Origin of the sequence: Leclercia sp. TB492, assembly GCF_049974505.2 — a bacterium.
GTDB lineage: Bacteria > Pseudomonadota > Gammaproteobacteria > Enterobacterales > Enterobacteriaceae > Enterobacter > Enterobacter adecarboxylatus_C.
The window spans coordinates 4,056,765-4,282,025 of record NZ_CM127572.1; the positions used below are offsets into that span (position 1 = coordinate 4,056,765).

Sequence of the window (225,261 nt, forward strand, 5' to 3'; positions counted from 1 at the left end):
AACTTGCCGCGCTTCGGGAAGATGAGGGTAATCACCGTCGGCAACACCAGATGGAAAGCCAGCACCAGGTCGTAAATCTCCCCCCAGAAGCTGTAGCGGAAACGCCCGTTGACCCGCGAGTTCACATAAATACAGAGGAACAGGTGCGGCAACATGTAGGCGAAAATCAGGCTCGCCGAGGAGTGGATAATGTTCAGGTTAAACAGCAGGTAAGCCAGCGGGGCGGTGAGGAACGCCACGCGCGGCAGAGCAAACTGGAACGACAGCATGGCGTTCAGATAGCAAAGACGCTGCTGCCATTTCAGGCCGCGGCCAAACAGGGGGTTATCGACACGCAGGATCTACGTCATGCCGCGCGCCCAGCGGGTACGCTGAATGACGTGCACCACCAGACGCTCAGTTGCCAGCCCTGCCGCCAGGGGGATATCGAGATAGGCCGACTTCCAGCCCAGACGCTGCATCTTCAGCGCGGTGTGGGCATCTTCGGTCACGGTCTCCACCGCAAAGCCGCCAATCTCCTCTAACGCGCTGCGACGGATCACCGCGCAGGAGCCGCAGAAGAAGGTGGCATTCCAGTTATCATTACCGCGCTGGATCTGCCCGTAGAACAGCTGGCCTTCATTAGGGATATCGCGGCCTGCGGAAAGGTTACGCTCGAACGGATCCGGCGAGTAGAAGTAGTGCGGGGTCTGCATCAGCGCCAGTTTAGGATCGATCAGGAAGGCCCCGACCGTCGCCTGCAGGAAGATACGCGTCGCCACGTGGTCGCAGTCAAAGACGCAGATCAGCTCGCCTTTGGTGAGCTTCATGGCATGGTTGAGGTTACCGGCTTTGGCGTGGGAGTTATCGTTACGCGTGATGTACCCTACCCCGACGTTGGCGGCAAACACCGCAAACTCGCTGCGTTTACCGTCATCCAGCAGATAGATCTTGAGCTTGTCTGCCGGGTAATCGAGACACTGCGCCGCCAGTACGGTATCGCGCACCACCTCCAGGCTTTCGTTGTATGACGGAATATAGATATCCACCGTCGGCCACTGCGCCATATCATCGGGTAGCGGCACAATCTTGCGCTGGAGAGGAAACAGGTTTTGCAGGTAACTTAAAATAATAATTACCCAGATGTAGAGCTCGGCAAGAAATAACCCGATGCCCAGTATGGTTTCTATTTCGGAATTAAAGTGCAGCGTCTGCGTGGCGCGGAACCAGATATATCGGGTGGACATTAATACCGCCACCACCATCATGATTATCGATATACGATGATGTTTACTAAAGCCCAGCAGGAATAGTACCCCGATAGTGATTAGACCGAAGATATACTGCTTCTGGCTATCCATTGGGGTGATAATAATTAATACGGCGATGGGTGCTAAGACCAATAGCAGTAGATAAAACAGCGCCTTTTTCATAGGACGTCCTGAAATTGTCGTCAGAAACTGGAGGTTCTCAGGCTGGCGTGCACGGCGCCGTCACCGACCTGGATACCCAAAATACCCGCGATACGCTTACTCACCAGCTCGATATCAAACGCAGCCGCCGAGGTGGCGCTGAAATCCAGTATCGATTGCTGTGAGGCATTGGCCTCAGGCACGCTTTCATCCCGGTTGATCACACCAAGCAGGCGGTCACCGAGGCGTTGCTGTAAGAAGGCGGTGACGTCACGACTGATATGGCGCCGGTTGTCACTCTGGTTAACCAGGAAATAGTATCCGGCCTTGTTCTCTGGCGGTTCGCCGCCGGTCAGCCGGTGATTTTCGATGTGGGGCAGCAGAGACAGTGATGCGGTGTCGGCCAGCAGGGTCACCAGATGCAGATCGGCCAGCGGAGAGATCGCCTTCAGCGCCGGGTTCGGCCCCGGAGGGAAATCGGCCAGGATGATCAGCCCCGGGTAGTTCAGCAGGGAGCTTAAGCCTCGCGCCAGGAAGTTGCTGTCGCTGGTCAAATTATGCTCAAAGATCAGGCGCTGTTCTTCCGTCACTTCGCCATAGGGCAGGACGAACATATTGCTGCCCGCCGTCAGCACCGACTGGCTCCAGTCTGCCGACTCATTGGCACGCGCAACGTAGCCGCGCCCGTCAGACAAGGGTACGCCAAAATGCAGACGCAGCGCGTTCTGTACATCGAAGTCAATGGCCAGAACTTTATTGCCGGAACGTGCCAGAGCATAAGCGAGGTTGGCCGTGACCGTGGTTTTCCCTACTCCGCCTTTTGGCGAGCAAATACACACTAACGGCATGAAGCGATTTTCTCCAGGAGCGGTTGTAACGGAAGATCTTTCACCGGATGGCTGGCACGCCCGGACGTTTTAGTCGCGAACAGTTGCTCAAAGCGCACCGGCTCCGCCGGTTTCGGCGTGTTCACTGCCGCAGCAGACACGGGTACAGATGCAGGTACCGGCGCCAGCGCGGGAGCTGAATGGAAAGCGGATGGCGCCGCCGCAACAGGCGTCTCTTTCACGGCCGCCTGGGGGGCCGCCTCAGGGCGCAGCTGATCGAACAAAGAGGGTGACGCCGGATGAAGCTGCGTCTGCGCCTCTTTATCTGCGCTGCCGCTGGTTATGCTCTGCAGGATAGACGTGGCTGAACCGGCAGGCTCCGCCACGGGCGTCTTCGTCAGGCTGGCAAAAGCAGCATCCAGTTCGCCGGGCTTAACGGCCTGCGGCACGGGCACCGCAATGCTGCCAGCCTTAGCCAGCACTGCGTCACTGTCCACACCCGCCAGCTGGTTGATAATCGCCCAGCCGCTGCTTGAGGCCTGTTTGTTTTGCGCTGACAGGTCCTTAAAGTGGATGTCACCGGTGCGCGTTTTATCCTTAAAACGCTGCAAATCATCATAATTTTTCATGGTATTACTCTTGATTCACAAGTCAGTATTTTTGTTTCCTGCATGACTTTGCCAGGGACAACAGTTTTATGGGATTACGAACATGTAAAGGGAGTGAAGGGTTAACAACTATCATCGCCCCGCCATCGCTGGCGCTAATATTTGTTTACCGAATATTCTAATGCATATTACGTAGAGCTAATACTATCTACAAGCTTATCGATAGATCACACATTTTCTCCACTTTTCCCCATTAACAACCTACAACTTAAACATAAAATGTTGTTTTATGTTACTTAATTGAAACATTTGAACAGAAAAATAGTGTAATTGCGGTTAAATACCGGAGAGTAACTATAAGCAGGATTTATGAAAAAACGCGAAAAGTCGTAGTACTGGAGGTGGAAGTCGCATAACCCTCATACCATTACCTGGCGCAAAATTAACGCATTCCCCCGTCGCGCCATTCATCAGACATGTGTATTATTCCCTGTTGTTTTCCTGACAACTATCCTTAACTCAAATACTTAAGCGCCAAAGCGAAAAGCATCATGAGCACACCGATCAAACGGCTGGAAATCATTAAAAATGCCATTGAACTGGAAGATGACGACATCATCGAGAGTCAGCTGGCACGGTTGAAAAGCGAAGCCTTTGACGAGGAGCTGCGGGCGATCGTCGTGGCGCTTGAGCAGAAAAACTACACCGGGGCGATGGCGGCCATTACCCACTGGCTGCAAAGCCAGCGTGCCGTGACAACGTGGCGCGATCCGCAGCTGGCCGCCAGCAAGCTGGAGCTGAAAGCGCTGGAAGAACGCCTGCGCGATCTGATCGACAGGCGTAACGCCCGCGTTCAGCAGCTGGATGAATTTAACGATATCTACCTCACCCGTCTCGGCCCGCTGATGAGCCAGATCCTCGCCCTGCGCAAAACCCTGGCGGAGCTTAATCTGCGCCGCCAGCAGGCGGAGGCGCGTCGCCGGGAGGCGGATTATCGCCGCTGCCAGCAGTACGTTGCTCAGGCGGTGGAGGTGCTGACCACGCTGACCCAACACTGGCGCGATCTGCCCGCCGACTCGGTGCAGGCCGCCGCGGCGCGTAAGCATCTGCAACAGCAAAGCAACCTCATCGCCAACCTGCTGGCCGAAGCCCAGGAGCTGGAAACAGGCTTAACCCGCGAAGAGGAGCCCGCCCGTCAGGCGCGGGACGAAGCCAATGACGAGTATGAAAAATACCGCGAGCAGCAGCATGAAGCGGAGATCCGCCTGCGCAAGGGCAAGGATCTGTCGGAAGAGGATCAGAATGAGCTAAAACGGCTCTGGCGCCAGGCGAGCAAGCTCTGTCACCCGGATCTGGTGGCGGACGAGCTGAAGGAAGAGGCGAACGCCATGATGGTACAGCTGAACCAGGCGAAGCAGCGTGGCGATGTAAAAGCGATCCGCTCCCTGGTAGCCCGTCTGCATCAGGGGCTGGAGCCGCTGATGGCCAGCGACAGACTGAACGACCTGACGCGTATCCGCAAAAAGATGGCCCAGGTCCGGGAGCAGATCGACACCCTGTTGAGCGAGCTGGCGGAGCTGGAAAAAGAGGAGTCCTGGCTGCTGGTCTCCTCGCTGAGCAATATGGAAGCCTACTTTGCCCAGCAGGAGAAGGCCCTGCACGAGGTGCGCGCCTCGCTCGAACATCAGGTCAGCGAAGCGCAGCTCGACGACGTGGCCTGATTATTTGGCGTGCCAGTATGCGCTGGCACGCACCAGCTTCTGATCGATGGCGTCGGTTTCAAACAGGCGGCTCAGGTTTTTCACCACCTTCCCTTCCCCGGTCAGCCAGATAAAGTAATCTTCTGCCGGCACGCTGAGCGTCGCCAGACGATCCACAACCGCCTGCTCGTTATGCCCCACCACCCAGCTGATGTTGAACTCGCTTAAGTGGGCCAGATAGTCCTGACAGGCGGCATCGGCAACGGTCACCACGGCGTGAACCTCCGGGCGCACCGGCAGCGCGCGCAGCGCCTCCAGACGGCGGCGCAGCGCGGGCATGCCCGACTCATCGCAGACGTACAGCTGCCAGGCGTAATCTTCCGGCACCACCAGCGAACCGCGCGGGCCGCCGATGGAGAGAGTGTCTCCCGGCTTCGCCTCTACCGCCCAGCTGCTTGCCACCCCACCGTCGTGGATGAAGAAATCGAGCGCCAGCTCGTGACGGGCCGCGTCATACAGCGGGGTGTAATCCCGCGCCTGCGGACGCACGCTATCACCCCAGTCCACGCCCTCGTCCGTTACCACCGGCGGCACAAAGGTCGTGCCCTTTTCCGGGAAAAAGACTTTGGAATGGTCGTCGAAGCCGAGGGAGCTGAAGCCCTCCAGCGCCTCGCCGCCTAACACGATGCGCTGAAAACCGGCGCTGACGCGCTCAACGCGGAGCACGTTCAGCTCGCGAAAGCGCAGGTCGTTACGGACACGTTGGGGGTAGCGGGATGTGGTCATAATTTGCCTTCGTGAAAGTGAAACAGATATATCGAAAATGAAAGTTAAATGATAATGATTGCTAATTAAACAGATTGCAAGAATTTTTTTGATATAGTCTGCGATCGCGTGCATTGATTCAAAAAGCAAAAATTAAACAGTTTAATTTCAATTACTTAAATTAATATCTCTTGCTGGAATTGCTACTTTTCACATTTAAGATATAAATTAGATATATCAAAAACACGGAGAAAGACGATGCGACACTCTCACGGCAGCGACAACCACGAGCACCACCACCGCGGACGGGGCGGCGAGCACCATCACGGCGGCGGCCGCCGTCAGCGTTTCTTTGGGCACGGCGAATTACGCCTGGTGATCCTCGATATCCTGACCCGCAACGCCAGCCACGGCTACGAGCTGATCAAGGCGATTGAGACCCTGACTCAGGGCAACTACACGCCCAGCCCGGGCGTGATCTATCCGACGCTCGATTTTCTGCAGGATCAGCAGTTTATCACCCTCACCGAGGAGGAGACCGGGCGTAAAAAGATTGAAATTACCCTTGCCGGACAGCAGTGGCTGGAGGAAAACCTGGAACATCTGGAGCACATTCAGGAGCGCGTCAAAGCACGCTGCGTGGGATTCCAGCTGCGTAAAAACCCGCAGATGAAGCGGGCGCTGGATAACTTCAAGGCGGTGCTGGATCTGAAGGTGAATCAGGAAGAGACCAGCGACGCGCAGATCAAACAGATTATCGGCGTGATCGACCGCGCGGCGCTGGAGATCTCCCAGCTGGATTAAGCGGTGGCTTCTGCGCGAACGCGGAACACTTTCACCAGATCTTTCAGGTTTATCGCCTGCTCGTTAAGGGATGAGGCCGCCGCGACAGACTCCTCCACCAGGGCGGAGTTCTGTTGGGTGGTGGAGTCAATCAGGCCAATCGCGCTGTTGATCTGCGAGATGCCTTCCGTCTGCTCATGGCTTGCCTGGCGGATCTCGCGCAGGATGCCATCCATCTCCTCGACGTTACCCACCATGCCGTTAATCAGCCCGCTGGCTTTTTCCACCAGCGCCATCCCGTCCTGGGTCTGGCTGGTTGAGCTCTCAATCAGCTGGCGAATTTCACTGGCCGAGGTGGCGCTCTTCTGGGCAAGCTGGCGAACTTCACCGGCCACCACCGCAAAGCCGCGGCCGTGTTCACCCGCGCGCGCCGCCTCTACCGCCGCGTTCAGCGCCAGAATATTGGTCTGGAAGGCGATAGAGTCGATCAGGTTGATGATGTCGGACATCCGGTTGGAGGTCTCGTTAATCAGGCGCATTTTGCTGGTGACCTGCTTCATCATCTCGCCGTTGCTTTTCACCACCCGAGCCGCATCCGCGGAGAGATGAGTGGCTTCACCGGTATGTGATGCGGTGTTTTTCACCGTCGCGGTGATCTGCTCCATCGACGCTGCCGTCTGTTCCACGGAGCTGGCCTGCTCTTCCGTCCGCGCGGCCAGATCCTGGTTGCCCGCCACAATCTGCGCCGCTGCGGTGGAGATATTTTCCGAGCCGAACTGTACCTGCTGCACAATCTCCAGCAGACGGTTTTTCATCTCCATCAGCGCAGAGAGCAGCTGGCCGGTTTCGTCCTTACCGTGCGACGCGATGTTCCCGGTGAGATCGCCATCGGCAATAGACTGGGCAAAATTGACCGCCTCGCCCAGCGGGCGGGTAATCGAGCGCACGATAAACCACCCCATCAGGCTGCCCACCGCCACGCTGAACAGAGTGATAAGGATCAGCAGCAGGCGGTTGGTTCTGAAGTCGCCGTCTACCTCCACGCCTGCGCGCTGCATATGTGTGTTCTGTATGGCAATCAGCTCCTGCACTTTCGCCTTATAGGCCTGCTGCAGGCTGAGGGTATTGGTCATCATCTCCTGAATCGCACCCGCCCGATCGTTGCTCTGCACCGCCTGCAGGATACGGTAGCGGGAGTCGAGATACTGCTGGCGTACCCCGCGGATATCGCTCAGCACCTGCTGGGACGCTTTATCCTGCAGGGCACTGTTCAGGTCGCCGAGGATCCCGGTGATACGTTCGCTGATCGCCTTCAGCTGCTGTTCTGACTGGGCCCTGTACGTGCCCCGATCGTCCAGCAGCATGAGCTGTTGGGTGCTAATAAATTCCTGGAAGTTGTCGATTAACTGGTTCGCTTTTACCGTGGTGGGATAATCGCTGGTGATAATGGATTGCATCCCGTTATTTGCCCGATTAAGGCTTAACAGGGATAAACTTGCACTTATTCCCATCAGGACAATAAAGAACCCAAACGCCAGAAATAATTTCGTGCCGATTTTTACGTCATGTAAGAACATATTTACTCCATCGATGTGATTATTTCTCAGACGATCAGCGTTATCGGTAACTTCATCGCTAACTTTATGACTTTGATCGCTTTTTTCTTCAATAATTCCGACAAAAGATAGGCGTTAGCTATTAATTTCGCCGCATCGATCGTTACGTAACCACGGAAACGGGGATTTTTGACAGAGCATCGGGGAAAACTGACTTAGGCAGGAATAATTAACTGAGGCGTTTTTTTTAGTTATTTAATATTACATTAACAGTAACCGATAAAAATAATCACAACTCACAAATAACAAAGCCGTTCACTCCGTCAGGAGCAAACGGCTTTCTGGAACGTTACTGACTCAATGGAGCACGGTGACGGCATCTTCCAGACGTTTCGCGCGGTGCTTCACCATTGCGGAAACCTGCGCGCTCGTTTCCACCAGCGCGGCGTTTTTCTGGGTAATGGAATCCAGTTCGGCTACCGCGCGGGTCAGCTCCGACAGCCCGGAGGCCTGCTCCGAGGTCGACTGGCTGATCTCCGCGATCAGCCGGGTGACGTTCTGCACCTTCTCCACGATATCGTCCATCGTGCGTCCGGCGGCATGCACCTGCTCGGAACCCGACATTACTTTGCTGGCGCTGGCGTCGATCAGCTTGCGGATATCGTTGGCGGCACTGGCGCTGCGGCTGGCCAGGTGGCGTACTTCCCCGGCCACCACCGCAAAGCCTTTCCCCTGCTCGCCCGCCCGGGCCGCTTCTACCGCCGCGTTCAGCGCCAGGATGTTGGTCTGGAAGGCAATGTCGTTAATCAGCTTGGTGATCGAGCCGATACGCTGGGTGCTGTCGGCAATCTCGTCCATGGTGTTGACCACGGTTTGCATCGCGTGCCCGCCCTCGGTGGCGGCGTCGCTGGCGGCGATGGAGAGCTTATCGGCATCCACCGCGGTTCGGGTGTTGTTCTGCACCGTCATCGCCAGCTGGTTCATCGTCTCCACGGTCTGTTTCACGTTTGACACCGTCTGGTGGGTGCGATCGTTGAGGTCATCATTCCCCTTCGCCAGCTGGTCGCTGCCGTCACGCACGTTCACTACCTGGCTGGAGACGTCATTGATTAGCCAGCGGCACATCAGGCCGAGTTGCCCCACCGCACGCAGGGTCAGCCCCAGCTCGTCGCTGCGGTTAAGATGCTCCACGCTGTTGCGCTCGCCGGTTGCCACCTTCAGCGCCTGACGCGCCACGTTCTCGACCGGACGCACAATCTGCTGCTCAAACAGCATTGTTCCCAGCAGCATCACCAGCGCGCTGACCCCCATTGCCGCCCAGCTCGCACCGGTGGCGAACAGGGCTCCCGCCAGCACCAGCCACAGCAGGGTCATCACGCTGCGCACCCGCCAGCGCAGCGGCATCGCCGGCAGCTTGCCGATCCAGCCTTTCGCCACCACCAGCCCCTTATGCACCCGCTTATTACAGCGCCCTTCATTCAGTGCCTTATATAAAGGTTCGACGGCGGCAATCTCTTCCGGGGTCGCTTTCACGCGGATGGACATATACCCGGTGGTCTGGCCGTTGCGCACCATCGGTACGGCGTTAGCGCGCACCCAGTAGTGATCGCCATTTTTACGCAGGTTCTTCACGATACCGCTCCAGGGTTCCCCCTGTTGCAGGGTGTACCACATGTCGGCAAAGGCGGCTTTTGGCATGTCAGGATGGCGAACGAGGTTGTGCGGCTGACCCACCAGTTCGCCCAGCGAGTACCCGCTTACCTGGACGAAGGTGTCATTGGCCTGGGTAATGTAGCTGTGCAGATCGGTGGTGGACATCAGCGTGGTGTCATCTTTCAGCGGGTATTCACACTGTGTGACAAAGTTGTGAGGCGACATAGGCATCCCTTGCAGGTTACTTGAATGTTATTTTTGTTGCGTAAGGATTTTTCGGCGTTAACGGTTTTATCTTTAGTTGTTAAACATGCTCTGGATCGCAAAACGGGACTAAACCGCATTTTTTGTACGCTTTTTTAATTCATTGAAATTAAATGGTTTCATAACGAAATTACTCCTGAAGGAGAATCCGCTCGTACTCCTGTCGATCCGAATCGCACTAAAACAGGGCGAATGCACTGCAAACGCGCATTCTGCTTTCTGAAAATGCCGTGGCGCTGCCGCCGGAATCCCGTTTCGCATGATTAAATATTGTGTAACATTATTTTAACCTGGCGTTTATCCCGATTTTTGCCCCCGCATCGGATGTGGCGCAAAGCCTGCAATACTTAATCCAGTATCATGTGATACGCCATTCCCGGGAGCACATCTTGAACAGGTTACCCTCCAGCGCGTCGGCTCTTGCCTGTACCGCGCACGCCCTGAATCTCATTGAGAAGCGAACGCTTGATCATGAGGAGATGAAACAACTTAACCGCGAGGTGATTGATTACTTCAAAGAGCATGTTAATCCTGGATTCCTGGAATACAGAAAATCGGTAACAGCAGGCGGGGATTACGGAGCCGTAGAGTGGCAGGCGGGAAGTCTTAATACGCTTGTCGACACCCAGGGACAGGAGTTTATAGATTGCCTGGGTGGATTTGGTATTTTCAACGTGGGGCACCGTAATCCAGTAGTGGTTTCCGCCGTACAAAATCAGCTTGCAAAACAACCCCTTCATAGCCAGGAACTGCTGGATCCCCTGCGGGCGATGCTGGCAAAAACGCTGGCGGCACTGACGCCAGGCAAACTGAAATACAGCTTCTTCTGTAACAGCGGCACGGAATCGGTCGAAGCGGCGATCAAACTCGCCAAAGCGTACCAGTCGCCGCGCGGGAAATTCACCTTTATTGCCACCAGCGGCGCCTTCCACGGCAAGTCGTTAGGGGCCCTCTCCGCCACGGCGAAATCCGCCTTCCGTAAGCCGTTTATGCCGCTGCTGCCGGGCTTCCGCCACGTGCCGTTCGGTGATATCAACGCCATGCGCTCCGCGCTGTCCGAATGCCGTAAAACTGGCGACGACGTAGCCGCGGTGATCCTTGAGCCTATCCAGGGCGAAGGTGGGGTGATCCTGCCGCCAGTGGGCTATCTGCCTGCGGTGCGTAAGCTGTGCGATGAGTTTGGCGCACTGCTGATCCTCGATGAAGTGCAGACCGGGATGGGGCGTACCGGCAAGATGTTCGCCTGCGAGCACGAGAACGTGCAGCCGGACATTCTGTGCCTGGCCAAAGCGCTGGGCGGCGGCGTGATGCCGATTGGGGCCACGGTCGCCACCGAAGAGGTGTTCTCGGTGCTGTTCGACAACCCGTTCCTGCATACTACGACCTTTGGCGGCAACCCGCTGGCCTGTGCCGCGGCGCTGGCAACCATCAACGTGCTGCTGGAGCAGAACCTGCCCGCCCAGGCGGAGCAGAAAGGCGACATGCTGCTGGATGGCTTCCGCCAGCTGGGACGTGAATACCCGGACCTGGTGCAGGACGCGCGCGGCAAAGGGATGCTGATGGCGATTGAGTTTGTCGATAACGAAACCGGCTACAGCTTCGCGAGTGAGATGTTCCGCCAGCGGGTGCTGGTGGCGGGAACGCTCAACAACTCGAAAACCATTCGCATTGAACCGCCGCTGACGCTGACCGTTGAGCAGTGTGAGCAGGTGCTGAAAGCGGCCCGTAAGGCGCTGGCGGCGCTGCGGGTGAGCGTGGCTGAAGCGTAAAAAGCGCCGGGCGGTGCGATGCTTGCCCGGCTTACATGATTCTGCGGAATTTTGTAGGCCGGGCAAGCGTGGCGCCCCCGGCATCTCATGTTAACGGTGAAACTCCGCCACCGTCATGGTGAACCGCAGCACGCTCTTCCCTTCATTCGCATAGCTGTGCGCCGCTTCGGTTTTCGCTACCGCCGACGCGCCAGCGTTCACCTGCGTGATGCTCTGTTCAATCTTCAGCGTTAATACCCCCGCCTCGACATGAAGCAGTTCAAAGGTGCCTGCCGGATGACCGGGCGAGCTAAAATTCTCCCCGGGCTGCATCTCCCAGCGCCAGAGTTCAATCATATCCGGGCCAGCGGTGCCTGCCAGCAATCGGGCGCTGCCGCCCTTCTCGCCCTGCCAGAGCACCGGGATCGCCGCCTCCTCAATAATGTGCACCTGCGGCTCGCTGGCGACGTTAACGATATCGGCCACCGACACGCCCAGCGCCGCCGCCAGTTTGCAGAGGATCGCAATGCTGGGGTTGGCGGCCCCTTTTTCGATCTCTACCAGCATCCCCTTGCTGACGCCGGCGCGGCGCGACAGCTCATCCAGCGACAGCCTTTTCTCTTTCCGCCAGTTGCGGATACGGTTCGCGACCGCCAGGCTTACCTGGGCCACATCTGCGCCCTGCGCAGTCATTATATTGACTTTATCGGTCACTGGTCATTACCATGGTATAAAACAGTCGATACAGGATTATTTATGTCCCTCCTCACGCCGTCAATAGATCCGCGTCTTGCCGGGATCGCGCCAGGCTTCCGCGCGCTGAGCATCGTGGTTGAAGCTGCACCCATTACCGCGCCGGAAGTGGCCGCGGCCGCGTTAGCCCAGGCCTGCCAGCAGATGTTGAACGATGATTTTCCCTGGGCCGAGGCGCATCTCGCCGCGTGGGATGAGGCATTTAAAGCCTTTGGCGCTAAACCGAAGCGTACTCCCTGCTCCGCCAGCGCCCTGCGCAAGCGGGTGCTGAAAGACGGCACGCTGCCGCCGCTCGATCCGGTGGTGGATATCTATAATGCGGTCAGCATCCGCTACGCCATTCCGGTGGGCGGGGAGAATCTCGCCGCCTACACTGGCGCACCGCGGCTGACGCTGGCCGACGGCAGTGAGCCTTTTGATACCTTTAAAGAGGGTCAACCGAGCGTGGGGCATCCCGATGTGGGCGAAGTTATCTGGCGCGACGACGTGGGAGTGACCTGCCGACGCTGGAACTGGCGGCAAGGGGTGCGTACTCGCCTCGACAGCCAGGCGCAGACCATGTGGTTTATTCTCGAAAGCCTGCCCGCCATGCCGTTAGCGGCGCTGGAAGCAGCCGGAGATGAGCTGGTCAGCAACCTGCAGCAGTTGATGCCGGGTGCCACGGCGCGGGTTCAGCTGCTGGCGCTGGCCTGAAAAACGCCGGGCGGCGCTGCGCTTGCCCGGCCTACAAAACCACCCGCACCATCCCGTAGGCCCGGTAAGGCGCAGCCGCCACCGGGCGTTTTTTACGCTGGCATCAACCCGACAAAACAGCGTTTTTTACGCGGCTCCGACATCAGGTCCTCAAGCTTCTCCACGCACGCCAGATAGTGCGGGGTCTGCTTATGCGCCAGCACCGCCTCCTCATCCCTGTAAGCCTCGTAGATAAAGAACCGGGTTTTCACCCGCGGATCCTGCAGCACGTCGAACCGCAGGTTGCCCGGCTCCTGGATCGCCCCCTCATGGTTGGCGCGAAATACCTCCAGAAACTCGTCCACCCGGTCCGGCTTAATGTTGATCTCCACTAAAGTCACGTTCATTGTGATTCTCCCTGTTTTTCCTCCTGCCAGAACTGGTACGCCTCGCGGGCGCTCATCTTCTCGTGCACCACCTTCTTCACCGCCTTCAGCATCGCCAGCGGCGCGCTGGACTGGAAGATATTGCGCCCCATATCGACACCCGACGCGCCCTGGTCGATGGCGCGGAAGCACATCTCCAGCGCCTCGTGCTCCGGCAGCTTTTTGCCCCCGGCGATAACAATGGGCACCGGGCAGCTGGCGGTCACTTTCTCGAACCCTTCTTCCACATAATAGGTTTTAACAAACTGCGCCCCCATCTCGGCGGCAATACGGCTGGCGAGCGAGAAGTAGCGCGCGTCCCGGGCCATCTCCTTACCGACCCCGGTCACCGCCAGAGTCGGCATACCGTAGCGATTGCCCGCATCCACCAGCTTGATGATGTTGTTGATCGACTGGTGCTCATACTCACTGCCGATATAGACCTGCGCCGCCACCGCGCAGACGTTGAGCCGCAGGGCATCCTCCATCGCCACCGCCACGCACTCGTTGGAAAGTTCCCCCAGCATCGAGTTACCCCCGGAGGCGCGCAGCACCACCGGTTTGTTGGTGGCGGGCGGCACCTGGCTCCTGAGAATGCCGCGGGTACACATCAGCACGTCGGTTTCGGCGAACAGCGGCGCAATGGAGAGATCGATACGCTCGAGCCCGGTGGTCGGCCCCTGAAAGTAGCCATGATCGAAGGCCAGCATCACCGTACGATTGCTGGCCGGGTTAAAGATACGCGCCAGCCGCGACTGCATCCCCCAGTCCAGCGCCCCGCAGCCCTTCAGGGTGAAGGGCACGTTCTGCTGCGGCCGGTCGATGCCAAAGTTCTTACCCTCTTTGATGTCGTCTAAATCAGCCATGTTCCCCCCTGTCAGAAGTCGTAGTTGTTGATGTTCTCTTTGGTGAACACCACCCGCTCCGGCAGCAGCACGATGCCATTGCCTTTCGCTTCATACTGATAGCCCTGGACGCTGTTCGGCTCGACCTTCAGGGCGCCGATATCTTTTACTTCCACGCTGTCGCCCACGTTAAGATCGCCTTTTTTCAGCAAACGATCGGCGACATTGACCGCAATTTTGCCCTGTTGCACCACATCCCACAGGCCGAAGGCTTTCACCGTGCCGCGTTCGACGTACGGACGCATCACGTTTGGCGTGCTGAAACCGACAATCGCCACCCCTTCACGCTTCAGGTTTTCTGCCGCCTGGGCCGCCGCTGGCAGGGCGTTGGCGTCCGGGGCGATGATCGCATCCAGATCCGGGTACGCTTTTAAGATCCCTTCGGCGGTCTGCAGGGATTTGGTGGCATCGTTATAGCCAAACTGGGTGGTGACGATCTGCCACTCGGGGTGCTCTTTGGCGATTTTGGCTTTCGCCGCGTTTACCCACTGGTTCTGATCGGTAACGGTAGGGCTGGAGTAGAAGAACGCCACTTTGGCAGCCGGTTTGGTGACCTGCTTCGAGGCCATATCCACCAGCAGGCCGCCGAGCTGTTCCGGGGTGCCCTGGTTGATGTAGATGCTGCGGCACTCCGGTTTGGTGTCGGAATCCCAGGTCAGGACTTTCACCCCGCGCTGCATGGCGCGCTTCAACGCCGGACAGAGCCCATCCGGCGACACCGCCGAGACGATAATGGCGTTGTAGCCCTGGTTGACGAAGTTATTGATCAGCTGCACCTGCCCGGAGACGCTCGGCTCGGTCGGGCCATCGTAGGTGACCTCCGCCCCCAGCGCTTTCCCGGCCTCTTTCGCGCCGTTACCGCCGCTGGTAAAGAAGCCGACCCCCACCAGTTTCGGGATAAACGCGATGCGATCCGCCGCCTGCGCCGTCGCCACGCTTAACGCCACGGCCAGCACCATCAGTTTTATTTTCATCATACGCTCCGGGTATTTTTTGTGAGAAGAGACCGCACCCAATCACGGTGCAGACTCAGCGAACGCCCCATCACCACCACAACCAGCAGCGCCCCTGACAGCGCGCTCGACACCTGGTTGGGGATGCCGACCATCTGTAACCCCTGCTGCAGATACCCCACCAGCAATGCCGCCAGCGCCGTACCCAGTACCGAACCTGAACCCCCATAAATATTCGCCCCGCCAAGCACCGCCGCGGTGAGCGCAGGCATCAGCAGGTCACGCCCCAGATCGGAGCGCGCCGAGCCGAAATAGGAGACCATCACCAGGGCGGCGATCGCCGAGGCCACGCCCACCAGGCCATAGAGCGCATAGGGCAACCCGTTCACCGACAGCGCCGCATACCGCGCCGCACGCGGGTTTTGCCCAATCAGAAACAGGTGGCGGCCAAAACGCCCGCGGTGGACGATCAGCCAGAAGAAGAAGGTGATGAACGCGAAGAGCACCAGCGGGATCGGCAGCCCTATAACCGTCAGGTTGGCAAAGGCGGTGAAGCTCTCCGGGAAGCCGCCAATGCCTTCGTAGCCGGTGGCTCCGGCCATGCCGGAAAGCAGCAGCGCCCCGCCGCCGTACAGGTAGAGCGTGCCGAGGGTGATCACTAAAGGGCTGATCCCGGTGTAGTGAATGAGTGCGGCGTTGAACAGGCCGCACAGCAGCCCGAGCAGCAGGGTGAGCGGGATCGCCGCCGCCATCGGCACGCCGGACTGCATCATCACCCCCAGCGCGATGGCGCACAGGCCGATGGTCGAACCGAGCGAAATGTCGATCCCGCCGCTGATGATCACTAACGTCAGCGGCAGCGCCACAATCCCGATACAGATAAAATCGCTGGTGCTGAAGAGCAGCATGTTGATGTCGAGCATCCGCGGGTTGAGGGTGCCAAACAGCAGGATCTCCAGCACCAGTAACAGCAGCAGCGCCCACTCCCAGTTAAGCTTCATTTACGCCACCTCTTTGTTGCGTTTGCGAAACGGGGTGACGTGCTTCCCCCCTTTGTTGCCCGGCTGGAAGCGGCCGTACTTCAGCGCCCGCTGATGACGCGCCAGCGCCTGGCGCAGCCGCCCGTCGAGCACCAGCACCCCCAGCAGCACCAGGCCAGCGATAAAGTCGTTCCACCAGGCCGGGAGGCGGAACAGCACCAGCACGGTATCGATCTGGGTCAGGAAGAAGGCCCCCAGCAGCGCGCCGATTAAGGTCCCGGTGCCGCCGAGCAGGGAGATACCCCCCAGCACGCAGGCGGCAATGGCTTTCATCTCCAGCCCGCTGCCGGTCTGGTTCGGTACGAAGCCGATCTGTGCGGCAAAGACGATCCCGGCGCAGGCCGCCAGCACGCCGTTGAGGGTGAAGGCCGCCATCCGGGTGCGGTTGACCGCCACGCCAAGCTGGCGGGCGGCGGCGAGGTTATCCCCGACGGCGTAAAAATCGCGGCCAAAGGCGGTGCGCGACAGCGTCCATGCCCCGAAAGCGGCAATCACCAGCACCACGATACCCAGCGGAGAGACCCCGAGCGCCACCGGCTCCGACAGGGATTTCAGGCTCACCGGCAGGCCCTCAATCCATTTCCCACCGGTCCAGAGCAGCATCGCCCCGCGCCACAGCCCCAGCGTGCCGAGAGTGGCGACAATCGCCGGAATGCGCAGCCCCACCACCAGCAGGCCGTTGAAGGCGCCCGCCAGCGCCCCGATGGCCAGCGCAAACAGGATCGCCACCGGCAGGCCGTAACCGTTGTTCAGCGCCACTCCCACGGCGATGGCGCACAGCCCGACTATCGAGCCGACCGAGACGTCAATGTTGCGGGTCAGCATCACCAGCCCGGCACCGAGCGCCAGCAGGATCAGGATCTGTGAACTGGCAAAGATCATCCCCAGGGTCTGCAAACTGAGATAGGCCGGGTTGAGCGCCACCAGCACCACAAACAGGGCCAGGATCGCCAGCAGCGCAGTAAGTTCTCGGTTTTTCAGCAGTGTTTTCATGCCTGCCCTCCGAAGGCCAGAGCCATCATCCGATCCAGACTGACGGCGTGACGCGGCAGTTCTCCGCTGAGCACGCCCTGATGCATCACCAGCACGCGGTCCGCGAGGCCCGGAAACTCATCCATGTCGCTGGAGATCATCAGCACCGCCACGTTTTGCGCCGCCACGCTTTTGATGAGCTGATAGATATCGGCGCGGGCCGAGACGTCCACCCCGCGGGTCGGCTCATCGACGATCAGCAGCAGCGGATTGGCCTCCAGGCAGCGCGCCAGCAGTACCTTCTGCTGATTACCCCCCGACAGGGTGCGCACGGTCTGATCGGCACTATTGAGTTTGATCCCCAGCGCCCGGTGATAGCGCTCCACCACCGCCGACTCGCGCTTGCGCTGCTGCCAGAGGGAAGGCTCGTTAAGGGCAACGGTGTTCCAGCGTACCGGCGCATCGAGAAACAGGCCGGACGCCTGCCTGTCCTCCGGGAGATAGACGAGCCCTTTCTCCAGCCGGGTGCTGACCGGATCGTTGTCGATCTGCTGGTTTTCGAGCCAGATCCTGCCACCACGCGGCGGGCGAAGGCCGTAGAGCGTCTCGGCAAACTCGGTGCGCCCGGATCCCACTAATCCGGCCAGCCCGACGATCTCCCCGGCGTAGATCTCAAGACTCAGATCGATAAATCCTTCCCCGGTGAGGCTCTCCACCCGCAGCACCGGAAAATCCTGGGCCTGGGTGCGGCGATTGCCCGGCAGGGCCAGCCACAGCTTTTGCGTGTCGCTCAGGCCCTGGTCGCGGCTGACCGGGGTCATGGCAGCGATCAGGGCATTGTCATCGAACTGCGCGGTTTCGCCGCTCAGGACGATCGCCCCGTCGCGCATCACCGAGACGTGGCTGGCGAGCTGGCGGATTTCGGGCAGCTTGTGCGAGATAAAGACGATGCCGACCCCCGTCGCCTGTAAGGCGCGGATCTGGCGGAACAGGCGTTCGGTTTCGCCGGGCGTCAGCGAGGCGGTGGGTTCATCGAGGATCAGGATCTTCGCCTCGCGCATCAGCCCGCGCAGGATCTCCACCATCTGCTGATCCGCCACCTCCAGGGTGCTGGCGGCGGCCTCTAAATTGAGCTGGCACTGAAGCTGCTCCAGCTTATCGGCAAGACGCCGGGCGGTGGCCTGCCCGCGCGGCAGACGGAAGAGGATGTTTTCCCGCACGCTGAGATTCGGAAACAGCATCGGCTCCTGCGGCACCAGATAGATGCCGAGCTGGTGCGCCTGGCCTGGCTTCAGGCGAGCAAAAGGCTGACCGGCGATAGAAAGTTCACCGCGGTCGGCAGTTTCGACCCCGGCGACAATCTTCATCAGGGTGGATTTCCCGGCGCCGTTGCCGCCCATCAGGGCATGCACCTGGCCCGCAAGCAGAGTGAAATCAATGTTTTTCAATACAGGAACGCCGGAAAACTGCTTCTGGATCCCGCGCGCCTCGATAAGTGCTGTCATTATCGCTCCGCTATTGAACAAATGATTTTTCAAATTAATAATGTTCAAAAGCGTAGACGGTGAACTATATTTACAACCGTGCAGGGATCACAGTTTTATGGATATGATCCCGATAATGCAGAAACATTCCGGAATATCCGTTTTGCCGTGTGGCTCACACATTCATCCTGCGGCAGGGCGAACATATGATCTAAATTTTGATAAGAGTTCAAATATGGCTGAGAAACGCGTTGCCGAAGAGGGACGATTTGCCGGACTGGCGCTGACGGAAGAGGAACTGGTGGCGCGCGTGGCGTGGTGCTACTACCACGACGGCCTGACGCAGAACGATATCGGCGAGCGGCTGGGATTACCGCGGCTCAAGATTTCGCGGCTGCTGGAAAAGGGTCGACAGTCCGGGGTGATCCGCGTGCAGATCAACTCCCGCTACGAAGGCTGTCTGGCGCTGGAGACCGAACTTCAGCAGCGCTTCGGCCTGCGGCTTACCCGCGTGCTGCCGGCCCTCAACACCCCGCCAATGAGCGTGCGCTTAGGGATTGGCGCCGCGCAGTCGCTCATGGGCGTGCTGGAGCCCGGCCAGCTGCTGGCGGTGGGATTTGGTGAAACCACCATGAGCTGCATTCAGCACTTAAGCGGCTTTATCAGCTCCCAGCAGGTGCGGCTGGTGACCCTCTCCGGCGGCGTCGGGCCCTACATGACCGGCATCGGCCAGCTGGATGCCGCCTGTAGTATCAGCATGATCCCCGCCCCGCTGCGGGTGTCCTCGGCGGAAGTGGCCGGGATCTTAAAGCGGGAAACCAGCGTGCGGGACGTGATCCTCGCCGCCACCGCTGCCGATGTGGCGGTGGTGGGGATTGGTTCAGTGAACCAGCGCCGGGACGCCACCATACTGCGCTCCGGCTATATCAGCGAGGGCGAGCAGCTGATGTTTGCCCGTAAAGGCGCGGTGGGCGACATTCTGGGCTATTTCCTTAACGCCAACGGCGAGCGGGTAGAAGAGCTGGAGATCCACCGGGAATTACTTGGCGTCACCCTTGATGAACTGGCGCAGCTGCCGGTCATCGTCGGGGTCGCCGGAGGAGAAGAGAAAGCCGATGCGATTTATGCCGCACTGAACGGTCGCCGTATCAATGGCCTGGTGACGGAAGAGACGACAGCCCGCGCGGTGCTGGCTCTGGCCGGATAAGAGTCGCCCTGCGCCTGACACGAGGCAAGCTCATGAGTTACCTTTTAGCGTTAGATGCAGGGACAGGCAGCGTTCGCGCCGTTATTTTCGATTTGCAGGGCAATCAGGTTGCCGTCGGCCAGGCGGAGTGGAAACACCTGAGCGTGGAGAACGTCCCCGGCTCGATGGAGTTCGACCTCGACACCAACTGGCGGCTGGCCTGCCAGTGTATCCACCAGGCGCTTGAGCGGGCGCACCTGAGCGCGGCGGATATTCAGTCCGTCGCCTGCTGCTCGATGCGGGAAGGGATCGTCCTCTACGACCGCAACGGCGACGCCATCTGGGCCTGTGCCAACGTCGATGCCCGCGCCAGCCGCGAAGTGGCCGAGCTGAAAGAGATCCACGACTTCCGCTTTGAATCCGAAGTGTATGACGTCTCCGGCCAGACCCTGGCCCTGAGCGCCATGCCGCGCCTGCTGTGGCTGGCGCACCATCGCCCGGACATCTACCGCAAAGCGGCCACCATCACTATGATCAGCGACTGGCTGGCGGCGAAGCTCTCCGGCGAGCTGGCCGTCGACCCTTCTAACGCGGGCACCACCGGGATGTTGGATCTTTTCTCCCGCGACTGGCGACCGGCGCTGCTGGATATGGCCGGGCTGCGTGCCGACATTCTTTCTCCCGTTAAAGAGACCGGCACCCTGCTGGGCGCGATCAACAAAGAGGCTGCGCAGCAGAGCGGCCTGCGGGAAGGCACGCCGGTGGTGATGGGCGGCGGCGATGTGCAGCTGGGCTGTCTGGGGCTGGGGGTGGTGCGCGCCGGGCAGACCGCGGTGTTGGGCGGCACCTTCTGGCAGCAGGTGGTCAACCTGCCGCAGGTGCGCACCGATCCGCAGATGAACATCCGGGTGAACCCGCACGTGATCCCCGGCATGGCCCAGGCGGAGTCGATCAGCTTCTTCACCGGGCTGACCATGCGCTGGTTCCGCGACGCCTTCTGCGCCGAAGAGAAGCTGATTGCCGGGCGGATGGGGATGGACACTTACGCTCTGATGGAGGAGATGGCCAGCCGGGTGCCGGCGGGCTCCCACGGGGTGATGCCGATCTTCTCCGACGCCATGCATTTTAAGCAGTGGTACCACGCTGCGCCGTCTTTTATTAACCTCTCCATCGACCCGGAAAAATGCAACAAAGCCACCCTGTTCCGCGCCCTGGAGGAGAATGCGGCGATTGTCTCCGCCTGCAATCTGGCGCAGATATCGCAGTTCTCCGGCGTAAATTTTGACGGCCTGGTGTTTGCCGGCGGCGGCGCGAAAGGGGCGCTGTGGAGCCAGATCTTAAGCGACGTTACCGGCCTGCCGGTGCGGGTGCCGGAGGTGAAAGAGGCGACCGCGCTGGGGTGCGCCATTGCCGCCGGAACCGGGGCCGGGCTGTATGCCGATATGGCCTCCACGGGCGAGAAGCTGGTGAAGTGGAGCCGGGAGTTTACGCCGAACCCGTCGCACCGGGAACTGTACGACGGCATGATGCAGAAATGGCAGGCGGTGTACGCCGACCAGCTGGGGCTGGTGGACAGCGGGCTGACCACGTCGATGTGGCAGGCACCGGGGCTGGTGCGCGCAGCACGCTAAACGCTGGGCGGCGCTACGCTTGCCCGGCCTACGGTTTGGTCGCCCCGGTCAGCGCAGCGCCACCGGGGGCTTTCTTTGAATCCCATCACAATCATTTAATCCCGCTTTTACCTTTCCCCCGCCGCTGGCTAAATTAGTAACTCATCCGACCACATAACAATAATTTTACAATGGAAGCGTTTATGAGCCACTACCCGTCGCTGTTCGCCCCCCTTGATCTGGGGTTCACCACGCTCAAAAACCGTGTGTTGATGGGCTCGATGCATACCGGTCTGGAGGAGCGGCCGGACGGCGCGGAGCGGCTGGCGGCCTTCTATGCCGAGCGTGCCCGTCACGGGGTGGCGCTGATCGTCACCGGCGGCGTGGCCCCTGCGCTTTCTGGCGTCACGATGGAGGGCGGCGCGGTGCTGAACGATGTGGCACAACTGCCGCACCACCGGATCGTTACCGATGCCGTCCACCAGGAGGGCGGCAAAATCGCCCTGCAAATTCTGCATACCGGACGCTACAGCTATCAGCCGAACCTGGTAGCCCCGTCGGCGATCCTGGCCCCAATCAACCGCTTCAAGCCGCATGCCCTCAGCCATGATGAAATTCTGACCCTGATTGATGACTTCGCCCGCTGCGCCGCCCTGGCCCGCGAGGCGGGTTACGACGGCGTGGAGGTGATGGGCTCCGAAGGCTATCTGATCAACGAATTCCTCGCCGCGCGTACCAACCAGCGCGATGACGAATGGGGCGGGGACTATGCCCGGCGGATGCGCTTTGCGATCGAAGTGGTACGCGCGGTGCGGGAACGCGCCGGGAGCGACTTTATTATTATCTTCCGCCTGTCGATGCTCGACCTGGTGGAGGGCGGCGGCACCTTTGAGGAGACCGTCCAGCTGGCGCAGGCCATTGAAGCCGCAGGCGCAACCATCATCAACACCGGGATCGGCTGGCATGAGGCGCGGATCCCGACCATCGCCACCCCGGTGCCGCGCGCGGCGTTCAGCTGGGTGACGCGCAGGCTGAAAGGCAAAGTGTCGATCCCGCTGGTGACCACCAACCGCATTAACGATCCCCGGGTGGCGGAGGATGTGATCTCCAGAGGCGATGCCGATATGGTGTCGATGGCGCGGCCTTTCCTCGCCGATGCGGAGATCCTCTCCAAAGCGCAGAGCGGCCGTGCGGATGAGATCAACACCTGTATCGGCTGCAACCAGGCCTGTCTGGATCAGATCTTCGTCGGCAAAGTCACCTCCTGCCTGGTCAACCCGCGTGCCTGCCACGAAACCCGAATGCCGGTGGTGCCGGCAGTAAATAAGAAACGGCTGGCGGTCGTGGGTGCAGGTCCGGCGGGGCTGGCGTTTGCGGTGAATGCCGCGGCGCGCGGGCACAGCGTGACGCTGTTTGATGCCGCTGCTGAAATCGGCGGGCAGTTTAATATCGCCAAACAGATCCCCGGCAAAGAGGAGTTTTACGAGACCCTGCGCTATTACGCGCGGATGATCGACCTCACCGGGATCGATCTGCGGCTTAGCCAGTGGGTGAGCGCGCAGGATCTGATCGACTTTGACGAAACGATCCTCGCCAGCGGGATCGCCCCGCGCACCCCCGCGATCGAGGGCATCGATCATCCGAAAGTGCTGAGCTATCTCGACGTGCTGCGCGATAAAAAACCGGTGGGCGATCGGGTGGCAATTATTGGCTGCGGCGGGATCGGCTTTGATACCGCCATGTACCTGAGCCAGGCAGGCGAGCCCACCAGCCAGAATATTGCGGAATTCTGCGAGGAGTGGGGTATCGACACCAGCCTGAATCAGGTGGGCGGCCTGCGTCCGGAGGGGCCGCAGCAGCCGAAAAGCGCGCGTCAGATCGTGATGCTCCAGCGTAAGGCCAGCAAACCGGGCGAAGGACTGGGGAAAACCACCGGCTGGATCCATCGCACCACCCTGCTCTCGCGCGGTGTGAAGATGATCCCGGGGGTCAGTTATCAGAAGATAGACGACGAAGGACTTCACGTACTGATCGGCGGTGAACCGCAGCTCTTGCGCGTCGATCATGTGATTTTGTGTGCCGGTCAGGAGCCGAAGCGCGATCTGGCGGATCCGCTGCGCGAAGCAGGTAAAACGGTGCATCTGATTGGCGGGTGCGACGTGGCGATGGAGCTGGATGCAAGACGGGCGATTGCCCAGGGGACGAAATTAGCGCTGGAGATTTAACGGCATTGCCGGGCGGTGCTTCGCTTGCCCGGCCTACATTGTGGCGCTGCGCTTACCGGGCCTACAAAACCGTAGGCCGGTGCAAGCGTAGCGCCGCCCGGCATAACAATCTTAACGACGGCGACCGAGCTTAACCGCCTTCAACACCACGAACTTGTTGTTGGTGGCTACGGTGGTGCAGTTGCCGAAAATCTTCTTCAGCTTGTGGAAGTAATCCAGATGGCGGTTAGCCACGATATAGAGCTCACCGTTAATTTTCAGGCAGCGACGCGCGTGGTGGAACATCTCCCAGGCGACGTTATCCGTCAGGGCATGCTTCTGGTGGAATGGCGGGTTACACAGCACCGCGTTAAAGCGGAACGGCTCCACGCCCGACAGCGCGTTGTTGATCATAAACTCGCAGCGATCCAGCGCTTCCGACATGTTGGTTTCCACATTCAGACGGCTGGAGGCCACCGCCATCGGCGACTCGTCGCTGAAGACCACGCTGGCCTCCGGATTCTTCGCCAGCAGCGTCAGGCCAATCACGCCGTTACCGCAGCCGAGGTCAACGATCTCCCCCTCCAGGTTCTCCGGCAGATGTTCAATAAAGAAGCGCGCGCCGATATCCAGCCCGGTACGTGAAAAGACGTTGGCGTGGTTGTGGATAGTCCAGTCGGTGCCTTCCAGCTTCCAGCTCAGGGTTTCTGGCGCGTCGGCAAGTTGCGGAGCACTGAAAGTGCAGTTGATCAGGCGGGCTTTTTTCCACGCCAGCGTGGTGGTGGTTGGACCCAGCACTTTCTCGAACAGCTCAATGGTCGAGGTGTGGATATCACGCGCTTTTGCGCCCGCAATAATGCGCGTCTCTGGCGTCACAACCTTACGCAGGGCACGCAGCTGCTGCTCCAGCAAAGCCATGGTTTTCGGGATCTTAATCAGCACCACGCCCGGCGCCTGCGGATACTCTGCGGTGCTGTCGAGGAACTTCACGCTGCCTTCATCGAGCTCGTTGTGGCGCAGGTTCTCGCGCGTCGCCAGCTCGCTCAGATAGGAATCACCGATGCTGTACGGTGTATGTTCGACCAGCGCACAACCCAATGCGCCGAAAGCATCATTCAGGATCAGAACCGGGCCGCTAATTTCTGTCTCATCCAACTGTTGCAGCAGATATTCATCCGCCGCTTCCCACGCCTGAAGCGGGTTAACGTCGTCCGTTTCCGGGAAACGTTTTAAGTCGAGTGAACGGAAACCGTTGTCTAAGTGGCTCATCGGCCCTCCTGAATGGTAAAATTTCGGCGTTATCCCTGAAAAGGGTGCGTGAGTATACCCGTTTTCAAATTATTTTGGGGCTTTGATGAACCAACTGACTTATCTCCAGGGCTACCCGGAGCATTTACTTTCTCAGGTTCGCAGCCTGATTGCCGAGCAGAAGCTGGGCGCGGTGCTGGAAAAACGCTACCCGGGGACCCACGATTTCGCTACCGATAAAGCCCTCTGGCAGTATACGCAGGATCTGAAAAGCCGGTACCTGAAGAGCGCCCCGCCGATCAATAAGGTGATGTACGACAACAAGATCCACGTGCTGAAGAACGCCCTGGGTCTGCACACCGCCATCTCCCGCGTGCAGGGCGGCAAGCTGAAAGCCAAAGCCGAGATCCGCGTGGCGACCGTGTTCCGCAACGCACCGGAAGCCTTTTTGCGCATGATTGTGGTGCATGAGCTGGCGCACCTGAAAGAGAAAGAGCACGACAAAGCGTTCTACTCCCTGTGCTGCCATATGGAACCGCAGTATCACCAGCTGGAGTTTGATACCCGTTTGTGGCTTACGCATTTATCGTTAAATAGTAATGCGGATTAGCGCACTCGTTTTGTCATTCTGACGTGCTACAGTGGCTAAAGGTTCCCAGCTACGGAGTTCGTGAACGTTTATGATACGTTTCGCAGTCATTGGGACGAACTGGATCACTCGCCAGTTCGTCGATGCCGCCCATGAGACCGGCAAATATAAGCTCACCGCAGTCTATTCCCGCAGCCTTGAACAGGCTCAGGCCTTTGCTAACGACTATTTCGTCGAGCATCTGTTTACCTCTCTGGAGGCGATGGCGCAAAGCGATGCCATTGACGCGGTCTATATTGCCAGCCCGAATTCGCTGCATTTTCCGCAGACGAAGCTGTTCCTCAGCCACAAAAAACATGTGATTTGCGAGAAGCCGCTGGCCTCCAATATTGAGGAAGTGGAAGCCGCCATTGCGCTTGCGCGGGAAAACCAGGTGGTGCTGTTCGAAGCGTTTAAAACCGCCAGCCTGCCGAATTTCCTGTTGCTGCAGCAGTCCCTGTCGAAAGTGGGCCGCGTACGCAAAGCCTTTATTAACTATTGCCAGTACTCGTCGCGCTATCAGCGCTATCTCGACGGCGAGAACCCGAACACCTTTAATCCGGCGTTTTCCAACGGCTCGATTATGGACATCGGCTTCTACTGCCTGGCCTCGGCGGTCGCGCTGTGGGGCGAGCCGCACCGGGTGCAGGCAACCGCCAGCCTGCTGGAGAGCGGTGTTGATGCCCACGGTCTGGTGGTGCTGGACTACGGTGATTTCAGCGTCACGCTGCAGCACTCCAAGGTGAGCGACTCGGTGCTGCCGAGCGAGATTCAGGGAGAAAACGGCTCGCTGGTGGTTGAGAAGATCTCCGAGTGCCAGAAGCTGAGCTACGTGCCGCGCGGCGGCAAGGCGCAGGAGCTGACGCAGCCTCAACATATCAACACTATGCTGTATGAGGCAGAGGTGTTTGCGCGTCTGGTCGAAACCCAGGAAGTGAACCATCCGGGCCTTGCGGTGAGCCGTACCACGGCGAAGCTACAGACCGAGATCCGTCGTCAGACGGGGGTGGTGTTCCCGGCGGATGGCCTGAATGCAGAAGTTACCGCGTAAAGCTGTGTAATGAATTCGCGCAGGCCATTGACGAAATCAATGGCCTGACATATTTTGTTACCTGCAAAGGGGAGTAACTTCCTGGCCGGTGGATCGTCATTACGATGCGTTTAATCCCGCATCCGGTCGCCGGGCAACGAAAAAGGAATGCGATTAACGTATTCCTTTCTTGTTGTAAGTGAGACCTTGCCGGAAGGCGAGGTCTATGCATAAAAAACGCAACGGCTATCGTCTTCTGACCATAGCCGTTTTTGTTTTTTAGAGCCTACCCCAGAAGGCGTAATTGGCGCAGACAGTTTGAACACGGACAGCGCGCAGCAACCGGAACGTACACGTAGTACGTGAGGATTGCGAGCACTGCCCAGGTTCAAAATGGCAAGCAAAATAGCCTTGTGGGGTAGGCTCGTACAGGAAGGAAAATTTTATGAATACTGTCGGTACTCCGCTGATGTGGGGCGGATTCGCAGTCGTGGTCCTGATCATGCTGGCGATCGATCTCTTTTTACAGGGGCGTCGCGGCGCACATGGCATGACCATGAAACAGGCGGCCGCCTGGTCGCTGGTGTGGGTCACCCTCTCCCTGCTCTTCTGTGCCGCCTTCTGGTGGTATCTCTCTATCACTCAGGGCCGCGCGGTGGCCGATCCCCAGGCGCTGGCGTTCCTGACGGGCTATCTGATTGAAAAAGCCCTGGCGGTGGATAACGTCTTCGTCTGGCTGATGCTGTTCAGCTACTTTGCCGTACCGGCTGCCCTGCAGCGTCGGGTGCTGGTGTATGGCGTGCTGGGCGCGATCGTCCTGCGTACCATCATGATCTTCGCCGGCAGCTGGCTGATCTCGCAGTTCGAATGGCTGCTCTATATCTTCGGCGCGTTCCTGCTGTTTACCGGTGTGAAGATGGCGCTGGCGAAGGAAGACGAAACCGGTATTGGTGAGAAGCCGCTGGTGCGCTGGATCCGCGGCCACCTGCGCATGACCGACACCATCGAGAACGAGCACTTCTTCGTGCGCAAGAATGGGCTGCTGTTCGCTACCCCGCTGCTGCTGGTGCTGATCATGGTGGAGCTGAGCGACGTGATTTTCGCGGTCGACAGCATTCCGGCGATCTTCGCGGTGACTACTGACCCGTTCATCGTGCTGACGTCGAACCTCTTTGCGATCCTCGGCCTGCGTGCCATGTACTTCCTGCTGGCGGGCGTGGCGGAGCGCTTCACCATGCTGAAGTACGGCCTGTCGGTGATCCTGGTGTTTATCGGTATCAAGATGATGATTGTCGATTTCTACCACATCCCGATCGCCATCTCGCTGGGCGTGGTGTTTGGTATCCTGGTCCTGACCCTGCTTATCAACGCCTGGGTGAACCACCAGAACGATAAAAAGCGGCAGATCCAGTAAGAGGATTGTGCGGTCTGGTGCCCGGCGGCGCTACGCTTGCCGGGCCTACGGTTTTCCAGGCCGGGTCTACCCGACAAAAATGTAAAGCAATAGTTAAAAAATATGACGCAGCACGTAAAACCCAGCATTTTACGCTTCCCACGCATTGCGCTTTCAATATACTCAATCTTGCAAAACACACACCTCTAACCGGGATGATAAGTGCCTGAGAGCACCTCCGGGACGGAACGCAATTTCACTGAAGGAATTTTCTATGACCACACAATCTTCTGGTCTGCTCGCGCGTCTGACGCAGGGCAGCCTCGTCAAACAAATACTGATAGGCCTGGTGCTGGGTATTTTACTGGCACTGGTTTCTAAACCGGCCGCTATTGCCACCGGCCTGCTCGGCACTCTGTTCGTTGGCGCGTTAAAAGCCGTCGCACCGGTGCTGGTGCTGATGCTGGTGATGGCCTCCATTGCCAACCACCAGCACGGCCAGAAAACCAACATTCGTCCGATTCTGTTCCTCTATCTGCTGGGTACTTTCTCTGCTGCCCTGACGGCGGTGGTGTTTAGCTTCCTGTTCCCGTCCACGCTGCACCTCACCTCTGCCGCGGGTGATATCACCCCGCCATCCGGCATTGTCGAGGTGCTTCGCGGCCTGCTGATGAGCATGGTCTCTAACCCGATTGATGCTCTGCTGAATGCTAACTACATCGGCATTCTGGTGTGGGCCGTCGGGCTGGGCTTTGCCCTGCGCCACGGTAACGACACCACCAAAAACCTGGTTAACGACATGTCCAACGCGGTGACCTTTATGGTGAAAGTGGTGATCCGCTTTGCGCCGATCGGTATCTTCGGCCTGGTCTCCTCCACCCTGGCAACCACCGGGTTTGAAACCCTGTGGGGCTACGCCCAGCTGTTGTTCGTGCTGGTTGGCTGCATGCTGCTGGTGGCGCTGGTGATCAACCCGCTGCTGGTGTTCTGGCAGATCCGCCGTAACCCGTATCCGCTGGTGCTGACGTGCCTGCGTGAAAGCGGCGTCTACGCCTTCTTTACGCGCAGCTCTGCGGCAAACATTCCGGTGAACATGGCCCTGGCCGAGAAGCTGAACCTGGATCGTGACACCTACTCCGTCTCCATCCCGCTGGGTGCGACCGTCAATATGGCGGGTGCGGCGATCACCATCACCGTGCTGACCTTAGCGGCTGTGCATACTCTGGGTGTTCCGGTGGATCTGCCAACCGCGCTGCTGCTGAGCGTCGTGGCATCGCTGTGCGCCTGCGGCGCATCGGGTGTGGCGGGTGGTTCGCTGCTGCTGATCCCGCTGGCCTGTAATATGTTCGGTATCCCGAATGAAGTGGCCATGCAGGTCGTAGCGGTCGGCTTTATCATTGGCGTGCTGCAGGACTCCTGTGAAACGGCGCTGAACTCCTCGACTGACGTGCTGTTTACCGCCGCGGCCTGTCAGGCTGAAGACGCGCGTCTGGCGAAAAACGCGCTGCGCAGCTAATAAAAAAGGCCCGGTCAGTGACCGGGCCTTTTACTTTCGTAGGCCGGGCAAACGCAGTGCCGCCCGGCAAACACACTTACAGCGTCACACCACTCTTAAAGATCGCCAGCTCGCGGAAGTCGTTTTTCTCGTTGCAGGTCTGCTTGCCGTTAGCGATATCAACAATCACATCCACAAACTCCGTTAACAGCTGCGGCATCGCTTTGCCGTGGATCAGCTGACCGGCGTCAAAATCGATCCAGTGCTTTTTCTTCGCCGCCAGCTCGCTGTTGGTGGCAATTTTTACCGTCGGCACAAAACCGCCGTACGGCGTGCCGCGACCGGTGCTGAACAGCACCATATGGCAGCCCGCACCCGCCAGGGCGCTGGTGGCCACGGCGTCATTGCCCGGCGCGCTTAACAGGTTCAGCCCGTGAGTTTGCAGCCGCTCGCCGTAGCGCAGGACATCCACCACCTGGCTGGCGCCCGCTTTCTGGGTGCAGCCGAGGGATTTCTCCTCGAGCGTCGTGATCCCGCCCGCTTTGTTACCCGGGGATGGATTCTCGTAAATCGGCTGGTTGTGGGCGATAAAGTACTGCTTAAAGTCGTTGACCATGGTAACGGTCTTTTCAAAGGTCGCTTCGTCGCGGCAGTGGCTCATCAAAATGCGCTCCGCGCCGAACATCTCCGGCACTTCGGTCAGCACGGTGGTGCCGCCGTTGCTGATGACGTAGTCGGAGAACTGACCCAGCATCGGGTTGGCGGTAATGCCGGACAGGCCGTCCGAGCCGCCGCACTCCAGACCAAACTTCAGCTCGCTCAGCTTGCCCGCTTCACGTTTGTCGTGACGCATCACCTCATACAGCTGATGCAGATGCTCCAGCCCGGCTTCCACTTCGTCATCCTGATGCTGACAGACCATGAAGTGCACGCGTGCCGGATCGAAATCCCCCAGCGTTTCGCGGAAGGCATCGACCTGGTTGTTCTCGCAGCCAAGGCCGATCACCAGCACCGCCCCGGCGTTCGGGTGGCGCACCATGTTTTGCAGCATGGTGCGGGTGTTGACGTGGTCGTCGCCCAGCTGGGAACAGCCGTAGGTGTGACTGAACAGATGAACGCCGTCAGTCCCATCTGCCTGCCCGGTCTCTTTCAGGAACCGGCTCTGGATCTGACGGGCGATGCCGTTGACGCAGCCGACGGTCGGCAGGATCCACAGTTCATTGCGGATCCCCACCTCCCCGCTGGCGCGGCGGTAGATCTGAACGTCACGATCCGCCGCCTGGCTGGCCTCAGCCTGTAACTCAGGTTGATAGCTGTACTCATCCAGATCGCTCAGATTGGTGCGCGTATTGTGGGAGTGAATGAATTCACCCGCCGCGATATCCGCCAGCGCATGGCCGATAGGCAGACCGTATTTAACGACGTTCTCCCCTTTGGCAATGGGTTGCAGGGCGAACTTGTGCCCGCGCGCCACGTCCTGGCGCAGCGTGACGGTATGGTTATCAAACGTCACGTCCAGACCTTCGCTCAGGTCGGCCAGCGCGACCGCTACGTTATCCAGCGAATGGATCTTGATGTATTGCATATCAACCCTCAGAAGGCCTTAGTTCAGTTCAATAGCGAAGTAGTCGCGCGCATTGTTAAAGCAGATGTTTCTCACCATTTCGCCCAGCAGCTGGATATCGGCCGGGGCTTCGCCCGCTGCCACCCAGCGGCCAATCATCTGGCACAAAATGCGGCGGAAATATTCATGGCGAGTATAAGAAAGGAAGCTGCGGCTGTCGGTCAGCATCCCGACAAAGCGGCTCAGCAGGCCGAGCTGCGCCAGCTGGGTCATCTGACGCTCCATGCCGTCTTTCTGGTCGTTGAACCACCAGCCGGAACCGAACTGCATCTTGCCTGGCATCCCTTCGCCCTGGAAGTTGCCGATCATGGTGCCCAGCACTTCGTTATCACGCGGGTTCAGGCAGTAGAGGATGGTTTTCGGCAGCAGATTCTCTTCGTTCTGTTTGCTCAGCAGTTTCGACAGCTCTTCCGCCAGCGGACGGTCGTTAATGGAGTCAAAACCGACGTCAGCGCCCAGCAGCTTGAACTGGCGCAGGTTGTTATTGCGCAGCGCGCCGATGTGGTACTGCTGCACCCAGCCGCGACGGGCATATTCTGCCGCCAGCCAGACCAGTACCGCAGTTTTGAACTGCGCCACTTCGTGTTCGTTCAGGCTTTCACCGGCCAGACGACGCGCCAGAATGCTGTCCAGCTCGGCTTCGTTGGCGTCGGCAAACAGCACCACGTCCAGGGCATGGTCAGACACTTTACAGCCGTGAGCCGCAAAGTGATCCAGACGCTTCGCCAGCGCGGTCTGCAGATCGCCGAAACGGCGGATCTCGGTATCAGAGACTTCACTCAGCTTCGCCATGTAGTCAGCAAAGGTCGCCTGCTCAATGTTGAAGGCTTTGTCCGGGCGCCAGCTTGGCAGCACTTTAACGTCAAACGAGCTGTCTTTCGCGACAACGGCGTGATGTTCCAGCGAGTCGATCGGATCGTCGGTGGTGCCGACCATCTTGACGTTCATCTGCTTCATGATGCCGCGGGCAGAGAAGGTGTCCTGCGCCAGCAGTTCGTTGCATTCGTTCCAGATCTCATCGGCGGTAGCCGGAGAGAGCAGCTTGCCGGTAATGCCAAACGGACGGCGCAGCTCCAGATGGGTCCAATGGTACAGCGGGTTACCGATGGTGTGCGGCACGGTTGCGGCCCAGGCGTCGAATTTTTCACGATCGGAGGCATCGCCGGTACAGAGGCGTTCCGCCACCCCGTTAGTGCGCATAGCACGCCACTTGTAGTGGTCACCTTTCAGCCAGATGTCATACAGGTTTTTGAAACGGTAATTTTCGGCAACCTGCTGCGGCGGAAGGTGGCAGTGGTAGTCGAAAATCGGCTGGTCTTTTGCGTAATCATGATACAGACGGCGGGCAAATTCGGTATCTAACAGAAAATCTTCAGTCATAAACGGGGTCATTATCGTCTTCCTCTTACGAGCCTACGAGTGCGTCAGAAAAGTAATGTTCAGATGCTGCAAAGTTATCACACCAATTTCCAGAGGCCGATGATTTTTTCGTGAGTTAGATCAATAAACGTCGACAAATAATCTACATCCAAAGTGGTAAATACCGCTAAACCCCGCGCCAGCTCTGGCCTGACAGAGCAGAGACATTGTCCTTACAAAGATTGACACTTTTGTGATGTCACTCACCTTTTAAAGTTGTATGACAAGTTATCTTTTCGCCGTCGCAAATTATAAGCCGACGGAATGCGTTACCGGTGCCACAGGCATCGGACTCAGCGGTAAGGATACCGACTTATGCACGTTTACTTATGGCAAGGTTCGGGTCGTTCCGGGAGTCATCCCGGTAACACCCTCCCGTTGATAAACATCTCACGCCTGGCGTAGGGATGCCCGTACTCCGGTGCGGCAATAACATAACGATGAGGTTTTACATGCGTAAAATTAAAGGGTTACGTTGGTACATGATCGCACTGGTGACGCTCGGCACCGTGCTGGGCTACCTGACGCGTAACACCATAGCGGCGGCTGCACCGACGCTGATGGAAGAGCTGCACATCTCCACGCAACAATATTCTTATATTATCGCGGCCTACTCCGCGGCTTATACCATCATGCAGCCGGTAGCAGGCTACGTGCTGGATATTCTGGGTACCAAGGTCGGCTACGCGGTCTTCGCCGTCACCTGGGCTATCTTCTGCGGCGCAACCGCGCTGGCAGGCAGCTGGGGCGGTCTGGCGCTGGCCCGCGGCGCAGTCGGTGCGGCGGAAGCGGCGATGATCCCTGCGGGTCTGAAAGCGGCGTCCGAGTGGTTCCCGGCGAAAGAGCGTTCCATTGCGGTGGGCTACTTCAACGTGGGTTCCTCTATCGGCGCAATGATTGCTCCGCCGCTGGTGGTGTGGGCTATCGTGATGCACAGCTGGCAGCTGGCGTTTATTCTCTCCGGCGTGCTGAGCTTCGCCTGGGCAATGTCCTGGCTGATCTTCTACAAACACCCGCGCGATCAGAAGAAGCTTTCTGAAGAAGAACGCGACTACATCATCGGCGGCCAGGAGTCTCAGCACCAGACCAACAACGGCAAGAAGATGTCTGTTCTGCAGATCCTCGGCACCCGTCAGTTCTGGGGTATCGCCCTGCCGCGCTTCCTGGCAGAACCGGCCTGGGGTACCTTCAACGCCTGGATCCCGCTGTTCATGTTTAAAGTCTACGGCTTTAACCTGAAAGAGATCGCCATGTTCGCCTGGATGCCAATGCTGTTTGCTGACCTCGGCTGTATCGTCGGCGGCTATCTGCCACCGCTGTTCCAGCGCTGGTTTGGCGTGAACCTGATCGTCTCCCGTAAAATGGTGGTGACCATGGGCGCCCTGCTGATGATTGGCCCGGGTATGATCGGCCTGTTCACCAGCCCATACGTGGCAATTGGTCTGCTTTGTATCGGTGGTTTTGCTCACCAGTCTCTGTCCGGTGCGCTGATTACGCTCTCTTCTGACGTCTTTGGTCGGAACGAAGTGGCGACTGCCAACGGCCTGACCGGGATGGCTGCCTGGACTGCCAGCACCATGTTTGCCCTGGTGGTAGGTGCGCTGGCTGACACCATCGGCTTCAGCCCGCTGTTCGCGGTCCTGGCGGTGTTCGACCTGATGGGTGCGGTGCTTATCTGGACGGTGCTGAAAAACAAATCTGCGGATGAGTTGCAGCAAGAGTCTGTTGGAAGGCCGGCAACGCAGAGTTAGCGCATGTGTAATGCCGGGTGGCGCTGCGCTTACCCGGCCTACAGAACCCGGAGGCCCGCGCCGCCGGGCATATAAAGGCCGCTTCTGAGCGGCTTTTTTGCGGGTCAAATCTGGAGACAAACGGGTAAAAGTGGTATAACAAATCATTAGCCATACCCTGCCTGGAGCGCATATGGAAATCAACGAACCCCGTCGTCTTTATCAGCAACTTGCTGCCGAGCTGAAAGCTCGTATCGAGCAAGGCGTGTATCTGGTAGGTGACAAATTACCCGCCGAGCGTTTTATTGCTGATGAGAAGAGCGTAAGCCGCACCGTGGTTCGTGAAGCCATCATCATGCTGGAAGTTGAAGGCTATGTTGAAGTGCGTAAGGGTTCAGGCATTCATGTCATCTCCAGTCAGGCAAAACACTCCCCGGCACCGGACGAAAATCTGGAATTTGCCAACTACGGTCCCTTTGAGCTGCTCCAGGCTCGTCAGCTTATCGAAAGCAATATCGCCGAGTTCGCGGCGACGCAGGTGACCAAGCAGGACATCATGAAGCTGATGGAGATCCAGGATAACGCGCGTAAAGAAAAATGCTTCCGCGACTCCGAGTGGGATCTGCAGTTTCACGTCCAGGTGGCCCTCGCCACGCAAAATACCGCCCTGGCGGCAATTGTCGAAAAAATGTGGACTCAGCGCGTTCATAACCCGTACTGGAAAAAACTGCACGATCACATCGATTCCCGTACCGTGGATAACTGGTGCGACGATCATGACCAGATCCTCAAGGCCCTGATCCGTAAAGACCCGCATGCGGCAAAACTGGCGATGTGGCAGCATCTCGAGAACACCAAACAGATGCTGTTCAATGAAACCAGCGACGACTTCGAATTCAACGCCGACCGCTATCTTTTTGCGGAGAATCCGGTGGTTCATCTCGATACTGCCGTCAGTCACGCAAAATAAGCCCCTTTTTCTACCGGCAGGCGCTTCGCTGCGCCTTTCGGCCCCGGTGGGTAAGCAAACCTTTAGAGTGTCAGCGTTTGTAAAAGACCTCGCGTCCCCTGCCTGGGTTAAGCCAAAATCAATCCTGGAATGATGCAAATACTGTGACGAATCCCTTCAGGCTTTGTTACAATTAGATGCATTTAGCCGTTTAGCTTGTTAGTTAGTGCTTGCTTACTTTGCCACTTAACAGGGAACAGTTCTGGCCACACATTGTGTCCGCGAGCGACCATAATGAAATTATAAAAAATGTCGCCGTGCTGTTTGACCCGGTTGACAGGTGTGCCGTTAACCGATTTTCAGGAACACTGAATGGAACTTTTGACCCAACTACTGAACGCCTTATGGGCTCAGGATTTCGAAACGCTGGCCAATCCTTCCATGATTGGCATGCTCTATTTTGTCCTGTTTATGATCCTGTTTCTTGAAAACGGTCTGCTGCCTGCCGCTTTCCTGCCCGGCGATAGTCTGCTGGTGCTGGTGGGCGTGCTCTGTGCAAAAGGGGCAATGCAGTTCCCGCAAACCGTGCTGCTGCTAACCATTGCCGCCAGCCTCGGCTGCTGGTTGAGCTATATCCAGGGGCGATGGCTCGGCAATACGCGCATCGTGCAAAACTGGCTTTCCCATCTCCCGGCACACTATCATCAGCGAGCGCACCATCTGTTCCATAAGCACGGGCTCTCCGCGCTGCTGGTGGGCCGCTTTATCGCCTTTGTCCGTACCCTTCTGCCAACGATTGCCGGGCTCTCCGGCCTCAGCAGCACCCGTTTTCAGTTCTTTAACTGGATGAGCGGCCTGCTATGGGTGCTGATCCTGACTACCCTCGGCTACCTGCTCGGTAAGACCCCGGTATTCCTGAAGTACGAAGATCAGCTGATGTCCTGCCTGATGCTGCTGCCCGTCGTGCTGCTGGTGTTTGGCCTGATTGGTTCGCTGGTGGTGTTGTGGAAGAAAAAACATGGAAGTCAGGGTTAAAGCAATGAGCAATTCAACCCCGTCACTGCGCCGTCTCTCTTACGCCATGGTTGCGCTGATGATGTTCAGCGCCTTGCTGCTGGCCTGGACGGCGCTGCAAAAGCAGGAATCAACGCTGGCGATCCGCTCCGTTAATCAGGGCACCAGCATGCCAGATGGCTTCTCCATCTGGCACCATCTGGATGCGAACGGCATTCAGTTCAAGAGCATTACCCCACAGAATGACGTGCTGCTGATCACCTTCGACTCCAGCGTGCAGAGCGCCGCAGCGAAGAAGGTGCTCGACCGAAGCCTGCCGCACGGTTATATCATTGCCCAACAGGATGAGGGTAATCAGGCGTCCGCCTGGCTGACGCGTCTGCGTGATACCTCGCGCCTGTTAGGCTAAATTTCCACTATTCTGAATCTTTTCACTCACTTTGGTGATATCACCGTTTACTTACTATGCTTAAGTACGCGGAGCACCTCCCACTCGTACTCCGCACAACTCTGGAAATCGACATTCCCGCAGGTTATGTCGAAAAACAATGGAAGGTTTTCATAATGAATTACCGCATCGCCCTGGGCCTCGCCCTTTTTTCTTTAAGCGCAGCATCATTCGCGTCTTCTCTGTGTCAGGAGAAGGAAAAGGACATTCAACGCGAGATCAGCTACGCTGAAAAGCATAACAATCAGAGTCGAATCAACGGGCTGCAGAAGGCCCTTAGCGAAGTTAAAGCTAACTGTTCAGACAGCAAGCTGCGTGCCGATCATCAGCGCAAAATTGCCGATCAGAAAGAGGAGATTGCTGAACGCCGCCAGGATCTGGCGGAGGCAAAAGAGAAAGGCGATGCGGACAAGATTACAAAACGTGAGCATAAGCTGCTGGAGGCGCAGAACGAGCTGAAAGCGCTGGAGTCTCGCGATTACTGATTTAATGGACATCTTAACAGGAGAGAATCATGTCAAAAGATACTACGTCAGACCATTTACGCGCTGAACTGAAGTCCCTGGCGGATACCCTGGAAGAGGTGCTGAGCTCCTCGAGCAGTAAGTCGAAAGAAGAGCTGAGTAAACTGCGCAATAAAGCGGAGCAGGCCCTGCATGAGAGCCGTTACCGTCTGGGCGAAACCAGCGATGTGCTGGCGAAACAGACCCGTGAAGCCGCTGCGCGCGCCGATGAGTACGTACGTGAAAATCCGTGGGCCGGGGTAGGTATCGGTGCTGCGGTTGGCGTCGTCATCGGCATGCTCCTTACGCGACGTTAATTATGGAAGATTCACGTCAACCACAAGGGCCCGCAAAAAACGTCCTCGGTATCGGACAGCGGATTTTAACCACTCTCGTCGGCATCGCGGAGACGCGTATCCGTCTGGCAGTGGTTGAACTGGAAGAAGAGAAAGCAAACATCTTCCAGCTGCTACTGATGTTGGGGTTGACCATGCTCTTCGCCGCGTTTGGCCTGATGAGCCTTATGGTATTAATTATTTGGGCAGTCGATCCGCAATACCGCCTCAATGTGATGATTGGCACAACCGTGGTACTGCTGCTCGCCGCTCTGATAGGTGGAATATGGACGATGCGCAAGGTGCGCCACTCGACCCTGTTGCACCATACCCGTAAGGAACTGGCTAACGACCGGTCATTGCTGGAGGATGAGAAAAAGTGAGCAGAAGCAGATCAGAACGTCAGCGAGAGAAGGCATTTTTGCTAAGCCAGATCCAGCAGCAGCGGATTGATCTGTCAGCAGGCAGCCGCGACTGGCTGGAAGCGACCCACGCTTACGACCGTGGCTGGAATACCTTCCTGAGTCTCCGCGCCTGGGCGCTGGTGGCGAGCAGCATTATGGCGGTGCGGGCAGTCCGACATCCGAACATGCTGATCCGCTGGGCGCGCCGCGGTTTCGGTATCTGGAGTGCCTGGAAGCTGGTGAAATCGACGATTAATCAGCAGCAGTTACGCAAATCCGACGCACGCTGACGTTGTCCTCTGCCTCACCCGGTAAAGCGCCTTCTGGCGCTTTACTTTTTTGTGCCGTCCCGCCTTGCTCAATATCTTTGAAAAAGATTGACAGTTTTCCTTGCTAACAATCCCCATTCACCCCGTTTATGATTCTCTCCATCGACAGCGAGACCGCGGCATCCGCCCGATTTTGCACACTAAATAGTATTTATAGCCCAAGTGGTTCCCTGGAGAGTAAGATGAAAAAATTAGAAGATGTTGGTGTACTGGTTGCGCGTATCCTGATGCCAATCCTGTTTATTACCGCAGGCTGGGGCAAAATCGGTGGCTACGCCGGTACGCAACAGTATATGGAAGCGATGGGCGTTCCGGGGTTCCTGCTGCCGCTGACCATTCTGCTTGAGTTTGGGGGTGGTCTGGCGATCCTGTTCGGTTTCCTGACCCGCACTACGGCACTGTTTACCGCAGGCTTCACCCTGCTGACGGCGTTCCTGTTCCACAGCAACTTTGCGGAAGGCGTGAACTCCCTGATGTTCATGAAAAACCTGACCATCGCAGGCGGTTTCCTGCTGCTGGCCATCACCGGCCCGGGTGCATACAGCATTGACCGCGTTCTGAATAAGAAGTGGTAAGCACGCTATACTGAATCAAAAAGCGAGGAGATATCTCCTCGCTTTTGCTATCTAAGGAGGAAAAGATGGGACAACTCGTAGACGGCGTCTGGCAGGATACCTGGTATGACACCAAATCCACCGGAGGGCGTTTTAAGCGCTCCGTTTCGGCCTTCCGTAACTGGCTTACCGCGGACGGCGCACCTGGCCCGAGCGGCGAAGGCGGCTTTGCGGCAGAGAAAGATCGTTACCATCTCTATGTCTCGCTTGCCTGCCCGTGGGCACACCGCACGCTGATCGTCCGCGCCCTGAAGGGGCTGGAGACGCTGATCCCCGTCTCGGTGGTGCATCCGTTGATGCTGGAAAATGGCTGGACCTTCGGCAGCGATTTCCCGGCGGCCACCGGCGATTCACTCTATCACCACGATTTTCTCTATCAGCTTTACCTGCGCGCCGACCCGCACTACACCGGCCGGGTAACCGTTCCGGTACTGTGGGACAAGAAAAATCAGACCATTGTCAGCAATGAATCGGCGGAGATTATCCGCATGCTGAACACCGCGTTTGATGCTCACGGCGCCCGGGCGGGCGATTTTTATCCGCCAGCGCTGCGCGATAAAATTGATGACCTGAATAGCTGGATCTACGACAACGTCAATAACGGCGTCTATAAGGCCGGGTTTGCCACCAGCCAGGAAGCCTATGACGAAGCCGTGAATAACGTCTTTGCGTCACTGGAGCGTCTGGAGCAAATCCTGGGTCAGCACCGCTATCTGACCGGTAACCAGCTGACCGAAGCCGATATTCGCCTGTGGACCACTCTGGTTCGCTTCGATCCGGTTTACGTGACCCACTTTAAGTGCGACAAACGCCGGATCAGCGATTACCTCAACTTGTACGGTTTCCTGCGCGACATCTATCAGATGCCGGGAATTGCGGAGACGGTCGATTTTGACCACATCCGTAACCACTATTACCGCAGCCACAAAACCATTAATCCGACGGGCATTATTTCCATCGGCCCGTGGCAGGATCTGACTGAACCGCACGGCCGCGACGCTCGCTTCGACTAAGCCTCAGGGGCGCTTTTCTGGCGCCCTTTACCCCTCTTTTATTCCCGTCTATGCTTTATTTGCACCCTTAGAAAACAAGTGATTAATTGCTACTGAGGCCACAACAAATGGACTGGTATCTAAAAGTACTGCGAAATTATATTGGGTTTAAAGGGCGCGCCCGGCGCAAAGAATACTGGATGTTTATTCTGGTGAACTTCATTCTGATCTGCGTCCTGGGCCTCATTGACAAAATGCTGGGCTGGGAGCGGGCTGGCGGCGAGGGCATTCTCACCACGGTATATGGCCTGCTGGTGTTTCTGCCGGGGTGGGCGGTACTGTTTCGCCGACTGCACGATACCGACAGGTCGGCATGGTGGCTGCTGCTGGTACTGATCCCGGTACTCGGCTGGATAATTATTTTGATCTTCAACTGCCAACGCGGAACGGTAGGTGAAAACCGTTTTGGGCCGGATCCGCTGCTAAACAACTGATGGATTGCCCGGCGGCGCTGCGCCTGCCGGGCCTTCAGATTACTTCTGGGTAAACAGCTTCTGGATCTCGCGCAGACACCAGGATTTGGCTTCGCCCATGCTGTCACGTCGCCACGCCATTATGATATCCACTTCACTGGTGTACTCCGGGCTGACAACCCGCAGCCGTCCTTCGGCAATATCTTTTTCCACAAAGGGATACGGCATAGTGGCCACGCCCAGCCCGGCCAGCAGCGCCTGACGCTTGTCTTCCAGGGTACTGACGGTGAGACGCGGCTGTTTATCGAGCAGCTGGACAGTTAATACCGGGCGCTCGCGGGCGGTATCCGCCACCGCCACGCCGCGGTACTTCACGCGGGTCACTTCGGAGAGCGGCTCCGGCTCCTGGTGGATCGGATGATCTGGTGCTGCGACGTAGACGTTCAACACTTTATAGAGCTTGCGGGAGTTGATTTCGGACGAAGAGCGGAAGTGCATGTCCGGGGCGATGACGATATCGGCCCGTCCCTGCTCCAGACGCTCCCACGCCCCGGCGAGTACCTCGGTGATAATCGACAGCTGGGTATTGGCTTTATCCGCCAGGCGATCCACCAGCGGGTAGAGCGCAGTGGTGGGCACCAGGGCCTCGGTGACCAGCGTCAGGTGCGTTTCCCAGCCGCGGGCCAGGGCTTCAGCGTCGGTGGTCAGTTTATCCGCCGCTTCCAGCAGTACGCGACCGCGCTCCAGCAGCATTCGCCCGACGTTGGTGAATTTTGTTCGGTGACCGGAGCGGTCAAACAGCACCACATCCAGCTCTTCTTCCAGCTTCTGCATGGTATAGCTCAGGGCAGATGGCACGCGCCCCAGTTCATCCGCTGCTGCGGCGAAGCTACCGCGTCGATCGATCGCGTCCATCACCCGCAGTGCTTCAAGGGTCAATGCTCTCTCTTTAGCCATGGCGTTCTCATTCAGTAAATTTGAACATACCGGGCAGAATATCTGGCTAACAATGCAGCGTCCATACCTTTACCATTGTTTTAGTGTAAAGAGAGGTCAAGTTTTATGATTACGACAAGAACAGCCAAACAGTGCGGACAAGCCGATTTCGGTTGGCTGCAGGCCCGCTACACCTTTTCCTTTGGACACTACTTTGACCCGAAGCTGCTGGGCTATGCCTCTTTGCGCGTACTGAATCAGGAGGTACTCGCACCCGGGGCCTCGTTCCAGCCGCGTACCTATCCAAAAGTGGATATCCTGAACCTGATTCTTGAAGGCGAAGCAGAGTATCGCGACAGCGAGGGCAACCATGTCCAGGCGAAAGCCGGTGAAGCATTGCTGATAGCCACTCAGCCAGGCATTAGCTATAGCGAGCACAACCTCAGCAAAGATAAGACGCTGACGCGGATGCAGCTGTGGCTGGATGCCTGCCCGGAGCGTGAAAACCCGCCGCTCCAGAAGATCGATCTGCTGGAAGGGAAGCAGCAGCTGCTGGCCTCGCCCGACGGCAGCGCAGGCAGCCTGCAGTTACGCCAGCAGGTGTGGGTGCATCATATCGAGCTGAATAAAGGTGAGCGCCTGAGCTTCCAGCTGCATGGCCCGCGCGCCTATCTGCAGTCCATTCATGGCATGGTGCATGCGTTAACGCCAGCCGAAGAGCGGGAAGCGCTGACCTGCGGGGATGGGGCATTTATCCGCGACGAGGCGAATATCACCCTGGTGGCCGATACGCCCCTGCGGGCGCTGCTGATTGATTTGCCGGTCTAAGACGGCCCCTCGCTCCGCAAGGAGAGAGGGGCATCATTTCAGGACACCTTTTGCGCCATTATTTCGATAATCTGCCGGTCGGTCGCCTGCATTGAGCGGCATGCCAGTGAGCAGAGATTGGCGATAGACTGTTCGACATCATGCGCCACAATCCCTTCGTTGCCGGTAACAGCAGAGTCATCGAGCGCCATCATCACCGACTTCCAGGCGCAGCTTACGCTGGTCGAGACCTTCATCGCACAACTGTTAGACGCACCATCACAGATCATCCCGCTGACATCACCAATCATACTGCTTATCGCCATCGCGATAGCGTTATAACGGCCATCCAGTAGCCATGCCATACCTGCCGCTGCCCCCATGGCTGCCGTGGTTGCCGCACACAGAGCCGACAGACGAGGAAGCTGATAGTGGATGTAAATCGCCGACAGGTGCGAAAGCATCAGCGCCCGCGCCAGTTTTTCGTCATCAGCCTGAACATGCTCAGCGACCACCACTACCGGCATGGTGGCAGTAATCCCCTGATTACCCGATCCGGAATTGCTCATGGCGGGCAGCGTCGCACCGCCCATGCGGGCATCCGACGCGGCACTGGTGCGGATCACAATTTCCGAGCCAAGATCCCGGGCAAAAAAACCGGTCGCCTGCTGTTTATGCAAGGTCGCACCGATATGTAGCCCCCATTTGCCGGATAATCCTTCCCGGGATAACGCATCATTCAGACGCGCCGCCTGCAGAATAAAACGGATCGCCGGGAACGGCACATGCTCAATAAAATCAAGGATCTGCGACAGCGTGGCGCGCGAAAGCATCGCCAGCGGATCGTCGGTACACCCCTGCGGTTGCTCATCGAGCCTGAAACAGGTTTTACCCTGACAATCAATCTGCACAACCCGGGTATGACCACCTGCAATGGTGACGCTTGCCGATTTATCTCCGGCATAAACACGTGCACGGGAATAGAGGATCTCGTCACAGGGATCCTGCAACTTCACCTGCACCTTTCCAGCCTTAAGTAACGCTTTCGCTCGGGTGACGGCCTCTGCGGAGGCATCTTTTAACACCTCCAGCCCGCCCTGGGCATTGCCACCGATAGCCCCCAGCGCAGCAGCAATTGGTAGCCCCACCATTCCGGTGCCTGGCACCGTCACACCCAGTCCATTTTTCATTAAATTCGGTGAAACCCACGCTTCTATTTGTGTAATTTCACCACTCAACTGCTTAGCCGCTATAGCACAGGCCAGCGCCAGCGAAACAGGCTCCGTACATCCCAGCGCAGGTTTTACCTCTTCCTGCACCGCATGAATAAACAGGTTCCACAAAGGATTCATTTGCTCAGACATCGTTACGACCTTCATTGCGCCTCACGAAAATGCGAGGAAAGGAGAAACACAAAGCAGCAGCCCGGTAATGATAATGATCACCAGCGACACGCCTTTGTATTTGTGCAGCGCAGGGACCTTGTAGACCAGCCACGCCGGAATTAAGCAGCCCACCATGCCGAAAATGGGGCTGCAGATAGAGGTGAAGCTCAGCACCGGCGCGTTTAATACGATGGCGCTCCAGGCAAGCAGAATGGCGAAGAGCATAATGCCGCGCTGTACGGTACGTTCATTGATTTTTTCCGCTGGCAATTTGCGACGCAGGATGTTCATGACGATGCCCTGAGTGGCTTCACGAAAGCCGAGATAGACACCAAAGAATGCCGTCATGACTGCGAAGATATTCAGCACCACGCTGACGATTTTGACCCAACCCGCGCCGTCACCGCTGATAAACTGCGCGGCAATCGCCAGGGCAGAGATATTTTGCTCATAGGCCTTAACCGCTTCGTCATGCCCCATCGCAAGGGTAAAAGAAACCGCGTAGAAAAAGACGGTCACAAACAGAATGCCAAACGCGATATTCATCGCCCGCAGGGCTTTATGCCGCGCCACTTCAATCGATTTCGAACGTGAGCGGTAGGAGATCACCATCGGGCTGAGCGTCTGAATAAACAGAATGGAGGTTAAGGTAAAGGGCAGTGTAATAATGGCGTTTTTAATCAACAGCCCCACCGGCGGTAACGTCCCGACGTTATACAGATGCCACATGCCGATCATCGATAATCCTAACGCAGCCACCACCAGCAATTTGGTAAGCACCATCAGGCTGGAAACTTTAAACAAGAGCTTTTCGCCGCGCGAGGAGATTGCCACCAGAATACAGATCAGAAATAAACCATAGAGCGGGTTCTCTGACAGCAGGCCGTCGGTCACGCCGAAGGTATGCAGATAGGATGCGCTGTCATTGGTGATCGCCGTGGAGTAAACGAACATCCAGATAACCAGCATCACGAAATAGAGCGCCCCTAATAAGATGCCCCAGTTTTTGCCTAAATAGCCGCTAATCACGCTCGGGTAGTCTTTGCACTCCGGTGATTCCGCCAGGGTGTTAATAAATAACCGCTGAAACAGGTACATGGCCGGATAACCGATAATCGAGGACAGCAGAAAAACCCACAGTCCCATCAGGCCAACCTGCACCGGGAGAAAAACAATGCCCGCGCCAATGGCCATCCCGATACTCATGATGACCCAACCGGTATCGGTACTGTCGAATTTAATCGCTTCCTGCCATTCACTTTCACTCATTCCTGCCCGTCTTGCCGCCGGGGAGTCGTTCACAATCACGCTGCTGTTTGTCGCCGTATCCATTAGGCTCTCGCTTATTTTGTAGGGTAGACAGTTATTTTTATGGGTATCTGCTCATCAGCGATAATGATTCAGAGAGGTGCAGGTGTTTGTTATTTGAATGGAAAAATCATACCGGGAGAGGAAGAGAAAAAAGTCACAACATTAATGTGGATTTTGCCGATTCAGAGAAAAAAATACTCTTTATAAAATGAGAAGAGAGGCTATTTTCTCATTGTGATGCACTTCAAGAAATAAAAAACCCGCGACAGGCGCGGGTTGATGCTCTCTTGTCAGAGGCGAGTCGCTTATTGGGTCATCGCCTGAGCGATTTGCGAGCGGACCTCGGCGCGCTGTTCAGGGGTCAACACCTGGCTCACATCGAAGTAATATTTTACGCGGTAGTAACGCGCCTGCTCTTCAATACGGCTGAACGCCGCCAGCTGATCTTTGACCGCTTTTTCATCCCACTTGCCTGACTGGATGACGTTAATCAGAGTGCCATTTTTCACGTTGTCGGTTGAGATCTTAGCGACGTTATCTTCCAGCTGCTGGTGCAGAGCCTTGATTTTCGTGGTCTGCTCACTGCTGAGTTTCAGCTGCTGTACGATCGGATCCTGCGTCGGCGCGGGCGCGGTGGCGTCCTCTGCCGCCTGCGCCACACCCATAACACCCGTCAGGGCTGCCGTCATCAGCGCGATACGGAAAATCTTTTTCATCTCACGATCCTTAATTATCTGTCAGGGAAGAACCCCCGAAGTATTTTTCAATTACGGATGTCGATCAGTGATGAAGTATATAAACAATTTTGTATGTAAGAACCGGCAGAGAATGCAGAAAGCAAAAACCCGCCGAAGCGGGTTTTTGTTTGAAAATGGTGAAGCTGACCGATAAGCCGGGTTCTGTCGTTGAACAGTCATTCATCTAGGCCAGCAATCGCTCACTGGCTCAAGCAGCCTACCCGGGTTCAGTACGGGCCGTACCATGTGAACCCCTATTTGGCCTTGCTCCGGGTGGAGTTTACCGTGCCACGGACTGTTACCAGCCGCGCGGTGCGCTCTTACCGCACCCTTTCACCCTTACCTGATCCCACTTGCGTGGGCCATCGGCGGTTTGCTCTCTGTTGCACTGGTCGTGGGTTTCCCCCCCAGGCGTTACCTGGCACCCTGCCCTATGGAGCCCGGACTTTCCTCCCCTCCGCCCGTCTCCCCCGAAAGGGACGACGACGAAGCGGCGACTGTCTGGTCAGCTTCGGCGCGCAGTATAGAGGGTTTGCGCCCCGCTGTCACCCTTCGGTGAGCATCCCGACCCGCAGGGTGGCGGCAATATTGCGCGAAGCGCGATAAATATTGTCAAACGCGCCGCGGAATGCCTCTTCGAGAGTGCTGATGCTGGTCAGGACGCTGAACACCGCGTCGATACCGTACTGGTGCACAATGCCGACATCGCTGGTCAGGCTGCCGGCAATACCGATCACCGGCTTATGATACTTGCTGGCGACGCGCGCCACGCCTACCGGCACTTTGCCGTGAATGCTTTGACTGTCCAGTCGACCTTCACCCGTCACCACCCAGGTGCAGTCATGAATATGCTCTTCGAGATTCAACGCCTGGGTGACAATTTCGATACCGCTTTTCAGCTCCGCGCCGAGGAATGCCATCAGCGCGGCCCCCATGCCACCTGCCGCACCCGCGCCAGGGACATTTTTGACGTCAATACGCAGCGAAGCATGGATGACATCGGCGAAATGGGCGAGGTTGTTGTCGAGTTCGATGATGTTGGCTTCTGTGGCCCCTTTCTGCGGGCCGAAGATGCGGGATGCGCCCTGCTCGCCGATCAGCGGATTGCTCACATCACAGGCCACCCGGATCGCGCAGGTTTTCAGGCGCGGATCGAGCGTCGAAATATCAATATTGTTCAGCGCCATCAGGCTGCCGCCGCCGTGGCCGATATCGGTGCCGTTGGCGTCAGTCAGTTTTGCACCCAGCGCCTGCACCATTCCGGCGCCGCCGTCGTTGGTGGCACTGCCGCCAATCCCGATAATAATATTGCGCGCACCTTTATCGAGTGCGGCGAGGATCAGCTCGCCCGTGCCGCGGGAGGTGGTAATCAACGGGTTGCGCTGGGCCGGAGGAACCAGAGCCAGTCCGCTTGCCGCTGCCATCTCAATAAACGCCGTCACGCCATCGCCGGAGATCCCCCAGCAGGCGTTAACGCTTTCGCCCAGTGGTCCCGTCACAACCGCGTGCTGCATCGTGCCGTTGGTGGCGGCAATCATCGCTTCAACCGTTCCTTCCCCGCCATCCGCCACGGGAACCGAAACATACTCTGCATCGGGAAAGATCTCCCGAAAGCCTTTTTCTATCGCCCGCGCTACCTCGGTGGCAGACAGGCTTTCTTTGTAAGAGTCAGGGGCGATTACGATTTTCATAGTTATAGCCTGTTACCGCTTAAGGCAAAAATAGCGGGCGCGTTCCCGCGCCCGTCTTTGTTAGCGAGAGACTTCCACTTTCGCCAGTTTTTCGTAATAGCAGGCAATGGCGCTGTGGTCAGCAGTCCCCAGCCCGTCGGCACGCAGGGCCTGCATCATCTCCATCACCGCCGCGGTCAGCGGCAGCTGGGCACCCACGCCGTGGGAGGTGTCCAGGGCGTTGGCCAGATCCTTGATGTGCAGATCGATACGGAAGCCAGGCTTGAAGTTACGATCCATCACCATCGGTGCTTTAGCATCCAGCACGGTGCTGCCCGCCAGGCCGCCGCGGATCGCCTGATACACCAGATCCGGGTTAACGCCCGCTTTGGTCGCCAGGGTCAGGGCTTCGGACATCGCCGCGATGTTCAGGGCCACAATCACCTGGTTTGCCAGCTTGGTGACGTTACCTGCGCCAATCTCACCGGTGTGCACCACGGAGCCGGCCATCGCTTTCAGCAGATCGTAATATTTGTCGAAAATCGCCTTGTCGCCGCCCACCATTACAGAGAGGGTGCCGTCGATGGCTTTTGGCTCGCCGCCGCTCACCGGCGCATCCAGCATGTCGATGCCTTTCGCTTTCAGCGCTTCGCTGATTTCACGGCTGGCCAGCGGTGCAATGGAGCTCATGTCGATCAGCACGGTGCCCGGTTTGGCCCCTTCAATAATGCCGCCTTCGCCCAGCGCCACCTCTTTCACGTGTGGGGAGTTTGGCAGCATGGTGATGATCACATCGCACTGCTCCGCAATCGCCTTTGCCGTGGTAGCGGTCTCTGCGCCTGCGGCAATCACTTCGGCAATGGCTTCCGGGTTACGGTCAGCAACCACCAGTGAGTAACCTGCTTTGATGAGGTTTTTACTCATTGGTTTACCCATGATGCCCAGGCCAATAAAACCAACTTTCAGTGTCATAATTGCGTCTCTCTTTATTCAGTGGTGGTGATTATTTCTTGAAGGAATCCGCTAACTTCTGAGTCGCGGAGCGGAACACGCCAAGGTCGCTGCCAACGGCAACAAAAGTCGCGCCCCATTCCAGGTAACGGCGCGCATCGGCCTCGACCGGCGCCAGGATGCCGCACGGCTTACCGTGCGCTTTGGCGCGGGCAAAGATATGCTGAATGGCGCGCTGGACTTCCGGGTGATTCGCATTCCCCAGATGACCAAAGGCGGCCGCCAGGTCGCTTGGGCCGACGAAGATGCCGTCGACGCCGTCAGTGGCGGCGATCGCATCGACGTTGTCCACGCCCTGCTGGCTCTCAATCTGCACCAGGATGGTGATGTTTTTGTTCGACTGGACGAAGTAGTCCGGCACGGTGCCAAACATATTGGCGCGATGGGAGACCGACACGCCGCGAATGCCTTCTGGCGGATAACGGGTGGACGCCACCGCCTGCACAGCCTCTTCGACGTTTTCCACAAACGGGATCAGGAAGTTGTAGAAGCCAATATCCAGCAGGCGTTTGATGATCACCGGCTCATTGGTCGGGACACGTACCACCGGCGCACTGTGGCTGCCTTTCAGCGCCATCAGCTGCGGGATAAAGGTGGTGACGTCGTTCGGAGCATGTTCACCGTCGAGTACGAGCCAGTCAAAACCTGCCAGCCCCAGCACTTCGGTGCTGATTGGGCTTGCCAGCGCCGACCAGCAGCCGATCTGAATCTGATGTGCCGCGAGGGCCGCTTTAAATTTGTTCGGGAAAATATCGTTACTCATCGCTTATACCTTTGCTTATTTCTGCAATTCCATACGTTTGATGTCACCCACTACGAACAGGTAGCAGAACATCGCCATCAGCGCGGAACAGCCTACGAATACCAGTGCCGCGTTGAACGAATGCAGTTCACTGACCAGATAGCCAATCACCAGCGGAGTGACAATTGACGCTACGTTGCCAAAGACGTTAAACACACCACCACACAGCCCAACAATCTCTTTTGGTGCGGTATCGGAAATCACCGGCCAGCCCAGGGCACCAAACCCTTTACCGAAGAAGGCCAGCGCCATCAGGGCTACCACCAGCGCGGTGTTATTGGTGTAGTTGCACAGAATGATTGAGGAGGCCAGCAGCATGCCCAGCACAATCGGCAGCTTACGCGCCAGGGTAATCGACTTGCCTTTCTTAATCAGGTGATCCGAGAACACCCCGCCCAGCACGCCACCGGCAAAACCGCACAGCGCCGGAATGGAAGCCACCAGACCCACCTTCAGAATCGACATCCCCTTCTCCTGCACCAGGTAAATCGGGAACCAGGTGAGGAAAAACCAGGTGATGGTGTTGATAAAGTATTGCCCGAAAAACACGCCCAGCATCATGCGGTTGGACAATAACTGTTTGATGTAATGCAGCTTCGGACCGCTGGCCGCTTTGTCGCCCGGCTTTTTATGATCCATGTCGACCACCGCGCCGCCGTCCTTAATGAACTTCAGCTCTTCCGCGGTCATGCGTGGGTGGTCGGTTGGGTTGTGGATAAACTTCACCCACATCCCGGTCAGGACAAAACCAATCACCCCCATCACGGTAAAGACATGTTCCCAGCCCCAGGCGAAGGTCAGCCAGCCGAGCAGAGGGGAGAACAGCGCCAGCGAGAAATATTGTGCAGAGTTAAAGATGGCAGAGGCCGTACCGCGCTCTTTGGTCGGGAACCAGGCCGCCACGATACGGGCGTTGGCCGGGAAGGACGGCGCCTCGGAGAAGCCGAGCATAAAGCGCATAAAGAACATCGAGATGCCCGCCCATGCCAGCGGGAAGAAATCGACAAAGCCCTGCATAAAGGTGAACAGCGACCAGAAGAACAGGCTGTACGTATAAACCTTTTTCGAACCGAACTTATCCAGCAGCCAGCCGCCGGGGATCTGCATCAGCAAGTAGGCCCAGCCGAAGGCGGAGAAGATGTAGCCCATCGACACGGCGCTCAACTGGAGCTCTTTGGCGACTTCCGTACCGGCAATAGAGAGCGTGGCGCGGTCGGCGTAATTGACCGCGGTTACAATAAATATAATGAGCAATATTAAATAGCGGGTTGGGGCAACCTTTTTTGTTTCAACGGTAGTATCCAGCAACATTTTTATTTCCTCTGGCACATCAGCGAAATTATTTTTATTATTTTAAGAAAGAGGCATTCCTGATTATTTCAGTAATGGCAGGCAAATACGGATAATTAATCCGATACCATGAAATCGTTAATGAGTATAATCAACCACCCCAGGACGCGCATTGTGTAACCGCTCAATTATACAAGGTCTTGTGAATATTATTTTGAGCATATGCACAACACCCTGGGCGCTGATGCACAGATTTCGCTATTGCCCCCCTTATGCACAGACTAAGGTCAAAAATGAGTGATCGCGATCACGTTTTTAATTCCCTGCGCCTGACATTCTTTATTCCACTGAGCAGAGTCTTTATTTCCGATAACAAGAAAATACACGTACTCTTTTACGAATTAATTATCCCCCACTCGCTGGAGAATACTGGACAATGGCCGACATCGAAATTCGACAAACGTCGCCGGGCGCGTTTTATATTAAGGTGCACGACACCGATAACGTGGCGATTATTGTTAACGATCAGGGGTTAAAAGCCGGAACGCGTTTCCCTGACGGGCTTGAACTGATCGAGCATATTCCGCAGGGCCATAAAGTGGCGCTGGTCGATATCCCGGCGCAGGGCGAAATCGTGCGCTATGGCGAAGTCATTGGCTATGCCGTGCGGGCGATCCCGCAGGGCAGCTGGATTGACGAGTCGCTGGTAGCCCTGCCGGAAGCACCGCCGCTGAACACCCTGCCGCTGGCGACCCGCGTGCCGGAGCCAATGCCAGCCCTGGAAGGCTACACCTTCGAAGGCTATCGCAATGCAGACGGCAGCGTCGGCACCAAAAACCTGCTCGGCATCAGCACCAGCGTGCACTGCGTGGCGGGGGTTGTCGATTTTGTAGTGAAGATCATCGAGCGCGACCTGCTGCCAAAATACCCGAACGTTGACGGCGTGGTCGGTCTGAACCACCTGTACGGCTGCGGCGTGGCGATCAACGCCCCGGCGGCCATTGTGCCGATCCGCACCATCCACAATATTGCCCTCAACCCGAACTTCGGCGGCGAAGTGATGGTGGTGGGCCTTGGCTGCGAAAAACTCGTGCCTGAAAAACTGCTGCAGGGCACCGAGGATACCCAGGCTATCCCGGTGGATAGCGCCAGCATTGTGCGTTTGCAGGACGATCAGCACGTCGGTTTCCGTTCGATGGTCGATGATATTCTGCAGGTTGCAGAGCGCCATCTGGCAAAACTGAATCAGCGCAAGCGTGAAACCTGCCCGGCCTCTGAGCTGGTGGTGGGGATGCAGTGCGGCGGCAGCGACGCCTTCTCCGGCGTAACCGCTAACCCGGCCGTGGGCTATGCCTCGGATCTGCTGGTGCGCTGCGGCGCAACGGTAATGTTCTCGGAAGTCACCGAAGTGCGCGATGCGATCCACCTGCTCACCCCACGCGCCATTAACGAAGAGGTAGGCAAACGCCTGCTGGAAGAGATGGCCTGGTACGATAACTATCTCGATATGGGCAAAACCGACCGCAGCGCTAACCCCTCCCCGGGCAACAAGAAAGGCGGCCTGGCGAACGTGGTGGAAAAAGCCCTGGGCTCTATCGCCAAATCGGGCCAGAGCGCCATTGTCGAGGTGCTCTCCCCGGGCCAGCGCCCAACCAAACGCGGCCTGATCTATGCCGCCACGCCGGCCAGCGATTTCGTCTGCGGCACCCAACAGGTGGCCTCCGGGATCACCGTTCAGGTGTTCACTACCGGGCGCGGCACCCCGTACGGCCTGATGGCGGTTCCGGTCATTAAAATGGCGACCCGTACCGAACTGGCTAACCGTTGGTTTGATCTGATGGATATCAACGCGGGCACCATCGCCACCGGCGAAGAGAGCATTGAGGACGTGGGCTGGAAGCTGTTCCACTTCATTCTCGACGTGGCCAGCGGCCGCAAGAAAACCTTCTCCGATCAGTGGGGATTACACAATCAGCTGGCGGTCTTTAACCCGGCACCTGTGACCTGAGTTTGCAGTAAACCTCTTTTAGCATGGCTCCGGCCATGCTTTTTTTTGCCTTTGGTTCTGATTATCGTCAGGCGGGACACGGGCAGGCTATCTTAAGACCTGCCAGTATCCTCCTTTTCTGGCACCGACTCGTTGTACCTTACCCTTGCTTTGTAACGCACTGAGATAGCGTTCTACCGTACGGGAGGTCACTCCAAGCATTGAGGCCAGGGTGGAAGCGGTCATCTTTGGTTGGGCAATCAGAAGTTGCAGGATGGTATCCTCTTTTTCCGACATTTGTTCCGACATTCTTTCCGACATTGTATGTGGCGACGAGATGCTTTCACGCAGCGCATCGGCAAGATTCCGTAGCATGAATTCCACAAAAGCCGTGCAGTCGCTGGCTTTGTCACACTGCCCAAGGATGGCGTAGTACCGCTCTTGCTGAAAGTGGATCAGCGTTTCTACGGGCAGCCAGGCCAGTTCGGCACGCCACTGACTGAGAATAAGAGTCTGCCAGAGGCGCCCCATACGGCCATTGCCGTCGGCAAATGGATGGATAAATTCAAATTCATAGTGGAATACGGAGCTGGCAATCAGCGGGTGCAGGTCTGTTATACTCAGCCAGCCAAGCAGCTCATCCACCAGACGAGGGACCTGAGACGCAGGAGGCGCCATATGCACCAGTTGGTTACCACGGTAGATCCCGACATCCCCCCGACGCAGTTGCCCGGGGTCATCTATAAGTCCCTTCATCAACAACCGATGAGCACTTAACAAATCTTTCAGACGACTGGCTTGCCAGATATTCAGATGCTCATAGGCCTGGATGGCGTTCCTGACTTCCTGAATATCTTTTGCCGGGGCCAATACCCGCTTTCCATCCATAATTGCTGTAACCTGCCCGGTAGTCAGCGAATTATGTTCAATGGCTAACGACGCCTGGATGGTACGAATACGGTTCTCTTTGCGCAGCAGAGGTGAAGCTCGCCCCGTATACGCAGCCCAATGCCCCAGCAATTCTCCCGTCTCAACCACCAGATTTAGGATTGCAGAGGTAATCGTAAAAGGGGGTTGATAACGGCTCACCAGGTTACTCCCCCTGCTGCTCCAGGGCATACTTATACAGCGCGTTCTTTTTCACGCCGTGGATCTCCGCCGCCAGCGCCGCCGCTTTCTTCAGCGGCAGCTCGGCCTGCAACAGCACAAGCGTGCGCAGCGCGTCGGCAGGCAGCGCGTCTTCTGTCGCTTTGTGCCCTTCGACAATCAGCACCATTTCGCCCTTGCGGCGGTTTTCGTCCTCTTTCACCCAGGCCAACAGCTCGCCCACCGGCAGGCCGTGGATGGTCTCCCAGGTTTTAGTCAGCTCACGCGCCAGCACTACGTAACGGGCTTCGCCCCAGACCGCCACCATGTCCTCCAGACTCTCCAGCAGACGGTGGGTGGATTCGTAGAAGATCAGGGTGCGGGGTTCGGCTTCCAGCGCCTTCAGCACGTCGCGACGGCCTTTGGATTTGGCAGGCAGGAAACCTTCATAGCAGAAACGATCCGACGGCAGGCCCGCGGCGCTCAGGGCAGCAATGGCCGCGCACGGACCCGGCAGCGGCACGACGCGAATACCGGCTTCGCGGCAGGTGCGGACCAGGTGATACCCCGGGTCGTTGATCAGCGGCGTACCGGCATCGGATACCAGGGCGATGTTCTGCCCCTCTTTCAGTTTCGCCACCAGCGTTTCGGCTTTTTGTTGCTCGTTATGATCATGCAGGGCAAACAGGCGGGCGTTAATCGCGAAATGTTGCAGAAGCAGGCCGGTGTGCCGGGTATCTTCAGCAGCAATAAGATCAACGCTTTGCAACACGGTGAGCGCACGTTGGGTAATATCAGATAAATTCCCGATAGGAGTAGGTACAATATAAAGCTGACCCTGAGAATTATCTGCCGTTTCGTGTTGTTTCATTGTTTCATCCGTATTGCCGATTTAATATTGAGCATTGCGTAAAAAATATCACTGGATACAGTATGGTACCCTTAACGTTTCTTCATAATAAAGTCACGCGCAGCCTTCCGCTGGTGCTGGCAGCCCTGATCTTTGCTGGCTGCGGTACCCAGGCGCCCGATCAAAGTGCTGCCCATATGGAGGGTACAGCGCAGGCTGACTCCGGCTTCTATCTGCACCAGATGGAGCAGAGCTCAGATGATACCCGGATCAACTGGCAATTACTCGCCATTCGTGCACTGCTGAAAGAGGGTAAAACCCAGCATGCCGCCGATCTGTTTAATCAGTTGCCGCAGGATTTGAGCGACACCCAGCGCCGCGAGCAGTCGCTGCTGGCCGCTGAACTGAAAATTGCGCAGAACGACGTTGCCGGAGCGAAGAAGATCCTCGGGAATATCGACCTCAGCACGCTCGATAAAAACCAGCAGGCACGTTTCTGGCAGGCCGGTATTGCCGCGGAACAGGGGCGCCCTTCCCTGACGCTGCTGCGGGCGCTGATTGCCCAGGAGCCGCTGCTCGCCGCCGCCGAAAAACAGAAAAATATCGATGCCACCTGGCAGGCGCTCTCCGCCATGAATCCCGATCAGGCCAATGCGCTGGTGATCAATGCCGACGAAAATATCCTGCAGGGCTGGCTGGATCTGCAGCGCGTCTGGTTCGATAACCGCAACGATCCCAATATGTTGAAAGCCGGGATCAAAGACTGGCAGACCCGCTACCCGAACAACCCGGGGGCGACCATGCTGCCAACGCAGCTGGTCAATGTGCAGAACTTCAAGCCTGCCTCCACCAGCAAAATCGCGCTACTGCTGCCGCTGGATGGCCAGGCCGCCGTCTTTGGCCGCACTATCCAGCAAGGTTTTGACGCAGCGAGAAATGGCACGGCGGCCGTCACCGGTAGCGCCGTCCCTGCCCAGGTTGCCCAGGCTGCCAACGCCGGCGATGTGGTGAGCCCGTCCAGTGCCGAAACCAACGATCTGACCACGGCCCAACCTGTCATCGCCCAGGAAGGTACGATGCAGGAGCCGGTCCAGGCCCCTGAAACCACCCAGCCCGTCACCGCGCCGGATAACACCGTGCAGGATCCGCAGCAGGCTCCTGTCGCCGCGCAGTCACCTCAGGCCACGGCACTCGCCAACCCGGCCGCCGAGGTGAAAGTGTATGACACCAGTACCCAGCCGCTCGACCAGGTGCTGAACCAGGTCCAGCAGGATGGCGCCAGCATCGTGGTAGGCCCGCTGCTGAAAAACAACGTCGAAGAGCTGATGAAGAGCAATACCTCGTTGAACGTGCTGGCGCTGAACCAGCCGGAGCAGGTACAGAATCTCCCTAACGTCTGCTACTTCGCCCTGTCGCCAGAAGACGAAGCCCGCGATGCCGCGCGCCATATCCACGAGCAAGGTAAGCAGGCTCCTCTGCTGTTGATCCCGCGCAGCCAGCTGGGCGATCGCGTCGCCACCGCCTTTGCCGAGGAGTGGCAGCAGCTGGGCGGCGGCATTGTTCTGCAGCAGAAGTTTGGCTCAAGCTCTGAACTGCGTGCAGGCGTTAACGGCGGGGCAGGTATTGCTCTGACCGGTAGCCCGGTCACCTCCAGCCTGCCGCAGCAGCAGGGCGTGACGATTGGTGGCCTGACCATCCCGGCACCGCCAACGGACGCGCAGATTAGCGGCGGCGGCAATGTCGATGCGGCTTACATCGTTGCCACCCCGGAAGAGATCGCCTTTATCAAACCGATGATCGCCATGCGTAACGGCAGCCAGGCTGGCGTGTCGCTGTATGCCAGCTCGCGCAGCGCGCAGGGCACCGCCGGCCCGGACTTCCGTCTTGAGATGGAGGGCCTGCAGTACAGCGAAATTCCAATGCTGGCAGGCGCCAACCCGGCGCTAATGCAGCAGGCGCTGAGCAGCGTACGTAACGACTACTCGCTGGCGCGTCTGTATGCCATGGGCGTGGACGCATGGGCGCTGGCGAACCATTTCACCCAGATGCGCCAGGTGCCAGGCTTCACCCTTAACGGCAATACCGGCGATCTCACCGCCACTCAGGACTGCGTGATTAACAGGAAGTTATCATGGCTCAAATACCAGCAGGGACAGATCGTTCCGGCGAGTTAACCCGCAAACAGACCGGCGACGCGCGCGAGCTTCAGGCGCGTCGCTGGCTTGAGCGCAAAGGACTGCGCTTTATCGCCGCGAACGTTCGCGTTCGCGGCGGTGAAATTGACCTTATCATGCAGGACGGCCCGACCATCGTGTTCATTGAGGTGCGCTACCGCCAGTCATCCCGCTATGGCGGTGCCGCTGCCAGCGTGACCCGGGCCAAGCAACAAAAATTATTACTCACCGCCCAGTTGTGGCTTGTCCGGCATAATGGCAGCTTTGATACTGTGGATTGCCGGTTCGATGTGGTAGCCTTCACCGGAAACGCCATCGAATGGTTCAAAAACGCCTTCGGCGCAGACGCGTAAATCAGATCGTTAAGGGATATCGTGCTCGAAAGAATTAAGGTGTGCTTCACCGAAAGCATTCAGACTCAGATCGCAGCGGCAGAAGCGCTGCCGGACGCCATCTCCCGTGCGGCGATGACGCTGGTACAATCCCTGCTCAACGGCAACAAAATCCTCTGTTGTGGCAACGGCACCTCGGCCGCCAACGCACAGCATTTTGCTGCCAGTATGATCAATCGTTTTGAGACAGAGCGCCCCAGTTTACCTGCCATTGCACTTAATACCGATAACGTGGTCTTAACGGCGATTGCTAACGATCGTCTCCATGATGAGATCTATGCCAAACAGGTGCGTGCGTTAGGGCATGCCGGTGATGTGTTGCTGGCGATCTCTACGCGCGGCAACAGCCGCGACATCGTCAAGGCCGTTGAAGCCGCCGTCACGCGCGATATGACCATCGTCGCCCTGACCGGTTACGATGGCGGCGAGCTGGCGGGGCTGTTAGGTCCTCATGATGTTGAGATCCGTATTCCTTCCCACCGCAGCGCGCGCATTCAGGAGATGCACATGCTGACGGTGAACTGTTTATGCGATCTGATCGATAACACGCTTTTCCCTCACCAGGATGATTAAGGAGTATACATGAAGGCATTTTCGCCCCTCGCAGTCCTTATTTCTGCGCTGCTGCTTCAGGGATGTGTGGCTGCAGCGGTAGTGGGTACTGCCGCAGTAGGCACTAAAGCCGCGACTGACCCGCGTTCCGTGGGCACACAGGTGGATGACAGCACCCTGGAACTGCGCGTGAACAGCGCCTTGTCCAAAGACCAGCAGATCAAGAAAGAAGCGCGCATCAACGTCACGGCTTACCAGGGCAAAGTGCTGCTGGCAGGCCAGGCACCGAATACCGAACTTGCTGCCCGCGCGAAGCAGATCGCCATGGGCGTAGAGGGCACAACCGAGGTGTTTAACGAGGTGCGTCAGGGCCAGCCGATTGGCCTGGGCGATGCATCCAACGATACCTGGATCACCACCAAAGTGCGCTCCCAGCTGTTGGGCAGCGATCAGGTGAAATCGTCTAACGTGAAAGTGACCACCGAGAACGGCGAAGTGTTCCTGCTCGGCCTGGTAACCGATCGTGAAGGGAAAGCGGCGGCGGATATCGCCAGCCGGGTGAGCGGCGTCAAGCACGTTACCACCGCCTTTACCTACCTGAAGTAGTTCTCTCCTGCCCTCTGCCATCGGCAGAGGGCCATTACCCCTCGCCCTGCGCCATCTCCCTGAGCTTCGCTGACGAAATAATATTGACGCCAGCCGGTGACGCCCCCAGCGCCTCCTGCAGCATCACCTGCGCCACATCCCGTGCGTCTATTGACTTCAGATTGCCGGGCAACAGGCTAAACAGCGGTGCAAACAGCGATTCGCTGAAGCGATGCTTCTCCCGCTCCCCCAGCAGCATCGACGGACGCACGATGGTCAGCCGCTCCCACTTCTGGGCGATCAGGGCCTCTTCCATCTTGCCTTTCACCTTGTTGTAGAAGAACGGCGAGTGCGCGTTAGCGCCCATCGCGCTGACCACCAGCAGATGCTTCGCTCCGAGCCGTTTGCCGGTCAGGGCCGTATCCACCACCAGGGTGTAGTCGGCATGGATAAAGGCCTCTTTGCTGCCCGCCTCACGCCGTGTGGTGCCCAGACAGCAAAAGACGGTGTCCACCGGATCCTGAACCTGGGCCAGCGCATCGGTCAGCTGCGGATCGTGCGGATTAAACACCCCTTCAATATCGCCCAGCGGGCGACGCGTCGGGGCGGCGATATAGTTGATCTTCCGCTCCTGAATAAGCATCCGCAGCAGGTGCCCGCCCACCAGGCCGGTCGCACCGGTAATTAAAACCTGACTCATGACTCCTCCTTTGCAGATTAGTCCGTATGCGATTTCACATCCCTCAACCACACTTAGTAGTCTCATCGCTAAGTATCTACCACAAGCGAAGAAAAAGCTGTCTGAAGCCAAAACAACGGAGGAAACATGAGCAAGAAAATTGCAGTCTTGATCACCGACGAGTTTGAAGATTCAGAGTTCACCTCGCCTGCCGAGGCGTTTCGCAAAGCGGGGCATGAGGTGATCACAATCGAAAAACAGGCGGGGAAAACGGTGAAAGGCCACAAAGGCGAAGCCAGCGTTCCTATTGATAAGGCCATCGACGAGGTACGGCCCGCAGACTTTGATGCTCTGCTGCTGCCCGGCGGCCACTCCCCGGACTCGCTGCGCAGCGACTCGCGCTTCGTGACCTTTACCCGTGATTTTGTCGCTTCCGGCAAACCGGTATTTGCCATCTGCCACGGCCCGCAGCTGTTGATCAGCGCCGAAGTGGTGCGCGGCCGCAAACTGACGGGCGTAAAATCGATTGCCATCGATCTCAAAAACGCCGGGGCGGATTTTCACGATCAGGAGGTGGTGGTCGATAAGGATCAGCTGGTCACCAGCCGGACGCCGGAAGATCTTATCGCCTTTAATCGTGAGGCGCTGCGCTTACTCGGCGCGTAGCCAGTGATGTTTTTTACCAAAGCCTAAGGTGTTGTCAGTGAACTTGAGTTCATCCAGGCGGATCTCCCATACCGGAGCTGGCATGGCCGCGGCAACCGGAAAGCGACGAAGATAGTGCTTACGCATCGCGTCGCTTTCCTCCCCCTCCAGACGACGGATCTCCCCTTTAAACTGCACCCCGCGGATCAACGCCACGGTTTTCGGCTGCCCGTTGACGGTGCCCGCTACTTTGGCCTGCTTGCCGCTCATCTGCGCATGGCGGGTTTTATCTTCGCTTAAAACGTAAAAGGCCACGCGCTGGGGGTCGTAATAGTAAAAGGCATTTGCGCACCACAGCTCATCCTCGTGGTGAACACACCAGGTGACGACATGCTGCTTCGCCAGCCAGCGGTTGATGGCGGCCAGAGTTTCCATTTCGCTTCTCTCTCGTGCTAAGGTGCGTTCACCTTAACATACTGAATCTTTCGCCGTGTGCTGGTTTCTCTATCTTGTTCGAACCGCTGATAATGCGCTCTATACGGGCATTACTACCGATGTCCCGCGTCGCTTCCTGCAACATCAAACCGGAAAAGGGGCGAAGGCGTTACGCGGCAAAGGGGAGCTGACGCTGGCATTTTCCGCCGTCGTGGGGGATCGCTCGCTGGCGCTGAGACTGGAGTACCGGATCAAACAGCTGACGAAGCGCCAGAAAGAGCGCCTCGTCAGCGGAGATGGAACGTTTGAGGCGCTACGCGAGAGCCTGCAAACGCCGCTAATTAAAAGCGATTAAAGTGGTCGTGGTATTCGACCAGGCCGCTGACGCCGTTAAGCGCATCATCAGCCAGACCGTGCAGCTGGAAGGCCGACTCTGTGCCCGGCCAGCGGCAGCGCAGATCGTAATGAGCGGCTTTCTCGAAGCCTAAACGGCTGTAGAACGCCGGATCGCCCAGCGTTACCACGGCGGCATAGCCAAACTCATTGAGCGAATCCAGCCCTTCATAGACCAGCTGACGCGCCAGGCCTTGTCCGCGGTAGTTTTCATCCACCGCCAGCGGCGCCATGCCAACCCACTGCAGCTCTTCACCCTGCACGGTGACCGGGCTAAAGGCGACGTAGCCCACCACCTGCCCCTCATCGTCGGTAGCCACCAGGCCCAGGGTAATCAGGCCATCTTCACGAAGGTCCTGAACCAGCTGCGCCTCTCCGTCCCCTTCGAAGGTCCGGCGTAATAAGGCATCGATACCCGGCGCATCGATCCCAATCTCTACTCGAATCAACATGGCTCACCTACAGAAGTGTGTTTACTCTCCGGCGGAGTTTTCAAACCCGCCTCGACAAAATCGGCCAGTTGCAGCAGCGCCACGCGCAGTGGCTTTGGCATCTGCTCCAGCTCGATGGCATCCATCAGGTTTTTGACATACAGACCTAACTCGGTATCGCCTTCAATCACCAGACGGCGCTGGAAAAAGAGCGTGTCGGGATCCTGTTTACGCGCCGCGATCATCAGCAGATCGCTGGCGTCGGCGCTGAAGCTGACATCCGCCTCTGCGGATTCGCGTACCACCAGCTGTTCGTTTTCAACGGAGGTGTACCAGCGCAGGCCGATATCCCGCACCTCGATACTTAACCAGCGCCCTTCCAGAAACGCCAGCTCGCCTTCCGCCAGCGCCTGACGGAATTGCCAGCTTAGCACCTGCTCCAGCACCTGGCGCTTTAGCGCAAAGGGCGCCAGTTTCACCGGCACGCTCAGCAGCGACGGGCCAAATTGTACGAGACGTGAACGCAGTTTATCCAGCACGAGCAATACTCCCTGATATCTATAGTCCTGATATTTTGCCATATCCAGTCGTGGGTATAGCGGCGTAAATCAACAAAGTGGCGTCCGGCGTAATCCATTATTGGTGCCATCAATACGCCATTAGCTGCCTTAAATCAAAAATTGTCGCCTGATGGTTAATTAAAATCGCTGTTCGATAACAATTTTGCATCCCCATGGGGCTGCGAACGTCAGGATAAATTATGGAGCTGCTCTGCCCTGCTGGAAATCTACCGGCGCTTAAGGCGGCCATCGAAAACGGCGCCGATGCGGTTTATATCGGGCTGAAGGACGATACCAATGCCCGTCACTTCGCTGGTCTCAATTTTACCGAGAAAAAGCTGCAGGAAGCGGTGAGCTTCGTGCACCAGCACCGCCGCAAGCTGCATATCGCTATTAATACCTTTGCTCACCCCGACGGCTATCAACGCTGGCAGCGCGCGGTGGATATGGCGGCACAGCTGGGTGCCGACGCGCTGATCCTTGCCGACCTCGCCATGCTGGAGTATGCCGCCGAACGCTATCCCCATATTGAGCGCCATGTCTCGGTTCAGGCATCGGCCACCAACGAAGAGGCCATTCGCTTTTACCATCGTCACTTTGACGTGGCGCGCGTGGTGCTGCCGCGAGTGCTTTCTATTCATCAGGTTAAGCAACTGGCGCGCGTCACGCCAGTGCCGCTGGAAGTTTTTGCCTTTGGCAGCCTGTGCATTATGGCCGAAGGACGCTGTTACCTCTCCTCCTACTTAACCGGGGAATCTCCCAATACCGTGGGCGCCTGCTCTCCGGCTCGCTTTGTGCGCTGGCAGCAAACGCCGCAGGGGCTGGAATCACGGCTGAACGAGGTGCTGATCGACCGCTATCAGGACGATGAGAACGCCGGCTATCCGACGCTTTGTAAAGGCCGCTATCTGGTGGATGGCGAACGCTATCATGCCCTAGAAGAGCCTACCAGCCTTAACACCCTGGAGCTGCTGCCGGAGCTGCTGGCCGCCAATATCGCGTCGGTGAAAATCGAAGGTCGCCAGCGCAGCCCGGCATACGTCAGTCAGGTAGCAAAAGTGTGGCGCCAGGCGATCGATCGCTGCATGGCGGATCCGAAGCAATATGCACCGCAGCCCGCATGGATGGAGACCCTGGGCGCGATGTCCGAAGGTACCCAGACCACGCTGGGCGCGTATCACCGTAAATGGCAGTGAGATAACGCATGAAATATTCATTAGGGCCGGTGCTCTACTACTGGTCAAAAGAGGCGCTGGAGGATTTCTACCAGCAGGCGGCAACCAGCCAGGCCGATGTGATTTATCTGGGTGAGACAGTATGCAGTAAGCGTCGCGCCACCAAAGTGGGCGACTGGCTGGATATGGCGAAACGCCTGGCCGACAGCGGCAAGCAGGTGGTGCTTTCCACCCTGGCGCTGGTGCAGGCTTCGTCGGAACTGAACGAGCTGAAACGCTACGTCGATAACGGCGAGTTTCTGCTGGAAGCCAGCGATCTGGGCGTGGTGAACCTGTGCGCCGAGCGCAAACTGCCCTTTGTCGCCGGGCATGCCCTGAACTGCTATAACGCCGTTACCCTGCGTCTGCTGCTTAAACAAGGCATGACGCGCTGGTGTATGCCGGTTGAGCTTTCCCGTGACTGGCTGGTCAACATACTGGCCCAGTGCGACGAGCTGGGGATCCGCAACCAGTTTGAGGTGGAGGTGCTGAGCTACGGCCATCTGCCGCTGGCATACTCCGCCCGCTGCTTTACCGCGCGCTCCGAGAACCTGCCGAAAGACGAGTGCGAAACCTGCTGCATCAAATACCCGAACGGGCGCAGCATGCTGTCGCAGGAGAATCAGCAGGTGTTTGTCCTGAACGGCATTCAGACCATGAGCGGTTACGTTTACAACCTCGGTAACGAGCTGGCCTCAATGCAGGGGCTGGTGGATATGGTGCGTCTGTCGCCGCTGGACAACAGCGTGTTCGCAATGATTAACGCCTTCCGCGCCAACGAGAATGGCGCTGCCCCGCTGCCGCTTACCGCGAACAGCGAGTGCAACGGCTACTGGCGACGCCTTGCCGGGCTGGAGCTGCAGGCCTAAAAAAGGCTCACTTTGTTAACAATGATGGGTAAACTTTAATGCAATATTGAAGATTCACCGTCGACAAAGTGAGCTGTTATGACTGATAAATCGATTCCGTTTTCGGTGCTGGACCTGGCGCCGATCCCTGAAGGCTCCTCGGCAAGAGAAGCCTTTACCCACTCTCTGGATCTCGCCCGCCTGGCTGAACAGCGCGGCTATCATCGCTACTGGCTGGCGGAGCATCACAATATGGTCGGGATCGCCAGCGCAGCCACCTCGGTGCTGCTCGGCTATCTGGCGGCCAATACCACTATCCTGCATTTAGGCTCGGGCGGCGTGATGTTGCCGAACCACTCCCCGCTGGTGATTGCCGAACAGTTTGGCACCCTGAATACGCTCTACCCTGGCCGCATCGATCTTGGGCTGGGCCGTGCGCCGGGCAGCGATCAGCCGACCATGCGCGCGCTGCGCCGTCATATGAGTGGTGATATTGATAACTTCCCGCGCGATGTGGCGGAGCTGGTGGACTGGTTTGACGCTCAGGATCCGAACCCGCAGGTACGTCCGGTGCCGGGCTACGGCGAGCAGATCCCGGTCTGGCTGCTGGGCTCAAGTCTGTACAGCGCCCAGCTGGCCGCCCAACTGGGACTGCCGTTTGCCTTCGCGTCGCACTTTGCACCGGATATGCTGCATCAGGCGCTGCATCTCTATCGCACGAACTTCAAACCTTCTGCGCGGCTGGAAAAACCGTACGCGATGGTCTGTATCAACATCATTGCCGCCGACAGCAACCGCGATGCGGAATTCCTGTTTACCTCCATGCAGCAGGCATTTATGAAGCTGCGCCGCGGCGAAACGGGACAGCTGCCGCCGCCGGTGGAGAATATGCATCAGCTGTGGTCCGCCTCAGAGCAGTATGGCGTCCAGCAGGCACTGAGCATGTCGCTGGTGGGAGATAAAGCAAAAGTGCGCCACGGGCTGGAGGCGGTGCTGCGTGAAACCCAGGCCGACGAGATCATGGTGAACGGGCAGATTTTCGATCACCAGGCGCGGTTGCATTCGTTCGATCTGGCGATGCAGGTGAAAGAAGAGTTGGTGGGGTAGCCTTTTTGCCCGGTGGCGCTTCGCTTACCGGGCCTACGGGATCGCGTAGGCCGGATAAGGCGTAGCCGCCATCCGGCACAAAACTTACTGATACACCGGCAGCAGATTAAAGCTCGACAGCACATGCACCAGCGCGTTACCAATCCCAAACACCAGAATCAGCGCAATCATCGGCTTGCCGCCCCAGACGCGGAATTTTGGGCTGCCAAAGCGTTTACGTGATTTGCGTGCCAGCAGCGCTGGCACAATTGCCGCCCAGATGGTTGCCGCCAGCCCTGCATAGCCGATGGCGTACAGGAAACCGTTCGGCCACAGCAGACCACCGATCACCGGAGGCAGGAAGGTCAGCAGCGCAGTTTTCAGACGGCCCAGGGCAGAATCATCAAAGCCACACAGATCGGCCAGATAGTCAAACAGGCCCAGGGTCACGCCGAGGAAAGAGCTGGCCACGGCAAAGTTGGAGAAGATCACCAGCAGCAGATCCAGACTGCGGCTGTTCAGCACCCCGCTCAACGCCTGCACCAGCACATCAATATTACCGCCCTTCTCCGCAATACCGATGAACTCCGGACGTGGGATGTTACCCATCGTCCCCAGCAGCCAGATCGCATACAGACCCAGCGCCAGCAGCGTACCGTAGACCAGGCAGCGGGTGATGGTGCGCGGATCTTTGCCGTAATACTTCATCAGGCTCGGCACGTTGCCGTGATAGCCAAACGACGCCAGACAGAACGGCAGAGTCATCAGCAGATACGGCGAGTACGAGGTGTTGCTCTCCGCCACGTTAAACAGGGTGGCAGGCGTGACGTGCCCCAGCAGGCTGCCGAAGGTCAGGAAAAAGGTGATGACCTTCGCACCCAGCACAATGGCTGTCATCCGGCTGACCGCCCTGGTGCTCATCCAGACAATAAACGCCACGCCCAGCGCAAAGCACAGCCCCGCCAGCCGCGCCGGAACGTCCAGCGACATCTCCGAGAGGGTGTGATGCAGAATCGAGCCGCTCGCCGAGATATAGGCGTAGGTCAGGATATAGAGCACAAAGGCAATGGAGATGCCGTTGACGATGTTCCAGCGTTTGCCGAGCAGGTCGCGGGTGATGGTGTCGAAGCTCGATCCAATACGATAGTTGAGGTTTGCTTCAAGGATCATCAGGCCTGAATGCAGCATACAGAACCAGGTGAAGACCAGCGCTGCCAGCGACCAGAAAAACCACGCCCCGGACATCACCACCGGCAGGGAGAACATCCCTGCGCCAATGATGGTACCGCCGATGATCACCACACCGCCGAGCAGTGAGGGTGACGTTTGGGTGGTGGTTAGTGTCGCCATACAGCCTATTCTCCAGTCAATAATTTGGGACCTGCATCTTAATGTGCTGCACTGTACCAGTACAATAGTACAAAGGGAATAAAAAAAGCCCCGATAACAATATCGGGGCTGTATATTTTACTTTACGACTGAAGCGTAAGGCTTACGCGTCACGACGACGGGCTGGAGCACCGCCATCTTCACGACGTGGGCCGCGGCTTTCGCGACGCTCACCGCTGAAACGACCTGCACCTGGTGCAGCGCCTTCACGACGAGGACCACGGCCGCCTTCACGACGCTCACCGCCACCGAAACCACGGCCAGCAGGACGATCGCCCTCACGACGCGGACCACGGTCCGGACGCGGCTGAGCATCACCCAGCAGCTGCATGTTCATCGGCTTGTTCAGGATGCGGGTACGGGTAAAGTGCTGCAGAACCTCGCCCGGCATACCTTTTGGCAGCTCGATGGTGGAGTGGGTACCAAACAGCTTGATGTTACCGATGTAACGGCTGCTGATGTCGCCTTCGTTAGCGATCGCGCCAACGATGTGACGAACTTCAACACCGTCATCACGGCCCACTTCAATGCGGTACAGTTCCATTTCGCCAGCATCACGACGTTCGCGACGTGGACGGTCTTCACCACCACGCTCTGGACGGTCGCCACGCGGGCCACGATCGTTGCGGTCATTACGGTCGCCACGACGTTCGAAACGATCGTCACGGTCACGGAATTCACGCTTAGGACGCATCGGTGCATCTGGTGGCACGATCAGGGAACGTTCACCCTGAGCCATCTTCAGCAGAGCGGCAGCCAGCGTTTCCATATCCAGCTCTTCGCCTTCAGCGGTTGGCTGGATCTGCGCCAGCAGCGCACGGTACTGATCCAGATCGCTGCTTTCCAGCTGCTGCTGTACTTTCGCGGCGAATTTTTCCAGGCGGCGTTTGCCCAGCAGATCTGCGTTAGGCAGGTCAGCTTCTGGAATGGTCAGCTTCATGGTGCGTTCGATGTTACGCAGCAGACGACGCTCGCGGTTCTCAACGAACAGCAGCGCACGGCCCGCACGACCTGCACGACCGGTACGGCCGATACGGTGAACGTAAGACTCGGAGTCCATCGGGATGTCATAGTTAACAACCAGGCTGATACGCTCAACGTCCAGACCACGTGCTGCCACGTCGGTTGCAATCAGGATATCCAGACGACCGTCTTTCAGACGCTCCAGAGTCTGCTCACGCAGGGCCTGGTTCATGTCGCCGTTCAGCGCGGCGCTGTTGTAGCCGCTACGCTCCAGGGCTTCAGCCACTTCCAGGGTCGCATTTTTGGTACGAACGAAGATGATCGCCGCATCAAAATCTTCTGCTTCCAGGAAACGAACCAGCGCTTCATTTTTACGCATGCCGTATACAGACCAGTAGCTCTGGCTGATGTCCGGGCGAGTGGTTACGCTGGACTGGATACGCACTTCCTGCGGATCCTTCATGAAGCGACGGGTAATACGACGGATCGCTTCCGGCATGGTTGCAGAGAACAGAGCGGTCTGATGACCTTCCGGGATCTGCGCCATAATGGTTTCTACGTCTTCGATGAAGCCCATGCGGAGCATTTCGTCAGCTTCATCCAGCACCAGACCGCTCAGTTTAGAGAGATCCAGCGTACCGCGTTTCAGGTGATCCAGCAGACGACCCGGCGTACCGACGACAATCTGTGGGCCCTGACGCAGGGCGCGTAACTGCACGTCATAACGCTGGCCGCCGTACAGGGCAACCACGTTTACGCCGCGCATATGTTTAGAGAATTCAGTCATCGCTTCCGCAACCTGAACAGCCAGTTCACGGGTCGGAGCGAGTACGAGGATCTGCGGTGCACGCAGGTCCGGATCGATGTTGTTCAGCAGCGGCAGCGAGAACGCTGCAGTTTTACCGCTACCAGTCTGGGCCATGCCCAGCACGTCACGACCAGAGAGCAGATGTGGGATACATTCTGCCTGGATCGGAGATGGTTTTTCGTAACCCAGATCGTTAAGGGATTCAAGGATAGGAGCCTTCAGGCCCAGATCTGCAAAAGTGGTTTCGAATTCAGCCATGTAGTACGAGTGCCTCAATGTCAATGGCGGCCAGTCTACATAACTCATCGTGAAAATTTTCGGTAATTTTCATTGAAAGTGTGAACCGGCTCAAAGTAGGTGTATTGACGAACAACAACGCCCTCACCCGTTAAGATGATGGCAATCAAAAAATGATTACGGGCTGATGTTTATGTCGTCAGCTATTGCTGGTCCGATTCTGCCAGGTCGTCATGCTCCTGGCCCAAGAGCGATAATTCCAACAATGCATAACGGTGCTCAACATAGTTGTGTACGTTGTTAGCAACCGCTAATTTGAACAGTGCCGTGGCGCTGTCCATATCCCCCAGACTTAGGTAGTACTTACCTAAATAGAAGTTGGTTTCACTGAGATGCTCAGCGAGCGAGGTGTTATCCGTTGCGTCTGCCTTGAGCCTTTCCATCAGCGTTGCTTCACTGATGTTGCCCAGGTAGAACTCGACAATATTCCATCCCCACTGTGCCTTGTCCGATTTTTCGAAGCGTTGGTTTAACGCGTCTTTGGCCTGCTTCGCATCGAGCTTCTGCTCAACAAGGTAAAGCCACAGGCTACGGAAAGGGTCGTTAGGATCGTCTTGATAAAACGCCAGCAGATCATCTTGCGCTAACTTGTCACGACCGCCGTAATACAGGGCGATCCCGCGATTCAAGTGCGCGTAGTTGTAAGTTGGATCAAGCTCAAGTACAGAATCAAACGCTTCATAGGCAGCATCAAAATTGCCTGCCTGCGTTAAATAAATGCCTAAGTAGTTGAATACTTCCGGCATATCCGGTCGGATCGCCAACGCTTGTGAAAAATCATTTCGCGCCAGTGCCCTCAGACCGAGACTATCATACAACACTCCGCGCTCATATAAAAGCTGTGCGCGTTCGTCATCGGTTAAAGCCCGACTGGCAAGAATTTGTTCCATGCGTGCCAGAATCACTTCCTGCTGCAAAGTCGGTTGCAGTGGCACTGCGAGGACTTCACTTTTACGCCAGGCAGAGTTGCTGCATCCTGCCAGCGTCAAAGCTGTCGCAACGAAACACCAGCGCAGAAAAGGCTTCATTTCCCACTCCCGAAGACAACTATTGGATGAACGTCCTGTCCCCCGGCGGCTCAACAAGGCGTCCTGCCTGATAACAAGCCCCCCGCTTGCGCGGAGGGCAAACAGCAACCTTACTCGCCCTGTTCTGCTGCCGGAGCTTCCGGTGCAGCGGCAGATGACTGCTCAGTCGCTTCTTTAATGCTCAGACGGATACGGCCCTGACGGTCAACTTCCAGAACTTTAACCGGAACTTCCTGACCCATCTGCAGGTAATCGGTCACTTTCTCAACGCGCTTGTCAGCGATCTGAGAGATGTGAACCAGACCTTCTTTACCGCCACCGATGGCAACGAATGCGCCAAAGTCAACGATACGGGTCACTTTACCGCTGTAGATACGGCCCACTTCGATCTCTGCGGTGATCTCTTCGATACGACGGATAGCAAATTTCGCTTTCTCGCCGTCGGTCGCTGCGATCTTCACAGTACCGTCATCTTCGATTTCGATGGTGGTGCCGGTCTCTTCGGTCAGAGCACGGATAACAGAACCGCCTTTACCGATAACGTCTTTGATCTTGTCCGGGCTGATCTTGATGGTGTGGATACGTGGTGCGAACTGAGAAATGTCGCCACGTGGCGCGTTAATCGCCTGTTCCATCACGCTCAGGATGTGCAGACGTGCACCTTTCGCCTGGTTCAGCGCAGCATGCATGATCTCTTTGGTGATGCCTTCAATTTTGATATCCATCTGCAGGGCAGAGATACCTTCGCGGGAACCCGCAACTTTGAAGTCCATATCGCCCAGGTGATCTTCGTCGCCCAAGATGTCAGACAGAACAACGTAGTTGTCGCCTTCTTTCACCAGACCCATCGCGATACCCGCAACGGCAGCTTTCACCGGAACACCCGCGTCCATCAGTGCCAGAGAAGCACCACACACGGAAGCCATGGAAGAAGAACCGTTAGATTCGGTGATTTCAGAAACCACGCGAACGGTGTACGGGAATTTATCAGCATCTGGCATAACAGCCAGAACACCGCGCTTCGCCAGACGACCGTGACCAATTTCACGACGCTTCGGCGAACCTACCATACCGGTCTCACCAACGGAGTACGGAGGGAAGTTGTAGTGGAACAGGAAGCTGTCAGTGCGCTCGCCCATCAGTTCGTCGATGTTCTGTGCGTCACGGGCAGTACCCAGGGTCGCAGTAACCAGCGCCTGAGTTTCACCACGGGTGAACAGTGCGGAACCGTGAGTACGTGGCAGAACGCCAGTACGCACATCCAGACCACGGATCATGTCTTTTTCACGGCCATCGATACGCGGCTCGCCAGCCAGAACGCGGCTACGAACAACGTTTTTCTCGATAGCGTGCAGAATTTCGCTCAGCTCGTTCGCGTCCAGGGACTCATCTTCTGCAACCAGCGTAGCGATGGTTTCAGATTTGATGACGTCAACCTGAGCATAACGCTCTTGTTTGTCGGTGATGCGGTAAGCATCGCTCAGACGTGATTCAGCCTGGGCAGCAACGCGCGCGTTCAGCGCTTCGTTAACCGCTTCTGGCTGCCAGTCCCAACGTGGTTTACCGGCTTCTTTCACCAGATCGTTGATGTTCTGGATAACGATCTGCTGCTGCTCGTGGCCAAAGACCACCGCGCCCAGCATCTGGTCTTCGCTCAGCAGTTCTGCTTCGGATTCAACCATCAGTACCGCCGCTTCTGTACCCGCAACAACCAGGTCCAGCTTGCTCTCTTTCAGCTCGTCCTGAGTCGGGTTCAGAACGTACTGGTCGTTGATGTAACCCACGCGAGCAGAACCAATTGGACCGTTGAATGGAATACCAGACAGGGACAGGGCTGCAGATGCGCCGATCATCGCCACGATGTCCGGGTTAACCTGTGGGTTAACGGAAACAACGGTCGCGATAACCTGAACTTCGTTAACGAAGCCTTCCGGGAACAGCGGGCGAACCGGGCGGTCAATCAGACGCGCAATCAGGGTTTCGCCTTCGCTTGGACGGCCTTCACGACGGAAGAAGCCACCCGGGATTTTACCGGCAGCGTAGGTACGCTCCTGGTAGTTAACGGTCAGAGGGAAGAAGTCCTGACCTGGTTTTGCTTTTTTCTGGCCAACCACGGTTACGAATACCGCGGTGTCATCCATGCTTACCATAACGGCAGCAGTAGCCTGACGCGCCATCATGCCGGTTTCCAGCGTGACGGTGTGCTGACCGTACTGGAATTTACGAACGATCGGATTCAGCAAGATTCTGTCCTTTCTTAAATGAATGACAGCACACCAGAGGCGTGCTGACGTTTAACCGGACCTTCTTCGCATCCTCGCGACTAATGACAACCGACACCCCCATGGGTGAAGCCTCTCATTAGCCGCGCGAACCTCTGCAATGAAGATCATTTATAGCAACAATACATTAGTTTCCAGTGAATTGCTGCGGTCTGGTTGAAAAAAGGGGCCATAAGGCCCCCTTTTCTGAAACTCGCAAGACTTAGCGACGCAGGCCCAGACGCTCGATCAGCGCGGTGTAGCGTGCAACATCTTTACGTTTCAGGTAGTCGAGCAGTTTACGACGCTGAGAAACCATGCGCAGCAGACCACGACGGCTGTGGTGATCTTTTTTGTGCTCTGCAAAGTGACCCTGCAGGTGGTTAATCTGTGCAGTCAGCAGTGCAACCTGAACTTCGGTAGAACCGCTGTCGTTAGCATCACGACCAAACTCAGAAACGATTTTAGCTTTAGCTTCAACGCTTAGAGACATTTTAAAACTCCAAAGTATAAAGAATGAAAGGATGCCGATCTCTAATTCAGCTATCCCATGTATAACGCTTGCCAATTGTTAAACAATTCACCAGACGTTAAGCGGCAATATTCTACCCGCCTCCCCTGCTTATCGCAAGGTAAGGCGTCAGCTTATGCCGGATATTCGACCACCAGACGGCGCGGTGCAACACGACCTTCGTCGTCGATTTCACCCATGCCGATAAAGGTGTTGTCATCGCCTTCCGTAACGCGTACCAGCCCCTGATGAGGGACGTCAGTGGTGCGCACCGGATTACCATTTTTAAAGTAAACAGACGAGGTTAACGGCAAATTGACCACCGGATAGTCCGAAGCTGGACTGTCCATCGGCATCAGCAGTGGGTCCAGCAGATCGGCTGCATCGATACCCTGCACCTGTGCCTGCTCAACCAGCGCCTGCAGCTGCTCCAGCGTCACCATCCGTTCCGCCGGGTACTTACTGACCGCCAGACGACGCAGATAGATCACGTGTGCGCCACAGCCCAGCTTCTCGCCCAGATCGTCAATGATAGTACGGATGTAAGTGCCTTTTGAGCAGTGAACTTCCAGCTCCAGCTCATCACCTTCGTGGCGAATGAACAGCAGCTCGTACACCGTAATCGGGCGGGCTTCACGCGGCACTTCGATACCCTGGCGCGCATACTCGTAGAGTTTTTTGCCCTGGTATTTCAGTGCGGAATACATCGACGGCACCTGCTCGGTGTCGCCGCGGAAACTCTCCAGTGCAGCTTCAAGCTGTTCAGGGCTGAACGTTACCGGACGCTCTTCTACGACCTGACCATCCGCATCGGAAGTATCCGTGCGCTGGCCCAACTTCGCGATAACCCGGTAGCGTTTGTCAGAATCCAGCAGGTACTGGGAAAACTTCGTCGCTTCACCCAGGCAAACCGGCAGCATGCCGGTCGCCAGCGGATCCAGCGCACCGGTATGACCGGCACGGTTAGCATTGTAGAGACGTTTTACTTTTTGCAGCACGTCGTTGCTGGAAGCACCCTGGTGCTTATCCAGCAGCAGCACGCCGTGCACGTCGCGACCGCGACGACGAGGACGACTCATCAGTCCTCCTTTTTATCGTCCGGGTTCACACGACGCTCATCATCCTGCTTGACCACGCTGGTGACCAGGTTGGACATGCGCATCCCTTCAACCAGTGAGTTGTCGTAGAAGAAGGTCAGTTCCGGCACGATACGCAGGCGCATGGCTTTGCCCAGCAGAGATCGGATAAAACCGGAGGCATCCTGCAGGGCTTTGATGCCCAGCTTAACCGCGGCTTCATCCTGATCGTTCAGGAAGGTCACGAACACTTTGGCATAGGCCAGATCGCGGGACACTTCAACACCGGACACTGTCGTCATCATGCCCAGGCGTGGGTCTTTAATTTCGCGCTGCAGGATGATTGCGATCTCTTTTTGCATCTCCTGGGCAACGCGCTGTGGGCGACCAAATTCTTTCGCCATAATAAATTCTCCAGACAAAAAAGGGGCTCTTAGCCCCTTTTTATTAATTCTTGCCGGGTGGCGCGAGGCGATCCCGGCTTACATGTGGACTTATCCGCAGGGGATTAGTCGATGCTGCGTTGGATCTCGATGATCTCGAACACTTCGATCATATCGCCAACGCGAACGTCGTTGTAATTCTTCACGCCGATACCACATTCCATGCCGTTACGGACTTCGTTAACGTCATCTTTGAAGCGGCGCAGGGATTCCAGCTCGCCTTCATAGATAACCACGTTGTCACGCAGGACGCGGATTGGGTTGTGACGCTTGATGTTACCTTCGGTAACCATACAGCCCGCGATCGCACCGAATTTCGGTGATTTGAACACGTCACGTACTTCAGCCAGACCGATGATCTGCTGTTTCAGTTCCGGAGACAGCATACCGCTCATCGCCGCTTTCACTTCGTCGATCAGGTGATAGATGACGGAGTAGTAACGCAGATCCAGGCTTTCCGATTCGATCACGCGACGCGCAGAAGCATCGGCACGGACGTTGAAGCCAACCAGAATTGCGTTGGACGCTGCAGCCAGGGTTGCGTCGGTTTCGGTGATACCACCTACGCCAGAACCGATGATCTTCACTTTCACTTCGTCGGTAGACAGTTTCAGTAAAGAGTCGGAGATCGCTTCCACAGAACCCTGCACGTCCGCCTTCAGAACGACGTTCACTTCGTGAACTTCGCCTTCGGTCATGTTGGCAAACATGTTCTCGAGTTTAGATTTCTGCTGGCGAGCCAGTTTGACTTCACGGAATTTGCCCTGACGGTACAGCGCAACTTCACGCGCTTTCTTCTCGTCACGGACAACGGTCACTTCATCACCGGCAGCCGGAACACCGGACAGGCCCAGGATTTCCACAGGAATGGACGGACCTGCTTCCAGAACTTCACGACCCAGTTCGTCGCGCATTGCACGAACACGGCCATATTCGAAGCCACACAGCACGATGTCGCCTTTGTTCAGGGTACCTTCACGTACCAGAACGGTAGCAACCGGGCCACGACCTTTGTCCAGGAAGGACTCGATCACCGCGCCGCTTGCCATACCATTGCGAACCGCTTTCAGCTCCAGAACTTCAGCCTGCAGCAGGATAGCGTTCAGCAGGTCATCGATACCGGTACCCACTTTTGCAGAAACCGGGATGAACTGAGACTCGCCGCCCCACTCTTCCGGCATAACGCCGTACTGGGACAGTTCGTTTTTAACGCGATCCATGTCCGCTTCTGGCTTATCGATTTTGTTCACTGCAACAACCAGAGGCACCTGCGCCGCTTTAGCGTGCTGGATAGCTTCGATTGTCTGCGGCATCACGCCATCGTCTGCTGCTACCACCAGAACAACGATATCCGTTGCCTGCGCACCACGAGCACGCATAGAGGTAAACGCGGCGTGGCCCGGGGTATCCAGGAAGGTGATCATCCCGTTGTCGGTTTCTACGTGGTAGGCACCGATGTGCTGGGTAATGCCGCCTGCTTCGCCGGAGGCCACTTTCGTGGAACGAATGTAGTCCAGCAGAGAGGTTTTACCGTGGTCAACGTGACCCATGATGGTCACAACCGGTGCACGCGGCTCAGCGGCTGCGCCAGTGTCACGGTCGCTCATTACCGCTTCTTCCAGCTCGTTTTCACGACGCAGGATAACTTTGTGGCCCATCTCTTCGGCAACCAGCTGTGCGGTTTCCTGGTCGATAACCTGGTTGATGGTCGCCATAGCGCCCAGCTTCATCATCGCTTTGATGACCTGAGAGCCTTTAACAGCCATCTTGTTAGCCAGATCGCCAACGGTGATGGTTTCGCCAATGATTACGTCACGGTTAACGGCCTGAGCTGGCTTCTGGAAGCCTTGCTGCAGCGCGGAACCTTTACGCTTGCCGCCTTTACCGCCGCGACCCGCTGCACGCGCTTCTTCGCGATCGGCTTTGGATTCAGCGTGCTTGTTACCTTTCTTCTGAGGACGGGCAGTTTTCGATGCGGTGCGGGTACGGCCACGGCCACCTTCAACCTCACGGTCGTTTTCGTCTTCTGCCTGGCGCGCGTGCTGAGAAGTGGTTACGTGGTAATCACTGGTGTCTTCTGTCTGCTCAACAGGATTAACACCATTCTTCTCGTTTTCTTCTGCCATACGGCGCGCTTCTTCAGCAACACGACGTGCGTCTTCTTCCAGCTTACGGCGAGCTTCTTCTTCCGCTTTACGCTTCAGTTCAGCAGCTTCATTTTCACGACGGGCTTTTTCCGTCTGGGCTGTTTTGGTCATTTCGTCAGTCTGTTGATTGCTCACTTTGTCTTTTTCCGCCGCGTCACGCTTCGCTTTATCACTGGCATCGCGCTTCGCTTTTTCTGCGGCCTCACGTTCAGCTTTTAATTCTGCCTCACGCTTGGCAGTTGCTTCTGCCTCACGCTGAGCTTGTTCTTCCGCTTCACGCTGTGCCTGCTCTTCCGCGGCAAGGCGTTCTGCCTCTTGCGGATCACGTTTTACAAAGGTGCGCGTCTTGCGGACTTCGATTTGTACCGATTTGCTTTTTCCACCGGTACCTGGAACATTTAACGTACTGCGCGTTTTACGCTGTAACGTCAGTTTATCAGGCGCTGAACCGTGTTCACGGTTCAGGTGCGATAATAAGGTTTGTTTCTCTTGCGCGGTCACTGAGTCATCAGCGGACTTCGGGATCCCTGCATCAGCAAATTGCTGTACCAGGCGGTCCACGGAAGTCTGAATCTCAGCAGCCAGCGTTTTTACAGTTACATCAGTCATGCTGTTCCTTCCTGCTACAGTTTATTACGCTTCGTCGCCGAACCAGCAAATATTACGTGCGGCCATGATGAGCTCGCCGGCTTTCTCGTCGGTTAAACCTTCGATATCAGCCAGGTCATCAACGCCTTGTTCAGCGAGATCTTCCAGCGTACAAACACCACGGGCAGCCAGCTTGAACGCAATCGCACGATCAAGACCTTCCAGATTCAGCAGGTCATCAGCCGGCTTGTTATCACCAAGGCTTTCTTCCTGAGCCAGTGCCAGGGTGGTCAGTGCGTTTTTAGCGCGGTCACGCAGGGCTTCAACGGTTGCTTCATCCAGACCGTCAATTTCCAGCAGTTCTTTCATTGGCACATAGGCCAACTCTTCCAGCGTTGAGAAACCTTCTTCAACCAGAACGGTGGCGAAGTCTTCGTCAATGTCCAGGTACTTAGTGAAGGTATCAATGGCTGCATGGGCTTCTGCCTGATGCTTAGCCTGCAGGTCGTCAACGGTCATTACGTTGAGTTCCCAACCGCTCAGCTGTGAAGCCAGACGGACGTTCTGACCGTTACGGCCGATAGCCTGCGCCAGGTTACCTGCTTCAACGGCGATATCCATGGTGTGCTTGTCTTCGTCTACTACGATAGACGCTACATCAGCCGGTGCCATCGCGTTAATCACGAACTGCGCCGGGTTGTCGTCCCACAGAACGATATCAATACGCTCGCCGCCGAGTTCAGTCGAAACAGCCTGAACGCGCGCGCCACGCATACCGACGCAAGCGCCTACCGGATCGATACGCTTATCGTTGGTTTTCACCGCGATTTTCGCACGGGAACCCGGATCGCGGGCAGCGGCTTTAATCTCAATCACTTCTTCGCCAATTTCTGGCACTTCAATGCGGAACAGTTCGATCAGCATTTCAGGTTTAGAACGGGTTACGAACAGCTGTGCGCCACGTGCTTCTGGACGCACGGAGTACAGTACGCCACGAATGCGGTCACCCGGGCGGAAGTTTTCGCGCGGCAGCATATCTTCACGCAGAATAACTGCTTCGGCGTTGCTACCCAGATCCAGGGAGATGTTGTCGCGGTTAACTTTTTTCACCACGCCGGTAATGATCTCGCCTTCGTGCTCGCGGAACTGGTCAACGACCATGGCGCGCTCAGCTTCACGTACTTTCTGAACGATAACCTGTTTAGCAGTCTGGGTGGTGATACGGTCGAAGGTTACGGATTCGATCTGATCTTCAACGTAATCGTCGAGGTTCAGGCTTTCGTCTTCGAAACGTGCCGCTTCCAGGGTGATCTCTTTCGTAGGCTGGGTGACTTCTTCAACAATAACCCAACGACGGAATGTATCGAAGTCGCCGCTTTTGCGATCGATTTCAACGCGGACATCGATCTCTTGTTCGTATTTTTTCTTGGTTGCCGTAGCCAGTGCACTTTCCAGCGCTTCGAAAATCTTCTCGCGCGGCAGTGATTTTTCGTTGGAAACGGCTTCAACAACAGCCAAAATTTCTTTGTTCATCGCGGGCTTTTCACCTCATCCAGACTGTTAAAAGTGGGGAACCAGGTTCGCCTTCTGGATATTACTCAGCGCGAACACTTCATCTTTGCCTTCGACTGTTACTGTGATCATCTCACCATCAACGGCCTTAATAACGCCCTGCCATTTACGGCGGTTTTGTACAGCCATACGCAGAACGAGAGCCGCCTCTTCACCAATGTAGTGAGTGTAGTGTTCAGCAGTGAACAGCGGGCGATGCAGACCAGGCGAGGAAACTTCCAGGTTATAGGCGACGGTAATGGGATCTTCAACATCAAGAACCGCACTCACCTGGTGGCTAACATCAGCACAATCATCAACATTGATGCCATCTTCACTATCAATATAGATGCGCAGCGTGGATGTACGGCTGCGAATGAATTCGATGCCGACCAGTTCGTAGCCCAGTGCTTCGACTGGTGCTTTAATCATCTCTGTTAATTTTTGGTCTAATGTGGACAAGCCCACCCCCAAGACGTAAAAAAAGGGCATAAAGCCCAGTTATTCTGTAGTCAGATAACAAAAAACCCCGATAAATCGGGGCTTTAGATAACTGAACCCTATAGCCACAACAGTGGCCTGGAGCACTTTCAAAAAGAATTTTTTCAAATCCAGCTACGAAGGCGCTAAGTCTTCACAGTATATTTGAAAAAGGACTTTATAGGAAAGTGGTTGCGGGGGCCGGATTTGAACCGACGACCTTCGGGTTATGAGCCCGACGAGCTACCAGGCTGCTCCACCCCGCGCCTGAAACGTGGCAAATTCTACTCGCTGTGGGTAAAAAATGCAAATAATGCTGGGATTTGGTACCGAGGACGGGACGTAAAATCGGCGTACAGTATATTGATAGCGGACGCCGCCTGTCAACCCTGTGAACCACAGCGATTCAGGCGGGAAATTTTTACAAAAAATACACGAATCACTTTCGGTACTTGCCAAAAGATGATTAAATGAAAACTCACTTATTCTGCATAAAAATGCATTTAGGGTGAAAGCGATCACTCATCAGTCAATCAAGCAGGGTTTTATTTTATGACGACGATTCTCAAGCATCTTCCGCAAGGACAACGTATTGGCATCGCTTTTTCAGGCGGCCTGGATACCAGCGCTGCACTGCTGTGGATGCGCCAGAAGGGAGCGGTTCCTTATGCATATACTGCGAACCTGGGTCAGCCGGATGAGGACGATTATGATGCGATCCCTCGTCGTGCCATGGAGTACGGTGCAGAGAACGCACGCCTGATTGACTGCCGTAAGCAGCTGGTTGCCGAAGGTATCGCTGCCATTCAGTGTGGCGCATTCCATAACACTACCGGCGGCCTGACCTATTTCAATACCACCCCGCTGGGCCGTGCCGTTACCGGCACCATGCTGGTTGCCGCGATGAAAGACGATGGCGTTAACATCTGGGGTGATGGCAGCACCTATAAAGGCAACGACATTGAGCGTTTCTACCGCTATGGCCTGCTGACTAACGCTGAACTGCAGATCTACAAGCCATGGCTGGATACTGACTTCATCGACGAACTCGGTGGCCGTCACGAAATGTCCGAATTTATGATCGCCTGTGGCTTTGACTACAAAATGTCAGTCGAGAAAGCTTACTCCACCGACTCCAACATGCTGGGTGCAACGCACGAAGCAAAAGACCTGGAATTCCTGAACTCCAGCGTGAAGATCGTTAACCCGATCATGGGCGTGAAGTTCTGGGACGAAAACGTCAAAATCCAGGCGGAAGAAGTGACCGTGCGTTTTGAACGCGGCCACCCGGTTGCCCTGAACGGCCAGACCTTCTCTGACGATGTGGAACTGATGCTGGAAGCAAACCGCATCGGCGGCCGCCATGGTCTGGGCATGAGCGATCAGATTGAAAACCGTATCATCGAAGCGAAAAGCCGTGGCATCTATGAAGCGCCGGGGATGGCGCTGCTGCACATCGCTTATGAGCGTCTGCTGACCGGTATTCACAACGAAGACACCATTGAGCAGTACCACTCTCATGGCCGTCAGTTGGGCAAACTGCTGTATCAGGGCCGTTGGTTCGATCCGCAGGCGCTGATGCTGCGTGATGCCCTGCAGCGTTGGGTGGCAAGCGCGATTACCGGTGAAGTGACCCTGGAACTGCGTCGCGGTAATGACTACTCGATTCTGAATACCGTGTCTGACAACCTGACCTATCAGGCAGAGCGTCTGACCATGGAAAAAGGCGAGTCCGTCTTCTCCCCGGACGATCGTATCGGTCAGCTGACCATGCGCAACCTGGATATCACCGATACTCGCGCCAAGCTGTTCACCTATACCGAGAATGGTCTGCTCTCCGTATCAACAGGTAACGGTCTGCCGCAGGTCGAGAATCTGGAAAACAGCGATAAGCAGTAATCGCGAACAAAAAATGCAAAAGGCGCCTGAGGGCGCCTTTTTTGTAGTTGTGTTTTCCCGGGCCCGGCAAGCATCGCACCGCCGGGCAATATCACAAACTACAGACGAAAAAAAAGACGTCTTGCGACGTCTTTTCTTCGGAATATTGGTACTGAGGATGGGACTCGAACCCACAAGCCCGTTAGGGCACTACCACCTCAAGGTAGCGTGTCTACCAATTCCACCACCTCAGCACTGTTACTTCTATTACTGCGGGATATCGCTGGTCGGCTTAGCCGGTGCAGCTGGCTGAGTCTGCTCGGATTTCGCCGGTGCGCTCAGATTTTCCCACTCGCTTCCTTTACTGGTCTTGTTGCTGTTGATATTGCCAAGCGCCAGACTGATGATGAAAAACAGCGTTGCCAGAATCGCCGTTGCGCGGGTCATGAAGTTACCAGAACCACTTGAACCGAACAGCGTACCAGAAGCGCCTGCTCCAAAAGAGGCCCCCATATCAGCGCCTTTACCTTGCTGCAGCATAATCAACGCTACCAGAGCGATGGCTACAATAAGGAAAACTACCAAAAGAGCTTCGTACATAATCAACCTGTTCCTTGCGGATTTGCCGCATACCAATGCTTCAACCAATAAGCAGGAGTTTTGCTTTCCCACTGAAGCGGGTGTGAATACTAACCAAAGCGAATGACCTTCGCAAGGGCAATTTCAGCTCATTGTATCAAGTGCGGAAAAAAACAGCAAAACCGCAGCCACTGAGCAAAACAAAGGCGGCAAGCGCCGCCTTTTTAGACACTTAACGAGAATTATGCTGCTTTTACGGCATCGGCGATGCGATGCGCAAATTCAGTCACCTGCGCTTCGTCTTCCCCTTCCACCATCACGCGGATCAGCGGCTCGGTGCCAGACTTACGCAGCAGGACGCGGCCACGTGAGCCCAGGGCCGCTTCGACCTCAGCCATCACCGATTTAACATTGTCGTTTTCCAGCGGATCGCCTTTACCGGCCGTGAAGCGGACGTTAACCAGGATCTGCGGGAACATTTTCATCCCGCTGCACAGATCGTGCAGGGACATATGGTTACGTACCATGGCCGCGACCACCTGCAGACTTGCCACAATGCCGTCACCGGTGGTGGTTTTGTCGAGCAGGATCACGTGACCGGAGTTTTCCGCACCGATGCGCCAGCCTTTCTCCTGCAGTTTTTCCAGCACGTAGCGATCGCCCACTTTCGCGCGCACAAACGGAATACCGAGTTGTTTGAGCGCCAGCTCCAGGCCCATGTTGCTCATCAACGTCCCGACGGCACCGCCGCGCAGCTGCCCCTGGCGCAGGCCTTCACGGGCAATGATATAGAGGATCTGATCCCCGTCGACCTTATTACCTTCGTGGTCAACCATGATCACACGGTCGCCGTCGCCGTCATAGGCGATGCCCAGATCGGCCTTCTCTGCCAGGACGCGCGCCTGCAGTGCGCGAACATCCGTAGCCCCCACTTCAGCGTTAATGTTCAGCCCGTTAGGTTCACAACCAATGGCCACAACCTGCGCACCCAGTTCGCGGAACACGTTTGGCGCGATGTGGTAGGTTGCACCGTTCGCGCAGTCGACCACAATTTTCAGATGGCTGAGGCTCAGCTCGTTCGGGAAAGTGCCTTTACAGAATTCAATGTAGCGGCCCGCAGCATCGACGATACGGCTGGCTTTACCCAGTTCAGCGGAGTCAACGCAGGTCAGCTCTTTTTCCATTTCCGCTTCGATGGCCTCTTCGACATCGTCCGGCAGTTTGGTGCCGTCGATTGAGAAGAATTTGATGCCGTTATCGTAGAACGGGTTATGAGATGCAGAGATTACAATTCCCGCTTCTGCGCGGAAGGCTCGGGTGAGATAGGCTACGGCTGGCGTCGGCATTGGACCGGTAAAGGAGGCTGAGAGCCCCGCCGCGGAAAGACCCGCTTCCAGCGCCGATTCGAGCATATAGCCAGAGATACGCGTATCTTTGCCGATAATGATTTTGCGCGAGCCGTGGCTTGCCAGCACTTTGCCAGCCGCCCAGCCTAACTTCAGCACAAACTCAGGTGTGATTGGCGCATCGCCCACGCGTCCACGAATGCCGTCGGTACCAAAAAATTTACGATTACTCATAGCGGTTGTTTTCCTTAGCTGCCAGTGTGGCTTCCACCACTCGCATGGCTTCTGCTGTCTCTTTTACGTCATGGACGCGAATTATATGCGCTCCCTGCATCGCTGCAATGACCGCGCAGGCCAGACTCCCGTTCAGGCGGTCTGAAGGCCCAACGTTAAGCAACTGACCTACCATTGATTTTCGTGACATCCCGACCAGTAGCGGCAGGCCAAAATGGTGAAACTCAGATAAGCGCGCAAGAAGCTCGAAGTTATGAGAGAGATTTTTACCGAAACCGAATCCCGGGTCGAGCAGCAATTTCTCTTTTGAGATGCCGGCACGCTCACAACGCGCAATATGTTCAACAAAATAGCGGTTCACATCAGCAAACACGTCGTCATATTTCGGCGCATCCTGCATGGTTTTCGGCTGGCCCTGCATATGCATCAGACAAACCGGCAATCCAGTCTCTGCGGCGGCCTCAAGTGCCCCCGGCTCGGTAAGGGAGCGGATATCATTAATAATGTGAGCGCCCACTCTCGCTGATTCGCGAATGACCTCAGGTTTAGAGGTATCCACCGAGATCCAGACCTCAAAACGCTGCGCAAGGGCTTCGACCACCGGGATCACCCTGGACAACTCTTCGTCCACGCTAACATCAGCCGCGCCCGGTCGCGTCGACTCCCCGCCAACGTCGATGATGGTCGCCCCGGCGTTGATCATCAGATTCGCATGCCTGACCGCCTCAATCAGCGTGTTATGCGTACCGCCATCGGAGAAAGAGTCTGGCGTGACGTTCAGGATCCCCATCACATGCGGATGAGTCAGATCGAGATAAGAATCCTGGGCGAAGAGTTTCATGGCAAATCCCTGAGTTTTTGGTTAAGCAGACAAGAAAAACCCCGGGGCAAGCCCCAGGGTTTCAGGTAAAGAGAACATCATCTACAGCGGTGACTTATTTGTCGCCCAACTGTTCTGACATGGTGTTGCCCGGGTTTGGCGTACGCGGTTCATCGACCGGACGCGGCGCACGTGGCGTGCCATTGTTGTCAGAGTTGTTGGACGTACCTGGATCTTCCCAACCCGCTGGCGGACGCACATCGCGGCGTGCCATCAGGTCGTCGATCTGCGGTGCATCGATAGTCTCATATTTCATGAGCGCATCTTTCATCGCGTGCAGGATATCCATATTGTCATTCAGGATCTGACGCGCGCGACCGTAGTTACGTTCAACGAGCGACTTCACTTCCTGGTCGATGATACGCGCTGTCTCATCGGACATATGCTTCGCTTTCGCCACGCTGCGGCCGAGGAAGACTTCGCCCTCTTCTTCCGCATACAGCAGCGGACCGAGTTTGTCGGAGAAGCCCCACTGGGTCACCATGTTACGTGCCAGGTTAGTCGCGACTTTAATGTCGTTGGACGCACCGGTCGAAACATGTTCCACACCGTAGATAATCTCTTCTGCCAGACGACCACCGTAGAGGGTTGAAATCTGACTTTCCAGTTTCTGACGGCTGGCGCTGATGGCATCGCCTTCCGGCAGGAAGAACGTTACGCCCAGCGCACGACCACGCGGAATAATCGTCACTTTATGCACCGGATCGTGTTCCGGCACCAGACGACCGATAATCGCATGACCTGCTTCGTGGTAAGCCGTGGACTCTTTCTGCGCTTCCGTCATCACCATGGAGCGACGTTCCGCACCCATCATGATTTTGTCTTTCGCTTTCTCGAACTCCACCATCGAGACCACACGCTTATTGCCGCGAGCAGCAAACAGTGCAGCTTCGTTCACCAGGTTAGCCAGATCGGCACCGGAGAAGCCCGGGGTACCGCGCGCAATAATTGCCGCATCGATGTCCGGAGACAGCGGTACGCGACGCATGTGCACTTTCAGGATCTGCTCACGACCACGAACGTCTGGCAGACCGACCACAACCTGACGGTCAAAACGGCCTGGACGCAGCAGCGCAGGGTCAAGAACGTCCGGACGGTTAGTTGCCGCGATAACGATAATGCCTTCGTTACCTTCGAAGCCATCCATCTCAACCAGCATCTGGTTCAGCGTCTGCTCACGTTCATCGTGACCACCGCCCAGGCCTGCGCCACGCTGGCGGCCTACGGCGTCGATTTCATCGATAAAGATGATGCACGGTGCCGCTTTCTTGGCCTGTTCGAACATGTCACGCACACGGGATGCACCGACACCAACGAACATTTCCACGAAGTCAGAACCGGAAATGGTAAAGAACGGTACCTTCGCTTCACCGGCGATAGCTTTCGCCAGCAGGGTTTTACCGGTACCAGGAGGACCTACCATCAGAACGCCTTTCGGGATCTTACCGCCCAGTTTCTGGAAACGGCTCGGCTCACGCAGGTATTCAACCAGTTCACCCACCTCTTCTTTTGCTTCATCGCAGCCTGCGACGTCAGCAAAAGTGGTTTTGATCTGGTCTTCCGTCAACATACGCGCCTTGCTCTTACCGAACGACATGGCACCTTTGCCACCGCCGCCCTGCATTTGACGCATAAAGAAGATCCAGACGCCGATAAGCAGCAGCATCGGGAACCAGGAAATGAAGATAGAAGCCAGCAGGCTTGGCTCTTCCGGCGGCTCACCTACCACCTTGACGTTTTTAGTCAGAAGGTTATCAAGCAGCTTAGGATCGTTCACCGGAATGTAAGTCGTGTAACGGTTACTATCTTTCTTGGTAACGTTGATCTCACGTCCGTTGATACGCGCTTCGCGAACCTGATCCTGGTTGACCTCTTGCAGGAAGGTAGAGTAGTCCACCTTACGGCCATTAGACTCGCTGGGCCCAAAGCTCTGGAATACTGACATCAGCACAACGGCAATGACCAGCCAGAGTATTAGGTTTTTCGCCATGTCACTCAAGGGATTAACCTCTTATTACAACTGTGTTAAAAACAGCGTCAGGATACTCTGTATCCGATTTATTTCAAACTTTCGCCTGAAATCCACCGGCTATCATTTTCGCCCGGTCGCTACAATATACACTTCACGTGAACGCGCACGTGAAGAGTCCGGCTTACGAACTTTGACCTTCGTAAACAGGGAGCGAATTTCCTTCAGATACTCCTCGAAACCTTCGCCCTGGAACACCTTCACTAAAAAACTACCACCCGGCGCTAATACATCACGACTCATTTCTAACGCCAGTTCTACCAGATACATGGAGCGAGGGATATCCACCGCCGGTGTTCCGCACATATTTGGCGCCATATCGGACATGACAACCTGAACTTTACTGTCACCTACCCGTTCAAGTAACGCTTTCAGTACTAATTCATCACGAAAATCGCCCTGAAGGAAGTCCACACCAACGATGGGATCCATAGGCAAAAGATCGCAGGCGATGATTCGGCCGGTTCCGCCGATTTGTGTCACCGCATATTGCGACCATCCACCGGGCGCTGCACCGAGGTCGACAACCGTCATCCCCGGCTTAAAGAGTTTGTCACTTTGCTGTATTTCATCAAGTTTAAACCAGGCACGGGAACGTAACCCCTTTTTCTGTGCCTGTAGAACATATTTATCGCTAAAGTGTTCCTGGAGCCAGCGGCTCGAGCTTGCAGAACGCTTTTTACCTGTCATTTAACTTTCCGTCCTGGTTCATCGTAGCCTGTGGTGTAAATTTCCACTCAGCAATTTGGCGATATTAGGGAGATGGCGGTAGAATGAACCGTTTTCAATCCCAACGTAAGCAAAAATATACGATGAATCTGAGTACTAAACAAAAACAGCACCTTAAAGGTCTGGCACATCCGCTCAAGCCTGTAGTAATGCTTGGCAACAATGGTTTGACCGAAGGGGTACTGGCCGAGATTGAACAAGCGCTGGAGCACCACGAATTAATCAAAGTGAAAATCGCCTCTGAAGACAGAGAGACCAAGACTTTGATCGTGGAAGCAATCGTGCGCGAAACCGGCGCCTGTAATGTACAGGTCATCGGTAAAACGCTGGTGCTCTACCGCCCATCTAAAGAGCGTAAAATCTCGCTGCCACGCTAAGATTATCCTGAATTGAACACATTTTCTGTGTAAAACGAGGGGTTTTTCTTTAGCAGGTGAGCAAAATGCCATGCTCCTTGAGTTGATAAAAGGCCGCTAAGCGGCCTTTTTCCTATCTTTACAATGTATCAACATCTGGCGGGAGATGCGAATTACAGGTAATCAACCTTGATAATTTCGAACTCCACTTCCCCACCCGGGGTGCGGATAGTGACCACATCGTCCTGCTCTTTGCCAATCAGACCGCGGGCAATCGGCGAGTTTACCGAGATCAGATTCTGCTTAAAATCTGCCTCGTCATCACCCACGATGCGGTAAGAAACCTCTTCATCGTTATCCAGATTGATCACGGTGACGGTGCAGCCAAAAATGACACGCCCGTTGTTCGGCATTTTGGTGATATCAATCACCTGCGCATTCGACAGCTTAGCTTCGATATCTTTAATACGCCCTTCGCAGAAACCCTGCTGCTCACGCGCAGCGTGGTACTCAGCGTTCTCTTTCAGATCGCCATGCTCACGCGCATCCGCGATAGCGGCAATGATTTCAGGGCGGCGCACAGATTTCAGAAAATCCAGTTCTTCGCGCAGTTTTTCAGCCCCACGTAAGGTCATCGGAATAGCTTGCATTTGTTATACCTCTTTGACATTCCTGTTGGGTACGGGTAACCGACCCGACGACTGGCCCCGCAGGCATCACAGCCTGGCACAGGTCAGAAGCAAAAGAAAACTGACCCGGAAGCAAAGTTCCAGGTCAGCAGTAATTTTTCAATTTGATACGTATTTTACCGCGAAGTTCAGTATGGGTCATCGTTTACTTTACAGGGCGTTGGGCCGTAGTATGACGGTTTGTTTCCGGGTTGTTAGCGCGAGATTATGCGATTTTCCAGATTTATCATCGGATTGACCACCACGATTGCGTTCACTGTCCAGGCAGCGAACGTGGACGAGTATATTAATCAGCTGCCCGATGGCGCCAACCTTGCCCTGATGGTGCAGAAGGTCGGCGCCCAGGCGCCTGAGATCGATTATCACAGTCAGCAAATGGCCCTGCCCGCCAGTACGCAAAAGGTGATCACGGCGCTGGCCGCCCTGCTGCAGCTGGGGCCCGATTTTCGCTTCACCACCACGCTTGAAAGCAAAGGCAACGTCGAGAGCGGCGTGCTCAAAGGCGATCTTATTGCCCGTTTTGGCGGCGATCCGACATTTAAGCGTCAGGATATCCGCAACATGGTCGCCGTGCTAAAGAAGTCGGGCGTGCAGCGCATTGAAGGCAATGTGCTTATCGACACCTCCATCTTCGCCAGCCACGATAAGGCCCCGGGCTGGCCGTGGAACGATATGACCCAGTGCTTTAGCGCACCGCCTGCGGCCGCGATCGTCGATCGCAACTGCTTCTCCATTTCGTTGTACAGCGCGCCAAAACCCAACGATTTAGCCTTTATCCGCGTGGCGTCCTACTATCCGGTCAACATGTTCAGCCAGGTACGAACCCTGGCGAAAGGATCGCCGGAAGCGCAGTACTGCGAGCTGGATGTGGTCCCGGGCGATCTCAACCGCTTTACGCTAACCGGTTGTCTGACGCAACGCGCCGATCCGCTGCCGCTGGCCTTCGCTATTCAGGATGGCGCAGGCTATGCCGGAGCGATCCTGAAAGACGAACTGAAGCAGGCCAATATCACCTACAGCGGCACGCTGTTGCGCCAGACTCAGAGCAACGAACCGGGCACCGTGATTGCCAGTAAGCAATCGGCACCGCTGCACGATCTACTGAAGATCATGCTGAAAAAATCAGACAACATGATCGCCGATACCGTGTTTCGCATGATCGGCCATGCCCGCTTCGGCGTACCAGGCACCTGGCGTGCCGGTTCGGATGCGGTCCGGCAGATCCTGCGTCAGCAGGCCGGTATTGAGCTCGGGAATACCATCGCGGTCGATGGCTCCGGTCTTTCGCGCCATAACCTGATCTCGCCTGCCACCATGATGCAGGTCCTTCAGTACATTGCTCAGCACGACACTGAACTAAACTTTATCTCGATGCTGCCGCTCGCCGGTTATGACGGCTCCCTGCAGTACCGGGCCGGCCTGCATGCCGCGGGTGTGGATGGCAAAGTCTCCGCTAAGACGGGCTCACTGCAGGGGGTATATAACCTTGCCGGATTTATCACCACGGCCAGTGGGCAGCGGATGGCATTTGTGCAGTATCTTTCAGGCTACGCGGTTGAACCTGCAGACCAACGCAATCGCCGTATCCCGCTGGTGCGCTTTGAGAGCCGGCTTTACAAGGATATTTATCAGAATAACTAGCGATGAAATTACTCATTGTTGAAGACGATCTGCTGCTACAGGAAGGACTGGCTCTGGCGCTCTCAGCCGAGGGCTATACGCTTGATTGTGCTGGCACTGCCGCCGAGGCTGATGGCCTTATCCAGAGCGGTGAATATGGCCTTGTAATCCTCGATCTTGGGTTACCGGATAAAGACGGAGCCACCCTGCTCAGCCAGTGGCGTCGTCGCGGGGTGGATAATCCAGTGCTGATCCTGACGGCGCGTGATGCCCTGGAAGACAGGATCAACGGCCTGGACTCCGGCGCTGACGACTATCTGGTGAAACCCTTTGCCCTGGCGGAACTGCAGGCGCGGGCCAGAGCCTTGATTCGGCGCTATCAGGGGCACAGCGATAACCTGCTCAGTGACGGCGATCTGACGCTGAATCTGCAAACGCAGCAGGTGTTACAACAGTCCCAGCCGGTAGAGGTAACACCAAAAGAGTTCGCCCTGCTGACGCGGCTCATCATGCGCACCGGGCAGACCGTCCACCGTGAAACCTTACAGCAGGACATCTATTCCTGGCAGGACGATCCCGGCTCGAACACGCTGGAGGTTCATATTCATAACCTCCGGCGTAAGCTGGGTAAAGATCGGATCAAAACCGTGCGCGGCGTGGGCTATCGTCTGGAGAGCCAAAAATGAACAGCATGCGCCGTCGTCTGATGGTGCTGTTGGCAGTCATTCTGCTGTTCTTTCAACTGGTCAGCGTTATCTGGCTCTGGCATGAAAGCCGGGAGCAAATCGGCTTTCTGGTCAACGAGACGCTTTCCGCCAAAGCGCGCAACCAGCATGTGGAGAAAGAGATCCGGGAGGCGATCGCCTCGTTGCTGGTACCTTCGCTGGTGATGGTCGGTTTTACGCTGCTCTTCTCCTTCTGGGCGGTCAGCTGGATCACCCGCCCGCTCAACCAGCTTCGCTCCAGCCTGGCAAACCGCTCTGCTGATAATCTCTCCCCGCTGCCGATGTATTCCGACATGGAAGAAATTGGCGCCGTCACCACCTCGCTAAATCAGCTTCTTGCCCGGCTGGATCAAACCATTCAACAGGAGCGCCTCTTCACCGCTGACGCCGCACACGAGCTGCGAACGCCGCTGGCGGGTATCCGTCTGCACCTGGAGCTGATGGCGCAGTCAGGCTCGCCCCAGGCGACAACGCTGATTGCCCGTATCGACCAGCTGATGCATACCCTGGAGCAACTCCTGATGCTGGCTCGCGCGGGCCAGGCTTTGGCCAGTGGGCATTACGATACGGTTAACTGGAGCGGATCTATTTTTGCGCCGCTGGCACTGGAGAATGATACCCGGGATCACACAGTGATCTGGCCGCAGACGGGCTCCCAGAGCGTTCAGGGGGACGCAACCCTGCTACGACTGATGCTGCGCAATTTGCTGGAGAACGCGGTGCGTTACAGCCCGGCGGGAACCACCATTGAAGTCAGAATGCAGGAAGTCGACGATGGCACGCTGGTGAGCGTCTGCGATCGGGGGCCAGGCATTGATGAGGCACATCGCCAGTCCATTACCGAACCGTTTCGTCGTATCGATCAACGTTATGGCGGTAGCGGGCTAGGGTTGAGCATCGTGCAGCGTATCGTGCAGCTGCACCGCGGTAAACTGACGCTGGAAAACCGTCCTGAAGGCGGGCTGACGGTCGGCTGTTGGCTACCGACAAAACTGAACTAAAAAAAAGCCCCCTTGATAAGGGGGCCATTGACGGTCTTAACGTTTGTAGATGAATTCGACGCCTTCTTCGTCGTCTTCATCCCAGTCGTCATCCCAGTCTTCGTCGTCTTCTTCTTCCGTCTGCTCTTCAAGCTGCTGACGGTGGTAGTCATCCCACATGAATTCGACTTTTTCAGGCTGTTTCGCTTCTTCTGCCTGAGTAACCGGGTTTTCGATGATAAAGGTCATCACGTCCCAGCACAGATCCTTCACGCCCATCTGGCTTGCAGCGGAGATGAGATAGTATTTATCTTCCCAGCCCATCGCTTCAGCAATGGCTTTCGCCTTCGCTTCGGCTTCTGCTTTGTCCATCAGGTCGATCTTGTTGAAGACCAGCCAGCGCGGCTTAGCAGCCAGCTTATCGCTGTACTTTTCCAGCTCGCCAATAATGATGCGGGCGTTCTCCACCGGATCGGAACCGTCGATCGGATCGATATCGATGAGGTGCAGCAGAACACGGCAGCGCTCAAGGTGTTTCAGGAAGCGGATCCCTAAACCAGCACCTTCCGCGGCGCCTTCGATCAGGCCCGGGATATCGGCTACCACGAAGCTCTTCTCGGTGTCCATACGCACCACGCCGAGGCTTGGCACCAGGGTGGTAAACGGATAGTCCGCTACTTTCGGCTTGGCCGCAGAGACCGCGCGGATGAAGGTAGATTTACCGGCATTCGGCATCCCCAGCATCCCGACGTCTGCCAGCAGCATCAGTTCGAGCTGCAGATCGCGCTTGTCGCCCGGTGTACCCATCGTTTTTTGACGCGGGGAACGGTTCACGGAGGATTTGAACCGGGTGTTGCCCAGGCCGTGCCAGCCGCCTTTTGCGACCATCAGGCGCTGACCGTGTTTGGTCATATCACCCATGGTTTCGCCCGTACCCTGATCGATAACGCGTGTCCCGACCGGTACCTTCACGCTGACGTCTTTCCCGCGTTTGCCGGTACAGTCACGGCTCTGGCCGTTCTGGCCACGCTCTGCGCGGAATGCTTTCTCGAAACGGTAATCGATCAGCGTGTTAAGGTTTTCGTCGGCTTCAAGCCATACGTCACCGCCGTCACCGCCGTCGCCGCCGTCAGGGCCGCCACGGGGAATATATTTTTCACGGCGGAAGCTTACGCAACCATTACCGCCATCACCTGCCACGACCAGGATCGTTGCTTCATCAACAAACTTCATTTTACTCTCCGTAAATCATTCGCCTGAGCGGGGGACACTACAGCCGCTTCATTTTTGCGCCAACGTCCCCAAAGACGATGACCAATGGCGGAATACATCGCGCCCGCAACCACGACAAACGCACCGAGATAAGCCAACAGGTTTAACATCGGTTTGACGAAGAAATCGGGCCAGGCCATTGATAATAAATCTGAAAATAACAGCGTAAACAGCGGGGTCAGCGTAATCAGTGCGCTCACCTGTGCTGCCTGCCAGCGCGCCATCGCTTCTGCCAGCGCGCCATAACCGACTAACGTGTTCAGACCACAAAAGATCAGACACGCCAGCTGCCAGTCGCTTAACTGGGTAATCACTCCCGGCTTCGCCAGCGGCAACAGTGCAATAGTACATAAAGTGTACAGCAAAAACAGGATCTGCTGTGACGCCAGGCGACGCAATAACACCTTTTGCGCGACGCCATAACTTACCCACACCGCCGCCGCACTCACGCCGAAAATCACACCCCAGGTGTAATCCGTCAGGCGAGTAAATATCTCTATCAGACTGGTATTGAAGAACAACACCAGACCGCAAAGCAGCATCATTGCCCCGATAATCTGCGTACCGCGCATCTTCTCTTTAAGGATGAAGACGCTGGCCACCATCATACCGACCGGTGAAAGCTGGCCTATAACCTGCGATGCCGTAGGGCTGAGATATTGCAGGGAAGAACTGAACAATATGAAGTTGCCAAACAGGCCACCTGTCGCAATCGCCAGCATCACCAGCCAACGCGGTTTACGAAAGATGCGCAGAGGGGGAAGCTTACCTTTTATCGCAAGGATAATTCCCAACCCTATACCGGCCATCAGGAAGCGGTAGAACACCACCGTAGGCGGCTCCATCACTTCCAGTACCTGCTTCATTGCAATTGGCAGTGCACCCCAGCACATTGCGGTGGTGAGCGCCAAAAGAATACCGATGCCGGCCTGCTGCTTCATGCCCGTTTTCCCTACAGAAAAAATTACCGGGTTTCCAATGTAAAAAGCCCCGCAACACGTTGCGGGGCTTTAATCCGTTACCGGACCGAGAAAACCTTACTCAGCAACAATGCTGATGTATTTACGGTTGTTCGGGCCTTTAACTTCAAATTTCACTTTACCGTCTGCTTTAGCAAACAGAGTGTGGTCACGACCGCAACCTACGTTGTTACCAGCGTGGAATTTGGTGCCACGCTGACGAACGATGATGCTACCCGCCAGAACGGTTTCGCCACCGAAACGCTTAACGCCAAGGCGTTTAGCTTCTGAATCGCGACCGTTACGTGTGGAGCCGCCAGCCTTTTTATGTGCCATTTAAATCTCTCCTCAGGTCTTAGGCGCTGATGCCAGTAATTTTCACATCAGTGAACCACTGACGGTGGCCCTGCTGCTTACGGTAGTGTTTACGACGACGAAACTTAACGATCTTAATTTTCTCGCCACGACCATGAGCAACAACTTCAGCTTTGATAACGCCGCCATCAACGAAAGGAACGCCGATTTTGACTTCTTCACCGTTTGCGATCATCAGAACTTCAGCGAACTCAACAGCTTCGCCAGTTGCGATGTCCAGCTTTTCCAGGCGAACGGTCTGACCTTCGCTTACTCGGTGTTGTTTACCACCACTTTGGAAAACCGCGTACATATAAACTCCGCTTCCGCGCACATCCTCGTGTGATTCAGAGTGCGCTATAAATATTCACAATAGGGCGCGAATATTACGCAAAACGCGAGCCTTTGACAAGTGCTACCGTCAATACATGAAGAAAAAAAACACAACACGTACGGTAACGTTTATCTGAGGCGTTTTTTCAGTACAATCAGCGCTACTATTGATAAACCGAACCCTACGTTAGCCCATTTGAAATGTGGAAAACAGGACTACAAGCCCGGCTTTTGCGATGAATTTAGAAAAAATCAATGAGTTAACCGCGCAAGATATGGCGGGTGTAAATGCAGCGATCCTGGAACAGCTCGATTCTGACGTTTCCCTAATCAATCAGTTGGGTTACTACATCGTCAGCGGCGGGGGTAAACGCATCCGTCCGATGATCGCGGTACTCGCCGCTCGCGCGGTAGGTTATCAGGGGAATGCGCACGTCACGATCGCGGCGCTGATCGAATTTATTCATACCGCCACGCTGCTGCATGATGACGTTGTCGATGAGTCCGATATGCGTCGTGGCAAAGCCACCGCCAACGCGGCGTTTGGCAATGCTGCCAGCGTACTGGTAGGTGATTTTATCTATACCCGCGCCTTCCAGATGATGACCAGCCTCGGTTCGCTGAAGGTCCTGGAAGTGATGTCCAAAGCGGTGAACGTGATCGCGGAAGGCGAAGTTCTGCAGCTCATGAACGTCAACGACCCGGACATCACCGAAGAGAACTACATGCGGGTGATCTACAGCAAAACCGCGCGTCTGTTTGAGGCTGCCGCACAGTGCTCTGGTATCCTTTCTGGCTGTACTGAGGAGCAGGAACGTGGCCTGCAGGACTACGGACGCTACCTTGGCACCGCCTTCCAGCTGATCGACGATCTGCTCGATTACAGCGCCGATGGCGAAACCCTGGGCAAAAACGTCGGTGACGACCTCAACGAGGGCAAACCGACGCTACCGCTGCTGCATGCCATGCGTAACGGCACTCCTGAGCAGGCAAACCTGATCCGTGAAGCCATTGAGCAAGGAAACGGCCGACACCTTCTGGAACCCGTACTGGAAGCAATGGCGACCTGTGGTTCTCTGGAATGGACCCGTCAGCGTGCCGAGGAAGAGGCCGATAAAGCCATCACCGCACTTCAGGTTATCCCAGACAGCCCATGGCGAGATGCTCTGATCGGTCTCGCGCATATCGCTGTTCAGCGCGATCGATAAGGACAAGGGAACTCTCTTTTACATGAAAATAGAGTTCCTGTAAGTTCCAAATACTAGCCATAACGTTGTTAAAGAATCCGCTTACAGGCCGCATGATTAAAGCCCTGGCAAAATCTGAATATTGCTTCCAGTAATGCGAACTTTTTAGAACCGCTGTTCGAAGAAGGTATAGTAAATACGTCATTTAATTGAAATGACGTGAACGTACCAGAACAGAGGGACTACTGTATGGATAAGAAATTTATCGACTGGCACTCGGCCGATATTATTGCCGCGCTGCGCAAGAAGGGAACATCACTGGCTGCAGAATCCCGCCGTAATGGTCTCAGTTCATCTACTCTGGCAAATGCGCTGACGCGCCCCTGGCCGAAGGGAGAACTGATCATTGCCACGGCGTTAGGTACCGATCCCTGGGTAATTTGGCCATCACGTTACCATGACCCGATAACCCATGAGTTTGTCGACAGAACGCGCATGATGCGCCAGAGAAGACAAGAAAAAGAGCGCCAACAATGACGCTCCATTAAACGGGAATAGCAACCCCCCGGTCGAGATGGCAGGGGGCTGCCTTAACGATTACTCGCCTTTCACACGCTCAATATTTGCACCCAGTGCACGCAATTTATCTTCGATGCGTTCATAGCCGCGATCGATGTGATAAATACGGTCCACCAGCGTGGTACCTTCAGCAATACAGCCCGCCAGCACCAGGCTCGCAGATGCACGCAGATCCGTCGCCATCACCTGCGCACCGGACAGTTTTTCCACGCCATGACAAATCACGGTGTTGCTTTCGATCTCAGCATGCGCGCCCATACGGATCAGCTCCGGTACGTGCATAAAGCGGTTTTCAAAGATCGTTTCGGTGATCACACCTGTACCCTCGGCCACCAGGTTCAGCAGCGTGAACTGCGCCTGCATATCGGTCGGGAAGGCCGGATGCGGGGAAGTCCGCACGTTGACGGCTTTAGGCCGCTTACCGTGCATATCCAGGCTGATCCAGTCTTCACCGGTTTCGACGTCGGCACCCGCCTCACGCAGTTTAGCCAGTACCGCATCCAGGGTATCAGGCTGGGCATTACGGCAGACGATCTTCCCACCGGAGATGGCCGCTGCGACCAGGAAGGTCCCGGTTTCGATACGGTCAGGCAGAACGCGATACACACCGCCACCCAGACGTGCAACGCCTTCGATGGTGATACGGTCGGTACCCTGACCGGTGATCTTCGCCCCCAGGGTGTTCAGGAAGTTGGCGGTGTCCACAATCTCCGGTTCGCGCGCGGCGTTCTCGATGATGGTGGTGCCTTCTGCCAGCGTAGCCGCAGACATGATAGTGACGGTCGCGCCAACGCTCACCTTATCCATCACGATATGCGCGCCCTTGAGGCGGCCATTGACGGAGGCTTTGACGTAGCCCTCTTCCAGCTTGATTTCAGCACCCAGCTTCTCGAGGCCGAAAATATGCAGATCGACCGGACGCGCGCCAATAGCGCAGCCGCCAGGCAGAGAGACCTGACCCTGACCAAAACGGGCCACCAGCGGACCCAGCGCCCAGATAGAGGCGCGCATGGTTTTCACCAGGTCGTACGGCGCGGAGAAGTTATTCACGTTGCTGGCGTCGATCCACACGGATCCGTTACGCTCCACCTTGGTACCCAGCTGGCCGAGCAGCTTCATGGTGGTATCAATGTCTTTCAGTTTAGGAACGTTCTGGATCTCTACCGGCTCTTCCGCAAGCAGTGCGGCGAAGAGGATCGGCAGCGCGGCGTTTTTGGCGCCAGAAATTGTGACTTCGCCCTGGAGACGCGTAGGCCCCTGAACACGAAATTTGTCCATGATTTACTCTCTGTATGAATTCAACCGTGCTGCGGGCAAATCACCCTCAGCTCAAAAACCGTTTAGTTTGCGATCGCGTGCCCACTCAGTCGGGGTGAACGCCTTGATCGACAGGGCATGAATACGGTTATCCGCGATATATTCCATCAGCGGCGCGTATACAGCCTGCTGCTTTTTCACGCGGCTCATGCCGTCAAAGATCTCTCCCACAGCAATAACCTGAAAGTGGCTGCCGTCGCCGGAGACGTGGGCTTCCTGGAGGGCAAGTGCATTCATCAGCACGGTCTGGATTTCATGATTTTCCATGGGATCTCTATCATCTGGTGTGAAAACAAGCCCAACATCTTAGAGCAAAGTGGCGCGGTCTTAAACAAGCAAAAAGCCCCGACGATGAAACAGTCGGGGCTTTTGATAGTAACGTACTGAAAAAATTAGCGAGGCAATACGTCTTCCGGCAGATTATAGAGCTGAGCCAGGGTGATGACGTTATCACTGACGCCCGCAAGCGCTACCTGCTTGCCCTGCCCTTTGCCTGCCGCCACCAGATGAACCAGCAGCGCGACGCCCGCCGTATCCACGCGGGAAATGCCGCCAAGGTCAATACAGGAGACGCCCTGCATGGCTTCATGGCGCGCATCCCACAGAGGATTCAGATAATCCTGATCCAGCTCGCCAGTGAGTAACAACGTCTCACCCTCTCGGGTCCAGCTGAGCTGCGACGTCATTATTTTTTCTCATCCAGGGTAATTTTCTGACGCGAGATGCTGTTCAGCTGAGCAGTCAGACCATCAATGCCCTTAGTACGCAGCAGATCGCTCCATTCGTTCTGCTTGGTGGTGATCATGCTGACGCCTTCGGCAATCATGTCGTAAGCCTGCCAGTTACCGTTCTGGCTGTTCTTACGCCACTGGAAATCCAGACGCACTGGCGGACGACCGTTTGGATCGACGATAGTCACGCGGATAGGAACGATGGTGGCTGAGCCCAGCGGCTGTTCCGGCGCAATCTGATACGTCTGGCCGTGGTACATGGCCAGCGCCTGGCCGTAGGCCTGCTTCAGGTACTCACGGAACGCAGCAAAATAAGCATCGCGCTGCGCTGGCGTGGCGTCTTTGTAGTAACGACCCAACACCAGAGCCCCGGCATATTTTACCTGAACATACGGCAGCAGCTCCTGATCGACCACATCGCGCAGGTAGTCGGGATTGGAACGAATTTTCGGCTGCTCGTTCTTAAGGCGATCGAAGGTTTTCTTAGCCGCCTCATTCATCTGTTGATAAGGATTGCTCTGGTCGGCTGCGTTAGCAGCAGTCAAAGGGGCAATCATCAGCATGGCAACCATTAACAGTCGTTTAATCATGAATTACTTCTCCTGAGATGAATTCGTCGTGCCAACAGGCGGCGTAATGTCACTCTGCGCAGGTGTCTGAGCAGCTTGATTCTCGTCACCCCCTTTACTGTTGCTGTTGTAAAGGAACTGACCAATCATATCTTCCAGCACCATGGCTGACTTCGTATCCTGAATTACGCCACCGTCCTTAAGGATAGTCGTTCCCAGTTCGGGATCTTCAAAACCGATGTTCAGCGCCAGGTATTGTTCACCTAACAGGCCGGAGGTACGGATAGACAGGGAGCTGGTATCCGGGATGTGGTTGTAGCGCTCTTCAATATCCAGCGCGACGCGCGGCAGATAGGTTTTCTCGTCGAGGGTGATATCGGCCACACGCCCTACCACTACCCCGCCAATGCGCACCGGAGAACGGCTTTTCAGGCCGCCGATATTATCGAAGGTGGCATAGATGCGATATGTGGGCTCGGTGCGGATCGTCGTAACATCCGCCACTTTGAAGCTTAAAAACAGTGCGGCCAGCAGTGCCAGCAAAACAAATACGCCTACCCAAATTTCTACTTTTTTCGTTTGCATGAACTCATTTCCCAAACATCAGTGCGGTGAGCACAAAATCCAGAGCCAGTATGGCCAGCGACGAATGAACAACAGTGCGGGTGGTTGCCCGGCTGATACCGGCAGACGTCGGGATTGCATCGTAGCCATTGAACAGTGCAATCCAGGCGATCGTCACGGCAAATACCGCGCTTTTAATCAGGCAGTTAACCAGATCCAGACGCCAGTCAACCGCACCTTGCATCGCAGACCAGAAGAAGCCGGCATCGATCCCTTTCCACTGCACGCCAACCATCGATCCGCCCCAGATCCCGACCGCAACAAAGAGAATAGTCAGCAACGGCAACGAGATCATGCCCGCCCAGAAGCGCGGCGCGATCACCCGACGCAGCGGATCCACGGCCATCATCTCCATACTGGAGAGCTGCTCGGTGGCGCGCATCAGGCCGATTTCCGCCGTCAGCGCCGAACCGGCACGCCCGGCGAATAACAGCGCCGCGACCACCGGACCCAGCTCACGCAACAGGGAGAGCGCCACCAGCATTCCGAGACTAGTTTCCGCACTGTAGGTGGTGAGAACCAGATAACCCTGCAGCCCCAGCACCATCCCGATGAAGACGCCGGAAACGATGATAATGAGCATCGACAGCACGCCGACATTATACAGCTGGCGTACCAGCAGAGGGGCATGTTTGCGGAATTCCGGTTTCCCGACCAGCGCATTGAATAACATCAACCCGGCACGCCCGAACGTCCTGATGGTTTTTATGCCACGGTGTCCGAGAGCGGCCAACGCATTTAACAGCATGAGTGGCTTAACTCCCTATTCCCAATAAATCTTTATGATAATCGCCCGCCGGATAACGGAACGGCACGGGGCCATCTGCAATGCCGTCGAGGAACTGACGGACACGCGCATCGCTGTTGCTCTGTAATGATTGCGCGCTACCGTGCGCCACAATTTTCTTATCCGCCACGATATAGGCGTAATCGGCAATGCTCAGCACTTCTGGTACGTCGTGGGTGACCACAATACAGGTCACGCCCAGCGCGCTGTTCAGTTCAGAGATCAGTTTGACCAGCACGCCCATGGTGATGGGGTCCTGGCCGACGAACGGCTCATCGAACATGATCAGATCGGGTTCCAGCGCGATCGCGCGCGCCAGGGCCGCACGACGGGCCATGCCGCCAGAGAGTTCGGAAGGCATCAGTTTAGCGGCACCACGCAGGCCGACGGCCTCGAGTTTCATCATCACGGTGCTTTTCAACAGTTCCGGCGGCAGGTGGGTATGCTCACGCAGCGGATAGGCGACATTATCGAAGACATTCATGTCAGTAAAAAGCGCCCCGGACTGAAAAAGCATGCTCATGCGTTTACGCACGGTGTAGAGGCGCGAGCGGGACATGGCCGGAATATTTTCGCCATCAAAGAGGATCTCGCCCTGGCTCGGGGGGATCTGCCCGCCAATCAGGCGCAGTAATGTCGTTTTACCAATGCCGGAGGGCCCCATAATGGCGGTGATTTTACCGCGAGGCACGGTGAGAGAGATGTTGTCAAAAATGACCCGGCTGCTGCGCGTGAAGCTGACGCCACGGACATCGACTATATTCGCCCCATTCAGGCTCATGTACATTTCCTTTCTATTGCCGGTTCAGGATCGGCTTGATGCCTGATTTCGCCGCAAACCCAACATTTTTACAGAATATTACCTCTGCAGGTAAGCGAAAGCTGGCATTTGTTTTACTTTTACAACGCATAAAGTCAAAATTAGGAATACGTTACGTCTACAGACAGTATGCAGCGGCAGAGATTTTTTCTCGGTGGACCGGCGAGTATACCTGAAGAAAGGACTTTTGATGCTTCTTGCAACGGCACTGTTAATAATTGGTTTACTTTTGGTGGTCTACAGTGCCGACCGTCTGGTGTTCTCCGCATCAATACTGTGTCGTTTATTGGGCATACCCCCCCTAATTATTGGGATGACGGTGGTCAGCGTTGGCACCTCCTTGCCGGAGATCATCGTCTCTGTCGCCGCCTCGCTGCACGATCAAGTTGATCTCGCCGTGGGAACGGCCATTGGCTCCAATATCGTCAATATTTTACTCATCCTGGGGCTTGCTGCGCTGCTGCATCCATTTCGCGTGCATTCTGATGTTCTGCGGCGTGAATTGCCGCTAATGTTAATTGTCAGTCTGCTCGCTGGTTACGTGTTATATGACGGACAGTTAACCCTTAGCGATGGCATTTTCCTGCTGGCACTGGCGGTCATCTGGCTGTTTTACATTGTTAAGCTGGCCCGGGCGGCGGAGAAGCAGGGCAATGACTCCCTGACCCGCGAGCAGGTTGCCGAACTGCCGCGTGAGGGGAATTTACCCGTCGCGCTGCTTTGGCTGGGTGTAGCGTTAATCATCATGCCGATGGCGACACAGATGATCGTTGATAACGCTACGGTGCTGGCCAACTACTTCGCCATGAGCGAATTGACCATCGGCCTGACGGTGATTGCCATTGGCACCAGCCTGCCTGAGCTTGCCACGGCGATTGCCGGCGCGCGTAAAGGCGAAGACGACATGGCGATTGGTAATATTATCGGTTCCAATATTTTCAATATTGCCATCGTGCTGGGCCTGCCGGCCCTGATTGCCCCTGGCGCGTTTAATCCGCTGGCGTTCAGCCGGGATTATGGGGTGATGCTGTTAGTCAGCGTCATCTTCGCTCTGCTCTGCTGGCGGCGTAAAAGGCAGATTGGTCAGGGTGCTGGCGCGCTGCTGACGGTGGGATTTATCGTATGGATGGCGATGCTGTACTGGCTCTCGCCTCTTCTCTCTGGGTAAACGGAAACGCATTATGTCGCAAATAGAATTGCAGCCGGGTTTTGACTTTCAGAAAGCAGGAAAAGAAGTTCTGGAGATAGAACGTGAAGGTCTGGCGCAGTTAGATCAATACATTAATCAGGACTTTAGCCTCGCGTGTGAAAAACTTTTCCACTGCACCGGCAAAGTCGTGGTGATGGGAATGGGCAAATCCGGGCACATTGGTCGTAAAATGGCAGCCACGTTCGCCAGTACCGGCACGACCGCCTTTTTCGTTCACCCCGGTGAAGCGGCGCACGGTGACCTGGGGATGGTCTCGGCGCAGGATATCGTTATCGCGTTATCGAACTCCGGCGAATCAAATGAAATCCTGGCGCTGATCCCGGTGCTGAAGCGACTTCACGTTGCCCTCATCTGTGTCACCAGCCGTCCTGAGAGCAGCATGGCGCGCGCTGCGGATATCCATCTGTGCGTTAAAGTGCCAAAAGAAGCCTGTCCGCTGGGGCTGGCTCCGACTTCCAGCACCACCGCTGCGCTGGTAATGGGGGATGCGTTGGCCGTTGCCCTGCTCGAAGCCCGCGGTTTTACCGCCGAAGATTTCGCCCTCTCCCATCCGGGCGGCGCGCTGGGGCGTAAATTGCTGCTGCGGGTGAATGACATCATGCACACCGGGGATGAAATTCCGCGCGTCAGTAAAGACGCCTCCCTGCGCGATGCGCTGCTGGAGATCACCCGTAAAAATCTTGGTATGACCGTCATCTGCGACGAGCAGATGAAAATTGACGGGATTTTCACCGATGGGGATCTACGCCGCGTATTCGATATGGGGGTAGATGTTCGTAAGCTGGGTATCGCCGATGTGATGACCCCCGGGGGGATTCGGGTGCGTCCCGGCCTGCTTGCTGTTGAAGTATTAAACCTGATGCAGTCCCGCAATATCACCTCCGTTATGGTTGCTGATGGCGACCAATTGCTGGGTGTGGTACATATGCATGATCTGCTGCGCGCAGGCGTAGTGTAATGAAGGATAAGACAATGATTAATGCGGGTGCATCCCTTGCAACCTGTTATGGCCCGGTCAGTGCGCAGATGATGTCGCAGGCCGAAAACATTCGCCTGCTGATCCTGGATGTGGATGGCGTGCTGTCTGACGGCCTGATTTATATGGGCAACAATGGCGAAGAGCTGAAAGCCTTCAACGTACGTGATGGCTACGGTATTCGCTGTGCGCTCACTTCTGGCATAGAAGTTGCCATTATTACCGGGCGTAAGGCTAAACTGGTAGAAGATCGCTGCGAAACGCTGGGCATTACCCATCTCTATCAAGGGCAGTCCGATAAGATGGTCGCTTTCAGGGACTTACTTGGTAAACTTGCCATCGCCCCGGAAAACGTCGCCTATGTCGGAGACGATCTTATTGACTGGCCAGTGATGGCAGAAGTGGGACTCAGCGTCGCCGTTGCCGATGCGCATCCGCTTTTGATCCCGCGCGCTGACTATGTCACCCGTATTAACGGTGGCCGCGGCGCAGTGAGAGAAGTCTGCGACCTGCTGCTGCTGGCGCAAGGTAAGCTTGATGAGGCCAAAGGGCAATCGATATGAGTAAAACCAGACGTTGGGTTATTATTCTGCTTTCGCTGGTAGCACTGGTACTGATTGGCGTGAATCTCGCTGACCGGGACGACGAACAAGCGCCGACGGTCAATACTAACGATCCAACATATAAAAGCGATCATAGCGATACCGTGGTCTACAGTCCGGAAGGGGCGCTGAATTATCGCCTTATCGCTCAGCATGTTGAGTATTTTTCCGAACAGGGCGTCTCCTGGTTTACCCAACCGGTGATGACCACCTTTGATGTCAATAAAATTCCGACCTGGTCGATTAAATCAGACCGGGCAAAACTGACGAATGACCGTATGCTTTATCTGTATGGTCATGTTGAGGTGAATGCGCTGACCGCAGACTCACAGCTGCGCAAAATCACAACCGATAACGCACAGATTAACCTTGTGACGCAGGATGTCACGTCGCAGGATCTGGTTACGCTATACGGCACAACATTTAATTCCAGCGGTCTGAGAATGCGCGGGAACTTACGCAGCAAGAACGCAGAGCTGATTGAAAAGGTTAGAACCTCCTATGAAATTCCAAGCAAACAAACTCAGCCTTAAATTTGTTATTGCCAGCGCGCTGCTGGCCGTCAGCCTGCCTGCGCTTGCTGTGACGGGTGATACCGAGCAGCCGATTCATATCGAATCCGATACGCAATCGCTCGATATGCAGGGTAACGTTGTGACCTTTACCGGCAATGTCGTCGTGACTCAGGGCACCATCAAAATCAACGCCGACAAGGTGGTGGTGACGCGTCCTGGCGGTGAAGACGGTAAAGAGATTATCGATGGCTACGGCAACCCGGCTACCTTCTACCAGATGCAGGACAACGGCAAGCCGGTGAAAGGGCACGCCTCCCAGATGCACTACGAGCTGGCGAAAGACTTCGTGGTGTTGACCGGTAATGCGTTCCTGGAGCAGCTCGACAGCAACATCAAGGGCGACAAGATTACCTATCTGGTGAAAGAGCAAAAAATGCAGGCCTTCAGTGAAAAAGGCAAACGCGTGACGACCGTTCTGGTTCCATCGCAGCTGCAGGACAAAAACAACACTCAGGCCCCGGCACAGAAAAAGAGTAACTAATTCGTTATGGCAACATTAACTGCAAAGAATCTCGCCAAAGCCTACAAGGGCCGTCGCGTAGTGGAAGATGTCAGTTTGACCGTCAACTCCGGCGAAATTGTCGGCCTGTTGGGTCCTAACGGTGCAGGTAAAACCACCACCTTTTATATGGTGGTAGGCATTGTGCCGCGCGACGCGGGCAACATCATCATTGATGACGAAGATATCAGCCTGCTGCCCCTTCACGCGCGTGCGCGCCGCGGCATCGGTTACCTGCCGCAGGAAGCCTCAATTTTTCGCCGTCTCAGCGTCTTCGACAACCTGATGGCGGTGCTGCAAATCCGTGACGATTTGACCTCCGAACAGCGCCAGGATCGCGCCAACGAGCTGATGGAAGAGTTCCATATCGAACATCTGCGCGACAGCATGGGCCAGGCGCTCTCCGGTGGTGAACGCCGCCGTGTGGAAATTGCCCGCGCGCTGGCGGCCAACCCGAAATTTATCCTGCTCGATGAACCTTTCGCGGGTGTTGACCCGATTTCGGTTATCGATATCAAACGTATTATTGAGCATCTGCGCGACAGTGGCCTGGGCGTGCTTATCACCGACCACAACGTACGCGAGACGCTGGCGGTCTGTGAGCGAGCCTACATCGTCAGCCAGGGCCATCTTATTGCCCACGGTACACCGCAACAGATCCTCGAAGATGAGCATGTTAAGCGCGTGTATCTTGGGGAAGACTTCAGACTCTGATAGGGTAGAAGTTCAGTCTCGCGTAAACGGAGAAAAATGCTCTGAACATGAAGCAAGGTTTGCAATTAAGGCTCAGCCAACAGCTGGCAATGACGCCGCAGTTACAACAGGCTATTCGTCTGTTGCAGCTGTCAACGCTGGAACTTCAGCAGGAACTCCAGCAGGCGCTGGACAGTAATCCCCTGCTTGAGCAAACCGATCTTCACGATGAGGTAGAAACTCAGCAAACCCAGGATAACGAAACTCTCGACAGCGTTGATGCGCTGGAGCAAAAAGAGATGCCTGACGAGCTTCCTCTTGATGCCAGCTGGGATGAGATCTACACCGCCGGCACGCCATCCGGCACGCGCGCAGACTACCAGGATGATGAATTGCCGGTGTATCAGGGCGAGACTACCCAGTCGCTGCAGGATTACCTGATGTGGCAGGTGGAGCTGACGCCCTTTTCCGATACCGATCGCGCCATCGCCACCTCCATTGTCGATGCCGTCGATGAGACCGGCTATTTGACCGTGTCGCTGGACGACATTCTGGAAAGCATCGGTGATGATGAGATCGATCTCGAAGAGATCGAAGCGGTTCTGAAGCGCGTTCAGCGTTTTGATCCGGTCGGCGTCGCGGCACGCGATTTACGTGACTGCCTGCTGATTCAGCTTTCGCAGTTTGTTAAAGAGACGCCGTGGCTGGAAGAGGCTCGCCTGATCGTCAGCGAGCATCTGGATCTGCTGGCCAACCACGACTTCCGCTCCCTGATGCGCGTGACGCGGCTGAAGGAAGAGATCCTGAAAGAAGCGGTCAATCTGATTCAGTCGCTGGATCCGCGTCCGGGGCAGTCTATCCAGACCAGCGAGCCCGAGTACGTCATTCCCGATGTACTGGTGCGCAAGCATAACGGCCTGTGGACCGTGGAATTGAATTCCGACAGCATCCCTCGCCTGCAAATAAATCAGCAGTACGCCTCGATGTGCACCAGCGCGCGGAACGACTCGGATAACCAATATATCCGCAGTAATCTTCAGGAAGCGCGCTGGCTGATCAAAAGCCTCGAGAGCCGCAATGATACGCTGCTGCGCGTCAGCCGTTGCATCGTGGAACAGCAGCAGGCGTTCTTTGAACAAGGTGAAGAATTTATGAAGCCGATGGTGCTGGCCGATATCGCCCAGGCCGTCGAGATGCATGAATCGACGATTTCCCGCGTGACGACGCAGAAGTATCTGCATAGTCCGCGCGGTATTTTTGAGCTTAAGTATTTTTTCTCCAGCCATGTCAACACCGAAGGCGGCGGCGAAGCTTCGTCGACGGCCATCCGGGCGCTGGTGAAAAAGTTGATCGCCGCGGAAAACCCCGCGAAACCACTGAGCGACAGTAAGTTAACCACCATGCTGTCCGATCAAGGTATCATGGTTGCACGCCGCACTGTTGCGAAGTATCGAGAGTCTTTATCCATTCCGCCGTCAAACCAGCGTAAACAACTGGTCTGACTCTACCGATAAGGAAGACACTATGCAGCTCAACATCACTGGACACAACGTCGAAATCACTGAGGCCCTGCGCGATTTTGTGAATGCAAAATTCGCTAAGCTTGAGCAGTATTTTGAGAGGATCAATCAGGTCTACATTGTGTTAAAAGTGGAAAAAGTGACTCATATCTCGGATGCGACCCTGCACGTCAACGGGGGCGAAATCCATGCCAGTGCGGAAGGGCAAGACATGTACGCGGCTATCGACGGCTTGATTGACAAGCTGGCACGACAGCTAAACAAACATAAAGATAAACTGAAACAACACTAATTGTCCGGGCAGTTAACGGGTGCAGGTTGGCCTGTTGTGAAACACAACGGGCCCTTTGTACAGTTAGCGCTTAGGTGAAATTATGATGAATAACGATTCAACTCTACAACTGAGCAGTGTCCTTAATCAGGAATGTACCCGCAGTGCCGTCCACTGCCAGAGCAAAAAACGTGCGCTGGAGATCATCAGTGAACTGGCCGCAAAGCAGCTGAGCCTGCCGCCCCAGGTGGTGTTTGAAGCGATCCTGACCCGTGAAAAAATGGGCAGTACCGGCATCGGCAACGGCATTGCCATTCCCCATGGCAAACTTGAAGAGGATACTCTGCGTGCTGTAGGCGTGTTTGTTCAGCTGGAAACACCTATCGCCTTTGATGCCATTGATAACCAGCCTGTCGATTTGCTGTTTGCCCTGCTGGTACCCGCGGATCAGACCAAAACACATTTGCATACCCTCTCGCTGGTGGCCAAACGTCTGGCGGATAAAACCATCTGTCGCCGTTTGCGTGCGGCACAGAGCGATGAGGAGCTCTATCAAATCATTACGGAAACGGCAGGCAATCAGGATGATGCGTAATCGGGTGATGGCTTTGACATCTGTAGTCCTGAGGAGAAATGGTACATGGTGCTGATGATCGTCAGCGGTCGTTCGGGATCCGGAAAATCGGTCGCCCTGCGAGCGCTGGAAGATATGGGCTTTTACTGCGTAGATAACCTGCCGGTGGTGCTGCTGCCCGAGCTGGCGAAATCGCTGGCCGATCGGCAGATTTCGGCCGCGGTCAGCATCGACGTGCGTAACATGCCTGAATCGCCGGAGATCTTTGAGCAGGCGATGAGCAATTTGCCAGAGGCATTTTCACCTCAGCTGCTGTTCCTTGATGCCGATCGCAATACGCTGATCCGTCGCTACAGCGATACCCGCCGTCTGCATCCGCTCTCCAGCAAAAATCTGTCGCTGGAAAGCGCCATTGACCAGGAGAGCGATCTGCTGGAGCCGCTGCGCTCCCGCGCCGATCTGATCGTCGATACTTCTGAAATGTCCGTCCATGAACTGGCGGAGATGCTGCGTACCCGCCTGCTGGGCAAACGCGAGCGTGAGCTGACGATGGTCTTTGAATCCTTCGGCTTTAAGCACGGCATCCCTATCGACGCAGACTATGTGTTTGACGTGCGCTTCCTGCCGAACCCGCACTGGGATCCCAAGCTGCGTCCGATGACCGGCCTGGATAAGCCGGTTGCCGCGTTCCTTGACAGACATACGGAAGTACATAACTTTATCTATCAGACGCGCAGCTACCTTGAACTCTGGTTGCCGATGCTGGAGACAAACAATCGCAGCTACCTGACGGTGGCGATTGGCTGTACCGGGGGCAAACACCGTTCGGTCTACATAGCTGAGCAACTGGCTGACTATTTCCGCTCGCGCGGCAAAAACGTGCAGTCCCGTCATCGTACGCTGGAAAAACGTAAAACATGACCGTAAAGCAGACCGTTGAGATCACCAATAAGCTGGGCATGCATGCACGCCCGGCGATGAAGTTATTTGAACTGATGCAGGGGTTTGACGCGGAAGTTCTGCTGCGTAATGACGAAGGCACCGAAGCCGAAGCCAACAGCGTGATTGCGCTGTTGATGCTGGACTCCGCCAAGGGCCGCCAGATCGAAATCGAAGCCACCGGCCCGCAGGAAGTCGAGGCGCTGGCGGCGGTGATTGCGCTGTTTAACGCCGGATTTGATGAGGATTAATGCAGCTTATTTGCCTGCATAAACCCTTGCCCACCCAGCTGACGCATCTGGCGCAGGATCCACGCCTGACGGCTGCGTACATAGCCTGAGGGCGCGCTGGCCTTAAAGCGGATTGGGTTCGGTAACACGGCGGCCAGCAGCGCGGCTTCAGATGCCGACAGGCGGCTGGCAGGTTTGTGGAAATAACGCTGGGCGGCGGCTTCAACACCAAAGACGCCCTCGCCAAACTCCGCGATATTCAGGTACACCGTCAGGATGCGTTTCTTACTCCACACCGTTTCGATCCCCAGCGTCAGCCCGGCTTCAAATCCCTTTCTCATCCAGCTGCGTCCATCCCACAAAAACAGGTTTTTCGCCGTTTGCTGAGAAAGCGTCGATGCGCCGCGAATACGGCTCTCATTACGCTCGTTATGCGCTAACGCCTTCTCTATCGCCCCCACGTCAAACCCCCAGTGGTCCGGGAATTTCTGATCTTCGGCGGCAATAACGGCCAGCCCCATCCACGGCGAGATCTCATCCATACTCACCCAGTCAGAATGGGCAACATAGCTGAAATCCCCTCTCAGCCAGCTTCCCAGCTGACGTTCAATCATCACCGCCGAAAACGGCACCGGCACAAAGCTAAACAGGGCGATGCCGCCCCCCCAGAAGACCGCCATCACCAGCAAAACGCGAATGACGATCCGTCTTACCCAGCCGGATCGGGGACGCTTCAATCTCATGCCGCCAGCACCAGTACGCGAGCGACGAGCTTCTCAATGCCCGTCGCGGCTTCCGCAATATTTTGCGCCAGCATGTACGCAGGGGTGGTCACAATCCTGTTCTCTTCATCAACCACGATGTCGTCCACCGGACAAGTGATATGCTCACCGCCCATATCCTCAATCGCCTCGGCGGTATCGATGTCGGTACCGATGGTCAGACGCAGCGGGATATCGAAGATAGCCGGCAGCATCGCGGGAGCAATACAGATAAAGCCCAGCGGTTTCCCGGCCTCATGCATCTCCAGCGCCAGAGCTTTTAAATCGTTCTCCACCCGGCAGGCGCTGCCCTGGTGGGCAAAATCGCTGAGGTTCTTTGCGGCGCCAAAACCGCCCGGGACAATTAGCGCATCCAGCTCCGCGGCACGCGCCTCACTGAGCGGGCGGATCTGCCCGCGCGCGATCCGCGCCGCTTCAGTCAGAACATTTCGGCTTTCCGCCAGCGGTTCGCCGGTCAGGTGATTAATAACATCGGACTGGGCTTTGTCGGGGGCAAAACAGACCGCTTCTGCGCCGTTACGCGCCAGCGCCAGCAGCGTCAGAACCGCCTCATGAATTTCAGAACCATCGTAAACACCGCAACCGCTCAGTACTACACCAACCTTTTTCATCCTGCGATCCCTCTCGAAAAATGTTACATGCACATTAAAAATTCTGATTAAAACGGTGTGCTTCACACATTTAACTGATTCATGTAACAAAGTATTTAAGATTTGCTATCTTAACTGCTTGCGGCCTGAATTTTCCGGCTACGCCATTATCCTAAAATAACGTCTTAAGGCGCAGCCAAGATTTCCCTGGTGTTGGCGCAGTATTCGCGCACCCCGGTTTAGCCGGGGTCATTTTTTTCTGCTCTCCACCCAGGCTTTCAGAACGGCCACATCGTTTTGCCACTCCTGCTTCATCTCTTCAACCCATTCACCCACGTTATCTTCCCACGCCGGTAAATCCGGGGACTGGATCTGCTTACCTAACTGTTGTAGATGGCGCAATCCGATAGATCCGGCGGCACCTTTGATCTTATGACCCTCTTCAACGATGCCTTTCTGATCCCGCGCCGTCAGATTAGACTCCAGCACGTTCAGATAACCCGGCATCATCTTTTCGAATATGGCTATACCGTCCGTGATCAACTTCGGACCCACCAGATCGATGTACTGCTCCAGCATTTCGATATCCAGCAAAGACTGCGCTTTTCCCGTATCTACCGTCGTCATGGTGCTCTCCTCTTCGTCACAGGTGTCCCAGAACTTCTTAATCATGGCGGTTAAGGCCGGTACCGCCAGCGGTTTACTCAGTACGTCGTCCATACCGGCATCGAGATACTCTTTTTTGTCTTTCAGCACGTTGGCGGTGAGCGCCACCAGCGGCGGCAGCTCGTCGCTGGCGTAGCGGCTGGTCAGTTCACGGGAGATGTCCAGCCCGGTCATGTCCGGGAGCTGAATATCCAGCAGCACCAGGTCGTATTCTCCCGGGGTGAACATCTCCAGCGCGGCTTTACCGGTCATGGCGACGTCCACGCTGCTGCCGAGTTTCTCCAGCACCGAACGCGCAACAATCACGTTCAGTTCAATGTCTTCCACCAGCAGCACGTGCAGGGCAGGCAGCGGCATATCATCGTGAGCAAAGGTATCCTCGACCTCTTCCGCCACGGCCGGAGCGTGAACGCTGAGTTTAAACAGGGAGCCGTGCCCAGGATTACTGGCTACGGTAATGTCGCCCCCCATGCTCTTCGCCAGCCGGCGTGATACCGCCAGGCCAATGCCGGTGCCGGTGGCTGGCTTGCCGCCCTGGCTGTCTTTAACCTGATAATACATGGCGAAGATCTTGTCCTGCTCCTCCTGCGGAATACCGATACCGGAATCCTCCACCTCGAAGTGCAGCATCTCGCCCTCGCCGTAACGCACGCGAACCGCAACCTGTCCGTTCTGGGTAAACTTGACCGCGTTGCTGATCAAGTTCCACAGGATCTGACGCAGGCGGGTGCCGTCAGTCACCACCTTGTGCGGCAGCGGCAGAGTTGGCTCCATCACAAAGCGTAGCCCTTTCTGCTGCGCCTGCAGGCCGGAGAGGTTTTCCAGATCGGCAAGGAAGCTGGTGAAGTCCACCGGCTGGTTATCCAGCTGGACTTTGCGCCGCTCCATCTTATCCATGTCGATAATATCGTTGAAGATATTACCGAGCGTGACCGCTGAAACGTGGATTGTTTTCAGATATTTCTCCTGCTCGGTCGTCAGTTCGGTATCGAGCAGAATGCGGCTTAAGCCAACGATGCCGTTGAGCGGGGTACGCAGCTCATGGCTGATGGTGGAGATAAAGGTGGTCTTATCGCGGCTGGCGCGCTCCAGAGCATCCTGATAGCGCTTACGCTCGGTAATGTCTCGCCCGAAGCCCATCAGCCCGTGGCGTTTCCCGACGCGGTCGTAATAAGGCACTTTACGGATTTCAAAACAGGCTTTACGCCCGTCCGGGTAGTCGAGCCACTGTTCGTAGGTCAGGGAGACGTTATGACGGAATACCTTCTCATCGGTTTCGATAACTTTGGCGGCCGCCTCGGGTGAGTAGACGTCCTGCGGACGCAGGCTGACGAGCTGCTTTTCGCTTTTACCGGTCAGGAGCTCCATCGCCCGGTTACAGCCTGAGAACTCTTTGTCTTCATTACGGTAGAAGACCAGATCCGGGGAGGCATCGAGGAACGAGCGCAGGAATGAGGATTGCTGCTCAAGCTGGATCTGCGTCTGCTCGCGCTCTTTCATTTCGATTTTCAGCTGTTCCAGCGTGGTCTGGCGCTCGGCCTCCGCTTTTACGCGGTCTGAGATCTCCTGGTTCAGTTGGGCAATGTTATCTTTCAGCTGCACGTTGAGCTTCAAATCGCGCTCGCGCATCTCCTCCAGCTTTTCCACCAACCGGGTTAGCCGCTGGCGGGACTCTTCCAGCTGTTCAACCACCACCGAGAGGAAATAGACCGCCCAGGGGGTGATCAGCAGGCCGAAGAAAATAGACCGGATGAGGTCAATGCTCTCAACCTGGCCGTGCAGGACCATGGTAATGGCCATCTGCACCACAATCGCCAGCACCACCAGCGCCAGCGCCAGCAACAGGGAGAAGCGGACCAGGCCAAGCTTCATCATCAGATCGACATAGTATTGCGCCAGTAACCGAATTTGCTTCATAGGGGATCTCTTCACGACGTCATCGCACAATAATACTCAAATTCCAGGCAAGACGTTGAAGGTTGTGCAAAAAAGTGAGGGGTAAAACAGAGGAGGCACCTCACCTCCCAAAGGAGGAGATGAGGTGTGTAGGGTCAGGAGCGCTTCAACAGCATCCAGAGACTGATCAGGAAGAAGGAGGCGCTCGGCAGTAGCGCGCCGATAATTGGCGGGATACCGTAAACCAGCGTCAGCGGACCGAAGATCTGATCGAGAACGTAGAAAACAAAGCCGAAGCTGATGCCGGTGACGACGCGTACCCCCATGGGAACGCTACGCAGCGGGCCGAAGATAAACGACAGCGCCATCAGCATCATCACCGCCACGGAAAGCGGCTGGAAGATCTTGCTCCACATATTGAGCTGGTAACGTCCGGCGTCCTGGCCGCTCGACTTCAGGTACTTCACGTAGTTGTGCAGCCCGCTGATGGACAGCGCATCCGGATCGAGGGCTACTACGCCGAGCTTGTCGGGGGTCAGGTTGGTTTTCCAGGTGCCAGTGACCGTTTGCGAACCGGTGATCTGCTTTGGATCCTGCAGGTTTGACTCATCCACCTGGGACAGACGCCAGACCTTTTTATCGGTATCGAAGGTGGCCGACGTGGCATAACGAACCGCCTGCAAACGGCGCTGATCGTTAAAACTGTAGATGCTCACGCCGCCGAGCGTGTTATCGCCGGTAACACGTTCGATATAGACAAAGTTATTGCCGTCTTTCGCCCACAGCCCCTGCTGAGTAGAGAGCAGCGAGCCGCCATACATCATCTGTGCGCGATAGTTACGCGCCATCTGCTCGCCCTGCGGTGCAACCCACTCGCCCATCGCCATCGTCAGCAATACCAGCGGGATTGCGGTTTTCATCACTGACAGCGCAACCTGCATACGGGTAAAGCCCGACGCCTGCATTACCACCAGCTCACTGCGCTGCGCCAGCATCCCCAGCCCCAGCAGGGCGCCTAACAGCGCCGCCATCGGGAAGAAGATTTGCACATCTTTCGGAATGCTGAGCAGGGTATACATACCCGCCCCCAACGCATCATAGCTCCCCTGCCCGGCCTTTTTCAGCTGGTCGACAAACTTGATGATGGCGGAGAGAGACACCAGCATGAATAACGTCATCATGATGGTGGTAAAAATGGTTTTACCGATATAGCGGTCAAGAACGCCAAACGCCTGCATTACACCGCTCCTTTACGCGTAAACCGGGCTCGTACACGGCGCATCGGCACGGTATCCCACAGGTTGAGGATGACGGCCAACAGCAGATAGAGTCCGTTAATCACCCAGGTCCAGATAAACGGGTCGATTTTTCCTTTACCGCCATTCGATTTGATCGAGGTTTGCAGCAGGAAGAACACCAGATACAGCAGCATCGCGGGCAGCATGGAAAGCACGCGGCCCTGGCGTGGGTTGACCACGCTGAGCGGCACCACCATCAACGCCATCATAAAGACGGTGAATACCAGAGTAATACGCCAGTGCAGCTCCGCGCGGGCACGATTGGTATCGGTATTGATCAGCGTACGCATGCTCATCTGCTCAGTATCGCTGGGATCCAGCGCCACCGCCTGATGACCAATAATCGCCTGATAGTTCTGGAAGTCGGTGATGCGGAAGTCGCGCAGCAGCGCCGTGCCCTCAAAGCGGGTGCCTTTATTCAGGGTCACGATCTGCGAACCGTCTTTACCCTGCGCGAGCTGACCGGAGTCGGCTACCACCACCGACGGACGAGCATTTCCTTTAGGGCGGATTTGCGCGAGGAAAACCTCGTTAAAGCTGCTGCCATCCACGCTTTCGATAAACAGCACGGAATTACCATCTGTAGCCTGCTGGAACTGCCCCTGCGCCAGTGCGGCCATGCCGGGGTTCGCTTTCGCTTCAGCCAGCACCTCATCCTGATGACGGGAAGAGACAGGACCAGCCCACATCACGTTCACCGCGGCGACGATGCCGGTAAACAGCGCCAGGACCATGGCGGCCTTAATCAGAACCGCTTTACTCAAACCACAGGCATGCATGACGGTGATTTCGCTTTCGGTATAGAGTTTACCGAGCGTCATCAGCAGTCCGAGGAAAAGGCTTAATGGCAGGATAAGCTGCGCCATTTCAGGCACGCCTAACCCAAGCAGAGAAAGCACCAGATTTGTGGGAATTTCGCCGTCGACAGCCGCGCCGAGGATCCTCACCAGTTTCTGACAGAAAAAGATCAGAAGCAGGATGAAGAGTATCGCCAGCTGGCTTTTTAGCGTCTCCCGCACCAGATATCTTATGATTATCACATTAAATACGCCCGTAAAAACCCGTCTTTTTGCAGGAAAATCGCTTGTTTCATGGCTTAAACGTCATTTATTCTCTTGAGTCGTCGAAATCATCGCTAAGATTAGAACACCCGGCGGATTCGCGCTTCAGCAGTTGCTATGACGTGTCGAAACCGTAATAACGTAAGATTAACACGAAGTCACCGCAACAGCGGGCATGAGTTACGAAAGGTTTCAATTCTATCCGTAGCTGCTGCTGTTGTCTTTAAGATTCAGGAGCGTAGTTCATGGAGTTCAGTGTAAAAAGCGGTAGCCCGGAGAAACAGCGGAGTGCCTGCATCGTTGTCGGCGTGTTTGAACCCCGCAGACTCTCTCCGATCGCAGAGCAGCTCGATAAAATCAGTGACGGCTACATCAGCGCCCTGCTGCGCCGTGGCGAGCTGGAAGGCAAACCGGGACAGACGCTGCTGCTGCATCATGTGCCGAACGTACTGTCCGAGCGTATCCTGCTGATTGGCTGTGGCAAAGAGCGCGAGCTGGATGAGCGCCAGTACAAACAGGTTATTCAGAAAACGATTAATACGCTGAATGATACTGGCTCAATGGAGGCCGTGTGTTTCCTGACCGAACTGCACGTCAAAGGCCGCAACACCTACTGGAAAGTGCGTCAGGCGGTTGAGACAGCAAAAGAGACGCTGTACAGCTTTGATCAGCTGAAAACCACCAAAAGCGAACCCCGTCGTCCGCTGCGTAAAATGGTCTTTAACGTCCCGACCCGTCGTGAGCTGACCAGCGGCGAGCGCGCCATCCAGCATGGTCTGGCCATCGCTGCCGGGATCAAGGCTGCGAAAGACCTCGGCAATATGCCGCCAAACATCTGTAACGCGGGTTATCTCGCCTCCCAGGCGCGCCAGCTGGCAGACTCCTACAGCAAAAACGTTGTTACCCGCGTGATTGGCGAGCAGCAGATGAAAGAGCTGGGTATGCACTCCTATCTGGCCGTCGGGAACGGTTCACAAAATGAATCCCTGATGTCGGTCATTGAGTATAAGGGCAGCCCGTCTGAAGATGTGCGTCCGATTGTACTGGTCGGTAAAGGCCTGACCTTCGACTCCGGCGGTATCTCTATCAAGCCTGCCGAAGGCATGGACGAGATGAAGTACGACATGTGCGGTGCGGCAGCGGTCTACGGCGTGATGCGCATGGTCGCGGAACTCCAGCTGCCAATCAACGTGATCGGCGTGCTGGCCGGCTGTGAAAACATGCCGGGTGGTCGCGCCTATCGTCCTGGCGACGTGCTCACCACCATGTCGGGGCAGACCGTGGAAGTGCTGAACACCGACGCTGAAGGCCGTCTGGTGCTTTGCGACGTACTGACCTACGTTGAGCGCTTCGAGCCAGAAGCGGTGATTGACGTGGCAACTCTGACCGGCGCCTGTGTAATTGCGCTGGGGCATCACATCACCGGTCTGATGTCGAACCACAACCCGTTGGCCCACGAGCTGATTGGCGCCTCTGAACAGGCGGGTGACCGTGCGTGGCGTCTGCCGATGGCCGATGAGTACCAGGAGCAGCTGGAGTCCAACTTTGCGGATATGGCCAACATCGGTGGGCGTCCTGGCGGAGCCATTACTGCCGCCTGCTTCCTGGCGCGCTTTACCCGCAAATACAACTGGGCCCACCTGGACATCGCCGGTACCGCATGGCGTTCCGGTAAAGCCAAAGGCGCTACCGGCCGCCCTGTTGCTCTGCTGTCGCAGTTCCTGCTGAACCGCGCCGGGTTTAACGGCGAAGAGTAATTCATCGTCTGTTGCCCGGTGGCGCTACGCTTACCGGGCCTACGGAAAATGCCGTTTGTAGGCCGGGTAAGCATAGCGCCACCCGGCTTTGCATTTAAATCCAAAACAAGAAGCCCCATATATGAAAAACGCAACGTTCTATCTTCTGGACAATGACACGCAACAGGATGGCTTAAGCGCCGTCGAACAGCTGGTGTGTGAGATTGCCGCAGAACGTTGGCGCGGTGGAAAACGCGTGCTCATTGCCTGCGAAGATGAACAGCAGGCCATCCGTCTGGATGAAGCCCTGTGGGCACGACCGTCAGAAAGTTTTGTTCCGCATAATCTCGCGGGGGAAGGACCGCGCGGTGGCGCGCCGGTGGAGATCGCCTGGCCGCAAAAACGCAACAGCAGCCCGCGGGATATTTTAATCAGCCTGCGTACCGGCTTTGCAGATTTTGCCACCGCTTTCACAGAAGTGGTAGACTTTGTCCCTCACGAAGATTCTTTGAAACAACTGGCGCGCGAACGCTATAAAGCGTACCGCCTGGCTGGTTTTAACCTGAATACGGCAACCTGGAAATAATGGAAAAGACATACAACCCACGCGATATCGAACAGCCGCTTTACGAGCACTGGGAACAGCAGGGCTATTTCAAGCCTAACGGCGATGAAAGCAAAGAGTCCTTCTGCATCATGATCCCGCCGCCGAACGTCACCGGCAGTTTGCATATGGGTCATGCCTTCCAGCAGACCATCATGGACACCATGATCCGTTACCAGCGCATGCAGGGTAAAAACACCCTGTGGCAGGCCGGTACTGACCACGCGGGTATTGCTACCCAGATGGTGGTCGAACGCAAGATTGCCGCTGAAGAAGGTAAAACCCGTCACGACTACGGCCGCGACGCCTTTATCGACAAAATCTGGCAGTGGAAAGCAGAATCCGGCGGCACCATTACCCGTCAGATGCGCCGTCTCGGTAACTCCGTGGACTGGGAGCGCGAGCGCTTCACCATGGACGAAGGTCTTTCCAACGCCGTAAAAGAAGTGTTCGTCCGTCTGTATAAAGAAGACCTGATTTACCGCGGCAAGCGCCTGGTAAACTGGGACCCGAAACTGCGCACCGCCATCTCTGACCTGGAAGTGGAAAACCGCGAGTCTAAAGGCTCCATGTGGCACATCCGCTATCCGCTGGCCGACGGTGCGAAAACCGCAGACGGTAAAGATTATCTGGTGGTCGCCACCACGCGTCCGGAAACCCTGCTGGGCGATACCGGCGTAGCCGTGAACCCGGAAGATCCGCGTTATAAAGATCTGATTGGCAAGTTCGTGGTGCTGCCGCTGGTAAACCGCCGCATTCCGATTGTGGGCGATGAACACGCTGACATGGAAAAAGGCACCGGCTGCGTGAAGATCACCCCGGCGCACGACTTTAACGACTACGAAGTCGGTCGTCGTCACGCCCTGCCGATGATTAACATCCTGACCTTTGATGGCGACATCCGTGAAAGCGCGGAAGTGTATGACACCAAAGGCGAAGAGTCTGACGTTTATTCCAGCGACATCCCGGCTGAGTTCCAGAAGCTGGAGCGTTTTGCCGCGCGTAAAGCAGTGGTTGCCGCTGTTGATGCTCTGGGCCTGCTGGAAGAGATCAAACCGCACGACCTCACCGTTCCTTACGGTGACCGTGGCGGCGTGGTGATCGAACCGATGCTGACCGACCAGTGGTACGTCCGCGCCGACGTGCTGGCGAAACCGGCGGTTGAAGCGGTTGAGAACGGTAGCATCCAGTTCGTACCGAAACAGTACGAAAACATGTACTTCTCCTGGATGCGCGATATTCAGGACTGGTGTATCTCCCGTCAGCTGTGGTGGGGTCACCGCATTCCGGCGTGGTATGACAACGAAGGCAACGTCTACGTTGGTCGCACTGAAGACGAAGTGCGTCAGGAAAACAACCTGAGCGCTGACGTTGCCCTGCGTCAGGACGAGGACGTGCTGGACACCTGGTTCTCCTCCGCGCTGTGGACCTTCTCCACGCTCGGCTGGCCAGAGAACACCGACGCGCTGCGTCAGTTCCACCCAACCAGCGTGATGGTGTCAGGCTTCGACATTATCTTCTTCTGGATCGCCCGCATGATCATGATGACCATGCACTTCATCAAAGATGAAGACGGCAAGCCGCAGGTTCCGTTCCATACCGTCTACATGACCGGTCTGATCCGTGACGACGAAGGCCAGAAGATGTCCAAGTCCAAGGGTAACGTTATTGACCCGCTGGACATGGTTGACGGTATCTCGCTGGAAGACCTGCTGGAGAAACGTACCGGCAACATGATGCAGCCGCAGCTGGCTGAGAAGATCCGCAAGCGTACCGAGAAGCAGTTCCCGGACGGCATCGAGCCACACGGCACCGACGCCCTGCGTTTCACCCTGGCGGCGCTGGCCTCTACCGGTCGTGACATCAACTGGGACATGAAGCGTCTGGAAGGTTACCGCAACTTCTGTAACAAGCTGTGGAACGCCAGCCGCTTTGTGCTGATGAACACCGAAGATCAGGATTGCGGCTTTAACGGCGGCGAAATGACCCTGTCGCTGGCCGACCGCTGGATCCTGGCGGAATTCAACCAGACCACTAAAGCGTTCCGTGAGGCGCTGGATAGCTATCGCTTCGATATCGCGGCAGGCATCCTGTACGAGTTCACCTGGAACCAGTTCTGTGACTGGTACCTGGAGCTGACCAAACCGGTAATGAACGGCGGAACTGAAGCGGAACTGCGCGGCACGCGCAATACCCTGATTACCGTGCTGGAAGGTCTGCTGCGCCTGGCGCACCCGATCATCCCGTTCATCACCGAAACCATCTGGCAGCGTGTGAAGGTCATTGCCGGTATCAGTGCCGACACCATCATGCTGCAGCCGTTCCCGGAATTCGATGCTGCGCAGGTTGATGAGGCCGCAGCCGCCGATACCGAGTGGCTGAAGCAGGCGATCGTTGCCGTGCGTAACATCCGTGCAGAGATGAACATCTCCCCGGGTAAACCGCTGGCGCTGCTGCTGCGTGGCTGCAGCGAGGCGGCGGTTCGTCGCGTCACCGAGAACAGCACCTTCCTGCAGACCATGGCACGTCTGGAGAGCATCACCGTGCTGCCTGCGGATGATAAAGGTCCGGTCTCCGTGACCAAAATCATCGACGGCGCCGAGCTGCTGATCCCGATGGCTGGCCTGGTTGACAAAGATGCTGAGCTGGCACGTCTGGCGAAAGAAGTGGCCAAAGTCGAAATCGAAATCGGTAAGATCGAAAGCAAACTGTCTAACGAAGGCTTTGTCGCCCGCGCACCGGAAGCGGTTATCGCTAAAGAGCGTGAGCGTCTGGTTGGTTTCGCCGATGCGAAAGCGAAACTGATTGAGCAACAGGCTGTCATTAGCGCGCTGTGATGAGTGAAGCTATGCATGTAAATGCCTCTGTAACGGCGCATCTGCGCCGTATCACCGCCACGGATAACCCGGCAATTGCCGGCGTTATCCGCCGGGTATCAGCCGAATACGGCCTGACGGCCGATAAAGGCTATACCGTTGCGGATCCCAATCTCGACGAACTGTATTCGGTGTACAGCCAGCCGGGGCATGCCTATTGGGTTGTTGAGCAGAACGGCCAGGTTGTGGGTGGCGGCGGCGTTGCGCCGCTCTCCTGCAGCGAGCCGGACATCTGCGAACTGCAAAAAATGTACTTCCTGCCCGTCGTCCGTGGACAAGGCTTAGCAAAAAAACTGGCGTTACAGGCGCTGGATCATGCCCGCGAGCAGGGTTTTAAACGCTGCTATCTCGAAACCACTGCCTTTCTGACCGACGCCATCAGACTGTACGAACATCTCGGCTTTGAGCATATCGACCAGCCGCTGGGATGTACCGGACATGTTGATTGCGAAGTGCGGATGTTAAAAACGTTATAATTCCTTTCCTGCCCCCTTCTGTTAAGCGACTGTAAACTGAATGCTCTACACTCTCAGTTCCACACCATCAGGGGGTAATATCATGTCGAAGATAAAAAGCTACGCCGCACCGCAGGCGGGTGCAGAGCTTGAGCTGTACGAATACGATGCGGGCGAGCTGAAAGCAGAAGACGTTGAAGTTCAGGTCGATTACTGCGGGGTCTGCCATTCCGATCTGTCTATGATCGACAATGAATGGGGCTTCTCGCAATACCCGCTGATTGCCGGGCACGAAGTCATTGGCCGCGTGGTGGCCCTGGGCAGTGCCGCGCAGGAAAAAGGGCTGAAGGTTGGCCAGCGCGTGGGCATTGGCTGGACCGCACGCAGCTGCGGTCACTGTGACGCCTGTATCAGCGGCAACCAGATTAACTGTCTGGAAGGCGCCACGCCTACCATCCTCAATAATGGCGGTTTCGCCGACAAACTGCGCGCCGACTGGCAGTGGGTCATTCCTCTCCCTGATCAGATCGATATCGAATCCGCCGGTCCACTGCTGTGCGGCGGGATCACGGTTTTCAAACCACTGCTGATGCACCATATCACCGCCACCAGCCGCGTGGGGGTCATTGGTATCGGTGGTCTGGGCCATATTGCCATCAAGCTTCTGCATGCCATGGGCTGCGAAGTGACGGCGTTCAGTTCCAACCCGGCAAAAGAGCAAGAAGTGCTGGCAATGGGGGCTGATAAGGTGGTGAACAGCCGGGATCCTGAGCTGTTGAAAGCCCTGGCAGGTCAGTTTGATTTAATCATCAATACCGTGAACGTCGATCTCGACTGGCAGCCGTACTTTGAAGCGCTGGCCTACGGCGGCAACTTCCATACCGTCGGTGCCGTCCTGAAGCCACTGCCGGTTCCTGCGTTCACGCTGATTGGCGGCGATCGCAGCGTATCGGGTTCTGCAACAGGCACACCTTATGAGCTGCGTAAGCTGATGAAGTTTGCCGGCCGCACCAAAGTCTCTCCGACCATCGAGATGTATCCGATGTCGAAAATCAACGAAGCGCTCCAGCACGTTCGTGACGGCAAAGCCCGTTACCGCGTGGTGCTGAAAGCAGACTTTTAAGCTGTTGTTGCCCGGTAGCGCTACGCTTACCGGGCATTTAACCACTACCGCACTAACGCGCCAAACACCTCGGCCACCGCCACCGCGCCAGGATCGGCTACCCCATCGAGATTCTCCTTATTCACATAGGACGAGCGCCCCGCTCCGGCTTTGCTCATGCTTGCTGTGGCATCAGCGCCCTGCTGCGCCGCACTGGCGGCGGCCTCAAGATCCCCGCTCTGCAGCGCTTCCAGCGCGGGCTGGAGTGCGTCGATCAAGGTACGATCGCCGCGATCGGCCCCGCCATAATGTTTCATTTGCGCAAGTCCGGTCAGTAAGGCATCGGGCAAGGACTTACCGCCACGCAGCGCCTGCCCGGCGGCGGTAAAGAAGATCGACATCAACACCCCGCTCGATCCCCCCATCACCGTCGCCAGCCGCTCCCCCACCACCAGCAACAATTGCGGCAGATCGTTCAGCGGCAGGCGTTCCTCTTCAAGCCATTGCGCAATATCCCGCGCGCCTTGCGCAAAGGTCGATCCCGTATCGCCGTCCCCTACTTTCGCATCCAGGGCATTAAGGCGATTTTCCAGGGCGATTAAGCAGCCCGTGGCAGCGGCGAGATACCGCGCAACGTTTGCGTTCGCCGACGGCGTAAACTCCACGCTGTCATGCAGCGGAGTGTGCGTCAGCGTGCGCAGCGGCGCGAAGGCCACCGGCTTTTGCCAGCCCAGCGTCTCCACCGGCGCGGTAATCGCCTGCTCAAAGGCCGGATTCAGCTTCAGCAGGGATAACGAAAAGCCTTTCATGTCCAGCGAACTCACCAGCGGCGCCGGGCCAATCAACCAGGCGATCTGATCCTTCAGGGCCGAATGCGCCAGCTCTTTGGCCAGCAGTGCCATCTCCAGCGCCGAGACGCCGCCGAGGTTATTGATCAGCACGGCCAGCCGCCCAACACCTGCCTGCGCAAGCAAGGGTTTCACCAGCGTATCGATAATCGCCCTGCTGTTTTGCGTCTCGACCACCGAGGCCCCGGGCTCACCGTGGATCCCAAGCCCCAGCTCAACATGGCCTTTCCTGATACGCCCCTCTTCATCGTCGCTGCCCGGCAGGTTGCAGGTCTGCATCGCTACGCCCAGGCTCCAGAGGTTGTCGCAGGCCTGACGAGCCATGTCCCGCACCTCATTTAACGATTTCCCCTGTTCGGCGGCGTACCCGGCAATCTTATGCACCAGCGCGGTTCCGGCGATGCCGCGCGGCTGTTTGTTATCCAGGAGGGCGATATCATCGGCCACAATCACCATCTCCACTTTGAGCCCAAGGCACCTGGCTTTTTCCGCCGCGAGGCCAAAGTTGAGGCGATCCCCGGTGTAGTTTTTGACGATCAGCAGACAGCCACGATCGCCCGTCACCGCCACGATGGCATTCAGCACCGCCTCTACGCTCGGTGAAGCAAACAGATCGCCACAGACGGCAGCAGTCAGCATCCCTTTACCCACAAATCCCGCATGCGCCGGTTCATGGCCGGATCCGCCCCCGGAAATCACCGCCACGCGGCTTTTATCCCAGTCGGCGCGCACCACGACGCGGATAGCCGGATCGCTATCCAGTTTGACGAGATTGCCATGCGGGGCGGAAATGAGCATACCTTCAATGGCGTCATTAACCAGCTGTTTGCGGTCGTTAAAGAAGAATCTGGACATAGCTTTCCAATATGTTGTTTACCCTGTGTAAAAGCATAGTCCGCGTTGCGTAATGCGCCGCAAAGTCAGAAATTGACCCGCTCTTTTTACCGTCAGGTTGCCTATACTCCACGCAGGACTGAACGAGGAAGCCGATCATGAGTACACCCCTGCTGATTGCCCGGACGCTGGATAACGAACTCTATCTCCTGCCCGCAATGGCAAACCGTCATGGCCTGATTACCGGCGCTACCGGCACGGGTAAAACGGTGACGCTGCAAAAGCTGGCCGAGTCATTTTCAGGTATCGGCGTGCCGGTATTTATGTCTGACGTGAAAGGCGATCTCAGCGGTGTTGCCCGGGAGGGTGTCGGCTCAGAGAAGCTTCTTGAACGGTTGAACAATATCGGCATCACCGACTGGCAACCGGAGAGTAATCCGGTGGTGGTCTGGGATATTTTCGGTGAAAAAGGCCATCCGGTGCGCGCCACCGTGTCCGATCTCGGCCCGCTATTGCTGGCGCGTCTGCTCGATCTGAACGAGGTACAGTCCGGCGTGCTGAACATCATCTTCCGCATTGCCGACGATCAGGGGCTACTGCTGCTCGACTTCAAAGATCTGCGGGCCATTACCCAATACATCGGGGATAACGCCAAATCGTTTCAGAATCAGTACGGCAATATCAGCAGCGCCTCCGTGGGGGCTATCCAGCGCGGTTTGCTGACGCTGGAACAACAGGGCGCCGAACACTTCTTTGGCGAGCCTATGCTGGATATCAAAGACTGGATGCGTACCGACAGCAACGGCAAAGGCATCATCAATATCCTCAGTGCAGAGAAGCTCTACCAGATGCCGAAGCTCTACGCGGCCAGCCTGCTTTGGATGCTCTCCGAGCTCTTTGAGCAACTGCCTGAAGCCGGCGACCTGGAAAAACCGAAGCTGGTCTTCTTCTTTGACGAAGCGCATCTGCTGTTCAGCGATGCGCCACAGGTGCTGCTGGACAAGATCGAGCAGGTGATCCGCCTGATCCGCTCCAAAGGGGTGGGCGTTTATTTTGTTTCGCAGAATCCGTCTGATATTCCCGACAACGTGCTGGGCCAGCTGGGCAATCGCGTCCAGCATGCGCTGCGCGCCTTTACGCCGAAAGACCAGAAGGCGGTGAAAGCCGCTGCGCAGACCATGCGCGCCAACCCCGCCTTTGATACCGAAGCGGCTATTCAGGCGCTGGGAACCGGCGAGGCGCTGATCTCCTTTCTCGATGCCAAAGGCAGCCCGTCAGTGGTGGAGCGCGCGATGGTTATCGCCCCCAACTCCCGGATGGGACCGGTGAGCGACGATGAGCGTAACGGGCTGATCAACCATTCGCCTGTCTACGGAAAGTACGAGGATCGGGTGGACAGAGAGTCTGCCTTTGAGATGCTGCAAAAAGGGGTGCAAGCCAGTACGGCGCAGCAGGAGGCCCCCGCCGCGAAAGGCCAGTCCGTTGCGGTCGATGACGGGATCCTCGGCGGGTTGAAGGACATCCTGTTTGGCAGCACCGGTCCACGCGGTGGTAAACGCGACGGGGTGGTGCAAACCATGGCGAAAAGCGCGGCGCGTCAGGTGACGAATCAGATTGTACGCGGTGTGCTGGGCAGCTTATTAGGCGGACGCCGAAGATAACGCGGGCACCCAGGGTGCGCCCAGCGCCGAGCCCTGAACCCCATGCGCGTTCAGATAGCGGTCCAGCTCCACCATCCCCGTCCAGCGGTTCTCGCACCACAGCGGTGCCAGCAGCGTTGGGCGGCGGGCGCTGGCGGAGATGCGGTGATACACCACTTCCGACGGCGTGTGGCGGATCATCTCCCCGGCCGTCACTACATACTCGTTCAGCTCGATACCGTTCAGTCGCCCGGCCTCCCAGGCTTTAGCCATAATGCTTCCCGTCACGATATGCAGCGGGTGCAGCTTAATACCATCAAGGCCGGTCTCCACCACCTTATGCAGGGTTTCCAGGGCGTGGGATTGCCCTTCACCCGGCAGGCCGACAATCAGATGGGTACAGACCTTCAGCCCGCGTTCCCGCGCCAGTCGGGTGGTACGTTGATAGCAGGCAAAATCGTGGCCGCGATTAATACGATGCAGCGTTTTATCGTGCGCGGTCTGCAAGCCCAGCTCCAGCCAGATCTCATACCCCTGCTCTTTGTATTCGCTGAGCAGATCGAGTACCGCCTCCGGCACGCAGTCAGGCCGGGTGCCGACACAGAGTCCGACGATATTGGCCTGGCTCACCGCCTGTTGATACATCGAGCGCAGCACCTGTACTTCTGCCCATGTGCTGGTATAGGCCTGAAAATAGGCCAGATACTGTTTCGCCCGATTCACCAGCGCCGACTGGTGGGCAAGCTGCGCCGCAATGGACTGATGCTGCTGCGCTTCATCGGCAAACGAGGCCACATTACAGAAGGTACAGCCGCCGCGCCCGATAGTACCGTCGCGATTCGGGCAGCTAAAACCCCCGTGCAGCGACAGCTTATGAACCTTTTGCCCGTACCGGCGTGAAAGATCCCCACCAAACATATTGACTAATTTCTGTAACTGCATAATCTGATAGACCGCCCCGTTGAAAGGGGGCAAGCCTGCCATTTTTAACCTCCGACGGCGATGACCTGGATCAATCGTCCCGGCGTGCTTTTATCCTTTGCATAATTAACCAAGATAATTGCAATTTCATTCATCGCCTTTCTAATTACTTTTCCTTATGTTCTGCAGGATTTTTTCATTTATATCGTCTGCGCTGAAAAACAGTGACATCATGCGGGCTTTCCCCCTGTGGTAGGATTATATCCTGCTTAAATCGCACTATTCAGCATGCTACAGCGATAATACCGCTTTCATATAGTGAGTCAGATCACACTACCTTAAAGCCCACAGGAAGGTTGCAGGGATGTGAAACACGTTAAATAACTAACAAAATCAGATTGATAACCTCCCCTTAGCACATTTCTGTATAAATAAGATTGCCATTTGACCTGTGTACGGATTCCCGATAAGTTGGAAATCCGCTGGAAGCTTTCTGGATGAGCAGCCTGCTCATCATATTTATGCAGTAGTTGAGATTCCCTCTGAAGCAAGTCCTCAAACTTGTTTGACCTGTGCGAAAAGGATATTAAGAGGGCGAATGCGAGGTACGCGTATGAAACGCAAACCCCGTCGCCGCGCTCTTGCTGTGCCTGTGCGCCACGGTCCAGAGAGAAGTCCCGAAGAGCCTGGGGAGGTTCACTGATATGTTGTACGATAAATCCCTTGAGAAGGATAACTGTGGTTTCGGCCTGATCGCCCACATAGAAGGCGAACCTAGCCACAAGGTAGTGCGTACCGCTATACACGCACTGGCCCGTATGCAGCACCGTGGCGCTATCCTTGCGGATGGTAAAACCGGAGACGGTTGCGGTCTGCTGCTGCAAAAACCGGATCGTTTCTTTCGCATCGTGGCGGAAGAGCGCGGCTGGCGTTTAGCCAAAAACTACGCTGTCGGCATGCTGTTCCTGAATCAGGACGCGGAAAAAGCAGCTATCTCACGCCGCATCGTCGAAGAAGAACTTCAACGCGAAACCCTGTCTATCGTCGGCTGGCGCGAAGTGCCCACCAACGAAGGGGTACTCGGTGAAATCGCCCTCTCCTCGCTGCCTCGTATCGAGCAAATTTTTGTCAACGCGCCTGCGGGCTGGCGTCCACGTGATATGGAACGCCGCCTGTTTATCGCCCGTCGCCGCATTGAAAAACGTCTCCAGGAAGATAAAGAGTTCTACGTCTGTAGCCTCTCGAACCTGGTGAACATCTATAAAGGTCTGTGTATGCCGGCTGACCTGCCGCGCTTCTACCTGGACCTGGCGGACCTGCGTCTGGAATCGGCCATTTGCCTGTTCCACCAGCGCTTCTCCACCAACACCGTACCACGCTGGCCGCTGGCTCAGCCGTTCCGCTATCTGGCGCACAACGGTGAAATCAACACCATCACCGGTAACCGCCAGTGGGCCCGCGCCCGTACCTATAAATTCCAGACCCCGCTGATCCCGGATCTGCACGATGCAGCGCCGTTCGTCAACGAAACCGGCTCTGACTCCAGTTCAATGGATAACATGCTGGAGCTGCTGCTGGCCGGCGGGATGGACATCGTTCGCGCCATGCGCCTGTTGGTTCCGCCAGCCTGGCAGAACAACCCGGATATGGATCCTGAACTGCGTTCCTTCTTCGACTTCAACTCCATGCACATGGAGCCGTGGGATGGTCCGGCCGGTATCGTCATGTCCGACGGGCGCTTTGCGGCCTGTAATCTCGACCGTAACGGCCTGCGCCCGGCGCGCTACGTCATCACTAAAGACAAGCTGATCACCTGCGCCTCTGAAGTGGGGATCTGGGATTACCAGCCTGACGAAGTGGTCGAAAAAGGCCGCGTAGGGCCTGGCGAACTGATGGTGATCGACACCCGTGGCGGTCGCATTCTGCACTCCGCGGAAACCGATAACGACCTGAAAAGCCGTCATCCGTACAAAGAGTGGATGGAGAAAAACGTTCGCCGTCTGGTGCCGTTTGAAGATCTGCCGGATCAGGACGTGGGCAGCCGCGAGCTGGATGATGATACCCTCGCCAGCTACCAGAAACAGTTTAACTACAGCGCGGAAGAGCTGGACTCCGTTATCCGCGTGCTGGGTGAAAACGGCCAGGAAGCGGTCGGCTCCATGGGTGACGATACCCCGTTTGCCGTGCTCTCCAGCCAGCCGCGTATCATTTACGACTACTTCCGCCAGCAGTTTGCGCAGGTAACTAACCCGCCAATCGATCCGCTGCGTGAAGCCCACGTGATGTCTCTGGCCACCAGCATCGGTCGTGAGATGAACGTCTTCTGCGAAGCCGAAGGCCAGGCCCACCGTCTGACCTTTAAATCGCCGATCCTGCTGTACTCCGATTTCAAACAGCTCACCACCATGCAAGAGGAGCACTACCGCGCCGACACGCTCGATATTACGTTCGACGCGACCGAAGCGACCCTCGAAGAGACGGTGAAGGCGCTGTGTGATAAAGCGGAACAGATGGTGCGTAACGGTACCGTTCTGCTGGTGCTGTCCGACCGCAACATTGCGAAGAACCGTCTGCCGGTTCCGGCGCCAATGGCCGTCGGTGCTATCCAGACGCGTCTGGTTGATAAGAGCCTGCGCTGCGACGCCAACATCATTGTGGAAACCGCAAGCGCACGTGACCCGCACCACTTCGCGGTGCTGCTGGGCTTCGGTGCGACGGCAATTTATCCGTACCTGGCCTACGAAACGCTGGCAAAACTGGTCGACGGCCAGGCCATCGACAAAGATTACCGTACCGTGATGCTGAACTACCGTAACGGCATCAACAAAGGCCTGTACAAGATCATGTCCAAGATGGGCATCTCGACCATCGCCTCTTACCGCTGCTCGAAGCTGTTCGAAGCTGTCGGTCTGCATGACGATGTTGCCGACCTGTGCTTCCAGGGCGTGATCAGCCGTATCGGCGGTGCGGGCTTTAGCGACTTCCAGCAGGATCTGCTGAACCTCTCCAAACGCGCCTGGCTGGCACGTAAACCGCTGGATCAGGGCGGGCAGCTGAAGTATGTCCACGGCGGCGAATACCACGCCTATAACCCGGACGTGGTGCGCACCCTGCAACAGGCCGTCCAGAGCGGCGAGTACAGCGATTATCAGCAGTATGCTGAGCTGGTGAACAACCGTCCGGCGGCCACGCTGCGCGATCTGCTGGCAGTGAACCCGGGCGATACCGCGGTGAGCATCAATGATGTTGAACCGGCGAGTGAACTGTTCAAACGCTTTGATACCGCCGCGATGTCTATCGGCGCGCTGAGTCCGGAAGCCCACGAAGCCCTGGCAGAAGCGATGAACAGCATCGGCGGGAACTCCAACTCCGGCGAAGGCGGTGAAGATCCGGCGCGCTACGGCACCAACAAAGTGTCGCGCATCAAGCAGGTCGCTTCTGGTCGCTTCGGGGTGACCCCGGCGTACCTGGTTAATGCCGACGTGATTCAGATTAAAGTTGCCCAGGGTGCGAAACCGGGCGAAGGCGGTCAGTTACCGGGTGACAAAGTGACCCCGTACATCGCCAAACTGCGCTACTCGGTGCCGGGCGTGACGCTGATCTCCCCGCCGCCGCACCACGATATCTACTCTATCGAGGATCTGGCGCAGCTGATTTTCGACCTGAAACAGGTCAACCCGAAAGCGATGATCTCCGTGAAGCTGGTCTCCGAGCCGGGTGTGGGCACTATCGCCACCGGTGTGGCGAAAGCCTATGCGGATCTCATCACCATCGCCGGTTACGACGGCGGTACTGGTGCAAGCCCGCTCTCCTCCGTGAAATATGCGGGTTGTCCGTGGGAACTGGGCCTGGTGGAAACCCAGCAGGCGCTGGTGGCTAACGGTCTGCGTCACAAGATCCGTCTGCAGGTGGATGGCGGTCTGAAAACTGGCCTCGACATCATCAAAGCGGCAATCCTCGGCGCAGAGAGCTTTGGCTTCGGTACCGGCCCGATGGTGGCGCTGGGCTGTAAATACCTGCGTATTTGTCACCTGAATAACTGCGCAACCGGTGTTGCAACCCAGGACGAGAAGCTGCGTAAGAACCACTACCATGGCCTGCCGTTCAAAGTGACCAACTACTTTGACTTCATCGCCCGCGAAACCCGCGAGCTGATGGCGCAGCTGGGCGTAACGCGTCTGGTGGATCTGATTGGCCGTACCGACCTGCTGAAAGAGCTGGAAGGGTTCACGGCTAAGCAGCAGAACCTGAAGCTGTCCCGTCTGCTGGAAACGGCTGAACCACATCCGGGCAAAGCGGTGTACTGCACCGAGAACAACCCACCGTTCGACAATGGCGTGCTGAACGCGCAGCTGTTGCAGCAGGCGAAGCCGTTTGTGGATGACAAGCAGAGCAAAACCTTCTGGTTTGATATTCGCAACACCGACCGTTCAGTAGGCGCAACGCTCTCGGGCTACATTGCACAGACGCACGGCGACCAGGGCCTGGCTGCCGACCCGATTACGGCGCACTTCAGCGGTACCGCAGGCCAGAGCTTTGGCGTGTGGAATGCGGGCGGCGTTGAGCTGTATCTGACCGGCGATGCCAACGACTACGTCGGTAAAGGCATGGCGGGCGGTCTGCTGGCGGTGCGTCCGCCGGTCGGCTCGGCCTTCCGCAGCTGTGATGCCAGCATCATCGGCAACACCTGTCTGTACGGTGCCACCGGTGGTCGTCTGTTTGCCGCTGGGCGTGCAGGTGAACGTTTCGCGGTGCGTAACTCCGGCGCCATCACCGTGGTGGAAGGCATCGGCGATAACGGCTGTGAATACATGACCGGTGGGATTGTCTGCGTGCTGGGCAAAACCGGCGTTAACTTCGGCGCAGGTATGACCGGTGGTTTCGCCTATGTCCTGGACGAAAGCGGTGACTTCCGCAAACGCGTGAACCCGGAACTGGTGGAAGTGCTGGATGTTGAAAGCCTGGCGATCCACGAGGAGCACCTGCGTGGTTTGATCACCGAGCACGTGCATCATACCGGTTCCGTGCGCGGCGAAGAGATCCTGGCCAACTGGCCGGCGTTCTCTGCGAAATTCGCGCTCGTTAAACCGAAGTCCAGCGATGTTAAAGCCCTGTTGGGTCACCGTAGTCGTAGCGCAGCAGAGCTGCGTGTGCAGGCGCAGTAAGGAATTCAGATGAGCCAGAATGTTTACCAGTTTATCGATCTGCAGCGTGTGGATCCGCCGAAGAAGCCGCTGAAGATCCGTAAAATTGAATTTGTTGAAATCTACGAGCCGTTTTCCGAAGGCCAGGCCAAAGCACAGGCAGACCGCTGCCTGTCCTGCGGCAACCCGTACTGCGAGTGGAAGTGTCCGGTCCATAACTACATCCCGAACTGGCTGAAGCTGGCCAACGAAGGGCGTATTTTCGAGGCCGCTGAGTTGTCTCACCAGACCAACACCCTGCCGGAAGTGTGCGGCCGCGTGTGTCCTCAGGATCGTCTGTGTGAAGGTTCCTGTACCCTGAATGACGAGTTCGGTGCAGTGACCATCGGCAACATCGAACGCTATATCAACGATAAAGCGTTCGAGATGGGCTGGCGCCCGGACATGACCGGCGTACGTCAGACCGACAAACGCGTGGCGATCATCGGTGCCGGTCCGGCAGGCCTGGCCTGCGCCGACGTGCTGACCCGTAACGGCGTGAAGGCGGTGGTATTTGACCGTCACCCGGAAATCGGCGGTCTGCTGACCTTCGGTATCCCGGCCTTCAAGCTGGAAAAAGAGGTCATGACCCGTCGCCGTGAGATCTTCACCGGCATGGGCATTGAGTTCAAACTGAATGTGGAAGTGGGCCGCGACGTGCAGCTCGACGATCTGCTGAAGGATTACGACGCCGTGTTCCTGGGCGTCGGTACCTATCAGTCGATGCGTGGCGGGCTGGAAAACGAAGATGCCACAGGCGTATTCGATGCCCTGCCGTTCCTGATTGCCAACACCAAGCAGATGATGGGTTACGGCGAAACTGCTGCAGAACCGTACGTCAGCATGGAAGGTAAGCGCGTTGTAGTTCTCGGTGGCGGTGATACCGCGATGGACTGCGTACGTACTTCCATTCGTCAGAATGCAGCGCACGTTATCTGCGCCTATCGTCGTGACGAAGAGAACATGCCGGGCTCAAAACGCGAAGTGAAGAACGCGCGTGAAGAGGGTGTGGAGTTCCAGTTCAACATCCAGCCTCTGGGTATTGAAGTGAATGCCAACGGCAAGGTCAGCGGCGTGAAGATGGCGCGTACCGAAATGGGCGCACCGGATGCGAAAGGCCGTCGTCGCGCAGAGATCGTGGCCGGTTCCGAGTATGTGATCCCGGCAGACGCGGTGGTCATGGCGTTTGGTTTCCGTCCGCACAGCATGGAGTGGCTGGCGAAGCACAGCGTCGAGCTGGACTCTCAGGGCCGCATCATCGCCCCGGAAGGCAGCGACAACGCGTTCCAGACCAGCAACCCGAAAATCTTCGCCGGCGGCGATATTGTTCGCGGTTCCGACCTGGTGGTGACCGCCATTGCCGAAGGCCGTAAAGCGGCAGATGGCATCATGAACTATCTGGAAGTCTAATCCCGCGCCTGCGGACCGTCCGGTCCGCAGGCGTTGCTTCTCAGAGATATACCAGGCTAATCACCGCACTCCCGTCTAATGTCACTGTCTGTCCTCGTCCGATATCAGGCGATATAGCCGCACTTACCTGCAATGGCACGATAGCACTGGTAATCGGTTGGGGTTCTGACGTCCCTTTTTTAATGAAGGTGTAGAAGTAGTCCTGATTTGCCGGTAACGGCAGCAGCGAGGTGATTTCCCACGGCCCATTCTTGCTGGCCGATCCGCCAATAGCTACGCTGACCGACTGCTCCCCTTCCACCGCCGTCACTCCATCAGCAATAATCTGAACCGCATAGCTGCCAATTGGTTTTTTATCCGGGCCTAATCCCAGCCCAAAAAGCCTTGTCTTATCGCTAACGTATCCACCGCCGTTGATCTGAAAACGCGCCCCCTCTTCGCCGCGATCGTCCTTTCCGGAGAGGACAGAACTTGCACGCGAATCTCTGGCGGTGATGGCAATGCCTGTCGCAGATTCACACCGGATGGATAACGTGATGTCCCGCGTTCCAATCTGGGTAAAGGTCCGTGTCGATAAGGTTGCTACGTGTCGCGTACCGTAATCCGCAGTGCCGTTATGGCTCAGAGTGGGGGTACAGGCTGCAGCCTGGGCAGACACGTCAAAATTGATGCTGACTGAATCGCCGGCACTTGCCGACAGGCTAACCATAAGGCCGAATAAAACGGTAAAGGCGTGTTTCATTGTGCATCCACCTTAATGAGCAAGTTACCGTGATAATTCACTTTTTCGGTGATGGCCTCGTTTTTAAAATGCCCGACGACAGCGACAGTGAGGGCAATGTTCTTGCCACGAACCTCATCTCCGCTGACGAAAGCGATACCTTCATTGAGGGTAATGGCCGCCTGTTGAGTGCCTGATGAAGAGAGCACGCTATCTGGCGTACGCACTGGCGCGAGCAACACCTCGCGATCGTCAACCGTTGCTTTGAGTGCCGTAAAACGCATTTGCCCCTGAGAACCCAGTGCAAAGGTATTATTGTGTGGCATTGCGCTGTTGAAAAAGAGGCGCACGCGCTGTGCTTCATCGCAGTTAATATTGAGCTGTAGAGACTTTTCCGGCAGTTCAACAGGTTTGCTCCCCGCCGTCTGACGTTCCGCGGCGTTGATCGTTCCCCAGGAAACAGAGTGTTGGCTGGCGACCAGTCGACATTCGCTTTGAGCGCTGAACGCCAGGGGCAACAGCATCAACAGCAAGAGTGAATATTTCATTGGCATACTCCCTTTGCGCTTTCATAAAACGACCCGGCGTCGACACTCGTTACCTCTGGCAGCGATAGCGTCAGGCGACAAGTTCCCTCCTCAAGCATGGCAACCAGCGTTTTCTGGCCCTCAACATCGTTGAGGAAAACTACGCCGTCGTCGACGGAGGTTGTCAGGTAGCGACCTGCGGTATCAGTAATGGCGATGCCCTTAGGCAGGGCTTTCCCGTTGTTCAGGGTGACGTTCAGCAGCACACGACGCTGCGTTAGCACGCCAAAATTCACTCGTCCGACGGAGCCCTTCGTCTGCTTAAGCATTCGGGTGCCGTTACCGATATCCATATTTTTAGGTAACGTCTCAGTGCTGATTTCTACACGCGAGTTTTTCCAGGCATTCACCGCCGGAATAACGGCCTGACCACGAAAATCAGTCCATGTCGGTCCCTGCGGGGTATCAAGGCGTACGCCGGCCACCGGCTTATCGAGCTGTGCAATGGCGAATGTCTCACGCACCGACAGCGGCGATAAGGTCACACCGTTGCTGTGCGCCACCACCCCTCCCTGCAATGTCCCGGAATAACTGTTGCTGCGAGAGCCGCTGGTACTGACGTTCGCGCTCAGTTGGGCATAATGCAGGTTGCTGTTTATCCCTGCCGTGACGTTATTCTGCCGCTGTTGTGCATCGCGCTCTGTGCCAAGGGTGTAAGTGGTATCTTCGGTTAACTGGCCCGTAGTGTTTAAACCGTAACGATCCTGGCCTTTTTGCTGTCGTGACCAGCCATTGACGCTATGGCGTCCGAAAGGAATGGAGAGATTGATGAAAACCGTGTCTTCACTCTTCTGAGCTGACTGTCCGCCATTGAGCTGTCGCTGCCAGCTGGTGGAGAGAGAAAAGTTGTCGAAACTTTTTCCCCAGTTAACGGAGACGAAGCGCGAACGATCGTCCCGGTTATAGGCCCGGGTTTCATAGAGGCTGGCGCTCATCGTTCCCACAAACTCGTTACTCCAGCCGATGCCAAGCGAATACTCGTACTTATTATGATCGCTGGCGCTGTGGTTAAGCGTCTGCGTAAAGTCACGATAGCGGGCTGTTTTTTTGATGACTGACGCCGTGAGCGAAAGATCAAGAGGCAGTGCCGTACTGGCGGTAAGTTGATATTTTTGTCCCTGCAACGCATGACTGCGATCCACCGACTGGTTCGCCTGTAGCGTGAATAAGGTTTGCGGTAGCAGAGCAGAGTCCAGACTCAAGCCAATCCCCTGGTAACCGTCTGCAACGAGGATCCCCGCGCTGGCATTGTGCGAAGGTGCGATCCGCCAACCACCGGAGATACTGGCTACCCAGGGCCTTTTGTCATAATTATCGCTGACGCGACCCGCAGAAATATAATACCCCGCCGGCGTGCCTGGGTTTCTGCCATAAAGGGTGGCAGGCACGGTAAAGCTGCGTTGCGTCCCGTCAGTCTCTTGTACCGTAACGTTCAGGTCGCTGGTGTAATTGCGCAACGGGATATCTGTTAGCGTGAAGGGGCCTGCGGGCACCAGCGTTGAATACACCAGGATGCCCTGCTGGCGGATCTCGACCCGTGCCTGAGCGGTACTGGCGATCCCCGTCACCTGTACAGCATCGGCATGTTCTGAAAGCGCATCCTCCGGTGCCAGTTCGATACCGTAAATACTGCTGCCTTCCAGCAGACGATTATTCAGGCTGACTTCACCCGCTTTCATCGTGGCTTTCCAGTTAATCAGGGTGCGTTGCAGGTAGTTTTGTGAGTTCTGGCTGGAATACTTCCCCTCAGACTGACTGATCAACTGATGAGAACGAAAAAGCCAGTCGTTAACGTTAAGACCGCCATCCAGCATCAATTGTGAATAATCTGAGTGCCCACCGTCGTAGTTACTGCGTGAGGTGAGAAAGGTGTAATTAAACAGGCCTGCTGTGCCACCGGCGTTAAAATCACCCATCTCACGCCCCTGTTTTTCGAGCTGGTCGTGAGGAAGCACCAGTGTAATTAACTCCTGCGCGGGCAGTAATGTCATAACGGTGCCGGGGTTTTCCGACACATAGTCATAACAGCCATCCGTATAACGGGCCGGCAGACGAATACCGGCCTGTTCCATAAAGGCCTTATCAACGCAAAGTTGCCCGGCCTCGTCGAAAACGGCAATAACAGACCCTACCGGATTGCCGTTGATTGACAGCGATACCGATCGTTTGCCGGGAAGAAATCGAGCTTGATGGGCAAAATATCCTGCTACTTCAGGATCCATCCCTAAAGATTTGAGTGTTTCACGGTCGAATTCAACCGCCGATTCTGTATTATCCGCTCTGACCGCCTGCGAACAACCCATGCCAATGACGCATGCCAACAGAGTTTTCCTGAGCATAAATGTTCATCCTTGAACAGTTCCTACTGAATCGTCGCGACGTAGCGCTCTCCTTTGTACCCATAACGGCTTGCCGGATAAAACTCGATCTGCTTATCGGTCAACGCGGGTAACTTCACCGTAAGGCTCGTGTTGGGCAGCAAATATGTTTGATTCAGTACGCCCCCCTTTCCAGAGGGTAAGGCGGTAAATGACGCAACCATACGTATCACGTACTTGCTGGGATTACTGACCTCAAGCAGTTCGCCTTTCTTACGCCAGATCAGGTGCTTCCATGGCGTTAAATCTTCTGCAAGGCCCGCAGGATGGATAATGACAGGCAAATCCTGACGAATAGTGACTTTAAGTTCATTCGTGCCCTGCCCTTTTGGCGGTATGCCTTCAAACGTCACGCGCTTGAGCTCTTCTTGCTGAAGAGGTTGGTCAGTCTGCAGCATAAACCGCACGCGCTGTGTTTGCCCGGGCTCCACCCGAACAACGGGTTGAGTAACCCTTAAATGGACAGCCTTATTGCTGCCTGGTAAATCAACAATTTTGGTATAGAGCAAGGAAGGGTAGGTATCAGTATTAGTAATATTCATACTCGCCTCCCCTTTTTTGGCATCAACCAGTAAAACGGAAGTCTCAGGTTGCATTCCATTTGCAAAGCAGTGAGAAACGAGGAGCGAGAGGGACAGCAAAATATATTTTTTCATAGAGCGCCACAATTCAATTATTAATAAAAAAGCCCACCAGAGAAAAAATAGTAAATATGTTTTTTATTATTGATAAATAAGGCCCAATAAAAATATGATTTATTGGGCCTTGATAATTTTATATAACGATTAGAGATAAACCAGGCTCAGCGTTGCGTTGCCATCAAGCTTAACTTCTGAAGAACCCAGTACGGATTTAGTCTGCACAGCTGGCGAGATTTCCAGTGGCATAACCAGCTCACTAAATGCCAGTGGTGCAGTTTTACCTTTTTCAGCAACGGTAACAATACGGGTGCCGTCAGGGTAGAACAGGCCGCCAGCATCGGAATTCACCCACACGTCACTGACATCGGTGTCTTTGATAATCATCCCAACAGAAGCGCCGTCAGCAGTGGTATCGTCTGCTACAGCAGTAAGGGCATAGGCACCAATTTTAGCGCTGCCGACAGTACCCAGCCCAAACGCGGAATTGGTATTAGTCAGGTCGTTGATACCAATATAATTATCAATATAGCTAGTAGAAGACAGGCTCACCTTAGAACTTGCGCGGTTATCCTGGGCAACGACACCGATAGTGGTTGCGGCATCACAGGTTACCGTTAATGTAATGGTTTTATGATTCAGTTGAACGAGGCTATTTCCCGCCGATGCTGAATTCAGCATGCTGTGATTCATGGTGCCATAATCCGCCGCCCCACTATTACTCAGCGTAGCGTTGCAGGCCGCCGGAACAAAATTCCCTGAAACGGTTAAGGTTGCGTCAGTTGCTGCATTCGCGTTTGCACAGGTTAACGCCACCAGGCATAAACCTAAGGTGGAAAGTTTCGCTTTGAATGAATTCATTTGTGTTCCCTTTTTGATGAATAACGACTATCCATATATCGATATATTTCACGGCCTAAATAACATTACTTAACGTAGCTGACTGGGCCATAAAATATAGAAAATGAATTCTTACATTTAATTACGCGTTGTTGTAATAAAATTTCCTTCATAAAAGATTAACTATAAGTGAATATATAAATTACACATATTCTATGTAACGCAAATATACATAATTAATATTTCATAAATAAGGGGCATAAAAAAACCACGTTCCTGAGAACGTGGCTTTATTTAGATCGGGAGTGAGGTTATTTCACCACGCGTAAAGCTGGCCGTCCACCGCGAGGCGGCGGCGTATCATCCGGATCGTCATCATGATCCGGCTTATCACCATCAATGATCGACATCACCGTTTCGCTCTCGCTCTCGGCCACGCCGTTTTCATCATTCAGGCTGGTAACCTCTTCATCGTACGCCGCTTCCGGCTCAAACATGGTGCCTGCGCCGTTCTCACGTGCGTAGATCGCCAGTACAGCAGCCAGAGGTACAGATACCTGGCGCGGCACACCGCCAAAACGCGCGTTAAAGCGAACTTCATCGTTCGCCAGCTCAAGACCACCCACCGCACGCGGTGCAATGTTCAGTACGATTTGCCCGTCACGCGCATATTCCATAGGAACCTGCACGCCGGGTAACGTCACATCCACTACCAGGTGCGGCGTGAGCTGGTTATCCAGCAGCCATTCATAGAAGGCACGCAGCAGATACGGACGGCGCGGAGACAGCTGTGACATTTCCACAATTATTAACCCCGGCCGAGACGCATTTCACGTTCAGCTTCAGTCAGAGAAGCAAGGAAAGAGTCGCGTTCGAAGACACGCGTCATGTAGCCTTTGAGCTCTTTCGCTCCCGGGCCGCTAAATTCCACGCCCAGAATCGGCAGACGCCACAGCAGCGGAGCCAGGTAGCAATCGACCAGGCTAAATTCGTCGCTCAGGAAGAACGGACGCTGACCGAACACGGGCGCAATCGCCAGCAGCTCTTCACGCAACTGTTTACGTGCAGCATCGGCTTCTGAAGAAGAACCGTTCACAATAACGTTCATCAGCGTATACCAGTCTTTCTCGATACGCTGCATGTACAGGCGGCTTTCACCACGGGCAACCGGGTAAACCGGCATCAGCGGCGGATGCGGGAAACGCTCATCCAGGTATTCCATAATGATACGGGATTCCCACAAGGTCAGCTCACGATCCACCAGCGTTGGTACGCTCTGGCTTGGATTGAGATCGATAAGATCCTGAGGCGGGTTATCCTTTTCCACATGCTCGATCTCAAAACTGACACCCTTCTCGGCCAGCACGATACGAACCTGATGGCTATAAATGTCAGTAGGACCAGAAAACAGCGTCATTACCGAACGTTTGTTGGCAGCGACAGCCATGAAAACCTCCAGGTATATTCAGAATTTTTACTGCTACCAGCCATACAGGCCAGCCAGATGTTTTGTTGTCCATCCCTGAGAATTTCTCCTCTTGTTCAAAAAGAGAACAAAAATCGAGCATTCACCGTTATTTGGACAGAAAAGTGGATGATAGTTTACCAGATTTTGCGGCCTTTGTGGTGAGGGGATTCTGGAAATGCGGAAAAAGAGGTCAGAAAGGACGTCTGCATGTGGATAACCTCTACGTTACCCATAAAAAAACCCGCCGAAGCGGGTTTTTCGCCAATTGTACTCTGCCGAAGCAGAAACCAATTAACGCTTGGAGAACTGTGGACGACGACGTGCTTTACGCAGGCCGACTTTCTTACGTTCAACCTGACGCGCGTCACGAGTAACGAAGCCAGCTTTACGCAGTTCGCCACGCAGGGACTCGTCGTACTCCATCAGAGCGCGGGTGATACCGTGACGGATCGCACCAGCCTGACCAGAGATACCACCACCTTTAACAGTGATGTACAGATCCAGTTTCTCAACCATGTCGACCAGTTCCAGCGGCTGACGAACTACCATGCGGGCAGTTTCACGACCGAAGTACTGTTCCAGAGAACGTTGGTTGATAACGATTTTACCACTGCCCGGTTTGATGAACACGCGAGCGGCGGAGCTTTTGCGGCGACCAGTGCCGTAGTATTGATTTTCAGCCATTGCCTATAATCCCGATTAGATGTCAAGAACTTGCGGTTGCTGTGCCGCGTGGTTGTGCTCGTTACCTGCGTAAACTTTCAGTTTACGGTACATAGCACGACCCAGCGGGCCTTTTGGCAGCATGCCTTTAACCGCGATTTCAATCACACGCTCAGGACGGCGGGCAATCATCTCTTCAAAGGTCGCTTGTTTGATACCGCCGATGTGGCCGGTGTGGTGATAGTACACTTTGTCAGTACGCTTGTTGCCGGTTACAGCAACTTTGTCAGCGTTCAGAACGATGATGTAATCACCGGTATCTACGTGCGGAGTGTATTCCGCTTTGTGCTTACCGCGCAGGCGACGAGCCAGTTCGGTAGCCAGACGGCCCAGAGTTTTACCGGTCGCGTCAACAACATACCAGTCGCGTTTTACGGTTTCTGGTTTAGCTGTAAAAGTTTTCATTAAAAGCTTACCCAAATAAATAAGTTACACGTTGGTGAACACCCAAACGTTTAGTAGTTGAGGTTCACACGACATTGTCCAGCAAACCTACCCCTTCGAATAGCCTATGCCGGCGCAGAGAAAGTTTTGGGAAAAAAACCTTCTTGTAACGTGGGGTCGCAAGATTATAGAGAAGTCGGGGGTAAAGGTCGACCCCTAATTGTGATTTGACGCGGGTTTTTCCGGGTAGGTCGAAAAGCCGGGTGGCGACTACGTCTTACCCGGCTAATGGGTGTTTCGAGGATGGCATTTATGGCATGTGTTCGCGCTTCAGGTACTCTTCGCTTTGCATTTCCTGCAGGCGCGACAGGCAACGCTGGAACTCAAACTTTAGTCGCTCCCCCTGATAGATCTCATATAAAGGGACGGCGGCGCTCACCACCAGCTTGACGTGGCGTTCGTAAAACTCATCAACCAGCGCGATAAAGCGTCGGGCTTCGCTCTCCATCAGCGTGGTCATCACTGGCACATCGAACAACATCACCGTATGGAACAGGCGCGAGAGCGCAATATAGTCGTGCTGGCTGCGGGCATCGACACACAGGGTGGCAAACGACACCGCGAGGGTTTGATTGACAACGCCCAGGGTTTGCAGTGGGCGATGGTTCACCTCCAGCACGGCGGCGTTATCACGCTCGGCCCCGGCCAGCGCCAGCCACAGTTTGTTCATCTGCTGTTGCGTGTCATCGTTTAACGGTGAAATCCACAGATGGGCCTGGGTCAGGGTGCGCAGACGATAATCGACGCCGGCATCCACATTCATAATGTCGCAATGCGCTTTTATCGCATCGATCGCGGGCAGGAAGCGGGCGCGTTGCAGACCGTTACGGTACAGCTCATCCGGTGGGATGTTGGAGGTTGCTACCAGCGTAATGCCGCGAGCAAACAGCGCTTTCATCAGCCCGCCCAGCAGCATGGCGTCGGTAATGTCAGAGACAAAAAACTCATCGAAGCACAGCACGTCGGTTTCGGCTTTGAAACGCTCGGCAACGATATCCAGCGGATCGCTCTGTCCCTGCAGGGCCGTCAGCTCTTCATGTACCCGCAGCATAAAGCGGTGAAAATGCAGGCGCTGCTTACGCGTTCCCGGCAGGCTCTGATAGAACAGATCCATCAGCCAGGTTTTGCCGCGTCCGACCCCTCCCCACATATATAAGCCGCGTACCGGCGTGACGCTCTGCGGCGCTTTCTTCCCCAATAACCGCCCAAACGCGGCTTTGAGTCCCCCAGCAGGCGCGGCTTCGGCCGGCTGGGTGGTCAGCGCCTGCCAGATGCTGTCCAGACGCCTTACCGCTTCATGCTGTACATCATCTGGCTGGTGGGAGCCCTCGTTCAGGGCCTGTTGGTAACGCGATGTTGGGGAAAGGCTTTGCATAATCTTATTGTTATTCCTTCAATTAATACCCGCCAGCCTGTTCAGTTGGCGAAAAAAAGGCCGTTCTACAGTACGCGATGATGCGGTGGGATTCCACTTCTAAGGAAATAGCGGTTATAGTGGCATAATCAGGCACAGGCATGAAGCCGAGCCAATACCCTACGGAACCACAAGACAACGGGAGAAGTTCATGACCTGGGAATATGCGCTAATTGGTTTAGTCGTCGGCATCGCTATCGGTGCCGTGGCCATGCGTTTTGGAAATCGCAAATTGCGCCAGCAACAGGCGTTGCAGTACGAACTGGAAAAGAACAAAGCTGAACTGGATGAGTATCGTGAAGAGCTGGTAAACCACTTTGCCCAGAGCGCCGAGCTGCTGGACAACATGGCTCATGATTACCGCAAGCTTTATCAGCACATGGCGAAAAGCTCCAGCAGCCTGCTGCCGGAGATGAGCGCAGAGAACAACCCGTTCCGCAACCGTCTGGCAGAGTCCGAAGCCGGTAATGATCAGGCGCCAGTGCAGATGCCACGTGACTACTCCGAAGGCGCATCCGGCCTGCTGCGCGGTGGCGCAAAGCGCGATTAATCGCACATCGCAAATAAATTTTACGGGCGCAGCCATTGCGCCCGTCCTTTCTTCCTGACCCCAGCTATTATTTAGTCAAACACCTCATTGTTCAGCGTTTTAAAATTCAATAACATCAGACTGTTTCAGGGCCGTTATTCCTCCATTCCAGGTTGCGAGAGCCAGCATAAATGAACAAAAAAAATCAGCTGTTGAGCGCGTTAGCATTGAGTATCGGATTATCGCTGTCGGCATCGTATCCAGCGGCGTCAGCCATCCCTTCACAGGTTCCGGGCCAGGCCGCGCTTCCGAGCCTTGCGCCGATGCTGGAAAAAGTCCTGCCCGCGGTGGTCAGCGTGCAGGTCGAAGGCACCGCCGTGCAAAGCCAGCGCATCCCGGAAGAGTTGAAAAAGTATTTTGGCGACGATGCCCCCGACCAGGCGCAGCCTTTTGAAGGGCTGGGCTCCGGCGTGGTGATCGATGCCGCGAAAGGCTACGTGCTGACCAATAACCACGTTATCAGTCATGCCGATAAAATTAGCGTTCAGATGAACGATGGCCGTGAGTTTGACGCCAAACTGATTGGCGGGGACGATCAGAGCGATATCGCCCTGCTGCAGTTACAGAACCCAACCGGCCTGACGCAAATCGCCATCGCCGATTCCGATAAGCTGCGCGTTGGGGATTTCGCCGTCGCGGTCGGTAATCCTTTCGGTCTGGGCCAGACGGCTACCTCGGGCATCGTCTCTGCGCTGGGCCGCAGTGGCCTAAACCTTGAGGGTCTGGAAAACTTTATCCAGACCGACGCCTCCATTAACCGCGGCAACTCCGGCGGCGCGCTGCTGAACCTGAACGGGGAGCTGATCGGCATTAACACCGCCATTCTAGCGCCTGGCGGCGGCAGCGTGGGGATTGGTTTTGCGATTCCCAGCAACATGGCCCGCACCCTGGCACAGCAGCTGATTGAGTTTGGTGAAGTGAAGCGCGGGCTGCTGGGCATTAAAGGCACGGAAATGAGCGCAGATATTGCCAAAGCGTTCAACCTGAACGTTCAGCGCGGCGCTTTCGTCAGCGAAGTGATACCGAATTCCGGCTCGGCAAAAGCGGGGGTCAAATCCGGGGACGTGATCGTTAGCCTGAATGATAAACCGTTAAGCAGTTTTGCCGAACTGCGCTCGCGCATTGCCACCACGGAGCCGGGTGCCACGGTTAAGCTCGGTATTTTGCGTGACGGCAAACCGCTGGATCTACAGGTCACGCTGGATAAAAGCACCTCATCATCGGCCAGCGCAGAGATGATTGCCCCTGCACTGCAGGGGGCGACATTAAGCGACGGGCAGTTAAAAGACGGTACCAAAGGCATCACTCTCGACAGCGTCGAGAAAAGCAGCCCTGCCGCGCAGGCCGGTCTGCATGAGAATGATGTGATCGTCGGGGTGAACCGCGTTCGCGTGCAGTCCATTGCCGAAATGCGCAAAGTGCTGGAAAGTAAACCTACCGTTATTGCCCTGCAGATCGTGCGCGGCAACGACACACTCTATATTCTGCTGCGTTAAGCCTGTACGCGTCCGGGCATCACCCCGTGTGATGTCCGGATAAGTCATGCTATGCTGCTTGCGATCTTCCCTTAACGACGCCCGTATCATGGTTTTAAAGCTCATTCGTTCGGTCGCCATCGGCCTGGTTGTAGGTGGCCTGTTACTGGCCGCGATGCCCTCTTTACGTCAGTTTAATCAGCTGGCTGCGCCGCAGTTTGACAGCGCAGATGAAACGCCTGCCAGTTACAATCAGGCAGTACGCCGCGCCGCCCCTGCGGTGGTTAACGTCTATAACCGTGGGCTGAACAGCACCAGCCATAATCAGCTGGAGATCCGCACTCTGGGCTCCGGGGTAATTATGGATGAACGCGGCTACATCATTACTAACAAACATGTGATCAACGATGCCGATCAGATCATCGTTGCGCTGCAGGATGGCCGCGTCTTTGAAGCCCTGCTGGTCGGCTCCGACAGCCTGACGGATCTGGCGGTCCTCAAAATCACCGCCACGGGCGGCCTGCCCGTCATCCCCATCAACCGTAAACGTACCCCGCATATTGGCGACGTGGTGCTGGCGATCGGTAACCCCTATAACCTCGGGCAGACCATCACCCAGGGGATTATTAGCGCGACGGGGCGTATTGGCCTGAACCCCTCCGGGCGGCAGAACTTCCTGCAGACGGATGCCTCCATTAACCACGGCAACTCCGGCGGCGCGCTGGTGAACTCGCTGGGCGAACTGATGGGCATCAATACCCTCTCGTTTGATAAGAGCAACGATGGGGAAACCCCCGAAGGCATCGGCTTCGCCATCCCGTTCCAGCTGGCCAACAAGATTATGGATAAGCTCATTCGCGATGGACGGGTTATCCGTGGCTACATTGGCATTGGCGGGCGTGAGATTGCTCCGCTGCATACCCAGGGTGGCGGCATCGACCAGATTCAGGGGATTGTAGTGAACGAAGTCACCTCTGGCGGTCCGGCGGCGGAAGCGGGCATCAAGGTCAACGACGTTATCGTCTCGGTGAACGGTAAACCGGCGATATCGGCCCTCGAGACCATGGATCAGGTGGCTGAAATCAGGCCTGGCTCCATCATTCCGGTGGAAGTGATGCGGGATGATAAGAAACTGACGTTGCAGGTGACCATTCAGGAATACCCGGCCACCAACTGAGTCAGCAGAGATAAAAAAACCGGAGCATTGGCTCCGGTTTTTTATTGCCCTGATGGGAAGCGAGTCGCTTACTTGTTAACGAACTCTTCGCCCAGGACGATATCGTTCTTCAGCGTGTCCAGCATGCCGGCCATCGCCTGCTGCTCGAACGCGCTCAGGGTGCCGATAGATTTACGCTCTTCGATACCGTTTTTACCCAGCAGCAGCGGCTGAGAGAAGAAGCGCGCGTGCTCGCCGTCGCCTTCAACGTACGCACACTCCACCACGCCTTGCTCGCCCTGCAGGGCGCGCACCAAAGACAGACCGAAACGTGCTGCAGCCTGACCCATAGAGAGGGTTGCAGAGCCGCCACCCGCCTTCGCTTCCACCACTTCGGTGCCAGCGTTCTGGATGCGTTTGGTCAGGTCAGCCACTTCCTGCTCGGTGAAGCTCACGCCTGGGATCTGGGACAGCAATGGCAGAATGGTCACGCCAGAGTGGCCGCCGATAACCGGCACTTCAAGCTCGGTTGGCTGCTTGCCTTTCAGTTCCGCCACAAAGGTATTGGAGCGGATGATGTCCAGCGTGGTCACGCCAAACAGTTTGTTCTTGTCATACACACCCGCTTTTTTCAGCACTTCTGCTGCGATAGCCACGGTAGTGTTAACCGGGTTAGTGATGATACCGATGCAGGCTTTCGGGCAAGTTGTTGCTACCTGCTGAATCAGGTTCTTAACGATACCCGCATTCACGTTAAACAGGTCGGAACGATCCATACCAGGCTTACGCGCCACGCCTGCGGAGATCAGCACAACGTCTGCGCCTTCGAGCGCCGGGCGCGCATCTTCACCGGAGAAGCCTTTGATTTTGACAGCCGTCGGGATGTGGCTCAGGTCAACCGCCACACCAGGGGTTACCGGGGCGATGTCGTACAGAGAGAGTTCTGAGCCTGCAGGCAGCTGAGTTTTCAGTAGTAGGGCAAGCGCCTGGCCGATACCGCCAGCAGCGCCGAGGACTGCGACTTTCATCCTAAACTCCTTATTATGGTGAGCTAACTTTCTGTTACTCCGTCGCGGCGACCTTAATTCAGCAGATCAATAATTACAATCTTCATAATGTGAGAATTAGCGGTCACGCGCTTTTCGCCTCTGCCGGAAGACTATCGGGCGTTATGCGATAACTAAGCAACGAATTAAGAGGGGATTACAATACACCCTCGCCAGCCACCAAAACAACATCAATTTGATAACATTTAATTTACTTTTAACCTTATTTGCGAGGCGTGACGCAGGCATGTTCCTTGATAACGAAATTTGATAAAATCACTCCCTTTCATAACATTATTTCAGCCTAAGATTGGGCAGATAGTTTGCATAAAAATTCATCCATGTGCATAATAATGTTGTTTCTACCGCTATATTTCGGGTGATTTATGCGAATCTCTTCTAAACAAGAAGAATTGGTTAAGGCGTTTAAAGCGCTGCTTAAAGAAGAAAAGTTTAGTTCTCAGGGTGAGATCGTCCAGGCCTTACAGGAAGAAGGCTTCGAAAATATCAACCAGTCGAAAGTCTCCCGCATGTTAACCAAATTTGGCGCGGTGCGTACCCGCAACGCCAAAATGGAGATGGTTTACTGTCTGCCTGCTGAGCTGGGCGTACCGACAACTTCAAGCCCGCTGAAGAATCTGGTGCTGGATATCGACTATAACGATGCCGTGGTGGTGATCCACACCAGCCCGGGCGCAGCCCAGCTGATTGCACGTCTGCTCGACTCGCTCGGCAAAGCAGAAGGTATTCTCGGCACTATCGCCGGGGACGATACCATCTTCACTACCCCGGCCAATGGTTTCTCGGTGAAAGATCTCTACGAAGCCATTCTGGTGTTGTTCGAACAGGAACTCTGATCCCCCTGCCCTGCTGCGGTCGCGCAGCGGGGAATCTTCGGCTCCCGCCTCGTTTCCCCTTACAATCTGTTATCTGTGATTTAACAAATAGTGCGTTTTTCTGGTTCAATTCATTCATACAGTGGATGATCCGCGGCGCGACCGCACAAATAATCAAATCATCTCATCCCCATGATTTTAATGGAAATAAATCGATACCACGCGTTTAACCACGCCTTTTTTATTCCTATCAGTTATAAAAATTCATCTTCTTAATGCGTAATTTCACGAGAAACAATTAGCATGGTATTAATTTTTGCCGTTATTAGTGTATACTTGATTTTGTGATGAAGGTCACGAAACGAAGACCCCAGTAAAGAATATGACGAGGAAGAAAATCATGAAAATCAAAACTACCGTAGCCACACTAAGCATTCTCTCTGTTCTGTCTTTCGGTGCTTTTGCCGCCGATGCGATTAACGCCGATCAGGCTCAGTCCCGTGAGTCAATTGGTACCGTTTCTGTTGGTGCAGTCGGTACTTCTCCGATGGACATGAATCAGATGCTGAACAAGAAAGCGCAGGAACAGGGTGCCTCCTCCTATCGCGTTATCGAAGCGCGTACCGGTGACCACTGGCATGCTACTGCTGAGCTGTACAAATAAGCCGTACCGAGCAATATCCGATATACCCGTTATCTCAGTTCAACGACACCAGGTATAAAAATAGCAGCACAACCCTTCTGGTCGTTGAATGTGCCCTGTAAGGAGTAAAGACTATGAACACTAAATTAATTATCGCCACCCTTGGTTTAGCTTCCGTTCTCTCATTCGGTGCCAGTGCAGCTGTGCATCAGGTTACCGCGGAACAAGCACAAGGCCTGCAATCAATGGGTAGCGTAGGCGTTACCGAAGTTGCCGGTTCCCCGATGGATATCCGTCAGGCCCTGGCAGCAAAAGCTGAAAAAGCGGGTGCCAGCAGCTATCGCGTTACCGAGCTGAATACCGGTGACCACTGGCATGCAACCGCTGAGCTGTACAAATAAACCCTCGTCGTATTGAACTACGACTTGCCCCTGCTTCGCAGGGGCTTTTTTTTGCCTTTTTACGGGCGAACGTTAAAGCGGATCTGGCCTTCCAGCTCCTCTTCCGCCTCATCAAACAGCAGGATCAGCGCGCCGAAGCGTCTGCGCAGCTTCTCCGGCAAATGGGTAAACTCGATTTCAAGCGGCAGCGGCAGCTGATTGCCGGTGACGATCTCCCATAAAGAATCCAGGTTGGTCACACTCTCCCGCGCGATGCCAAAGGTACGTGAAAACTCACGGTAAAAGTCTTCCTGACTGTCGATTTCATCAAAATCAAAGGTATAAATATTCATTTCCCGCCACCCCGTCCAGGCGGGCGGCTGATGCCGCCCTGCCGATTATAATCCCCCGATATGCAGGGTTTTCACTTCAAGGAACTCCTCCAGTCCCAGTACAGAGCCCTCACGACCCAGCCCTGACTCTTTTACCCCACCAAACGGCCCCAGCTCGGTGGAGACCGCGCATTCGTTAATCCCGATCATCCCGCTCTCAATGGCCTGCGAAACGCGGAACACCCGCTGCAGATTCTGGGTATAGAAATAGGCGGCCAGACCAAAGGGCGTATTATTGGCGCGCTGAATCACTTCCTCTTCCGAGGTGAAACGGAAGCAGGCCGCCACGGGCCCAAAGGTCTCTTCGCTGGCCAGCGCCATCCCTTCATGGCAATCGCCCAATACCGTCGGCTGCCAGAAATTGCCGCCCAGATCGTGCGCCTTGCCCCCTGCCAGTACCGTCGCCCCTTTGGCGACCGCGTCCTCGACATGCTCACGCACTTTTTTTACTGCGGCAGGTTCAATCAGCGGACCGACAACGGTGCCCTCCTCCAGGCCGTTACCCACTTTTAAGTCGTTGACGGCGGCGGCGAGCTGGCTGACGAAGGCGTCATACACTGACTCCTGAATATAGAAACGGTTAACGCTGACGCAGACCTGGCCCGCATTGCGGAATTTGTTGGCGATGGCTCCTTTTACCGCAGCATCAATATCGGCATCGTCGAAGACGATATAAGGCGCATTCCCGCCCAGCTCCATTGAGACTTTTTTCATGGTCTCGGCGGCATTGCGCACCAGCGTTTTGCCGACCGCCGTCGAGCCGGTAAAGGAGATTTTGCGCACTTCATGGCTGGCCATGATCGCATCGCTTATCTCAGAGGTGTTGCCCGCCACCGCATTGAGTACACCGTCCGGGACGCCCGCTTTTTTGGCAAGGGTCAGCAGTGCAAAAGCGCTGAGCGGCGTATTGTTAGCTGGTTTGATCACCCCGGTGCAGCCTGCTGCCAGCGCCGGACCCAGCTTGCGGGTCAGCATCGCCATCGGGAAGTTCCACGGCGTGATGGCCGCCACCACGCCAACCGGTTCGCGGGTGGCCAGAATGCGGGAGCCGGGTTTAACCGGGGGAATGATTTCGCCGTTGGCGCGTTTGGCCTGCTCGGCGAACCACTGAATAAAGCTGGCCGCATACTCCACCTCGCCTTCCGCCTCTTTCAGCGGTTTGCCCTGCTCGGTGGTCATCAGTTGTCCAAGCCACTGCTTGTTTTCAATGATTAATTCATACCAGCGATAGAGAATGGTCGAGCGCTCTTTTGCGGTTCTGGCCCGCCAGGCCGGAAAAGCACGGCTTGCGGCGGCGATAGCTTCTTCGGTCTCTTTGGTGCCCGCTTTTGCCACTTTAGCGATCGCCTCGCCGGTGGCCGGGTTAAGTACATCGAATGTGGTGTCGAGCGTTTTCCATACGCCATCAACCAGATATCCTGTCTGAAATAGCGCACTGTCCTGAAGAGCCTGGGTAGTCATGTATCCTCCCATTCCGGGTTTAAGTACTTGCCCGAATAAGTATAGTCACAAAAAAACCGACGCTTACGGCGTCGGTTTTCAGGAGGATCAGCTGTCGGTGAGTGCATTCTGGTAGCGATGCAGCATCCCCACCAGCCGCTGCACCGGTTCGGTCACCTGTCGCGGTGCCTCCCAGATGCGCAGTTTTTCCTGGTAGATGTCCAGCTCCTCAAGCAGCTGAGCAAAATAGCGGCGCCGCTTATCGTCACTGGTGGCCGAAATGACATGATCGGCAGTGCGCCGCAGCTGGCGGTGGAACGCCGAGAGATCGTCATTAACCGGCACCGGCGCATTGCGCAGACGCTGGTGGGCGATGATCAGGGTCAGGGCCAGACGGAACTTGGCGATGTCGCCCGGGAATTTGGTCAGCAGTAAAAACAGCTGCTGATAGAGCGCGGGCAGATGGTTCTCTTTGCGCCGGGCGGTGTTGGTGGTCATCGCAGAGACGGCGGCAGAAACAAACTGGTTCAGCAGCACGCGTCCGGTGCGGGCCTGCGAGTTATCACGCACCAGCAGAATGACCATCATCGCGAGGAAACAGCCGACAATCTGCCCTAGCGCGCTGTCGAGAAACTGGCTGAAGTGGAACGTCATCGGATTATCCAGCACCAGAATATTGATAGTGCTGGCCAGCGCCCCGAGCGAGCCCAGGCGTCGTTTCTGCACTTCGATACCAATAAAGAAGGCCATTACGGCAAGACTGATACAGAGCAATAGCATGCTTTGCTGGGTCGAGGGCAGAACCACCAGGAAATAGAAGGCCCCAAGCGGCAGTGCTGCCAGGGTGCCGTAGAGAAAATCGAGCGCCACCATCCGCGGATTGGGAAGACGCATCGCCAGCGAAGTGACCACGGCGATCATCACCATCGCACCACTGCCGGAGGTCCAGCCGGTCCATAGCCAGAACAGCGTCCCGAGCATACAGGCGAGCGTGGTGCGCCAGAAGTTGACCATCGCATGGTGACGTTCCGCCGACTCGGCTTTAACCACTACCTCGCCCTGCAGGACTTCCTCTTCGGTGGCGCTGATTTTGGTATTGCCAATCACGCCACGCTTGAGGAGCAGGTAGCGCGTCGCCGCCCCAACCCAGGTATAGATGGTGACCGGAGTATCACGCTCGCCGGTCCAGGCGATGACTCGCCGCATCCTTTTGAGCTGTTTATGCACATCCTGCACGGTGGCAACCGGGGTGGCAAACTGCTCCCGGAAGGTATCAGTGATCGCTTCGGGGCGGGTATTCTGGATCAGATAGGTTTCGCAGGCCTGGGTGATCAGCGTTAAGGAGACGGTATTGAGCGCCTTCAGGCGGCGGTTGGCTCGCGACCAGCGCGACGACTCCATATTGAGGTTGCTGCGCATCCCTTCCAGCGCGGTGGTACGTCGCACCAGCGCACTCCAGGCGTTATCGACCTCTTCACTGTCGCCATGCTTAATGCACAGCTGCATCAGCTGATACTGGGCGACGATCAGCGCATCCAGCTCGCGATCCACCTCCTGCTTAATGGAGCGGGGGGAGAACAGCAGATCCGCCACGATCGCACAGACAATCCCCATCACGATCTCACTGCAGCGCTCCACGGCAAACTGCGGCGTCAGCAGCGGGTTGGTCTGAATGGTGATGATAATGATCAGCGCGGTATAGCCGGAAAGCCCCCAGGCGTAGGAGTTTTCCACCCGTACCAGGGAGGAGATCCAGGTGCAAAAACCGGCCCAGATACAGCACACCATCAGCATCAGCAGCGGGGTGCGGATCATCAGAATGACGATGGTCAGCGCGGCGATACAGCCAATAAAGGTGCCGACAATACGCAGCATCCCGCGATAGCGTATTGCGCCGGAGTAAGGTTCCCCGCCCGCCGCAAAGGCCGGGCCTGCGGCGACAATCGCCGCGGTCAGTACCGCCCAGCGGGGCGTTTCCAGCTGAAAGTGAAAGCCAACAAACAGCGCCAGCACGATGGCGAAGGCCAGCTTAATCGCAAAGCGCAGGTGCTGATTGGCGATGGAGAAGATGCCCATGGCGATTAACCAAACTCACGCAGGCGGTGGGCAATTTTGCGGAACAGCGAGTCATGGCTGGCGTCCCGATCTTTCTCACCGGTGATCACCACCGTGGCGGTGGTGCCCGCAGGCCACAGGTTGCCCTGCTGTTCATCCAGTCGAATACGCACCGGCACGCGCTGCGCCAGACGCACCCACTCAAGATTGGAGTCGACGGTCGCCATCCCTTTACTGTCGCGGGTGGCGCTGGAGTTGGTCACCCCTGCCGCCACGCTGTCGACCGTCCCTTTCAGGACACGGTTGCTGCCCAGCGGGGTGATTTCCGCCCGATAGCCCGGACGGACGTTCTCCAGCTTGGTCTCTTCCATATAGGCGAGCACATAGAAGGAGTGCTGTTTGACCAGCGCCACGGCGGTAGAGCCGCGGGTAATAAATTCCCCGGTATAGACATTGAGGTTGGTCACCCAGCCGTCGGACGGCGCGCGGATCACGGTACGCTCAAGATCGAGCTTCGCCAGATCGCGCGTGGCTTCGGCCTTCGCCAGCTGATGCAGCACGGTTTGCAGCACGTTGTTGGATTGATCGATCTCCTCGCGGGACATTGCCTGCACCCCCAGCTGATTACGGCGCCCCGCCTCACGGCGTTTCTCCGCAGCCAGCGCCTGGTAGTAGGCGACATCCGCCTCCGCTTCTTCCAGCGATTTCTGATAGCGAGGCTGATCGACGGTGAACAGCACCTGATCCTTTTTCACCAGCTGGTTGTCATGCACATTGACGGCAGTGATCAGGCCCGCCACGTCCGGAGCAATGGCGACGATGTCGGCGCTAAAGCGCGCATCGCGCGTCCAGGGCGACTCGGTGTAATAAACCCACGCGCGAAAAATAGCGATGAACGCGAGGATAACCAGAGCCAGGGTAATGGCGGTACGGGAGATTTTTCTTGTTAGCGTTTTCACATCTACCTCAAACAAACAGGCGCGATACCAGATAGAACAGGCAGCAATACAGCGCGGAATTGAACAATGCAGGGTGCCAGACGAAATCATAGATCCCGGTAGGAGCCAGCACCTTTCGCACCAGCCAAAAAATCGCCAGTGATAAAAGAAGTTCGAAGAATATCGGGGGGAACGATAATCCGAACACCACGATAACGGGAAACAGACTCATGTTGACCTTGATTAGAGCGAGCAGGCGAAAGAATTATTCAGCATACGGCACCGCAGAAGGGGCAAGAAAAGCCGGGCGAGAGTGGCGTAGCTATAATGTATTAATAATATATTAGCGTAACTGTTATGCTGTTATCTATCATATGTGATCTAAATCACTTTTAAGCCAGAGTGAATAATGGAACGTCTAAAACGGATGTCGGTTTTTGCCAAAGTCGTTGAGCTGGGCTCCTTCACAGCCGCGGCCAGGCAACTACAAATGAGCGTCTCGTCAATCAGTCAGACCGTCGCCAAACTGGAAGATGACCTCCAGGTGAAACTCCTCAACCGCAGCACCCGCAGCCTTGGTCTGACCGAAGCCGGCAAAATCTATTATCAGGGCTGTCGGCGGATGTTGTATGAGGCCCAGTCGGTGCATGAGCAACTTTACGCCTTCAACAACACTCCCATCGGTACGCTGCGTATCGGGTGCTCTTCAACTATGGCACAAAATGTGCTGGCCGGAATGACCGCCGACATGTTGCAGGAGTACCCGGGGCTGACGGTCAATCTGGTCACTGGTATTCCCGCCCCGGATCTGATTGCCGACGGGCTGGATGTGGTGATCCGGGTCGGGGCGTTGCAGGACTCCAGCCTCTTTTCCCGCCGCCTGGGCAGTATGCCGATGGTGGTATGCGCGGCGAAAAAGTATCTCGCCAGAGCGGGGAGCCCGGAGAAGCCGGCGGATCTCAGTAATCACGCCTGGCTGGAGTATAGCGTGCGCCCGGATAATGAATTTGAGCTGGTCGCGCCGGAAGGGCTCTCGACAAAACTGCTGCCGCAGGGGCGCTTTGTTACCAACGATCCGATGACTATTTCCCGCTGGCTGGTGGCCGGGGCCGGGATCGCTTACGTCCCGCTGATGTGGGTGATCAACGAGATCAACAGCGGCGAGCTGGAGATCCTCTTCCCACGCTATCAGTCGGACCCGCGCCCGGTTTATGCGGTCTATACCGAAAAGGACAAACTGCCGCTGAAGGTGCAGGTGTGCATTAACTATCTGACGGATTATTTCGTGCAGGTGGCGGCGCTGTTTCAGGAGATGCGGGGAAGGAAGGAATAACCCTCTCCCACAGGGAGAGGGTATTTCGGAAGGGGAATTATGCGGTACCGCCGACGGTGAGGTTATCCACCTTCAGGGTCGGCTGACCGACGCCCACCGGCAGGCTCTGGCCCTCTTTACCGCAGACGCCGACGCCGTTATCCAGCTTCAGATCGTTACCGACCATCGAGATCTGCTGCATCGCTTCGATGCCGGAGCCAATCAGGGTCGCCCCTTTCACCGCTTTGGTCACTTTGCCCTTCTCAATCAGATAGGCTTCTGAGGTTGAGAAGACAAATTTACCGGAGGTGATATCCACCTGGCCGCCACCGAAGTTTGGCGCGTAGATGCCATATTCAACCGACTCAATGATCTCCTGCGGCGTGGATTTACCCGCCAGCATATAGGTGTTGGTCATACGCGGCATCGGCAGGTGCGCGTAAGATTCGCGACGGCCGTTACCGGTTGGCGCCACACCCATCAGACGCGCATTCAGTTTGTCCTGCATGTAGCCCTTCAGGATACCGTTCTCGATCAGAACGTTGTACTGACCCGGCGTTCCTTCATCATCGATGGAGATCGAGCCACGACGATCGGTCATGGTGCCATCATCCACCACGGTGCAAAGCTCAGAGGCCACCAGCTCGCCCATATGGCCGCTGAAGACCGAGGTGCCGCGACGGTTGAAGTCGCCTTCCAGCCCGTGACCCACCGCTTCGTGCAGCAGCACGCCAGGCCAGCCTGCGCCCAGAACCACCGGCAGAGTACCCGCAGGTGCCGCGACGGCAGAGAGATTGACCAGCGCCATCCGTACCGCCTCTTTCGCCCAGGCGTCGGCGCGCACTTCGCCCTCAACCGGGTTCAGGAACCATTCGTAACCGAAACGACCGCCACCGCCGCTGGAGCCGCGCTCGCGTTTGCCGTCCTCTTCCACCAGCACGCTGACGGAGAGACGGACCAGCGGACGCACGTCGGCGGCCAGGGTGCCGTCGGTTGCCGCCACCAGAATCAACTCATATACGCCACTCAGGCTGGCAGAGACTTCCTGCACGCGCTTATCTTCCGCACGGGCGACTTTGTCTACCCGACGCAGAATATCCAGCTTCTCTTCGCGGCTCATGCTTTGCAGCGGATCGACGCTGGTGTAGAGCGCAGAGTGCTGCACTTCGCCCAGGGTTTTCACCCGGCCATCACCGCTGTCGCGCACGATGGTACGTGCTGCCTGCGCGCTCTGCTGCAGAGCAGTCAGGCTAATCTGGTCCGCATAGGCAAAACCGGTTTTCTCACCGCTAACGGCGCGGACACCAACGCCCTGGTCGATGTTATAAGAGCCATCTTTGATGATGCTGTCTTCTAAAACCCAGGATTCGTGATAGCTCGACTGAAAGTAGAGATCGCCGTAGTCGAGACGGCGTTCGGTCAGTTGACCAAGAATGGAAAACAGGTCCTGATGGCTCAGGCCGTTCGCTGCCAGCAGATGTTCACTTACCAGGTTCAGACTCATCGTTTTGCTACTCGTTCGTTGCCGTCCACAGGACGTATCTAAGATCTTATCTATTGAGAGTGAGGCAATTAATTGCCCGCGTCAAATCATTGCTGTGCATCTTTGCGTGGCTGACGCAGCACTTCATTAATCTGCGGTTTATCGACCGGGCCGGTGATGTGGTAGCGCAGAATAGAGACTTTGCTCCACAGCGGCCCCAGCACTTTACTGGCGGCAAACACCGCCGCGCCGACAATCGGGTTAACGGCGAAGGCTGCTGCCACGCCAACGGTGGCGGAGATTTCCGGTGCCACCACCGCTTCCATATCCAGTTCTCGACGCACCAGATTGACGGAGCCTTTCATGGCAATATCCGCCTCCAGCCCGTCGACCAGCGTATCATCCGTGTGCAGGACCCCATCCTTAATCCACGCGGTGCTGCGGATAGAGTCAAAGTAGAATCCTTCATTAAAGGTATCGCTGAAGTCAAAGCGCAGCTTGCGCAGCAGAGCGTCGAAGCTGAGCAGACGCAGCAGCTGCCCCGCATGGCCGGTGCTCAGATCCGCTATTTCACCTTTGCCTAACCGGGTCTTCAGAATGCCGTTCAGCGTGGCTTCGTCAGGCTTCCACGGCTGGTCGCGCCAGTGCAGATCGTAGTCGAGATCAAACGACGAACCGCGAATCGGCGTGGTGATACCGAAATAATTTGATGCCGCATCCAGCTTGTTGCCTTTGATTTGCCCTTTCAGCGAGGTGCGCTGCTCCCCGGCACCGTTCACCCACTCGCCGTTGGCGGTCAGGCGACCAAAGCCGGTATCAATCAGTCCGCCCGCCAGGGTAAGGGTGTTGCCCTTAATGGTGAAATCGCCATCGATACGACCGTACTTCTGCCCCCACAGCCAGCACTCAGCACAGCGCAGCTGTAAATCAGGCCAGCTGCTGAAATTAACCCGCGTGGTACTGGCTAACGGCGAAACTGTATTGCCTTTCCCGGCAGTGACGCTCGCCGGATTGTAATAGAGATAGCGGATCGCCGCCTGCCATGGCGCGGTGTCGCGCATCAGCAGGGTGGCGTTGATCTCCCGCCCCTGCGCCTCGACTTTTGAGCCGTTCAGGGTCGGCTGCGAGACGATGCTCAGGTTATTCCACTGCTGTCCACCCAGCGTCAGGGCCGGAGTGCGTACCGTGATATGTTGCGGGAACTGTGCTGACTCATCCACGTTTTGCCCGACGCCGCTCTGGAACAGGGCTAACCACTCGGCGCCATCCATCGGCGGCAGGTTGAGTTCGACGCCCGCCTGTTCCGGCAGCGGCGGCAGCGTGCGGCTGTCGCTGGTCCAGATGGCGCGATCCAGCGTCAGCTTGCGGTTCAGCAACCAGCGGCTGTTGAAGTGATTCTTACCACCGGCATTGCCCGTCAGGGTAAAGCTGTTGAGATCCCCGTCGACGTTCAGTTTCACCGGCAGCGGCTCACCCGCGCTTTTCTCCAGCGGCGACGGCAGGTCGCTGCTGACGTTCTTCAGATCGCCGCTGATATCCACTTTATACTGGGCATCGCCACGATAAGGCAGCTCAATCGCGACTTTGCCGTTCCACGGCAGGCGGCCTTCCAGCGACTGGCTGATGACTTTTGGCAGCACATCCATCCGCGAAGGCTGCCAGCTGGCATCGAGATTCACGGCCACCTGATAGGCTTTCGCGCCTTCGGTGGTGGAGAAGTCGATATTCACCGGCTGATTAAACCAGCTTGCGGTCAGCGGCCCGCTTTTGAGATCGCCATTCACGAAGCTGAACTGGCCGCTCAGATTGTTAATAGTGCTGTTCAGCGGCTTGATGAACAGGCTGTTATTCTTCAGCCTGACGTCGCCTTTGGCGGTGGTCATGGTGCCGTCGAACGGGATATCCAGATGTAAGCGAGCATTCACATCGCCATTCAGCTGGAGCTGCTGAAGGGTAGCGCCCAGGGAATCATCCAGCGGCGTCTCGTCAAAGTACGGCCCAACGGCTTTTCCGGGCCCGTTGATATCAGCGTCAATCAGTAGCTTTTCTTTCGAATAGTCCGGGATCACTGCGGTCAGGTTACTGGCTTTTACCCCGCCCAGCGCCACGCCGTCGGTCTTCATCCACAACCCGTCGTTGATGAAGTTAAGCTCAATATCGAGGTTTTTCAGCGCCGGCCACTCAGGCTGGAAGGCGTAGGTGGCGTTGCGTAACGGCACCAGAACCTGGAACTGGCCTTCGTTGTGCTTGTAGGGGAACAGGTGCGGGTTACCGCCATACACCAGGGTGGCGTTATCCGCCTGCCCGCCCTGAATGGCGCCGCTCAGGTAGTCCACCAGCGCTTTGCCCATCAGGTTTTCAGGAAAATAGCGCCAGGCCTGTGACCCATCGTCGGTGCTGATGCCCGCCAGGATCCCCAGCCAGGGCTCATCGCCAGCCGGCTGCAGATAGCGGAAATCACCCCGGGCACGCACCGCTTTGGCTTTCACGTCGATGTCACGTCCGTCGAGCTGGAAACCCTTCTCGTTCTTCAACCAGTGGAGGGTAGCGGTGCCTTTCTCCACCTCCAGCGGGGCGCGGAAGACGGTTTCGTAAGGCATTTTCGCATCGCGCATATGGGCCACCAGGCGGCCATTTTCCACGCTGCCCTGCAATGTGCCGCTGAAATGCTCGGCACCCGGCAGCAGCTCCCACTGCTTCCAGGCGAGATCGGTCCAGGCGATGTTGAAGCGCGTTTTTTCCGTCTCCTGCAGTGGAATATCCAGCGCCAGGGCGTTGATCGCTCCCACCGGCTGGGTGGCCTGCCAGACGTCGCCCAGCGACGGGGAGAGCTTCGCTGCAATGGTTCTCAGCCCTTCAAGGCCTGACAGCTCCAGATTGCTGGCGCGAATGCGCAGCTCGTCGCTGCGTGTGTTATTAGCACCGCCCACGTCCTGCCCGGGGATCCAGGCCAGGGCCAGCGCCCCGCGCGGCCACGCCTTGTCGTCCATGGTAATGCGGGTATCCGGAATGGCGAACTGCCAGCCCTCTTTCTCGCGGGTGACGTGCGCGGTCAGATTATCAACCGAAAGCTGATGCTGGCGCGCCTTCCCCGGCCAGCTGGCGCCCCCCTGCTTCAGCCAGATATCGCCGCTGGCGAACTGGCCATCGGTGAGGGTCATCCATCCTTCAATGCTGAAGCGCGCGGTTTCCAGCTGCATATTCTGCTGCACCCACTCACCCAGCCAGGGTTTGACGTCCACGTCATCGGCCTGCATCCATACTTTGCCGTTATTCAGCAGCCCCTTGTCATCACGCAGATCCATCCGCACCTGCATCACGCCATGCTGTCCGTTCAGGCTGGAGAGGCTGACCTGGCCTTCCGCACGGTGCCGCTCTTTGCCGTTGAGCCAGGTAAGCTGAGGGATCGCCAGTTCGGCACGCTGTCCTGAGAGAGTAATAAAGCTGATTTCACTGTCGCGCAGATCGAAATGATCGAACTGGCGCAGGAACAGATCGCTGACGCGGTTGGCCTCGAAGCCTTCGCCCTGGTCGTCACTGCGCAGCGGGGTGTTGGTCAGAAACTGCAGCTGATAAAAGGTAAGATCGCGAAACTGCCAGCGCAGGTGCAGCAGGCTTTGCCACACGTCCAGCGCCAGGGTCACGCGTTTGATTTTCAGATGGCCGCCGTCTTTCAGCTGCGCGTTGATGTCGCGCACTTCAAGAGTCGGGCCGAAATTCTGCCAGCTCGCGTTGAGCTGGCTGGCCGCGACGGGCATGCCAGTCGCGGATTCGATCTTCTCCAGCACCTGCGGGCGCCAGGCGTCCAGATGCGGCAATATGAGGCGCAGCCCGCTTACGAGCAGCGCGACAATCACGATCAGCGTTGCCCCTGTAAGCAGTAAAATCCCCGGCAGTCGCCTCACGCGTCTCTCCTTGTCAGCCGTTCTTGTCTCGCAGTACCTGCGGATTACATCATCACCACGTCAAACTGCTCCGGGTTATAGAGCGGCTCTATCTGCACTTTTACCTGTTTGCCGACGAAGATTTCCACTTCTGCCAGCGCGTGGGACTCTTCCCCTTTCAGGGCTTCCGCCACCGAAGGAGAAGCATAGACCAGGAAGCGGTCGGAGTCGTAGGCGTGATGCACACGAACAATCTCCCGCATGATCTCATAGCAGACCGTTTCCACCGTCTTCACCGTGCCGCGGCCATGACAGGTCGGGCACTCGTTGCACAGCACATGCTCCACGCTCTCACGGGTGCGCTTGCGGGTCATCTCAACCAGCCCAAGCTGGGAGAAGCCGTTGATGCTGGTTTTCACGCGATCTTTACTCAGCGCCTGCTCCAGGGAGTGCAGCACGCGGCGGCGGTGGTCTTCGTTACTCATATCGATAAAGTCGATGATGATAATGCCACCCAGATTGCGCAGACGAAGCTGACGCGCAATGGCCTGCGTCGCTTCAATATTGGTATTGAAAATGGTGTCGTCCAGATTGCGGTGACCGACAAACGCCCCGGTATTAATATCCACGGTGGTCATCGCTTCGGTCTGGTCGATAATCAGATAGCCACCGGACTTGAGTTCGACTTTACGTTCCAGCGCGCGCTGGATTTCGTTTTCGACATCGTAGAGATCGAAGATCGGCTGGCGTCCGGTGTAGTGCTCCAGCAGACCCGGCATTTCCGGAATGTACTCGGCGGTAAATTCGAGCAGCGCATCATAGGTCAGACGGGAATCGACGCGGATGCGATCCAGCTGGGCATCGGCGAAGTCGCGCAGTACGCGCTGGGCCAGCGCCAGCTCACCGTACAGCTGATAGCGCGTCTGGTTGCGTTTTTTACGCTCCATCACCTTGGTCCAGACGCGTTTCAGGTAGGCGGCATCCGAGGCGAGGTCTTCTTCGCTGATCCCCTCTGCGGCGGTGCGAATGATAAACCCGCCCTGCTCATCACAGTAGGCGCCAACCACTTTTTTCAGCCGGTCGCGCTCGCTTTCGCTCTCTATACGCTGGGAAACGCCAACGTGAGAGGCGCCAGGCATAAAGACCAGATAACGGGAAGGTAAGGTGATGTCGGTTGTCAGACGCGCGCCTTTGGTGCCCAGCGGATCTTTTACCACCTGCACCATCAGATCCTGGCCCTGACGCACCAGCTCGGAGATATCACGGACGGTAAACTGCTTTTGCTCTTCACCCGCCACACATTCGGTGTGCGGCATGATATCGGAGGCATGCAGAAATGCCGCTTTATCCAGGCCAATATCTACAAATGCCGCCTGCATACCCGGTAGTACACGACTGACACGACCTTTGTAGATATTGCCTACTATTCCGCGCCGCGCTTCACGCTCGATATGAATTTCCTGAAGAATTCCGCCATCGATATAGGCCACACGGGTTTCCGAGGGCGTTACGTTTACCAACAATTCAGCCGTCATAATTATCCCTTCCCTCACGCAGTGAGTTAAAATTGCTTAGCAACTCATACGTTTCCACCAGCGGTAAGCCGACTACGGCGTGATAGCTGCCATTGATCTTCCTGACAAAACAGCCACCCAACCCTTGAATACCGTATGCACCTGCTTTATCCATTGGTTCACCGCTGGCGATATAACCGGCGATATCCTCTTCTGTGAGTACTCTGAACGTGACATCGGTGACCACCAGACAGTCGAGCACGTGCTGGCGGTCTGCCAGCGCGACGGCGGTCATCACCTGATGCGTATGGCCGGACAATTTGCGCAGCATCGTAAACGCATGCTTATCGTCGTGCGGTTTCTCGAGGACTTCACCGTTAAGGATCACGATGGTATCTGCGCCCAGCACCGGTAAATCACGCGGCGCCTGCGCCACGCCTGCCTGCGCTTTCTCCCGCGCCAGACGGGAAACATACTGTTGTGCGCTTTCACCCTCGGCACGTTGCTCTTCAATGCCGGTGACGATGCGTTCAAAAGATACCCCTAACTGCGTCAGGAGTTCCTGACGGCGCGGGGAGCCGGAAGCGAGATACAAAGACGTCATAGAAACCTTTTATTGCACGGCAAATTGCTGGCGAACCTTACGCATCAGCAGGAACAACCATGGCCAGAGCACACCGTTTACTACACTACTCCAGAACACTTCCGGACGGAAAGAGACGTTGATCACTAAAAACTCTGCCCAGAAAACAATGATATCCGCGGCCATGGATAACAACATCACCACCAGCGCCTGTTGCCAGAGCGCCAGATTACGAAAGAGCTGGAATTTCAGAGCGACCAGGTATGCGATGATACTCATGGACAAAGCGCGAACGCCAAGCGTTGAGCCACTAATCAGATCCAGTATGGCACCCATCACAAAACCTGTGCCCACATTTACGCGGTGCGGCAGGGCGAGGATCCAGTAGAGCAGAATAAGCAGCACCCAGTTTGGCCGGAAAACGAGAATGTCGTCCGGCCAGGGCATCACTTGCAGCAACAGCGCGATCAAAAACGAGAGCCAGATAACCCAGCGTCCCTGGCTACGGTAGCTTGCCACTATTGCCCTCCCGGGGAGAGTTGCGGTGGCGGTGGCGCATCAGGCGGCGGCTGGGTCAGCCCGGTTGCTGGCGCAGGAACTGGCGCAGGCGGCCCCATCGAGTTTGGCGCAGGCAGAACCTGCGGCATCATCTGCATCAGACGTTCATTCGCCACGCGATGCACATCTTCCGGGGTCATCGGGTTAGTGCCGTTACGATCGGCACCCCACAGCAGCAGCAGATAGCGCAGGCGCTGCAGACCCGCCGTTGGACGAGCCTGAATCACGGTGTAGGCGCGCTGGGTATCCAGCTTCACGGAGGAGACCACCCCAACCGGATAACCTTCCGGGAAGCGACCGCCCAGACCCGATGTCACCAGCACATCGCCCACGCGAATATCGGTATTCGCCGGCAGATGTTCCAGCTGCAGATCGTCCGTACAGCCGTTACCGGCCGCAATCACGCGAATATCGTTACGCAGTACCTGGATCGGCAGCGCATGGGTGGCATCACAAATCAGCAGCACGCGGCTGGTCAGCTTCGCGACCGCAACCACCTGGCCGACGACGCCTTTATCGCTGATCACCGGCTGGCCTTCGTACACACCATTGACGCTGCCCTTGTCGATCACCACCTGATCGCTGTACGGATCGTTAACGGTGGAGATCACCTGGGTCACCATCTTCTGCTCATCCTGACGCAGCGGGGAACCCAGCAGCTCACGCAGACGAGCATTCTCCTGCTTGTACTGGCCCAGCATCAGTATCTCGCTGTTTTTCAGCAGCAGTTCCTGACGTAACGCGCGGTTTTCAAGTTCGAGTTGATCGCGTGAGGACAGGGTTTGCGAGACGCTGTCGAGTAATTCACGGGGACCATTTGATACAAAGTAGAAAGGACTGACGGCGGTATCCATGTACGTTCTGATCTGGCTGAACGTACCGAGGCGGCTATCGGCAATAATGACACCAAGCGCTACCAACACCCCAAGGATCAGGCGAAACTGTAGCGACGGGCCACGGCTAAAAATTGGCTTCATAGGCTATGCGTACTCTCGCGTCAGAGAGAAAGGGTAGCCATCCGCTACCCTTTCACACCTGACTACTCTTCGCTGAACAAGTCGCCGCCGTGCATGTCGATCATTTCCAGCGCCTTGCCACCGCCACGGGCTACGCAAGTCAGTGGATCTTCTGCAACTACGACAGGAATTCCTGTCTCTTCCATCAACAGGCGGTCGAGGTTACGCAGCAGCGCACCACCACCGGTCAGAACCATACCGCGCTCAGAGATATCGGAAGCCAGTTCCGGCGGGCACTGCTCGAGGGCAACCATGACGGCGCTGACGATGCCGGTCAACGGCTCTTGCAGCGCCTCGAGGATTTCGTTGGAGTTCAGGGTAAAGCCACGTGGAACGCCTTCGGCCAGGTTACGACCGCGCACTTCGATCTCGCGCACTTCGTCACCCGGGTAAGCAGAACCGATTTCGTGCTTAATACGCTCTGCGGTGGCTTCACCGATCAGAGAGCCGTAGTTACGGCGAACGTAGTTGATGATGGCTTCATCGAAGCGGTCACCACCGATACGTACGGAAGAGGAGTAAACCACACCATTCAGGGAGATAACGGCCACTTCAGTGGTACCGCCACCGATATCCACCACCATGGAGCCGGTCGCTTCGGAAACCGGCAGGCCAGCACCGATAGCGGCAGCCATTGGCTCTTCAATCAGGAAGACTTCACGCGCACCAGCGCCCTGAGCGGATTCACGAATAGCACGACGTTCTACCTGGGTAGCGCCAACCGGCACACACACCAGTACACGCGGGCTTGGACGCATAAAGCTGTTGCTGTGCACCTGTTTGATAAAGTGCTGAAGCATTTTCTCGGTCACGAAGAAGTCAGCGATAACGCCGTCTTTCATCGGACGAATGGCAGCGATATTACCCGGCGTACGACCAAGCATCTGCTTAGCGTCATGGCCGACGGCCGCTACGCTTTTCGGTGAACCAGCACGATCCTGACGAATGGCCACAACTGAAGGCTCATTCAGTACGATGCCTTGTCCTTTTACATAAATGAGGGTATTCGCGGTACCCAGGTCAATGGACAGGTCATTGGAAAACATGCCACGAAATTTTTTCAACATACTAAGGGATAATCCTGAAAGCTGGGGCGGAAAACAAAATCCGCTTACTTTACCAACCACACGCAGCAGCGACAAGGCGCAAAAATCGCCTGCTACGGTGAAAATTTGTGCAGCACGTTTCCTTTGTTACAAATCGTCGCCTGACTCCCTCAGGGCTGAGAAAAAACAGCGTTCCTCACGTTCATTTGTAACCCGTTAAAGGTCGCTCACTGTCATTTTGCTCGTCATACATCACGCTACAGGCGCGATATTCTACGTGAAAACTCACTAAACGGCAGGTTAAACAGAGTATCTTTGCGAATATTTTTTCACATTGCTGTCAAGAGGCTGAGAGGCCGCAAAAAAATCTCCTTGACCCCCTGTAACTCCGCGCTCTGTCAACGTATGCCATTCCGTTCGTGACCGTACACCTGTGGCAAATACATGCGTTTGCGTTCCCTTACAGGCTTCAACCAGGCTCTGTACCAGCAGCTGGTTTTCCGTACGTTTTTCGATATTCCTTACCAGCCCCGGATGCAGCTTCAGCAGCTCTACCTCCAGCGCCTTAATCCAGCTGGTGCTGACCAGAGTCAGACCCGCCTGCGTCACCGCCACACGAGCCCCCAACGCATTGATCAGCCGAACGACCGGCTGTAACCGACTGATGTGTTGACAAACATCCGCCTCTGCAAGTTCAAAAATAATCCGTCTACGCTGCGATTTTTCACATTGCATCAGCACATCGCGCAGCCAGCGCTGGAATCGCGGGCGGATCAACGACTCTACCGTCACCTGCAGCGCCAGATGTTCTTCCGGCCAGAAGGATAAGAATGGCATCAATCGCGAAATTTGCTGGCGGTCATACTCTTCGGACAGACCAAACTGCAATACCATCGGCAGATACTCCGCCGACACCACCTCTTCGTTGCCGTCAAAGATGCGGCAGAGCAGCTCCCGGTGATGGACCTGGCCGTTGGCCAGTACCGCCGGCTTTTGGTAAATCCGCGGCCCGCCGCGGGTAAGCATCTGTTCAATCAAGGTCCGCCAGCGCACGTTGCCGCGCCCTTTCTCCGGCAGGGAGTCATCATAAACCGCCCAGCCGTTGGCTCCCTGCAATACGGCATTGCGAGTAGCGGCTTCCGCGTGCTCCATCACCTGCTCGGTGGTCTGACCGCCGCGCCAGGCACAAATGCCGATATGCACCATGTCATCACGATCCAGCATTTTGCTGGGCGGCAGCGCATCCACCGACTTTAACAGCAGGCTGGCAATGCTCTCTGACTCTTTCAGGGTGCGATGCGGCAGCAACACGGCGTAATCACTGCGGTGATAGCGTGCCAGCAGCGCGCCGGGATAACGCATCATAAAGGTGGAAAGCATATTGATGAGCATAAACAGATGCTCTTCCGCCACCGCCCGCCCCCAGTTGTCTTTCAGCAGGTCAAAGTCCGGCAGGCGGACAAGCATCACCACCCCGTGCGAGCCCACTTTCTCAGGATCTTCCAGCAGGGTAGCCAGCTGATTATCAAAGAAAAGACGATTGTTGAGGCCGGTTTTGTTGTCCTGGGCGGCATAGGAGCGGATCAGCGTATCCATTCGGCTGCGCTGGTCGCTGGCAAACTGAATTTCGGACAGCAGAACATCCAGCGCACTGCTGGTGCGTGACGGCCATTCATAGACGGACCCGCGCACCTGGGCCCCACGTTCTCCGTTAAGGATCCGTACCGAACGCGACTCCAGCAGCTCCTGCCCCGAGAGCTGGCGACGCAGCCAGCGCACCGCCAGGAAGATCAGCACCACCACGAAGATCACCGCCACCGTCAGCGGCGCAGTGGTCATCAATGAACGAAAATAACTGTTCATCGGGTCCAGATAGGCCAGGCTTATGGTCATACCGGGGTTTTTCAGGGAGGGGACGGTTAGCTCGAAAATCTGGGGGGGCGCACCGGCCGGTCGATAACCCTTTTGCCCGCTGTGGCTGAAAATGGTTTTTCCGCCCTGCTTAATCTCCACACGCGTGATATCAACCGGAGCCATCAGCTCGTCCAGCTGACGGGAAAGTTCTGGAAAGGGCGTGCTGACAAGGCGGGAGTCAACCACCGACGCCACGGACTGGACGCGGTTCACCAGCTTTCCCTGGATCGCATTATAAAAACTGAGCGAGCAGCCGATCAGGGTGACAAAGATGGTCAACCCGGTTAGCAAGGCGATAAAAGCGGAGAACTTCGTCGATAATCGCATCCTTGAGATTACTCCGTGAGTTGATGAGGATAGCAAGTGAGCACTAACTCGCAATACGGCATCGGCATACTACCAAATCCGGTGTATCTGGCAATTTATTGCGTTAAATCGGCATTGCATGTCAATGAGCGAGTATAGTCTTCAAAAATTTTTTTCCAATCATCATGCTGAGTAAGGAATTCGTATGCAGGCTTTGATCTTAGAACAGCAGGAAGGCAAAACTCTTGCATCAGTGCAATCTATCGAAGAGAGCCGCCTGCCGGAAGGGGCCGTGACCGTTGATATCGACTGGTCCAGTCTGAATTACAAAGACGCGCTCGCCATTACGGGCACCGGCAAGATTATTCGTAATTTCCCAATGGTTCCAGGTATCGACTTTGCGGGCCGCGTGCACGCCAGCGAAGACCCGCGTTTCCATGTCGGCCAGCAGGTGCTGCTGACCGGCTGGGGCGTGGGCGAAAATCACTGGGGCGGGCTGGCCGCGCAGGCACGCGTCAACGGCGACTGGCTGGTGCCAATGCCGAACGGGCTCGATGGCCGCAAGGCGATGATCATCGGCACCGCCGGGTTTACCGCCATGCTGTGCGTGATGGCGCTGGAAGAGGCCGGGGTCACCCCGCAGTCCGGTGAGGTAGTGGTAACAGGAGCCAGCGGCGGCGTCGGCAGTACCGCGGTTGCCCTGCTGCACAAGCTGGGCTATCAGGTGGCGGCGGTTTCAGGCCGTGAAAGCACCCATGACTATCTGCGTTCCCTGGGTGCCAGCCGCATTCTGGGCCGCGACGAGTTCGCTGAGACCCGCCCGCTGGAGAAACAGATCTGGGCCGGTGCCGTCGATACCGTCGGGGATAAAGTGCTGGCGAAAGTGCTGGCGCAGATGAACTACGGCGGTTGCGTGGCGGCGTGCGGCCTGGCGGGCGGATTTGCCCTGCCGACCACGGTGATGCCGTTTATTCTGCGCAACGTCCGCCTGCAGGGCGTCGATTCGGTGATGACCCCGCCAGAGCGTCGCGCCCAGGCATGGGAGCGACTGGTTCGCGATCTGCCAGCCTCCTTCTATACGCAAAGCGCCACCCAGATTAGCCTTGAGCAGGCCCCGGAGTATGCCGCGAAGATCATCAGTAACCAGATCCAGGGCCGTACGCTGGTGAAGCTGGGTTAATCTTCAAATTTTCGTGACATATTCGCTTTAACCCTGCTCCTCCGTCATGCTTAGAAAAACGCATGACGGAGGATGCCATGAAAGTGAAACCCCTGACGGAAGCCGATATCACCGCGGAATCCGTTTTTATGCTCAAGCGCCGCCAGATCCTGAAGATGCTGGGGATCGGTGCCGGTGCGCTGACGCTCTCGCCTCTCGCCCAGGCCGACCTGCTGGACTGGTTTAAGGGCAACGATCGTCCGAAAGCGCCCTCCGGGAAGCCCCTGACCTTTACCCAGCCCGCCCAGTGGCAAAGCAACCTCGCCAAAACCCCTGAAGAGAAAGTGACAGGCTATAACAACTTCTATGAGTTCGGCCTGGATAAAGCCGATCCGGCGGCCAACGCCGGCAGCCTGAAGACCGATCCCTGGACGCTGAAAATCGACGGGGAAGTGGCAAAACCCCTGACCCTTGATTATAACGATTTGACTACCCGCTTCCCGCTGGAAGAGCGTATCTATCGCATGCGCTGCGTCGAGGCCTGGTCGATGGTGGTGCCGTGGATTGGTTTTCCGCTGCATAAACTGCTGGCGATGGTAGAGCCCACCAGCAACGCGAAGTACGTCGCCTTTCAGACCCTTTACGCACCGGAGATCATGCCCGGTCAGAAAGACCGGTTCATTGGCGGCGGACTCGATTATCCGTACGTGGAGGGATTACGTATTGATGAGGCGATGCACCCGCTGACGCTGCTTACCGTTGGCGTCTACGGTAAAGCCCTGCCGCCGCAAAACGGCGCCCCCATCCGCCTGACCGTGCCGTGGAAATACGGCTTTAAGGGCATCAAATCGATCGTCAGTATCAAGCTGACCCGCGAGCGCCCACCTACCACCTGGAACCTCGCGGCCCCGAATGAGTACGGCTTCTACGCTAACGTGAACCCGCACGTGGATCACCCGCGCTGGTCGCAGGCCACCGAGCGGTTTATTGGCTCGGGCGGCGCGCTGGATGTCAAACGTCAGCCCACCCTGCTGTTTAACGGCTATGCCGACCAGGTAGCATCGCTCTACCGCGGTCTCGACTTACGGGAGTTTTTCTAAGTGCGTCTGACGGCAAAACAGATTACCTGGCTGAAGGTCGCCCTGCATCTTGCGGGGCTGCTTCCTTTTATATGGCTATTCTGGGCCATCAATCATGGCGGCCTGAGTGCCGATCCGGCAAAAGATATTCAACATTTTACCGGCCGCACCGCGCTGAAATTTTTACTGGCGACCCTGCTGGTTTCCCCTCTGGCGCGCTACGCGAAACAGCCCTTACTGATCCGCACCCGCCGCCTGCTTGGGCTATGGTGTTTCGCCTGGGCGACGCTGCACCTCACCAGCTATGCGTTTCTGGAGCTCGGGATTAACAATCTGGCTCTGCTGGGACGCGAACTGGTGACTCGTCCTTACTTAACCCTGGGGATTATCAGCTGGATAATTTTACTGGCATTGACCCTCACCTCTACCCAGTACGCCCAGCGAAAACTGGGAAGGCGCTGGCAACTTCTGCATAATTTTGTCTATCTTGTCGCGATCCTTGCCCCCATCCACTACCTTTGGTCAGTGAAAATCCTCTCGCCGCAGCCGATCATCTACGCTGTGCTGGCAGGCGTGCTTCTGGCATGGCGTTATAAGAAGTTTCGCCAGTGGTGGCGATAACGGGCGAAAATGTGCTGATTCCCGCAGATCGTTTATCCTTCCCGGGTGTTTATCCGAATGCTGTTGATAATCTTCCCTGATAAGACCAGTATTTAGCTGCCAAATGCTACGAAATCGTTATAATGTGCGACTTTGGTTTCCCCGACGGGTTTTTCAGACCCGGAAAGGGTGACAATCGCGCATCGAAGGTATATTTTGTTTTTTACCGGAGAATCGCAGGAGATAGCGGCACAATGGCTGACAAGTTTCACATCTTAGTTTTAAACGGACCGAACCTGAATATGCTCGGCACCCGTGAACCCGAGAAGTATGGCACGCTGACGTTAACCGATATTGTTAACCGTCTGGGTAGCGAAGCGGCGACGCTCAATGTGGAACTTGACCATTTTCAGTCAAACGCGGAGTACGCACTCATCGACCGCATTCATCAGGCTAAAGACACAACGGACTATATCCTGATTAATCCGGCCGCGTTTACGCACACCAGTGTTGCTATTCGCGACGCGCTGCTGGCAGTGAGCATCCCATTTATTGAGGTCCACCTCAGCAACGTGCATGCGCGGGAGCCGTTCCGCCACCACTCCTACCTGTCGGATATCGCCTCTGGCGTCATCTGTGGACTGGGGGCTGACGGTTATTCATTCGCTTTACAGACAGCGGTAAAACGCCTGTCACAATCACACTAAACAAAGAGTACGGAACCCACTCATGGATATTCGTAAGATTAAAAAACTGATCGAGCTGGTTGAAGAATCAGGCATCTCCGAACTGGAAATTTCTGAAGGCGAAGAGTCTGTACGCATCAGCCGTGCCGCGCCAAACGCAGGCTTCCCGGTTATGCAACAAGCTTATGCTGCACCAATGATGCAGCAGCCAGCTCTGTCTAACGCTGTCGCTCCGGCGGCTACTCCAGCAATGGAAGCGCCAGCAGCAGCGGAAATCAGTGGTCACATCGTACGTTCCCCAATGGTTGGTACTTTCTACCGCACCCCGAGCCCGGACGCTAAAGCGTTCATCGAAGTGGGCCAGAAAGTTAACGCGGGCGATACCCTGTGCATCGTTGAAGCCATGAAAATGATGAACCAGATCGAAGCTGACAAGTCAGGTACTGTGAAAGCGATTCTGGTCGAAAGTGGTCAGCCGGTTGAATTTGACGAGCCGCTGGTCGTCATCGAGTAACGAGGCGAACATGCTGGATAAAATTGTTATCGCCAACCGCGGCGAGATCGCACTGCGTATTCTTCGTGCCTGTAAAGAGCTGGGCATCAAGACCGTCGCTGTGCACTCAAGCGCGGACCGCGATCTGAAACACGTATTACTGGCGGATGAGACGGTCTGTATCGGCCCGGCTCCGTCCGTAAAAAGCTATCTGAACATCCCGGCTATCATCAGCGCCGCTGAGATCACTGGCGCGGTAGCGATTCACCCGGGTTATGGCTTCCTCTCTGAGAACGCCAACTTTGCTGAACAGGTAGAACGTTCTGGCTTTATCTTCATCGGCCCGAAAGCCGACACCATCCGCCTGATGGGCGACAAAGTGTCTGCGATCACCGCGATGAAAAAAGCCGGTGTTCCAACCGTACCGGGCTCCGACGGTCCTCTGACCGACGACATGGATGCTAACCGTGCTCATGCGAAACGCATTGGCTACCCGGTTATCATCAAGGCGTCTGGCGGCGGCGGCGGTCGCGGTATGCGCGTTGTGCGCAGCGATGCTGAACTGGCTCAGTCCATCTCCATGACCAAAGCGGAAGCGAAAGCAGCTTTCAGCAATGACATGGTATACATGGAAAAATACCTGGAAAACCCACGCCACATCGAAATTCAGGTGCTGGCAGACGGTCAGGGTAACGCGATCTATCTGGCGGAACGTGACTGCTCCATGCAGCGTCGTCACCAGAAAGTGGTCGAAGAAGCACCAGCGCCGGGTATCACTCCGGAACTGCGTCGCTACATCGGCGAGCGTTGCTCCAAAGCGTGCGTGGATATCGGCTATCGCGGGGCAGGTACCTTCGAGTTCCTGTTCGAAAACGGCGAGTTCTACTTCATCGAGATGAACACCCGTATTCAGGTTGAACACCCGGTCACCGAAATGATCACCGGCGTTGACCTGATCAAAGAGCAGCTGCGTATCGCGGCGGGTCAACCGCTCTCCATCAAGCAGGAAGAAGTTCAGGTTAAAGGCCATGCGGTGGAATGCCGTATCAACGCCGAAGATCCGAACACCTTCCTGCCGAGCCCGGGTAAAATCACGCGTTTCCACGCGCCGGGTGGCTTTGGTGTGCGCTGGGAGTCCCATATTTACGCCGGTTACACCGTACCGCCGTATTATGACTCAATGATCGGCAAGCTGATCTGCTACGGCGAATCCCGTGACGTGGCGATTGCCCGCATGAAGAACGCCCTGCAGGAGCTGATCATCGACGGTATCAAAACCAACGTTGATCTGCAGATGCGTATTATGAGCGACGAGAACTTCCAGCATGGTGGCACCAACATCCACTATCTGGAGAAGAAACTCGGTCTGAACGAGAAGTAATACAGCATCTTTACTAAAAGGCCGGATAATCCGGCCTTTTTTATTTTTGGGGCCTGGAACGCCCCATCATGTACAATCCCCGCTTTCTTCATCCACAAGGGACAAAAAATGGACAAACGTTTTGTTCAGGCCCACAAAGAAGCGCGTTGGGCGCTGTGGTTAACCCTTCTCTATCTCGCCGCGTGGTTAGTAGCTGCTTACTTACCTGATTCTGCTATCGGTGTTACCGGCCTTCCGCACTGGTTTGAGATGGCCTGCCTGCTGATCCCGCTGGTGTTTATTCTGCTCTGTTGGGCGATGGTGAAGTTCATCTATCGCGATATTCCGCTGGAGGATGACGATAATGCAGCTTGAAGTAATCCTGCCGCTCGTCGCGTATCTGTTTGTTGTTTTTGGTCTGTCCGTTTACGCCATGCGTAAAAGAACGGCGGGCACCTTCCTGAACGAGTATTTCCTCGGTAGCCGCTCGATGGGCGGTATTGTGCTGGCGATGACCCTTACCGCCACCTATATCAGCGCCAGCTCCTTTATTGGCGGCCCGGGTGCAGCCTATAAGTACGGGCTGGGCTGGGTGCTGCTGGCGATGATCCAGCTGCCTGCCGTCTGGCTCTCGCTGGGTATTCTGGGGAAAAAATTCGCGATTCTGGCGCGCCGCTATAATGCGGTGACCCTCAACGACATGCTGTTTGCCCGCTATCAGAGCCGCCTGCTGGTCTGGCTGGCCAGCCTGAGCCTGCTGGTGGCCTTTATCGGCGCCATGACCGTGCAGTTTATCGGCGGCGCGCGCCTGCTAGAAACTGCCGCCGGGATCCCTTACGAAACGGGGCTGCTGATTTTTGGTATCAGTATCGCGCTCTACACCGCGTTTGGCGGTTTCCGCGCCAGCGTGCTCAACGACACCATGCAGGGCATGGTGATGCTGATTGGCACCATTGTGCTGCTGGTAGGCGTGGTGCATACAGCGGGGGGTTTAACCCATGCGGTGGAAACGCTGCAGACCATCGATCCGAAGCTGGTATCGCCGCAGGGCGCGGATGACATCCTCTCCCCTACCTTTATGACCTCCTTCTGGGTGCTGGTCTGCTTCGGGGTGATTGGTCTGCCGCATACCGCGGTGCGCTGCATCTCTTATAAAGACAGCAAGGCAGTACACCGGGGGATTATCATCGGCACCATCGTGGTGGCGATCCTGATGCTCGGTATGCACCTGGCCGGGGCACTGGGCCGGGCGGTGATCCCGGACTTAACCGTGCCGGACCTGGTGATCCCAACATTGATGGTAAAAGTACTGCCTCCGTTTGCTGCCGGCATCTTCCTTGCTGCACCCATGGCGGCGATCATGTCGACAATTAACGCCCAGCTACTGCAAAGTTCCGCTACGATCATTAAAGATCTCTACCTGAACATGCGCCCGGAGCAGATGACTAATGAGCGTCGCCTGAAGCGGATGTCTGCGGTGATCACACTGGTGCTGGGGGCGTTGCTGCTGCTGGCCGCGTGGAAGCCGCCTGAGATGATTATCTGGCTGAACCTGCTGGCATTTGGGGGTCTGGAAGCGGTGTTCCTCTGGCCGCTGGTGCTGGGCCTCTACTGGGAGCGCGCCAACGCGGCCGGTGCCCTGAGCGCAATGCTCGTCGGTGGCGTGCTCTATGCCGTGCTCGCCTCCTTTAAAATTCAGTACCTGGGCTTCCATCCGATTGTGCCCTCGCTACTGCTAAGTTTGCTGGCGTTTGTGGTAGGGAACCGTTTCGGCCAATCCCTGCCGCAGGCAGCCGTGATTTCTACTGATAAATAAAGAGTTTTGCCATGCCGTGGATCCAACTAAAACTGAATACAACCGGTGCTAACGCCGAAGAGATGAGTGATGCGCTGGTAGAGACCGGTGCGGTCTCTGTCACCTTCCAGGACACGCATGACACTCCGGTGTTTGAACCGCTGCCGGGTGAAACCCGCCTGTGGGGCGATACCGACGTCATCGGCCTGTTTGATGCCGAAACTGATATGGCCGAAGTGGTCGCGATTCTGGAAAATCACCCGCTGCTGGGCGCCGGTTTTGCGCACAAGATTGAACAGCTGGAAGACAAGGACTGGGAGCGCGAGTGGATGGATAACTTCCACCCGATGCAGTTCGGCAAGCGTCTGTGGATCTGCCCGAGCTGGCGCGACGTGCCGGACGAAAATGCGGTAAACGTGATGCTCGATCCGGGCCTGGCGTTCGGTACCGGCACTCACCCGACCACCTCCCTGTGCCTGCAGTGGCTGGATGGTCTGGATCTGGACGGTAAAACGGTGATCGACTTTGGCTGCGGATCCGGGATCCTCGCTATCGCCGCTCTGAAGCTGGGTGCCGCAAAAGCGATCGGGATCGACATCGATCCGCAGGCGATTCAGGCCAGCCGCGATAACGCGCAGCGCAACGGCGTCTCCGACCGTCTTGAGCTCTACCTGCCGAATGACCAGCCAGCGGTGATGAAAGCCGACGTGGTGGTCGCCAACATCCTGGCTGGCCCGCTACGCGAGCTGGCACCGTTAATCAGCGTCCTGCCCGTTGAGGGCGGTCTGCTGGGCCTGTCCGGTATTCTTGCCAGCCAGGCTGAAAGCGTATGCGAAGCCTACACCGATCTCTTCGCACTCGACCCGGTGGTTGAAAAAGAAGAGTGGTGCCGCATTACCGGTCGTAAAAAGTAAGTGGTTATTCGTTTGCCTGTTTTTTAAACTTCCCTTTTGGTTAAGGAACAGGCAATCCAGCTATCACGATCATGTTCTAAAATGCGACGCAGATCGCAAAGAACCGCGGAAATCTGCTGCTTAAAACAGCAGATTATTCCGCTTAAGGTTTCATTCTTTAAGAAAAAACGAGAAGTTTTGGGAAATTGTAAGCGACCATAAAATCGCCACACGCATTTAAGTGAATGATTTATATGGAATATAATTTCATGACTTATGCTTTGTGCCTGATTCCATGATCTGCAACAGGTGATTGTTCAAAGTTTGGCCTTTCATCTCGTGCAAAAAATGCGTAAGATACGCCGCCTTGCAGTCACAGTATGGTCATTTCTTAACTCATGCGTATCGGAAACCACCAGCTCAGAAATCGCCTGATCGCAGCACCTATGGCAGGTATTACCGACCGGCCCTTCAGGACGCTGTGCTATGAGATGGGAGCAGGATTAACCGTTTCTGAGATGATGTCGTCTAACCCGCAGGTTTGGGAAAGCGATAAATCCCGTCTTCGGATGGTGCACATTGACGAACCAGGTATCCGCACCGTGCAAATTGCCGGGAGCGTGCCTGAAGAGATGGCAGACGCCGCGCGTATTAACGTGGAAAGTGGTGCCCAGATTATTGATATCAATATGGGGTGCCCGGCCAAAAAGGTGAATCGCAAGCTTGCAGGTTCAGCCCTTCTGCAATACCCCGACCAGGTGAAGTCCATCCTGACGGCGGTTGTCAGCGCAGTGGACGTTCCTGTTACGTTGAAGATTCGCACGGGTTGGTCGCCGGATCACCGTAACTGTGTAGAGATTGCCCAACTGGCCGAAGATTGTGGCATTCAGGCCCTGACCATACATGGACGCACCCGCGCCTGTTTGTTCAACGGCGAAGCTGAATACGACAGCATTCGGGCAGTTAAGCAGAAAGTTTCCATTCCGGTTATCGCGAATGGCGACATTACTGACCCGCTTAAAGCCAGAGCTGTGCTCGACTATACGGGAGCTGATGCTCTGATGATAGGACGTGCGGCTCAGGGAAGACCCTGGATCTTTCGGGAAATCCAGCATTATCTGGACACTGGGGAGCTGCTTGCCCCGCTGCCGCTGGCAGAGGTTAAGCGCTTGCTTTGTTCGCACGTTCGGGAATTGCATGACTTTTATGGTCAGACAAAAGGGTACCGAATTGCGCGTAAACACGTCTCCTGGTATCTCCAGGAGCACGCTCCAAATGACCAGTTTCGGCGCACATTCAACGCCATAGAGGATGCCAGCGATCAGCTGGAGGCGTTGGAGGCATACTTCGAAAATCTTGCGTAATGAAATAAAGAGCTGACAGAACTATGTTCGAACAACGCGTAAATTCTGACGTACTGACCGTTTCCACCGTTAACTCTCAGGATCAAGTAACTCAAAAGCCCCTGCGTGACTCGGTTAAACAGGCACTGAAGAACTATTTTGCTCAACTGAATGGTCAGGACGTTAACGACCTGTATGAGCTGGTACTGGCTGAAGTTGAACAGCCCCTGTTGGACATGGTGATGCAATACACCCGCGGTAACCAGACCCGTGCTGCCCTGATGATGGGCATCAACCGTGGTACGCTGCGTAAGAAACTGAAAAAGTACGGCATGAACTAATTTCGATTAGCTAAATGCTTGTATAAAAAGGCGCGAACCGGCATGGGGAAGCGCCTTTTTTTATGCCCTGCCTCTCCCCGTTTTGCTCCCCTCATCACGCTGCTAACAGCCGAAACGTAAACATCCGTCTGCCCACTTCTCAGCCGCTATTTTTCGTGTATATTTCCTGCACTCTTTTTCCTTTGTTGTCGGAAACTCCGAATGATCCGTAAGTATGGGTGGTTAGTCGTCTTCGCGATTAGCGTTTTCCTTTTTGATGCACTGATAATGCAGTGGATTGAGTTGATGTCTACGGAAACGGACAAATGCCGCAACATGGATTCGGTGAACCCACTCAAGCTCATCAATTGCTCGGATCTGGATTAATCCCCTGGTTTCCCTCGAAAAATGTGCGGGCTTAAAAGCCTTTGAGGCATCCCTGTTGGATGATAATGTCTCAGCCCGTCACACCCGGTATCACGTAATACCTCCCTGCGTCTGAGTTGATGAGATCATGCTGGTTAGCCAATACGACCAACTTCTTGTGGTTATCTCTTTTGTTGTCGCCATTCTTGCCTCCTACACCGCCCTGAATATGGCAGGCCGGGTTGTTGGCAGTACGGGCGTCGCGGCACGTATCTGGCTGACGGGCGGCGGTATTGCCATGGGTATCGGCATCTGGGCCATGCATTTTATCGGCATGCTGGCGATGGATGTCTCCATGCGGCTGAACTATAACCTGCCGCAAACGGCCCTCTCGATGTTCATTGCTATCGGTGCCTCACTGTTCGCCCTCTGGCTGGTGAGCCGGGATCACTTGCGCAGGCGTCGTTTGTCCACCGGCGCAGTGATTCTGGGCACCGGCATCGTCGCGATGCACTACACCGGAATGGCGGCATTGCAGGTTGAGCCCGCTATCGTCTGGGATATGCGCTGGGTTGCGCTGTCGGTAGTGATTGCCCTGCTCGCCTCGCTGGCCGCCCTGTGGCTCACGTTTCGTCTGCGTCGCGATGCCGCCCAGGTCGCGCTGATGCGTGCGGGTGCCGCCGTGCTGATGGGCGTTGCCATTGCCGGCATGCACTACACGGGGATGAAGGCCGCCCAGTTCCCGGTTCAGACCCATATGCATCATCAGGGCGTAAACGGCAGCTGGCTGGCGGTGCTGGTGAGCGTCGTTGCGCTCTCCATTCTGGGCATTACGCTGCTGGTCTCGATGTTTGATGCCAGGCTACAGGCCCGCACCGCCCTTCTGGCCTCGTCGCTGGCGGAAGCGAACCGCGAACTGGCGCAGCTGGCGCTGCACGACACGCTCACGCGCCTGCCAAACCGCGTCCTGCTGGAGGACCGTCTTGAACAGGCGATTAACAAAGCCGATCGCGAAGGGAAGCTCTTCGCGCTGCTGTTTATGGATTTGGACGGCTTCAAAGCCGTCAACGATGCCTACGGGCATGACACCGGTGATAAGCTGCTGGTTGCCGTTACCGAACGTCTGGAACTGCCGCTGAAAGGTCAGTACACCCTTGCCCGTATTGGCGGCGACGAGTTTGTGCTGCTGGCCGAGATCGATACCCCGAATGATGCCGCATCGCTGGCAAGCTCGCTGGTGCATGCGATCGACCAGCCCTTCAGCCTTGAGCTGTACGACCTGATGGTGACCCTCAGCGTGGGGATTGCTATCTATCCGCACGATGGTAAAAACCAGCGGGAGCTGATGTTTAACGCCGATGCGGCGATGTACCACACCAAGCATATGGGGCGTAACGGCTACCATTTCTTCCAGCCGTCGATGAACACCCTGGCGCAGAAACAGCTGCAGCTGATGAACGATCTCTGGCTGGCGCAGGATCGCCAGGAACTGCATCTGGTTTATCAGCCGAAGTTCCAGGCCCCGGTTGGCCCCATCGTTGGCTTTGAGGCCTTGCTGCGCTGGCAGCATCCTTCGCAGGGGTTGTTATCCCCTGACCAGTTCCTGCCGCTGGCAGAAAAGAGCGGGCTGATTATCCCTATCGGTAACTGGGTGATCGATGAGGCCTGCCGCCAGCTCCGCGTCTGGCATCTTGAAGGGCATACAGAATGGTCGATGGCGGTGAACCTCTCCACGCTACAGTTTGAACAGCCCCAGCTGGTAGATACGGTGATGAGCAGCCTGGCGCGACACCGAATTCCGCCCCATACCCTGATCCTGGAAGTGACCGAAACGACGGCCATGAATAACCCGGATGAGAGCGTGCGGGTGCTGACCGAACTGACGCAGGCGGGGGTGAAAGCGTCCATCGATGATTTTGGTACGGGCTATTCCAGCCTGCTGTACCTGAAAAAGCTGCCGGCCTGTGAGCTGAAAATCGATCGGGCGTTTGTCAAAGATCTCAACGGCGAAGGTGACGATGCCACTATCGTTTCCGCCATTGTGGCGCTGGCAAAGACCCTCAACCTGAAGGTGGTTGCCGAAGGGGTGGAAACCCAGGAGCAACAAACGTTTTTGACCGAGCTGGGGTGTAACACCTTGCAAGGTTATCTGCTGGGAAAACCCGTTTCGGCGCAGACCATTAAGGCCCTGAGCCACGATCCGCAAGCCATGCTGGCGCAGCAAAGCTGACCGGGCCGGTTCCGCTACGAGGCGGCCTCAAAAAACCGGCGCGCCGCCGGGGCCGCCGGTAACGTCGAGAGGATGTTATCCACCAGCTCCGGGGCCTGTTGATACAGATCCAGCCTTTCCGGGCTCATTAACCAGTTCTTAATCAGCCCGCAAAAAAAGCCGTGAAAAACAATTAACGTCATATCGATATTGATCTGCGTTGAAATACGCCCTGCCGCAATGCATTTTTTCAGGATTTGGCGAACGTTTTCATAGTTGAAGCCGATCCGCTCCCGAATTTCATATTCTGAAATCATGCCCGATTCAAATTCGCATTTGTGATACAGGATCTGCAATAGCGTGCGCTGGCGACGATCCCGGGCAATATATTGCAAAGCGGTAACAAACAGTTCACGTAAAATAAATAATGGATCGTCCTCTTTTCCCTGAGATAACAAACCGCGGATTATCTCGCGCAGCGGGCATTGCTCCTGCCAGATGGCATTAAATATCTCCGTTTTGCTGCTGAAATGCCAGTAAACGGCCCCCCGGGTCAGGCTGGCGGCATCAGCAATATCGGTCAGCGTGGTGTTTGCCACACCCCGTACGGCAAACTGCTCTATCGCTGCCTCAATCAACAACTGGCGTGTCTTCTGCGCCTCGGCCTTCGTTTTGCGCGCCATAGGGAGTCACTCTATTAACGGATTAATTACATTTATCAAACAACGGTGATAATCGTCAGAACGTGAATTATCCATCACTGCGGAAAATAATTTTGAACAAAAAACGTCAACGCGCTTAATTTATAGATCTCAATGATATTTGAATATGATTTCATTCATTAAACACATATGTACATCTAAAGCAAAACGGATGTGAATCCATAATCTGAAATGCTATCCCGTTGTTTAATCACATTCAGCCCCGTTTTTTTTCTCTTCAATTCTTTCTCCGCACTTATAAATCAAAAAGCCGCCCGGCCATTCTTTATTATGGCGCCCGCCGTTTTCTGTTTACCTCCTCTTAACGCTTAACCGCTGTCGGTTAATGCGGGTTGATGATTTTGAAGGAATAGCCATGACGCCTCATTTCAGGTATTTACCCTTATCCGGTTTTATCATCGGTGCCGCATTACTCGTGGGTTGTGATGACCACAGTGAACAAGCCCAGCAGCCGCCTTCACCGCAGGTTGTGGTCCATGTTGTGAAAAGCGCACCGCTGGTTGTTACCACCGAACTGCCAGGCCGTACCGATGCGTATCGCGTCGCAGAGGTTCGCCCCCAGGTGAGCGGCATTGTCCTGAAGCGTAACTTTACCGAGGGCAGCGACGTAAAAGCAGGGGAATCGCTGTATCAGATCGATCCGGCCACCTATCAGGCTGCCTTTGACAGTGCGTCAGGCGAGCTGGCCAAAGCTCAGGCCGCTGCCAACATCGCCCACCTGACCGTGAAACGCTATTTACCGCTCATGGGCACCCAGTACGTCAGTAAGCAGGAGTACGATCAGTCCGTTGCCACCGCCCGGCAGGCCGATGCTTCGGTGATTGCGGCCAAGGCGGCCGTCGAGACCGCGCGCATTAATCTGGCTTATACCAAAGTGACATCCCCTATCAGCGGGCGTATCGGCAAATCCAGCGTCACCGAAGGAGCGCTGGTCGCGAACGGCCAGGCCTCGGCGCTGGCTACGGTGCAGCAGCTGGATCCGATTTATGTCGATGTGACCCAATCCAGCAACGATTTTATGCGTCTTAAGCAGTCCAGCCTGCAGACGGGCGATGGTGCCAGCAGCGTACAGCTGCTGATGGAGAATGGGCAGCCGTACCCGCTGAAAGGCTCGCTGCAGTTCTCCGATGTCACCGTGGACGAGAGCACCGGCTCCATTACCCTGCGGGCGATCTTCCCCAACCCGCAGCATATCCTGTTGCCCGGCATGTTTGTCCGGGCGCGCATTGATGAGGGCACCCAGCCCCACGCCATCCTGGTGCCGCAGCAGGGGGTCACTCGCACCCCACGCGGTGAGGCCAGCGTGATGGTGGTGAATGCGAAAAATCAGGCCGAAGCGCGAAGCGTTGTCGCCCCTCAGGCAATTGGCGATCAATGGCTGATCGCTGACGGCCTGCAGGAGGGCGATCGGGTGATCGTCAGCGGGCTGCAAAAAGTGCGTCCTGGCGTCGCGGTTATCGCAACGCCAGATACCGCCGCGCAGAAAGCGGGATAAGGAACAGAGCATGGCCAACTTCTTTATTCAGCGCCCGGTTTTTGCGTGGGTTCTTGCCATCATCCTGATGATTGCGGGCGGGCTGGCGATCCTGAAGCTGCCGATCGCCCAGTATCCCACCATTGCCCCGCCTGCCGTGGCGATCTCGGCGACCTACCCCGGCGCAGACGCGCAGACGGTGCAGGATACGGTGACCCAGGTGATCGAGCAGAACATGAACGGCATCGATAATCTGATGTACATGTCCTCCACCAGCGATTCGGCGGGCAGCGTGACCATCACCCTGACCTTCCAGTCGGGTACCGACCCGGATATCGCCCAGGTTCAGGTGCAGAACAAGCTGCAGCTGGCGATGCCGCTGCTGCCGCAGGAAGTACAGCAGCAGGGGATCGGCGTGGAGAAATCGAGCAGCAGCTTCCTGCTGGTAGCGGGCTTCGTCTCGGACAATAAGGACCTGAGCCAGGACGATATCTCTGACTATGTGGCCTCTAACGTCAAGGATGCCATCAGCCGCACCTCCGGCGTGGGGGATGTGCAGCTATTTGGCGCGCAGTATGCGATGCGTATCTGGCTGGATGCGAATAAGCTGAACGCCTATCAGCTGACGCCGCTGGACGTGATCAATCAGCTCAAAACCCAGAATAACCAGATTGCCGCCGGTCAGTTGGGCGGTACGCCGTCGGTGCCGGGCCAACAGCTCAACGCCTCGATCATCGCCCAGACGCGCCTGAAAACCGCCGAAGAGTTTGGCAACATCACCCTGAAGGTCAATCAGGACGGGTCGATGGTGCATCTGAAAGATGTGGCCCGGATTGCGCCCGGCGGTGAAAACTACAACATGGTGACCAAAATTAACGGCCAGGCGGCGACCGGGCTGGGGATCAAGCTCGCCACCGGTGCCAACGCGCTGGATACCGCTGCGGCTATCAAAAGCAAACTGGCGCAGCTGCAGACCTTCTTCCCGCAGGGGCTGAAGGTGGTCTACCCCTACGACACCACGCCTTTTGTGAAGATCTCCATTCATGAAGTGGTGAAGACGCTGTTTGAAGCCATTATTCTCGTCTTCCTGGTGATGTACCTGTTCCTGCAAAACCTGCGGGCTACACTGATCCCGACCATCGCCGTGCCGGTGGTGCTGCTGGGCACTTTCGCGATACTGGCGGCGTTTGGCTTCTCCATCAACACCCTGACCATGTTTGGCATGGTGTTAGCGATAGGTTTGCTGGTGGATGACGCCATCGTGGTGGTGGAGAACGTCGAGCGCGTGATGGTGGAGGAGAAGCTGCCGCCAAAAGAGGCAACGCAAAAATCGATGTCGCAGATCCAGGGGGCGCTGGTCGGTATCGCCATGGTGCTGTCGGCGGTGTTCATCCCGATGGCCTTTTTCGGTGGTTCTACCGGGGCGATTTATCGTCAGTTCTCCCTGACGATTGTCTCCGCGATGGCGCTTTCCGTACTGGTGGCGCTGATCCTCACCCCAGCGCTGTGCGCCACCCTGCTTAAAGCGCCGGGCGAGCATCATGAGCACAAAGGCGGCTTCTTCGGCTGGTTTAATGCCCTGTTCGACAGGAGCGTGGCGCACTACAGCAACAGCGTCAGCCATATTCTGCGTAAGACCGGCCGCTACCTGGTTATCTATGTCCTGATTGTCGGCGGCATGGCGGTACTGTTCCTGCGCCTGCCGACTTCGTTCCTGCCAGAAGAGGACCAGGGCGTCTTTATGACCATGGTGCAGCTCCCGGCGGGCGCCACCCAAACCCGCACTCAGCAGGTATTGGATCAGGTTGAGCACTATTATCTCACCACCGAAAAAGCCAACGTCGAGTCGGTCTTTACCGTTAACGGCTTCAGCTTCAGCGGCCAGGGGCAAAATGCCGGCGTGGCGTTTATCAGCCTTAAGCCCTGGGAGGAGCGCCCGGGTGCCGCTAACAGCGTTGGGGCCATCGTCAGCCGTGCCACGCGGGCCTTCAGCCAGATCAAAGATGGGCTGGTTTTCCCGTTTAACCTGCCCGCCATTATCGAACTGGGTACCGCGACAGGTTTTGACTTTGAGCTGATTGACCAGGCCAACCTGGGTCATAACCAGCTGACGCAGGCCCGAAACCAGCTGCTGGGCATGATCAAAGCCCACTCCGATCTGCTGGTTCGCGTGCGGCCTAATGGTCTGGAAGATACGCCGCAGTTTAAGCTGGATATCGATCAGGAAAAGGCCCAGGCGCTGGGGGTTAGCGTGTCGGACATCAACCAGACCATCTCTACCGCCCTGGGGGGGACCTACGTTAACGACTACATCGATCGTGGCCGGGTGAAGAAAGTTTATGTCCAGGCGGATGCGCAATTCAGGATGCTACCCGAGGATATCAATCGCCTGTATGTTCGCAGCGCCAGCGGTGAAATGGTGCCGCTTTCGGCATTCAGCCAGTCGCACTGGATCTACGGTTCGCCGCGCCTCGAACGCTATAACGGTACCCCGTCCATGGAGATCCTCGGTGAGGCCGCGCCAGGGAAAAGTACCGGTGAAGCGATGGTGTTAATGGAGCAACTGGCGGCGAAGCTTCCTACGGGTATTGGTTACGACTGGACGGGGATGTCATACCAGGAGCGGCTGTCAGGCAACCAGGCACCCGCCCTGTACGCCATCTCGCTGGTGGTAGTGTTCCTCTGCCTTGCTGCACTCTATGAGAGCTGGTCGATTCCGTTCTCGGTGATGCTGGTGGTGCCCTTAGGGGTGGTAGGTGCCCTGCTGGCCGCATCCCTGCGTGGGCTGAATAACGATGTCTATTTCCAGGTGGGTCTGCTCACCACTATCGGCCTGTCGGCAAAGAACGCCATTCTGATCGTCGAGTTTGCCAAGGACCTGATGGAGAAAGAGGGGAAAGGCATTGTTGAAGCCACGCTGGAGGCATCCCGCATGCGCCTGCGTCCGATCCTGATGACCTCGCTGGCGTTTATTCTCGGCGTGATGCCGCTGGTCATCAGCCACGGAGCTGGCAGCGGCGCGCAAAACGCCGTCGGTACCGGGGTGATGGGCGGCATGCTGTCGGCCACCCTGCTGGCTATCTTCTTTGTGCCGGTCTTCTTTGTGGTGGTTCGCAGACGCTTTACGCGTCATCAGGAACAGTAATCGATAAAGGCGCTTCGGCGCCTTTATTTATGATAATAAACAAAAAATTCGTTTTACCTATATATTCTTCTTATTAATTAGCACGCCAATGAATTGTTTGCTTGCGATTTTTAACTTGCACATTTAATCAATCCGCCTCCCTTATCTCTCCATAATTGGCATTAGTAAGAAGGATTCCTCCATCTTTTTTACAATCCAAATAATTTGAGATTATTCACTCTTCATGGCTGTTTTTAAGCGGTGGTAATATAGCCATCAGCTTTGCAGAAGACCTTACTGACTATATCGCAAAGTTAGATTTCATTTTGAGGTAACACCATGAAAAGATTCATTTCGGTTGCACTCCTTACCGCGTTACTTGCGGGCTGCGCGCACGACTCTCCGTGCGTACCGACATACGACGATCAAGGCCGACTGGTTCATACCAATACCTGTATGAAAGGGACCACACAGGACAACTGGGAAACTGCAGGGGCGATAGCCGGTGGCGCAGCAGCTGTTGCAGGCCTGACGCTGGGCATCATTGCCGTGTCTAAGTAATCCGGAAAGCGCGAATTCGTTCGCGCTTTTGCTTTTTCCGATTTAGGTTAATAAATAAACCTGCATTTACTCACATCTTTTTGCTGTTTTATTTTCTTTTCAATCCAGCGACGTGATGTTATTCACAGCTTGCTGACTTCTAATATTCACGCCATAAAACGCCCCTTAAATTCCTCTTTTCTAAATCAGACTTTTGCTCTGATTTGTGGCGCAGGTTGTAATTTCGCACCATTTCAGGGCGCTCGATTTAATTATCACTGTCTACACTCTGCTTTACGCGTTGCGTAATCGTTTATTACGTCAAATGCAAAACCTGGCATCGCGTTTGCTTTATTAACGTCGGCCACAGCCACAGACAGGTTAAAGCGTTTATAAGCGCTTCACTATAACGATAATTTTTCGCCACACAGGATGCATTATGAAAAAGATGATGATGGCCAGCCTCGCCGCTGCAGGTGTGCTTGTTGCAATGACCGGCCAGGCTCAGGCGGGTGCGACTCTGGATGCCGTTAAGCAGAAAGGTTTTGTGCAATGTGGGATCAGCGACGGTCTGCCGGGTTTCTCTTATGCAGATGCCAACGGTAAATTCTCCGGTATCGATGTCGACGTGTGCCGTGGCGTTGCTGCCGCGGTATTAGGCGACGACACCAAAGTGAAATATACCCCGCTGACGGCGAAAGAGCGTTTTACCGCCCTGCAATCCGGCGAAGTGGATATGCTGTCGCGTAATACTACCTGGACCTCGTCCCGTGATACCGGTATGGGCATGTCCTTTACCGGCGTGACCTATTATGACGGCATTGGCTTCCTGACCCACAATAAAGCAGGCCTGAAGAGTGCAAAAGAGCTGGATGGCGCGACGGTCTGTATTCAGGCAGGTACTGATACCGAGCTGAACGTCGCGGATTACTTCAAAGCCAACAACATGAAATATACGCCAGTCACTTTCGACCGCTCTGACGAATCCGCCAAAGCGCTGGAATCGGGCCGCTGCGACACCCTCGCTTCGGATCAGTCCCAGCTGTACGCACTGCGGATCAAGCTAAGTAATCCGGCAGAGTGGATCGTTCTGCCGGAAGTGATCTCCAAAGAGCCGCTGGGGCCGGTGGTACGCCGCGGAGATGAGGAGTGGAACTCGGTTGTGCGCTGGACGCTGTTTGCCATGCTCAACGCAGAAGAGATGGGCGTCAACTCGAAGAACGTCGATGAGAAAGCCGCCAATCCATCCACACCGGATATGGCCCACCTGCTGGGTAAAGAAGGGGATTACGGCAAGGATCTGAAACTGGATAACAAATGGGCGTACAACATCATTAAAAAGGTGGGGAACTACGCTGAGATCTTCGAGCGCAACGTCGGCTCTGAAAGCGCGCTGAAGATCAGCCGCGGTCAGAATAACCTCTGGAACAATGGCGGTATCCAGTACGCACCGCCAGTACGCTAAGCAGCTTGCTGTAACGGGCACTGCCGGTGCGGTGCCCAGTCCAGAGTCATGGTTACCCGAGGTTTTTTATGTTCCATCGCCGCTTAGCCCTGAAAGGAGCCCTCTCCTTTTCCAATCCTGCGGTTCGCGCCTGGCTGTTCCAGATCCTCGCCGTTCTCGCTGTCCTGGCCGTCGCGATCTACCTGTTCCATAACACGGTTATTAACCTGAGCACACGCGGCATTACTTCGGGCTTTGCCTTCCTTGACCGCAGTGCGGGATTTGGCATCGTTCAGCATTTAATTGATTACGATGAAGGGGATACTTACGGCCGCGTATTCCTGGTCGGCCTGATGAATACCCTGCTGGTCTCCGGGTTATGCATTGTTTTTGCTTCTCTGCTGGGCTTTTTCCTTGGGCTCGCTCGCCTGTCTGATAACTGGCTGCTGCGTAAGCTCTCCACATTTTATATCGAGACCTTCCGTAATATTCCGCCGCTACTGCAGATCTTCTTCTGGTATTTCGCCGTATTGCGCAACCTGCCCGGGCCACGTCAGGCGGTGGATGCGTTCGAGCTGGCTTTCTTAAGCAATCGCGGTTTGTATATACCAGCGCCGCAGATTGCCGAAGGGATGTTGGCGCTGCTGGCGGCTCTGGGATGTGTGGCGGTGGTCTCAGTCGGGCTGTTCCGCTACAACCGCATGCATCAGATGAAAACCGGGCAGCTACGACGCACCTGGCCTGTCACGCTGGCCTTGCTGGTGATCCTGTCGGGTCTGGCGCACGTGATTGTGGGCCCGGCGATGCACTGGGATGTGCCGCATTTACAGGGCTTTAACTTCCGCGGCGGCATGGTATTGATTCCGGAGCTGGCCGCTCTGACGCTGGCACTCTCGATCTACACCTCGGCCTTTATCGCAGAGATTATTCGCGCCGGGATCCAGGCCGTACCTCATGGTCAGCATGAAGCCGCCCGCTCACTCGGCCTGCCGAATCCGATCACGCTGCGTCAGGTCATTATCCCCCAGGCTCTGCGGGTCATCATTCCGCCGCTGACCAGCCAGTATCTCAACATTGTGAAGAACTCATCCCTCGCGGCTGCGATTGGCTATCCCGATATGGTTTCTCTGTTTGCCGGCACCGTCCTTAACCAGACGGGCCAGGCCATCGAGACTATCGCCATCACCATGTCGGTCTACCTGATTATCAGCCTGACCATCTCCCTGCTGATGAATATCTATAACCGTCGCATCGCCCTGGTTGAACGCTAAGGAACCATGATGACAAAAGCCGTCTTGTCTCACCCTGCGCGTCCGGCCACTACCGGCAACGGGCGCATTATTCTCTGGGCACGTAAAAATCTGTTCTCCAGCTTGAGCAACAGCCTGCTCACCCTGTTCTGCTTCTGGCTGATGTGGGAGCTGATCCCGCCGCTGCTCAACTGGGCGTTTCTGCAGGCTAACTGGGTCGGCACCACCCGCGCCGACTGTACGAAAGAGGGAGCCTGCTGGGTCTTTATTCATCAGCGCTTCGGCCAGTTTATGTATGGGCTCTACCCGCACGACCAGCGCTGGCGCATCAATCTTGCGCTGCTCGTCGGGCTGCTCTCCATTATCCCGATGTTCTGGAAAGGAATGCCGCAGCGGGGACGGTACATCGCCTGTTGGGCGGTGGTCTATCCGCTTATCGTCTGGTTCCTGCTGTATGGCGGGATGCTGGGACTTGAGCGGGTGGAAACCCGGCAGTGGGGTGGTCTGACGCTGACGCTGATCATCGCCTCGGTCGGGATCGCCGGCGCATTGCCATTAGGCATTTTGCTGGCACTGGGCCGCCGCTCAACCATGCCGGTCGTTCGCGTCCTCTCGGTGATTTTTATTGAGTTTTGGCGCGGCGTTCCGCTGATCACGGTGCTGTTTATGTCTTCGGTGATGCTGCCGCTGTTTATGGCGGAGGGCACTACCATCGACAAACTGCTCCGCGCCCTGTTTGGCGTCATTCTTTTTCAGTCTGCCTATGTGGCTGAAGTCGTACGCGGTGGGTTACAGGCGCTGCCTAAGGGCCAGTACGAAGCCGCCGAATCGCTGGCGCTGGGGTACTGGAAAACCCAGGGATTAGTGATCCTGCCGCAGGCGCTAAAGCTGGTGATCCCCGGGCTGGTGAACACCATTATCGCGCTGTTCAAAGACACCAGTCTGGTGATCATCATTGGATTATTCGATCTTTTCAGTAGCGTGCAGCAGGCTACCGTTGACCCGGCGTGGCTCGGTATGTCGACAGAAGGCTATGTTTTTGCAGCACTTATCTACTGGATTTTTTGTTTTAGCATGTCGCGCTACAGCCAGCATCTGGAAAAGCGCTTTAACACCGGGCGTACACCGCACTGAGGAACCTATGAGCCAGATAACTATGACCCCCGCTGACGCGATGATTACCCTGGATAATGTGAATAAGTGGTACGGGCAATTTCACGTTCTGAAAGACATTAACCTGAAAGTGAAACAAGGCGAGCGTATTGTTCTTTGTGGGCCTTCAGGCTCGGGTAAATCCACGACTATCCGCTGTATTAACCATCTGGAAGAGCATCAGCAGGGACGGATCGTTGTTGATGGTATCGAGCTGAACGATGATATCCGTAACGTGGAGCGTGTTCGCCAGGAAGTCGGCATGGTTTTCCAGCATTTCAATTTATTCCCGCACCTGACCGTGCTGCAGAATTGCACCCTGGCGCCCATCTGGGTGCGTAAAATGCCGAAAAAGGAAGCGGAGGCGCTTGCCATGCACTATCTGGAACGCGTACGCATTGCAGAACATGCCCATAAATTCCCGGGGCAGATCTCAGGTGGGCAGCAGCAACGCGTGGCGATCGCCCGCTCTCTGTGCATGAAACCTAAAATTATGTTGTTCGATGAGCCCACTTCAGCTCTGGATCCGGAGATGGTGAAAGAGGTGCTGGATACCATGATAGGGTTGGCAGAATCGGGAATGACAATGCTCTGTGTGACGCATGAGATGGGTTTCGCCAGAACCGTAGCGGATCGGGTGATCTTTATGGATCGCGGGGAAATCGTCGAGCAGGCACCGCCGGAAGAGTTCTTCTCCCACCCGAAATCAGAACGTACGCGCGCGTTTTTATCCCAGGTTATTCACTAAATACCCTGCCCGGTGGCGCTTTGCGCCCCGGGTCTGGCATTTTTATATCGCGCAAACGCAAAAAGGCCATCCTTTCGGATGGCCTTTTCACTTGTTTGATGTCTGGCAGTTCCCTACTCTCGCATGGGGAGACCCCACACTACCATCGGCGCTACGGCGTTTCACTTCTGAGTTCGGCATGGGGTCAGGTGGGACCACCGCGCTACAGCCGCCAGACAAATTCTTTTCTAAGCGCCGAACTTTAACCTAAAAACTGGTGCTGATACCCAGAGTCGAACTGGGGACCTCACCCTTACCAAGGGTGCGCTCTACCAACTGAGCCATATCAGCACACTTAATTTGATGCCTGGCAGTTCCCTACTCTCGCATGGGGAGACCCCACACTACCATCGGCGCTACGGCGTTTCACTTCTGAGTTCGGCATGGGGTCAGGTGGGACCACCGCGCTACAGCCGCCAGGCAAATTCTGTTGTTCACCCCGCCCGCAGGCGCAGTGACTAATCTGTATCAGCTGAAAATCTCTCAAATCCGCCGAAACAGCTTCGGCGTTGTAAGGTTAAGCCTCACGGTTCATTAGTATCGGTTAGCTCAACGCATCGCTGCGCTTACACACCCGACCTATCAACGTCGTCGTCTTCAACGTTCCTTCAGGACTCTCAAGGAGTCAGGGAGAACTCATCTCGGGGCAAGTTTCGTGCTTAGATGCTTTCAGCACTTATCTCTTCCGCATTTAGCTACCGGGCAGTGCCATTGGCATGACAACCCGAACACCAGTGATGCGTCCACTCCGGTCCTCTCGTACTAGGAGCAGCCCCCCTCAATTCTCCAGCGCCCACGGCAGATAGGGACCGAACTGTCTCACGACGTTCTAAACCCAGCTCGCGTACCACTTTAAACGGCGAACAGCCGTACCCTTGGGACCTACTTCAGCCCCAGGATGTGATGAGCCGACATCGAGGTGCCAAACACCGCCGTCGATATGAACTCTTGGGCGGTATCAGCCTGTTATCCCCGGAGTACCTTTTATCCGTTGAGCGATGGCCCTTCCATACAGAACCACCGGATCACTATGACCTGCTTTCGCACCTGCTCGAGCCGTCACTCTCGCAGTCAAGCTAGCTTATGCCATTGCACTAACCTCCTGATGTCCGACCAGGATTAGCTAACCTTCGTGCTCCTCCGTTACTCTTTAGGAGGAGACCGCCCCAGTCAAACTACCCACCAGACACTGTCCGCAACCCGGGTAACGGGTCTACGTTAGAACACCAGCCATTAAAGGGTGGTATTTCAAGGATGGCTCCACGCAGACTGGCGTCCACGCTTCAAAGCCTCCCACCTATCCTACACATCAAGGACCAGTGTTCAGTGTCAAGCTATAGTAAAGGTTCACGGGGTCTTTCCGTCTTGCCGCGGGTACACTGCATCTTCACAGCGATTTCAATTTCACTGAGTCTCGGGTGGAGACAGCCTGGCCATCATTACGCCATTCGTGCAGGTCGGAACTTACCCGACAAGGAATTTCGCTACCTTAGGACCGTTATAGTTACGGCCGCCGTTTACCGGGGCTTCGATCAAGAGCTTCGCGTTACCGCTAACCCCATCAATTAACCTTCCGGCACCGGGCAGGCGTCACACCGTATACGTCCACTTTCGTGTTTGCACAGTGCTGTGTTTTTAATAAACAGTTGCAGCCAGCTGGTATCTTCGACTGATTTCAGCTCCACCCGCAGGGGCTTCACCTACACATCAGCGTGCCTTCTCCCGAAGTTACGGCACCATTTTGCCTAGTTCCTTCACCCGAGTTCTCTCAAGCGCCTTGGTATTCTCTACCTGACCACCTGTGTCGGTTTGGGGTACGATTTGATGTTACCTGATGCTTAGAGGCTTTTCCTGGAAGCAGGGCATTTGTTGCTTCAGCACCGTAGTGCCTCGTCATCACACCTCAGCGTTAGTAAGGCTCCGGATTTACCTGGAACCTCCGCCTACATGCTTAAACCGGGACAACCGTCGCCCGGCCAACATAGCCTTCTCCGTCCCCCCTTCGCAGTAACACCGAGTACAGGAATATTAACCTGTTTCCCATCGACTACGCCTTTCGGCCTCGCCTTAGGGGTCGACTCACCCTGCCCCGATTAACGTTGGACAGGAACCCTTGGTCTTCCGGCGAGCGGGTTTTTCACCCGCTTTATCGTTACTTATGTCAGCATTCGCACTTCTGATACCTCCAGCATGCCTCACAGCACACCTTCGACGGCTTACAGAACGCTCCCCTACCCAACAACACATAGTGTCGCTGCCGCAGCTTCGGTGCATGGTTTAGCCCCGTTACATCTTCCGCGCAGGCCGACTCGACCAGTGAGCTATTACGCTTTCTTTAAATGATGGCTGCTTCTAAGCCAACATCCTGGCTGTCTGTGCCTTCCCACATCGTTTCCCACTTAACCATGACTTTGGGACCTTAGCTGGCGGTCTGGGTTGTTTCCCTCTTCACGACGGACGTTAGCACCCGCCGTGTGTCTCCCGTGATAACATTCTCCGGTATTCGCAGTTTGCATCGGGTTGGTAAGCCGGGATGGCCCCCTAGCCGAAACAGTGCTCTACCCCCGGAGATGAGTTCACGAGGCGCTACCTAAATAGCTTTCGGGGAGAACCAGCTATCTCCCGGTTTGATTGGCCTTTCACCCCCAGCCACAGGTCATCCGCTAATTTTTCAACATTAGTCGGTTCGGTCCTCCAGTTAGTGTTACCCAACCTTCAACCTGCCCATGGCTAGATCACCGGGTTTCGGGTCTATACCCTGCAACTTAACGCCCAGTTAAGACTCGGTTTCCCTTCGGCTCCCCTATACGGTTAACCTTGCTACAGAATATAAGTCGCTGACCCATTATACAAAAGGTACGCAGTCACACCACAAGGGTGCTCCCACTGCTTGTACGTACACGGTTTCAGGTTCTTTTTCACTCCCCTCGCCGGGGTTCTTTTCGCCTTTCCCTCACGGTACTGGTTCACTATCGGTCAGTCAGGAGTATTTAGCCTTGGAGGATGGTCCCCCCATATTCAGACAGGATACCACGTGTCCCGCCCTACTCTTCGAGTTCACAGCAAGTGTATCTTCGTGTACGGGAGTATCACCCTGTACCCTGCGACTTTCCAGACGCTTCCACTGACACACATGCTGATTCAGACTCCGGGCTGCTCCCCGTTCGCTCGCCGCTACTGGGGGAATCTCGGTTGATTTCTTTTCCTCAGGGTACTTAGATGTTTCAGTTCCCCTGGTTCGCTTCGTTAAGCTATGTATTCACTTAACGATAGTGTGACGAGTCACACTGGGTTTCCCCATTCGGAAATCGTCGGTTATAACGGTTCATATCACCTTACCGACGCTTATCGCAGATTAGCACGTCCTTCATCGCCTCTGACTGCCTAGGCATCCACCGTGTACGCTTGGTCGCTTAACCTCACAACCCGAAGATGTTTCACTTCATGATTGCGAAAATTTGAGAGACTCTGACACACCGCTTATCTGCTCTTATTACGGAGAACAGACACGGCGTGTCGTTTCAATTTTCAGCTTGATCCAGATTTTTAAAGAGCAAATATCTCAAACGTAACTCAGAGAGTTAGTTTTGAGATACTGATTGGTTGTGCCTTTCACTCACACCCAGCAAGTGGCGTCCCCTAGGGGATTCGAACCCCTGTTGCCGCCGTGAAAGGGCGGAGTCCTAACCGCTAGACGAAGGGGACACGATGTGTCGCGACTTCGCAGCCGTCTTGCTCGTTACTTTTCATCAGACAATCTGTGTGAGCACTGCAAAGGCAGGTTCTTTAAGGTAAGGAGGTGATCCAACCGCAGGTTCCCCTACGGTTACCTTGTTACGACTTCACCCCAGTCATGAATCACAAAGTGGTAAGCGCCCTCCCGAAGGTTAAGCTACCTACTTCTTTTGCAACCCACTCCCATGGTGTGACGGGCGGTGTGTACAAGGCCCGGGAACGTATTCACCGTAGCATTCTGATCTACGATTACTAGCGATTCCGACTTCATGGAGTCGAGTTGCAGACTCCAATCCGGACTACGACGCACTTTATGAGGTCCGCTTGCTCTCGCGAGGTCGCTTCTCTTTGTATGCGCCATTGTAGCACGTGTGTAGCCCTACTCGTAAGGGCCATGATGACTTGACGTCATCCCCACCTTCCTCCAGTTTATCACTGGCAGTCTCCTTTGAGTTCCCGGCCTAACCGCTGGCAACAAAGGATAAGGGTTGCGCTCGTTGCGGGACTTAACCCAACATTTCACAACACGAGCTGACGACAGCCATGCAGCACCTGTCTCAGAGTTCCCGAAGGCACCAAAGCATCTCTGCTAAGTTCTCTGGATGTCAAGAGTAGGTAAGGTTCTTCGCGTTGCATCGAATTAAACCACATGCTCCACCGCTTGTGCGGGCCCCCGTCAATTCATTTGAGTTTTAACCTTGCGGCCGTACTCCCCAGGCGGTCGACTTAACGCGTTAGCTCCGGAAGCCACTCCTCAAGGGAACAACCTCCAAGTCGACATCGTTTACGGCGTGGACTACCAGGGTATCTAATCCTGTTTGCTCCCCACGCTTTCGCACCTGAGCGTCAGTCTTTGTCCAGGGGGCCGCCTTCGCCACCGGTATTCCTCCAGATCTCTACGCATTTCACCGCTACACCTGGAATTCTACCCCCCTCTACAAGACTCTAGCCTGCCAGTTTCGAATGCAGTTCCCAGGTTGAGCCCGGGGATTTCACATCCGACTTGACAGACCGCCTGCGTGCGCTTTACGCCCAGTAATTCCGATTAACGCTTGCACCCTCCGTATTACCGCGGCTGCTGGCACGGAGTTAGCCGGTGCTTCTTCTGCGAGTAACGTCAATCACTGTGGTTATTAACCACAATGCCTTCCTCCTCGCTGAAAGTACTTTACAACCCGAAGGCCTTCTTCATACACGCGGCATGGCTGCATCAGGCTTGCGCCCATTGTGCAATATTCCCCACTGCTGCCTCCCGTAGGAGTCTGGACCGTGTCTCAGTTCCAGTGTGGCTGGTCATCCTCTCAGACCAGCTAGGGATCGTCGCCTAGGTGAGCCGTTACCCCACCTACTAGCTAATCCCATCTGGGCACATCTGATGGCAAGAGGCCCGAAGGTCCCCCTCTTTGGTCTTGCGACATTATGCGGTATTAGCTACCGTTTCCAGTAGTTATCCCCCTCCATCAGGCAGTTTCCCAGACATTACTCACCCGTCCGCCGCTCGTCACCCGAAGAGCAAGCTCTTCTGTGCTACCGCTCGACTTGCATGTGTTAGGCCTGCCGCCAGCGTTCAATCTGAGCCATGATCAAACTCTTCAATTTAAGTTTGATGCTCGTGAATTAAACTTCGTAATGAATTACGTATGTTCACTCAGAGACTTGGTATTCATTTATCGTCTTGCGACGTTAAGAATCCATGTCACTTTGAGTGCCCACACAGATTGTCTGATAAATTGTTAAAGAGCAGTGCAACGCGGCTTTCGCTCACCGTTGCGAGGTGGCGTATATTACGCTTTCCTCTTTCAGAGTCAAGCGTTTATTTTCGCTTTTCTCTTCAACCGACCCGGCTGTTTGTGTGAAGTGATTCACATCCGCCGTGTCGATGGAGGCGCATTATAGGGATCCCAGTTTTTAGCACAAGCATTTTTTCGATCTTTTCTGCCGACTGTTCTTTTTTCGTTCTTTTCGCCGAAATCCCACGCGATCCGCTCAAATAATGACGCAATTCTCCCTTGATCAAGCCGAATAATAGGATCACAGTCTTCTATATAGTGCTCATTAGTAGAGGTTGATATGTCCGCAGTACTCCGTCCCTATAAAGATCTTTTCCCTAAACAAGGCGATCGCGTCATGATCGACAGCAGTAGTGTGGTCATTGGCGATGTCCGAATGGACGATGACGTCAGTATCTGGCCCCTGGTCGCTATACGCGGCGATGTTAACTACGTCTCTATTGGCGCACGCACCAATATTCAGGATGGCAGCGTACTGCATGTCACCCATAAATCCTCTTATAACCCCGAAGGCAATCCACTGATCGTTGGCGAAGAAGTAACTGTCGGCCACAAAGTGATGTTGCACGGCTGCACGATTGGCAATCGCGTTCTGGTGGGTATGGGATCGATTTTGTTGGATGGGGTAGTAGTAGAAGATGAGGTGATGATTGGTGCCGGGAGTCTGGTGCCGCAAAACAAACGGCTGGAAAGTGGCTTTCTCTATTTAGGCAGTCCGGTAAAACAGATCCGCCCCCTGACGGAAGCGGAAAAGGAAGGTCTGAAGTATTCAGCCAATAACTATGTTAAATGGAAGAATGACTATCTGGATCAGCAGAGCCAGAACCATCCCTGATCGTCTTCTTCACCCGCGCGAATCACATCGCTGGCTTCTTCTTCCAGATCCCAGCGATGTTCGCGAAAAAGATCCAGTGGAAGACCGTCGCCAAAACGACGCACCAGCGTTGCCCCTTCAATAGCACACATCATTTGCATGCCATGCACCAGAGCGGGAAAACAGACGGCCAGGTTTTCATCGTCCCACGTTTCCCGATCCGGAAACTGGATCGCCTGATTCATACTGACAGTTCCTGTTTAAGCTTTTCAATAACCGGAGCTACTGCAGGCAATACACCGTGCCACAGCATTACGGCATGTGCGGCCTGCCCCACCAGCATCCCCAGCCCATCAGCGAGATGTTTTGCGCCTTGCTGTTCACACCAGTTCAGAAAAGGCGTTTTGCCCTTTTGGTAGAACATGTCATAGCAGTGAACCTGCGCGTTAACTAATGAAGAGGGAACGGCGGGAACGTCGCCAGCAATACCGCTTGAGGTTGCATTAATGATCAGATCAAATTCATGCCCGCTCAGGTCGTCCATGGCTACTGCGTGAATACTGCCGGTATGGGCAAACAGGGTGGCCAGCTCTACCGCACGGGAATAAGTACGATTGGTAATGGTCACTGCGCAATCCAGCGAGAGCAGCGGGAGGATCACCCCACGCGAAGCACCACCCGCACCGATCAGCAGAATACGTGCGCCAGGTTTGATAAATGACAGGCGTTCCAGATCGCTCAGTAAGCCAATACCGTCCGTGTTGTCCCCCAGAATCCGACCATCTTCAAGCCGCTTAAGGGTATTCACAGCGCCTGCCAGGGACGCACGCTCCGTTAACTCATCGGCGCGCTCGAATGCCTCCTCTTTAAAAGGCACGGTGACATTGGCCCCTTTTCCGCCACCAGCAAAGAAGCTATCCAGCGTCGTCACAAAGGCATCAACAGGCGCAAGCACACGACCATACGGGTGCTCGATCCGCAGCTGCTGCGCAAACTGCTGATGTATAAACGGTGACTTGCTGTGAGCGATTGGATTACCAAAAACGGCGTATGCTTCCATTTGATTACCCCTGGCGAAAACGTTCGCCGGTCAAAGCATCACGGATTTCTGACGGATTCAGGCGGCCACCGGTTTCACCGATAACCACAGGGAAATCGTCACCAAACTGCGCCAACACCTCTTCTGAAGTGCGGCACGGAGGCAAGCCCGTCAGATTGGCGCTGGTAGAGACCAGCGGTTTACCAAAACGATTACAGAGTTCGATCACCAATGGATGGTCTGTCACGCGAACGGCGAGTGAATCAAACCGTCCCGTCAGCCAACGCGGCGTTGTTGGCAGAGCCGGGAATACAAAGGTCACAGGACCCGGCCAGGCCGCAAAAATGGTCTCACGCTGCGCTGACGTCAACGTGGAGTCATCAATATAAGGTTTAAGCTGTTCGAAACTGGCAGCGATGAGAATCAGCCCTTTTTCAACCGGTCTCTGCTTGAGTGTTAACAGGCGCGTTACGGCAATTTCGCTGTCGGGATCGCATCCCACCCCAAAAACAGCTTCTGTTGGATAAGCGATGACGTCTTCGTTATTCAGTACGTCCACCGCATGCGCAATGGAGCCTGATTGCAGGTTATTATTCACTTTTTTGATCCGCCGAAACCGGCTTTCCACATTGTTTACTGGCGCAAAAAAGCTTCGTGCCTTGCGCCGTTTTCTTCTCGATAAGTAGCGGGTAGTGGCACTCAGGACAACTCCCCGCCACCGGTTTGAAATTGGTAACGAACTGACATTCAGGATACCGATTGCAGGAGTAGAATGTCTTACCATAACGTGAACGCCGTTGAACAAGATGGCCGCTGTCGCATTGCGGACAGGCTAAGGCTGTTTCATCGGGTTTATCAATTTGTTCAGTGTGATCGCATTCAGGATAGCGGCTGCAGCCGATAAACATGCCAAAACGGCCCTGACGTAGCGCCAGATCGCCGCCACATTGCGGGCATGCCTGTCCCTCCAGAACTTTAACAATATGCCCATCCGCCTGGCTTTTCAGGGGACGGACATAATCACAGTCTGGATAATGTGAACAACCGAGAAACGGCCCGTGCTTACCGGACCGGATAACAAGCTCTGCCCCGCACTGCGGGCAGGGCTCGTTTTTATGCACCGTAAATAGTGCTGATTTGGCCATAACAACTCTTGGTGCTGCATCGTGAATTAATGCAGCATACCTTCATTCACTTCAAAGAGTAATTCTTCCATTTGCTGATAGGCATTTTCACAGCCTGGAATGTTGAACAGAACCATCAGGATGACCCATTTCAGATCTTCCAGCTCAAATTCTGCCGTATCCAGCGCCATGACACGCTCTATCACCATTTCTCGCGTTTCGAGGTTTAGCACCTGAATCTGCTCAAGGAATAAGATAAATCCCCGGCAACTGGCATCCAGCCTTTCACACTCTTCAGCCGTATAGATGCGTACAGACAGCGGGTCGGAAATCAACTGCATCGGTTCGGCAAGGCCTTCCTGATAATCAGCCAATTTTTCCAGCCATATTAACGCGTTGTAAATATCTTCCCGTTCGAAACCTGCATCGGTAAGATCGCGTGTAAGTTTGTCCTGATCCACGCGTGCTTCAGCTTCGTTATGGATGTAAGTCTCAAACAAATACATGAGTACGTCGAACATGGCTTGCCCTCCTTAATCGGACATAGCCGCCGGGTACAGCTGCGATCCATCCTGCTAACTCCAGTTCGAGTAGCTGTGCTACCGTTACTGGCACAGGTTGGCCGGCACGTTCAGCGACAACGTCAACAGGTGTTACCTCATCTCCTACGTTAGCCAGGAGCTCAGGAAATGGCAATGCTACCTGGTCCTGATCTGATGAATAAAGCCAGTTTTCGGGATCCTCAGGCAACCAGTTAAGGCCATGTCGCAAACTTTCCAGAATATCGGCTGCCTCCGTCACTGGCGTGGCGCCTTGTTTTATTAGCCAGTGAGGACCTTCACATCCGGGATTTCCTATCGCGCCCGGCAGCGCAAAGACTTCACGTCCCTGTTCAAGTGCGCATTTCGCGGTAACGAGTGAACCGCTTCTTATCTGGGCTTCTATGACGAATACCCCCTGACTGAGGCCGCTAATGATGCGATTGCGCCGGGGGAAATTACCGGGCCAGGGGGATGTAGCAAGGGGAAACTCCGAAACTACGGCGCCACCGCTGTCAGCAAGGCGCGTGGCCAGCGAAGTATGCCGGCGTGGATAGACCTCTGATAAGCCATTCCCCAAAACCGCCACGCTTTTCCCCTTAACGGCGAGTGCGGCACGATGCGCGACTCCATCAATCCCGCATGCCAGACCACTGGTAATCGTAAGGCCCGCCTGGGCTAGCTGTTCGCAAAGAATCGTTCCCCAGCGCTCCCCGTACCAGGAGTGGGAACGACTGCCAACGACAGCCAGCTGCAGGCTCGACAGCGCCTGCACGTTCCCCCTGACGAAAAGTGCACCCGGATAGTCCGCAATTGCGCGTAGCTGGGCTGGGTACAGGACGCTATCTGCACATATCAGATGATGACCCGGCTCAGCCAACCACTGCATGCTGCGCTCAATTTCACGCGGCGAAAATGAAAAAAACCGCGTCTTTTGCTTTTGGGTCAGCCCCATTCCTGCCAGCACAGCGTCGTCAATATGGGTCTCGCGCTGCAGCTGCTGCGCTATTGCCACCATCTTATCGCCGTACAAATCCCCAATGCTTATGAGGCGTAACCATATCTCTGTGGATGTCATCCTTTCCCCTGCCACAAGCCGCTATAGCAATCTTTGCGATTGGTCACTGATGCTGTCAATCAGAGGGGGTTTTGTCTAGAATAGAGGGTATATTCTTATCAACTCCTGAACACGACTCTGGAAAAATATGGCAGTTTTGCAAGTGTTACATATCCCGGACGAGCGCCTTCGCAAAGTCGCCGAGCCGGTTAAAGAAGTGAATGCAGAAATTCAACGTATCGTCGATGATATGTTCGATACAATGTATGCCGAAGAAGGCATCGGTCTTGCGGCTACGCAGGTTGATATTCATCAGCGCATCATCGTGATTGATGTCTCCGAAAACCGTGAAGGACGCCTGGTATTAATTAACCCGGAATTACTGGAAAAAAGCGGCGAAACCGGTATCGAAGAAGGCTGCCTCTCTATTCCTGAGCAGAGAGCGCTGGTTCCTCGTGCAGAGAAAGTCAAAATCCGCGCGCTCGATCGCGACGGTAAGCCATTCGAACTGGAAGCGGACGATCTGCTGGCCATCTGCATTCAGCACGAGATGGATCATCTGGTTGGTAAACTGTTTATCGATTACCTCTCTCCACTGAAACAGCAACGCATTCGTCAGAAAGTAGAGAAACTGGATCGCATGCGCGCTCGCGCATAACGTGACCCCGGATACAAGGAATAACGTGTCTACATCACTACGTATCATCTTCGCAGGAACACCTGACTTCGCAGCGCGTCATCTGGACGCGCTGTTGTCGTCTGGCCATCAGGTTGTTGGCGTTTTTACTCAGCCCGATCGCCCGGCAGGCCGCGGTAAAAAATTGATGCCGAGCCCGGTTAAGGTGCTGGCAGAAGAACACGGCTTACCGGTGTTTCAGCCTGCTTCGTTACGGCCGCAGGAAAACCAGCAGCTGGTCGCTGATTTAAATGCGGATGTCATGGTGGTTGTGGCATATGGCCTCATCCTGCCAAAAGCGGTACTGGATATGCCGCGCCTGGGTTGCATTAATGTCCACGGCTCACTGCTTCCGCGCTGGCGCGGTGCGGCACCAATACAACGTTCGTTGTGGGCAGGGGATGCCGATACAGGTGTGACGATCATGCAGATGGACGTGGGTCTGGATACTGGCGACATGCTTTATAAGCTGTCTTGCCCGATTACTGCCGAAGACACCAGCGCTACGCTGTATGACAAACTGGCGGAGCTTGGGCCAAAAGGTCTAATTGAGACGCTGCAACAGCTGGCAGATAACCGTACTCAGCCTGAAGTCCAGGACGAAGCCCTAGTGACCTATGCCGAAAAGCTCAGCAAAGAAGAGGCTCGCCTCGACTGGTCACTTTCCGCTGCTCAGCTTGAACGTTGCATCCGCGCATTTAATCCCTGGCCAATGAGTTGGCTGGAGATAGACGGGCAGCCGGTGAAAGTCTGGCAGGCCTCCGTAATTGCCGGACAGGCAAGCGCCGCTCCCGGCACGATTATTGAAGCCAGCAAGCAGGGTATTCAGGTCGCAACTGTTGAAGGGATCCTGAATCTGGAATCCTTACAACCTGCAGGTAAAAAAGCCATGAGCGCGCAGGACCTTCTGAACTCACGCCGTGAATGGTTTACGCCTGGCAATAGTCTCGCCTGAGATCATCTCCATTTAAGGCCCGGTGTTTCCGGGCATTTTTATTTTTGCACTTATGAAAAAACAAAATTTACGCAGCCTTGCAGCACAGGCGATTGAGCAAGTGGTCGAACAGGGCCAATCACTGAGCAATGTCCTGCCACCGTTCCAGCAAAAAGTTTCCGATAAAGACAAGGCACTGCTTCAGGAGTTGTGCTTTGGCGTCCTGCGCACGCTGCCCCAGCTGGAGTGGCTGATCGGCAAACTGATGGCACGCCCGATGGCGGGTAAACAGCGCGTGCTTCACTATCTGATCATGGTCGGTTTCTATCAGTTACTGCATACCCGTATTCCGCCTCATGCTGCACTGGCCGAGACAGTAGAAGGTGCGGTTGCGGTAAAGCGCCCGCAGCTTAAAGGACTGGTTAACGGCGTGTTACGTCAGTTCCAGCGCCAACAGGATGAGTTGCTGGCTGAATTTGCCCGCTCGGAAAAACGCTTCCTGCATCCTGACTGGTTATTAAAGCGTCTGCAAAAAGCCTATCCGCAGCAGTGGGAAACGCTGATTGAGGCCAATAACCAGCGGCCGCCAATGTGGTTACGCGTCAACCGCAACCACCACTCTCGCGATGCCTGGTTGGCACTGCTGGAAGAAGCCGGGATGAGCGGATTCCCGCATCCGGATTATAGCGATGCGGTTCGTCTGGCCGCACCGGCGCCGGTGCATGCTCTTCCTGGATTTGAACAAGGCTGGGTTACCGTTCAGGATGCCTCCGCCCAGGGTTGTATGACCTGGCTTGAACCGCAAAATGGCGAGCGTATTCTCGATCTGTGCGCCGCACCAGGCGGCAAGACCACGCATATCCTTGAAGTCGCACCGCAGGCAAGCGTTATGGCCGTCGACGTTGACGAACAGCGTCTTTCCCGTGTTTATGAGAATCTCAAACGTCTGGGCATGAAGGCCGAGGTTAAGCAGGGCGACGGACGGACGCCTGCTCAGTGGTGCGGAGATGAGCAGTTCGACCGTATTTTACTGGATGCGCCTTGTTCCGCTACCGGAGTGATCCGCCGTCATCCGGATATTAAATGGTTACGCCGTGACCGGGATATCAATGAGCTGGCGCAGCTGCAGTCAGAGATCCTGGACGCCATCTGGCCACATCTGAAAACAGGTGGCACGCTGGTTTATGCTACCTGTTCCGTACTGCCAGAGGAAAACTGTCAACAGATCGCGGCGTTCCTGAAGCGTACGCCTGATGCCCGTCTGCATCTGACCGGTACACCAGAGCAGCCCGGCAAACAAAACCTGCCTGGGGCAGAAGAAGGCGACGGCTTCTTTTACGCTAAGCTAATCAAAGAGTGATGTTGATAACGGGTCACAAGATATGAAGATAATCATTCTGGGCGCGGGACAGGTGGGCGGAACGTTGGCAGAAAACCTGGTCGGTGAGAATAACGACATCACTATCGTTGATACCAATGGCGATCGTCTGCGCGGCCTGCAGGATAAATTCGATCTGCGCGTGGTTCAGGGGCATGGCTCTCATCCGCGGGTGTTACGTGAAGCCGGTGCTGATGATGCCGACATGCTGGTTGCTGTTACCAGTTCAGATGAAACCAATATGGTTGCCTGTCAGGTCGCCTATTCGCTATTCAACACTCCGAACCGCATCGCACGCATCCGTTCCCCGGATTACGTGCGTGACGCCGATAAGTTGTTCAATTCCGATGCGGTTCCTATCGATCATTTGATCGCGCCAGAACAGCTGGTTATCGACAGTATCTACCGGCTTATCGAATACCCGGGCGCGCTGCAGGTGGTGAATTTTGCGGAAGGCAAAGTCAGCCTTGCGGTGGTGAAAGCCTATTACGGGGGCCCATTAATTGGTAACGCGCTCTCCACCATGCGCGAACATATGCCGCATATCGATACCCGTGTTGCCGCGATTTTCCGTCATGACCGCCCTATCCGACCGCAAGGCTCTACCATTGTCGAAGCCGGGGATGAAGTCTTCTTTATTGCCGCATCGCAGCATATTCGTGCCGTGATGAGTGAGCTTCAGCGACTGGAGAAACCCTATAAACGGATCATGCTGGTCGGGGGCGGTAATATCGGTGCCGGTCTGGCTCGGCAGCTGGAAAAAGATTACAGCGTAAAATTGATCGAACGCGATCAGCAGCGTGCTTCTGAGCTGGCAGAAAAACTGCAGAATACGATCGTTTTCTATGGTGATGCGTCGGATCAGGAGCTGCTTGCCGAAGAACATATCGATCAAGTCGATCTTTTCATTGCGGTCACCAACGACGACGAAGCCAACATCATGTCAGCGATGCTGGCAAAACGGATGGGTGCGAAGAAGGTCATGGTGCTCATCCAGCGCAAAGCCTATGTCGATTTGGTGCAGGGAAGCGTTATCGATATTGCGATTTCCCCACAACAGGCCACCATTTCTGCCCTGCTGAGCCATGTACGTAAAGCGGATATCGTGGGGGTGTCTTCCCTGCGTCGTGGAGTTGCGGAGGCTATCGAAGCCGTGGCTCATGGCGATGAGAGCACGTCCCGCGTAGTTGGACGAACCATTGACGAGATCAAGCTCCCGCCGGGTACTATCATTGGTGCGGTAGTGCGGGGTAATGATGTAATGATCGCCAATGACAATCTGCGTATCGAGCAGGGCGATCACGTCATCATGTTCCTGACTGATAAAAAGTTTATTACCGACGTCGAACGCCTGTTCCAGCCAAGTCCTTTCTTCCTGTAATACCAGAAAGGTGCTGTTATCAGCACCTTTTCTTTTTAACCCAATAATATGTAAGGGTTATATTTCTGTGACGCATGTCTCTCTTCAATGGCAATCCGCTAATGATTTGTTAAACTTGTATCTGTCAGCTGGCACAAGGAGAACATAATGAGTTTTATTAAAGAGTTTCGCGAATTTGCGATGCGCGGAAATGTAGTGGATTTGGCTGTGGGTGTAATTATTGGTGCAGCGTTTGGTAAGATCGTTTCATCACTGGTTGCCGATATCATCATGCCCCCACTCGGACTATTGATTGGCGGGATTGATTTCAAACAATTCGCCATAACCCTGCGTGAAGCCCAGGGTGATATACCTGCGGTAGTCATGCACTACGGCGTGTTTATTCAGAACGTATTTGATTTTGTGATTGTTGCTTTCGCCATCTTCATGGCTATTAAGCTCATCAACAGATTGAACCGTAAGAAAAAAGAAGAACCGGCTGCGCCTGCAGCTCCATCGAAAGAAGAAGTGTTGCTGACTGAAATTCGTGACTTACTGAAAGCGCAGACCAACCGCACTTTGTAAGACTCTGAAAGCAAGAAGGCCAGTGGTAAGAAAGCGATTTGCTTGCTTGCCACTGGCCTCCCAGTTACCCCGTTTTGCATGTTTAGTTTTACGCAGATAACTTCCTTTCCCTTTCTTATTCTTCTCAATCCGCTGCCTGAATAAAGGATCATGTAATAATGCTTCGATAGCGTTATCGTTGATTTGACCTTTCTTATGCTGATAATGGCTCATAATTTCTCCGGTATAATGTAAATCGACGCAAGTGTAGAAGTCGTTGGCAATAAAATCAACAGCCGTGCGCTCCTCCATTTGCACCTTGTTCAAGTGTTTCAAGGATGGAGCAGTAAACGCTGCTGTGCGCAGTGCCACAACAGGCATCATTCAGCCGCTGCAGAGACAGACGCATCGTCTGTAACTCTTCAATGCGCGCTTCGACTTCACTCAGCCTCGCCTGCACAATGCTTTTTGATTCCTGGCAGGTATGATGTTCAGGATCGATGCGGATCGACAACAGCTCGCGGATCGATTCCAGGGTAAATCCCAGCTGTCGGGCATGGCGAATAAATTTCAGACGCTGAAGATCCTTATCGGTATACAGCCGAAAGCCCCCTTCAGTGCGTACCTCATGCTCCATCATCTGCTGCTTTTCGTAATAACGAATGGTGTCAGGCGTGACGTCAGCCAGCTTCGCAATTTCACCAATACGATACATCATTAGTCCTCACTCATTTTTTGCGCTAACCGATCAGCGTAGTCGCCGTGCAGGAATTCTGTACTCACGCCCGCCTGTCGAAGCTTAAGCTCGAGAAGCGTGAGACGACGGCTGTACTCCATGTGCTCGGCAGAGCCCTGACTGACCGTATTGAGTAATTGGGTAAGCTCAACCGCCTCTTTACGCTGCTCAAGCTCTGGTGGCAGGCAACCTGCATTTTTCAACATCCGATAGCCTGCCCGCAACTCAGGAGGAACATGTGAATCATCGTCCAGTATCAGCGGTTGGCCACTTCCGGGCAGGTTATCAAATTCGCCCTGGCGTTGGGCATCAAGAATGTGTCGTTCTGCCCACTGGTCGAGTAACCACATAGCAAAACTCCGCAGAGAATGGAAAGAATATAACTATTGTAGGAAAGTGGGGATCCAGCAGATATAAAAAAACCCGCCGGGGCGGGTTTTTTTACGTTACTACAGATTACTCTGCAGCAGCTTCTGCTTTCTCTGAACGATCAACCAGCTCGATGTAAGCCATCGGCGCGTTGTCGCCTGCACGGAAGCCACACTTCAGAATACGAGTGTAACCACCGGCACGGCTCGCGAAACGCGGGCCCAGTTCGTTAAACAGTTTTGCCACGATCTCGTTATCACGAGTACGGGCGAATGCCAGACGACGATTAGCAACGCTGTCAGTCTTGGCAAGAGTAATCAGCGGCTCAACTACGCGACGCAGCTCTTTCGCTTTAGGCAGGGTCGTCTTGATGATTTCATGACGAACCAGTGAACCTGCCATGTTGCGGAACATAGCCTGGCGATGGCTGCTGTTGCGGTTCAGTTGACGACCACTCTTACGATGGCGCATGACCTTATCCTTCTCAGTAAAACCTTAACCTGTGATCCGGTTACTCGTCAGCAATGCTTGCCGGTGGCCAGTTTTCCAGGCGCATGCCCAGAGACAGACCACGTGAAGCCAGCACGTCTTTAATCTCGGTAAGAGATTTTTTACCCAGGTTCGGCGTTTTCAGCAACTCAACCTCGGTACGCTGTACCAGATCACCGATATAGTGGATAGCTTCTGCCTTGAGGCAGTTAGCAGAGCGGACAGTCAATTCCAGATCGTCAACAGGGCGCAGCAGGATCGGATCGAATTCTGGTTTCTCTTCTTTCACTTCCGGCTGACGTACATCACGTAAGTCAACGAAAGCTTCCAGTTGTTCTGCCAGGATGGTTGCCGCACGACGAATCGCCTCTTCAGGATCGATTGTGCCGTTGGTTTCCATTTCGATGACCAGCTTGTCCAGGTCGGTACGCTGTTCTACACGCGCTGCTTCAACATTGTAGGCAATACGCTCTACAGGGCTGTAGCATGCGTCGACCAGCAGACGGCCGATTGGGCGCTCATCTTCTTCCGAATGAATTCGGGCAGAAGCCGGCACATAACCACGACCGCGCTGAACTTTGATACGCATGCTAATAGCTGCGTTCTCATCGGTCAGGTGGCAGATCACGTGCTGCGGCTTGACGATTTCGACATCACCGTCGTGGGTGATATCGGCTGCAGTCACAGGGCCAATGCCAGATTTATTCAGAGTAAGAATAACTTCATCTTTACCCTGAACTCTCACCGCCAGCCCTTTCAGGTTGAGCAGGATTTCAAGGATATCTTCCTGAACGCCTTCTTTGGTGCTGTACTCATGAAGTACACCATCAATCTCAACCTCGGTCACCGCGCAACCCGGCATCGATGAGAGCAGAATACGGCGCAGTGCGTTACCCAGAGTATGGCCAAAGCCACGCTCTAAAGGCTCAAGGGTCACCTTGGCGTGCGTCGAACTCACTTGCTCGATATCTACCAGGCGCGGTTTTAGAAACTCTGTCACAGAACCCTGCATTGTGTCCTCTCTTTGGTACTAAGCTTTACTTGGAGTAAAGCTCGACGATCAGGTGTTCGTTAATGTCCGCAGACAGATCAGAACGTTCCGGCTGACGCTTGAACGTACCTTCCATCTTGCCAGCATCAACTTCCAGCCAGGTTGGCTTTTCACGCTGCTCAGCCAGCTCCAGAGCGGCTTTCACGCGAGATTGCTTTTTCGCTTTCTCACGAATGCTAACAACGTCATTCGCTTTAACCTGATAAGAAGCGATGTTAACAACACGACCGTTTACCATGATTGCTTTATGGCTAACCATCTGACGTGCTTCAGCACGAGTGGCGCCAAAGCCCATACGGTATACAACGTTGTCCAGACGACCTTCCAGCAGAGCCAACAGGTTTTCACCGGTGTTGCCTTTCAGACGTGCTGCTTCTTTATAGTAGTTACGGAACTGACGCTCCAGCACACCGTACATACGGCGAACTTTCTGCTTTTCACGCAACTGCACACCATAGTCAGACAGACGCGGTTTACGCGCACCGTGCTGGCCAGGAGCTTGTTCAATTTTACACTTGGTATCGATCGCGCGAACGCCAGACTTAAGGAATAAGTCGGTGCCCTCACGACGGCTCAGCTTGAGCTTAGGACCCAAATATCTTGCCATTTTCTATCTCCAACAATCCTAGAAAACGAACGCGTTATACGCGACGTTTTTTCGGCGGACGACAACCGTTATGAGGGATCGGAGTCACATCAGTAATATTAGTGATGCGGAAACCAGCGGCGTTCAGAGCACGAACAGTAGATTCGCGACCCGGACCCGGACCTTTTACCATAACTTCCAGATTCTTGATGCCGTATTCTTTTACGGCTTCAGCGCAACGCTCTGCTGCAACCTGAGCTGCGAACGGAGTTGATTTGCGTGAACCACGGAAACCGGAACCACCGGCTGTTGCCCAACCCAGTGCGTTACCCTGACGATCAGTAATAGTAACGATGGTGTTGTTGAAAGAAGCATGGATATGAGCCACGCCGTCAGAGACTTGTTTTCTTACACGCTTACGTGCACGAACTGGTGCCTTTGCCATTATTCAATCACCCCGATTATTTCTTGATCGGTTTGCGCGGACCCTTACGGGTACGTGCGTTGGTCTTGGTACGCTGGCCGCGAACCGGGAGACCACGACGATGACGCAAACCGCGATAGCAACCAAGATCCATAAGGCGCTTGATGCTCATGCTAACTTCACGGCGCAGATCACCTTCAACGACAAATTTGGCAACTTCGTCACGCAGCGTGTCGATTTGTTCTTCAGACAGCTCACTGATCTTAACATCTTCAGCGATACCCGCTGCAGCCAGAATGGCTTTGGAACGGGTCTTGCCGACGCCGTAGATCGAAGTTAATGCGATCACAGCATGTTTCTGATCAGGAATGTTAATGCCTGCTATACGGGCCACTATGCACTCCTACTATTTAATATGTACGCACCATGCTGAAAAGCCCGTTTTCAGGATACTCAAATGGAAACGTACAGACATACAAAAGATTGGCTGGCTAATCTAGCCAGCTCAACCCAACTTTGCAAGAAAAATATGCGAAATAATCAGCCTTGGCGCTGTTTATGCTTCGGCTCGGCACTGCAAATCACACGGATGACACCATCACGCTTAACGATTTTGCAGTTACGGCATAATTTCTTGACGGAAGCACGAACTTTCATTTTTACTCTCCGTAACTTCTCGGGCGCCCTGTTAGCGGCCGTAGCCTTTCAGGTTCGCCTTCTTCAATGCAGACTCGTACTGACTTGACATCATCAGAGTTTGCACTTGAGCCATAAAGTCCATAATCACGACAACAACGATAAGCAGTGAAGTCCCACCAAAGTAGAACGGTACTTTCATTGCATCACGCATGAACTCCGGGATCAGGCAGATAAAAGTAATATAAAGCGCACCAACCAAAGTCAGGCGAGTCATTACTTTATCGATATACTTCGCCGTTTGCTCTCCCGGACGAATTCCTGGTACAAATGCACCGGACTTCTTCAGGTTATCTGCTGTTTCACGCGGGTTGAAGACCAACGCCGTGTAGAAGAAACAGAAGAAGATGATCGCAGACGCATAGAGTAACACATAAAGTGGTTGCCCAGGCTGCAAATACAGCGAAATTGTTGTCAGCCAGTTCCAACCAGTCCCGCCCCCGAACCATGACGCGATGGTCGCCGGGAACAGAATAATACTGGAAGCGAAGATTGCCGGGATTACCCCTGCCATATTCACTTTCAGCGGTAAATGTGTGCTCTGTGCAGCATAGACACGACGACCTTGCTGACGTTTTGCGTAGTTTACCACAATGCGGCGTTGACCACGTTCAACGAAGATAACAAAGAACGTCACTGCAAATACTAATACTGCAACCAACAGCAACAGGAGGAAGTGCAGGTCGCCTTGACGCGCTTGCTCGATAGTATGGGCAATGGCTGGCGGGAGTCCCGCAACGATACCAGCGAAAATAATGATCGAAATACCGTTACCGATACCACGTTCAGTAATTTGTTCGCCGAGCCACATCAGGAACATGGTTCCTGAGACCAGACTTACAACAGCGGTGAAATAGAATGCAAAGCCTGGGTTAATAACCAGGCCCTGCATACCAGGCATATTCGGTAGACCGGTAGCAATACCGATCGACTGGAATATTGCCAGCACCAGAGTGCCGTAACGGGTGTACTGGCTGATCTTACGACGACCAGACTCCCCTTCTTTCTTCAGCTCTGCCAAGGTCGGATGAACGACCGTCAGCAGCTGGATAATGATCGATGCCGAAATGTACGGCATGATACCCAATGCAAAGATTGAAGCACGGCTGAGAGCACCACCAGAGAACATGTTAAACATTTCAATGATGGTGCCACGCTGTTGCTCAAGCAGTTTGGCAAGTACAGCGGCATCAATACCAGGGATCGGAATAAAAGAGCCAATACGGAACACAATAAGCGCACCGATTACAAACAACAGTCTGCGTTTCAGCTCGCCTAAGCCACCTTTGGCACTTTGAAAATCTAATCCCGGTTGTTTAGCCATCTGCTACTTATTCCTCGATTTTACCGCCAGCAGCTTCGATAGCAGCACGAGCACCTTTAGTAACACGCAGGCCACGAACAGTTACCGGAGTAGAAACTTCACCAGCCAGGATCACTTTCGCGAACTCGATCTGGATACCGATAATGTTTGCTGCTTTCAGCGTGTTCAGGTCTACAACGCCGCCTTCAACTTTCGCCAGGTCAGACAGACGAACTTCGGCTGTGATCGCTGATTTGCGAGAGGTGAAGCCGAACTTCGGCAGACGACGGTACAGTGGCATCTGGCCACCCTCGAAACCGCGACGTACGCCACCGCCAGAACGAGAGTTCTGACCTTTGTGACCACGACCACCGGTTTTGCCGAGGCCAGAACCGATACCACGACCCAGGCGTTTACCCGCCTTTTTAGAGCCTTCGGCCGGAGACAGAGTATTTAAACGCATCTCTTACTCCTCAACTTTAACCATGAAGTAAACCGCGTTGACCATACCACGAACAGCAGGAGTATCCTCGCGCTCAACGGTATGACCAATACGACGCAGACCCAGGCCAAGCAGCGTTGCCTTGTGTTTCGGCAGACGTCCGATTGCACTGCGGGTTTGTGTAATTTTAATAGTCTTTGCCATGGTCAATTACCCCAGAATTTCTTCAACGGATTTACCACGCTTGGCAGCGACCATTTCTGGAGATTTCATATTTTCCAGGCCATCAATAGTTGCACGAACCACGTTGATCGGGTTGGTGGAACCATATGCTTTAGCCAGAACGTTATGAACTCCAGCAACTTCCAGAACGGCGCGCATTGCACCACCGGCGATGATACCGGTACCTTCGGAAGCTGGCTGCATGAAGACACGAGAACCCGTGTGAGTACCCTTAACTGGGTGCTGCAGGGTGCCGTGGTTCAGCGCGACGTTAATCATATTGCGACGGGCTTTTTCCATCGCTTTCTGGATCGCTGCTGGAACTTCACGCGCTTTACCGTAACCAAAACCAACGCGGCCATTACCATCACCAACAACAGTCAGAGCTGTGAAGGAGAAAATACGACCACCTTTAACGGTTTTAGATACGCGGTTAACCGCGATCAGCTTTTCCTGCAGTTCGCCAGCCTGTTTTTCGATGTGAGCCATCTTACACCTCTACCTTAGAACTGAAGGCCAGCTTCACGGGCAGCATCTGCCAGTGCCTGGACGCGACCATGATATTGGAACCCGGAACGGTCAAAGGACACAACTGTGATGCCTTTTTCCAGAGCGCGTTCAGCAACAGCTTTACCTACAGCTGCAGCGGCGTCTTTGTTACCGGTGTACTTCAATTGTTCAGTAATAGCTTTTTCTACAGTAGAAGCAGCTACCAGAACTTCAGAACCGTTTGGTGCAATTACCTGTGCGTAAATATGACGCGGGGTACGATGTACCACCAGGCGAGTTGCACCCAGCTCTTTGAGCTTGCGGCGTGCGCGGGTCGCACGACGGATACGAGCAGATTTCTTATCCATAGTGTTACCTTACTTCTTCTTAGCCTCTTTGGTACGCACGACTTCGTCGGCGTAACGAACACCCTTGCCTTTGTAAGGCTCAGGACGACGGTAGGCGCGCAGATCTGCTGCAACCTGACCGATCAGCTGTTTATCAGCGCCTTTCAGCACGATTTCAGTCTGAGTCGGGCATTCTGCAGTGATACCGGCCGGCAGCGGATGCTCAACAGGGTGTGAGAAGCCCAGAGACAGGCCTACTGCATTCCCTTTGATCGCTGCACGATAACCTACACCAACCAGCTGAAGCTTTTTAGTGAAGCCTTCGGTAACACCAACAACCATTGAGTTCAGCAGGGCACGCGCGGTACCTGCCTGAGCCCAGCCATCAACGTAACCAGTACGTGGGCCGAAGGTCAGAGCATTGTCTGCATGATTAACTTCAACAGCATCGTTGAGGGTACGAGTCAGCTCGCCATTTTTACCTTTGATCGTAATAACCTGACCGTCGATTTTTACATCAACGCCGGCAGGAATAACGACCGGTGCTTTAGCAACACGAGACATTTTTTCCTCCGATTAGGCTACGTAGCAGATAATTTCGCCACCAAGACCAGCTTGGCGCGCTGCACGATCAGTCATAACACCTTTAGAGGTAGAAACAACTGCGATACCCATGCCGGCCATAACTTTTGGCAGCTCATCTTTTTTCTTATAGATGCGCAGGCCTGGGCGGCTGACACGCTGAATGCTTTCTACAACAGCTTTACCCTGGAAATACTTAAGAGTAAGTTCCAGTTCCGGCTTGGTGTCGCCTTCAACTTTAAAATCTTCGATAAAACCTTCTTCCTTCAGCACGTTGGCAATTGCCACTTTCAGCTTGGCGGAAGGCATGGTGACCGCAACTTTGTTCGCGGCCTGACCGTTACGGATACGGGTCAGCATATCCGCGATCGGATCTTGCATGCTCATCTGTCTTTACTCCCGTGATTCAATTGGTAATTACCAGCTAGCCTTTTTCAAGCCTGGTACTTCACCGCGCATGGCGGCTTCACGCAGTTTGATACGGCTCAACCCGAACTTGCCCACGAAACCATGTGGACGACCTGTTTGACGACAGCGGTTACGCTGACGAGACGGGCTGGAATCACGCGGCAGAGACTGCAGCTTGAGAACAGCATTCCAACGATCTTCGTCGGAAGCGTTCACATCAGAAATGATCGCTTTCAGTTCAGCGCGTTTAGCGAAGAATTTATCAGCTAAAGCTACGCGCTTTACTTCGCGTGCTTTCATTGATTGCTTAGCCATTCAGTAACCCTACCTTACTTGCGGAACGGGAAGTCAAACGCAGCCAGCAGAGCGCGGCCTTCTTCGTCAGAGTTCGCAGTAGTGGTAATGGTAATATCCAAACCACGCACGCGGTCGACTTTATCGTAGTCGATCTCTGGGAAGATGATCTGCTCACGGACACCCATGCTGTAGTTGCCACGACCGTCGAAAGACTTAGCGGACAGGCCACGGAAGTCACGGATACGTGGAACAGCAATAGAGATCAGGCGCTCAAGGAACTCCCACATGCGTTCGCCACGCAGAGTTACTTTACAGCCGATCGGATAGCCCTGACGGATTTTGAAGCCTGCAACAGATTTGCGTGCTTTGGTGATCAGCGGTTTTTGACCGGAGATTGCTGTCAGATCAGCTGCTGCGTTATCCAGCAGTTTCTTGTCAGCGATCGCTTCACCAACACCCATGTTCAGGGTGATCTTCTCGACCCGAGGGACTTGCATGACAGAATTGTAGTTAAACTCAGTCATGAGTTTGTTAACTACTTCGTCTTTGTAGTAATCATGCAGTTTCGCCATCGTACTACTCCAAATTACTTGATAGTTTCGCTGTTAGACTTGAAGAAACGGACTTTTTTGCCGTCTTCGAATCTAAAGCCTACACGGTCAGCCTTGCCGGTTGCCGCATTGAAGATTGCAACGTTAGAAACCTGAATTGCAGCTTCTTTTTCAACGATGCCGCCTGGCTGGTTCAGGGCCGGAACCGGCTTCTGATGTTTCTTAACCAGGTTGATACCTTCAACGACGAGTTTGCCGGAAGACAGAACATTTTTTACTTTACCGCGTTTACCTTTATCTTTACCGGTTAACACGATAACTTCGTCATCACGACGGATTTTCGCTGCCATGATTCGCTCCTTAGAGTACTTCTGGTGCCAGAGAGATAATTTTCATGAACTTTTCAGTACGAAGTTCACGAGTTACCGGCCCAAAGATACGCGTGCCGATAGGCTGCTCGCTGTTATTGTTTAAAATAACGCATGCATTACCATCGAAGCGAATGACAGAACCGTCAGGGCGACGAACACCCTTCCTGGTGCGCACCACTACCGCTTTCAGCACATCACCTTTTTTGACCTTACCACGTGGAATTGCTTCCTTGATGGTGATCTTGATGATGTCGCCTACGCCTGCGTAGCGACGGTGCGAGCCACCCAGAACCTTGATACACATTACGCGACGTGCACCGGAGTTGTCGGCGACGTTCAGCATAGTCTGTTCTTGGATCATTTCAGTGCTCCGCTAATGTCAACTACTACCTGAGACTCTAAAATCAGAGCCGTTAAAAAGCCCCATATCGAGGGCGCGGCATTATAACACCGCTTCTGCAATATGGGTAGAAAAAATAAACGGCTCATTGCTGAGCCGTTTATTCGTATCGAGAAGGCTACTCTATTACAGAACCGCTTTCTCTACAACGCGAACCAGCGTCCAGGACTTAGTCTTGGACAGTGGACGGCATTCACGGATTTCAACCTTGTCGCCGATACCACATTCGTTGTTCTCGTCATGTACGTGCAGTTTGGTCGTACGCTTGATGAATTTACCGTAGATCGGGTGTTTCACAATACGTTCGATAGCTACAACGATGGATTTCTCCATTTTGTCGCTAACAACACGACCTTGCAGAGTACGGATTTTATCGGTCATTACGCACCCGCCTTCTGAGTCAGTAAAGTCTTAACGCGTGCAACATCACGACGAACCTGCTTCAGCAGGTGAGTCTGTTGCAGCTGGCCACTTGCAGCCTGCATACGCAGGTTGAACTGCTCACGCAGCAGGTTCAGCAGCTCAGCGTTCAGCTCTTCTACGCTTTTTTCACGCAGCTCATTTGCTTTCATTACATCACCGTCTTAGTTACAAAGGTGGTTTTGATAGGCAGTTTCGCTGCTGCCAGGCCGAAGGCTTCACGGGCCAGCTCTTCCGGAACACCGTCCATTTCATACAGGACTTTGCCCGGTTGGATCAAGGCAACCCAGTACTCCACGTTACCTTTACCTTTACCCATACGAACTTCCAGCGGCTTCTCGGTAATTGGTTTGTCCGGGAATACACGGATCCAAATTTTACCTTGACGCTTAACTGCACGGGTCATAGCACGACGTGCTGCTTCGATCTGACGTGCAGTCAGACGACCACGGCCAACAGCTTTCAGACCGAAAGTGCCGAAGCTAACATCCGTACCCTGCGCCAGACCACGGTTGCGGCCTTTGTGCACTTTACGGAATTTTGTACGCTTTGGTTGTAACATCAGCGACGCTCCTTATTTACGGCCTTTACGCTGCTGCTTTTTAGGTTGAGCAGCCGGTTTTTCCGGTTGTTCAACAGCAGCCATACCACCCAGGATCTCACCTTTGAAGATCCATACCTTAACGCCGATTACACCGTAAGTGGTGTGCGCTTCAGAGGTGTTGTAGTCGATGTCAGCACGCAGAGTGTGCAGCGGTACGCGACCTTCGCGGTACCATTCGGTACGTGCGATTTCCGCGCCGCCCAGACGGCCGCTAACTTCAACTTTGATACCTTTAGCGCCCAGACGCATTGCGTTCTGTACAGCACGCTTCATAGCACGACGGAACATAACGCGACGTTCCAGCTGTGAAGTGATGCTGTCAGCAACCAATTTAGCGTCCAGTTCAGGCTTACGAACTTCAGCGATATTGATCTGTGCAGGAACGCCAGCGATATCCGCTACGACCTTGCGCAGTTTTTCTACGTCTTCGCCTTTCTTACCGATTACGATGCCAGGGCGAGCGGTGTGAATGGTCACACGGATGCTCTTAGCTGGACGCTCGATAACGATACGAGATACAGACGCTTTAGCCAGTTCCTTAGTCAGGTACTGACGTACTTTAAAATCGCTGTCCAGGTTGTCAGCGAATTCTTTGGTGTTCGCAAACCAGGTTGAGTTCCATGGTTTTACAATACCCAGGCGAATACCATTAGGATGTACTTTCTGACCCATTGCTAGTCTCCAGAGTCTCAGCGATCGGACACAACCACAGTAATGTGGCTGGTGCGCTTCAGGATGCGATCTGCACGACCTTTCGCACGCGGCATAATGCGCTTCATGCTTGGGCCTTCGTCTACGAAGATTTTCGCGACTTTCAGATCGTCAATGTCAGCGCCATCGTTGTGTTCAGCGTTAGCAATGGCAGATTCCAGTACCTTCTTAACCAATACCGCAGCTTTCTTGTTGGTATAGGTCAGGATGTCCAGGGCCTGCGACACTTTCTTACCGCGAATCAGGTCAGCAACAAGGCGAACCTTCTGAGCAGAAGAACGAGCATGGCGATGTTGAGCTAAAGTTTCCATCTCTTCCTCCTACCTTATTTCTTCTTCGCTTTTTTATCAGCAGCATGGCCGCGATAAGTACGAGTCGGTGCGAATTCACCCAGTTTGTGACCGACCATTTCGTCGGAAACAAAGACTGGAACGTGCTGACGACCATTATGGACAGCGATGGTCAAACCGATCATGTTAGGAAAGATCGTTGAACGACGGGACCAAGTGCGCAGGGGCTTCTTGTCTCCGCTTTCCACCGCTTTCTCTACCTTCTTCAGCAAGTGCAGGTCAATAAAAGGACCTTTCTTGAGAGAACGTGGCATGGCTTATCCTCTAATATTATTTGCTACGGCGACGTACGATAAATTTATCAGTACGCTTGTTGCTGCGGGTCTTCTTACCTTTGGTCTGAACGCCCCACGGAGTTACCGGGTGCTTACCAAAGTTACGACCTTCACCACCACCATGTGGGTGGTCGACTGGGTTCATCGCAGTACCGCGAACGGTAGGACGAACACCACGCCAGCGTGCAGCACCTGCTTTACCCAGAACGCGCAGCATATGCTCAGCATTGCCAACTTCGCCCAGGGTAGCGCGGCAGTCTGCTTCGACTTTACGCATTTCACCAGAACGCAGACGCAGAGTGACATAAGCACCATCGCGCGCAACGATCTGAACGTAAGTACCAGCGGAACGTGCCAGCTGACCGCCTTTACCTGGTTTCATTTCTACGTTATGAACGGTAGAACCAACCGGGATATTGCGCATCGGCAGGGTGTTACCTGCTTTGATTGCAGCATCAACGCCAGACTGAATCTGGTCGCCAGCTTTCAGGCCTTTAGGGGCCAGAATGTAACGGCGCTCGCCATCTTTGTACAGAACCAGCGCGATGTTCGCGGAACGGTTCGGATCGTACTCAAGACGCTCAACAACAGCTGGGATACCGTCTTTGTTGCGTTTAAAATCAACAATACGGTAAGCCTGCTTGTGACCACCACCGATGTGACGAGTGGTGATACGGCCATTGTTGTTACGACCACCGGATTTGCTGTTTTTTTCAACCAGCGGAGCAAAAGGTTTGCCCTTGTGCAGCTCTGGGTTGACCACTTTAACGACGTGGCGACGACCCGGAGATGTCGGTTTACATTTAACAACTGCCATTGTATTACTCCTCCGACTTACTCAGCGCCGCCAACGAAGTCCAGGTTCTGGCCTTCTTTCAGGGTGACGTAAGCTTTTTTCCAGTCGCTACGACGACCGATACGCTGTCCGTGACGTTTAACTTTCCCTTTAACTACCAGGGTGTTAACGACTTCGACTTCGACTTCAAACAGTTTCTGCACAGCAGCTTTGATTTCTGCTTTGGTCGCGTCTTTAGCAACTTTGAGAACGATGGTGTTTGTTTTTTCCATCGCAGCAGACGCTTTTTCAGAAACGTGCGGTGCACGAAGCACCTTCAGCAGACGTTCTTCACGAATCATGCCAGCATCTCCTCAACTTGCTTAACAGCATCAGCAGTCATTACGACTTTGTCGAAGGCGATCAGGCTAACCGGGTCGATACCAGTCGCATCGCGTACGTCAACCTTGTGCAGGTTACGTGCGGCCAGGAACAGGTTCTCGTCCAGCTCACCGGTGATGATCAGCACATCTTCCAGAGCCATGTCTTTCAGTTTCTGTGCCAGCAGCTTAGTTTTAGGCGCTTCTACAGAGAAAGATTCGACAACGATCAGACGATCCTGACGTACCAGCTCGGACAGGATGCTTTTCAGCGCGCCGCGGTACATCTTTTTGTTAACTTTTTGACTGTGGTCCTGCGGGCGAGCAGCGAAGGTCACGCCACCGGAACGCCAGATCGGGCTCTTAATAGAACCTGAACGCGCACGGCCGGTACCTTTCTGGCGCCACGGCTTTTTGCCGGAACCAGTTACTTCAGCACGAGTCTTCTGAGCACGAGTACCCTGACGAGCACCAGCTGCATAAGCAACAACAACCTGGTGAACCAGCGCTTCGTTGAAATCACGACCGAAGGTAGTTTCGGAAACAGTCAGCGCGCTCTGCGCGTCTTTCAATACTAATTCCATTGCTATCCCCTTACGCCTTCACAGCTGGTTTAACGATCAGGTCGCTACCGGTTGCACCCGGAACTGCACCTTTAACCAGCAGCAGGTTGCGCTCAGCGTCAACACGTACTACGTCCAGGCTCTGAACGGTCACACGTTCGTTACCCAGCTGACCTGCCATTTTCTTGCCTTTGAACACTTTGCCCGGAGTCTGGTTCTGACCGATAGAACCCGGAACGCGGTGGGACAAGGAGTTACCGTGCGTGGCATCCTGAGTACGGAAGTTCCAACGCTTAACGGTACCAGCAAAACCTTTACCTTTAGAGGTACCGGTTACGTCAACTTTTTTAACTTCTGCAAACAGCTCAACGCTAATGTCCTGACCTACGGTGAACTCTTCGCCTTCAGCAAGACGGAATTCCCACAGACCACGGCCAGCTTCAACGCCAGCTTTAGCGAAGTGACCCGCTTCCGGTTTGGTTACACGGTTAGCTTTTTTAGCACCAGTGGTAACCTGAACGGCACGGTAGCCATCGTTAGCCAGGTCTTTAACCTGAGTAACGCGGTTTGCTTCAACTTCGATTACGGTTACTGGGATAGATACGCCATCTTCAGTGAAGATGCGGGTCATGCCCACTTTTTTACCGACTAAACCAATCATTGTATCAACCTCTCAATCGCTCGATGACCTGATTAACCCAGGCTGATCTGCACGTCTACACCGGCAGCCAGATCCAGACGCATCAGAGCATCAACGGTTTTCTCGGTTGGCTCAACGATGTCAACCAGACGCTTGTGAGTGCGGATTTCGTACTGATCACGCGCGTCTTTGTTAACGTGCGGAGAGATCAGAACGGTAAAGCGCTCTTTGCGGGTCGGCAGCGGGATCGGACCACGGACTTGCGCACCAGTGCGCTTAGCAGTCTCGACGATTTCCGCGGTTGATTGATCGATCAGACGATGATCAAACGCTTTAAGACGGATACGGATTCTTTGGTTCTGCATGAGACCAGAGCTCCAATTATTTTATAAACGAAAATGATTACTACTCAAACCCATTACGATTGATGGGAGAGTGTAACCGTTCTTACGTAGCCCCCCAATTGGGAGCATTGTTAGGCAACGAAAAACAGTGTTGCCTGGGTTCAGATTGAACCAGCTGTCAATTACGACAAGCCCGCGCATTATACGTAAATCTGGGCAGGACGCAAGCCCCGTTTAGGAAATAGACGGCACCGTTCAGTTTTGCGTGGCGGCTCGTAATTATTTTGTGATATTGCAGCGGCATGTCGATAGTCGGGAAGGCTTTACGCAGAGTTTTGTTTTGCGGTTTGTTTAACCTTACGGATTGAGTGGAGTATGGCCGCACACATTATATAGAGGCCATGAACGATGCTCACCACCCTCCCCTTCCTGTTTGTGTACCTGGGTTTAACCTGTTTATTAGTCCGAGAGGATATTCGTTCGCATCTGCTTCCGGACAAATACCTCTGCCCCCTTCTCTGGGCAGGTCTGCTGTATCACCTCTGTCTTCATCCCGATTTCCTGACAAGTGCGGTCTTAGGTGCGATCGCGGGATATGCCGGCTTCGCGATTATTTATTGGGCTTATAAACTGATACGCAAACGAGAAGGGCTGGGATACGGTGACGTGAAATATCTGGGAGCGCTGGGCGCATGGCATGGCTGGTGTGTGCTTCCTGCTCTGGCATTATCGGCAGCCCTGCTGGCGGCACTGTATCTTTTGATACTATCTCTGTTTAAACCCGGGGAACAGGTATTAAAAAACCCGCTGCCTTTTGGACCTTTCATGGCGGCAGCAGGTTTGATGACAGGTGGAGAAAGCCTGGTCAGCTTTCCACTTTAATCTGCGACTGGAGGTAATTTTGCAGGCCGATTTTACCGATAAGATCCAGCTCAGTTTCGAGCCAGTCGATGTGCCCTTCTTCATCGGCCAGGATCTGAATCATCATGTCGCGGCTGACGTAATCGTGAACGCTATCCGCATAAGCGATAGCTTCACGAAGATCTTTTGCTCCATCAAGTTCCAGCGCCAGATCGGATCGCAGCATCTCTTCGACGTCTTCACCAATACCCAGCTTGCCGAGATCCTGCAGGTTGGGGATCCCCTCAAGAAACAAAATACGCTCAATGTACTTATCGGCGTGTTTCATTTCATCAATGGATTCATGGTATTCAACATCGTTGAGGCGAGTCAGGCCCCAGTTTTTGAACATTCTCGCGTGGAGAAAGTATTGATTGATTGCGACAAGCTCATTTCCCAATAATTTATTGAGATAACTTATGATTTTAATATCACCTTTCATTATAGTCCCTCCGCTTCCACTTATTGAAGCGTAGATGGGGCTACAGGGATGTCAAAAAAAAGAACGAGCCTCAGGCAATCTCTTTGAATTCCGGGATCTGCATCAATTCGTCCTGCATGATCTCACGGGCAGCGCGAACGCACTTACCGCATTGATTTCCCACTGGAACAAACTTACGCAGCTGCTGAAAAGATTGTGGTTGAAACTGGCGAACGGCCTGACGAATTTTTTTATCACTCACACCATTACATAAGCAAACGTACATAACCACTCCCGTTCAAAATATGCGCAAAGTGTAAGTGAGAATAATTATGATTACAATAGCACAAGCGCGCAGATACGGGGCGGGGGCCAACAAAAAATGCGAAAATTTGTGACAGGGAGAAGCGCCAGACAACAAAAAAGGACGCCGAAGCGTCCTTTTTAATTCAGGGATAATTAATTAGCCCAGAACTTTAGCAACAACACCCGCGCCAACGGTACGGCCGCCTTCGCGGATTGCGAAGCGCAGACCATCGTCCATTGCGATTGGGTGGATCAGGGTAACAACCATCTTGATGTTGTCGCCTGGCATTACCATCTCAACGCCTTCTGGCAGTTCGATGGTACCGGTCACGTCAGTAGTACGGAAGTAGAACTGTGGACGGTAGCCTTTGAAGAACGGAGTATGACGGCCGCCTTCGTCTTTGGACAGGATGTACACTTCAGATTCGAACTTGGTGTGCGGCTTGATGGAGCCTGGCTTAGCCAGAACCTGACCACGTTCGATTTCTTCACGTTTGATACCACGCAGCAGAACACCAACGTTCTCACCGGCACGGCCTTCGTCCAGCAGTTTGCGGAACATTTCAACGCCGGTACAGGTAGACTTGGCAGTCTCTTTGATACCAACGATTTCAACTTCTTCGCCAACTTTAACGATACCGCGCTCTACACGACCGGTAACAACGGTACCACGGCCGGAGATGGAGAATACGTCTTCGATAGGCAGCAGGAACGGCTTGTCAATCGCACGCTCTGGCTCTGGGATATAGGAATCCAGGTAGCCAGCCAGTTCGATGATTTTCTCTTCCCACTCTGCTTCGCCTTCCAGCGCTTTCAGCGCGGAACCGCGAACGATTGGGGTATCGTCGCCCGGGAAGTCGTACTGGGACAGGAGTTCACGAACTTCCATCTCAACCAGTTCCAGCAGCTCTTCGTCATCAACCATGTCGCATTTGTTCAGGAACACGATGATGAAAGGAACGCCTACCTGACGACCCAGCAGGATGTGCTCACGGGTCTGAGGCATAGGGCCGTCAGTCGCAGCAACAACCAGGATCGCGCCGTCCATCTGCGCAGCACCGGTGATCATGTTTTTAACATAGTCGGCGTGGCCCGGGCAGTCTACGTGTGCGTAGTGGCGAGTCGGGGTGTCATATTCAACGTGGGAAGTGTTGATGGTGATACCACGAGCTTTTTCTTCTGGTGCGTTATCGATCTGGTCGAAAGCACGAGCAGCACCGCCGTAGGTTTTAGCCAGAACGGTAGTGATTGCAGCAGTCAGGGTAGTTTTACCGTGGTCAACGTGGCCGATAGTACCAACGTTGACGTGCGGTTTTGTACGTTCAAATTTTTCTTTAGACACGGCTATATTCCTTACTATAGTGCTCTCCCCTTTGGAGAGAGCACGGGACTTAGGTTTTAATCCTGTGGATTATTTACCACGGGCTTCAATTACGGCCTGAGCAACGTTGTTCGGCGCATCATCATACTTCAGGAATTCCATGGTGTATGATGCACGACCTTTGGTCAGAGAACGCAGCTGAGTTGCATATCCGAACATTTCAGACAGCGGAACTTCAGCGTGGATCTTAACGCCAGTTACTTCAGATTCCTGACCACGCAGCATACCGCGACGACGGCTCAAGTCACCGATAACGTCACCGGTGTTCTCTTCAGGAGTTTCTACTTCAACCTTCATGATCGGCTCAAGCAGAACTGGTTTCGCTTTCTTAAAGCCTTCTTTAAAGGCGATAGAAGCAGCCAGTTTAAACGCCAGTTCAGAGGAGTCAACGTCATGGTAAGAACCGAAGTGCAGACGAACACCCATGTCTACTACCGGATAACCAGCCAGTGGACCAGACTTCAGCTGCTCCTGGATGCCTTTATCAACGGCAGGGATGTATTCGCCAGGAATCACACCACCTTTAATGTCGTTGATGAACTCGTAACCTTTAGGGTTAGAGCCCGGCTCCAGTGGGTACATGTCGATCACAACGTGACCATACTGACCACGACCACCAGACTGCTTAGCGTGTTTACCTTCAACATCGGAAACTTTCTGACGAATCGCTTCACGGTAAGCAACCTGAGGTTTACCTACGTTAGCTTCAACGTTGAATTCACGACGCATACGGTCAACGATGATGTCGAGGTGCAGTTCACCCATACCAGCGATGATGGTCTGGTTAGATTCTTCATCAGTCCATACGCGGAATGATGGGTCTTCTTTAGCCAGACGGCCCAGAGCCAGACCCATTTTTTCCTGGTCAGCTTTGGTTTTTGGTTCAACGGCGATAGAGATTACCGGCTCAGGGAACTCCATACGCTCCAGAATGATTGGGTGATCTGGGTTACACAGGGTGTCACCAGTAGTCACGTCTTTCAGACCGATAGCAGCAGCGATGTCGCCCGCACGAACTTCTTTGATCTCTTCACGTTTGTTCGCGTGCATCTGTACGATACGACCGAAACGCTCACGTGCAGATTTCACGGAGTTCAGGATGGTGTCACCGGAGTTAACCACACCAGAGTACACGCGGAAGAACGTCAGGTTACCTACGAACGGGTCGGTAGCGATTTTGAACGCCAGAGCAGCGAACGGCTCATCATCACTTGCGTGACGCTCAGCCGGCGTGTCTTTACCGTCGTCCAGGATACCGTTGATCGCAGGAACGTCTACCGGGGATGGCAGGTAGTCTACTACCGCATCCAGCATCGCCTGAACACCTTTGTTCTTGAACGCAGAACCACAGGTTACCAGGATGATTTCGTTGTTCAGAACGCGCTGACGCAGAGCTTTTTTGATCTCTTCTTCAGTCAGTTCTTCACCACCCAGGTATTTTTCCATCAGCTCTTCTGAAGCTTCCGCTGCGGACTCGATCAGGTTCTGGTGCCATTCGTCAGCCAGGTCCTGCATGTCTGCTGGGATATCTTCGTAGGTGAAGGTAACGCCTGCGTCTTCTTCGTTCCAGTTGATGGCTTTCATTTTCACCAGGTCGATAACGCCGGTGAAGCCTTCTTCAGCACCAATTGCCAGCTGCAGCGGAACAGGGTTCGCGCCCAGACGGGATTTGATCTGACCAACAACTTTCAGGAAGTTAGCACCCATACGGTCCATTTTGTTAACGAACGCGATGCGTGGAACTTTATATTTGTTTGCCTGACGCCATACGGTTTCAGACTGCGGCTGAACACCACCAACTGCGCAGTAAACCATTACCGCACCATCAAGAACACGCATGGAACGTTCTACTTCGATTGTGAAGTCAACGTGCCCCGGGGTGTCGATGATGTTTACGCGATGCGGTTCATACTGCTTAGCCATACCAGACCAGAATGCAGTAGTCGCTGCGGAGGTGATGGTAATACCACGCTCCTGCTCCTGCTCCATCCAGTCCATGGTAGCGGCGCCGTCATGAACTTCACCGATTTTATGGTTTACACCGGTGTAGAACAGAATACGTTCGGTGGTAGTGGTTTTACCGGCGTCGATGTGCGCACTGATACCAATGTTACGGTAGCGTGCGATGGGTGTTGTACGAGCCATTTGATTCCTCGTTTATCTTTTTAGGCGTTCAGTTAAGTAACCCAAAGCGGGCTGCTTCGCTGAAGCGCCCGCCTGGTGACTAAGACTCCGAAGGGATTACCAACGGTAGTGTGCGAACGCCTTGTTGGCTTCTGCCATACGGTGAACGTCTTCACGTTTCTTAACTGCAGTACCTTTGTTGTCTGCAGCATCAGAAAGTTCGTTCGCCAGACGCAGAGCCATGGATTTATCACCGCGTTTACGAGCAGCTTCAACGATCCAACGCATTGCCAGAGCATTACGACGAACCGGACGAACTTCAACTGGAACCTGATAAGTAGAACCACCAACGCGGCGGGACTTAACTTCTACAGTTGGGCGAACGTTGTCGAGAGCGACTTCGAAAGCTTCCAGTTCATTTTTACCAGAACGCTGAGCCAGGGTCTCAAGCGCGCTGTATACGATTGCTTCTGCAGTAGATTTTTTACCATCTACCATCAGGATATTTACAAATTTTGCCAGCAGTTCTGATCCGAATTTCGGATCTGGAAGAATTTTACGCTGACCAATGACGCGACGACGTGGCATGGGAATACTCCGTTGTTAATTCAGGATTGTCCAAAACTCTAAGAGTTTAGTATGACATTAAGATAAATCAGTTTGGCCTTACTTAACGGAGAACCATTAAGCCTTAGGACGTTTCACGCCATACTTGGAGCGAGATTGCTTACGGTCTTTAACGCCGGAGCAGTCAAGCGCACCACGAACGGTGTGGTAACGAACACCCGGAAGGTCTTTTACACGACCGCCACGGATCAGGATCACGGAGTGCTCCTGCAGGTTGTGACCTTCACCACCGATGTAGGAAGTCACTTCAAAACCGTTAGTCAAACGCACACGGCATACTTTACGCAGTGCGGAGTTTGGTTTCTTAGGAGTGGTGGTATATACACGAGTACATACGCCACGTTTCTGCGGGCAGGCTTCCAACGCTGGCACGTTGCTTTTTGCAACTTTGCGAGCGCGTGGTTTGCGTACCAGCTGGTTAACTGTTGCCATTAAATAGCTCCTGGTTTTAGCTTTTGCTTCGTAAACACGTAATAAAACGCCCTCATACAATATGAGGACGCGAAATTTTAGGGCTACGTCGAAAAGGTGTCAAGAAATATACAGCGATCTCGCATCACCAGTTCATGTGACCGGTGTGCTGGACAGCCAGATTAACGAAATCAGTATAGCTAACCATGTTAATTTTGGTTGAAATTTGACCAGCAAGACCGCGGGCATCGATGTCATCTTTAAGCGCAGAGACAGAGATGGGGGCATTATTGAGAATATCAACAAAGCGGCTGCCTTCTACCGCCGCCAGGACCCCATCCTGGATCAACAGTAGAGCATCGCCTTCACGCACCATGCTTAACAGGCTTTCGATGTCACATTGCCAGGGAGAGTGGCTCAGGGTATGGAGCATGACGGCCTCAGAATGTCAGGATAGTGTCGAAGTGGGAGAGATGTTCACGCAACACCTCCGGCACAACCACCGTGGCGTCGAGAACAAAAGGCGTGTTTTCACTCAAACCGCGCCTCTGCAGGGAGGCAGCACAGACGTAAAACGTCTCGATGTCATACAGCGGCAGGACTTTAAAGGTCGCGATGTAGTCGCGCGCCAGCACAGATTGCGGCTGTTGCCCGGTAAGCAGTTGAAACACACCGTCGCCAATAAAGAAAACACCGATCTCCTCAGTAAGCGCGGAGGTCGCCAGTAATGCATCCAGCCCTTCCCTTCCGGCGGCACTACCATGAGGCGCAGAGGTAAAGACAAAAGCAACGCGGTTCATCAGAATTGCACCATTCGGTCGCAGGTTAATGCAGCTTCTGCCAGCGCCCCGAGGCCGCTAAGTGAAAAGCCGTCATTAAGATTGGCGGCAGGCAGGCCCAGATGCTGCGCTTCGTTCGCATCGCTCACGCCGCGACGCAGCGCAGCCGCCACACAGATGTGCAGCGCAACGCCGTACTGCTGGTTTAGCGATTGCCATGCACGCACCAGATCAAACTCATCAGAGGCGGGTGACGTCAACTGGTTGGCGTTATAGACGCCTTCCCGATAAAAAAAGACGCTGACCAGCTCATGTCCTGCTGCAAGCAGCGCGCGCGCAAATTGCAACGCACTGCTGGCCTGCTGCGTACCGTAAGCCGGGCCTGTCACCATTAACGCAAAACGCATTACTTCTCATGCCCCAGGAAATCGCCGCTTTTGAACTGACGGATATATAGATACACCGTATGTTTGGAAATATTGAGACGATCGGCTACCTGGTTAATCGCATCTTTGATATCGAAAATGCCTTTTTCATAAAGGTTAAGCACGATCTGGCGGTTCTTGGCATTGTTAGACACATTGCGATCGGCATTCACCTCTTCGATGGTGAACTCCAGCGTCTGGGTGACAAGATCTTCAACCGAGGAGGCAAAGTTAACGGAGGATCCGACATCCGGGGTTTCTGGCGGAATGAAGGTGTTCATGATCTGGGAGAACGGTACATCGAGGTTCATGTTGATGCACAGCAAACCAATCACCCGATGGTCGCGGTTGCGGATAGCAATCGTCACGGACTT

Annotated in this window: 228 protein-coding genes, 4 tRNA genes, 4 rRNA genes, 1 other RNA gene and 2 pseudogenes (2 of these 239 running past the window's edge); 93 read left to right on the forward strand and 146 right to left on the reverse strand. The window is 55.4% G+C overall.

Features of this window, described 5'->3' with window-relative positions; translation table 11 throughout:
- From bcsA to bcsO, 3 genes and pseudogenes are all read right to left on the reverse strand, one after another.
- Positions 1-1,412 (reverse strand): annotated as a pseudogene (gene bcsA / locus ACP4QI_RS19175) (UDP-forming cellulose synthase catalytic subunit); it reaches 709 nt to the left of the window's first position.
- Between the two features lie 20 nt (positions 1,413-1,432).
- Positions 1,433-2,239 carry a cellulose biosynthesis protein BcsQ gene (gene bcsQ / locus ACP4QI_RS19180; RefSeq protein WP_142487169.1) on the reverse strand — a complete coding sequence of 269 codons (807 nt, stop codon included), beginning with the start codon at positions 2,237-2,239 and terminating at the stop codon, positions 1,433-1,435.
- Positions 2,230-2,847: a cellulose biosynthesis protein BcsO gene (gene bcsO, locus ACP4QI_RS19185; protein ID WP_426495769.1), complete on the reverse strand. Its 618-nt coding sequence runs from the start codon at positions 2,845-2,847 to the stop codon at positions 2,230-2,232. The genes bcsQ and bcsO overlap by 10 nt, the downstream gene beginning before the upstream one ends.
- Positions 2,848-3,377: 530 nt before the next feature.
- Here bcsO and ACP4QI_RS19190 point away from each other — a divergent pair.
- Positions 3,378-4,547 (forward strand): DNA repair protein, encoded by a 1,170-nt coding sequence (locus tag ACP4QI_RS19190; RefSeq protein ID WP_426495768.1) that lies wholly within the window; start codon positions 3,378-3,380, stop codon positions 4,545-4,547.
- On the opposite strand, the gene ACP4QI_RS19195 is transcribed toward ACP4QI_RS19190, so the two are convergent.
- Positions 4,548-5,312, reverse strand: a complete 765-nt coding sequence (locus ACP4QI_RS19195; protein ID WP_426495767.1) for a siderophore-interacting protein — start codon at positions 5,310-5,312, stop codon at positions 4,548-4,550.
- Positions 5,313-5,549: 237 nt separating this feature from the next.
- Here ACP4QI_RS19195 and ACP4QI_RS19200 point away from each other — a divergent pair, with 237 nt between their 5' ends.
- A complete protein-coding gene (locus tag ACP4QI_RS19200; RefSeq protein ID WP_142487173.1) occupies positions 5,550-6,095 on the forward strand; it encodes a PadR family transcriptional regulator in 546 nt (181 codons plus the stop codon).
- On the opposite strand, the gene ACP4QI_RS19205 is transcribed toward ACP4QI_RS19200, so the two are convergent.
- Together ACP4QI_RS19205 and ACP4QI_RS19210 are read right to left on the reverse strand one after the other, a co-directional pair.
- Entirely contained in the window at positions 6,092-7,651 is a 1,560-nt protein-coding gene (locus ACP4QI_RS19205) for a methyl-accepting chemotaxis protein (protein ID WP_142487174.1), read from the reverse strand. The two genes, ACP4QI_RS19200 and ACP4QI_RS19205, sit on opposite strands and share 4 nt — an antisense overlap.
- Before the next feature lie 336 nt (positions 7,652-7,987).
- A complete protein-coding gene (locus tag ACP4QI_RS19210; protein ID WP_426495766.1) occupies positions 7,988-9,508 on the reverse strand; it encodes a methyl-accepting chemotaxis protein in 1,521 nt (506 codons plus the stop codon).
- 428 nt (positions 9,509-9,936) lie between these two features.
- On the opposite strand from ACP4QI_RS19210, the gene ygjG reads away from it, so the two are divergent.
- Positions 9,937-11,316 carry a putrescine aminotransferase gene (ygjG, locus tag ACP4QI_RS19215; protein WP_426495765.1) on the forward strand — a complete coding sequence of 460 codons (1,380 nt, stop codon included), beginning with the start codon at positions 9,937-9,939 and terminating at the stop codon, positions 11,314-11,316.
- Between the two features lie 90 nt (positions 11,317-11,406).
- Here ygjG and ACP4QI_RS19220 read toward each other — a convergent pair whose 3' ends face one another.
- Positions 11,407-11,988, reverse strand: a complete 582-nt coding sequence (locus tag ACP4QI_RS19220) for a helix-turn-helix domain-containing protein (protein WP_426495808.1) — start codon at positions 11,986-11,988, stop codon at positions 11,407-11,409.
- A 63-nt stretch (positions 11,989-12,051) separates the two neighbouring features.
- On the opposite strand from ACP4QI_RS19220, the gene ACP4QI_RS19225 reads away from it, so the two are divergent.
- Positions 12,052-12,741 carry a B3/B4 domain-containing protein gene (locus ACP4QI_RS19225; protein WP_426495764.1) on the forward strand — a complete coding sequence of 230 codons (690 nt, stop codon included), beginning with the start codon at positions 12,052-12,054 and terminating at the stop codon, positions 12,739-12,741.
- A gap of 92 nt (positions 12,742-12,833) precedes the next feature.
- On the opposite strand, the gene lsrG is transcribed toward ACP4QI_RS19225, so the two are convergent.
- The 6 genes from lsrG to lsrA are packed head-to-tail and all read right to left on the reverse strand — an operon-like array spanning position 12,834 to position 18,520.
- On the reverse strand, positions 12,834-13,127 hold the full coding sequence (gene lsrG / locus ACP4QI_RS19230; protein ID WP_426495763.1) for a (4S)-4-hydroxy-5-phosphonooxypentane-2,3-dione isomerase: 294 nt from the start codon (positions 13,125-13,127) through the stop codon (positions 12,834-12,836).
- Positions 13,124-14,011, reverse strand: a complete 888-nt coding sequence (lsrF, locus tag ACP4QI_RS19235) for a 3-hydroxy-5-phosphonooxypentane-2,4-dione thiolase (RefSeq protein ID WP_142487183.1) — start codon at positions 14,009-14,011, stop codon at positions 13,124-13,126. The genes lsrG and lsrF overlap by 4 nt, the downstream gene beginning before the upstream one ends.
- 11 nt (positions 14,012-14,022) lie before the next feature.
- Positions 14,023-15,024: an autoinducer 2 ABC transporter substrate-binding protein LsrB gene (gene lsrB, locus ACP4QI_RS19240; RefSeq protein ID WP_426495807.1), complete on the reverse strand. Its 1,002-nt coding sequence runs from the start codon at positions 15,022-15,024 to the stop codon at positions 14,023-14,025.
- Entirely contained in the window at positions 15,024-16,004 is a 981-nt protein-coding gene (lsrD, locus tag ACP4QI_RS19245; protein ID WP_426495762.1) for an autoinducer 2 ABC transporter permease LsrD, read from the reverse strand. The genes lsrB and lsrD overlap by 1 nt, the downstream gene beginning before the upstream one ends.
- Positions 16,005-17,036, reverse strand: a complete 1,032-nt coding sequence (lsrC, locus tag ACP4QI_RS19250; RefSeq protein ID WP_285129134.1) for an autoinducer 2 ABC transporter permease LsrC — start codon at positions 17,034-17,036, stop codon at positions 16,005-16,007.
- Positions 17,033-18,520 (reverse strand): autoinducer 2 ABC transporter ATP-binding protein LsrA, encoded by a 1,488-nt coding sequence (gene lsrA, locus ACP4QI_RS19255; RefSeq protein WP_142487187.1) that lies wholly within the window; start codon positions 18,518-18,520, stop codon positions 17,033-17,035. The genes lsrC and lsrA overlap by 4 nt, the downstream gene beginning before the upstream one ends.
- A gap of 214 nt (positions 18,521-18,734) precedes the next feature.
- On the opposite strand from lsrA, the gene lsrR reads away from it, so the two are divergent.
- From lsrR to ACP4QI_RS19270, 3 genes are all read left to right on the forward strand, one after another.
- Positions 18,735-19,706: a transcriptional regulator LsrR gene (gene lsrR, locus ACP4QI_RS19260; protein ID WP_142487188.1), complete on the forward strand. Its 972-nt coding sequence runs from the start codon at positions 18,735-18,737 to the stop codon at positions 19,704-19,706.
- Between the two features lie 32 nt (positions 19,707-19,738).
- The gene (gene lsrK / locus ACP4QI_RS19265; RefSeq protein WP_426495761.1) at positions 19,739-21,316 is read left to right on the forward strand and encodes an autoinducer-2 kinase; all 1,578 of its coding nucleotides are present in this window, start codon (positions 19,739-19,741) and stop codon (positions 21,314-21,316) included.
- Positions 21,317-21,498: 182 nt separating this feature from the next.
- A complete protein-coding gene (locus tag ACP4QI_RS19270; protein WP_426495760.1) occupies positions 21,499-23,520 on the forward strand; it encodes a 2,4-dienoyl-CoA reductase FMN-binding domain-containing protein in 2,022 nt (673 codons plus the stop codon).
- A gap of 111 nt (positions 23,521-23,631) precedes the next feature.
- Here the strand turns inward: ACP4QI_RS19270 and rlmG are convergent, their stop codons facing one another.
- Entirely contained in the window at positions 23,632-24,768 is a 1,137-nt protein-coding gene (gene rlmG / locus ACP4QI_RS19275) for a 23S rRNA (guanine(1835)-N(2))-methyltransferase RlmG (protein ID WP_426495759.1), read from the reverse strand.
- Between the two features lie 85 nt (positions 24,769-24,853).
- On the opposite strand from rlmG, the gene ACP4QI_RS19280 reads away from it, so the two are divergent.
- The 4 genes from ACP4QI_RS19280 to sstT all read left to right on the forward strand — a co-directional run bounded on the left by ACP4QI_RS19280 (position 24,854) and on the right by sstT (position 29,314).
- A complete protein-coding gene (locus tag ACP4QI_RS19280) occupies positions 24,854-25,357 on the forward strand; it encodes a YgjP-like metallopeptidase domain-containing protein (protein ID WP_231313619.1) in 504 nt (167 codons plus the stop codon).
- A gap of 70 nt (positions 25,358-25,427) precedes the next feature.
- The gene (locus ACP4QI_RS19285; protein ID WP_426495758.1) at positions 25,428-26,426 is read left to right on the forward strand and encodes a Gfo/Idh/MocA family protein; all 999 of its coding nucleotides are present in this window, start codon (positions 25,428-25,430) and stop codon (positions 26,424-26,426) included.
- Positions 26,427-26,850: 424 nt separating this feature from the next.
- Positions 26,851-27,819 carry a TerC family protein gene (locus ACP4QI_RS19290; RefSeq protein WP_142487194.1) on the forward strand — a complete coding sequence of 323 codons (969 nt, stop codon included), beginning with the start codon at positions 26,851-26,853 and terminating at the stop codon, positions 27,817-27,819.
- A 253-nt stretch (positions 27,820-28,072) separates the two neighbouring features.
- Positions 28,073-29,314 (forward strand): serine/threonine transporter SstT, encoded by a 1,242-nt coding sequence (sstT, locus tag ACP4QI_RS19295; protein ID WP_426495757.1) that lies wholly within the window; start codon positions 28,073-28,075, stop codon positions 29,312-29,314.
- Between the two features lie 76 nt (positions 29,315-29,390).
- Here sstT and ACP4QI_RS19300 read toward each other — a convergent pair whose 3' ends face one another.
- Positions 29,391-30,878, reverse strand: coding sequence for a UxaA family hydrolase (locus ACP4QI_RS19300; RefSeq protein WP_426495756.1), 1,488 nt, complete (start codon positions 30,876-30,878; stop codon positions 29,391-29,393).
- Between the two features lie 18 nt (positions 30,879-30,896).
- Positions 30,897-32,309, reverse strand: a complete 1,413-nt coding sequence (gene uxaC / locus ACP4QI_RS19305) for a glucuronate isomerase (protein WP_231313616.1) — start codon at positions 32,307-32,309, stop codon at positions 30,897-30,899.
- 479 nt (positions 32,310-32,788) lie between these two features.
- Here uxaC and ACP4QI_RS19310 point away from each other — a divergent pair, with 479 nt between their 5' ends.
- From ACP4QI_RS19310 to ACP4QI_RS19360, 11 genes are all read left to right on the forward strand, one after another.
- A complete protein-coding gene (locus tag ACP4QI_RS19310) occupies positions 32,789-34,087 on the forward strand; it encodes an MFS transporter (protein ID WP_142487198.1) in 1,299 nt (432 codons plus the stop codon).
- A gap of 172 nt (positions 34,088-34,259) precedes the next feature.
- Entirely contained in the window at positions 34,260-35,036 is a 777-nt protein-coding gene (gene exuR / locus ACP4QI_RS19315) for a transcriptional regulator ExuR (RefSeq protein WP_142487199.1), read from the forward strand.
- A 351-nt stretch (positions 35,037-35,387) separates the two neighbouring features.
- On the forward strand, positions 35,388-36,050 hold the full coding sequence (gene yqjA / locus ACP4QI_RS19320; protein ID WP_059307126.1) for a DedA family general envelope maintenance protein YqjA: 663 nt from the start codon (positions 35,388-35,390) through the stop codon (positions 36,048-36,050).
- A 4-nt stretch (positions 36,051-36,054) separates the two neighbouring features.
- The gene (mzrA, locus tag ACP4QI_RS19325) at positions 36,055-36,438 is read left to right on the forward strand and encodes an EnvZ/OmpR regulon moderator MzrA (protein WP_142487200.1); all 384 of its coding nucleotides are present in this window, start codon (positions 36,055-36,057) and stop codon (positions 36,436-36,438) included.
- A gap of 155 nt (positions 36,439-36,593) precedes the next feature.
- The gene (locus ACP4QI_RS19330) at positions 36,594-36,962 is read left to right on the forward strand and encodes a DUF1090 domain-containing protein (protein WP_231313615.1); all 369 of its coding nucleotides are present in this window, start codon (positions 36,594-36,596) and stop codon (positions 36,960-36,962) included.
- A gap of 29 nt (positions 36,963-36,991) precedes the next feature.
- Positions 36,992-37,297, forward strand: coding sequence for a DUF883 family protein (locus ACP4QI_RS19335; RefSeq protein WP_032614327.1), 306 nt, complete (start codon positions 36,992-36,994; stop codon positions 37,295-37,297).
- Positions 37,298-37,299: 2 nt separating this feature from the next.
- Positions 37,300-37,698 (forward strand): phage holin family protein, encoded by a 399-nt coding sequence (locus tag ACP4QI_RS19340; protein WP_142487203.1) that lies wholly within the window; start codon positions 37,300-37,302, stop codon positions 37,696-37,698.
- Complete coding sequence (locus ACP4QI_RS19345; protein ID WP_156264700.1) at positions 37,695-38,009, forward strand: YqjK-like family protein; 315 nt, start codon at positions 37,695-37,697, stop codon at positions 38,007-38,009. The genes ACP4QI_RS19340 and ACP4QI_RS19345 overlap by 4 nt, the downstream gene beginning before the upstream one ends.
- Before the next feature lie 221 nt (positions 38,010-38,230).
- A complete protein-coding gene (locus ACP4QI_RS19350; protein ID WP_181247303.1) occupies positions 38,231-38,623 on the forward strand; it encodes a DoxX family protein in 393 nt (130 codons plus the stop codon).
- 65 nt (positions 38,624-38,688) lie between these two features.
- On the forward strand, positions 38,689-39,675 hold the full coding sequence (locus ACP4QI_RS19355; protein ID WP_142487206.1) for a glutathione S-transferase family protein: 987 nt from the start codon (positions 38,689-38,691) through the stop codon (positions 39,673-39,675).
- Positions 39,676-39,782: 107 nt separating this feature from the next.
- Entirely contained in the window at positions 39,783-40,148 is a 366-nt protein-coding gene (locus ACP4QI_RS19360; protein WP_142487207.1) for a DUF805 domain-containing protein, read from the forward strand.
- A 39-nt stretch (positions 40,149-40,187) separates the two neighbouring features.
- Here ACP4QI_RS19360 and ACP4QI_RS19365 read toward each other — a convergent pair whose 3' ends face one another.
- Positions 40,188-41,084, reverse strand: coding sequence for a LysR family transcriptional regulator (locus ACP4QI_RS19365; RefSeq protein WP_106994774.1), 897 nt, complete (start codon positions 41,082-41,084; stop codon positions 40,188-40,190).
- 105 nt (positions 41,085-41,189) lie between these two features.
- Between ACP4QI_RS19365 and ACP4QI_RS19370 the strand changes: the two genes are divergently transcribed.
- Positions 41,190-41,891 (forward strand): pirin family protein, encoded by a 702-nt coding sequence (locus tag ACP4QI_RS19370; protein ID WP_426495755.1) that lies wholly within the window; start codon positions 41,190-41,192, stop codon positions 41,889-41,891.
- A 38-nt stretch (positions 41,892-41,929) separates the two neighbouring features.
- On the opposite strand, the gene ACP4QI_RS19375 is transcribed toward ACP4QI_RS19370, so the two are convergent.
- The 8 genes from ACP4QI_RS19375 to ACP4QI_RS19410 form a co-directional block, all read right to left on the reverse strand.
- A complete protein-coding gene (locus ACP4QI_RS19375) occupies positions 41,930-43,234 on the reverse strand; it encodes an L-cysteine desulfidase family protein (RefSeq protein WP_426495754.1) in 1,305 nt (434 codons plus the stop codon).
- A gap of 21 nt (positions 43,235-43,255) precedes the next feature.
- Positions 43,256-44,587, reverse strand: coding sequence for an amino acid permease (locus ACP4QI_RS19380; RefSeq protein WP_156264703.1), 1,332 nt, complete (start codon positions 44,585-44,587; stop codon positions 43,256-43,258).
- A gap of 284 nt (positions 44,588-44,871) precedes the next feature.
- Positions 44,872-45,282, reverse strand: a complete 411-nt coding sequence (locus ACP4QI_RS19385) for a Spy/CpxP family protein refolding chaperone (protein ID WP_426495753.1) — start codon at positions 45,280-45,282, stop codon at positions 44,872-44,874.
- A gap of 156 nt (positions 45,283-45,438) precedes the next feature.
- Positions 45,439-45,816, reverse strand: an RNA gene (rnpB, locus tag ACP4QI_RS19390) — RNase P RNA component class A.
- A gap of 32 nt (positions 45,817-45,848) precedes the next feature.
- Positions 45,849-46,994 (reverse strand): glycerate 2-kinase, encoded by a 1,146-nt coding sequence (gene garK, locus ACP4QI_RS19395; protein ID WP_426495752.1) that lies wholly within the window; start codon positions 46,992-46,994, stop codon positions 45,849-45,851.
- A gap of 60 nt (positions 46,995-47,054) precedes the next feature.
- Entirely contained in the window at positions 47,055-47,945 is an 891-nt protein-coding gene (gene garR, locus ACP4QI_RS19400) for a 2-hydroxy-3-oxopropionate reductase (RefSeq protein WP_142487213.1), read from the reverse strand.
- A gap of 31 nt (positions 47,946-47,976) precedes the next feature.
- Complete coding sequence (gene garL, locus ACP4QI_RS19405; protein WP_156264705.1) at positions 47,977-48,747, reverse strand: 2-dehydro-3-deoxyglucarate aldolase; 771 nt, start codon at positions 48,745-48,747, stop codon at positions 47,977-47,979.
- A 15-nt stretch (positions 48,748-48,762) separates the two neighbouring features.
- Positions 48,763-50,097 (reverse strand): MFS transporter, encoded by a 1,335-nt coding sequence (locus ACP4QI_RS19410; protein WP_231313613.1) that lies wholly within the window; start codon positions 50,095-50,097, stop codon positions 48,763-48,765.
- Between the two features lie 415 nt (positions 50,098-50,512).
- On the opposite strand from ACP4QI_RS19410, the gene garD reads away from it, so the two are divergent.
- Entirely contained in the window at positions 50,513-52,084 is a 1,572-nt protein-coding gene (gene garD, locus ACP4QI_RS19415; RefSeq protein WP_426495751.1) for a galactarate dehydratase, read from the forward strand.
- An 87-nt stretch (positions 52,085-52,171) separates the two neighbouring features.
- Here the strand turns inward: garD and ACP4QI_RS19420 are convergent, their stop codons facing one another.
- Both ACP4QI_RS19420 and rsmI read right to left on the reverse strand, forming a co-directional pair.
- A complete protein-coding gene (locus tag ACP4QI_RS19420; protein WP_156264707.1) occupies positions 52,172-53,152 on the reverse strand; it encodes a Fic family protein in 981 nt (326 codons plus the stop codon).
- A gap of 4 nt (positions 53,153-53,156) precedes the next feature.
- A complete protein-coding gene (gene rsmI / locus ACP4QI_RS19425) occupies positions 53,157-54,020 on the reverse strand; it encodes a 16S rRNA (cytidine(1402)-2'-O)-methyltransferase (RefSeq protein ID WP_156264708.1) in 864 nt (287 codons plus the stop codon).
- A gap of 62 nt (positions 54,021-54,082) precedes the next feature.
- Here rsmI and ACP4QI_RS19430 point away from each other — a divergent pair, with 62 nt between their 5' ends.
- Genes ACP4QI_RS19430 through dolP form a run of 4 tightly spaced genes read left to right on the forward strand, consistent with a single transcriptional unit; the run spans position 54,083 to position 57,723 of the window.
- Positions 54,083-56,173, forward strand: a complete 2,091-nt coding sequence (locus tag ACP4QI_RS19430; RefSeq protein WP_426495750.1) for a penicillin-binding protein activator — start codon at positions 54,083-54,085, stop codon at positions 56,171-56,173.
- Complete coding sequence (locus ACP4QI_RS19435; protein ID WP_307763015.1) at positions 56,131-56,526, forward strand: YraN family protein; 396 nt, start codon at positions 56,131-56,133, stop codon at positions 56,524-56,526. Before ACP4QI_RS19430 ends, ACP4QI_RS19435 begins: the two co-directional genes overlap by 43 nt.
- A 21-nt stretch (positions 56,527-56,547) precedes the next feature.
- A complete protein-coding gene (gene diaA / locus ACP4QI_RS19440; RefSeq protein WP_032614385.1) occupies positions 56,548-57,138 on the forward strand; it encodes a DnaA initiator-associating protein DiaA in 591 nt (196 codons plus the stop codon).
- 9 nt (positions 57,139-57,147) lie between these two features.
- Complete coding sequence (gene dolP, locus ACP4QI_RS19445) at positions 57,148-57,723, forward strand: division/outer membrane stress-associated lipid-binding lipoprotein (protein ID WP_156264710.1); 576 nt, start codon at positions 57,148-57,150, stop codon at positions 57,721-57,723.
- A 34-nt stretch (positions 57,724-57,757) separates the two neighbouring features.
- Here dolP and ACP4QI_RS19450 read toward each other — a convergent pair whose 3' ends face one another.
- Positions 57,758-58,402 carry an NAD(P)H-binding protein gene (locus tag ACP4QI_RS19450; RefSeq protein WP_156264711.1) on the reverse strand — a complete coding sequence of 215 codons (645 nt, stop codon included), beginning with the start codon at positions 58,400-58,402 and terminating at the stop codon, positions 57,758-57,760.
- A 126-nt stretch (positions 58,403-58,528) separates the two neighbouring features.
- Between ACP4QI_RS19450 and ACP4QI_RS19455 the strand changes: the two genes are divergently transcribed.
- Positions 58,529-59,047, forward strand: a complete 519-nt coding sequence (locus tag ACP4QI_RS19455) for a type 1 glutamine amidotransferase domain-containing protein (protein ID WP_142487222.1) — start codon at positions 58,529-58,531, stop codon at positions 59,045-59,047.
- Here the strand turns inward: ACP4QI_RS19455 and ACP4QI_RS19460 are convergent.
- Positions 59,033-59,461, reverse strand: a complete 429-nt coding sequence (locus ACP4QI_RS19460) for a YhbP family protein (protein ID WP_142487223.1) — start codon at positions 59,459-59,461, stop codon at positions 59,033-59,035. The two genes, ACP4QI_RS19455 and ACP4QI_RS19460, sit on opposite strands and share 15 nt — an antisense overlap.
- Positions 59,462-59,475: 14 nt before the next feature.
- On the opposite strand from ACP4QI_RS19460, the pseudogene ACP4QI_RS19465 reads away from it, so the two are divergent.
- Positions 59,476-59,816: pseudogene (locus ACP4QI_RS19465) on the forward strand (GIY-YIG nuclease family protein).
- Here the strand turns inward: ACP4QI_RS19465 and ACP4QI_RS19470 are convergent.
- Complete coding sequence (locus tag ACP4QI_RS19470) at positions 59,803-60,306, reverse strand: GNAT family N-acetyltransferase (protein WP_142487225.1); 504 nt, start codon at positions 60,304-60,306, stop codon at positions 59,803-59,805. The pseudogene ACP4QI_RS19465 and the gene ACP4QI_RS19470 sit on opposite strands and share 14 nt — an antisense overlap.
- On the reverse strand, positions 60,300-60,824 hold the full coding sequence (gene ubiT / locus ACP4QI_RS19475) for a ubiquinone anaerobic biosynthesis accessory factor UbiT (RefSeq protein ID WP_142487226.1): 525 nt from the start codon (positions 60,822-60,824) through the stop codon (positions 60,300-60,302). The genes ACP4QI_RS19470 and ubiT overlap by 7 nt, the downstream gene beginning before the upstream one ends.
- Positions 60,825-61,045: 221 nt before the next feature.
- Here ubiT and ubiU point away from each other — a divergent pair, with 221 nt between their 5' ends.
- From ubiU to ACP4QI_RS19490, 3 genes are all read left to right on the forward strand, one after another.
- Positions 61,046-62,041 (forward strand): ubiquinone anaerobic biosynthesis protein UbiU, encoded by a 996-nt coding sequence (ubiU, locus tag ACP4QI_RS19480; protein WP_142487227.1) that lies wholly within the window; start codon positions 61,046-61,048, stop codon positions 62,039-62,041.
- Between the two features lie 8 nt (positions 62,042-62,049).
- Entirely contained in the window at positions 62,050-62,928 is an 879-nt protein-coding gene (locus ACP4QI_RS19485; RefSeq protein ID WP_426495749.1) for a U32 family peptidase, read from the forward strand.
- Between the two features lie 78 nt (positions 62,929-63,006).
- Positions 63,007-64,014 (forward strand): luciferase-like monooxygenase, encoded by a 1,008-nt coding sequence (locus ACP4QI_RS19490; protein ID WP_426495748.1) that lies wholly within the window; start codon positions 63,007-63,009, stop codon positions 64,012-64,014.
- Positions 64,015-64,098: 84 nt separating this feature from the next.
- On the opposite strand, the gene mtr is transcribed toward ACP4QI_RS19490, so the two are convergent.
- The 12 genes from mtr to ACP4QI_RS19550 all read right to left on the reverse strand — a co-directional run bounded on the left by mtr (position 64,099) and on the right by ACP4QI_RS19550 (position 77,801).
- Positions 64,099-65,343 (reverse strand): tryptophan permease, encoded by a 1,245-nt coding sequence (gene mtr, locus ACP4QI_RS19495; RefSeq protein WP_285129160.1) that lies wholly within the window; start codon positions 65,341-65,343, stop codon positions 64,099-64,101.
- A 142-nt stretch (positions 65,344-65,485) separates the two neighbouring features.
- Complete coding sequence (locus ACP4QI_RS19500) at positions 65,486-67,411, reverse strand: DEAD/DEAH family ATP-dependent RNA helicase (protein WP_142487231.1); 1,926 nt, start codon at positions 67,409-67,411, stop codon at positions 65,486-65,488.
- On the reverse strand, positions 67,404-67,484 hold the full coding sequence (yrbN, locus tag ACP4QI_RS19505; RefSeq protein WP_138370335.1) for a protein YrbN: 81 nt from the start codon (positions 67,482-67,484) through the stop codon (positions 67,404-67,406). Before yrbN ends, ACP4QI_RS19500 begins: the two co-directional genes overlap by 8 nt.
- 109 nt (positions 67,485-67,593) lie before the next feature.
- Complete coding sequence (nlpI, locus tag ACP4QI_RS19510; RefSeq protein ID WP_142487232.1) at positions 67,594-68,478, reverse strand: lipoprotein NlpI; 885 nt, start codon at positions 68,476-68,478, stop codon at positions 67,594-67,596.
- Between the two features lie 110 nt (positions 68,479-68,588).
- Positions 68,589-70,721: a polyribonucleotide nucleotidyltransferase gene (gene pnp, locus ACP4QI_RS19515; RefSeq protein WP_142487233.1), complete on the reverse strand. Its 2,133-nt coding sequence runs from the start codon at positions 70,719-70,721 to the stop codon at positions 68,589-68,591.
- A gap of 241 nt (positions 70,722-70,962) precedes the next feature.
- Positions 70,963-71,232: a 30S ribosomal protein S15 gene (gene rpsO, locus ACP4QI_RS19520; protein ID WP_032614416.1), complete on the reverse strand. Its 270-nt coding sequence runs from the start codon at positions 71,230-71,232 to the stop codon at positions 70,963-70,965.
- A 152-nt stretch (positions 71,233-71,384) separates the two neighbouring features.
- Positions 71,385-72,329 carry a tRNA pseudouridine(55) synthase TruB gene (gene truB / locus ACP4QI_RS19525; protein ID WP_285129162.1) on the reverse strand — a complete coding sequence of 315 codons (945 nt, stop codon included), beginning with the start codon at positions 72,327-72,329 and terminating at the stop codon, positions 71,385-71,387.
- A complete protein-coding gene (gene rbfA, locus ACP4QI_RS19530) occupies positions 72,329-72,730 on the reverse strand; it encodes a 30S ribosome-binding factor RbfA (RefSeq protein ID WP_039031654.1) in 402 nt (133 codons plus the stop codon). Before rbfA ends, truB begins: the two co-directional genes overlap by 1 nt.
- A gap of 104 nt (positions 72,731-72,834) precedes the next feature.
- Positions 72,835-75,525 carry a translation initiation factor IF-2 gene (infB, locus tag ACP4QI_RS19535; RefSeq protein ID WP_142487235.1) on the reverse strand — a complete coding sequence of 897 codons (2,691 nt, stop codon included), beginning with the start codon at positions 75,523-75,525 and terminating at the stop codon, positions 72,835-72,837.
- Positions 75,526-75,549: 24 nt separating this feature from the next.
- Entirely contained in the window at positions 75,550-77,037 is a 1,488-nt protein-coding gene (nusA, locus tag ACP4QI_RS19540; RefSeq protein WP_142487236.1) for a transcription termination factor NusA, read from the reverse strand.
- 27 nt (positions 77,038-77,064) lie between these two features.
- Positions 77,065-77,517: a ribosome maturation factor RimP gene (rimP, locus tag ACP4QI_RS19545; protein WP_142487237.1), complete on the reverse strand. Its 453-nt coding sequence runs from the start codon at positions 77,515-77,517 to the stop codon at positions 77,065-77,067.
- A gap of 207 nt (positions 77,518-77,724) precedes the next feature.
- Positions 77,725-77,801 (reverse strand) — tRNA-Met (locus ACP4QI_RS19550).
- 286 nt (positions 77,802-78,087) lie between these two features.
- Here ACP4QI_RS19550 and argG point away from each other — a divergent pair.
- Entirely contained in the window at positions 78,088-79,434 is a 1,347-nt protein-coding gene (gene argG, locus ACP4QI_RS19555; RefSeq protein ID WP_142487238.1) for an argininosuccinate synthase, read from the forward strand.
- Between the two features lie 146 nt (positions 79,435-79,580).
- On the opposite strand, the gene ACP4QI_RS19560 is transcribed toward argG, so the two are convergent.
- From ACP4QI_RS19560 to rlmE, 6 genes are all read right to left on the reverse strand, one after another.
- Positions 79,581-79,667, reverse strand: a tRNA-Leu gene (locus ACP4QI_RS19560).
- Positions 79,668-79,680: 13 nt separating this feature from the next.
- Positions 79,681-80,013, reverse strand: a complete 333-nt coding sequence (gene secG / locus ACP4QI_RS19565; RefSeq protein WP_032614427.1) for a preprotein translocase subunit SecG — start codon at positions 80,011-80,013, stop codon at positions 79,681-79,683.
- 221 nt (positions 80,014-80,234) lie between these two features.
- Complete coding sequence (gene glmM / locus ACP4QI_RS19570) at positions 80,235-81,572, reverse strand: phosphoglucosamine mutase (RefSeq protein ID WP_142487239.1); 1,338 nt, start codon at positions 81,570-81,572, stop codon at positions 80,235-80,237.
- Positions 81,565-82,413: a dihydropteroate synthase gene (folP, locus tag ACP4QI_RS19575; protein ID WP_142487240.1), complete on the reverse strand. Its 849-nt coding sequence runs from the start codon at positions 82,411-82,413 to the stop codon at positions 81,565-81,567. The genes glmM and folP overlap by 8 nt, the downstream gene beginning before the upstream one ends.
- Positions 82,414-82,507: 94 nt before the next feature.
- On the reverse strand, positions 82,508-84,442 hold the full coding sequence (gene ftsH / locus ACP4QI_RS19580; RefSeq protein WP_142487241.1) for an ATP-dependent zinc metalloprotease FtsH: 1,935 nt from the start codon (positions 84,440-84,442) through the stop codon (positions 82,508-82,510).
- 102 nt (positions 84,443-84,544) lie between these two features.
- On the reverse strand, positions 84,545-85,171 hold the full coding sequence (gene rlmE / locus ACP4QI_RS19585; RefSeq protein ID WP_032614435.1) for a 23S rRNA (uridine(2552)-2'-O)-methyltransferase RlmE: 627 nt from the start codon (positions 85,169-85,171) through the stop codon (positions 84,545-84,547).
- Positions 85,172-85,293: 122 nt separating this feature from the next.
- Here rlmE and yhbY point away from each other — a divergent pair, with 122 nt between their 5' ends.
- Positions 85,294-85,587, forward strand: a complete 294-nt coding sequence (gene yhbY / locus ACP4QI_RS19590; RefSeq protein WP_095099897.1) for a ribosome assembly RNA-binding protein YhbY — start codon at positions 85,294-85,296, stop codon at positions 85,585-85,587.
- Between the two features lie 152 nt (positions 85,588-85,739).
- Here yhbY and greA read toward each other — a convergent pair whose 3' ends face one another.
- Positions 85,740-86,216, reverse strand: a complete 477-nt coding sequence (gene greA, locus ACP4QI_RS19595; protein WP_142487242.1) for a transcription elongation factor GreA — start codon at positions 86,214-86,216, stop codon at positions 85,740-85,742.
- 246 nt (positions 86,217-86,462) lie between these two features.
- Here greA and dacB point away from each other — a divergent pair, with 246 nt between their 5' ends.
- The 3 genes from dacB to pmrB are packed head-to-tail and all read left to right on the forward strand — an operon-like array spanning position 86,463 to position 89,601.
- Positions 86,463-87,896 (forward strand): serine-type D-Ala-D-Ala carboxypeptidase, encoded by a 1,434-nt coding sequence (dacB, locus tag ACP4QI_RS19600; RefSeq protein WP_156264719.1) that lies wholly within the window; start codon positions 86,463-86,465, stop codon positions 87,894-87,896.
- Positions 87,897-87,898: 2 nt separating this feature from the next.
- Positions 87,899-88,561, forward strand: coding sequence for a two-component system response regulator PmrA (pmrA, locus tag ACP4QI_RS19605; protein ID WP_142487244.1), 663 nt, complete (start codon positions 87,899-87,901; stop codon positions 88,559-88,561).
- Entirely contained in the window at positions 88,558-89,601 is a 1,044-nt protein-coding gene (gene pmrB, locus ACP4QI_RS19610) for a two-component system sensor histidine kinase PmrB (protein WP_426495747.1), read from the forward strand. The genes pmrA and pmrB overlap by 4 nt, the downstream gene beginning before the upstream one ends.
- A 36-nt stretch (positions 89,602-89,637) precedes the next feature.
- Here pmrB and cgtA read toward each other — a convergent pair whose 3' ends face one another.
- From cgtA to rplU, 4 genes are all read right to left on the reverse strand, one after another.
- Positions 89,638-90,813, reverse strand: coding sequence for an Obg family GTPase CgtA (cgtA, locus tag ACP4QI_RS19615; RefSeq protein ID WP_106994822.1), 1,176 nt, complete (start codon positions 90,811-90,813; stop codon positions 89,638-89,640).
- Entirely contained in the window at positions 90,810-91,793 is a 984-nt protein-coding gene (locus tag ACP4QI_RS19620) for a DMT family transporter (RefSeq protein ID WP_142487246.1), read from the reverse strand. The genes cgtA and ACP4QI_RS19620 overlap by 4 nt, the downstream gene beginning before the upstream one ends.
- A gap of 96 nt (positions 91,794-91,889) precedes the next feature.
- Positions 91,890-92,147: a 50S ribosomal protein L27 gene (gene rpmA, locus ACP4QI_RS19625; protein ID WP_007673187.1), complete on the reverse strand. Its 258-nt coding sequence runs from the start codon at positions 92,145-92,147 to the stop codon at positions 91,890-91,892.
- 19 nt (positions 92,148-92,166) lie between these two features.
- Positions 92,167-92,478 (reverse strand): 50S ribosomal protein L21, encoded by a 312-nt coding sequence (gene rplU, locus ACP4QI_RS19630; protein WP_106994824.1) that lies wholly within the window; start codon positions 92,476-92,478, stop codon positions 92,167-92,169.
- A gap of 256 nt (positions 92,479-92,734) precedes the next feature.
- On the opposite strand from rplU, the gene ispB reads away from it, so the two are divergent.
- Together ispB and sfsB are read left to right on the forward strand one after the other, a co-directional pair.
- Positions 92,735-93,706, forward strand: a complete 972-nt coding sequence (ispB, locus tag ACP4QI_RS19635; RefSeq protein WP_285129165.1) for an octaprenyl diphosphate synthase — start codon at positions 92,735-92,737, stop codon at positions 93,704-93,706.
- 228 nt (positions 93,707-93,934) lie between these two features.
- Positions 93,935-94,222 (forward strand): DNA-binding transcriptional regulator SfsB, encoded by a 288-nt coding sequence (gene sfsB, locus ACP4QI_RS19640; RefSeq protein ID WP_142487248.1) that lies wholly within the window; start codon positions 93,935-93,937, stop codon positions 94,220-94,222.
- 60 nt (positions 94,223-94,282) lie between these two features.
- On the opposite strand, the gene murA is transcribed toward sfsB, so the two are convergent.
- The 7 genes from murA to mlaF all read right to left on the reverse strand — a co-directional run bounded on the left by murA (position 94,283) and on the right by mlaF (position 99,073).
- Positions 94,283-95,542 (reverse strand): UDP-N-acetylglucosamine 1-carboxyvinyltransferase, encoded by a 1,260-nt coding sequence (murA, locus tag ACP4QI_RS19645; protein ID WP_039031637.1) that lies wholly within the window; start codon positions 95,540-95,542, stop codon positions 94,283-94,285.
- 51 nt (positions 95,543-95,593) lie between these two features.
- Positions 95,594-95,848, reverse strand: a complete 255-nt coding sequence (ibaG, locus tag ACP4QI_RS19650) for a BolA family iron metabolism protein IbaG (RefSeq protein ID WP_032614457.1) — start codon at positions 95,846-95,848, stop codon at positions 95,594-95,596.
- 125 nt (positions 95,849-95,973) lie between these two features.
- Positions 95,974-96,267, reverse strand: a complete 294-nt coding sequence (gene mlaB / locus ACP4QI_RS19655; RefSeq protein WP_142487249.1) for a lipid asymmetry maintenance protein MlaB — start codon at positions 96,265-96,267, stop codon at positions 95,974-95,976.
- Complete coding sequence (gene mlaC / locus ACP4QI_RS19660; protein ID WP_142487250.1) at positions 96,267-96,902, reverse strand: phospholipid-binding protein MlaC; 636 nt, start codon at positions 96,900-96,902, stop codon at positions 96,267-96,269. The genes mlaB and mlaC overlap by 1 nt, the downstream gene beginning before the upstream one ends.
- A 3-nt stretch (positions 96,903-96,905) precedes the next feature.
- The gene (gene mlaD / locus ACP4QI_RS19665) at positions 96,906-97,466 is read right to left on the reverse strand and encodes an outer membrane lipid asymmetry maintenance protein MlaD (RefSeq protein ID WP_106994830.1); all 561 of its coding nucleotides are present in this window, start codon (positions 97,464-97,466) and stop codon (positions 96,906-96,908) included.
- A 4-nt stretch (positions 97,467-97,470) separates the two neighbouring features.
- A complete protein-coding gene (mlaE, locus tag ACP4QI_RS19670) occupies positions 97,471-98,253 on the reverse strand; it encodes a lipid asymmetry maintenance ABC transporter permease subunit MlaE (RefSeq protein WP_142487251.1) in 783 nt (260 codons plus the stop codon).
- 7 nt (positions 98,254-98,260) lie between these two features.
- A complete protein-coding gene (gene mlaF / locus ACP4QI_RS19675) occupies positions 98,261-99,073 on the reverse strand; it encodes a phospholipid ABC transporter ATP-binding protein MlaF (RefSeq protein WP_032614468.1) in 813 nt (270 codons plus the stop codon).
- A 229-nt stretch (positions 99,074-99,302) separates the two neighbouring features.
- Here mlaF and ACP4QI_RS19680 point away from each other — a divergent pair, with 229 nt between their 5' ends.
- The 11 genes from ACP4QI_RS19680 (at position 99,303) to npr (ending at position 107,222) form a co-directional block, all read left to right on the forward strand.
- On the forward strand, positions 99,303-100,280 hold the full coding sequence (locus ACP4QI_RS19680) for a calcium/sodium antiporter (RefSeq protein ID WP_142487252.1): 978 nt from the start codon (positions 99,303-99,305) through the stop codon (positions 100,278-100,280).
- A 13-nt stretch (positions 100,281-100,293) separates the two neighbouring features.
- A complete protein-coding gene (gene kdsD, locus ACP4QI_RS19685) occupies positions 100,294-101,280 on the forward strand; it encodes an arabinose-5-phosphate isomerase KdsD (protein ID WP_426495746.1) in 987 nt (328 codons plus the stop codon).
- A gap of 14 nt (positions 101,281-101,294) precedes the next feature.
- Positions 101,295-101,861 carry a 3-deoxy-manno-octulosonate-8-phosphatase KdsC gene (gene kdsC, locus ACP4QI_RS19690; protein WP_106994894.1) on the forward strand — a complete coding sequence of 189 codons (567 nt, stop codon included), beginning with the start codon at positions 101,295-101,297 and terminating at the stop codon, positions 101,859-101,861.
- Positions 101,858-102,433, forward strand: coding sequence for an LPS export ABC transporter periplasmic protein LptC (gene lptC / locus ACP4QI_RS19695; RefSeq protein WP_142487254.1), 576 nt, complete (start codon positions 101,858-101,860; stop codon positions 102,431-102,433). The genes kdsC and lptC overlap by 4 nt, the downstream gene beginning before the upstream one ends.
- Positions 102,402-102,956 (forward strand): lipopolysaccharide ABC transporter substrate-binding protein LptA, encoded by a 555-nt coding sequence (gene lptA, locus ACP4QI_RS19700; RefSeq protein WP_142487255.1) that lies wholly within the window; start codon positions 102,402-102,404, stop codon positions 102,954-102,956. Before lptC ends, lptA begins: the two co-directional genes overlap by 32 nt.
- 6 nt (positions 102,957-102,962) lie before the next feature.
- Positions 102,963-103,688 (forward strand): LPS export ABC transporter ATP-binding protein, encoded by a 726-nt coding sequence (lptB, locus tag ACP4QI_RS19705; RefSeq protein ID WP_142487256.1) that lies wholly within the window; start codon positions 102,963-102,965, stop codon positions 103,686-103,688.
- A gap of 47 nt (positions 103,689-103,735) precedes the next feature.
- Positions 103,736-105,169, forward strand: coding sequence for an RNA polymerase factor sigma-54 (gene rpoN / locus ACP4QI_RS19710; RefSeq protein WP_156264726.1), 1,434 nt, complete (start codon positions 103,736-103,738; stop codon positions 105,167-105,169).
- Between the two features lie 22 nt (positions 105,170-105,191).
- The gene (gene hpf, locus ACP4QI_RS19715) at positions 105,192-105,479 is read left to right on the forward strand and encodes a ribosome hibernation promoting factor (protein ID WP_142487258.1); all 288 of its coding nucleotides are present in this window, start codon (positions 105,192-105,194) and stop codon (positions 105,477-105,479) included.
- Between the two features lie 82 nt (positions 105,480-105,561).
- The gene (gene ptsN / locus ACP4QI_RS19720) at positions 105,562-106,053 is read left to right on the forward strand and encodes a PTS IIA-like nitrogen regulatory protein PtsN (protein WP_426495745.1); all 492 of its coding nucleotides are present in this window, start codon (positions 105,562-105,564) and stop codon (positions 106,051-106,053) included.
- A 45-nt stretch (positions 106,054-106,098) separates the two neighbouring features.
- The gene (gene rapZ, locus ACP4QI_RS19725; RefSeq protein WP_142487259.1) at positions 106,099-106,953 is read left to right on the forward strand and encodes an RNase adapter RapZ; all 855 of its coding nucleotides are present in this window, start codon (positions 106,099-106,101) and stop codon (positions 106,951-106,953) included.
- Positions 106,950-107,222 (forward strand): PTS phosphocarrier protein NPr, encoded by a 273-nt coding sequence (gene npr / locus ACP4QI_RS19730; protein ID WP_032614489.1) that lies wholly within the window; start codon positions 106,950-106,952, stop codon positions 107,220-107,222. Before rapZ ends, npr begins: the two co-directional genes overlap by 4 nt.
- On the opposite strand, the gene mtgA is transcribed toward npr, so the two are convergent.
- The 5 genes from mtgA to lptF form a co-directional block, all read right to left on the reverse strand.
- Positions 107,219-107,881, reverse strand: coding sequence for a monofunctional biosynthetic peptidoglycan transglycosylase (gene mtgA, locus ACP4QI_RS19735; RefSeq protein ID WP_445730323.1), 663 nt, complete (start codon positions 107,879-107,881; stop codon positions 107,219-107,221). The genes npr and mtgA overlap by 4 nt on opposite strands.
- A gap of 59 nt (positions 107,882-107,940) precedes the next feature.
- Positions 107,941-108,594: an isoprenoid biosynthesis glyoxalase ElbB gene (gene elbB, locus ACP4QI_RS19740; protein WP_142487260.1), complete on the reverse strand. Its 654-nt coding sequence runs from the start codon at positions 108,592-108,594 to the stop codon at positions 107,941-107,943.
- Between the two features lie 228 nt (positions 108,595-108,822).
- Positions 108,823-111,156: an aerobic respiration two-component sensor histidine kinase ArcB gene (arcB, locus tag ACP4QI_RS19745; RefSeq protein ID WP_426495743.1), complete on the reverse strand. Its 2,334-nt coding sequence runs from the start codon at positions 111,154-111,156 to the stop codon at positions 108,823-108,825.
- Positions 111,157-111,290: 134 nt separating this feature from the next.
- The gene (gene lptG / locus ACP4QI_RS19750) at positions 111,291-112,373 is read right to left on the reverse strand and encodes an LPS export ABC transporter permease LptG (protein WP_142487262.1); all 1,083 of its coding nucleotides are present in this window, start codon (positions 112,371-112,373) and stop codon (positions 111,291-111,293) included.
- Entirely contained in the window at positions 112,373-113,473 is a 1,101-nt protein-coding gene (gene lptF / locus ACP4QI_RS19755; RefSeq protein ID WP_142487263.1) for an LPS export ABC transporter permease LptF, read from the reverse strand. Before lptF ends, lptG begins: the two co-directional genes overlap by 1 nt.
- A 266-nt stretch (positions 113,474-113,739) precedes the next feature.
- On the opposite strand from lptF, the gene pepA reads away from it, so the two are divergent.
- From pepA to ahr, 5 genes are all read left to right on the forward strand, one after another.
- On the forward strand, positions 113,740-115,251 hold the full coding sequence (pepA, locus tag ACP4QI_RS19760) for a leucyl aminopeptidase (RefSeq protein ID WP_142487264.1): 1,512 nt from the start codon (positions 113,740-113,742) through the stop codon (positions 115,249-115,251).
- A 121-nt stretch (positions 115,252-115,372) separates the two neighbouring features.
- Positions 115,373-115,816, forward strand: a complete 444-nt coding sequence (gene holC, locus ACP4QI_RS19765) for a DNA polymerase III subunit chi (protein WP_142487265.1) — start codon at positions 115,373-115,375, stop codon at positions 115,814-115,816.
- Entirely contained in the window at positions 115,816-118,671 is a 2,856-nt protein-coding gene (locus tag ACP4QI_RS19770) for a valine--tRNA ligase (RefSeq protein ID WP_142487266.1), read from the forward strand. Before holC ends, ACP4QI_RS19770 begins: the two co-directional genes overlap by 1 nt.
- A gap of 11 nt (positions 118,672-118,682) precedes the next feature.
- Complete coding sequence (locus ACP4QI_RS19775; RefSeq protein WP_142487267.1) at positions 118,683-119,186, forward strand: GNAT family N-acetyltransferase; 504 nt, start codon at positions 118,683-118,685, stop codon at positions 119,184-119,186.
- 82 nt (positions 119,187-119,268) lie between these two features.
- Complete coding sequence (gene ahr / locus ACP4QI_RS19780; RefSeq protein WP_285129167.1) at positions 119,269-120,288, forward strand: NADPH-dependent aldehyde reductase Ahr; 1,020 nt, start codon at positions 119,269-119,271, stop codon at positions 120,286-120,288.
- A 44-nt stretch (positions 120,289-120,332) separates the two neighbouring features.
- On the opposite strand, the gene ACP4QI_RS19785 is transcribed toward ahr, so the two are convergent.
- On the reverse strand, positions 120,333-121,970 hold the full coding sequence (locus ACP4QI_RS19785) for a dihydroxyacetone kinase subunit DhaK (RefSeq protein WP_426495742.1): 1,638 nt from the start codon (positions 121,968-121,970) through the stop codon (positions 120,333-120,335).
- A gap of 137 nt (positions 121,971-122,107) precedes the next feature.
- Here ACP4QI_RS19785 and ACP4QI_RS19790 point away from each other — a divergent pair, with 137 nt between their 5' ends.
- Entirely contained in the window at positions 122,108-123,610 is a 1,503-nt protein-coding gene (locus ACP4QI_RS19790) for a helicase HerA-like C-terminal domain-containing protein (protein ID WP_426495741.1), read from the forward strand.
- On the opposite strand, the gene ACP4QI_RS19795 is transcribed toward ACP4QI_RS19790, so the two are convergent.
- Positions 123,590-124,531: a TIGR01212 family radical SAM protein gene (locus ACP4QI_RS19795; protein ID WP_426495806.1), complete on the reverse strand. Its 942-nt coding sequence runs from the start codon at positions 124,529-124,531 to the stop codon at positions 123,590-123,592. The two genes, ACP4QI_RS19790 and ACP4QI_RS19795, sit on opposite strands and share 21 nt — an antisense overlap.
- 683 nt (positions 124,532-125,214) lie before the next feature.
- On the opposite strand from ACP4QI_RS19795, the gene gltB reads away from it, so the two are divergent.
- Positions 125,215-129,675: a glutamate synthase large subunit gene (gene gltB / locus ACP4QI_RS19800; protein ID WP_426495740.1), complete on the forward strand. Its 4,461-nt coding sequence runs from the start codon at positions 125,215-125,217 to the stop codon at positions 129,673-129,675.
- Between the two features lie 9 nt (positions 129,676-129,684).
- A complete protein-coding gene (locus tag ACP4QI_RS19805; protein WP_285129170.1) occupies positions 129,685-131,103 on the forward strand; it encodes a glutamate synthase small subunit in 1,419 nt (472 codons plus the stop codon).
- A gap of 40 nt (positions 131,104-131,143) precedes the next feature.
- Here ACP4QI_RS19805 and ACP4QI_RS19810 read toward each other — a convergent pair whose 3' ends face one another.
- The 10 genes from ACP4QI_RS19810 to zapE form a co-directional block, all read right to left on the reverse strand.
- Positions 131,144-131,845, reverse strand: a complete 702-nt coding sequence (locus ACP4QI_RS19810) for a DUF1120 domain-containing protein (RefSeq protein ID WP_285129171.1) — start codon at positions 131,843-131,845, stop codon at positions 131,144-131,146.
- Entirely contained in the window at positions 131,842-132,378 is a 537-nt protein-coding gene (locus ACP4QI_RS19815; protein WP_426495739.1) for a hypothetical protein, read from the reverse strand. Before ACP4QI_RS19815 ends, ACP4QI_RS19810 begins: the two co-directional genes overlap by 4 nt.
- Positions 132,369-134,750, reverse strand: coding sequence for a fimbrial biogenesis usher protein (locus tag ACP4QI_RS19820; RefSeq protein WP_426495738.1), 2,382 nt, complete (start codon positions 134,748-134,750; stop codon positions 132,369-132,371). Before ACP4QI_RS19820 ends, ACP4QI_RS19815 begins: the two co-directional genes overlap by 10 nt.
- Before the next feature lie 23 nt (positions 134,751-134,773).
- Positions 134,774-135,445, reverse strand: a complete 672-nt coding sequence (locus tag ACP4QI_RS19825) for a fimbria/pilus chaperone family protein (protein ID WP_285129174.1) — start codon at positions 135,443-135,445, stop codon at positions 134,774-134,776.
- 129 nt (positions 135,446-135,574) lie between these two features.
- The gene (locus tag ACP4QI_RS19830) at positions 135,575-136,288 is read right to left on the reverse strand and encodes a DUF1120 domain-containing protein (RefSeq protein ID WP_285129175.1); all 714 of its coding nucleotides are present in this window, start codon (positions 136,286-136,288) and stop codon (positions 135,575-135,577) included.
- 290 nt (positions 136,289-136,578) lie between these two features.
- Positions 136,579-137,070 carry a ClpXP protease specificity-enhancing factor gene (gene sspB, locus ACP4QI_RS19835; protein ID WP_285129176.1) on the reverse strand — a complete coding sequence of 164 codons (492 nt, stop codon included), beginning with the start codon at positions 137,068-137,070 and terminating at the stop codon, positions 136,579-136,581.
- A gap of 5 nt (positions 137,071-137,075) precedes the next feature.
- Positions 137,076-137,714 (reverse strand): stringent starvation protein SspA, encoded by a 639-nt coding sequence (gene sspA / locus ACP4QI_RS19840; protein ID WP_059307097.1) that lies wholly within the window; start codon positions 137,712-137,714, stop codon positions 137,076-137,078.
- A 312-nt stretch (positions 137,715-138,026) separates the two neighbouring features.
- On the reverse strand, positions 138,027-138,419 hold the full coding sequence (rpsI, locus tag ACP4QI_RS19845) for a 30S ribosomal protein S9 (RefSeq protein ID WP_003025138.1): 393 nt from the start codon (positions 138,417-138,419) through the stop codon (positions 138,027-138,029).
- A gap of 15 nt (positions 138,420-138,434) precedes the next feature.
- Positions 138,435-138,863, reverse strand: a complete 429-nt coding sequence (gene rplM, locus ACP4QI_RS19850) for a 50S ribosomal protein L13 (protein ID WP_024551131.1) — start codon at positions 138,861-138,863, stop codon at positions 138,435-138,437.
- A 289-nt stretch (positions 138,864-139,152) separates the two neighbouring features.
- A complete protein-coding gene (gene zapE, locus ACP4QI_RS19855; RefSeq protein WP_142487278.1) occupies positions 139,153-140,277 on the reverse strand; it encodes a cell division protein ZapE in 1,125 nt (374 codons plus the stop codon).
- A gap of 190 nt (positions 140,278-140,467) precedes the next feature.
- On the opposite strand from zapE, the gene zapG reads away from it, so the two are divergent.
- The 3 genes from zapG (at position 140,468) to degS (ending at position 143,557) form a co-directional block, all read left to right on the forward strand.
- The gene (zapG, locus tag ACP4QI_RS19860) at positions 140,468-140,866 is read left to right on the forward strand and encodes a Z-ring associated protein ZapG (RefSeq protein WP_142487279.1); all 399 of its coding nucleotides are present in this window, start codon (positions 140,468-140,470) and stop codon (positions 140,864-140,866) included.
- A gap of 170 nt (positions 140,867-141,036) precedes the next feature.
- On the forward strand, positions 141,037-142,401 hold the full coding sequence (gene degQ, locus ACP4QI_RS19865) for a serine endoprotease DegQ (protein ID WP_426495737.1): 1,365 nt from the start codon (positions 141,037-141,039) through the stop codon (positions 142,399-142,401).
- An 88-nt stretch (positions 142,402-142,489) separates the two neighbouring features.
- Positions 142,490-143,557 (forward strand): outer membrane-stress sensor serine endopeptidase DegS, encoded by a 1,068-nt coding sequence (degS, locus tag ACP4QI_RS19870; protein WP_231313587.1) that lies wholly within the window; start codon positions 142,490-142,492, stop codon positions 143,555-143,557.
- Positions 143,558-143,625: 68 nt separating this feature from the next.
- Here the strand turns inward: degS and mdh are convergent, their stop codons facing one another.
- Positions 143,626-144,564: a malate dehydrogenase gene (gene mdh / locus ACP4QI_RS19875; protein ID WP_032614538.1), complete on the reverse strand. Its 939-nt coding sequence runs from the start codon at positions 144,562-144,564 to the stop codon at positions 143,626-143,628.
- Positions 144,565-144,968: 404 nt separating this feature from the next.
- Between mdh and argR the strand changes: the two genes are divergently transcribed.
- From argR to yhcN (ACP4QI_RS19890), 3 genes are all read left to right on the forward strand, one after another.
- Entirely contained in the window at positions 144,969-145,439 is a 471-nt protein-coding gene (gene argR / locus ACP4QI_RS19880; protein WP_032614540.1) for a transcriptional regulator ArgR, read from the forward strand.
- Positions 145,440-145,818: 379 nt separating this feature from the next.
- On the forward strand, positions 145,819-146,082 hold the full coding sequence (yhcN, locus tag ACP4QI_RS19885; protein ID WP_142487282.1) for a peroxide/acid stress response protein YhcN: 264 nt from the start codon (positions 145,819-145,821) through the stop codon (positions 146,080-146,082).
- A 113-nt stretch (positions 146,083-146,195) separates the two neighbouring features.
- Positions 146,196-146,462 (forward strand): peroxide/acid stress response protein YhcN, encoded by a 267-nt coding sequence (yhcN, locus tag ACP4QI_RS19890; protein WP_142487283.1) that lies wholly within the window; start codon positions 146,196-146,198, stop codon positions 146,460-146,462.
- A 59-nt stretch (positions 146,463-146,521) separates the two neighbouring features.
- Here the strand turns inward: yhcN (ACP4QI_RS19890) and ACP4QI_RS19895 are convergent, their stop codons facing one another.
- The 5 genes from ACP4QI_RS19895 to aaeX form a co-directional block, all read right to left on the reverse strand.
- A complete protein-coding gene (locus ACP4QI_RS19895) occupies positions 146,522-146,794 on the reverse strand; it encodes a barstar family protein (protein WP_142487284.1) in 273 nt (90 codons plus the stop codon).
- Between the two features lie 45 nt (positions 146,795-146,839).
- Entirely contained in the window at positions 146,840-148,294 is a 1,455-nt protein-coding gene (locus tag ACP4QI_RS19900; RefSeq protein WP_142487285.1) for an NAD-dependent succinate-semialdehyde dehydrogenase, read from the reverse strand.
- Positions 148,295-148,381: 87 nt separating this feature from the next.
- Positions 148,382-150,349, reverse strand: coding sequence for a p-hydroxybenzoic acid efflux pump subunit AaeB (gene aaeB / locus ACP4QI_RS19905; protein ID WP_426495736.1), 1,968 nt, complete (start codon positions 150,347-150,349; stop codon positions 148,382-148,384).
- A gap of 5 nt (positions 150,350-150,354) precedes the next feature.
- Positions 150,355-151,287, reverse strand: coding sequence for a p-hydroxybenzoic acid efflux pump subunit AaeA (gene aaeA / locus ACP4QI_RS19910; RefSeq protein WP_156264739.1), 933 nt, complete (start codon positions 151,285-151,287; stop codon positions 150,355-150,357).
- 7 nt (positions 151,288-151,294) lie between these two features.
- Entirely contained in the window at positions 151,295-151,498 is a 204-nt protein-coding gene (gene aaeX, locus ACP4QI_RS19915) for a p-hydroxybenzoic acid efflux pump operon protein AaeX (protein WP_032614553.1), read from the reverse strand.
- Positions 151,499-151,675: 177 nt separating this feature from the next.
- Between aaeX and aaeR the strand changes: the two genes are divergently transcribed.
- A complete protein-coding gene (aaeR, locus tag ACP4QI_RS19920) occupies positions 151,676-152,599 on the forward strand; it encodes an HTH-type transcriptional activator AaeR (protein ID WP_142487288.1) in 924 nt (307 codons plus the stop codon).
- Between the two features lie 37 nt (positions 152,600-152,636).
- Here aaeR and tldD read toward each other — a convergent pair whose 3' ends face one another.
- The 8 genes from tldD to csrD all read right to left on the reverse strand — a co-directional run bounded on the left by tldD (position 152,637) and on the right by csrD (position 164,903).
- Entirely contained in the window at positions 152,637-154,082 is a 1,446-nt protein-coding gene (gene tldD, locus ACP4QI_RS19925; RefSeq protein ID WP_142487289.1) for a metalloprotease TldD, read from the reverse strand.
- An 86-nt stretch (positions 154,083-154,168) separates the two neighbouring features.
- Positions 154,169-157,966, reverse strand: coding sequence for an AsmA2 domain-containing protein YhdP (yhdP, locus tag ACP4QI_RS19930; RefSeq protein ID WP_426495735.1), 3,798 nt, complete (start codon positions 157,964-157,966; stop codon positions 154,169-154,171).
- Between the two features lie 44 nt (positions 157,967-158,010).
- A complete protein-coding gene (gene rng, locus ACP4QI_RS19935; RefSeq protein ID WP_142487291.1) occupies positions 158,011-159,480 on the reverse strand; it encodes a ribonuclease G in 1,470 nt (489 codons plus the stop codon).
- A complete protein-coding gene (locus ACP4QI_RS19940) occupies positions 159,470-160,063 on the reverse strand; it encodes a Maf family protein (RefSeq protein WP_426495734.1) in 594 nt (197 codons plus the stop codon). Before ACP4QI_RS19940 ends, rng begins: the two co-directional genes overlap by 11 nt.
- Before the next feature lie 9 nt (positions 160,064-160,072).
- Positions 160,073-160,561 carry a rod shape-determining protein MreD gene (gene mreD, locus ACP4QI_RS19945; RefSeq protein WP_032614566.1) on the reverse strand — a complete coding sequence of 163 codons (489 nt, stop codon included), beginning with the start codon at positions 160,559-160,561 and terminating at the stop codon, positions 160,073-160,075.
- Complete coding sequence (gene mreC / locus ACP4QI_RS19950; RefSeq protein WP_142487293.1) at positions 160,561-161,577, reverse strand: rod shape-determining protein MreC; 1,017 nt, start codon at positions 161,575-161,577, stop codon at positions 160,561-160,563. The genes mreD and mreC overlap by 1 nt, the downstream gene beginning before the upstream one ends.
- A 62-nt stretch (positions 161,578-161,639) precedes the next feature.
- On the reverse strand, positions 161,640-162,683 hold the full coding sequence (mreB, locus tag ACP4QI_RS19955; protein WP_000913396.1) for a rod shape-determining protein MreB: 1,044 nt from the start codon (positions 162,681-162,683) through the stop codon (positions 161,640-161,642).
- A 279-nt stretch (positions 162,684-162,962) separates the two neighbouring features.
- Entirely contained in the window at positions 162,963-164,903 is a 1,941-nt protein-coding gene (gene csrD / locus ACP4QI_RS19960) for an RNase E specificity factor CsrD (RefSeq protein ID WP_156264742.1), read from the reverse strand.
- Positions 164,904-165,087: 184 nt separating this feature from the next.
- Between csrD and acuI the strand changes: the two genes are divergently transcribed.
- The 13 genes from acuI (at position 165,088) to ACP4QI_RS20025 (ending at position 177,206) form a co-directional block, all read left to right on the forward strand.
- On the forward strand, positions 165,088-166,062 hold the full coding sequence (gene acuI / locus ACP4QI_RS19965) for an acrylyl-CoA reductase (NADPH) (RefSeq protein ID WP_231313584.1): 975 nt from the start codon (positions 165,088-165,090) through the stop codon (positions 166,060-166,062).
- Between the two features lie 77 nt (positions 166,063-166,139).
- Positions 166,140-167,141 carry a protein-methionine-sulfoxide reductase catalytic subunit MsrP gene (gene msrP, locus ACP4QI_RS19970; protein ID WP_285129179.1) on the forward strand — a complete coding sequence of 334 codons (1,002 nt, stop codon included), beginning with the start codon at positions 166,140-166,142 and terminating at the stop codon, positions 167,139-167,141.
- The gene (msrQ, locus tag ACP4QI_RS19975; RefSeq protein WP_156264745.1) at positions 167,142-167,741 is read left to right on the forward strand and encodes a protein-methionine-sulfoxide reductase heme-binding subunit MsrQ; all 600 of its coding nucleotides are present in this window, start codon (positions 167,142-167,144) and stop codon (positions 167,739-167,741) included.
- 233 nt (positions 167,742-167,974) lie between these two features.
- Positions 167,975-168,427: a type II 3-dehydroquinate dehydratase gene (aroQ, locus tag ACP4QI_RS19980; protein WP_426495733.1), complete on the forward strand. Its 453-nt coding sequence runs from the start codon at positions 167,975-167,977 to the stop codon at positions 168,425-168,427.
- A gap of 22 nt (positions 168,428-168,449) precedes the next feature.
- Positions 168,450-168,920, forward strand: a complete 471-nt coding sequence (gene accB / locus ACP4QI_RS19985) for an acetyl-CoA carboxylase biotin carboxyl carrier protein (RefSeq protein ID WP_142487299.1) — start codon at positions 168,450-168,452, stop codon at positions 168,918-168,920.
- 10 nt (positions 168,921-168,930) lie between these two features.
- On the forward strand, positions 168,931-170,280 hold the full coding sequence (gene accC, locus ACP4QI_RS19990) for an acetyl-CoA carboxylase biotin carboxylase subunit (RefSeq protein ID WP_142487300.1): 1,350 nt from the start codon (positions 168,931-168,933) through the stop codon (positions 170,278-170,280).
- 108 nt (positions 170,281-170,388) lie between these two features.
- Positions 170,389-170,634 carry a YhdT family protein gene (locus ACP4QI_RS19995; RefSeq protein WP_142487301.1) on the forward strand — a complete coding sequence of 82 codons (246 nt, stop codon included), beginning with the start codon at positions 170,389-170,391 and terminating at the stop codon, positions 170,632-170,634.
- Positions 170,624-172,075 carry a sodium/pantothenate symporter gene (gene panF / locus ACP4QI_RS20000; RefSeq protein ID WP_426495732.1) on the forward strand — a complete coding sequence of 484 codons (1,452 nt, stop codon included), beginning with the start codon at positions 170,624-170,626 and terminating at the stop codon, positions 172,073-172,075. The genes ACP4QI_RS19995 and panF overlap by 11 nt, the downstream gene beginning before the upstream one ends.
- Before the next feature lie 11 nt (positions 172,076-172,086).
- Positions 172,087-172,968, forward strand: coding sequence for a 50S ribosomal protein L11 methyltransferase (gene prmA / locus ACP4QI_RS20005; RefSeq protein WP_156264748.1), 882 nt, complete (start codon positions 172,087-172,089; stop codon positions 172,966-172,968).
- Between the two features lie 377 nt (positions 172,969-173,345).
- Complete coding sequence (gene dusB / locus ACP4QI_RS20010) at positions 173,346-174,311, forward strand: tRNA dihydrouridine synthase DusB (RefSeq protein WP_156264749.1); 966 nt, start codon at positions 173,346-173,348, stop codon at positions 174,309-174,311.
- Between the two features lie 23 nt (positions 174,312-174,334).
- Entirely contained in the window at positions 174,335-174,631 is a 297-nt protein-coding gene (gene fis, locus ACP4QI_RS20015) for a DNA-binding transcriptional regulator Fis (protein ID WP_000462905.1), read from the forward strand.
- 201 nt (positions 174,632-174,832) lie between these two features.
- Positions 174,833-174,997 (forward strand): DUF2556 family protein, encoded by a 165-nt coding sequence (locus ACP4QI_RS20020; protein ID WP_142487305.1) that lies wholly within the window; start codon positions 174,833-174,835, stop codon positions 174,995-174,997.
- A gap of 127 nt (positions 174,998-175,124) precedes the next feature.
- On the forward strand, positions 175,125-177,206 hold the full coding sequence (locus ACP4QI_RS20025; protein ID WP_285111670.1) for a putative bifunctional diguanylate cyclase/phosphodiesterase: 2,082 nt from the start codon (positions 175,125-175,127) through the stop codon (positions 177,204-177,206).
- A 14-nt stretch (positions 177,207-177,220) separates the two neighbouring features.
- Here ACP4QI_RS20025 and envR read toward each other — a convergent pair whose 3' ends face one another.
- Complete coding sequence (gene envR, locus ACP4QI_RS20030) at positions 177,221-177,868, reverse strand: acrEF/envCD operon transcriptional regulator (RefSeq protein ID WP_156264751.1); 648 nt, start codon at positions 177,866-177,868, stop codon at positions 177,221-177,223.
- Positions 177,869-178,262: 394 nt separating this feature from the next.
- Between envR and ACP4QI_RS20035 the strand changes: the two genes are divergently transcribed.
- The 7 genes from ACP4QI_RS20035 to ACP4QI_RS20065 all read left to right on the forward strand — a co-directional run bounded on the left by ACP4QI_RS20035 (position 178,263) and on the right by ACP4QI_RS20065 (position 187,639).
- Positions 178,263-179,402 carry an efflux RND transporter periplasmic adaptor subunit gene (locus ACP4QI_RS20035; RefSeq protein WP_142487308.1) on the forward strand — a complete coding sequence of 380 codons (1,140 nt, stop codon included), beginning with the start codon at positions 178,263-178,265 and terminating at the stop codon, positions 179,400-179,402.
- Positions 179,403-179,412: 10 nt separating this feature from the next.
- On the forward strand, positions 179,413-182,526 hold the full coding sequence (locus ACP4QI_RS20040) for an efflux RND transporter permease subunit (RefSeq protein ID WP_426495731.1): 3,114 nt from the start codon (positions 179,413-179,415) through the stop codon (positions 182,524-182,526).
- A 318-nt stretch (positions 182,527-182,844) separates the two neighbouring features.
- A complete protein-coding gene (locus tag ACP4QI_RS20045; protein ID WP_142487310.1) occupies positions 182,845-183,066 on the forward strand; it encodes a lipoprotein in 222 nt (73 codons plus the stop codon).
- Between the two features lie 418 nt (positions 183,067-183,484).
- Positions 183,485-184,510, forward strand: coding sequence for an amino acid ABC transporter substrate-binding protein (locus tag ACP4QI_RS20050; protein WP_142487311.1), 1,026 nt, complete (start codon positions 183,485-183,487; stop codon positions 184,508-184,510).
- A gap of 68 nt (positions 184,511-184,578) precedes the next feature.
- On the forward strand, positions 184,579-185,760 hold the full coding sequence (locus tag ACP4QI_RS20055) for an amino acid ABC transporter permease (protein ID WP_156264753.1): 1,182 nt from the start codon (positions 184,579-184,581) through the stop codon (positions 185,758-185,760).
- 9 nt (positions 185,761-185,769) lie between these two features.
- Positions 185,770-186,873, forward strand: coding sequence for an amino acid ABC transporter permease (locus ACP4QI_RS20060; RefSeq protein WP_426495805.1), 1,104 nt, complete (start codon positions 185,770-185,772; stop codon positions 186,871-186,873).
- 7 nt (positions 186,874-186,880) lie between these two features.
- The gene (locus ACP4QI_RS20065; RefSeq protein WP_032614613.1) at positions 186,881-187,639 is read left to right on the forward strand and encodes an amino acid ABC transporter ATP-binding protein; all 759 of its coding nucleotides are present in this window, start codon (positions 186,881-186,883) and stop codon (positions 187,637-187,639) included.
- Between the two features lie 100 nt (positions 187,640-187,739).
- Here the strand turns inward: ACP4QI_RS20065 and rrf (ACP4QI_RS20070) are convergent.
- From rrf (ACP4QI_RS20070) to ACP4QI_RS20095, 6 genes are all read right to left on the reverse strand, one after another.
- Positions 187,740-187,855, reverse strand: a 5S ribosomal RNA gene (rrf, locus tag ACP4QI_RS20070).
- Between the two features lie 38 nt (positions 187,856-187,893).
- Positions 187,894-187,969, reverse strand: a tRNA-Thr gene (locus ACP4QI_RS20075).
- 14 nt (positions 187,970-187,983) lie between these two features.
- Positions 187,984-188,099 (reverse strand): 5S ribosomal RNA (gene rrf / locus ACP4QI_RS20080).
- A gap of 92 nt (positions 188,100-188,191) precedes the next feature.
- Positions 188,192-191,097: ribosomal RNA gene (locus tag ACP4QI_RS20085) — 23S ribosomal RNA — on the reverse strand.
- 211 nt (positions 191,098-191,308) lie between these two features.
- Positions 191,309-191,383, reverse strand: a tRNA-Glu gene (locus ACP4QI_RS20090).
- Between the two features lie 87 nt (positions 191,384-191,470).
- Positions 191,471-193,012, reverse strand: a 16S ribosomal RNA gene (locus tag ACP4QI_RS20095).
- The 16S, 23S and 5S rRNA genes sit together here with 2 tRNA genes alongside, the layout of an rRNA operon.
- Before the next feature lie 471 nt (positions 193,013-193,483).
- On the opposite strand from ACP4QI_RS20095, the gene ACP4QI_RS20100 reads away from it, so the two are divergent.
- A complete protein-coding gene (locus ACP4QI_RS20100; RefSeq protein WP_142487315.1) occupies positions 193,484-194,038 on the forward strand; it encodes a gamma carbonic anhydrase family protein in 555 nt (184 codons plus the stop codon).
- Here ACP4QI_RS20100 and ACP4QI_RS20105 read toward each other — a convergent pair.
- From ACP4QI_RS20105 to dprA, 6 genes are read right to left on the reverse strand one after another with little or no spacing between them, the layout of a single operon-like run.
- Positions 194,014-194,262 carry a DUF1488 family protein gene (locus ACP4QI_RS20105; protein WP_285131654.1) on the reverse strand — a complete coding sequence of 83 codons (249 nt, stop codon included), beginning with the start codon at positions 194,260-194,262 and terminating at the stop codon, positions 194,014-194,016. The genes ACP4QI_RS20100 and ACP4QI_RS20105 overlap by 25 nt on opposite strands.
- Positions 194,259-195,077 (reverse strand): shikimate dehydrogenase, encoded by an 819-nt coding sequence (gene aroE / locus ACP4QI_RS20110; protein ID WP_426496013.1) that lies wholly within the window; start codon positions 195,075-195,077, stop codon positions 194,259-194,261. The genes ACP4QI_RS20105 and aroE overlap by 4 nt, the downstream gene beginning before the upstream one ends.
- A 4-nt stretch (positions 195,078-195,081) precedes the next feature.
- Complete coding sequence (gene tsaC / locus ACP4QI_RS20115) at positions 195,082-195,654, reverse strand: L-threonylcarbamoyladenylate synthase type 1 TsaC (protein WP_426496014.1); 573 nt, start codon at positions 195,652-195,654, stop codon at positions 195,082-195,084.
- Positions 195,647-196,201, reverse strand: a complete 555-nt coding sequence (locus ACP4QI_RS20120; protein ID WP_142487319.1) for a DNA topoisomerase family protein — start codon at positions 196,199-196,201, stop codon at positions 195,647-195,649. Before ACP4QI_RS20120 ends, tsaC begins: the two co-directional genes overlap by 8 nt.
- 26 nt (positions 196,202-196,227) lie before the next feature.
- Positions 196,228-196,701 carry a DUF494 family protein Smg gene (smg, locus tag ACP4QI_RS20125; RefSeq protein WP_142487320.1) on the reverse strand — a complete coding sequence of 158 codons (474 nt, stop codon included), beginning with the start codon at positions 196,699-196,701 and terminating at the stop codon, positions 196,228-196,230.
- Entirely contained in the window at positions 196,673-197,797 is a 1,125-nt protein-coding gene (dprA, locus tag ACP4QI_RS20130) for a DNA-protecting protein DprA (protein ID WP_285131657.1), read from the reverse strand. The genes smg and dprA overlap by 29 nt, the downstream gene beginning before the upstream one ends.
- A 127-nt stretch (positions 197,798-197,924) precedes the next feature.
- Here dprA and def point away from each other — a divergent pair, with 127 nt between their 5' ends.
- The 5 genes from def (at position 197,925) to mscL (ending at position 202,709) form a co-directional block, all read left to right on the forward strand.
- Positions 197,925-198,434 (forward strand): peptide deformylase, encoded by a 510-nt coding sequence (gene def, locus ACP4QI_RS20135; RefSeq protein WP_142487322.1) that lies wholly within the window; start codon positions 197,925-197,927, stop codon positions 198,432-198,434.
- 25 nt (positions 198,435-198,459) lie between these two features.
- Positions 198,460-199,407 carry a methionyl-tRNA formyltransferase gene (fmt, locus tag ACP4QI_RS20140; RefSeq protein WP_142487323.1) on the forward strand — a complete coding sequence of 316 codons (948 nt, stop codon included), beginning with the start codon at positions 198,460-198,462 and terminating at the stop codon, positions 199,405-199,407.
- 52 nt (positions 199,408-199,459) lie between these two features.
- Positions 199,460-200,746 (forward strand): 16S rRNA (cytosine(967)-C(5))-methyltransferase RsmB, encoded by a 1,287-nt coding sequence (rsmB, locus tag ACP4QI_RS20145; protein ID WP_426496015.1) that lies wholly within the window; start codon positions 199,460-199,462, stop codon positions 200,744-200,746.
- A 22-nt stretch (positions 200,747-200,768) separates the two neighbouring features.
- Positions 200,769-202,145: a Trk system potassium transporter TrkA gene (trkA, locus tag ACP4QI_RS20150; RefSeq protein WP_142487325.1), complete on the forward strand. Its 1,377-nt coding sequence runs from the start codon at positions 200,769-200,771 to the stop codon at positions 202,143-202,145.
- A gap of 147 nt (positions 202,146-202,292) precedes the next feature.
- Positions 202,293-202,709 (forward strand): large-conductance mechanosensitive channel protein MscL, encoded by a 417-nt coding sequence (mscL, locus tag ACP4QI_RS20155; protein ID WP_142487326.1) that lies wholly within the window; start codon positions 202,293-202,295, stop codon positions 202,707-202,709.
- Here the strand turns inward: mscL and ACP4QI_RS20160 are convergent.
- From ACP4QI_RS20160 to rpsJ, 31 genes are all read right to left on the reverse strand, one after another.
- Positions 202,677-202,922 carry an alternative ribosome-rescue factor A gene (locus tag ACP4QI_RS20160; protein ID WP_142490029.1) on the reverse strand — a complete coding sequence of 82 codons (246 nt, stop codon included), beginning with the start codon at positions 202,920-202,922 and terminating at the stop codon, positions 202,677-202,679. The two genes, mscL and ACP4QI_RS20160, sit on opposite strands and share 33 nt — an antisense overlap.
- A 55-nt stretch (positions 202,923-202,977) precedes the next feature.
- A complete protein-coding gene (zntR, locus tag ACP4QI_RS20165) occupies positions 202,978-203,403 on the reverse strand; it encodes a Zn(2+)-responsive transcriptional regulator (protein WP_142487327.1) in 426 nt (141 codons plus the stop codon).
- A 2-nt stretch (positions 203,404-203,405) separates the two neighbouring features.
- Positions 203,406-203,774, reverse strand: a complete 369-nt coding sequence (locus tag ACP4QI_RS20170; RefSeq protein WP_285129331.1) for a DnaJ family domain-containing protein — start codon at positions 203,772-203,774, stop codon at positions 203,406-203,408.
- Between the two features lie 106 nt (positions 203,775-203,880).
- Complete coding sequence (gene rplQ / locus ACP4QI_RS20175) at positions 203,881-204,264, reverse strand: 50S ribosomal protein L17 (RefSeq protein WP_001216368.1); 384 nt, start codon at positions 204,262-204,264, stop codon at positions 203,881-203,883.
- Positions 204,265-204,304: 40 nt separating this feature from the next.
- On the reverse strand, positions 204,305-205,294 hold the full coding sequence (locus ACP4QI_RS20180; RefSeq protein WP_002919219.1) for a DNA-directed RNA polymerase subunit alpha: 990 nt from the start codon (positions 205,292-205,294) through the stop codon (positions 204,305-204,307).
- Positions 205,295-205,319: 25 nt separating this feature from the next.
- Positions 205,320-205,940 carry a 30S ribosomal protein S4 gene (gene rpsD / locus ACP4QI_RS20185; protein ID WP_032614687.1) on the reverse strand — a complete coding sequence of 207 codons (621 nt, stop codon included), beginning with the start codon at positions 205,938-205,940 and terminating at the stop codon, positions 205,320-205,322.
- A gap of 34 nt (positions 205,941-205,974) precedes the next feature.
- Positions 205,975-206,364, reverse strand: a complete 390-nt coding sequence (rpsK, locus tag ACP4QI_RS20190) for a 30S ribosomal protein S11 (protein ID WP_003863312.1) — start codon at positions 206,362-206,364, stop codon at positions 205,975-205,977.
- A 16-nt stretch (positions 206,365-206,380) separates the two neighbouring features.
- Entirely contained in the window at positions 206,381-206,737 is a 357-nt protein-coding gene (gene rpsM, locus ACP4QI_RS20195) for a 30S ribosomal protein S13 (protein WP_003031135.1), read from the reverse strand.
- Between the two features lie 146 nt (positions 206,738-206,883).
- Positions 206,884-207,000, reverse strand: a complete 117-nt coding sequence (gene rpmJ / locus ACP4QI_RS20200; RefSeq protein ID WP_000868187.1) for a 50S ribosomal protein L36 — start codon at positions 206,998-207,000, stop codon at positions 206,884-206,886.
- A 31-nt stretch (positions 207,001-207,031) separates the two neighbouring features.
- Positions 207,032-208,363, reverse strand: a complete 1,332-nt coding sequence (gene secY / locus ACP4QI_RS20205) for a preprotein translocase subunit SecY (protein ID WP_039032064.1) — start codon at positions 208,361-208,363, stop codon at positions 207,032-207,034.
- 7 nt (positions 208,364-208,370) lie between these two features.
- On the reverse strand, positions 208,371-208,805 hold the full coding sequence (gene rplO, locus ACP4QI_RS20210; RefSeq protein WP_032614692.1) for a 50S ribosomal protein L15: 435 nt from the start codon (positions 208,803-208,805) through the stop codon (positions 208,371-208,373).
- 3 nt (positions 208,806-208,808) lie between these two features.
- Positions 208,809-208,988, reverse strand: a complete 180-nt coding sequence (rpmD, locus tag ACP4QI_RS20215) for a 50S ribosomal protein L30 (RefSeq protein ID WP_003863301.1) — start codon at positions 208,986-208,988, stop codon at positions 208,809-208,811.
- Between the two features lie 6 nt (positions 208,989-208,994).
- Positions 208,995-209,495 carry a 30S ribosomal protein S5 gene (gene rpsE, locus ACP4QI_RS20220; protein ID WP_007369821.1) on the reverse strand — a complete coding sequence of 167 codons (501 nt, stop codon included), beginning with the start codon at positions 209,493-209,495 and terminating at the stop codon, positions 208,995-208,997.
- 14 nt (positions 209,496-209,509) lie between these two features.
- A complete protein-coding gene (gene rplR / locus ACP4QI_RS20225) occupies positions 209,510-209,863 on the reverse strand; it encodes a 50S ribosomal protein L18 (RefSeq protein WP_032614694.1) in 354 nt (117 codons plus the stop codon).
- 9 nt (positions 209,864-209,872) lie between these two features.
- A complete protein-coding gene (gene rplF / locus ACP4QI_RS20230) occupies positions 209,873-210,406 on the reverse strand; it encodes a 50S ribosomal protein L6 (protein ID WP_142487329.1) in 534 nt (177 codons plus the stop codon).
- 12 nt (positions 210,407-210,418) lie between these two features.
- On the reverse strand, positions 210,419-210,811 hold the full coding sequence (rpsH, locus tag ACP4QI_RS20235) for a 30S ribosomal protein S8 (protein WP_032614699.1): 393 nt from the start codon (positions 210,809-210,811) through the stop codon (positions 210,419-210,421).
- A 30-nt stretch (positions 210,812-210,841) separates the two neighbouring features.
- Positions 210,842-211,147 (reverse strand): 30S ribosomal protein S14, encoded by a 306-nt coding sequence (gene rpsN / locus ACP4QI_RS20240; RefSeq protein WP_032614701.1) that lies wholly within the window; start codon positions 211,145-211,147, stop codon positions 210,842-210,844.
- 14 nt (positions 211,148-211,161) lie between these two features.
- Positions 211,162-211,701, reverse strand: coding sequence for a 50S ribosomal protein L5 (rplE, locus tag ACP4QI_RS20245; RefSeq protein ID WP_032614703.1), 540 nt, complete (start codon positions 211,699-211,701; stop codon positions 211,162-211,164).
- Between the two features lie 14 nt (positions 211,702-211,715).
- Complete coding sequence (rplX, locus tag ACP4QI_RS20250; RefSeq protein ID WP_003863287.1) at positions 211,716-212,030, reverse strand: 50S ribosomal protein L24; 315 nt, start codon at positions 212,028-212,030, stop codon at positions 211,716-211,718.
- A 10-nt stretch (positions 212,031-212,040) separates the two neighbouring features.
- Positions 212,041-212,412, reverse strand: coding sequence for a 50S ribosomal protein L14 (gene rplN, locus ACP4QI_RS20255; RefSeq protein WP_004160583.1), 372 nt, complete (start codon positions 212,410-212,412; stop codon positions 212,041-212,043).
- Positions 212,413-212,577: 165 nt separating this feature from the next.
- Complete coding sequence (gene rpsQ, locus ACP4QI_RS20260) at positions 212,578-212,832, reverse strand: 30S ribosomal protein S17 (RefSeq protein WP_008503489.1); 255 nt, start codon at positions 212,830-212,832, stop codon at positions 212,578-212,580.
- Entirely contained in the window at positions 212,832-213,023 is a 192-nt protein-coding gene (gene rpmC, locus ACP4QI_RS20265; protein ID WP_032614707.1) for a 50S ribosomal protein L29, read from the reverse strand. Before rpmC ends, rpsQ begins: the two co-directional genes overlap by 1 nt.
- Entirely contained in the window at positions 213,023-213,433 is a 411-nt protein-coding gene (gene rplP / locus ACP4QI_RS20270; RefSeq protein ID WP_002919759.1) for a 50S ribosomal protein L16, read from the reverse strand. The genes rpmC and rplP overlap by 1 nt, the downstream gene beginning before the upstream one ends.
- A gap of 12 nt (positions 213,434-213,445) precedes the next feature.
- On the reverse strand, positions 213,446-214,147 hold the full coding sequence (rpsC, locus tag ACP4QI_RS20275) for a 30S ribosomal protein S3 (RefSeq protein ID WP_000529945.1): 702 nt from the start codon (positions 214,145-214,147) through the stop codon (positions 213,446-213,448).
- A gap of 17 nt (positions 214,148-214,164) precedes the next feature.
- Positions 214,165-214,497, reverse strand: coding sequence for a 50S ribosomal protein L22 (gene rplV / locus ACP4QI_RS20280; RefSeq protein ID WP_002919773.1), 333 nt, complete (start codon positions 214,495-214,497; stop codon positions 214,165-214,167).
- Positions 214,498-214,511: 14 nt separating this feature from the next.
- Entirely contained in the window at positions 214,512-214,790 is a 279-nt protein-coding gene (gene rpsS / locus ACP4QI_RS20285; protein ID WP_001138115.1) for a 30S ribosomal protein S19, read from the reverse strand.
- 16 nt (positions 214,791-214,806) lie between these two features.
- The gene (rplB, locus tag ACP4QI_RS20290; protein WP_000301869.1) at positions 214,807-215,628 is read right to left on the reverse strand and encodes a 50S ribosomal protein L2; all 822 of its coding nucleotides are present in this window, start codon (positions 215,626-215,628) and stop codon (positions 214,807-214,809) included.
- 17 nt (positions 215,629-215,645) lie between these two features.
- Positions 215,646-215,948 (reverse strand): 50S ribosomal protein L23, encoded by a 303-nt coding sequence (gene rplW, locus ACP4QI_RS20295; RefSeq protein WP_004868363.1) that lies wholly within the window; start codon positions 215,946-215,948, stop codon positions 215,646-215,648.
- Positions 215,945-216,550 carry a 50S ribosomal protein L4 gene (gene rplD / locus ACP4QI_RS20300; RefSeq protein WP_003031119.1) on the reverse strand — a complete coding sequence of 202 codons (606 nt, stop codon included), beginning with the start codon at positions 216,548-216,550 and terminating at the stop codon, positions 215,945-215,947. Before rplD ends, rplW begins: the two co-directional genes overlap by 4 nt.
- A gap of 10 nt (positions 216,551-216,560) precedes the next feature.
- On the reverse strand, positions 216,561-217,190 hold the full coding sequence (gene rplC, locus ACP4QI_RS20305) for a 50S ribosomal protein L3 (RefSeq protein WP_016538466.1): 630 nt from the start codon (positions 217,188-217,190) through the stop codon (positions 216,561-216,563).
- A 32-nt stretch (positions 217,191-217,222) separates the two neighbouring features.
- Complete coding sequence (rpsJ, locus tag ACP4QI_RS20310) at positions 217,223-217,534, reverse strand: 30S ribosomal protein S10 (RefSeq protein WP_001181005.1); 312 nt, start codon at positions 217,532-217,534, stop codon at positions 217,223-217,225.
- Between the two features lie 387 nt (positions 217,535-217,921).
- Here rpsJ and ACP4QI_RS20315 point away from each other — a divergent pair, with 387 nt between their 5' ends.
- Positions 217,922-218,395 carry a prepilin peptidase gene (locus ACP4QI_RS20315; RefSeq protein WP_426496016.1) on the forward strand — a complete coding sequence of 158 codons (474 nt, stop codon included), beginning with the start codon at positions 217,922-217,924 and terminating at the stop codon, positions 218,393-218,395.
- Here ACP4QI_RS20315 and bfr read toward each other — a convergent pair.
- The 10 genes from bfr to ACP4QI_RS20365 form a co-directional block, all read right to left on the reverse strand.
- Entirely contained in the window at positions 218,379-218,855 is a 477-nt protein-coding gene (bfr, locus tag ACP4QI_RS20320; RefSeq protein WP_142487331.1) for a bacterioferritin, read from the reverse strand. The two genes, ACP4QI_RS20315 and bfr, sit on opposite strands and share 17 nt — an antisense overlap.
- Before the next feature lie 70 nt (positions 218,856-218,925).
- Positions 218,926-219,120: a bacterioferritin-associated ferredoxin gene (gene bfd / locus ACP4QI_RS20325; RefSeq protein WP_003863268.1), complete on the reverse strand. Its 195-nt coding sequence runs from the start codon at positions 219,118-219,120 to the stop codon at positions 218,926-218,928.
- A gap of 177 nt (positions 219,121-219,297) precedes the next feature.
- Positions 219,298-220,482 carry an elongation factor Tu gene (gene tuf, locus ACP4QI_RS20330; protein ID WP_142487332.1) on the reverse strand — a complete coding sequence of 395 codons (1,185 nt, stop codon included), beginning with the start codon at positions 220,480-220,482 and terminating at the stop codon, positions 219,298-219,300.
- A 69-nt stretch (positions 220,483-220,551) separates the two neighbouring features.
- A complete protein-coding gene (gene fusA, locus ACP4QI_RS20335; RefSeq protein WP_142487333.1) occupies positions 220,552-222,666 on the reverse strand; it encodes an elongation factor G in 2,115 nt (704 codons plus the stop codon).
- Positions 222,667-222,762: 96 nt separating this feature from the next.
- Complete coding sequence (rpsG, locus tag ACP4QI_RS20340) at positions 222,763-223,233, reverse strand: 30S ribosomal protein S7 (protein WP_004106370.1); 471 nt, start codon at positions 223,231-223,233, stop codon at positions 222,763-222,765.
- Between the two features lie 96 nt (positions 223,234-223,329).
- The gene (rpsL, locus tag ACP4QI_RS20345) at positions 223,330-223,704 is read right to left on the reverse strand and encodes a 30S ribosomal protein S12 (protein ID WP_003023654.1); all 375 of its coding nucleotides are present in this window, start codon (positions 223,702-223,704) and stop codon (positions 223,330-223,332) included.
- 124 nt (positions 223,705-223,828) lie between these two features.
- Positions 223,829-224,116 carry a sulfurtransferase complex subunit TusB gene (gene tusB, locus ACP4QI_RS20350; protein ID WP_426495850.1) on the reverse strand — a complete coding sequence of 96 codons (288 nt, stop codon included), beginning with the start codon at positions 224,114-224,116 and terminating at the stop codon, positions 223,829-223,831.
- A gap of 7 nt (positions 224,117-224,123) precedes the next feature.
- A complete protein-coding gene (gene tusC / locus ACP4QI_RS20355; RefSeq protein ID WP_231313549.1) occupies positions 224,124-224,483 on the reverse strand; it encodes a sulfurtransferase complex subunit TusC in 360 nt (119 codons plus the stop codon).
- Positions 224,483-224,869, reverse strand: coding sequence for a sulfurtransferase complex subunit TusD (gene tusD / locus ACP4QI_RS20360; RefSeq protein WP_426495851.1), 387 nt, complete (start codon positions 224,867-224,869; stop codon positions 224,483-224,485). Before tusD ends, tusC begins: the two co-directional genes overlap by 1 nt.
- Positions 224,869-225,261, reverse strand: partial view of a helix-turn-helix transcriptional regulator gene (locus ACP4QI_RS20365; protein ID WP_032614730.1) — the 3' portion only. The gene runs 330 nt beyond the window's last position; only the last 393 of its 723 coding nucleotides appear in the window; its start codon lies beyond the right edge, outside the window; its stop codon occupies positions 224,869-224,871. Before ACP4QI_RS20365 ends, tusD begins: the two co-directional genes overlap by 1 nt.

Coding starts and splice junctions, on each gene's coding strand:
- cgtA (WP_106994822.1), bottom strand. CDS start 90,813: ATGAAGTTTGTTGATGAAGCAACGATCCTGGTCGTGGCAGGTGATGGC.
- rplW (WP_004868363.1), bottom strand. CDS start 215,948: ATGATTCGTGAAGAACGTCTGCTGAAGGTGCTTCGTGCACCGCACGTT.
- rplE (WP_032614703.1), bottom strand. CDS start 211,701: ATGGCGAAACTGCATGATTACTACAAAGACGAAGTAGTTAACAAACTC.
- ACP4QI_RS19620 (WP_142487246.1), bottom strand. CDS start 91,793: ATGAAGCAGCAGGCCGGCATCGGTATTCTTTTGGCGCTCACCACCGCA.
- lptB (WP_142487256.1), top strand. CDS start 102,963: ATGGCAACATTAACTGCAAAGAATCTCGCCAAAGCCTACAAGGGCCGT.
- rplD (WP_003031119.1), bottom strand. CDS start 216,550: ATGGAATTAGTATTGAAAGACGCGCAGAGCGCGCTGACTGTTTCCGAA.
- ACP4QI_RS19470 (WP_142487225.1), bottom strand. CDS start 60,306: ATGTTGATTCGAGTAGAGATTGGGATCGATGCGCCGGGTATCGATGCC.
- ACP4QI_RS20035 (WP_142487308.1), top strand. CDS start 178,263: ATGACGCCTCATTTCAGGTATTTACCCTTATCCGGTTTTATCATCGGT.
- ACP4QI_RS20065 (WP_032614613.1), top strand. CDS start 186,881: ATGAGCCAGATAACTATGACCCCCGCTGACGCGATGATTACCCTGGAT.
- mlaF (WP_032614468.1), bottom strand. CDS start 99,073: ATGAGCCTGAATGGGGCGAATATAGTCGATGTCCGTGGCGTCAGCTTC.
- rpmA (WP_007673187.1), bottom strand. CDS start 92,147: ATGGCACATAAAAAGGCTGGCGGCTCCACACGTAACGGTCGCGATTCA.
- dacB (WP_156264719.1), top strand. CDS start 86,463: ATGCGATTTTCCAGATTTATCATCGGATTGACCACCACGATTGCGTTC.
- rplX (WP_003863287.1), bottom strand. CDS start 212,030: ATGGCAGCGAAAATCCGTCGTGATGACGAAGTTATCGTGTTAACCGGT.
- ACP4QI_RS19810 (WP_285129171.1), bottom strand. CDS start 131,845: ATGAAACACGCCTTTACCGTTTTATTCGGCCTTATGGTTAGCCTGTCG.
- degQ (WP_426495737.1), top strand. CDS start 141,037: ATGAACAAAAAAAATCAGCTGTTGAGCGCGTTAGCATTGAGTATCGGA.
- npr (WP_032614489.1), top strand. CDS start 106,950: ATGACCGTAAAGCAGACCGTTGAGATCACCAATAAGCTGGGCATGCAT.
- sstT (WP_426495757.1), top strand. CDS start 28,073: ATGACCACACAATCTTCTGGTCTGCTCGCGCGTCTGACGCAGGGCAGC.
- ACP4QI_RS19300 (WP_426495756.1), bottom strand. CDS start 30,878: ATGCAATACATCAAGATCCATTCGCTGGATAACGTAGCGGTCGCGCTG.
- pmrA (WP_142487244.1), top strand. CDS start 87,899: ATGAAATTACTCATTGTTGAAGACGATCTGCTGCTACAGGAAGGACTG.
- ACP4QI_RS20020 (WP_142487305.1), top strand. CDS start 174,833: ATGATCCGTAAGTATGGGTGGTTAGTCGTCTTCGCGATTAGCGTTTTC.
- mreC (WP_142487293.1), bottom strand. CDS start 161,577: ATGAAGCCAATTTTTAGCCGTGGCCCGTCGCTACAGTTTCGCCTGATC.
- ACP4QI_RS19270 (WP_426495760.1), top strand. CDS start 21,499: ATGAGCCACTACCCGTCGCTGTTCGCCCCCCTTGATCTGGGGTTCACC.
- rpsQ (WP_008503489.1), bottom strand. CDS start 212,832: ATGACCGATAAAATCCGTACTCTGCAAGGTCGTGTTGTTAGCGACAAA.
- aaeX (WP_032614553.1), bottom strand. CDS start 151,498: ATGAGTCTGTTTCCCGTTATCGTGGTGTTCGGATTATCGTTCCCCCCG.
- mscL (WP_142487326.1), top strand. CDS start 202,293: ATGAGTTTTATTAAAGAGTTTCGCGAATTTGCGATGCGCGGAAATGTA.
- ACP4QI_RS19490 (WP_426495748.1), top strand. CDS start 63,007: ATGACTGATAAATCGATTCCGTTTTCGGTGCTGGACCTGGCGCCGATC.
- mzrA (WP_142487200.1), top strand. CDS start 36,055: ATGAGCAATTCAACCCCGTCACTGCGCCGTCTCTCTTACGCCATGGTT.
- nlpI (WP_142487232.1), bottom strand. CDS start 68,478: ATGAAGCCTTTTCTGCGCTGGTGTTTCGTTGCGACAGCTTTGACGCTG.
- rng (WP_142487291.1), bottom strand. CDS start 159,480: ATGACGGCTGAATTGTTGGTAAACGTAACGCCCTCGGAAACCCGTGTG.
- rpmC (WP_032614707.1), bottom strand. CDS start 213,023: ATGAAAGCAAATGAGCTGCGTGAAAAAAGCGTAGAAGAGCTGAACGCT.
- ACP4QI_RS19360 (WP_142487207.1), top strand. CDS start 39,783: ATGGACTGGTATCTAAAAGTACTGCGAAATTATATTGGGTTTAAAGGG.
- panF (WP_426495732.1), top strand. CDS start 170,624: ATGCAGCTTGAAGTAATCCTGCCGCTCGTCGCGTATCTGTTTGTTGTT.
- arcB (WP_426495743.1), bottom strand. CDS start 111,156: ATGAAGCAAATTCGGTTACTGGCGCAATACTATGTCGATCTGATGATG.
- ACP4QI_RS19210 (WP_426495766.1), bottom strand. CDS start 9,508: ATGTCGCCTCACAACTTTGTCACACAGTGTGAATACCCGCTGAAAGAT.
- rsmB (WP_426496015.1), top strand. CDS start 199,460: ATGAAAAAACAAAATTTACGCAGCCTTGCAGCACAGGCGATTGAGCAA.
- zntR (WP_142487327.1), bottom strand. CDS start 203,403: ATGTATCGTATTGGTGAAATTGCGAAGCTGGCTGACGTCACGCCTGAC.
- trkA (WP_142487325.1), top strand. CDS start 200,769: ATGAAGATAATCATTCTGGGCGCGGGACAGGTGGGCGGAACGTTGGCA.
- mtgA (WP_445730323.1), bottom strand. CDS start 107,881: ATGGCGGTCTTCTGGGGGGGCGGCATCGCCCTGTTTAGCTTTGTGCCG.
- yrbN (WP_138370335.1), bottom strand. CDS start 67,484: ATGAAAATTACCGAAAATTTTCACGATGAGTTATGTAGACTGGCCGCC.
- gltB (WP_426495740.1), top strand. CDS start 125,215: ATGTTGTACGATAAATCCCTTGAGAAGGATAACTGTGGTTTCGGCCTG.
- ACP4QI_RS20105 (WP_285131654.1), bottom strand. CDS start 194,262: ATGAATCAGGCGATCCAGTTTCCGGATCGGGAAACGTGGGACGATGAA.
- argR (WP_032614540.1), top strand. CDS start 144,969: ATGCGAATCTCTTCTAAACAAGAAGAATTGGTTAAGGCGTTTAAAGCG.
- dusB (WP_156264749.1), top strand. CDS start 173,346: ATGCGTATCGGAAACCACCAGCTCAGAAATCGCCTGATCGCAGCACCT.
- rpsS (WP_001138115.1), bottom strand. CDS start 214,790: ATGCCACGTTCTCTCAAGAAAGGTCCTTTTATTGACCTGCACTTGCTG.
- ACP4QI_RS19285 (WP_426495758.1), top strand. CDS start 25,428: ATGATACGTTTCGCAGTCATTGGGACGAACTGGATCACTCGCCAGTTC.
- mdh (WP_032614538.1), bottom strand. CDS start 144,564: ATGAAAGTCGCAGTCCTCGGCGCTGCTGGCGGTATCGGCCAGGCGCTT.
- ACP4QI_RS20180 (WP_002919219.1), bottom strand. CDS start 205,294: ATGCAGGGTTCTGTGACAGAGTTTCTAAAACCGCGCCTGGTAGATATC.
- smg (WP_142487320.1), bottom strand. CDS start 196,701: ATGTTCGACGTACTCATGTATTTGTTTGAGACTTACATCCATAACGAA.
- rpsI (WP_003025138.1), bottom strand. CDS start 138,419: ATGGCTGAAAATCAATACTACGGCACTGGTCGCCGCAAAAGCTCCGCC.
- lsrR (WP_142487188.1), top strand. CDS start 18,735: ATGGCTGAGAAACGCGTTGCCGAAGAGGGACGATTTGCCGGACTGGCG.
- yqjA (WP_059307126.1), top strand. CDS start 35,388: ATGGAACTTTTGACCCAACTACTGAACGCCTTATGGGCTCAGGATTTC.
- bfr (WP_142487331.1), bottom strand. CDS start 218,855: ATGAAAGGTGATATTAAAATCATAAGTTATCTCAATAAATTATTGGGA.
- ACP4QI_RS20120 (WP_142487319.1), bottom strand. CDS start 196,201: ATGGCCAAATCAGCACTATTTACGGTGCATAAAAACGAGCCCTGCCCG.
- accB (WP_142487299.1), top strand. CDS start 168,450: ATGGATATTCGTAAGATTAAAAAACTGATCGAGCTGGTTGAAGAATCA.
- rplF (WP_142487329.1), bottom strand. CDS start 210,406: ATGTCTCGTGTTGCTAAAGCACCGGTCGTTATTCCTGCCGGCGTTGAT.
- ACP4QI_RS19220 (WP_426495808.1), bottom strand. CDS start 11,988: ATGACTGCGCAGGGCGCAGATGTGGCCCAGGTAAGCCTGGCGGTCGCG.
- ACP4QI_RS20060 (WP_426495805.1), top strand. CDS start 185,770: ATGACAAAAGCCGTCTTGTCTCACCCTGCGCGTCCGGCCACTACCGGC.
- rapZ (WP_142487259.1), top strand. CDS start 106,099: ATGGTGCTGATGATCGTCAGCGGTCGTTCGGGATCCGGAAAATCGGTC.
- ACP4QI_RS19775 (WP_142487267.1), top strand. CDS start 118,683: ATGCATGTAAATGCCTCTGTAACGGCGCATCTGCGCCGTATCACCGCC.
- lsrC (WP_285129134.1), bottom strand. CDS start 17,036: ATGAAAACACTGCTGAAAAACCGAGAACTTACTGCGCTGCTGGCGATC.
- ACP4QI_RS19365 (WP_106994774.1), bottom strand. CDS start 41,084: ATGGCTAAAGAGAGAGCATTGACCCTTGAAGCACTGCGGGTGATGGAC.
- rpmD (WP_003863301.1), bottom strand. CDS start 208,988: ATGGCAAAGACTATTAAAATTACACAAACCCGCAGTGCAATCGGACGT.
- rplQ (WP_001216368.1), bottom strand. CDS start 204,264: ATGCGCCATCGTAAGAGTGGTCGTCAACTGAACCGCAACAGCAGCCAT.
- ACP4QI_RS19385 (WP_426495753.1), bottom strand. CDS start 45,282: ATGAAAAAGATTTTCCGTATCGCGCTGATGACGGCAGCCCTGACGGGT.
- elbB (WP_142487260.1), bottom strand. CDS start 108,594: ATGAAAAAGGTTGGTGTAGTACTGAGCGGTTGCGGTGTTTACGATGGT.
- dprA (WP_285131657.1), bottom strand. CDS start 197,797: ATGACATCCACAGAGATATGGTTACGCCTCATAAGCATTGGGGATTTG.
- ACP4QI_RS20100 (WP_142487315.1), top strand. CDS start 193,484: ATGTCCGCAGTACTCCGTCCCTATAAAGATCTTTTCCCTAAACAAGGC.
- ACP4QI_RS20025 (WP_285111670.1), top strand. CDS start 175,125: ATGCTGGTTAGCCAATACGACCAACTTCTTGTGGTTATCTCTTTTGTT.
- ahr (WP_285129167.1), top strand. CDS start 119,269: ATGTCGAAGATAAAAAGCTACGCCGCACCGCAGGCGGGTGCAGAGCTT.
- aaeR (WP_142487288.1), top strand. CDS start 151,676: ATGGAACGTCTAAAACGGATGTCGGTTTTTGCCAAAGTCGTTGAGCTG.
- tusC (WP_231313549.1), bottom strand. CDS start 224,483: ATGAACCGCGTTGCTTTTGTCTTTACCTCTGCGCCTCATGGTAGTGCC.
- ACP4QI_RS19310 (WP_142487198.1), top strand. CDS start 32,789: ATGCGTAAAATTAAAGGGTTACGTTGGTACATGATCGCACTGGTGACG.
- holC (WP_142487265.1), top strand. CDS start 115,373: ATGAAAAACGCAACGTTCTATCTTCTGGACAATGACACGCAACAGGAT.
- ACP4QI_RS20055 (WP_156264753.1), top strand. CDS start 184,579: ATGTTCCATCGCCGCTTAGCCCTGAAAGGAGCCCTCTCCTTTTCCAAT.
- ACP4QI_RS19370 (WP_426495755.1), top strand. CDS start 41,190: ATGATTACGACAAGAACAGCCAAACAGTGCGGACAAGCCGATTTCGGT.
- mreB (WP_000913396.1), bottom strand. CDS start 162,683: ATGTTGAAAAAATTTCGTGGCATGTTTTCCAATGACCTGTCCATTGAC.
- ubiU (WP_142487227.1), top strand. CDS start 61,046: ATGGAGCTGCTCTGCCCTGCTGGAAATCTACCGGCGCTTAAGGCGGCC.
- ACP4QI_RS19485 (WP_426495749.1), top strand. CDS start 62,050: ATGAAATATTCATTAGGGCCGGTGCTCTACTACTGGTCAAAAGAGGCG.
- ACP4QI_RS19205 (WP_142487174.1), bottom strand. CDS start 7,651: ATGTTCTTACATGACGTAAAAATCGGCACGAAATTATTTCTGGCGTTT.
- rplB (WP_000301869.1), bottom strand. CDS start 215,628: ATGGCAGTTGTTAAATGTAAACCGACATCTCCGGGTCGTCGCCACGTC.
- lsrK (WP_426495761.1), top strand. CDS start 19,739: ATGAGTTACCTTTTAGCGTTAGATGCAGGGACAGGCAGCGTTCGCGCC.
- ACP4QI_RS19280 (WP_231313619.1), top strand. CDS start 24,854: ATGAACCAACTGACTTATCTCCAGGGCTACCCGGAGCATTTACTTTCT.
- rlmE (WP_032614435.1), bottom strand. CDS start 85,171: ATGACAGGTAAAAAGCGTTCTGCAAGCTCGAGCCGCTGGCTCCAGGAA.
- rpsO (WP_032614416.1), bottom strand. CDS start 71,232: ATGTCTCTAAGCGTTGAAGCTAAAGCTAAAATCGTTTCTGAGTTTGGT.
- rpsL (WP_003023654.1), bottom strand. CDS start 223,704: ATGGCAACAGTTAACCAGCTGGTACGCAAACCACGCGCTCGCAAAGTT.
- rpsE (WP_007369821.1), bottom strand. CDS start 209,495: ATGGCTCACATCGAAAAACAGGCTGGCGAACTGCAGGAAAAGCTGATC.
- ACP4QI_RS19795 (WP_426495806.1), bottom strand. CDS start 124,531: ATGCAGTTACAGAAATTAGTCAATATGTTTGGTGGGGATCTTTCACGC.
- ACP4QI_RS19335 (WP_032614327.1), top strand. CDS start 36,992: ATGTCAAAAGATACTACGTCAGACCATTTACGCGCTGAACTGAAGTCC.
- envR (WP_156264751.1), bottom strand. CDS start 177,868: ATGGCGCGCAAAACGAAGGCCGAGGCGCAGAAGACACGCCAGTTGTTG.
- lptG (WP_142487262.1), bottom strand. CDS start 112,373: ATGCAGGCGTTTGGCGTTCTTGACCGCTATATCGGTAAAACCATTTTT.
- ACP4QI_RS19830 (WP_285129175.1), bottom strand. CDS start 136,288: ATGAATTCATTCAAAGCGAAACTTTCCACCTTAGGTTTATGCCTGGTG.
- ACP4QI_RS19995 (WP_142487301.1), top strand. CDS start 170,389: ATGGACAAACGTTTTGTTCAGGCCCACAAAGAAGCGCGTTGGGCGCTG.
- lsrB (WP_426495807.1), bottom strand. CDS start 15,024: ATGAAAATAAAACTGATGGTGCTGGCCGTGGCGTTAAGCGTGGCGACG.
- degS (WP_231313587.1), top strand. CDS start 142,490: ATGGTTTTAAAGCTCATTCGTTCGGTCGCCATCGGCCTGGTTGTAGGT.
- ACP4QI_RS20315 (WP_426496016.1), top strand. CDS start 217,922: ATGCTCACCACCCTCCCCTTCCTGTTTGTGTACCTGGGTTTAACCTGT.
- rplN (WP_004160583.1), bottom strand. CDS start 212,412: ATGATCCAAGAACAGACTATGCTGAACGTCGCCGACAACTCCGGTGCA.
- secY (WP_039032064.1), bottom strand. CDS start 208,363: ATGGCTAAACAACCGGGATTAGATTTTCAAAGTGCCAAAGGTGGCTTA.
- ACP4QI_RS19435 (WP_307763015.1), top strand. CDS start 56,131: ATGGCTCAAATACCAGCAGGGACAGATCGTTCCGGCGAGTTAACCCGC.
- ACP4QI_RS20170 (WP_285129331.1), bottom strand. CDS start 203,774: ATGTGGTTACTCGACCAGTGGGCAGAACGACACATTCTTGATGCCCAA.
- sspA (WP_059307097.1), bottom strand. CDS start 137,714: ATGGCTGTCGCTGCCAACAAACGTTCGGTAATGACGCTGTTTTCTGGT.
- bfd (WP_003863268.1), bottom strand. CDS start 219,120: ATGTACGTTTGCTTATGTAATGGTGTGAGTGATAAAAAAATTCGTCAG.
- ACP4QI_RS19195 (WP_426495767.1), bottom strand. CDS start 5,312: ATGACCACATCCCGCTACCCCCAACGTGTCCGTAACGACCTGCGCTTT.
- kdsC (WP_106994894.1), top strand. CDS start 101,295: ATGATTAATGCGGGTGCATCCCTTGCAACCTGTTATGGCCCGGTCAGT.
- kdsD (WP_426495746.1), top strand. CDS start 100,294: ATGTCGCAAATAGAATTGCAGCCGGGTTTTGACTTTCAGAAAGCAGGA.
- ACP4QI_RS19815 (WP_426495739.1), bottom strand. CDS start 132,378: ATGCCAATGAAATATTCACTCTTGCTGTTGATGCTGTTGCCCCTGGCG.
- ACP4QI_RS19940 (WP_426495734.1), bottom strand. CDS start 160,063: ATGACGTCTTTGTATCTCGCTTCCGGCTCCCCGCGCCGTCAGGAACTC.
- rplR (WP_032614694.1), bottom strand. CDS start 209,863: ATGGATAAGAAATCTGCTCGTATCCGTCGTGCGACCCGCGCACGCCGC.
- ACP4QI_RS19805 (WP_285129170.1), top strand. CDS start 129,685: ATGAGCCAGAATGTTTACCAGTTTATCGATCTGCAGCGTGTGGATCCG.
- ACP4QI_RS19770 (WP_142487266.1), top strand. CDS start 115,816: ATGGAAAAGACATACAACCCACGCGATATCGAACAGCCGCTTTACGAG.
- garK (WP_426495752.1), bottom strand. CDS start 46,994: ATGAAAATCGTAATCGCCCCTGACTCTTACAAAGAAAGCCTGTCTGCC.
- ACP4QI_RS19355 (WP_142487206.1), top strand. CDS start 38,689: ATGGGACAACTCGTAGACGGCGTCTGGCAGGATACCTGGTATGACACC.
- prmA (WP_156264748.1), top strand. CDS start 172,087: ATGCCGTGGATCCAACTAAAACTGAATACAACCGGTGCTAACGCCGAA.
- rpsG (WP_004106370.1), bottom strand. CDS start 223,233: ATGCCACGTCGTCGCGTCATTGGTCAGCGTAAAATTCTTCCAGATCCG.
- ACP4QI_RS19410 (WP_231313613.1), bottom strand. CDS start 50,097: ATGTTGCTGGATACTACCGTTGAAACAAAAAAGGTTGCCCCAACCCGC.
- rpsJ (WP_001181005.1), bottom strand. CDS start 217,534: ATGCAGAACCAAAGAATCCGTATCCGTCTTAAAGCGTTTGATCATCGT.
- garR (WP_142487213.1), bottom strand. CDS start 47,945: ATGACACTGAAAGTTGGTTTTATTGGCCTGGGCATCATGGGTAAACCA.
- fis (WP_000462905.1), top strand. CDS start 174,335: ATGTTCGAACAACGCGTAAATTCTGACGTACTGACCGTTTCCACCGTT.
- ACP4QI_RS19330 (WP_231313615.1), top strand. CDS start 36,594: ATGAATTACCGCATCGCCCTGGGCCTCGCCCTTTTTTCTTTAAGCGCA.
- accC (WP_142487300.1), top strand. CDS start 168,931: ATGCTGGATAAAATTGTTATCGCCAACCGCGGCGAGATCGCACTGCGT.
- rplM (WP_024551131.1), bottom strand. CDS start 138,863: ATGAAAACTTTTACAGCTAAACCAGAAACCGTAAAACGCGACTGGTAT.
- secG (WP_032614427.1), bottom strand. CDS start 80,013: ATGTACGAAGCTCTTTTGGTAGTTTTCCTTATTGTAGCCATCGCTCTG.
- def (WP_142487322.1), top strand. CDS start 197,925: ATGGCAGTTTTGCAAGTGTTACATATCCCGGACGAGCGCCTTCGCAAA.
- yhcN (WP_142487283.1), top strand. CDS start 146,196: ATGAACACTAAATTAATTATCGCCACCCTTGGTTTAGCTTCCGTTCTC.
- ACP4QI_RS19820 (WP_426495738.1), bottom strand. CDS start 134,750: ATGCTCAGGAAAACTCTGTTGGCATGCGTCATTGGCATGGGTTGTTCG.
- ACP4QI_RS19340 (WP_142487203.1), top strand. CDS start 37,300: ATGGAAGATTCACGTCAACCACAAGGGCCCGCAAAAAACGTCCTCGGT.
- ACP4QI_RS19190 (WP_426495768.1), top strand. CDS start 3,378: ATGAGCACACCGATCAAACGGCTGGAAATCATTAAAAATGCCATTGAA.
- ACP4QI_RS20045 (WP_142487310.1), top strand. CDS start 182,845: ATGAAAAGATTCATTTCGGTTGCACTCCTTACCGCGTTACTTGCGGGC.
- yhbY (WP_095099897.1), top strand. CDS start 85,294: ATGAATCTGAGTACTAAACAAAAACAGCACCTTAAAGGTCTGGCACAT.
- rplV (WP_002919773.1), bottom strand. CDS start 214,497: ATGGAAACTTTAGCTCAACATCGCCATGCTCGTTCTTCTGCTCAGAAG.
- lsrF (WP_142487183.1), bottom strand. CDS start 14,011: ATGGCTGATTTAGACGACATCAAAGAGGGTAAGAACTTTGGCATCGAC.
- ACP4QI_RS19680 (WP_142487252.1), top strand. CDS start 99,303: ATGCTTCTTGCAACGGCACTGTTAATAATTGGTTTACTTTTGGTGGTC.
- pepA (WP_142487264.1), top strand. CDS start 113,740: ATGGAGTTCAGTGTAAAAAGCGGTAGCCCGGAGAAACAGCGGAGTGCC.
- rbfA (WP_039031654.1), bottom strand. CDS start 72,730: ATGGCGAAAGAATTTGGTCGCCCACAGCGCGTTGCCCAGGAGATGCAA.
- ACP4QI_RS20160 (WP_142490029.1), bottom strand. CDS start 202,922: ATGAGCCATTATCAGCATAAGAAAGGTCAAATCAACGATAACGCTATC.
- ACP4QI_RS19380 (WP_156264703.1), bottom strand. CDS start 44,587: ATGGATACGGCGACAAACAGCAGCGTGATTGTGAACGACTCCCCGGCG.
- zapG (WP_142487279.1), top strand. CDS start 140,468: ATGACCTGGGAATATGCGCTAATTGGTTTAGTCGTCGGCATCGCTATC.
- garD (WP_426495751.1), top strand. CDS start 50,513: ATGGCCGACATCGAAATTCGACAAACGTCGCCGGGCGCGTTTTATATT.
- msrP (WP_285129179.1), top strand. CDS start 166,140: ATGAAAGTGAAACCCCTGACGGAAGCCGATATCACCGCGGAATCCGTT.
- rplC (WP_016538466.1), bottom strand. CDS start 217,190: ATGATTGGTTTAGTCGGTAAAAAAGTGGGCATGACCCGCATCTTCACT.
- tusB (WP_426495850.1), bottom strand. CDS start 224,116: ATGCTCCATACCCTGAGCCACTCTCCCTGGCAATGTGACATCGAAAGC.
- lptA (WP_142487255.1), top strand. CDS start 102,402: ATGAAATTCCAAGCAAACAAACTCAGCCTTAAATTTGTTATTGCCAGC.
- lsrG (WP_426495763.1), bottom strand. CDS start 13,127: ATGAACGTGACTTTAGTGGAGATCAACATTAAGCCGGACCGGGTGGAC.
- pmrB (WP_426495747.1), top strand. CDS start 88,558: ATGAACAGCATGCGCCGTCGTCTGATGGTGCTGTTGGCAGTCATTCTG.
- rpsK (WP_003863312.1), bottom strand. CDS start 206,364: ATGGCAAAGGCACCAGTTCGTGCACGTAAGCGTGTAAGAAAACAAGTC.
- aaeB (WP_426495736.1), bottom strand. CDS start 150,349: ATGGGCATCTTCTCCATCGCCAATCAGCACCTGCGCTTTGCGATTAAG.
- aroE (WP_426496013.1), bottom strand. CDS start 195,077: ATGGAAGCATACGCCGTTTTTGGTAATCCAATCGCTCACAGCAAGTCA.
- ACP4QI_RS19225 (WP_426495764.1), top strand. CDS start 12,052: ATGTCCCTCCTCACGCCGTCAATAGATCCGCGTCTTGCCGGGATCGCG.
- aroQ (WP_426495733.1), top strand. CDS start 167,975: ATGGCTGACAAGTTTCACATCTTAGTTTTAAACGGACCGAACCTGAAT.
- nusA (WP_142487236.1), bottom strand. CDS start 77,037: ATGAACAAAGAAATTTTGGCTGTTGTTGAAGCCGTTTCCAACGAAAAA.
- rpmJ (WP_000868187.1), bottom strand. CDS start 207,000: ATGAAAGTTCGTGCTTCCGTCAAGAAATTATGCCGTAACTGCAAAATC.
- rlmG (WP_426495759.1), bottom strand. CDS start 24,768: ATGAGCCACTTAGACAACGGTTTCCGTTCACTCGACTTAAAACGTTTC.
- exuR (WP_142487199.1), top strand. CDS start 34,260: ATGGAAATCAACGAACCCCGTCGTCTTTATCAGCAACTTGCTGCCGAG.
- hpf (WP_142487258.1), top strand. CDS start 105,192: ATGCAGCTCAACATCACTGGACACAACGTCGAAATCACTGAGGCCCTG.
- mtr (WP_285129160.1), bottom strand. CDS start 65,343: ATGGCGACACTAACCACCACCCAAACGTCACCCTCACTGCTCGGCGGT.
- ACP4QI_RS19895 (WP_142487284.1), bottom strand. CDS start 146,794: ATGAATATTTATACCTTTGATTTTGATGAAATCGACAGTCAGGAAGAC.
- ACP4QI_RS19450 (WP_156264711.1), bottom strand. CDS start 58,402: ATGAGTCAGGTTTTAATTACCGGTGCGACCGGCCTGGTGGGCGGGCAC.
- rpsC (WP_000529945.1), bottom strand. CDS start 214,147: ATGGGTCAGAAAGTACATCCTAATGGTATTCGCCTGGGTATTGTAAAA.
- rsmI (WP_156264708.1), bottom strand. CDS start 54,020: ATGAAACAACACGAAACGGCAGATAATTCTCAGGGTCAGCTTTATATT.
- bcsO (WP_426495769.1), bottom strand. CDS start 2,847: ATGAAAAATTATGATGATTTGCAGCGTTTTAAGGATAAAACGCGCACC.
- zapE (WP_142487278.1), bottom strand. CDS start 140,277: ATGCAAAGCCTTTCCCCAACATCGCGTTACCAACAGGCCCTGAACGAG.
- ACP4QI_RS19375 (WP_426495754.1), bottom strand. CDS start 43,234: ATGTCTGAGCAAATGAATCCTTTGTGGAACCTGTTTATTCATGCGGTG.
- ACP4QI_RS20040 (WP_426495731.1), top strand. CDS start 179,413: ATGGCCAACTTCTTTATTCAGCGCCCGGTTTTTGCGTGGGTTCTTGCC.
- ACP4QI_RS19790 (WP_426495741.1), top strand. CDS start 122,108: ATGAGTACACCCCTGCTGATTGCCCGGACGCTGGATAACGAACTCTAT.
- rplO (WP_032614692.1), bottom strand. CDS start 208,805: ATGCGTTTAAATACTCTGTCTCCGGCCGAAGGCTCTAAAAAGGCGGGT.
- garL (WP_156264705.1), bottom strand. CDS start 48,747: ATGAGTAACGATATTTTCCCGAACAAATTTAAAGCGGCCCTCGCGGCA.
- ACP4QI_RS19785 (WP_426495742.1), bottom strand. CDS start 121,970: ATGTCCAGATTCTTCTTTAACGACCGCAAACAGCTGGTTAATGACGCC.
- dolP (WP_156264710.1), top strand. CDS start 57,148: ATGAAGGCATTTTCGCCCCTCGCAGTCCTTATTTCTGCGCTGCTGCTT.
- folP (WP_142487240.1), bottom strand. CDS start 82,413: ATGAAACTCTTCGCCCAGGATTCTTATCTCGATCTGACTCATCCGCAT.
- uxaC (WP_231313616.1), bottom strand. CDS start 32,309: ATGACCCCGTTTATGACTGAAGATTTTCTGTTAGATACCGAATTTGCC.
- ACP4QI_RS19455 (WP_142487222.1), top strand. CDS start 58,529: ATGAGCAAGAAAATTGCAGTCTTGATCACCGACGAGTTTGAAGATTCA.
- lptC (WP_142487254.1), top strand. CDS start 101,858: ATGAGTAAAACCAGACGTTGGGTTATTATTCTGCTTTCGCTGGTAGCA.
- ACP4QI_RS19825 (WP_285129174.1), bottom strand. CDS start 135,445: ATGAAAAAATATATTTTGCTGTCCCTCTCGCTCCTCGTTTCTCACTGC.
- rpsD (WP_032614687.1), bottom strand. CDS start 205,940: ATGGCAAGATATTTGGGTCCTAAGCTCAAGCTGAGCCGTCGTGAGGGC.
- bcsQ (WP_142487169.1), bottom strand. CDS start 2,239: ATGCCGTTAGTGTGTATTTGCTCGCCAAAAGGCGGAGTAGGGAAAACC.
- ACP4QI_RS20050 (WP_142487311.1), top strand. CDS start 183,485: ATGAAAAAGATGATGATGGCCAGCCTCGCCGCTGCAGGTGTGCTTGTT.
- ACP4QI_RS19900 (WP_142487285.1), bottom strand. CDS start 148,294: ATGACTACCCAGGCTCTTCAGGACAGTGCGCTATTTCAGACAGGATAT.
- ACP4QI_RS19350 (WP_181247303.1), top strand. CDS start 38,231: ATGAAAAAATTAGAAGATGTTGGTGTACTGGTTGCGCGTATCCTGATG.
- ACP4QI_RS19500 (WP_142487231.1), bottom strand. CDS start 67,411: ATGGCTGAATTCGAAACCACTTTTGCAGATCTGGGCCTGAAGGCTCCT.
- ispB (WP_285129165.1), top strand. CDS start 92,735: ATGAATTTAGAAAAAATCAATGAGTTAACCGCGCAAGATATGGCGGGT.
- mlaD (WP_106994830.1), bottom strand. CDS start 97,466: ATGCAAACGAAAAAAGTAGAAATTTGGGTAGGCGTATTTGTTTTGCTG.
- infB (WP_142487235.1), bottom strand. CDS start 75,525: ATGACTGATGTAACTGTAAAAACGCTGGCTGCTGAGATTCAGACTTCC.
- mlaB (WP_142487249.1), bottom strand. CDS start 96,267: ATGACGTCGCAGCTCAGCTGGACCCGAGAGGGTGAGACGTTGTTACTC.
- ACP4QI_RS19460 (WP_142487223.1), bottom strand. CDS start 59,461: ATGGAAACTCTGGCCGCCATCAACCGCTGGCTGGCGAAGCAGCATGTC.
- lsrA (WP_142487187.1), bottom strand. CDS start 18,520: ATGACAGCACTTATCGAGGCGCGCGGGATCCAGAAGCAGTTTTCCGGC.
- rpsN (WP_032614701.1), bottom strand. CDS start 211,147: ATGGCTAAGCAATCAATGAAAGCACGCGAAGTAAAGCGCGTAGCTTTA.
- fusA (WP_142487333.1), bottom strand. CDS start 222,666: ATGGCTCGTACAACACCCATCGCACGCTACCGTAACATTGGTATCAGT.
- ACP4QI_RS19290 (WP_142487194.1), top strand. CDS start 26,851: ATGAATACTGTCGGTACTCCGCTGATGTGGGGCGGATTCGCAGTCGTG.
- murA (WP_039031637.1), bottom strand. CDS start 95,542: ATGGACAAATTTCGTGTTCAGGGGCCTACGCGTCTCCAGGGCGAAGTC.
- rpsH (WP_032614699.1), bottom strand. CDS start 210,811: ATGAGCATGCAAGATCCGATCGCGGATATGCTGACCCGTATCCGTAAC.
- rplP (WP_002919759.1), bottom strand. CDS start 213,433: ATGTTACAACCAAAGCGTACAAAATTCCGTAAAGTGCACAAAGGCCGC.
- ptsN (WP_426495745.1), top strand. CDS start 105,562: ATGATGAATAACGATTCAACTCTACAACTGAGCAGTGTCCTTAATCAG.
- ibaG (WP_032614457.1), bottom strand. CDS start 95,848: ATGGAAAATCATGAAATCCAGACCGTGCTGATGAATGCACTTGCCCTC.
- csrD (WP_156264742.1), bottom strand. CDS start 164,903: ATGCGATTATCGACGAAGTTCTCCGCTTTTATCGCCTTGCTAACCGGG.
- ftsH (WP_142487241.1), bottom strand. CDS start 84,442: ATGGCGAAAAACCTAATACTCTGGCTGGTCATTGCCGTTGTGCTGATG.
- sfsB (WP_142487248.1), top strand. CDS start 93,935: ATGGATAAGAAATTTATCGACTGGCACTCGGCCGATATTATTGCCGCG.
- greA (WP_142487242.1), bottom strand. CDS start 86,216: ATGCAAGCTATTCCGATGACCTTACGTGGGGCTGAAAAACTGCGCGAA.
- lsrD (WP_426495762.1), bottom strand. CDS start 16,004: ATGAAGCTTAACTGGGAGTGGGCGCTGCTGCTGTTACTGGTGCTGGAG.
- mlaC (WP_142487250.1), bottom strand. CDS start 96,902: ATGATTAAACGACTGTTAATGGTTGCCATGCTGATGATTGCCCCTTTG.
- yhcN (WP_142487282.1), top strand. CDS start 145,819: ATGAAAATCAAAACTACCGTAGCCACACTAAGCATTCTCTCTGTTCTG.
- truB (WP_285129162.1), bottom strand. CDS start 72,329: ATGAGTCGTCCTCGTCGTCGCGGTCGCGACGTGCACGGCGTGCTGCTG.
- glmM (WP_142487239.1), bottom strand. CDS start 81,572: ATGAGTAATCGTAAATTTTTTGGTACCGACGGCATTCGTGGACGCGTG.
- tldD (WP_142487289.1), bottom strand. CDS start 154,082: ATGAGTCTGAACCTGGTAAGTGAACATCTGCTGGCAGCGAACGGCCTG.
- tusD (WP_426495851.1), bottom strand. CDS start 224,869: ATGCGTTTTGCGTTAATGGTGACAGGCCCGGCTTACGGTACGCAGCAG.
- acuI (WP_231313584.1), top strand. CDS start 165,088: ATGCAGGCTTTGATCTTAGAACAGCAGGAAGGCAAAACTCTTGCATCA.
- mlaE (WP_142487251.1), bottom strand. CDS start 98,253: ATGCTGTTAAATGCGTTGGCCGCTCTCGGACACCGTGGCATAAAAACC.
- ACP4QI_RS19200 (WP_142487173.1), top strand. CDS start 5,550: ATGCGACACTCTCACGGCAGCGACAACCACGAGCACCACCACCGCGGA.
- rpoN (WP_156264726.1), top strand. CDS start 103,736: ATGAAGCAAGGTTTGCAATTAAGGCTCAGCCAACAGCTGGCAATGACG.
- argG (WP_142487238.1), top strand. CDS start 78,088: ATGACGACGATTCTCAAGCATCTTCCGCAAGGACAACGTATTGGCATC.
- rplU (WP_106994824.1), bottom strand. CDS start 92,478: ATGTACGCGGTTTTCCAAAGTGGTGGTAAACAACACCGAGTAAGCGAA.
- ACP4QI_RS19430 (WP_426495750.1), top strand. CDS start 54,083: ATGGTACCCTTAACGTTTCTTCATAATAAAGTCACGCGCAGCCTTCCG.